Source organism: Neptuniibacter caesariensis (genome assembly GCF_000153345.1).
Taxonomy (GTDB): Bacteria; Pseudomonadota; Gammaproteobacteria; order Pseudomonadales; family Balneatricaceae; genus Neptuniibacter; species Neptuniibacter caesariensis.
The window spans coordinates 212,210-442,895 of sequence record NZ_CH724126.1 but is presented as its reverse complement, the minus strand read 5'-3'; the positions used below and the strand labels follow the sequence as shown (position 1 = coordinate 442,895).

Genomic DNA, 230,686 nt, shown 5'->3' with positions numbered 1-230,686 from the left:
AATAGAGTCAGCAAAGTCGGGCCACTCCTGCAACTGCTGTGCAAGCATTTTTACCTTATCCAACATATCTGAATCCCGTTGCAAGTCAGCCATTTTAAACTGCATGACACCGGTCTGACGTGTACCTAAGACCTCTCCAGGCCCACGCAGTTCCAGATCTTTCTCGGCGATACGGAAGCCATCCGTCGTTTCACGCATGACCGCTAAACGTTCCCGCCCCTGATTGGAGAGCGGAGCCTGATACATCAGCACACAAAAACTCTCGACCGAGCCTCGTCCAACCCTGCCTCTGAGCTGATGAAGCTGTGCTAAACCTAAACGCTCCGGGTTTTCAATAATCATGACGCTGGCGTTCGGGACATCAACCCCCACTTCGATCACCGTAGTGGCTACTAAGAGATCTAACTCAGCACTTTTAAACTTCTGCATAATGTCGGCTTTTTCGGCCGGTTTCATTCGCCCATGAACCAGGCCGATACGCAGCTCTGGTAGCGCTTCCGTGAGTTGTTCTGCAGTCACTTCCGCTGCCTGGCACTGCAGGGCTTCAGACTCTTCGATCAAGGTGCAGACCCAATAAACCTGGCGTTTTTCGGCACAGGCTTTGCGGACCCTCTGAATCACTTCATCACGGCGATTGTCCGCGATCACAACTGTATTTACAGGTGTTCTGCCAGGTGGCAATTCATCAATAATCGAGCAATCCAGGTCGGCGTAGGCACTCATGGTTAGAGTTCGCGGAATCGGTGTAGCTGTCATAATCAATTGATGGGGGGCCAACTCGCCATTTCGCCCCTTTTCACGCAACGACAGACGCTGATGCACACCGAAGCGATGCTGTTCGTCGATCACCACCAATCCCAAGTCAGAGAATACCACCTCTTCCTGAAACAGGGCGTGGGTTCCTACAACAACCCGCGCTTCACCTTCTCGGATCGCTTCCAGTTGGGTTTTACGCTGTTTACCTTTGAGCTTACCTGCCAACCAGGCGACTTTAATGCCGAGCGGCTCCAGCCAGTTGCTAAAGTTGATAAAGTGCTGCTCGGCAAGAATCTCAGTGGGAGCCATCACCGCAGCCTGCAAACCGCTTTCAACCGACTGCAATGCCGCCAATGCAGCCACCACAGTTTTACCCGAGCCCACATCCCCCTGTACCAAACGCAGCATGGGATAAGGCAGAGCAAGATCTCTAGCCACTTCCTGACTGACCCGCTGTTGCGCCCCGGTCAGCGGAAAGGGTAACTGCTGCAAAAATGGCTTAACGAGATCCCCATTACCGGGAAGTTCAGGCGCACCTTTTTTGCGGGTTTTCTGGCGGAGCTTCAACAAAGAAAGGTGATGGGACACCAGCTCTTCAAAAGCCAGGCGACGCTGCGCAGGGTGTAACCCTTCCAGTAATAGATGCTGGTCAACATCGACCGGAGGACGGTGTAGATAGGCAACCGCATCATTCAAACCCGGAAACTTCCAACCCTGGCGAAGCTGTTCAGGAATCAGTTCTTGCAACGCCCCCCGCTTCAGATAATCAAGAGCCTGATCGGTTAAGGCACGAAGGCGCCCCTGGTGCAGCCCTTCGGTGGTTGGGTAAATAGGGGTCAGGCACTCTTCAACCGGCACTAACTCATCACTATCCACTTTTTTGTATTCGGGATGAACAATTTCTAAACCGCTTGCGCCCGTACGGGCTTCTCCAAAACAACGGATACGGGTGCCCGGTTTCAGGTTATTCTTTTGTGCAGCAGAAAAATGAAAAAACCTTAAGGTCAGCGTGCCTGTGCCATCCTGTATCCGGCACAGCAAACTGCGTCGCTTACCCCGGCTGATATCAGCAATTTTTACTTCGCCCTCAATCACCGACTCATCACTAGGGCGCAACGAGCCAATAGGCACAATACGGGTACGATCCTGATAACGTAACGGCAGATGAAACAGCAGATCCTGAATGGTTCTGATACCCAGGTTGTGCAGCTTTAACTCAAGCGCTGTCCCAACCCCTTTGAGCTCAGAAACAGGTATCTGGGCAAGCTGTTGGGTCATCGGCTACCTGCCGGATTGAACTTACCTACCGCTTCAACCAAAACATCGATCGCCTGCGGCCTTGGGAAACTGGCACGCCAAGCAACACCTACCGTGCGCTGAGGTACAGGTTCTTTAAATGGGCGGGTCTCAACGAGCGCAGAGGAGGAAGGTCCATACACAGCTGACTGCGGTAAGACCGAACATCCAAGGCCCGAGCCCACCATCATACGAATGGTTTCAAGGGAACTCCCCTCGGTGATCGTATGCTGATCATGCAGTGCCTGGGTCAACGTAGGACAGGACTCCAACACCTGATCACGGAAACAGTGGCCCTCACCCAGCAGTAACAAAGGCGTATTAGGTAACTCTTCGCTATTAATCCGTTCCTGCTGTGCCCAGGGGTGACCTTTTGGCATCAGCATTTCGAAATCCTCTTCGTAAAGCGGGCGCGTGAGAATATCCGGTTCATGGAAAGGCAATGCCAGAATAACCGCATCCAGCTCACCATTACGAATCTTCACCCGCAGGTTTTCAGTAAAGTTCTCTTCGATATAGAGCGGCATATCGGGCGCCAGTTTCTGAACTTCCGAAACAAGATGAGGGAACAGATAAGGACCGATGGTATAGATGGCACCCACCCGCAGTGGGCTTTTTAGTTGATCCTTCCCTTCCTGCGCGAGATCTTTAATCGTATCTGCCTGCTCAAGAACACGCTGGGCCTGCTGAACAACTTTCTCACCAACCGGGGTAACTCTGACCGAGTTTTTACTGCGTTCAAACAAAGGAACACCCAGTTCCTCTTCCAGTTTTTTTACTGCGATCGACAAGGTTGGCTGACTAACAAAACACTTCTCGGCCGCATGACCAAAGTGCTGTTCGCGAGCCAGGGTGACGATATAACGCAATTCGGTGAGAGTCATTGAACGCTTTCCTTTGTTATGATGCCCTACTATATCTGACCGGAGGCTTTATGCAGACAAAAACTATCGTTATCGCCGGGTGTGGCGATGTAGGTTCCGCGATTGGACAACTACTTAACAAAGCGGGTCATAAAGTCATAGGCCTGCGTCGTAATATAAACCAGCTACCTCAGGGCATCCAAGGAATTAGCGCTGATCTGACGCAATTAGATGCGTTAAAACAATCTCTTAAGCAAATTGAGCAATACGACATACTGGTTTATGCCGCCTCTGCCTCCACCTCTACAGAGGAGGGATATCGCTCAGCGTATGTGGATGGGTTAAAAAACACACTCGCAGCACTGCCAATGACCCCATCACACCTGTTTTTTACTTCGAGCACCGGTGTCTACCATCAGAATGACCATAGCTGGGTAGATGAAGAAAGCCCTTGCGAGCCCCAAAGGTTCAGCGGGCAGGTTATGCTCGAGGCCGAACAACTCCTTCATGCTCAGGGTATCCCCGCCACAGTCGTTCGCTTTAGTGGTATCTATGGACCGGGCAGAGGTTATCTGATTAATAAGGTTCGTGAAGGAAATCTGGCACCGGAATCACCCCTGCAATACAGTAACCGTATCCATCGTGACGACTGCGCTGGAGTGGTGGCTCATCTGGTCAATCGGGTATTTGAAGGCCATCCTGTGGATAAATGTTATCTGGCGTCGGATGATCATCCTTGTAGCATGCATGAAATCACCCACTGGCTTGCCGGTGAGCTTAACGCATCTATGCAATCTAAATCGGTCACGCGGTTTTCCGGCAGTAAACGCTGTAGCAATAAACGCCTGAAAGAAAGTGGCTATCAGTTTATCTATCCTGACTTTAAAACCGGATATAAAACCCTGATCAACTAAAAATTCTGTAACGCTCATTCAAAATAAAGCTATTTGATAAACTGCCCGACCTTTAATTAACCAATTAAGTAGTATGCAGCCGTATCGCAATTTAATATTTGGTTTTGTTTTCATCATCTCTTTGATGATTGGGTTGGGCGGTTTCAGCCTTTTCCATCTGAACAACATCTCTAAGGATGTAGAAAACATCTACAATCACCCCTTTGCTGTGAGCAATGCAGGGCAGTCAATTCAGACCCTGGTGTTTGCTATGCACAGGGACATGAAGGATGTAGTGCTGGCTAAAACGCCGGAACAGGTTCGCGCCACACTTGAACAAGTCCACACTCACGAACAAAAGGTGCTTAAAGAGTTCGATATCATCTTTGAGCGCTTCCTTGGCAATAAATCACAAATAAAGCAGACCTATCAAACCTTTATCGAGTGGAAGAACATTCGCGATGAGGTTGCCAATCTGGCGCTGGCTGGAGAGACCGAAGCTGCGGCAATTATTACCAAAACCCGTGGCGCACAACATGTGGACAAACTGCTTGGTGAGGTCCACGAATTTGTCCTGTTTGCCCGCAAAAAAGCTGACGAGTTCCGCTCCCAGTCTGCGAGCAATCGCGACCATTCTATCTATGTGGTTTCCACCATCAGCTTTCTGACCCTGATCTTCTCTATTCTCATCGCGTTCAAAGTTATCGCCCGTATACAGAAAGCCCAGAAAGAACTGGGGCTTCGTGAGCATCTGGTTGATCAGAACATTATGATGGCAACCATGGATACTGAAGGCGTCGTGCTAGATGCCAGCAATGCACTTTGCCGGTTTCTGGGCACAACGAAAGAGGAGATGATAGGAAAGCCCAGCCATTTCTTTGATAACTCCGATAATCAAAACGATCTTTCGGAAAAGATCTGGCGCACAATTAGAACTGGCAAAGCATGGCAGGGCGAAATCTGCCATATTGCACCTGACGGATTGCTGCACTGGGCGAGCTCTCGGGTACTGCCTACGCTCGATGAAAACTTCAAGGTCACTGGGTTTACTAACCTACTTCAGGATTCCACCAGCAAAAAGCTGTCGATCACCGATAAGCTCACTACGCTACCGAATCGCCGTAGCTTCGAAGAAGTTTTGCAGCGTGAAATTAAGCAGGCTTACCGACACAACAGGCCGATTACACTGGCCATTCTGGATGTAGACTTCTTCAAACGTTATAACGATACCTACGGACACCCGCAAGGGGATAAAGCGCTACGGATGGTGGCTGACTGCATTCTGGAATGTTTGCGACGCCCTACAGACTTCGCTTTCCGTATAGGTGGGGAAGAGTTCGCCATCGTTATCGCCGATCAGGATCTGCAACAAAGTCAGGTATTTCTGGATAGCATCCGGGAAAAGGTCGAAGCACTGGAGATCCCGCACAGTAAGAGTGATGTCAGCGGCTTTGTCACGATCTCTATTGGTGCTTTCTGGACGAGAGGATCCGACAATCCAGATAAGGCTCTGCTCTATGCCGAGGCTGATAAAGCCCTTTATTTAGCGAAGAACAGCCGCAATCAATGCGTTGTTCAAAGCGCGTCTTTACTGGAAGACAATGCCGCATAAAAAAGCTTCGTAGTTGCACACTTCGATTCGCATTGAGCCATTGAGCCATTGAGCCATTGAGCCATTGAGCCATTGAGCCATTGAGCCATTGAGCCAACGATGGGCTCAATAAAAAATCCGATATTGTTAACAATATCGGATTTTTTTATGCCTGAACCATCAACATGGTGAAAGACAATTACGTAGCGAGGCACGACCTCGTGCCGAAATAACTCATTATCGGCACGGGGCGTGCCTCGCTACAATGTTTATTTAAGATAAATGCTGGAGCGCGGCTTTATTTCCTGATTTGTCAGCTTACTTAGCGAACTCATCCAGCAACGCTTGCTGGGCTGAGAACAGCTCTTCACCTTCTGCAGGATGGTTCTGAATATAACTGCCATCCGCCTGTAGTTCCCAGCTCTGACAGTTGTCCTGCATGTAGTAATCCAGCTCGCGCTTGAGACGCTCGCCATGCTTACCAAATACCTGAAAACCGGTTTCAACTCGGTTGAGCATATTACGCTCCATCCAGTCAGCACTGGCACAGAACACGTCTGGTTTACCGTTATTACCAAAATAGTAAACACGGGTATGTTCAAGGAAACGACCGATAATCGAGCGCACCTGTATGTTATCTGACAAACCCTCAATCCCTGGACGAAGACGGCACATACCACGGATAATTAACTCGACCTTCACCCCTGCAGCAGAGGCTTCATAAAGAGCACGAATCATCTTCGGTTCCGTCAGGCCATTGACCTTCACCATGATATGGCCCGGTTTACCAGATTTAGCCAAACGTGCTTCACGACGGATCAGTTCAATCATCTTCGCATGCAGAGTAAAGGGCGCATTGTAGAGCTTCTTCAGTTTCTGAATCTTGCCCATACCCGTTAGCTGCTGGAAGACCTTGTGCACATCTTCACCCACATCCTGATCGGCCGTTAGGAAACTGTAATCAGAGTACAAACGCGCGGTGCCGGAGTGGTAGTTACCGGTACCCAAGTGGGAATAACGCACCAATCGGTTACCCTCTTCACGGACAATGAGCATCGCCTTGGCGTGACATTTGTAGCCCACTACCCCATACACCACCAGACAGCCTGCTTCCTGCAAACGGGCAGCAAGATGGAGGTTACTCTCTTCATCAAAACGCGCTCGCAGCTCGATGACGACCGTCACCTCTTTACCACTTCGCGCAGCCTCAACTAAGGCATTAACGATATCTGACTTAACCCCGGTACGATAAAGCGTCTGCTTGATCGCTACCACATCAGGGTCTTTAGCCGCCTGACGCAGCAGATCCACAACGGGGGTAAACGACTGGAACGGATGCAACAGCAATTGGTCAGCTTGTTTAAGCGCCTCAAAGATATTGTCGCCTTTCAGTTTACCCGGAACACCAGGAGAGAAAGGCTTCCAACGTAATTCATTGCGCTCAACCAGGTCACGTACCGCCATCAGACGGGTCAGGTTGACCGGACCATCAACGCGATAAGTCTGTGATTCATCCAGCTTATACTCTTTCTGCAAGAACTCGATTAGCTCTTCAGGGGTACGCTGATCAACCTCCAGACGAACAGCATCACCGTACTTACGGGAATGCAGCTCACCACGTAAGGTATTTGCCAAATCCTCAACCTCTTCCATATCAAAGGTCATATCGGCATTACGGGTGATACGGAACTGATAACAACCTTCCACCGTCATCCCTGGGAAAAGCTCATCAGCAAACTCATGGATGATCGACGACAGGAAGATCAGGTTATCTCCACCATCACACAGCTCATCCGGCAGACGGATCAGGCGAGGCAATGAGCGAGGTGCCGGGATAATCGCCATGCCTGTTTCACGGCCAAACGCATCCTTACCATCTAACTCAACAATGAAGTTAAGACTCTTGTTAACCAGACGCGGGAAGGGGTGTGAAGGATCCAGCCCTACCGGGCTGATCACCGGCACTACTTTTTCATGGAAATAGGTCTGTACCCACTCACGCTGCTCCGGAGTCCAAAGGCGGCGGCGGATGAAATGAATATTCTCTTTTTGCAGTTCAGGGAAGATCGTTTCGTTAAGGATTTTGTACTGACGATCAACGGTCAGATGGCAGATCTCACTAATACGCTCCAACACGGTACGAGGATGCATCGCATCCGGTCCTACAGCCTCACGGCCATATTTCAGCTGGGTCATCTGCTCAGCAACACGGATCTCGAAAAACTCATCCAGGTTACTGGAGAAGATCAACAGGAACATCAATCTTTCCAATAGCGGATGGTTCTCTTCCAGCGCCTGCTCCAGAACACGGATGTTGAACTGTAGATGGCTCAACTCTCGGTTGATATAGAGCTCGGGCACTTTAAGATCAACCGGCGTTTCTTCAACTTCCTGCTCAGTGATTGCTACACTTTCACGACTTTCCAACAACGCCGCCGCAGCTTCGCTCTGCTCTACCATCTCAACCATTCCAGATAGCCTCTATCCTTATAAAATCCAATCGATCCCTGCTAATTAGAGGGATAATTAATCGTTAAGCCACTGCGCAACACGCTTGGCAAAATAGGTCAGCACACCATCAGCCCCAGCACGCTTAAAGGCGACCAGTGATTCCAGTGTGACACTCTTCTCATCCAACCAGCCGTTCTGGAAAGCGGCCATATGCATCGCATACTCACCACTCACCTGATACACATAGGTTGGAGCTTTCAGTTCATCTTTCACTCGGCGAACGATGTCCAGATAAGGCATACCCGGTTTTACCATCACCATATCGGCGCCTTCAGCCAGATCCAGAGCGACTTCATGCAGTGCTTCGTCACTGTTCGCCGGATCCATCTGATAACTAAACTTGTTACCTTTACCGATGTTTGCTGCGGAACCTACCGCATCACGAAACGGGCCGTAGTAAGCACTCGCATACTTGGCCGAATAAGCCATAATAAGCGTGTTCACAAACCCATTGCTTTCAAGCTCATCACGAATACCACCAACACGGCCATCCATCATGTCGCTGGGAGCCACGATATCGGCGCCCGCTTCTGCATGCGAAACCGCCTGCTTGATCAGCGTGTCCACCGTGCGATCATTCAACACGTACCCCTGCTCATCAATGATTCCATCCTGACCGTGGGTCGTGAATGGGTCCAAAGCAACATCGGTCATGATGCCCATTTCAGGACAAGCATCTTTAATCGCTTTTACTGCGCGCTGAGCAAGTCCATCAGGGTTATATGACTCTTCCGCAAACTCAGACTTCGCATCCATCGGTGTCACCGGGAACAAAGCCATTGCTGGGACACCCAAAGCAGCCAGTTCCTTTGCCTCTTTGACTAACAGATCGATACTCAAACGTTCAACACCAGGCATAGATGCAACCTGTTCAGTCTCATTCTGGCCTTCGATAACAAACACTGGGTAGATCAGATCATCCGGTGTTAAGACACTCTCGCGCATCAGGCGACGAGAAAAGTCGTTGGCACGCATGCGACGCATACGGGTTTCGGGGTAAAAACGTTGGCTGTTGTTAAAGGACACGGCAACTTCCTTATGAAAGCAGTTGTAAATTGGACAGAAAAAAGATGACAAACATATGACAGTCTAGCTGAAAGACTGAAAATACTACGGGCTCATCTTCATAGTAATAAACTGAATCTTATCGTAATCTGGGCACAAAAGTGTATGACCGAACGCATAAGGTTAGAGAAAGGAGTCAGGAAAGATGAAAAAAATCGCGGTAATTTTATCCGGCTGTGGTGTTTACGATGGTGCAGAGATTTATGAATCAGTCCTCACCCTATTGCAGATCGCCGAGCGAGGGGCTGTTTCTCAATGTATGGCCCCCAATATTGATCAGATGCATGTGGTCAATCACCTGACGGGAGAAGAGGCAACGGGAGAAAGCCGTAATGTTTTGGTTGAGGCGGCTCGAATCGCCCGCGGTGAAATCATCGACCTGGCAACTGCTAATGCTCAAGACTACGACGCTTTGATTATTCCCGGCGGGTTTGGCGCCGCCAAAAACCTTTCAGACTTTGCGGTAAAAGGCGCTGAGTGCCAGGTGAACCCTGATGTGATCAACTTCACTCAGGCGATGCATAAGGCAGGTAAACCCGTTGGTCTGATCTGCATCGCTCCGGCGATGACGCCCGTTCTGTTTGGTGAAGGTGCTACATGCACTATCGGCAACGATGCAGACACCGCAGCGGCAATCGAAGCGATGGGCGGTAAACATCAGGATTGCGGCGTTAACGAGATCGTGATCGACAGTGAACGTAAGCTGGTTACCACACCCGCCTATATGCTGGCGGGCTCAATTACTGAAGCCGCTTCAGGTATCCGTAAACTGGTTGATCAGGTTATCGAGATGGCTTAGCCAATCGATACCCTGTCACCCTCTGATCGCTGCGTTCAAGCATCACGCAGCGATCGTTACTTTATTAACTCCGGTGTGACCACTGCATAAAGATCCGATACAGCATCGGGATAAGGAACAGGGTTAACACTGTAGAGAAAGCCAGACCGCTAACAATAGCTGTAGCAACCGGCCCCCAGATCAATGAATGCCCCCCTAACCCGGTAGCCAATGAGGAAAGACCCGCAATCGTCGTCAGCGAGGTGATCAGTATAGGGATCACGCGTCGCCGCGCGGCATACAAGGTCGCGTGCTTCACCGACATCCCTTGATCCAGACGTTGATTACCCGCAGAAATCAGCACAATGGCTGCGTTAACCGCGATCCCGGCAAGGGCTACGACACCATACATGGTGAACAGGCTCAACGGATTCTGGGTGATCAGAAGCCCCATCACAACCCCGGTGAACGCCATCGGAATTGTCATCAGAATCATGAAAGGTTGCCAGTAACTGGAGAACTGTGTACCCAGAATCAGATACATCAGGCCGATACCAAACAGGAACAGAATCCCAATAGCATCCATACTCTCCTGAATGTCGTCGAGTTCACCGGAGAAATCCAGATCCAGATTGGGGTACTGAACCTGCAATTGGGTATTCCAGTGCTCTATGACCATATTGTTGGCCGTCACTGTATCAATAGAATCGGGTACCAGATCCGCTTCTACCGTAATGGCACGACGGAAGTTATAGTGACGAATATTGCCCAATGACTGTTCACGCTCAAAGCTAACCAAGCGCGATAGTGGCATCAGCTCACCCGATGGCAGTGGTAAGCTGAAATCCAGTAGTTGATCGATATCGGTGTAAACCTGCGGTTTAGCCCTGACTCGGACTTCCAGCTTCTCACCGTCATGCTGCATATCGGCAACCACTTCACCATCCACCAACAGCTGAGCCGTGCGAATCACATCCAATGGGTTCAAGCCCGCCTGGGTGATCGCATCGTAATCGGCTTTTAGGGTCAAGGTCATACGTCCGCCACCGGCATCATCAGTGATGTCAGTTATTTCCGGTACACTGTCCATATAAGTTTGCAGCGCATTCGCCGCAGAGCGAATCTCTGCATACTCATCACCTCGTACTTTGATACTAATAGGTTTCGAAACTGGCGGGCCGCCAGCCAGGCGCAGGAAGGTGATATTTACGGGTCCAGGCAGAGCCAATACATCCTCTCGTACCGCCGCTAACAGCTCATCGACTGAACGATTATTCTCCGTCTTCGGCTGCAGGCCGACCAGCACTTGCCCATAATGCTCACCAAACATAGGGGCCGTCTCAGTGAACTGCTGCCCGGCATAACCTACCACAGCACGTACATCCTCTTCCTTGAGATGCTTGCTCACGATGGTTTCCAGCTCTTTGACTTTCTCGAGGGTCGCCGGCAGTGAGGTTTGGGGAGCCATCTCTATATTTACGTAGAACAGACGTAGCGGGTCCGAAGCAAAGAAATCCAACTTAATCAAACCTGCGCCCAGTGCCCCCATCGCCCCAATAAACAAGGTACCAATCAAACTAAATGTCAGCAGGGGCTTACGCATCGCCTTGATCAAGGCGCGCACATAAGTGATCTGAATCTTATGAGTCATTCGCACCCGAAAGCGCTGCATTCGCCCGGGCTTTTCGAAATTAATGCGTGCAACACTCACGTGTACAGGCAACATCCAAAATGCCTCTACCAAAGAGATCGCCAGCGCAATGGTGACAACCATCGGAATAACCCGCATAAAATCACCGAGTATCCCTGGTAAGAGCATCAGCGGCATAAAAGCGGCTATGGTTGTTAGCACCGCACTGGTTACCGGCCTGCCAACCTCTCGCAACGAGGCGATAGTGGCCTCATAGGGCGGGACCCCTTGCTGCATCCGGTGATATATCGCCTCAACCACCACAACCGCATCATCCACCAACATACCCAATACAATCACTACACCTAAAAGCACAGTGACATTGAGCGTTTCGCCCATTCCCCACAGCACCCAGAAGGTGCCCGCTAAGATAAATGGGATACCGATGGCAGTCAGAAAAGCGATATGTGCGCCCAGGAATAACCAGGCGACTAACAACACCAGTAACAGACCAATCAAGGCGTTGTTCTGCATCAAGGTGATCGCCTCCCGGGTTGGGATGGTCTGATCATCCACCAAGACCAGCTTTACCCCCGTGGCTTCAGCCAGTTCATTACGCTGATCCATGTACACTTTGACCCGCTCAACCAGGTCAATCGTGTTGGCATTGGCTTTTTTCATCACCGCCAACACCACCGCAGGCTTGCCATCGATAATGGCATCCTGAGTCGCCTTCTCCCGAGTTTGAAGAACATCAGCAACCCGCCCCAGGGTAATCTCTTCACCCTGCTGACCGATCAATGGAATTTGCTTAACCTGATCAGGATTAGCGCTTCGCCCAACCATCCTGACCAACCAGGCCTGCCCACCGACATCGACACTGCCAGCCGAGATATCTCTGAACCAAACAGAAACGGTGTCTGACAGATCAGTAGGTGATAACGCCAGTGCCTGTAACGCGGCAGGGTCAAAGTTGATCTGCAATTCAGGGTCGTCAAGGCCGACTGGATCTACCCGATCCACCCCTAATAGCCGTTCCAGGTCCTCCTCAATGTTTCGCGACTGGATGCGAAGATTTTCATCGTCATCCTGAGCAGTGACGGCAACCGTGACACTAGGGAAAGCATTGGCACTGGTGATCTCCAGAATAACCGGGTCAATGGCATTAGCTGGCAGCTCATCTTCTACATTCTGAATTTCCCGACGCAGATCATTAATACGCTTATCGAAGGTACGCTCATTAATATCTTCAAAACGGATCAGCAGGCTAGAAACAGCTTCGCGACTATTCGACGAGGCAAATTTAATATCAGATACATTGCGAATCGCGTCTTCCAGTGGGTCAGTGATACGTTTTTCAATGTCGTCAGCACTAGCTCCGGGCAGTACAGTAGTCACCACAACCCAGTTAAAGTTGATGGTCGGATCCTGTTGCCTGGGCAGCAGGTTGTAAGAAAGAAAACCGATGACCAGAACCAGTACAAAGGTCAGGTTAGCCAGCACATGGTTTTTAAACAGTCGCATCATCATTAGGCGTTACTCCTGTTCAACAACCGTGACGACTTCCCCATCGCTGACCGCATGCTGGCCCTCAATAATGATTTGTCGGCCATTCAGCAAACCGGTAGGTGCTGCCTGACCTTCTATCGCTTCGGGCAGGTGGATAAATACAGCCTTATCCCCTTCGAGAGTCATCACTCCTAACTTTCCGTCTCTGGAAACCACATATTTCACCGGAAGGCGTCCCTGTGCCTCTCGCCAGTATATTCGGCCACTACTACCCGACATCGCCGGCTCATTGTCAAAGCTAAAACGAATCTCCTGAGTTCGCGATTTAGCCTCGACAAGGGGCAGGGCTGAACGTAAAGCTACCGGGTATTGATCACCAGCATAAATATAATGGAGACCTTGCCCTTGCTGTATAGAGGAAACCTGCTCAGCTGACAGCCTTGCACTGACCTCCTGAGCGCCCAACTGAAGCACTTTGATAAGTTGCGTTCCTGGTGAAGCCAAAGCGCCAGGGCTGATAATTTTTTCTGTTACTACACCGGCAAAAGGCGCTTTCACAGAACAGCGATCTACCTCTATCTGAGATTCCTGCAGACGAGCCTCGGCACCTTTCTGTTGGGCAAGCAAGCTATCCAGTTCGGCGCGGCGCTGATCGCGCAACTCTCGCGAAGCATTCTTTTGCTGTAAAAGACGCTCAGCCCGGGACAATTGCTGCCTCGCTAAACGAGCCTGAGCCTTGAGTGAGGACAGACTGCTCTCAGCCTGCGCCTTCTTTAATTCATAATCTCTGCATTCTATTTTCAACAGCAACTGCTCTGCTGATACTTCATCTCCCACCCGCACCAAAACGGCTTCAATCTCACCATTGACTCTGGCACTGAGAACAACATGGTTCTCATTAATGACCTGAGCAGGCGCACTCTGACTGACTGCAGTAAGCAACTCAGACAGAGGAGCAACAAGCACTTTAGTTGCGGCGGCTGTATTTAAACTCGCCAATAGAAGAATGGGGGTGATGAAGCGTTTCATTAACTTTCCCTGTATTTCCAAAGTAGGTAGGTTCAACGTAAAAACTTGGAATAGATAGTTAAGATATTAAAGACCAACTGAAAACGATGGTGAAAACTTAACCAAACACTACAAAATGATGCACTACCTTAGTTCAATTAGCTATAGGAATCAGAATCATTTCGCAGATTTTTACAAAGCTGACAAACTGGCAGGTAAGCAGGGCTAATCAGAGCTCATGAAGAATAGGGTGTTCCGTTTTGGATTTACTGTAATTGAATCCATAAGGGATATAGATATGCAGCGCTAAACCTTCTCCGGGTTTGTTATTCACTGTAATTTGCCCACCCAATTTCTGAGTCACTATCAGATAAAAAACATGGGCTCCCAACCCCAAACGGCCATCACACCGTTTGCTGGTTATGAATGGCTCAAACAGATGTTTCTCCATCTGAGAATCCAACCCCATACCATTATCTGCATAGATAATTTCAGCCCCGGTATCAGTATGGTTAACCTGAATAGAAATAACGCCACGCTGCCCATCCAAAAACGCATGGGTCAATGAGTTATCCACAAGGTACTCGAGCGCATTAGTTAACGAAGAGGGGAAGGTATTAACTTTGAAGGGGGAGCTATCCTGGCAACTGACCTCAAAGTCAGCACCACGCATTTCAATATCGCTACGATAGGCCATTGCAAATTGCGCTATAAACTTGCACAGATCGATCTCCTTCATCTCCGTGTCCCCCTCATGGGCAGAAAGGTTACGGAAAGAGTGCACCAGAGCCACTGCACGCTCTAAATTGGCATTGATAAGCCCCATTTGTGAGGCAGCACTTTCACAAAAATCATGGAAGAGGTTCTGACTTAAACGCTTAGACTTCTCTGCTTCGATCAGGTTATCCAGGTCGTGTTGTATCGATGAAGAGGCGGTAACACAGTTACCTAATGGGGTATTAATTTCATGGGCAACCCCTGTAACTAATGAAGCCAGGGCAACCATCTTCTCTGCATCAACTAGCTGGCGCTGCGTTTGTTTTAGATCATCCAGAGTGCAAGCTAAGGAAGCATTCGACTTCTGCAGTTCTTCCGTTCTTTCTTCTACTTTCTGTTCTAACTCAAGACTGAAAGCCTTCAGTTCATTTTCCAAACGGATTCGATCAGAGATATCAGTAGAAATACCACATAACCCCACCAACTCTTCTCCATCCAAAACCGGAAACTTATATGACATATAAGTTCTGCTTTGATCTGAACCAAAGTTTTCCACAAATGAAAACTGCCTGCGCTCACTGAGTACCTGATGCTGCTTTTCTATAAGACTGTTGGCTTCATCTGCCGCCATAAAGTCCTGCGGCAGATGCCCTATCACCTGCTCTTTCTTAACACCATAGAGCTTAAGAAATTCGTTATTCACTTCAAGGAAACGACCATCACTTCTGATCAGATAGATCGATGTTGGTGCCAACTCCATAATCAGCTGAAGGCGATTCTGACTTTGCTGCTTTTCGACCTCTGCTTTTTCCCTAAGAGAGATCTCCTGCTGTAACTGCTCTATGGTTTTAGCTTGCTCTTCACTATGTTTGAGCACCATATTTTGCCGTTCACGGTAAAAATTGATTTTCCTTTTCAACTCCACTGGGGATATCTGAAGGTCGGCAAGAACCCGGCTGTAGTGGCTTTCCAACCGCTTTCGCTCACTGGAAGATAAAAGCTCTGAGCGTTCCAACACTTTCGCCGCTACAGAAGCCCCTAATGCTCCGGATAATCGCTGATCTATCTGTCGCCCTAGTTCAGCGAGCGCAAATAGATTACAACTTGCTTTGCCTGAGGTTTTTGCGTGCAATTCAGCATCACGTAAAACCTCAGATGCACGATTGGCACTCATATACTGGCAGAGCAGATGGAGAAGCAATTCACGCTTTCCATCTAACGGAATATCGTCTTCTAAACCTGCTTCTGATTCCTGCTCCTCTTCCGCTTTATCGGCATCCATTTTATCCATGAACTGCAAATAATAGTTTCTCTCTTCAACACCAGGGCGAGAGTAAAGTGACCCAACCACATAGCCGATAAAGTTAAATGCCAATGACCAGAAAACCCCATGACTGAGCCAATCCAGCGCATTCAGATTGAACAGAGCTTCAGGCCTTAGCCAGGAGATTCCCAGCAACCCGTCACTGAGTAACCCAGCATCAATCCAACCACTTCGCACAAAGGTCGGTACGACCAGGCAGTAGATCCAAAAGCAAAAACCAAGAGAAAGCCCCAGCAAGGCACCATTCAAAGTCCCTTTTCGCCAGAACAAACCACCCAGTGTAGCTGGGGCAAACTGCGCAACTGCGGCAAAAGAGATCAAACCTATATTGACCAACATATAGGAACCACCCACCAGAGCATTGAATAGGTGACCTCCCAGTACCACAATAAATACGGCTACCCAGCGCAACTGAAGCAGATAGCGCTTGAGTAAACCCAAAGCAGGTAGTCGTTCAATGACCGGCAGTAGCAGGTGGTTTACCAGCATAGTAGACAGGGCAATGGCACAGATCATCACCATACCAATGGCTGCAGAAACACCACCAATAAAGGCAAATAGCGCTAACCCCGGATCACCATGCTCCAGCGGTAACAACAACACAAAGCTATCAGCTTGCTCTGGCTGATACCCAAGCAGTAAACCGGCCAGAGCGATTGGAATCACAAACAGATTGATCAGAAAAATGTACAGCGGGAACCCCCACTGCGCCGTTTTAAAATGTTGAGGACTACTGTTCTCTACCACAGCAACATGAAACTGGCGGGGTAGAAAGAAAAACGCGCTGGCACTTAACAGCAAGAGCGTCGTCCACTGAAAGAAATCCGGCGTTTTGATCAAATTTTCGGTCGTAGTGACACTCACTTCTGAAGCAACCTTGAGCATCGCAACCGGGGAATCAAAAAGCGAAAAACAGACAAATAAACCCACCGCTATAAAAGCCACCAACTTAAGTACACACTCAAAAGCCAGGGCGAGAATAATCCCGGGATGACGTTCTGTGGGATCTAACCTTCTTACCCCAAAAAGAATCGTAAACAGTCCTAGGCTTAACGCCACCATTAAGGGCAAGTTATCGATAAACCCCTGAGGGATATCTACCCCCGGGCTGGTTTGCAGAACACTTAAAGAGGTGTTGATCGCTTTTAACTGAATACTGATATAGGGAGCAGCACCCACCAGGACCATCACAGTCACCAGCGTGGCAATCTTTTGCGACCGGAAGTACCGCACCGCTAATAAGTCAGCAATGGAAGTAATACGCAGTTCATTCTTGAGAAAAATAAGCCGGCGCATCATGACCCAAGCAAATAGCATTGCCAGCGTTGGACCGAAATAGATGGCCAGAAAACTCATTCCCCCTGTCGCGGCCTTACCCACACTGCCATAGAAGGTCCAGGAGGTACAAAAAACTGCCAGTGAGAGCGTATAAATAAGGGGGCTATCTGATAGTTTTCTGGCTTTTTCACTGCCTCGCTGGCCTAACCACGCAACCAGCAGCAAAGCCACAATGTATAAAAACAACGCAATGAGCAACGTCGATGTCGATAACATGCAACGGCCTCACCTGGTATCACGGCTAAAGAACAGCATCGCTATTGCGACTAGCCACAATAGAAACAAGGATAGATAAAGCTCACCAATGCTAGAAACATCTTCAGTAAAAATAGGCCAGGACAGCAGAGCATAACCCACAAAGAAAAGGACTATTTTCAGTTCTGGATGATCAATAAGGCGCGCTTTTGATTTACGCATAGCACTGCCCAATCGCTATCAATTAATGTAGCTTCAGTATAGACAAGCCTGACGTAATCCAAGCAAGAAGGTGTAACTTTTGATGCTACTCATGCACCGCAGATAAACAAAAGCCCCGCATAGGCGAGGCTTTTAAATAGTTTAAACGGTAAAGAAAGTTACAAACGAACTTCAATACCCTTATCACGCATATACTCTTTAGCCTGTGGCACGGTATATTCGTTGAAGTGGAAGATAGACGCAGCCAGTACCGCATCAGCTTTACCTTCGATACAACCCTCAACCAGATGATCCAGATTACCGACACCACCGGAGGCGATCACCGGTACATTAACCGCATCGCTGATTGCACGGGTGACTTCAAGATCGTAGCCGTTCTTAACGCCGTCCTGGTCCATAGAAGTCAGAAGAATTTCGCCAGCTCCCAACTCAACCATCTTCTTCGCCCACTCAACAGCATCGATACCCGTTGGCTTGCGACCACCATGCGTAAAGATCTCCCAGCGGTTCTCTTCGCCCTCTTCAGAGACCTTCTTCGCGTCGATAGCCACAACGATACATTGTGAACCAAACCGCTCAGCCGCTTCTTTTACGAACTCAGGGTTGAATACCGCGGCAGAGTTGATCGATACCTTATCGGCACCTGCATTCAACATGGTACGTATATCTTCACAAGTACGGATACCACCACCTACAGTTAGCGGGATAAATACCTGAGAAGCCATACGCTCGACCGTATGCACCATCGTGTCACGGCCTTCGTGGGTTGCAGTGATATCCAGGAACGTAATTTCGTCAGCACCCTGCTCATCGTAGCGTTTCGCTACTTCAACCGGGTCACCCGCATCACGGATATCAACAAACTTAACACCTTTAACAACGCGGCCATTTTCCACATCCAGGCAAGGAATAATTCGTTTTGCCAAAGCCATTAGATTTTACCGTCCCAGTTGAGGAAGTTTTTCAAAAGCTGCAGACCCGCTTTAGAGCTTTTCTCCGGGTGGAACTGCACCGCAAAGACATTGTCACGCGCCAGCGCCACATCGAACTGCAGGCCGTATCGACAAACGCCGGATACCAATTCACGTTCTTCGGACTGCACGTAGTAGCTGTGAACAAAATAGAAACGACTGCCGTCTTCAATATCTTTCCACAGCGGATGGTCGGTCATCTGAGCCACTTCGTTCCAGCCCATATGCGGAACTTTCAGGCGCTCTCCCTCTTCAGCGAGATCATCACCGAAATATTTAACCTCGCCTTTGAAGTGAGACAGGCATTCAACACCGTTGTTCTCTTCTGAGCTATTCAGCAACGCCTGCATACCAACACAGATACCTAAAAACGGTTTACCTGAATTGATCGCATCCGTAACTTCTTTATCCACACCCGCTTTGAGCATCTCAGCCATACAATCACGCATAGCGCCGACACCCGGCAAAATAACGCGGTCAGCGCTGGCAACCAGCGCTGGATCCGAAGTAACTAACACTTCTACACCCGGTTCAACAAACTCCAGCGCTTTAGCAACCGAATGTAAGTTGCCCATGCCATAGTCGATTACTGCTACCGTCGACATCGCTTATAAACACCCCTTAGTGGAAGGCATAACATCCGCAGCACGCGCATCGATTTCAAGAGCGAAGCGCAGTGCACGACCGAAGGCTTTGAAGATAGTCTCAGCCTGATGGTGCGCATTGAAACCCTTGATGTTATCAATGTGAAGCGTCACACCTGCGTGGTTCACGAAGCCCTGGAAAAATTCCCAAAATAACTGCGTATCCAACTTACCAATATTGGCACGGGTAAACTCGACATCCATATGCAAACCAGGACGCCCTGAGAAGTCGATAACAACACGAGACAATGCTTCATCCAGCGGGCAATAGGCATGCCCGTAGCGCATAATCCCTTTGCGATCTCCCACCGCTTCTTTGAAAGCCTGGCCCAGAGTAATGCCGATATCTTCTACAGTGTGATGGTCATCGATGTGTGTATCACCTACGCAGTGAATATCAAGGTCGATCAAACCATGACGAGAGATCTGCTCCATCATGTGCTCTAAGAAAGGTACACCGGTATCTGCCTTAAACTGGCCAGTACCATCAATATTTACGGACACCTTGATCTGTGTCTCAAGTGTATTTCGACTTACCTTGGCAACACGCTCCGCCATGGCTGGTTCTCCCTCGATTAATCTGAACGGCGATTATACAACCATCACCGGTCGCATGCACTTTAAGCCGGTTAATTATCGGGCAATATATGCCTGGGTGAACTATCTTTTATCTATCATCTACCCTTTGAATGAAGTGACCGAATGAAAGATGTGGAACTTCACCAACTTTTACAAGGTAATCATCGCGCTTTACTGCTGGTGATTGATGCCCTGCCTTTTCCTATCTACTACAAGGATCTTGCTTGCAAATATCTTGGTTGTAACAAGGCCTATGAAGAGTATGTCGGCCTATCCAGAAAACAGATCATAGGCAAGGATGTTTTCGAACTTTTCGAAAAAGGAGCTGCGGCTATTTTTGCTGCGTCAGATACCGAACTACTGGCAAACCCAGGCATCCAGATTTACGAAGCGCCGGTGATAAAACCAGATGGACAGATGCTGTATGTTAAGTTCCATAAAGCGACCTTCTGCAATGAATACGGAGAAGTTGCCGGCTTAATCGGCGCAATTATAGACATTACCGAACAAAAGACCCTGGAGAAAAAATTCAAGCGACTGGCCACTTATGACGACCTGACTGGCATCTACAACCGCCGCGAAGGCCGAAAACAGCTTAAACAGCTCTGTAAAGACGCGGTCAGGCACAAACGGCCTATCTCCGCTATTTTACTGGATCTGGACAATTTTAAAGTGATCAATGATACCTATGGCCACGATACCGGCGATATGGTTTTAAAAAAGGCAGCCCAGAGCCTGGATCGCTACTCCCGTGCCCACGACTTTGTATGTCGCTATGGTGGTGAAGAGTTCATGATTATCCTTCCCGAAACCAACAAGCAGGATGCGGTCAAAATTGGTGAACGTTATCTGGACGAGCTGCGCAAACTTGAGATTCAGATAACTAACGACGAGAAACTCAAAATAACCGCCAGCATCGGTGTTGGCGAACTGGATGCTGAATTTACAGATCGCGAACTAATGCTCAAACAAGCGGATGAAGCCCTTTACAGAGCAAAAGCTAATGGGAAAAACCAGGTGTGTTTCTAGAATTATTCATCATTCCTTCAGCCTGATCCATTGAAACTTAATTAATTCTGTTTATCCTCAACCCTTCAGACCTATGCCAAGGAGAGAACAATGAAAGGTTTGCTGAAAGTCGTACTGGGGTTAGTGGCGTTTATTGTCGTCCTGATTGTGGCCGGCGGCGCTATTCTAAGCACAGTATTTGATCCCAACGAATATAAACCTGAGATTGAAAAGGCTGCCCTTGAAAATAGCGGTGTCGAACTGAAGATCAATGGTGATATTGGTTGGTCAGTTTTCCCATGGCTAGGCTTGGAAGTGAACAAAATCGACGTTCAGTATCCTGGCAAACAGCAGTTGGCTAGCCTGAACCAGGCACAGGTCTCGGTGCGCCTGCCAGCATTACTGTCTGGTCAGGTTGAGATGCAAAGCGTGGTAGTTGACGGCCTGAAACTGAATCTGGTGAAAGAAGCTGATGGTAGCAGCAACTGGGCCGCCGACGTTTCGACCAAACAAGTCGAGAAATCATCAGAAGATCAGGGTTCCAGCACTCAAGCATCCGCTGCTGAATCTGGCGCTGCGATTGCACTGAATATCGATAGTATCCAGATTACCAACGGTCTGATTAATTACCTGGATAAAACCACAGAGACTGAAGCGACGCTGAGCGATTTCAACATGACATCCGGCCAGGTTGTCACCAATGCTTTCTTCCCTGCTGAGCTAAGCTTCAATGCGGTACAGAAAGTTAAAGGTGAAGAACAGATTAAAGCCGGTGCAAACTTTTCTGCAGAGTTTTTCCTCGACCTAACGAACCAGTTATACAAAATCAAAGGCCTGAACAGTGAATTGGCATTGAGCGGTAAGCCACTTGGCGGTAAGTCACTGACCATTAGCACGGCAGCAGATATAGAAGCTGACCTGGCTAAACAAGCGCTGAGCCTGAATAACCTAAATCTGTCCCTGGCAAATCTGAAAGCCACTGGTGCTCTGGCGGTGAATAACTTCGCCTCCCCGGAAATCAGCGGTAAGCTTTCCGTTCCGGCCTTTGACCTAAACAAGCTTTTGGTATCTGTAGGACAAGCAGAGGTGAAAACAACCGACGCTAGCGTTTTGAAAGCAATCAGTTTCGACACTGAACTTGCAGGTCCCGCCAATACCGTGACAGCGAAGACACTGAGCCTGAAGCTGGATGATACCAGCTTCAATGGTAACGCAGCATACGATCTGAAAAGCGGTAATATCACCCTAAACCTGCAGGGCGATAAGCTGAATGCCGATCGCTACATGCCTCCTGCATCGGAGAGTAAAGGCAATGCGGATGCTCAAGGCGGTTCCTCTGCCCAAGCATCTTCAGGCGCATATTCCAAAGATCCAATTTTGCCTGTTGAAGCACTACGTGGATTGGAGCTGGACACAAAGCTTGGTCTTAAATCACTCCACGTATCCAACATGGATGTCAGCAATATTGTGCTGCAGGTCAACGCTCATGGTGGCCTGATCAAAGCGAGCAAAATCGACGCTGATCTGTATAGCGGCAGCGTGCGTAACAATGTGTCGGTCGATGTTCGAGGTAAAACACCGAAAATTACCTCTCAGAAAAATATCTCGGGTATACAGATCGGCGATATGCTGAAAGCGATGGCCGAGGTAGATCAGCTAACCGGCGAGCTCAATTCCAGCTCTAACATCACCCTGCGTGGTAACTCTGTTCATGACTTCGTTAACAGCATGACAGGCACCGCAAAGGTCAATATGAAGGACGGCGAACTACACGGAATCGATATGGCACAAACGGTGTGCCAGGGCATGAACAATGTGAGCTCTCTTGGTGTAAACACTCAGGAAGTGGACCGCTCGACGCCTTTCGCCAACATGGGCGCATCAGCGCGTATAAAGAATGGCGTGGTCAACAATCAGGACCTGAAAGCAGCTTTGGACGCGATGGTACTCAGCGGCAAAGGCAGCGTAAATCTACCAAAGCAGCTGTTGGATTATCGTCTTGGCTTTATGGTCGAGAAGAACCTGTTTAAAGAGACCTGCTCCTTCCCGGACAAACTGGAGGGTGTCGAGATTCCGATTGACTGTAAAGGTGGATTCAACACACCACCTGCCGAACTGTGTAAACCGGATTTCAGCTTTATTGGCGATGCTTTGAAAAAACAAGTCAAAGACAAAGCCAAAGCCAAAGTTGAAGAGAAAATTAAAGATAAACTAGGCGGAAAACTAAAAGGCCTGTTTGGAAACTAATGCAATCGAAGCAATTCGCAAGTGCCGTGCTGGAATGGTTTGACCAGCACGGCCGTCATGACCTGCCATGGCAGGCAAACAAAACCGCATACAACACCTGGATCTCTGAGGTTATGTTACAGCAGACCCAGGTCACCACGGTCATCCCCTACTATGAACGTTTCATCGAACGTTTTCCTAATGTGGAGTCTCTCGCCTCAGCCGAGCAGGACGAGGTGCTGCACCTCTGGACCGGACTAGGCTATTACGCACGAGCGCGCAATCTGCACAAAACGGCGCAGATCGTCACACGAGAACATGCAGGCGCCTTCCCGGAAACGGTCGAAGAACTTGAAGCTCTGCCTGGCATCGGTCGCTCCACAGCCGGTGCCGTCTTATCAATCAGCACAGGTAAATGGGCCCCTATCCTCGATGGCAATGTGAAGCGAGTGCTGGCTCGGTTTTATGCACTGGAAGGGTGGCCAGGAACGACCGCTAATCAAAAAAAACTATGGTCCTATGCCGAACAAAATACCCCGCAACAACGTGTGGGGGACTATACCCAGGCAATGATGGATCTGGGTGCCACCCTGTGCACCCGAAGTAAACCGAGTTGCTTGCTCTGCCCGCTTCAGCAGGGTTGTGACGCACTAAGACTGGGTAAAACCGATCAACTGCCCGAACCTAAACCGAAAAAATCTATTCCGGTAAAACAAACCTATATGCTGTTGTTGCAACAGGATGATTCGAATGAAGTCCTTCTTTACCAGCGACCGCCAACAGGACTTTGGGGCGGGCTATGGAGTTTTCCTCAGGTAGCCGACCTTCGCGACACTTTGAATGAAACCGGGTTCGAGCTGCGTGAAGAAAGCATGCAACCGCTGGAACCCATGCGCCACACCTTTAGCCACTTTCATCTGGATATAACCCCAGTAAGAGCAAGGGTGAATACCCCTACAGACTCTGTCATGGAAGGAAAACCGCTGCTCTGGTATAACATAGAGCAACCAGAAAACGTTGGCCTGGCAGCACCTGTGAAGAAGCTGCTTGAAATGATGGCCAATTCATAACAGTTTGGAGCAACAAGAACCATGAGCCATACGGTACTTTGCCGCAAGTATAAAGAAGAGCTGGAAGGCTTGGACCGCCCTCCATATCCAGGTGCAAAAGGTCAGGAAATCTACGACACGATTTCTAAAAAAGCCTGGAAAGAGTGGACTGATCATCAGACGATGATTATCAACGAGAAACACCTCAGCATGATGGACCCATCCACCCGTGAATTCCTCCAATCTGAGATGGAAAAATTCATGGATGGTGGCGATTACGAAAAGGCTGAAGGTTACGTCCCTCCTTCAAAATAGTTTTTTTGTAACAAGTGGTTGACAGTGTTAACCGAAGACGGTTTAATACGCGCCACTTGAGTTTTGCCCAGATAGCTCAGTCGGTAGAGCAGGGGATTGAAAATCCCCGTGTCGGTGGTTCGATTCCGCCTCTGGGCACCACTTCTAAGAAGGCTTGTTGCACTTTGAACAAGCTTTTTTTGTCTCCAAAACTCAGTACGCCCAGATAGCTCAGTCGGTAGAGCAGGGGATTGAAAATCCCCGTGTCGGTGGTTCGATTCCGCCTCTGGGCACCACTTCCTAGATTATATTTCCCGCTTTGTAGTTAGAGATTCCGAGAGTGATTCCTTTTGGGCGTCATCGAACCTAGTTAGATTATTCGCTTCGCTCACCCTTCGGGCTATTGCCGCTTCGCGTCAACGTGTGAATGCCTTCGGCATTGATCCGCCTCTGGGCACCACTTCCTAGATTATATTTCCCGCTTTGTAGTTAGAGTTACCGTGAGTGATTCCTTTTGGGCGTCATCGAACCGGTTAGATTATTCGCTTCGCTCACCCGTCTAGATTGTAGATGCTAGTAGCTAGCACCTGGATACTTGCTCTATTAAAAGCTTCACTTATTAACTACCCAAAACATGAGTTAATGAAATCACCTTCAAAAACAGCAAGTGATTCTATTTGATGCTACTTTGACACCAGAAAACACCAACCATCACCACCTAGCCAAATTCCTTTGATTACCCCCCTCTGCTGAAATCTAAAAGTAAGCAATGATGCAGCTGGAAGCTAAGTTTTCTGAGTCATGGGTCTAACAATTAAGGCAACACTTCTGTGTGGTCTTAACGCTCTTTACTTCTGCCCCAGAGAACTTTCACTTATCCACTTTTATCGTTTGGATGTTTTCAATTTGTGCGTAGATACAAAAGAAGCAAACTCCAGGTAATCGTGTACTTATGACGTTGACCGTTCTCTCAGGTGAGCCAAATATCCCAGCCACTTATTTGTGATGCTAAACACCAATACATAAGCAATATCTGTTATCAAACAAAAATAAAATGCAGCTATTCAAAACTTTGTTGAATAGCTGTTTGACGGAGATTCAAGCAATGAAACGACTTACCTCAGTGATCGCAACAGGTCTGGCACTTGGCCTTTCTTTCGGTGCGCAAGCAGGCACCCTTGAGGATGTACAGAAAAGAGGCAGTGTCTCTTGTGGTGTGAGTACTGGCCTGGCAGGTTTTTCTCAGAAAGATGAGAACGGTACCTGGAGCGGACTGGACGTAGATGTTTGTCGCTCAGTAGCCGCCGCTGTTCTGGGCGATGCGAGCAAAGTGCAATATAAACCGCTTACAGCTAAAGAACGTTTCACTGCCCTACAGTCAGGTGAAATCGACATTCTGTCTCGTAACACCACTTGGACACATACCCGTGATACCTCGCTGGGTCTGAACTTCGCAGGTGTTAACTATTACGACGGTCAGGGCTTCATGGTCTCTAAAGATCTGGGCGTAAGCAGCGCTCTGGATCTGGACGGCGCAGCCGTATGTATCCAGGCAGGTACAACGACTGAGCTGAACTTGGCGGATTACTTCCGTGCCAATGGCATCACTTATAACGCAATCACGTTTGATACGTCTGACCAGACCCGTGCCGGCTTCGAAAGCGGTCGTTGTGACGTACTGACGTCTGACCAGTCTCAGCTGTACGCACTGCGTATCGGTCTGAAAGATCCATCTTCTGCCATGGTACTGCCGGAAGTTATCTCTAAAGAGCCTCTAGGTCCTGTAGTACGTCAGGGCGATGATCAGTGGTTTAACATTGTTAAGTGGTCTGTTTACGCGATGGTTGAAGCTGAGTTCATGGGCATCAACAGCGCCAATGCTGATCAGGCTAAATCACAGGGTAACCCAGGCCAGCAGCGTCTGATGGGCGTTGATACTGATTCCGGTGAAAAAATGGGTATCAGCAACGACTGGGCTTACAACATCGTTAAGCAGGTAGGTAACTACGGCGAAAGCTTTGAACGTAACGTGGGCCAGGGTTCTCCTCTGAAAATTTCCCGCGGTCTTAACGCCCAGTGGAACAAGGGCGGCATCATGTACTCTTCTCCAGTACGTTAAGAAGGACAAAACAGAGGGACATTTCATGTCCCTCTGCTATTTTTACTTATAACCTTCTGAAGATAAGTGCTTAATTATGTCTGAAAAGCCGCAGGTGAAATCCTCGCCCTCTTTCTTCAATAACCCTAGAAATCGCTCGATTATCTATCAGCTACTCCTGTTGTTTGGGCTTGGCTACTTCTTCTATAGCATCATCAGCAATACGCTGGCGAATATGGAAGCTCGAGGCATTCAAAGTGGTTATGACTTCCTGTTTAACACGGCAGGTTTTGACATCCTGATGTCACTCATTCCCTACGATGCGACCAATACTTATGGCCGCACCTTTATCGTAGGCTTGCTCAATACCGTGTTGGTTTCAATTATCGGCATCATTCTTTCGACAATCGTCGGATTTATCATGGGGGTTGCACACTTCTCCCATAACCTGCTGATCCGTAAACTGGCAACCGCTTACGTTGAAACCTTCCGTAATATTCCTCTATTACTGCAGATTTTCTTCTGGTACTTTGCGGTCTTGGCTGCGTTGCCAAGTGCACGCCAGAGTATGAGTCTGGGTGAGGTCATCTTCCTTAACGTGCGTGGCCTGTACTTCCCGGGGCTAACCCCTGAAGGCGGCGCATCGGTTGTTTATGCTGCGATTGCCGCGGCGATCATTGGCATCTTTGTGCTGAAACGCTGGGCGAAGAAACGCCAGGACGATACCGGGCAACAATTCCCTGTACTCTGGGTAAGCCTGGGTATGCTATTTGGTCTTCCCCTGCTGGCATTGATTGTGATGGGCTTCCCATTTGCCTGGGATATTCCTTATCTGAAAGGCTTTAACTTCCGTGGCGGTGTTACCGTGATACCTGAGCTGATGGCACTGGCCTTAGCCCTGACCGTTTACACCGGTGCGTTTATTGCGGAAGCCGTGCGAGCAGGTATTCAAGCCGTTCCTCATGGTCAGACAGAAGCCGCGCGTAGTATTGGCCTGAAAGAGGGCAAGATCATGAAACTGATCATTGTGCCTCAGGCGATGCGTGTCATCGTGCCACTGCTGAACAGTGAGTATCAAAGCCTTGTTAAAAACTCGACGCTGGCCACAGCGATCGGTTACCCCGACCTGTTTACCGTGTTCGTGGGCACTACCCTGAACCAGACCGGTCAGGCGATCGAAATCGTCTTTATGACCATGGCCGTATACTTCGTGGTTAACATGACGATCTCATTCCTGATGAACCGACTCAACAGCAGTGTTGCGTTGACGGAACGATAAGGGGAGCTGACTGATATGAAAGAATTTAAACCCTTACCCGATCAGCCGGCGCCAAACGATACCGTTGGTCCGATTCACTGGGTAAAAGATAACTTTTTCTCTTCGGCAATGAACACCATCGCAACGCTGCTGATTCTTGCGTTGCTGGCAACGGTGGTTCCGCCTCTGGTGGACTGGCTGCTGATCTCTGCGAACTGGTCGGGCACCACTCAGGATGCCTGCACCAAAGACGGCGCGTGCTGGGTGTTCGTGATTGCCTGGTCGAAGCAGTTCTTCTATGGGAGTTACCCGACCGAAGAGCTATGGCGTATCAACCTGTGCGTCCTGATGCTGATTGGTGTGATCGCGTCTTCACAACTGCTCAACAAGGACTGGCGTAATAAGTTCTCTATTCCGGCGTTTCTTCTGCTGCCATTCGTCTGCATTCTGATTCTGGATGGAAGCTGGATCGGTCTGGAGTATGTCTCTACAGACTACTGGGGCGGTTTTGCGTTAAACGTACTACTGGCAGCCGCCAGTATCATCGTGGCGTTCCCGCTGAGTTTTGTCTGGGCCCTGGGACGTCGTTCAGAGATGCCGTTTATTAAAAGCGTCAGTATTCTTCTGATCGAGTTTTTCCGTGGCGTACCGGTACTGGCCCTGTTCTTTATGGGTTCGGTGATGCTGCCACTGTTCTTCCCAGAAGGCACCAACGTCGACAAGCTGGTACGTGTGTGGATCGTACTGACACTGTTTATGGCGGGCTACATGGCGGAAGTATTCCGTGGTGGTTTCCAGGCGGTTCCGACCGGGCAGTACGAAGCGGCGGACTCACTGGGTCTGAGCTATTGGCAGAAAACGCTTTTGATTATCCTGCCACAGGTGATCAAAGTATCGATGCCCAACATTCTGGCCACCTTTGTCATGCTGTTTAAGAACACCACGTTCTTGCTCATCATCGGTATTTTCGAAGTGCTGAGCACCACTCAGACAGCCCTGACAAACTCGAACTGGCTGGGCGGCCACTCCACTGAAGGCTACCTGTTTGTAGCTATCGTTTTCTGGATCTGCTGTTACAGCATGTCACGCATCAGTGCGTCGATTGAGCGCAAACTCGATACCAGCCATAAGAATTAAGAGGAACTCCTTGTGAGCGTAGAACAAGAAAAAACTAACGAAAATAACGATGACATTATCGTTATCAAGGATCTCAACAAGTGGTATGGCGAGTTCCATGTACTGAAAGACATTAACCTGCGGGTTAAAAAAGGCGAAAAGATCGTTATCTGTGGGCCTTCGGGCTCCGGTAAATCCACCATGACGCGTTGCATCAACCGTCTTGAGGAGTTCCAGCGCGGCTCCCTGACGGTGAATGGTGTGGAGATGATCGAAGACGTTAAGAATATCGAAGCGATCCGCCGTGAGGTGGGTATGGTATTCCAGCACTTCAACCTGTTCCCGCATCTGACGATTCTGGAGAACCTGACACTGGGCCCGATCTGGGTACAGAAGAAGCCGAAGAAAGAAGCTGAAGCGACGGCGATGAAGTATCTGGAGCGCGTTAAGATCCCCGATCAGGCGAACAAGTTCCCGGGGCAGTTATCCGGTGGTCAGCAGCAGCGTGTAGCGATCGCTCGCTCCCTGTGTATGAACCCGGAGATCATGCTGTTTGACGAACCGACGTCAGCCCTTGACCCGGAAATGATCAAGGAAGTACTGGATGTAATGATCGAACTGGCCAATGAAGGTATGACGATGCTCTGCGTAACCCATGAGATGGGTTTTGCGAAGAAAGTAGCCGATCGGGTTATCTTCATGGATGCGGGTGAGATTGTAGAACAGAACACGCCTGAGGAGATCTTTAATAATCCTCAGACGGATCGACTCCAGCTGTTCCTGAGCCAGATCCTGGATCACTAATCTTTCACTGACTTTCCAGCGAAAGCAAAGCCGCTGACTCTCAGGAGTGAGCGGCTTTTTTATTAGCGAACCGAAACACGTTTCTAGTGGCAGGACCGTCCTAAACAAACCGTCATAAACAAACCAGCAACAGAAACTAGATGGTGCTACATGAGCATCCGCCAGAACCATCTAGCCAAATTCCTTCAATATCAACGCTCTGTTCAAATATCAACTCACGATTATGCAGAAGAAGGCGAAGTTTTCTTCGTAACAGGCTGCATTGCTCATCATTGCTCAAGGCGATAATGCCAAACAGTTTATGACGTAGGCCTGTTTACTGATTATGAAAAACCCCATTTAACCTTCTATGTCGTTTAGGGCTTTGTAAAAGCCCTTTTTTTCATTCTTTCTGGAGAAGCGCACTATGGTCACTCGTATCGAACACGACATGCTAGGTGAGATGCAAATTCCTAGCGACGTCTGGTACGGAGTACAAACCCTTCGAGCAAAGGAAAACTTCTCCATTACAGGCGTGCCGATCAGTCACTTTCCTCACTTAATCAAAGCACTGGCAATGGTGAAGTGGTCCGCGGCACAAACCAATAAAGAATTGAAGCTGCTTGAAGAACATAAAGCTGACGCCATTATGGCCGCCTGTCGTGACATTATCGACGGAGCACTGCATCAGCAATTTGTCGTCGATCTCATTCAGGGCGGCGCAGGCACTTCAACCAATATGAATGCCAATGAGGTGATTGCTAACCTGGCACTGAGCAAGTTGGGCAAAGAGAAAGGTGACTACCAACACCTGCATCCAAACGATGACGTAAACTGCTCTCAATCCACTAACGACGCTTATCCAACCGCAGTATGTTTGGGCATTCAATTCGCGGCTGAACCTCTGACCGAGCACCTGGAAAGCTTGATCCAAGCCTTTAACAACAAAGGCCAAGAATTTAACGATGTGGTCAAAATGGGTCGTACCCAACTACAAGATGCCGTACCCATGACGCTGGGGCAGGAGTTCGAAGCCTTTGCAGTCACCCTAAGTGAAGATATCGACCGTATAAAGGAAGCCTGCAAGCTGTTGTGTGAGGTTAACCTCGGTGGCACCGCTATTGGTACCGGGATCAACACGCACCCGGAGTATGCAAGCCGTGTCGTTAAGAGGTTAGCAGAAATCTCTGGCAAACCTATGATTCCTGCCAGCCACTTGGTAGAAGCCACCTCAGACCTGGGCGCATTTGTTCTGTTCTCTGGCATTCTTAAACGTATGGCAGTCAAGCTCGGTAAGATATGTAATGACCTTCGATTACTTTCAAGCGGCCCGCGCACTGGCTTTGCTGAGATCCATCTTCCACCGATGCAACCCGGATCATCTATCATGCCTGGCAAGGTGAACCCGGTGATACCTGAAGCGGTCAATCAAACTGCCTACCAGGTGATCGCTAACGACCTGGCCGTCACACTTGCCGCTGAATCAGGTCAGCTGCAGCTGAATGCGATGGAACCGCTGATCGTTTATAACCTGCTTAGCTCGATGAAGATGCTGTGTAACGCCTGTGAAATGCTGGAGGAACGCTGTGTCAGTGGTATTAAAGCGAATCGGGAACAATGCTCGCGACATCTGGATAACAGCATCGGTGTAATCACTGCTCTGGTACCACACATCGGTTATGCCAATGCCTCTCGTATCGCCAAAACCGCGTTAAATACGGGCTCGACGGTACGCGAACTGGTGATTGGTGAAGGTCTGCTGGACAGTATCCAGCTTGATCGCCTACTTAGCCCTGAATCGATGCTAGCCCCTGGAGAGCGAGTTTCATGAAACGTCGTGTACTGATCATCTACACCGGCGGCACTATCGGCATGCAGCCTTCCGAGCAAGGCTATGTTCCGATGAGTGGTTTTAACACGCTGGTCGCAGCCGAGCTAAACTCCCGTGGCATTAACGATTTGCCAGACGTCGAGTTCGACATGATCGAGTGCCGGCAACTGATCGATAGCTCCAATCTGGTACCAGATGACTGGACCCGGCTAGGCAATCGTCTTAAGCAAAACTGGAACAACTACGACGGTTTTGTCGTACTGCACGGCACTGACACTATGGCATACACCGCCTCGATGTTGTCCTTCATGCTGCAAGGCATGGATAAGCCTGTTGTCCTGACCGGCTCCCAGATCCCAATGGTCGAGCTGCGTAGCGATGCATCTGATAACCTGACTACCGCCCTGCTACTCGCGGGAAATTATGACATTCCTGAAGTCTGTATCTACTTCAACGGCCGACTACTGCGCGGCAACCGTAGCTCCAAAGTAAAGAGCTCCGGGTTCGATGCGTTCGATTCCCCTAACTTTCCATGGCTTGCCAATGTGGGCATCAATATTGAGCTGCAACAAAACCTACTTCTTAAGCAAAGCGGTCGCATGGGTGATATCCCGGTGTTTAATCCGGACTCGGTCAGTACCCTCCAAACCTACCCAGGTATCTCGGCGCGCGTACTCGAAGCGGTGCTAGATCATTCATCACTGAAGGGACTGGTGTTACAAACCTACGGTGCAGGTAATCCACCGGACGCCAACCCTGCATTTATTGATTGCTTGCAACACGCATCTGAACGCGGCGTTACCATCCTGAACATCACCCAGTGCCCGCATGGTTCTGTAAATCAGGGTGCCTACGCAACCGGGGCGACCCTCAACAAAATTGGAGTAGTGTCCGGGGGCGATATGACCCTCGAAGCAGCCTTCACCAAAATGCATTATCTGATCAGCCAATCCAGGTCAGCAGAGGAGATACGCACAGAGCTGTGTACTCCACTCTGTGGTGAGCTGAGTAGATGACCCTGCATAAGCGCGCTGTCGCATTCGGGCCCAAGCCTTCCTGACTAAAGAGCGACAAGCCTCAATACAACAATAATCCCAACACAGTGCTCACAAGGCACATTTTAGGAGATCTTTCTCATGCAAACATTTGTCGACTTTATGAACGGCATAATCTGGAGCCCTGCGCTGATTTACCTGTGCCTGGGAGCAGGTTTGTTCTACTCGATCCTAACCCGCTTTGTACAGGTACGCATGTTCCGTGAAATGTGGAACTTACTACTGTCAGGTAAAAGTTCCGAACACGGCATATCATCCTTCCAGGCACTCGCGGTTTCCCTTTCCGGTCGTGTAGGTACGGGTAATATCGCAGGTGTTGCAGCCGCAATCGGATTCGGCGGTCCAGGGGCTGTATTCTGGATGTGGGTTGTGGCGTTCTTCGGCGCAGCAACGGCATACGCTGAATCGACGCTGGCACAGATTTACAAAGAGGAACACGAAGGCCAGTACCGCGGTGGTCCGGCTTATTACTTCGAAAAAGCGATGGGCCAGAAATGGTTCGCGTGGATCTTCGCAATCGCGACGATTCTAGCATGCGGCGTATTCCTTCCAGGTGTTCAGGCTAACAGTATCGGTAACGCGGTAGAGCAAGCGTTCGGTTCTGGCCAAATGATCGAAACCTCAATGGGTACACTGAGCATGGCTAAGATCATGACGGGCACTGTTGTGGTGTTGATCCTTGGTTTCATCATCTTCGGTGGCGTAAAACGTATCGCCAACTTCACTCAGATTGTTGTACCTTTCATGGCTCTGGCGTACATCATCATCGCTGCAGTAATCGTGCTACTGAACATCGATATGCTGCCAGGCATCATCAGCATGATCCTGGAAGACGCGTTTACACCCATGGCAGGCCTCGGTGCTGCGATTGGCTGGGGTGTTAAACGAGGTGTTTACTCCAACGAAGCTGGTCAGGGAACGGGCCCTCATGCTGCCGCAGCCGCGGAAGTAGAGCACCCTGCGCAGCAAGGTCTGGTACAGGCGTTCTCGGTATACATCGATACCCTGTTCGTATGCTCCGCAACTGCATTCATGATCCTGATAACCGGCGCGTATAACGTACACGGTGCAGGTGATGCCTTCCTGGTGCAGAACATCTCCGCTGATGTTGCAGCCAACGGCCCCATGTTCACACAGATGGCAATTGAAAGCGTACTGCCGGGTGTGGGTAACCCGTTCATCGCATTCGCGCTGTTCTTCTTCTCCTTCACCACAATTCTGGCTTACTACTACATTGCCGAAACCAATGTTGCTTACCTGAAGCGCTCGATGGATATTCCAGGCCTGACCGGTTTGCTGAAGTTGGTTCTGATGGCCGCGACATTCTATGGTGCGGTGAAAACGGCCAACCTGGCATGGGCGATGGGTGATGTTGGTGTAGGCCTGATGGCATGGCTAAACATCGTTGGCATCCTGATCATATTCTTTATGTCCAAACCTGCCCTGAAAGCCCTGAAGGATTATGAAGCACAGCGTAAAGCAGGTGTGTCTAAATATGAGTTCAATCCGGCAAAACTGGGTATCAAAAACGCAACCTTCTGGGAAAAACGCTGCGGAGTTAAAGCTGAGGTTGATCAGACAGAAGATGAGAAAGACAAGGTAAACGTTTAACGTTGTGGTAGCTCGCCTACATCCATCTATGGATGTGGGCTTTTTAATGCATGCAGGCAGCGTTAAGATAGTGCAAAAAAAGGTCGTAAAGACCCTTTAGTGCTCTGAAAGCCGCTGGTCGCTTTCAGAGTTACTTAGGCGCACGAGTCAGGATCTCAAGATGACACAAGATTTTCCTCGAAATCTCCGATTACTATGCAGTTACTATAAGTCCGTCGCTGAGATATGCCGCCGCCTCAATATTAATCGCCCTCAGTTCAACCGCTACTTGCGAGGCAAGTCACTACCCTCAGCCAATACAATGCGCCGCATTTGTGACTTTTTTGGGGTTGAGGAACATGAGATTCTGTTGCCTTACAACCAGTTCCAAAGACTCATACAGGTTCGCCCAGAAGCAACACCTTCCAAGGTTTCAGAACTGCCTGAAACTGACCATATGAAGCAGATGGGTAAGGCAGGTAATACTGAACTCGATAAATATCAGGGCTACTACTTCGAATACCATATTTCTATGGCCTGCCCCAGTAAGCTTCTGCGAATGCTGGTATGCATCGAGCGCCAGGGGGACAAGGTCTACTATAAACGTACAGAGCGTTTTAAAGAGAGCCAACATGAAAGGGTCTGCCATGGGGTATATCTGGGCATGGCGCATTTTTTAACCGATCGTATTTTTATGGTCGATTATGAGTCTCTGACTGGCCACGAGATCAGTCAAACGATCCTTTTCCCCACTTTCAAGAATCGTGTATCCCGACTATCCGGCCTTAAATTGGGCGTATCCGGAAGTGGAGAACGCATGCCTTGCGCAGCCCGTGTGGTATATGAGTACCTGGGGCAATCTGTAAATATAATGAAAGCACTTAGACTATGTGGTTTATACGATATGGATACTCCAGAGATAGAAGACTCTATAAAGAAAGCCGTCAAAAATAATATTGACCCACATGAGATGCACTTCAGGGCTCGTCACTAGTTACAAGGCATCATAAAAACTGGGGTGCCGTTGCTCTAGCACCACCCTGCTAAATCAGAATGCTCATGCAAGGCTTGCCCTCTTTCCCCGTAGCTCTATTCTTCCCTTTCAAGAATCAGGTTGCTCACAGCGAGTGACCAATAACCCTGCCGCGCTTTATTAAAAGTTTCTTCTTTTTGTCACTCAAACGTCATTTGCCCCCGCTAGTTTTGTTGTCCCAGTTTTTAACAGCCTCCAAAAAGGATAACTCCTCATGTCTATGCTGAACGGTTCACACAAGTTGAAAGCGCTGGCTCTATCGATTGGCGCAGCCCTAATAACCACAACTGCTTTTGCTGCACCCATTCAGGTGACCAATGGCAAAGACAGCGGCGAAGGCTCCATGCGCGCAGCTTTGGAAGCTGTTGCTATGGGCAAAGCAGACAGCATCATTGTCACGACCAAAGATGAGATCGAAATTGAATCTACACTGACTTACAAAGGTCAGGCCCCAATTTCTATCTACGGTAACGGGCAGACGATCGAATCGGATAAAAACATAGACCTACTGGCAATAGCAGAAGGCGCAGACCTGAACATTAGCGGTCTTAAGTTTGCTGGCCCAGGTGGTTTCAGCATCCAGAATCGTGGTGACCTGCAAGTTGAAGCAGGTAAAGGTATCGTTGTTAACCTGCGTAAAAACCAGACCGGCACACTCACCGTCACCCTGAATGATGTTGAGGTAAGCGATGTCGCTTATCACGGTATCCATGTGTCTGACTGCGACATTATCAAAGATTGCGGTGCAGGCGCTGGCGGTCAGGGAGGTGGTTCAGCCGCCTCTATTGCGGTGAATGCCTACAACGTTAAGGTGCACAATGTTGGCTTTGGTCGTGTAGATGGCGATGGCCTGCGCGTTGATGAGCGCAGCGAAGGTAGCATTTTCTTCACTGCACACGATTCCAGCTTCACAAAAGTGGGTGCGGATGGCGTTGAATTAGACGAAGGCCAGAATGGTGATGTGATTGTAAATGCCAGCAATGTAGATTTCTCTGACAATGGCGCATACTGCCAAAAAAATCTTCTGCAAAGCCTTCTACCATCCCCGGTGGAAGCGGAATTTAAAGCCGGTGAAATGACGGTGGACAAAGTACCAGCGGCTATCACCGGCTCCCCAGATGACAAGTGTTTTGAACGTGAAGTTGAGCTACATAAAGACGGCACAGTAGAGGTCTACGAGTTTGGTATCGACTTTGATGATGGCTTCGACATCGACGAAGAAGGCAACGGCAGCATCAAAACCGTACTTTACTCAGCAACGATCAATAACAACCTGGACGAAGGCCTGGACTTCGATGAGGAAGGTGAAGGCAACATCGACATCACTATCGTCGATTCTTCAGCAACAGGGAACACCGATGACGGCTTCAAAGTGACAGAAGAAGACAACGGTGACCTGAACTCCCTAATCACCTCAGTTAAGTCGCATAAGAACAGCGGTAAGGGCATCGTTCTGGAATCCAAGCACGATGGTAAAGTAGCTGCTCTGATCGAGAACAGCAAAACAGAGCACAATGACAGTGGTAAGAAGTCTGGCCTTAAAATCAAAGGCAAAGGTGTCATCACGCTGAAGAACTCTGAAATTGAAGACGGCTTCAAAGCGAAAAAAGCAGAAATCGCTAAAATTTAAGTACAAGCCTAGAACGTGATTATAAAAGGGAGCTTCTGCTCCCTTTTTTACGTAACAGAAAACCTGATAAGACAAACAGTTCAGAACGATCTGGTTTTTCCTTTCTCTTGGTACATAAGTTTATCCGAACCTGCTAACAGCTGTTCCAGCGACCCTGGATTGCAATAATCCACGGGGATTGACCCTACACTAAATGAAACCTCACACGGCAACTTACCCTGCAGGTATAAGCCTTTTAGCGCATCACGCAGACGCTGAATATACAGATCAGACTCTTGCAGATTACTACCCATTAGAAAGAGCACAAATTCATCCCCTCCTATTCGCCCAATCACATCCGAGCTGCGAAAGTTGTTCTGCAATTCAGCACTAAACGCTTTTAGAATCTGATCACCTACTCCATGTCCGAGAGAATCATTAATCTCCTTAAACCCATCCAGATCCATAAACAACAAAGACGCTTCCTGGGCATTTCTACAGCACCAGCTAAGCGCTTTTTCAGCGAGAATAATAAAGCCTCTGCGGTTGGATATTTCGGTCAGCTCATCCGTGGTCGCCAATTGAACCGCCGCTAACTCCTGTTCCGCCATCGCAGCTAAATCTTTTAATGCGATCACATCATCATGGCTAAAATCACGGGGTTTAGTGTCTATCAGGCATAGCGTCCCCAGGCGCTGTCCACCGACATCACGCAGCGGGCAGCCCGCATAAAAGCGGATATGCGGTGCATCGGTAACCAGAGGGTTATCAGCAAAACGCGGATCTTGCAGAGCGTTGTTAATAACAAATACCTGATCATCCAAAATTGCATGTCCACAGAAGGAGATATCACGCCCCGTTTCTGAGGCATCCAGCCCCATACAGGATTTGAACCATTGGCGATTGGTGTCTACCAGGCTAACCAGCGCAATAGGCACATCAAAAATTCGTTGCGCCAGCCGGGTCAGGCGATCAAAACGCTCTTCAGAGGCAGTATCGAGAATATTCAGTCTATGCAGGCAATCAATACGCTTATCTTCATCCTTGGGGATAAGAGGTTGTTCCATAACAGTTTCTCTACTCATTAAGTTGGCTACCTAACTCAGAATAGCAACGCATTCCCGCTTTTCCATACAAATGTTTGAATATCACTACGCCTGAGCCATCTCGCATTGAAATGGCCCCCTATCTCTTTTGTTTAAGATCTGCTCATAGAAACGAGAAGTTAATGGTGTTTTTTGGTACACTTCCCGACCAAATTATTTGCCCTGTACTTAATGAAAGACCATTACAGCGCGCTGATTATTGAATTTCTGGCGTAAGCCAAGGGGAAACAGGTACAAAACATGAGTAAAGTATCCGTCAGTATCATTATGGGCTCACGCTCTGACTGGCCAACCATGCAAGAAGCAACCAAACCATTGGAAGAGCTGGGTGTAGAGTTTGAAGCAAAAGTTGTTTCTGCTCACCGTACACCTGAGCGCCTTTTCAAGCATGCTTCTGAAGCACACACTCGTGGAGTCGAAGTAATTATTGCCGGTGCTGGCGGCGCTGCTCACCTGGCAGGGATGGCAGCATCTATGACTCACCTTCCGGTAATTGCGGTACCTGTTGCCAGCAAAAACATTAAGGGCCTGGATAGCCTGCTATCGATGGTTCAGATGCCACGTGGCGTTGCAGTCGCTTGTCAGGCGATTGGCGGTGCAGGCGCATACAATGCAGGTCTGATGGCGGCACAGATGCTAGCCCTTAAAGATGAAGCACTGAGCCAGCGTCTACAGGAGTGGCGTAAAGCACAAACTGACAGCGTTCCTGTTGAGGTAGAATAATGCACGTTGCTATTGTTGGCTGTGGTCAGCTAGCCCGAATGATGGCATTAGCTGGGTGGCCTATGGGTCACCACTTTACCTTCCTTGCCGATCCGGGCGAGAGTTTTATCTGTGTTGAAGGTCTCGGCCGCGTCGTCGAACTGGAAACCGATCTGGAAGGCGAAGCCCTCTACGAAGCTTTAGGTAAACCTGACGTTGTCACGGTTGAACGTGAGCACGTTAATGTTGCCCGACTCAATACGCTGAAACCTCATTGCTCCGTTTTCCCTGACCCGGAAGCGATCAAGTACTGTCAGCACCGCGGCCGTGAGAAAACCTTCCTAAACTCACTAGGCATTCAGACTGCGCCTTTCCACCTGGCGAATAATGCTGAAGAGCTATCCTCCGGCGTCAAAGCACTTGGCTTCCCGGTATTTGTTAAAACCTGCGAAGAAGGTTACGACGGATATGGTCAGTGGGTTCTGAAATGCGAAGAAGATCTGAACAACCTGGTCGCTGAAGCCGACAGCCTGCCAGAAGTAGTCATTGAAGGTCGTGTTAATTTTGACCGTGAACTATCGCTGATCGCAGCACGTAACGCCTCAGGCGATTGTGTTTTCTATCCACTAACAGAAAACCTTCACCGCAACGGTATTCTGTGGAGTTCGATTGCCCCAGCTGATGCACCAGCTGCACTGCACGCTAAAGCAAAAGATATCGCAGATAAGATTCTTAATGCGATGGAATATGTTGGCGTAATCGCCATTGAGATGTTCCACGCAGGTGATGATCTTATCGTGAATGAACTGGCACCGCGTGTCCACAACAGTGGCCACTGGACTCAGGGCGCAGGTATTAGCTCTCAGTTCGAGAACCATATTCGTGCAATCTGCGATTACGGTTTGGGTATCACAACATGCAATCAGCATGCAGGTATGGTTAACCTGTTAGGTATCGAAGCACCTAAGTCGATTGTTAGCGAGAGCAATGTACAACACCATGTGTATAACAAGTCTCTTCGTCCAGGGCGTAAAGTAGGCCACCTGAATCTGGTTAGCGACGACCGCGCAGCGCTCGAAGCTCAGCTTGAACGAATTCGCGAAAGCCTCTATTCAGACTAAGAAAAAGCCCGGTTCTTACCGGGCTTTTTTGTATGTGCTAGCGGCGATTAAACATCTCTATACCCTTATTCCTTCCCATTCATGACTTCATGAGCCAGTGAACTTCTCACCTTCAGAGCCAGATCAATTTTCTGCTATTAAGATGCCCAATTAGCGCATTTAAAGGCACATATTCCGTAGGTGTTTTGTATAATTAGTCACTACAAATACAGTAACGGCTAATATTAAAGCACACAGACTATATGACTAAGACTGCCAACAACCTTCGCCTCTTTGTTGCTGCCGGATCAGCCGTAATAGTCATGGTCATTTTCGTCATAGGGATAATCCAAAGCTCGATTAGCGCTCACACTGAAAGGCACTACTCACGTGTTGCTGAGGAGATGAATCAGAACGTCGCGCGCCTGATCGAATCTAAAAAGAAAAGCACCCTGGCATTAACGCTGGCCCTGGCAGATAACAGCACCATAAAATCGGTTCTTCTTAACAGTGCAAGTGAAGACTCACTTGTTGCCTCCAGCCAGCACTTATCTGCTGAACTCAGGAAACACACCAAGTACAAAAATGTCTGGATTCAGGTGATTGATCGTGCGGGGGTTAGCCGCAGTCGGAGCTGGGTAGATAAGTATGGTGACCCTATCTACAAAGTACGCAAGGATATTCAACAGATCTTAAAGCGACCACACGTAATTGAAACGATCAGTGTCGGTAAATTCACTATCAGCTTTAAATCCATAGTACCGATCTTCGCAGAGCATGAGTTTATCGGCGTAGTCGAAGTGATCACTCATTTTAACTCGATCATTAAAGAGCTTGAGCAAAGCGGTATTCAGTCTGTTGTTCTGGCGGATAAACGCTTTGAGGATCAGTTAACCAAACCCATCAGCAATACCTTCATTGATGGGTATTACGTCGCCAACTTTGACGTGATCAGAGATGATGTCGCCTTGATCAAAGAAGTTGGGGTTGAAAAACTCATAAATCAAACGGCTCCTTTTGTAACAAAAGCTCAGTTGATCAGCACAACCGCCATCTTTGGCCTTAGCGAAAAGCCTGTTGGCTATTACCTACAGATCGCGCCCTTAAACCAAATTGCCTTTCCTGAGACAGAAGCCCTCATCAGAAAAATCATCTTATCTGCGCTACTTATCATCAGTTTAAGCTTCCTGTTTGCTTTTGTACTTTACCGAAATAAGCGAAGAATTGAGCAGCAACAGCGCTTTATTCAAAGTGTGACCGATTCAGCAACAGACCTGATTTTTATCTGCCAGAGAAATACGATCAGCCGCGCTAACAAGGCCTTTAAACACAGTTTCCCTTCTCTACTCGGGCAACCTATCGACAGTTTTATAAGCCAGATCCATAGTTCCGCTTTATTTTCCACGGAACATAAACCGAATGGTCAGTCATTTCTGAACCTGTCTCTTAATCAAGAACAGGATCTTGAGCTGACAATTGAGGGAACTAAGCGCTACTTCTCATTAAATACTCAGACCATACCCGGTGATCAAAAGCAGTATGTTTTGCGCCTGGTAGATATCACTGAACGTAAGCAGGTGGAACAAACCCTGCAGCTTTCAGCGAGTGTATTCACCCATGCTCGGGAAGGAATTTTAATTACCGAACGCGACGGCACGATTGTCGATGTCAACGATGCTCTGTTACAGATTACCGGTTACAAAAAAGAGGAAGTGATAGGCCAGAAACCCAGCCTGTTTAGCTCGGGCCATCATGGAAAGGAGTTTTACCACTCTCTCTGGAACGATATTACTGAGAAAGGCTACTGGTCAGGTGAATTGTGGAATAAACGGAAAAATGGTGACATCTACGCGCAAATGTTAACCATCAGCTCCGTCAAGGATGGCGAAAATGAAGGCTACTTTGTTGCGTTATTATCAGACATCACAACAATTAAAGAGCAGCAGAAAAAGCTGGAGTTGATTGCTAACTTTGATCCACTCACCGGGTTACCAAACCGCCGCCATATCATCGAGCTGTTACATGAAGGTATGGCAAATGCCATGAAGCAGATGAAAACTCTGGCTGTGTTCTATCTTGATTTAGATGGTTTTAAAGATATCAACGACACCTACGGCCATGAATATGGCGACCAGTTATTGGTGACCCTGGCCAACCGCATGTCCAAAGCGATGGGACAGCAGGATATTGTCGGACGTGTAGGCGGGGATGAATTTATCGGGGCGTTCTTCGAAGAACCCAACTCAGTCTTTACAGATAAGCTCCATCATATTCTCGAACAACTGGCGAAACCTATCTTTGTTGAGGGTTACAAGCTTCAGGTTTCAGCCAGTATTGGCGTGACACTTTACCCCCAACAGCGATCAACCGATGCCGATAAGTTGGTCAGGGAAGCCGACCAAGCGATGTATCAGGCGAAGCTTGCTGGAAAAAACCGTTACCATTTCTTCGATGCCGAGAAGGATCAATACATCCGAGGCCAGCATCAGGCATTGGAAGATATTCGACGCGCCCTAGAACGGGGTGAATTTGTTCTTCACTACCAGCCCAAAGTGAATATGTTTACCGGACAGATTTGCGGGGCAGAAGCTCTGATCCGCTGGCAGCACCCTGAAGAGGGACTCATTATGCCGGGTGACTTTATTCCTACGATCAGCGCGCACCCCCTTTCGGTTGATCTGGATGAATGGGTTATTTTGACTGCGCTCAAGCAGATCGAACTATGGTTACATTCGGGCTTTGATATCCCCGTCAGTGTCAATATCAGCCCCCTTCAGTTGCAGGATTCTGAATTTAGTAAACGTCTCGAGAAACTTTTACATACAGTGAGCCCAGCAGCCAGAACAAGACTTAGCATTGAAGTGATTGAATCCCATGCGCTGGAAAATATGTCTACCGCCTTAAACGCTATTGAAGAGAGCAAGGCGCTGGGGATCAGTTTTTCCCTGGATGACTTCGGTACGGGTTACTCATCCATGAGTTATCTAAAGCGACTACCTGTGGAAGAACTCAAAGTTGACCGTAGTTTTGTTCACGGCATGCTAAACAATCAGGAAGACCTGGCGATTCTCTCAGCCACCATCGGATTAGCTAAAGCGTTCGATAAGAAGATTCTGGTCGAAGGGGTTGAATCAGAAGAGCAAGGTCAGCGTTTGCTAAGCCTGGGTTATCAGGAAGCGCAGGGCTATTTTATTAGTAAACCGATCTCTGCTGATCAATTTATAGAATGGCAGGCAAACTGGAAAGCTCCATTAAGCTGGACCTATGATCGGGATGAACCGGCGTTAATGATTTAGCAGGTCACGCAGTAGCTGTAACCTCTCAGAAGCATGTTCATCATTTCGAATCGCCAACACTAAAGCTTTACGCATGAGCACCTTATCCACTTCAATCTCATCGACACCCAGTTTGTCAGCTAAGTAAGTCATAACATAGGGATCAGTCACCGCAAAATCGATCTGATCTGCCATCAGTGCTTTGAGAAGTGCTAATTCATTAGCCACCAGGGTTGTTCTATGGCGCTGAGCTTTGGCCTGATCGGCAATTAGCGTGGGATAAGAATAGGTGCTGATTAACCCTCCCCGGTAGAAAGCAAACAGCTGCCGGGCATTACTGTATTCCAACATCGTCGATCGCTTTCTCAGGACAGCAATCCACGACCAATCAATTTTGGCTGACGCCGTAAAACCCTCTTTAACCTCTTCCGGCCAAGCAGGGAAATAACCAATATACTGGGGATCTTTCGCTATCTCCTGAGCACGTTCCCAGGGATAAAAATCGACAATCAATTCAATATCTTTCTGTTTCAGCAGATGCCGAAGCTTCTGTATCGCATTACCCTGGGTCGTCATCCGGTCGCTCGAATAGGGTTCCCAGTTAAGCGAGGCTATTTTCCAGGTCTCGCCCCCCCAGGCTAGCGGGTTCAAAAAGAGAGCAAAAGATAAAAGAACAACACCGATGCTTTTCATACCTACCCAACAAATTTACAAACGACGGGGTAAATTAAGCCTAGCACAGGGGGTTTTAACCAAAGCGATCAGGATTCATTTGCTTGATTCAGCACAATTAATAAAGTGCGGGGGCAATGTGATTAGGGCAACCTTTCTTATTCAGGGTCACCTTTTGAGGTCTGTCTTCTCAATCAAATATAAGCGCCCAGATAGCAACTTTCAGAAAACTGTAGCTGGAACTGGTCTGCCGGAACCGGCCTGGCAAAATGATAACCCTGGAGATAATCACAAGTCTGCAAGGTTAAGAAGTTTACCTGCTGCCGGGTCTCTACACCCTCACCGACCACTTCAATACCCAACGCATGGGCCATTTGAATAATCGCAGAAATGAGTGCCGGGCTCTCTTTAGAACAATCAAGTTCAGCCACGAAACTTCGGTCGATTTTTAGCGTATTCACGGGGAAGCGCTGCAGATAATTCAACGCAGAAAAGCCAGTGCCGAAATCATCAATAGATAACTGAACCCCCATTGCACTGAGCTTTTTGAGCGCTTCAGCGCAGCCCCGTTCATCCTCCATCAGTAATCGTTCGGTTAATTCCAGTTCCAGGCATTGGGCGGGTAAGCCGCTTTTCTTGAGCACTTTTTCCACCGTGCTAACAATATGACCATCCCGGAATTGTGGATAAGAAACATTCACAGCGATCTTAAAGGGCACACAAGCCGTAGCCATCCACTCAGCTGCCTGTAAGCAGGCCGTTTCCAATACCCAGTCACCAATTGTCACAATTAAACCCGACTCTTCGGCCAGCGGAATAAACTGATCTGGGGGCACTTGACCATATTCGGGACAGTGCCAACGTAGCAAAGCTTCAGCCCCAACAACATCACCTGATGACGCAGAAACGATGCTCTGATAATGCAAGCTTAACTGGTCTTTAGACAGAGCCTGGCGTAAGTAAGATTCCATGGTAAATTTACGCACGGTCTCCTGATCCATTTCCGGGGTAAAAAAGCAGAATGTATCTTTACCCTGCGCTTTTGCCTGATACATAGCGGCATCAGCATTTCGCAGAAGCCCACTGGGCTCATAACCGTCATCAGGGTAGATCGTCACCCCGATACTAGCAGAGGTAGAAAATTCATAGCCATTAATGGTCACCGGCTGCATCGCCGTCGCCAGGATACGTTCGCACACCTCTTCTACCTGTTTAGGTGAATCAAGGTCTGGCAGGATAACCAGAAACTCATCGCCGCCTAATCGCGCAATCGTATCCTCTTCGCGAAAACAGTAACCGAGTCGATTACTAATCTCCTTCAGATGCAGATCCCCAACCTCATGGCCCAGCGTATCATTGATCTTTTTGAAGTTATCCAGATCGACAAATAATAAACCGACTGAGGTTTTATTTCTTCGTGAGCGAGAGATAGCAACAGAGAGACGATCCAGGGCCAGCGCGCGATTGGGTAAGCCAGTCAGATGATCGTAGGTCGCCTGATGGAGCAGTTTATCCTGATACTCTTTCTGCTCAGTGATATCACCAATAGAGCCCACCATACGGTAGGCAATATTCTGATCATTACGTAGCGCCATACCATGGGCCAGTACCCAGACATAGCCACCGCTACTGTTCTGAACCCGGTACTCGCAACGAAAATATTCGGTTTCGCCTTTTAGGTGGTGGCAGAGAACTTGCTGATAGTGTTCACGATCCTCTTCATGAACCCAGGATAGCCACTCATTAGAGGTGGTCTTAAAGGTGTCTTTGCCCATCCCGATGGTTCTGAGCAAGCGTGCGGAAAGGTAGAGTTCTTTGCTGACAGGGTCCCAGTCCCAGAGCCCCTCATTGGCGCCCTGCATCGCAAGGGCATAACGTGCTTCGGTTTCACGGAGAACTTTCTCAGCTTTCGAAAGCCCTATTACACGCTGCTTTAACAACGCATTTTCTGCTTCTAGCTCAGCAATTCTCTCAGACAACCTAATCACCTCGGCACATCCATAGCCAACTTGAGATCATTCGAGCTTAGCACATTTTTTAACCAGCGCGCACACCCCACAATAGTGCTACTTATTGTAGGGTTTTTAAATTACTTAAGAGGTTTGTATTAGTACGCTTCTAAAATCACTGCATCTCTGGATGCGCCATACTAAATGCCTGTAGCTCCTCGCAGTTAGCCTCTATTTGTAACAGGGTTGGAAACTGACTTAGGTCTACATCAAAACGCCTGGCGTTATAGCATTGGGGCACCAGACACAGATCAGCTAACCCTGGCGTGTCACCCTGGCAAAACATCCATTGATTGGCCGATGGCTGCAAGTGAACCTCAAGTGCTTTGAACCCCTCTTCGATCCAGTGCCTATACCACTGCCGTTTCTGCGCTTCGTCGACGGAAAACTCATTTTCCAGGTATTTCAATACCCTGAGGTTATTAACAGGATGGATATCACAGGCGATCAGTTGAGCAAGCGCCCTAACCCGCGCTCTTTCCAACGGGCTATCTGGAAGCAGCCGTGGACTATCGGGATAAACCTCATCCAGATATTCACAAATCGCCAGCGACTGCTGCAATAACTCACCGTTATGGTTCAATGCAGGCACCAGCCCCTGCGGATTACGCCGCTTGTGCATGCAGGACTGCTGCTCATTTTCCAGTAAATTCACCGGGACCTGCTCATAGCGCAGCCCTTTTAAGTTCAGCGCAATCCGCACTCTATAGGCGGCAGATGAGCGAAAATAATCGTACAAAATCATCGATTAGTACTGTCTCAACATCAGCGTTTACAGGTCTTTGAACTCTTGCTCATGTAACCAGGCCGCGTGCTTAGGGGCACGTTTGGTTTTTGACCATTCCTCTATCATTAACGGCGCAACTTCCGCCAACTGCTGTAGCTGTTTTTCGGTACCCGTTCGACAGGTTAGCTCCAAACGATGGCCATTCGGATCGAAGAAATAGATCGACTTAATAATGCCGTGATCGGTAATTCCCACCACTTCAATTCCGCGCGCTTCCAGCTCAATTTTAGCGGACTCAAGTGCAGCCATATCCGCCACTTCAAAAGCGATATGCTGACACCATTCAGGCGTATTTCGGTCACGGTCCATCTCTGGTGAATTAGGCAGTTCAAAGAAAGCCAAAATATTCCCCTGTCCAGCATCAAGGAAGACATGCATATATGGATCGGGCGCTTTTGTAGAAGGTACGCGGTCTTCAGCTATCGCTACCAGGAAGTCCATATTCAGAACTTCCTGATAAAAGGCGACGGTTTCTTTCGCATCTTTACAGCGATACGCCACATGGTGGATCTGTTTAATATCGATCATCAGAACACTCTTATTTTTATCTTGGTTCAATTACTTTTTGTTGAGGGCTGGTAATACTTTTGACCAGACTTCGCCAAAACCAATACGTGCGGAACCCTCGGCCTCACAGAATCCGCGCAGAATAATGGCATCGCCATCTTCCAGAAAGGTTCTTTGCTCGCCATTAGCTAAACTGAGAGGCTCTTTTCCGCCTTTAGTGAGTTCAAGGATTGAGCCTGCTTCTTCCTGTTCCGGGCCGGATTGGGTGCCACTGCCGAGTAGGTCTCCTGGGCGCATATTGCAGCCATTAACGGTATGGTGAGTAACCATCTGGCTCACGGTCCAATAGGAATGTATAAAGTTGGAACGCGCCAGACTATGTAACTCACCTTGCTCACGCATCTGTTCTGTTTCAATCAACACTTCCAGTGCAATATCAAGGGCACCCTGCTCTCGAGTGAGGGCAGAGTCCAGATAAGCCAGTGGCTGAGGGTCAGCCTCATCTCTGTGCCAGGGCCTGCGGAAAGGAGCTAAAGCTTCCATTGTTACAATCCAGGGGGAAACAGTAGAGGCAAAGTTCTTTGCCAGAAACGGACCTAAAGGCTGATACTCCCAGGCCTGAATATCCCTTGCCGACCAGTCATTGAATAAGCACATACCAAAGATATGCTCATCACTGTTATCGATCGTGACGGCCTCTCCAAAATCATTGCCGCGACCAATATAGATCCCCATCTCAAGTTCATAATCAAGACGTTTACAGGGGCCGAAGCTTGGCTCTGATGCATCAGGCGCTTTGGTTTGTCCCATAGGCCGGCGGAAGGATTGCCCCGAAACCCCAATAGAGGAGGAACGGCCGTGATAACCGATCGGTACCCACTTATAGTTTGGCAACAATGGATTATCCGGTCTGAATAACGAACCTACGGCGGTGGCATGGTGAATCGAGGTATAAAAGTCAGTGTAGTCGCCGATCTGACAGGGTAGATCAAATTCAACCTCGCTCTGGGCAATCAGTGCGGAGGTTAGCTCATTCACAAAAGGACTGCCCTCACGTAACGCCAGCGACAACGCTTCACGAAGCGCAGACCAGGCATCACGCCCCATACCCATAAATTCATTTAACTGAGGCTTGGCCGCTGCAACCAGCGCAGCCTGAGCCAGACCCGACATGAGCGCTTGATCAGCAACCTGAGCCAGATCCAGCACCTGATCACCGATAGCCACACCGCCACGAAAGGTCTCACTTGAGCCGGCACGACGGAAAATCGCAAAAGGTAGGTTCTGGATCGGGAAGTCAGTCTTACCGGTATTGGCAGAGCTAACCCAGCTACGTAGCTGCGGATTATGAGTTTCATTGAGCTGCATGAAAAATCGCCTGTTAAAAAACTATCCCTACACTCTAGTCTCATAAAACAAAACATCAATACGCATAACTGGGTTAAACTGTCTCATTATTGGAACACGTTTATTTACTTCTTTGGTAATAAAGAGTACCGGACATGAGCAACCTGGACGATACAGTCATCTTTAATAAGGTCGCCGAACTGAGTAGTTATACACAGGCGGGGCTGCAACTGAATATTCCCAAAGCCACCGTCAGTCGACGAGTAAAGCAGCTGGAAGAGCGGCTCGGAGTAAAACTGATTAATCGTGATACCCGCAAGCTCAGCCTGACCGAAGCGGGCCAGTACCTCTATAACAGTACCTCCCCTCTGCTTTCTCAGGTGCTTGAAATTGAGAGTTCAGCAGCCAGTTTTCAGAAGCACCCGGCGGGGGAGTTGCGTATAACCATGCCGGTAGAGATCGGCATCCGGCTGTTAAACGAGATCATCTGTGACTTTGCAAAACAGCACCCGCAGATCCAGCTGGATATTCATATGACCAACGATGTTGTGGATATCATTAAGGAAGGGTTCGATATCGCTATTCGTGGCGGCAGCCCTAAAGATTCGAACCTTATTGCGAAGAAAATAATGTCCAGTCGGTTCTTCCTCTGCTGCTCCCCCGAATATCTGAATGAGCATGGCCGCCCTTCACATCCGGATCAACTCAAACAGCACCAGTTGATCACCTTCCCTTACAGCAGTTATCAACAGTTAAAGCTGATGAAAGGCGAACAAGAGGTCATGGTCCAGGCAAATAACCGCCTTTCGGCAAACAGCTTCGATATGCTGCTAAAAGCGGCTAAAAAGGGGCTAGGTATTGCCATTATGCCGACATCTGTTTGCTCCGACGCACTTAAATCGGGCCAGTTGGTCTCACTATTTGACGATTGGAAGACCGATGATATCGGCTTGTTTGCACTCTACCCTGACCGGATAAAAACCAAAAAACTGGAGCTGTTTATCCATTTTGTGGAAGGCCGACTCTCTGAATTGGAGAAGGGCTTTCTCTGAAAAGCCCTCTGACTTTCTAACCTCGGCTCCGATACTCAACGATAGCGCCTTCAGCATCGCGCCAGGCACCAAAACCACCATGTACATGCTTCACCTTTTCCAGGCCCATCTCGACAATGGCCCGTCCAGCAAGGGCTGACCTTAATCCCCCTGCACAATACAGAACAAAGGTAAGATCTTTCTGGAAAATAGTTTTCGCATAAGGGCTTTCGGGGTCTACCCAGAATTCCAACATACCTCGTGGGCAATGGTATGCCCCTGGAATCTGGCCATCACGCTGCAACTCTCGGATATCCCGGATATCGATAAACTGGATCCCCTCCTGGCCTAACAGGGCCTTCGCCTGTTGAACGCTAATCTCTTCTACAATCTTGTTTGCTTCCTCTACCAGTTGATAGATCCCTTTGCTAATTCTGTTTGTCATCTCGATCTCCTCCTCTTAAAGAAGACTATCGAAGATCTAACTTCCTCTCTTTATAAACTATGTCAAAATATATCGACAAAGCGTCAATACATAGTCTGTCATGAAACAACCACTGTCACTTCTCACCCTAAAGAAATTGCCACGCCCTGTTTTTGTCAGGCAGGAAGTCATGCCGCCACAGCATTTCTTTCCTAAGCACCAGCATGAGTGGCACCAGCTTCTTTATGCTACATCTGGAGTGCTAATCGTTGAGGTACTTGGCGAGCGCCTGTTTATTCCCCCTGAAAAAGCAGTCTGGATTCCACAGGGACATGAACATCAGGTATACAGTGAATATGGCTCCTCATTAAAAAGCCTCTACATTGAGCATTCCGATCAATTTAGCGATTGGCAAACCAGTAAGGTATTGAAGATTACGCCACTTCTGAAACAACTCATTCTGGAAGCTTCCACATTCTCGGTACATTACTCCAGGCAAGGCTATGAAGCTGAGCTGATAGCATTGATGCTTGCCAGCCTGCATCGGCTGGAAACCGATCATGACCAACTCCCCTGGCCCGCTTCCCGAGACCTCTATCGGCTTTGCCAAATGTTCTATGAACAACCTTCTCTACGTAAAACCACTGCGAAACTAGCTATAGAACTATCGGTTTCCAAACGGACTTTGGAGCGAAAATTTATGAAAGAAACAGGCATGTCGGTGCAACAATGGTTACTACAACTAAGATTTCTCAAGTCGCTCGAGCTGCTTAGTGCAGGCTACAGTATCACGCACATTGCGCTGGAACTTGGCTATGGCTCCTCCGCAGCCTTTATCCATATGTTTCGGGACAAAACCGGCGTGAGTCCAGGACAGTTCATAAAAAACGCCCGCTAGTTTCCACTATTTTTCATAGTTCTTCTTTCGCCGGCTTCACTTATAACCTTGCTACAAGTATGGTTAATTGCTATCCAATAAAAATAAATACACAAGTGATGTAGTCGTATGAAAAAGAATCTCCCCGTTTCAAACAAGGAAGTCGACTACGAGAGTTCAATGAATATACTCTCGACGACAGATTTAAAAGGTGCTGTAACCTACGTAAATAGAGATTTCGAACAGCTTAGCGGTTTCACCAAAGAGGAGTTAATCGGCAAAAATCACAATGCCGTCCGGCACCCGGATATGCCCCCAGCCGCCTTTGAAGACCTCTGGAATACCGTGAAAAATCACCACTCCTGGATGGGGATTGTTAAAAACCGCTGTAAAAACGGCGACCATTATTGGGTCGATGCGTATGTCACACCGATCGAACGCAATGGAACGGTATTCGAGTATCAATCAGTACGCCGAAAACCCAAACGGGAGTACATAGACAGAGCAGAGAAGGTATATCCCTCGCTTATGGAGGGCAAAATACCTAGCAAGGTTAAGCATGGGCTATCTTTCCGCACTCGTTGTCTATCGGCCATTACCCTGCCTATTCTATGTGCCTGGCTGCTGTTCTTCCTGTTAAATCCGTCCGCTACTACAGCGGCAGCAATATTTACCGCAGCATCCCTGCTATCACTTGGACTCACCCTGTTCTTCTTTACCCCGTATCAAAAGCTGGTTAAAGCTTCTCAAGAGGTCATCAACAATCCGGTAAGCCGTTACATATACACCGGCAGGAATGATGACATTGGCCAGCTAACCCAAGCGCTAAAAATGCTTCAGTCTGAAACTGCAGGCTTAGTGGGGCGTATATCAGATTCTGCTAAAAATCTTTCGACCCAGTCTTCAGGCCTTGCCGCTGCTGTAGCTCAGTCAGAAAGCGGCGCAAAGAGTCAGTTTGCCGAAACTGATCAAGTTGCTGCTGCGGTGAATCAGATGTCCGCCAGTATTCAGGAGGTCGCTGGTAATGCACAGAACAGCTCTACCTCAGCAGCCGATGGCTTAGATGAGGTCTCCCGCGGGCGAAGAATTGTCGATGACAGTGTCCAGGCGATTCAGGCGCTGCAGCATGATATTGCAGCCGCATCTGAAGTGATCGGTCACGTAGAAATGAGTAGTAATGAGATCTCAACCATTCTCAATGTTATTGTCGAGATCGCCGAGCAAACCAACCTGCTCGCTCTGAACGCCGCGATCGAAGCCGCGCGTGCAGGGGATGCCGGACGAGGCTTTTCTGTCGTAGCAGATGAAGTCCGACTGTTAGCCAGCAGAACCCAGGCCTCTACTGAAGAGATCAGAACTATGATCGAGAAATTACAGGGTAATGCTTCCCAAGCAGTTAAGGTGATGAAACAAGGCCAGGATAAAACCGTTAGCTGCGTAGAGCACAGCCAAAAAACATCGGAATCATTAAGCAGCATCCATTCGGCCATGGAGATCATTAATGATATGAACACGCATATCGCTGCAGCGGTGGAACAACAGAGTGCTGTTGCTGATGAGATTAGTGGCAGCGTCTACCGCATCAGGGATATGTCTGAGCAAAACCTTGATGCCGTTGGGGTAAGCTCATCCACCAGCACAGACCTACAGGGGATATCCCAAGGGTTTGCGGAACTCTCTTCTCAATTCTGGGCCAAACAAAACGCTTAAGCGATTGCCTGCAGTTGGGGTATTTACATAAATAGGTAAATACCCCAGTATCCTAGATTCATTACTGCAATGGATGTTGCTATGGCCATTACTCTGTTTCACTGCCAGGAAGCTCGCTCGATGCGATCACTTTGGCTGATAAACGAACTGAATCTGGATGCGGAAGTGATTACCCTTTCTTTCGGTGAAGAGCTGCGTAGCGATGACTATATGTCACGACACCCGTTGGGCCGGGTCCCCTGTTTAATTGATGGCGACACCACCCTCTATGAGAGTGGTGCGATAACTGAGTGGCTGTGCGAGAACTACGACACCAAAAACCTCTGGCGCAAGCCGGGAGATCCTGAACGAGCTGAGTGGCTACAATGGTTACATTACGCAGAAACCATCTGTGTGCACGTCGCCAGTCTGACCCAACAGCAGATTGTTATTTTTGACTCTGAGCTTCGCTCACCTACCGTCAGAAAACTGGAAACCCGACGTCTGGAAAAGGCTATTGAGGTACTGGAAACACAATTAGAAAATCAGGATTACCTTTTGAAAAGTGGTTTTTCAGGGGCGGATATCGGCGTGGGTTACAGCCTGCATGCCGGGCGACTGTTTACCGATATTTCTGTTTTTCCGAACGTCAGTCGATATTATGAACGGCTATCAAAGCGACCTGCTTTTCAACTGTCCCTTCCTGAGCCGGGGGCAACCAACCTGATCTATACCGAAGAGAACTACTGGATGGAACCAAGCTAATTCACAGCTTATGAGTTAGCGCCAACTAACCCCAGTATTACCGCCATCTGGATAAGGTCGGCCAGTGAGTCGGCCTCCATTTTATTCATCAGGTTGGCCCGGTGACCTTCGATAGTTTTACGGTTGATCCCAAGATCATCCGCCATATCCTGATTAGACGCCCCTTTAATCACGCGCTCAAACACCTGTTTTTCACGCTTGGTTAGGGCGTTAAACAATGCAGCGATATGATGCTTTCGCTGGCGGGATTCCCGTTGGGCCAGGTCCTGCGCTAATGCTTTCTGCACATGGTCGATCAGGCTTTGATCATTGAAAGGTTTCTCAAGAAAAGTACGAGCACCTTGGGTCATCGCCGTGACCGCGGTATCCACATTGCCATGCGCCGAAATCATGATCAGTGGAATATCTATCTCATACTCGGGCAATTTCTTCTGAGCACTCAAACCACTTAAACCCGGCATGCGTACATCCATCAAAACACAGCCGCTCTGCCCCTGCGGGTAAGCATCCATAAACGCCTGAGCGGATTCATAGCTACGGACATTCAAATCGACCGACTCCAGCAACCACTGCAAGGAATCTCGTACATCCTCATCATCATCCACGACAAAAACAATCTGCTCAGACATATTCTCTCTGCTATAAAATTAATCCGGGTCTATCTGATTCAGGCTAAAGCTGAATACCGCACCACCACGGCTAGCCGGCTCCGCCCACAGTTGTCCACCCTGAGCTTCGACAAGTGACCGGCTAATGGCCAATCCCATGCCCAGACCATCCGCCTTGGTGGTATAAAACTGCTGGAACAACTGCTCTAGGTCATCTTCAGGTAAACCGCAGCCCTGATCATGAACCCGGATTATAACCTGCTGGTCTTCACCCTCAATAGCATCAATCCACACTTGAGCAGGTTCGGTCTGCTCATTACCTGTACTGGCCTCAATTCCATTCAATAGTAGATTCAACAGGATCTGTTCCAGTTGAATCTGATCCGCTTCGACCACCGGAATTCGATCTGAGATCAGATTATCTAACTGGACATTGGCCGCGCTCGCCTGGCTGGAACAGAGCTGGATCACATCATCTAATAGTGACCTTAACTGGATCGCTTGCTGATGAGGCTGACGTTTACGGGTGAAATCCATCATACTACGGATAATTTCACCTGCGCGTAGCGCTGTACCGGCAATTTTGTTGAGTGGCTTTTCAATCAGCTCAACCGGTACCGATTCCGTATCAGCCGTACGCCGCTCTATGCCCCGCACATAGTTCACAATTGCGGTCAGCGGCTGGTTTAATTCATGCGCAAGGCCGGATGCCATCTCACCCATCGTTATCAATCGCGAAGAATGACTTACCTCGGTTTGATAGCGATATCGCTCCGCTTCCAGCGCTCGTTGTGCAGACATATCCCTGGCTACCAGTGAGAAATATTCGACATGCCCGGTCACCGCCCGGTGAGCCAGGATCTCAAGCATCACTGGCACCAATTTCCCTTCGGCACCAACCATTTCTGACTCGCCTTTCCACTGTCCCTTACACAATGCAGCGGGCAAACCCTCATCGATGAGTATCTGATAACTTTGCGGTTGAAAAAGATCTCTGAGGTGGACCAGCTCTTTTCGGCAATCCAAAGCTAAAACACTACGGGCAGCTTCATTCAGATCAGTGACAACGCGCTCCAGATCTACAAAAGCAACCAGATCGCTACTGCTTTCCAATACCCGGGCCAAACGCCGATTGGTCTGCTCCGCATTAATACGATGACTCGCATCCCTGGAAACCACCAGAATCTCTTTCAGCTCGCCGCTATCCGGGTCTCGAATTGAACGGCTGGTGCTCTCCAGCCAGGTATACTGGCCATCTTTACGCCGAAAACGATAGGTATGGGTATAAGTGCCACGCTCATAACTGACACTGGGGGCACGGCGTTTAAAATCTTCTACATCGTCCGGATGATAAAGCTCATAGGCTGACATCCCGACAATTTCATCCACCGAAAAGCCCAACAGATGCTCAACGGCAGGTGAGGCATAAATGAACTCCCAGTTGTCCGGGGTATGCCGTGAGATCATATCGGTAGACTGCTCAGCCATCTCGGCTAACAGACGATTGTGCTCCTGATCATCAGCAGCATACTTATTTGCTTGCTTGGCAGCGGGTTCCATCAAACTGTTTCGGGCTTCAAAAAAATGGCTATATAACATAGTGATACTAACAGGAATTGGATAGATTCCGCAGCAAGCTTCCAGCCTGCCGCGGAATAAGGAGGGAGATCAGATATCTTTTAGCATGGCCCGAAGTGCAAACTTCTGAACCTTACCTGTGGAAGTTTTCGGCAAAGGCGCAAACACCACTTTTTTCGGGCATTTAAAATGCGCCATATTGCTCCGGGTAAACTCGATAATCTCCGCTTCTGTAGCACTCTGGCCATCTTTCAGAGTGACAAATGCACAAGGCACCTCTCCCCAGTGTTCATCTGGTTTCGCTACAACCGCCGCTTCCAAAATAGCTGGATGGCGATAGAGCATATCCTCGACTTCAATCGTCGATATATTCTCACCGCCCGAAATGATCACATCTTTGGAGCGATCCTTCACTTCGATATAGCCATCTTCATGCCAGACAGCCAGATCACCGCTGTGGAACCACCCTCCGGAGAACGCGGCATCAGAAGCGGAAGGGTTTTTCAGATAGCCTTTCATCACGTTGTTACCGCGCATGAACACTTCACCCATGGTTTTACCGTCACGAGGCACGGGTGCCATGGTCTCTGGATCACCCACCATCAGCTGTTCAAGCGCCGGTGCCCTGACTCCTTGTCGCGCCATTTTGGCCGCTTTATCTTCCAGAACCATCTGATCCCACTCATCCTGATGGGCACAGAACACACTCGGGCCATAAGACTCTGTCAGGCCATACGCATGTACAACCTTGATACCGATTTTCTCCATACCTTCGATGATCGCCGCAGGCGGCGCAGCGCCACCCGTTGTTACTGTAACCGGATGATCCACCAGCATTTTTGATTCTTCAGGCGCATTGAGCAACATATTCAGAACCACAGGCGCACCGCAGAAATGGGTGACCCCACAGGCCTGAATCAGTTCAAAAACCTTCTCGGGAAGTAGGTGGCGCAAACAAACATGGGTTCCTGCAACCGCGGTTACCGACCAGGGGTAACACCAGCCATTGCAATGAAACATCGGTAAGGTCCACAGGTAAACCGCATGAGGCGGCAAGTTCTGACCAATAATGTTACTGGTCGCATTCAGGTGAGCGCCGCGGTGATGATAAACCACACCTTTCGGATTTCCCGTGGTCCCTGAAGTGTAGTTCAGGGTAATCGCCTGCCACTCATCTTCCGGCGGAGACCAGTGATCATTAATATCACCTTCGGCTAGTAACTGCTCATAAGTCAGACTACCGATCAGTTCACCGCCAGTGAACTGAGGATCATCCACATCCACCAGCAGAGGATCAACGCTCGCCATACGCACGGCCCGTTCCATCACATTGGAAAATTCACGATCCGTAATCACCACCCGGGCTTCGCCATGATCCAGCATAAACGCGATCGTTTCCGCATCCAGACGCGTGTTCTGTGTATTCAGTACAGCACCCGTCATAGGTACAGCGAAATGCAGCTCAAGCATCTCAGGGATGTTTGGCAACATAACGGCTACCGTATCCCCTTCACCGACACCGCGTTTACGCAGCGCAGACGCCAGTCGAATACAACGCTCATAGGTCTGTGACCAAGTACGTTGCAGATCTCCGTAAATCACTGCAGTCCGATCGGGATAAACCGTTGCAGCTCGTTCAATAAAAGACAGCGGGGTCAGGGCAGCATAGTTCGCTGCATTCTTGTCCAGTCCCAGGCTGTACGGATTGTTATTTTTATTCTCCATACCTCTACCCATCTTCCAAAAGTTAAGGGCCCGGAAGGGCCCTGATAAAGGAACCTGCGAATTGTTCGCGGGTTCCTTAGCGCAAGAAGTTCATACTAAAATCTTTAAACTGCGGCGCATCTGAACGGCCAATCCATTCAAACCCCACCATCTCCCGGGTCACCATTTTGATCCCCTCTTCACGCATACGCTCAATGGCGGCCGTTGTGTCGATGGGGTTACGTGCTGAGATCGCATCGCTGACCACGTACACCTGCTTACCCTGGGCCTGTAACCGTAATGCGCTCTGCATCACACAGACATGGGATTCCATACCACAGATAACAATCTGCTCCCGATCCAGAGAATCGATACGTGCGCTACACTCAGGGGCATCAGCGCAGGAGAAATGGGTCTTGCCGATAAAGTCTTCTTCCGGCAGAAGTTCACGCAGTTCAGCAACCGTTGGTCCCACACCCTGAGGGTATTGCTCCGAGCCCAGTACCGGTATATCCATCAGTTTGGCAACACCCATCAGCCATTTGCAGCTCGCTACCAGCTTTTCATTCTCAAAAACACCCGGCAGTAGCTTTTCCTGAACATCAATGACTAACAGCGCTGACTTATCCGCTTCAATTAACATAGTAAAACCTCTTTTATTCCGCAGGACGACGATCGACCATATTGGTAGCTGTACCTTCAGCGACAACCTTTTCGCCTACGCGGCAGATCGTTTCCAGCTTCACGCGACGACGCTTTTCATCAATCTCCAGTACTTTCGCAGAAGCGACAACCGTATCCCCGATATGTACAGGAGCTTTGAAACGCAGTTCCTGATCAATATAGATCGCACCCGGCCCTGGCATACGCGTACCAAGCACCGCTGAGATCAGGCCAGCACTGAACATGCCGTGTACGATACGCTGCTCAAACATAGTCTGCGCGGCATATTCAGCATTGATGTGAACCGGATTATCGTCACCAGTGATACCTGCAAACAACACAACATCCGCTTCAGTGATTGTCTTGGCATAACTCGCCGTCATACCTACTTCAAGATCTTCCAGATAGTAACCATGCAGTTCCTGCATCATGAGTAATTCCTCGTCCAAACTTAGTTTTTTCTTGTTCTTCAGCCCGATAATTGACTGTGAATATGCCAAACATATCGATTTAGAAACAAAAAACCAAGGGTTTATACTTGGTTTTATGAAAATTCTTTGCTAGTTTTCCCTCCACACCATCCTAAAAGTCCATAATTTGCAGAGGACAACTAGGAAAAGAAGTGAGGTAAACAATGCCTAGTCAGATCAGTAATAGCTTTCTCGATCGCACCCTGAACCAGTTAAAAAAGGTTTGGCATGAGCTCGCTGTGGATAAACAGCAAAGCGAGGCTTTGCAGCTTTCTGAAGAGATCAGTGAAACAGAAGAGGCACAACTACTGGCCTGGATGGACAGCTGTCTAACCCATGCCGGTGGCGAAGTCGCCGCCCGACGACGTGCTGCGCTTCTCGGGGAAAACTATCTGGCGTTGAATGCTCAAGGACGTCTCAAATTCCTCCAGCTGCTTGCTCAACACTACGATGTCGATGATACCGCCGTCGAACAAGCCATTGAGCATTGGCGCAATGCAGGTAATGAGGATAAAGCAGCCAGCCGCATAGCCCTTCGCGATAAACTGGATCCACCTCGCATGAAGCTGCTCAGTCAGTTCACCGAGCTACCGGAAGGGATTAAGTTCCTTGTCGATATGCGGGCGGAGCTACTGGATCTGCGTAAAGAGTATCCTGAACTACTGCCTCTGGAAGCCGACCTGAAACGTTTACTATCCAGTTGGTTTGATATCGGCCTGCTGCAGATGGAGCAGATCAACTGGCATTCAGGTGCCCATCTGCTGGAAAAGCTGATCGCATATGAAGCCGTTCATGCGATACAGAGCTGGGACGATCTAAAGAACCGCTTAGAGTCAGACCGACGCTGCTTTGCCTTCTTTCACCCTAAAATGCCCGATGAACCACTTATTTTCGTCGAAGTAGCCTTAGTTCAGGGGTTAGCTGATAACGTCCAGAAACTACTCGATGAAGACGCGCCGATTCTGGATATGAACGAGGCTGACACCGCCATTTTCTATTCAATATCCAACGCCCAACGGGGGCTTGCCGGCATTAGTTTCGGTAACTTCCTGATCAAACGCGTGGTGGCTGAGCTGCAACACGATTATCACAACCTGACCCAGTTCTCGACGCTGTCACCTATACCTGGCTTCCTTCGCTGGCTGCGTAATCAGGACCAAGAGAAGCTTAAAACCCTCCCCGGTGGAGAGACCTGGCTTCAGCTAAGTGAGCCAAGGCTTCCGGACGGCTGGCACCTGAATGAAGAAGACATAGAAGCTCGCCAGGAGCCATTAATGAAGCTGGCAGCTCACTATCTGAGTCAGGAGAAACGTCGAGGTAAAACCGCGCTAGACCCTGTCACTAATTTCCATCTGAGTAATGGTGCTCAAATAGAACAACTTAACTGGCTAGCGGACAGTTCTGAAAATGGGCTGAAGCAATCTGCGGGGCTTATGGTGAATTATCTATACGACCTGTCACACATCGAAAGCCGCAGTTCAAATTACAGTACGGGAGGCGAGATTGCTCAATCTTCCCGTTTTAAAACCTTACTGAAAACTTAAAAATAAAAATAAGGAGTTTACCGATGACACAACGTGTTGCCGTCGTAACAGGTGCCCAGGGAGGTCTGGGTGAAAGTATGTGTAAAGCACTATGCCAGCAAGATCGCCAAGTGGTAGGTAGTTACCTGCCAGGCCAGGAAGCTGAAGCCAAACAGTGGCAAAGCACCATGAAAGAAGCAGGCTTCGACGTGGCCGTCTACCCGCTTGATGTAACCGACTATGATCACTGCTGTACCTTCATCAGCAAAGTTGAAGAGGAAGTGGGCCCGATCGATATTCTGGTTAATAACGCTGGCATTACCCGCGACGGCCCGTTGAAACGCTTGCAACCGGAACAGTGGCGAGCCGTTATCCAAACCAACCTTGATTCCATGTACAACATGAGCCAGCCGATGTTTGAAGCCATGTGTAACCGTGGTTTCGGGCGTATTGTGAATATATCCTCACTGAACGGCGAGAAAGGTCAGTTCGGCCAGGCTAACTACTCTGCGGCAAAAGCAGGTATCTACGGTTTTACTAAAGCCATCGCTCTGGAAGGCGCACGTAAAGGGGTAACGGTTAACGCGGTTTCTCCTGGTTACATTGATACCCCAATGGTTCGCCAGGTACCAGAAAATGTACTCAACGCCATTGTTGAAGGTATTCCTGTAGGCCGTCTGGGTCAGCCCGAAGAGATCGCTCGCGCAGTGACTTTCCTGACTGCCGATGATGCAGGATTTATCACAGGGACTAATCTGTCCGTCAATGGCGGCCAGTATATGAGTTAAACCACTCCGGATTGATACTGCAATACACGCCTTCTCTCAGCGAAGGGTGAGTGCTCTGTTCACCCTGTATTGCATATAGGTATCAAACCGATTTTGGGGCTTTCACTTGAAAGCCCTTTTTTATCCCTGCATCTAATCCGTTTGCGGATCTGTCAGCGCTTGCTTCCGACCCACCATCACCTGATTCTTACCATTATGCTTGGCCACATATAGCGCCTGATCGGCACGCTTAAAGATAGTGCTCAATGAGTCACCGTCATAGAGTTCACTGATACCAATGCTGACCGTTTTCTGCCCAACGACACCAAAGTCAGTTTCCGCAATGATGGTGCGTAGTTTTTCCGCCAGAACATAAGCATTAGCCGAGGAGGTGTTTTCACATATCACGACAAACTCTTCACCGCCCCAACGTCCCACGGTGTCGATCTTTCTCACGTTGCTTTTCAAAACATTAGCTAAGTCTTTCAGCAACTTATCACCAACATCATGGCCAAAGTTATCGTTCACATGCTTGAAGTTATCCACATCCAGCAACAGCACAGAAAACTTAAGTCCGTGGCGCTCATGCCGCTCCATCTGTGCGGCTAAAAGCTCATCAATCTTCAGACGGTTATTCAGCCCGGTAAGCGTATCCGTTACCGAGAGCTCCTCAATACGTTTCTGATCGGTGATATTTTCTGAAATCGCCCGATACCCAACCACCTCACTATCACGAAGCATCGCTTCAATATTCACATTCAGGTAGACACATTCACCTTGCTTCGTGGCGCACTTCAGCTCCCCAGACCAGGATTGTTGTAAGCGTAGCTGCGCCCAGATCTGATCAAATAGTGCCGTGGGTTGGTCCGGGCAGGTGTATCTGCTCATCTGATGGCCCAGCACCTCGTTTTCCTGATAGCCCATCGCTTCACAGAAAGCCCGGTTAGCGCTCAGGATATGCCCGGCAATATCATAAGTACTGATCAGCACAAAACGATCCACCATTTTTTGTCGGGAGATAATGGTCTGATTAGCCCGGGCAAGCTTTGCATTCAGGCGGGCGACCGTACGGTTTCTATAAAGCAGTAAACCGGCTATCAATGTGAAACCAGCAAGCAGTTTCCAAATCAGTGAATAATCAACGCTCGGCTGATAATTAATCGATATCCAGCGGTTTTGAATGCTTTGGTGTTGTTCCAGACTTATCTGCTGAATCGCTTTATTAAAAATACTATTAAGCAGCGGCTGTTGTTTATCCGTTCCTAAGCCCAGCTCCCAATTTTCCTGAAAGCGGCCAGAGACTTTCATTTCACCCAGATAGGTTTGCTGAATCAGGTATCCCACAACCGGTAGGGCATCCGCATAACCAAACAGTTCTCCGCGACTCACCTTACGCATACCATCCTGGGCATCTTTAACATCGACAAACACTAACGATGGAAATTGCTGCTCGAGCAATGGCTTGATCGCGAAACCTTCAGCGATACCAATCCGCTTATCGTTTAAACCGGTGAGGTCTGCGATATAAGCCTGATTTATGCCTGTCACGAGTACTAAAGGTATGCTCATATAGGGTTTAGAAAAATCCAGATAAGCTTCACGCTCTGAGGTTTTCATGATGAGGGAGAAGAGATCACAGCGTCCCTCTTTACCCGCCGCAAGGCTATCCTTCCATGAGTAACTCTTAACAAACTCCATAGGTAAGCCAACAAACTTACGGAAATGTGCCAGATAATCAGCGGTCATACCGCGATGCTTACCCTCGATAACACCTTCCAATGGCATCCAGTTTGGATCAATACAGACATTTAGTTTTTCTTTTTGACGTAGAAAAGCCCGCTCTTCATCGTTTAAACCCGCATCTAACAGCTGCCCGGGGCCTGTATTCATCCACTTCTGTTTCAGGTCACCTACCTTGCTTGAAGGCAGCTGAGGCACCGTTTTTTCAAGAATCGAAAGCAGCAGATGATTTCCCTTAGCGACCCCCATAGGTAGCTGAGTGATCTTAGGCAGTTCAATGTCACCTATGGGCGCAATTCTTAAATTACTCAACCAGTTTTTTTGGATGTAATAGTTAAGCGCCGGGAGGCTCCCAATCACAGCATCGGCGCGCCCTTGCGCAACAGTCTGGATCGCTTCACTGGTACTCGACGTGAGCAGTAACTTAAGATCTGGATAATGCTTACTTAGATAGCTATGTAGAAAAGTTTTGTTGGCCACAGCAACGACCTTATCTTTAAGATCAGCCGCCGTTTCAATAACGACATCGCTATTGACCGCAAACCCTGTTGTATAAACGATATGATCAAAGTTGGTATAGTCGACAAAGCTCTTACGTTCCTCTGTAACAGCTATATGAGGGATTAGGTCAAGCTCTCCCTTCTTAAGCATCTCCAGATACTCATGCCAGGGCTTATTACTGACAAAATCAATCTCAACGCCTAAGGTTTCGGCCATCAGCTGCATATAGTCAGTGGTATACCCCTGAGGGTTGTTATTCTCATAAAAACTAAACGGGGGGAAAGTGTTAAGGTTCATCACCTTAAGAACGGGTTTCTCCGCCAGATACATACGCTCTTCACTGGATAAAAAGCTAAGCCTGTCATCCGGTGTCCAAACCCAACGAGCCAATATCCGGCTACGTTCATCATGGGTCAGCTCGGTGACTGCCTTGCCAATGATATCCAGCAGAATCCGGTTCTTTGGCGCACTGGCAATCACACTATTTACGGGGAGAGAATCAACGACATGAACAGGCTCAATTTCCAGTAAAGCATTACTGCTAAGCAGGTAGCTATCCAGATTCATGCCTAAAACAACATCAGCACGGTCATTTAGCAGTAGGTTTATTGCATCAATAGGGCTGTCTGCCGGCACCAGAGTAATTTCATCGGCTCTCTGTTCCAGATAACGTTTGATAAAAATCTTCTTTTCATGAAACGCTACACGCAAACCGGCAAGATCGGTGTCTTTGTATAACTGAAAGTCCCTTTGCTTTTTGGCAAACGCAACGGTCGAAAAATTAACCGGGGATGGGGTCACTTCAAAACCATATGACTTTGCGGTTTCTTGATTCATGGCGCCAACAAGATCAAGCTCACCTTTCTGCACCCGGTCTAATACCGATAACCAGTCATCCGCAACATAACGAAATTCGATCCCCAGCTTTTCGCCAATCAGATCATATGAATCGGGAAGAATGCCGCTAATAGAGCCATCCGCAGCCTCAATAAACAGTGGCTGGAACCGCATTGTTTCGCCGACACTGACCACAGGATGGTCACGCAGCCATGACTTCTCTGATTCTGATAGGTTCAGAGCAGCGGAAGCTAACTGAGGTATACAAAGTGCCAAACAGAAGAACAGAACTACACGGAAGGAAAAAACGGACATCAAAGAGGCTCGGCCATAAATACTGCATAGAAATTAAGGTTATCACTCTTTTTTAGATAATAACCAGCCCTGAATACCCCTAAATACTGAGACCTTGGTCGCTAGCTAAGAAACCAGGGAAGCTGTTTGACCTGACTATAACTTCACAGTTTAGCCTTAAATTGTATCCCCCAGACAATATTGAAGGTGCCCTTATGCAGATCCACGATGATGTTTTTATTCAGGAATTTGAAACCCTGACACTTAAGCCGGAATACTTCGATCATAAAGGCCATATACGCCTGGCATGGCTATATCTTCAACAATATGATCTTGAAACAGCTGAGCAGAAAGTCTGCTTTGGTATTAAACGTTATGCCGAAAGTTTAGGCGCAACAGACAAGTTCCATTTTACGGTGACTTCAGGGCTAGTCCGCATTATGGCAAAGCGAATTGAGCAGCAGGCATCTTCCAACTGGCAAAGCTTCATCACACACAATACAGATCTGATCGAAGACTCAGCAGCTGTTCTGAACCAGCACTTCAGCGCTACACTGTTACAAACCGAGATGGCCCGCACCCAGATACTCGCTCCAGACCTTCTCGCTATTTAACATCACGATTAAGAGCAAGCCATGTATACCATCAGCCAACTCGCAAAACAGATGAACCTGTCTCGCTCTTCACTGATCTACTACGACAAAATCGACTTGCTAAAGCCCTCCTGCCGCAGCAGCTCAAACTATCGCCTCTACAGCGAGCAAGATAAGGTAAAGCTCGAACAGATCAACCAGTTTCGGGCCGCAGGGCTTAGCCTGGAGGCGATAAAACAGCTTTTACAGCAAAATAACAGCTCTGCTGGGCTGTTTCTTGAGCAACGCCTTGAACAGATTAACCACGAAATCTGTCAGTTGCGCTCGCAACAGCAACAGATCGTTAACTTGTTAGGCCAAACCACGCTTCTGCCATCAACCCGACTGGTGAATAAAGCGCAATGGGTTGAGATGTTAGAAGCCAGCGGAATGGATGAAGCTGACATGCGCCAATGGCATATTGAATTTGAGCGGAAACTGCCTGAAGCGCATACTGATTTTCTTCAATCTCTGGGGATTCCTGAGCAAGAAATAGAGATCATAAAAAGCTGGGCGAAGTAACAAACTCCGCCCTCAATTGCCCACACTAACCCTAGAAAAGTAGATGGTTAAAGGCGAACCCACCAATGACCGCCATACTGAAAATCACACTCAAAAAAGCCAGCAGCAGCGGCCAGTAGAACAACCTTTTCAATAGAATAACTTCAGGCAAACTCGCTCCCCCGCTGCCTATCACCAAAGCGATTATCGCTCCCAGGCTGACGCCCTTAGCCGTAAAGGAGCCAATCAATGGCAGCAAAGCAGTCACCCTGATATACAGGGGAATGCCAATGAGTGCTGCGACAGGTACTGCCGCCGGATGATCCGCACTGGCAACCTGGGCAAAGAAATCCGCAGGAACAAACCCATGCACAAAAGCCCCAATGAGCATGGCCAGAACCATATAGGGAAGCATTGAGCGGAACAGCCCCCAGCTTTCCAGCCATGCTTTGTGCCACATACTCGGTTCCTGCGTCTCTTTAGTGCAGCAACGACTTGCTTCCGACTCAGGTTCACCACACCCGGTGCTACAACCTGACGCGGAAAGGCCCAGCATCTCCTGTTTGATATAGCGTTCAAAACCAAAATGGCTTAACAAGATCCCAGCCAGTATCGATGCCACGAGCGCCAAGCCTGCGTACCAAAGGGTGACTTCCAGACCCAGTACAGGGATAAACAAAGCGATGACGATCGGGTTGAGCAGTGGCGATGTAAAGAGAAATGTCATCGTCGGGCCAAACCCAGCCCTCGCCTTGAGCAAACCAATGAGCATCGGGATAGTTGAACAACTACAGAAAGGAGTTACCGCCCCCAACCCCGCTGCAAGTAGGTAGCCACGCCCTTTTCTTGCCCCGAGCAAACGTTGAATTTTCTCAGCAGGAAGGCGTTGATTAATTAACGCAACCACATAACTGATCACTATAAAGAGCACCGTAAGCTCGACGAACAGCTGTACAAACATAGCCGCGCTATCCGCCAACATCACTTTTAGATCAGGCGTTAGAAATACAGATGGCTCAGTTTCAGGTATCTGTTTCATAGTTATTTCCACATTTATCGAAATATAAACTCAAAAAAATAGGCGTATCAACGGAGAGTGAACGGCCTATATTTCCATATTTATAGAAATATAAACATAAACGGATTAGCGCGGTCAAATAATTTCCATTATTATGGAAATATATTTAACGCTTTGGATGAAAGTATGCAGCTCGAAATTGCCGCAAAACGCCTGGCTGAACTAGGTCACGAAACACGCTTAAGGATTTTTCGTCATCTTGTCCGGGGCGGACATCAGGGAGTTCCTGTCGGAGAGATCCAAACATCTTTAGATATACCGGGCTCTACACTCTCGCACCATATCAGTCGATTAATCAATGTCGGACTCGTGGTACAAAGACGTGAAGGCAGAACGCTTTACTGCATTCCTCAGTATGAAGAGCTGGATGGGTTGATCGGTTTTCTTAAAGAGGAATGTTGTATCAACGAAAGCACCGACAATAGCGGCTGTTAGAACAAGAAAGGCAGATAGAATATCTGCCTTTCTCTGGTTTACCCTCAGAATGCCTTACAAGCTTCCAGCGACTCCGCAAGCGCCTGAACAACATGCCCACGGGTTAAAATGCCAACAAATTTGCCTTCTCTGGTAATGGGAAACACTTTTGGTTTGCCCGAGCCCATAAGCTGCGCTGCAGAAAAGACAGTCAGATCTTCAGACAGATGCAGCGGATTTTTTCGCATAATATCCGCTACAGTTATATGGCTATCGCAGTGATAACTCTCGGTTAACAGCCTGGTTAAGCAGTCCTGCTCTGACACGAAGCCCTGGAGTTCACCATGCTCATCCACTACAGGTAAACCCAGTACCCCAGCCTCTGTAATTTTATCCACAGCCTCTTTTAAGCCCATCTCAGGCGTCAGCGCTGTGATACGTCGGCGTATAATATCTTTTACTTTTAACATAGTAGTCGCCTCCTGAAGCCGCTTACGCCGCTTCTTCCTCTACAGATTCTCTGATCAGATAGTCAAATGCGCTGAGGGCTGCTGTAGAACCCGCACCCATCGCGATGATAATCTGCTTGTAAGGTACGGTGGTCATATCACCCGCAGCAAAGACGCCTGGCAGGGACGTTTCACCACGCTCATTAATCACTACTTCACCCTGTTGGCTAAGCTCCATAGAGCCTTCCAGCCATTCGGTATTCGGAATCAAGCCGATCTGTACAAAGACCCCTGCCAACGCCAGAGTATGCTGGTCGCCACTGCTTCGATCCTGATATTCGAGCCCCGTTACTCGCTCTCCATCGCCAATAACTTCAGTCGTCATCGCGTTCATAATGATCTTAACGTTGGGTAACGATCGGGCTTTACGTTGCAACACTTCGTCCGCGCGTAAGCTGTCGGCAAATTCCAGTACAGTGACATGTTCAACAATACCAGCCAGATCAATGGCAGCTTCAATACCGGAGTTACCCCCACCGATAACCGCTACTGATTTACCTTTAAACAGCGGTCCATCACAGTGAGGGCAGTACGCGACGCCGCGACCTTTATATGCTTGCTCGCCGGGAACATTCATCTCTCTCCAGCGCGCCCCTGTGGATAAAATAACGGAACGGCTTTTAAGTACAGCGCCACTCTCAAGCTCAATCTCGATCAGCTCATTACGCTTTATCTGCGCGGCTCGCTGGTTCTGTACCAATTCCACGTCATAGTTCAGCACATGTTGTTCCAGGTTCGCGACCAGTTTGGGACCCTCAGTTGCCTGCACTGAGATAAAGTTTTCAATCGCCATCGTATCAAGTACCTGACCACCAAATCGTTCCGCAACGATCCCGGTCCGAATCCCTTTACGTGCAGCATAAATCGCTGCGGAAGCTCCCGCAGGACCACCGCCCACGACCAGTACATCGTAAAGTTCTTTATCATTCAGTTCCGCGACTTTATCCTCAGCTGAGCCACTATCCAGCTTATCCACAATCTCGGTTAAGCTCATGCGGCCCTGACCAAATAATTCGCCATTCACATACACGGCAGGCACCGCCATCACTTTGCGTGATTCAATCTCATCCTGAAACAAAGCACCGTCAATCATGCTGTGCTGAATATTAGGATTTAGAACCGCCATCAGATTGAACGCCTGCACAACCTCTGGGCAGTTCTGACAAGAGAGCGATATATAGGTCTCCACCTTCAACGGATTATCCAGTCGTTTAATCTGCTCGAGCAGCGCGGCTTCCTCTTTCGCCGGGTGACCACCTGCTTGCAACAGCGCTAACACCAGAGAAGTAAACTCGTGGCCCATTGGGATACCGGCAAATTCTACCCTGGGCGCTTCACTCGCAGGTGCGACCGCCATGGCAGGCACTCTTCCTGAAGCAACAGGACCATGAATTAAAGAGACCTTGTCGGATAGCTCAGCAATCTCTTTGGCCAATTGTTCAAGTTGCGTAGACTTTTCACTATCATTAAGAGATACAGTCACTTCTACCGGCGTCACTATATTCTGAAGGTATGCGTCTAACTGTTTTTTTACGTTGGCATCAAGCATATAAGTACCTCTGCATAGCCCGCAAAAATGCTGGCTCCTGAATGAGTAAGTTAGTAAGGCTGCCGAAGCAGCCTCTGTGGTCTGGCTAGCGATCGGTTTAGATTTTGCCAACCAGATCCAATGATGGTGCCAGTGTTTCTTCACCCTCTTTCCATTTAGCCGGGCATACTTCACCAGGGTGTGCAGCAACATACTGAGCCGCTTTGATCTTACGAACCAACTCACCTGCATCACGGCCAATACCACCAGCATTGATCTCAATAATCTGGATCTTGCCTTCTGGATCGATCACAAAAGTGCCACGTTCGGCCAGTCCTGCTTCTTCAATCATCACCTCAAAGTTTCGAGTAATCAGGCCTGTTGGATCACCAATCATTGGGAAGTTAATCTTCTGAATAGTGTCAGAAGTGTCATGCCATGCTTTATGGGTGAAGTGCGTATCTGTTGATACCGAGTACACTTCAACACCCATCTCCTGAAGCTGTGGATAATAGTCAGCCAGGTCACCCAGCTCCGTCGGACATACAAAGGTGAAATCTGCAGGGTAGAAGAAAAATACCGACCACTTTCCTTTCAGATCAGCCTCAGACACATCGATAAATTCGCCGTTGTGAAAAGCGCTTGCGTTGTAAGGTTTTACTTCAGTGTTAATCAGTGAATTAGACATGCTTAGCTCCTGTAGCTGTGCTGTGTTTGCGTTACAGGAGTCATACTAGGAGGGAGAGATCTTTAAATAAAATTAATTATAGCTACGATTTTGATAGCTTATTTTTATTTAAATTTAACTATCTGATATTGCTAGTTTTTATACAGAAGTATTAGAGAGCGATAGTGATTAGACATAAAAAAGCCGGTACGCGGGGTACCGGCAAAGAATAAAGGCATCATGTCTATCGGACGCAAATCCAAAACAAGCCTTTCCAGAGTGAAAGAGAGCCAGCTCAAGCAAGACTGACTCGCCTTCGGTGCTTAGATCTTCTGTTCTAGCTCAGGTACCGCTTCGAACAGATCAGCAACCAGACCGTAATCAGCAACCGAGAAAATCGGCGCTTCTTCATCTTTGTTGATTGCTACAATAATCTTGGAGTCTTTCATACCTGCCAGATGCTGAATCGCACCGGAGATACCCACAGCGATGTACAGCTCAGGGGCAACAATTTTACCTGTCTGGCCTACCTGCATGTCGTTTGGTACAAAGCCGGCATCAACCGCAGCACGGGAAGCGCCTACCGCAGCTCCCAGCTTGTCAGCTACTTTTTCCAGCAGCGCAAAGTTTTCACCGTTACCCATACCACGGCCACCTGAGATGATCACATCCGCAGCGGTCAGTTCTGGACGATCAGACTGAGCCATCTCTTCACCAACAAAGCTGGAGATGCCTGCATCGTGAGCAGCGTCAACCGTTTCAACGGCTGCTGAACCACCTTCTGCAGCAGCGGCATCAAATGCTGTGCCACGTACAGTAATCACTTTAACCGCATCCATTGATTCCACTGTCGCAATTGCGTTGCCTGCGTAGATTGGACGCTGGAAAGTATTTTCAGATTCAACCGCTGTAATATCAGAGAGCTGCGCCACGTCCAGCAGTGCTGCAACGCGAGGCATAAAGTTCTTACCTGTGGTGGTCGCTGGAGAAACAATGTGGCTGTAGTCTTTTGCCAGTTCAGCCACCAGCTTGCCCATGTTTTCTGCAAGCTGATGCTCGTACGCTGCATTATCAGCAACCAGTACTTTAGCAACGCCTGCAACCTGTGCAGCGGCTTCTGCTGCTGCACCACAACCTGCGCCTGCAACCAACAGGTGCAGATCAGCACCCATCTGAGATGCCGCAGTAACGGCGTTCAAAGTAGCACCTTTAAGGGTGCTGTTATCATGTTCTGCAATTACCAGAATAGCCATGCGATACCCCCTTAAAGTACTTTCGCTTCGTTTTTCAGTTTGTCGACCAGCTCATCTACGCTAGCCACCATAATGCCCGCCTGACGTTCCGCAGGAGGGGTAACTTTCAATAGCTTAGTGTGAGCTTTCAGCTCAACACCCAGATCAGCAGGGGTCTTAACATCCAGCGGCTTACGCTTCGCTTTCATGATGTTAGGCAGAGAAGCATAACGTGGCTCGTTCAGACGCAGATCGGTAGTCACGATCGCAGGCATGTTCAGCGCAACAGTCTGCAGACCACCGTCTACTTCGCGCGTCACATTAACTTTATCGCCATCAATCTTAACTTCAGACGCGAAGGTACCCTGAGGCATATCGGTCAGTGCAGCCAGCATCTGGCCGGTCTGGTTGTTATCAGAATCGATCGCCTGTTTACCCATAATTACTAGGCCTGGCTGCTCTTCATCGATCACTTTTGCCAGCAGTTTGGCAACGTTCAGTGACTCAGGCATATCTTCAGTTTCGATCTGGATGCCACGGTCTGCACCTAAAGCCAGCGCCGTACGAATCTGCTCCTGGCAAGTTTTAGGGCCAATAGACACCACAACCACTTCAGAGGCAGTGCCTGCTTCTTTCAGACGAACCGCTTCTTCTACCGCGATTTCACAGAATGGGTTCAGGGCCATTTTTACATTGGCCAGATCTACATCGGTGTTGTCCGACTTAACACGTACTTTGACGTTGTAGTCGATAACACGCTTAACTGTTACGAGTACCTTCATCAGCAAAGACCTTTTAGTTCTAGTTGTACGGACGCCTATCACGTCCTGTTTTGCTTTATAGTATCAGGCTCAGTTTGCACCAATTGGCCTGATACCGAATAAGTATTTTCCCTAATCATACTCATTTATGACCAATAAGCAATATCCCTTACTGACAATTTCGTTCTTATATAGATAGAAGTCTGCAAATAACAAAACTATTCACTTATTGGGGAAAACCCTTATAATGGATTTATAACCAATGAGCTCATCCGTAAGTCTGGATAGTTCAAATAACTATAAGAATCGCGCAAGTACAGCAATAGCGCGCAGATTCTCCAACTGAGCATGAGGGGAGATCGACAATGACACGTGAGTCGATGGAATTTGATGTAGTAATCGTAGGTGCAGGACCAGCAGGCCTGTCCACGGCATGCCGCCTGATGCAGCTGGCTCAGGAAAAAGAGCAGGAGCTAACTGTCTGTGTCGTAGAAAAAGGTTCTGAAGTCGGTGCACACATCTTGTCAGGAGCAGTCATCGAAAGCCGTGCGCTGGATGAACTATTCCCGGACTGGAAAGAACAGGGCGCACCACTCACAACGGCCGTGACTGAAGATGAAGTCTATCTGTTAAAAGATCCAGAAAACGGCAGCAAGATTCCTAATGCCTTTGTGCCAAAAACAATGCACAACAATGGCAACTATATTGTCAGCCTGGGTAATGTAAGCCGCTGGTTAGCAGAACGCGCTGAAGAACTGGGAGTTGAAATTTTCCCGGGTTTTGCTGCAGCAGAAGTGCTTTATAACGAAGATGGCAGCGTCAAAGGTGTCGCAACCGGCGATATGGGTCTGACCGAGAACGGTGAGCAGAAAGACAGCTACATGCCAGGTATGGAACTGCATGCGAAATACACGGTTTTCTCTGAAGGTTGCCGTGGTCATCTGGGTAAAGAACTGATCCAGAACTTTAACCTGAACACTAAAGCCGATGCACAGCATTATGGTATCGGTGTTAAAGAGCTATGGGATATCCCTGCTGAACAGCATAAACCAGGTTTGGTTGTGCACGGCTCTGGCTGGCCTCTGGATAAAGGCACCAGTGGTGGCTTCTTCCTGTACCATACAGACAACAATCAGGTCGTGGTCGGTCTGATCGTCGACCTGAACTATGCTAACCCGTACATCAGCCCATTTGATGAATTCCAGCGTCTGAAGCATCATCCGGTTTTGAAGAAACATCTGGATGGTGGCACACGCGTATCTTATGGCGCCCGCGCTATCACCAAAGGTGGTTTTAACTCTCTGCCTAAGATGAGTTTCCCTGGTGGTCTGGTTGTTGGCTGTAATGCCGGCACCCTGAACTTCAGTAAGATCAAAGGCACACACACCGCAATGAAATCGGGAATGATCGGTGCTGAAGCGATCTTCGAAGCGATCTCCTCTGGCTGCGAAGGCGGCAAGGATCTGGATCGCTATGCTGAACTATTTGAGCAATCCTGGCTGCATGACGAGCTGTTCCGTTCACGTAACTTTGGCCCGGCGATGCATAAGTTCGGCGCGATTCTGGGTGGTGCATTCAACTATATCGATCAGAATATCTTTGGCGGTAAGATTCCGGTTACCCTGCACGATAATCACGAAGATTACGCGCAGCTTCAGCCAGCAAGCAACTTCCAGCCAATTGAATATCCTAAGCCTGACGGCAAGTTGAGCTTTGATAAGCTGTCTTCCGTATTCCTGTCGAATACTAACCACGAAGAAGATCAGCCTTGTCACCTGAAACTTAAAGATGCCAGCATCCCGCTTGAGCAGAATCTGGTGAAGTTTGCAGAACCTGCACAACGCTACTGTCCAGCCGGCGTATATGAAGTGGTAGAAGATGAAGAGAACGGAGGCCAGCGCTTCCAGATCAACTCTCAGAACTGTCTGCACTGTAAAACCTGTGACATTAAAGACCCAGCACAGAACATTACCTGGGTTACCCCTGAGGGTATGGGTGGCCCAAACTATCCAAACATGTAATGGCTGACTAAGCCGTACTCTATAAAGAACCTGCAAATCCGGGATCCTGTACATTGGGGTTCCGGATTTTTTTATGCCTAAACAACCTTTCTGATCAACACAATATCGACAATCCCTGATACTCCTTCCCAGCGCTTTGGCGCATTCTGTAAGTGCCGATGAAACTTCCAGGGTTTCTCCAGCATTTCATTGCTTCCATGCCAATGAAATCAGCGGTCGTTGTGCAGATAACGACGCTTTTATACGGGGCCTTAGTGGCCCCCTTTTTCTTCCAGAACCGGTTGCACCACAAAGTAACGATGCCGCAGCTGATCATAGCCCCAGTTAAAAACGATGGCGTAGATCAGATAAAAAGCAACCGCACTCAGGTCCATAATCAGGACCGTCAGGAAGTCCATTTGCAAAATCCACATGATCAATGGAAAGGAAACCAGAATCATCCCCAGCTCAAACAGCACACCATGGACAATACGTAACTTAAATCCACGCTGGATCCGTTCTTCGCCAAATATCCGGTCAAACATCAGGTTATAAGCGTAATTCCAAAACATCGCCAACAATGACAGCAACACCGCTAGCAATGTCATTTGTCCGGTACCGCTACCTGTCGCCAACACCGCAACGGGGACAATAATAGCCAACGCGATCACCTCAAAAAGCAGCATATGGATAATACGTTCTTTAAAGCTCATAGCACTCTCCTTCATCTGTTAACCGCTATTTTAATCAGCTATATTGATGAATAAAGTTAGCTACTATCACTTTTAATGATATGCCGAGTTATAACCTGGAACACCTGAAGATGTTTACCGAGTGCGTTAAAGCGGGCTCATTCTCTGCGGCCGCCCGCAAGCTCGGTAAGGTACAGTCAGCGGTCAGTCAGGGCATTGCCAATCTTGAGATTGATCTGGGGGCAGAGCTGTTCGACCGCAGTAGCAGGAAGCCTGTCTTAACGCCGGAAGGGACACGGCTACTCTACTATGCTCAGGCAGTATTACAGCAGGTAAATGAGCTGGAGATCGCTGCGCGGAAAATAGAACAGGGTGACGAGCTGCAGGTTCGCCTTGCACTCGAAGATGGCCTGCTTAGCCCCCGACTCAGCGATATTCTGAACTGCTTTGCCAAGCTGTTCCCAGCCACCCGGTTGGAGATCATTTCTGCCTCAACCAGCGCAATTATCCAGATGATAAAACGTGATAAAGCCGATCTGGGAATGACCTTTTGCGATCAGGAACTCGATGCAGAAATAAATCAGTGCTTTATTGGCAACCTGCCCTTTTATGCAGTTTGTAGCCCTGAACATCCTCTGAGAGAAGCAACTGAAATCACCCTGCACAACCTGTTTCCACACCGACAGATCGTCTTACATGGGCAGGAGCGAACGCGGCTGGATCTGGTGCCTGAATTCAGCACCCATATTATCTATGCAGACAGCTTTCTTGCGATCAGGGAGATGGTCCGCTCAGGTATCGGCTGGTCCTACCTTCCTAAGCATCTGGTGGAGGAAGAGATTCAAGCGGGCCGGCTTTATAAACTCACCCCCAGCTTTGACAGCAAGCCGTGGAGCCCACCGGTTGAAACCGTATTAGCCAAAGATCGCTCTATAGGCCCCGCTTTAAACTGGTTAGCCAATGCGTTGAAAGGTTTACTCTGAGTACGGGTTAGCGGTTCTTAAGTAACATTTGCTGCCGATACTCTTTAGGCGAGACACCCATCATTGATTGGAACAAGCGCCTTAGCGAACTCTGGCTACTATATCCGACTCTCTCTGCGATATTCTCAATCGACAGGCTGGTACTTTCCAAAAGGATTTTCGTGTGTTCGAGACGCAGCTTAGACAAATAATCACTAATACTCGTACCATTCGCCTGCTTAAAACGGCGCGCCAGCGTTCTGACGCTGACAGCATGATGCTTGGCTAAGGTTTCTACATTGAGCTTCTGTGATATATCTCGCTGTAGCTGGCTTTCAATCGCCAATACCAAGCTATCCTGATGCTCGCTTTGGTCCTGAAGGAACATATAGGGGGAAGCCTGAACCTGTGAAGCATCCAATAACATCGTTCGGGCCGCACTCTGGGACAGCTGTCGTCCTACCTGTTCCTCTGCAAACTGCAGCATGACACCCAAGTTTGCACTCATAGAACCTGTCGTGCAGATCCGATCCGACTTAACCAATAGCTTATCTGATATATGCCTCACTTGAGGGTAACGCTTGCGAAACAGATCAGCTAACCACCACGCCGTCGTCGCCTCCTGATTATCAAGAACCCCTTGCTCTGCCAGTAAAAGCACACCGCTACAGTTAGCCGCCACTGCCTCCCCCTGCTCGATACGGCTATTCACCCAGCGCCCGATTTTATCCAACGCTTTCACATTGGAGATCAATGAACGACTATCCGCATGATGAATACCCGGCAGCAAAATAAGATCAGCTTCAGGGGCATCATTGAGTGAAAAGTCAGGCTGTAAGATGATACCGTTCGAGCAACGAACAGGATCGTTGCTCAGCGCAACCAAATGACACTGATAAAGATCCTCATCCCCTCCTCTTTGCTGCCTCCATAGTGTGTTAATCACATTAAAAACATCAAATGGCGACACCAGGCCTGAAGCCTGACAGCCATTAAAGGCAACCCCTAATACTTTATGCATTTGTCAGAATTCGCTCGTTAATTGGCACCATTCTGTCTGAATAGTGGCGATTTAGCTTGTTAGACTAACCAAAGTAACTCTTAAGGTGAAGTGCGGAGGATGCATGAATAATTCAGAAATTAGTCGTTACCCAGTTCCACAACTAGATCAATTACCAGAAGATATCCGTGATCGTATTTTGGCGGTTCAGGATAAAGCGGGATTCATACCTAATGTATTCTTAACTCTGGCATACAGACCTGCTGAGTTCAGAGCATTCTTTACCTACCATGACGCCATCATGGAGAGAGAAGGCAGCACCTTAAGTCCTGCGGAAAAAGAGATGATTATCGTAGCCACAAGTGCTGCCAACGGTTGCCAATATTGTGTTGTTGCCCATGGTGCTTTGTTACGCGTTTTCTCAAAAGCGCCCCTGCTAGCTGATCAGATCGCGATTAACTACCTACACGCACCGCTATCAGAGAAACAAAACGCGATGCTGGCATTTGCTCTGAAACTCTCACGCACACCGGAACTGATTAGCCATGCTGACTACGATGTACTCAAAGTGCACGGCTATGATGATGAAGATATTTTAGATATCAGCGGCATTACTGCCTTTTTCGGCTTATCTAACCGCATGGCGATTGTGATGGGTATGCAGGCCAATCCTGAGTTTTATTCTATGGCTCGCCTGCCAAGAGAATAATAGGGTAGAGGACGGCTGCGCCTAGAGGGAAAGCTAAGGGCAAAAATGTACCAGAAACAGACATAACGAAGGGCCCATTAAGCGCCCTTCAACAATCACCTATACTGATACTTGAAAAGACAACTATGGAACTAGTCTGAATTCTTACGACGTTCCCGTTCCATTTCTTCACGATGCTTCCTATCTTCCCGTTCCATCTCCTGACGATGTTTTAGGTCTTCTCGCTCCATTTCCGCTCGGTCTTTGCGTCGTTCACGTTCCAGCTCTTCGGAGCGCTTACGTTCCTCCCGATCTAATTCACGCTCACGCTTTGCACGTTCACGCTCATCTTTCATCTGCTCTTTTCTTGCTTCTTTTTCAGCCTTATATGGTGAATCCGCTAGAACTGGAGTTACATTGAATGATGCTGAAACAGCTAGTGAAACAAGCAACGCCTTAATCGTTTTCATTTCTTCACCTTCTTTATACGGAAGTATGTCTTTTAGTTATTTACAGTCAAACATACAGCAAAAAACTGAATAGGGAGTTAATAGCTTATGTCTTATCTATGTCGGAAGCCGAAGCTAAAACCTAGAGCAAGTTTCTGTTTTTTCTCTAGCCATGGAATGGTGTTCTCTAGCTGTACAGCGGCATCCTAACCCCTATGGCCTCCTAATCAGCCACAAAAAAACCCGCACTCAGCGGGCTTTTTCACAGAACCGAATCAATAAGATCAGATACGCAGACCACCGTCCATCTCTACGATACGACCCGTAAAGAAATCATTCTCCACGATGTACTGCAGGGTATGCGCCATCTCTTCTACTTCACCCAGGCGACGTAGCGGAACCGCAGACACCATACGATCGATCGCTTCAGGTTTCATCTGTGCAGTCATCTCCGTTGCGATAACACCCGGTGCGATACCTCCTACACGGATCTTATGACGCGCCAATTCACCTGCCCAGCTAGTTACCATTGTCGCTACCGCGGACTTAGTCGCAGAGTAGTTTGTCTGGCCCATATTACCGGCACGGGAAACAGAGGAGATGTTCACAATGACACCACCTTTGCCCTGAACGGCCATCGCAGCAGCCGCTTCACGGCCACACAGGAATGTACCGGTCATGTTCACATCAACCACCGACTGGAACTGCTCCAGGCTCATTTTCGCCTGCAGCTCTCCCTCTTTCACTTTAATCAGCATACCATCACGCATCAGGCCGGCATTGTTAACCAGACCGTTAATCTCACCAAAATCAGCTTTAATCTGCGCAAAGGTATTTTCAACTGCAGATTCATCAGTGATGTTACAAACGTAACCACGCGCCTCTACACCGTGTTCTGCACACGCTGCGCAAGCCTCGTCCAGGCTTTCCTGGCTCAGGTCGATCAATGCAACCTTCCCGCCTTTCTCAGCCAGGTTTTCAGCCATTGCACGACCTAAACCACGACCACCACCGGTGATTACAAATACACTGTCTTTAATCTGCATTTCTTATTCTCCTTGGGTAGCAGTAAAGCCGAATAGCAGAGGATTCAAAGCACTACGCCACACATAATTTTGTACGTCTAACCTAGGCTCTTTTATAGCGTTTTTTCGCTGCAATTGCGAGAAAAAATTAGGGAAAACCCTAATGCACATCACATCAGGACAAAGGCTGAAACTTCGGTCAACGATGGCAAAACCGTCAGGGCAAAAAAAGACCGGCTCATGCGCTAAGTACATGGCCGGCTAAGAGTGCAAAATGAATTAGAGTCAAAGGAGGAATACCCGCGGGTAACCCTCCAGGGTATAGCTATAGATTTAAGCTCCGCTACGCGCTTCGATCAGCTCTTCGATTTCGCCAAGGATAGCTGGATCATCGATGGTAGACGGCATTTTGTATTCCTCCTGTGCGGCGATCTTACGCAGAATTGCGCGCAGGATCTTACCGGAGCGGGTCTTCGGCAAACGTTGAACAACCATCGCGGTACGGAAACATGCCAAGGCACCTACCTGCTCACGAACCATCTTAACTAGTTCGGTCTGCAGTTGATCTTCTTCGATCTCAGAACCTGCCTTCAGCACGATCAGGCCGACCGGAAGCTGACCTTTCAGCTCATCGTTGACACCGATGACTGCACACTCAGCCACCTCTGGATGAGCAGAAACCACTTCTTCCATCTCGCCTGTGGATAAACGGTGTCCGGACACGTTGATCACATCATCAGTACGGCCCGTGATGTAGATATAGCCATCTTCATCTTTATAGCCACCGTCACCGGTGTGGTAGTAACCCGGGAAAGCTTCCAGATAGGAGCTTACGTAACGGTCATTGTTGTTCCAGATACTCCAGGCAACCCCAGGAGGCATCGGTAGTTTCACGCAGATATTACCTGCTTCACCGTCCGCCACTTCAGTACCATCGCTATCCAGAACACGGATATCATAGCCCGGTACCGGTTTATTCGTTGAACCCAGACGCGACTCTGAAGGGTTGTCCCAACCCATCATCGGCGAAGTCATCGGCCAACCGGTTTCTGTCTGCCACCAGTGATCGATCACCGGCACTTTCAACAGATCAGACAGCCAGTGATAGGTTGAGGAGTCCAGTTTCTCACCGGCTACAAATACCCACTTCAGGCTATTCAGGTTGTAGCTACCTGATAGGGCACCTTCTGGATCTTCCTTGCGGATCGCACGGAATGCCGTTGGAGCACAGAACATAGAGGTCACGCCGTAATCTTCGATGACACGCCAGAATGTACCTGCATCAGGGTTTTTAATCGGTTTACCTTCGAAGAACACCGCGCTACAGCCCGCCATCAACGGCCCGTATACAATGTAGGAGTGGCCTACCACCCAACCAATATCAGACGCAGCCCACCAGACATCGCCCGGCTGCATACCGCAGATATTGTGCATCGCATATTTCAGTGCAACCGCATTACCGCCGTTGTCACGGACAATACCTTTTGGCTGGCCAGTCGTACCTGATGTGTAAAGAATATAAAGCGGGTCAGAACCTTTAACCGGCGTACATGCAGCAGGCTCAACACCTTCCTGAACCTGATACCAATCCAGATCACCCGCTTTGTCCAGCTCAGCTTTAATCTCTGCGCGTTGGCAAACAATCGTATGTGCGGGCTTATGTGTAGCAAGATCGATCGCCTGATCTACCAGAGGCTTGTAGGCAATCTTCTTTTCAAATTCGATACCGCAGGAAGCGGTCAGGATCATTTTCGGGTTAGCATCGTCAATACGAATAGCCATCTCAGCCGGGGCAAAGCCACCGAATACCACAGAGTGGATCGCACCTAAACGGGCACAAGCCAGCATCGCTACAGCGGCTTCAGGGATCATCGGCATATAGATCAGAACTGTATCGCCCTTTTCAATGCCCTGTGCTTTCAGTGCACCCGCAAAACGAGACACGCGATCCAGAAGCTGTGTGTAAGTAATCGCTTCTTTTGTGCCGCCTGTCGCTGGAGAATCATAATAGAGGGCAACCTGATCACCACGGCCATTTTCTACGTGGTAATCCAGTGCCAGATAGCAGCTGTTAAGCTCACCATCGGGGTACCAGCTATAGGTACCAAAATCGGTTTTAGTGACTGTGGTTGTCGGTTTCTTGTACCAGGCAACGCTATCAGCCTGTCCTGCCCAATAGGCTTCCGTATTATCGAGGGCAGATTGGTATTCTTTGTTGTATCCCATCGGTTCAACCTCTTTATTTTTTTTATCAGGTTGGAAATATCCGCCGGTGACCTAGAATCCGGCGGATAAGTATTAATGCTCAGCGATTACTGATCCTGATACAGACGCAGTACGCTTGAGAAGTCCAGACCACCATTGCCATTGGCTTTGTGCAGGTTAAACAGTGCACGGGCCTGTGAACCCATAGGGGTTGGAGAAGCGCTCTGCTGGCTCAGTTCCATTGCCAGACCCAGATCTTTAAACATTAGATCTACCTGGAAGCCACCCTGATAATCGTTAGAAGACGGTACGCCTTCCATCACGCCTGGGAATGGGTTGTAAACCTGTAGTGACCAGTTGTTACCGGAGCTCTGCTTCATGATTTCAGACAGAACCGCTGGATCCAGGCCGTTTTTAACGCCCATGTTCAGCGCTTCAGACGTACCGGTCATCAGAATCGCCAACAGCATGTTGTTACATGCTTTAGCCACCTGACCTGCGCCATTATCGCCCGCGTGGAAGATGTTCTTGCCCATGCAATCCAGAATTGGCTTCGCTTTGGCGAACTGCTCATCAGACGCACCCACCATGAATGCCAGTGTGCCAGCGACAGCGCCGCCCACACCACCTGATACCGGTGCATCGATAAAGCTGATACCGCGATCAGCACCGGTAGCTGCTACGCGTTTAGCGGTATCGGCATCGATAGTCGAGGAATCGATAATCAGCGTACCGTCTGCTACTACATCAAACAGCGGTGTCTCGCCTGTTACCATCAAGCCTTCAACATGCTTACCTGCCGGTAGCATAGTTACCAGAAACTCAACATCAGTTGCCGCTTCAGCAGCCGTAGCTGCAGCCTGGCCGCCTTCTGCTACCACCTTCGCAATTGCATCCTGTGACAAATCGAATGCTTTAACGGAGTGACCTGCTTTAACCAGGTTGATCGCCATTGGGCCACCCATGTTGCCCAGACCAATAAAACCAATTGTCGCCATATCTCTAGCCCTTTTATTATTGTTTGAGCGCTGCGCTCAATTTATCTTCTTCGCTGTAGAAGGTGCATCTTGCCAAATCTCTCGCGGCAAGATGCCACTCCCACGGGACCGCTTTTCTTATTCGCTTACAAACCAGCCAGTGGGTTTGTCTCCCATGGGGAAACAAAGAACTCAGCCACTTTGGCCTGATCAACTTCGCCCAGAGTTTTATAAGTCCACTCTGGTTTACCGTCTTTATCCACCAGCAGCGCACGTACGCCTTCCGGGAATTCACGGTGTTTACAACACTGTACAGACAGCACCATCTCAGCACAGAACACCTCTTTCAGTGACATGTGCTTAGTCACCTCCAGCTGTTTCTGAATCAGGTTAACGGCCAATGGACTACCGTGGCTGATCGCCTTCTTGGAACGGTTAATCCACTTGTCTTCGCTCTCAACCGCCAACAGCGCTTCAACAATCTCTTCAACGCTGTCCTGATCAGTGATCTGCTGGATAAAGTCATAGTGTTCCTGAATCGGAGATTCAGACTTAAACTGCGGCTGAGACTCCTCTTCCAGATCACGCAGTACACGGTTAACCGCAGCATCCGCTGCACCACTCCAGTTTTCCGCCTGCAGACGTTCAACCATGCTCTGGCGCATTTCATTCGCCACAAAGCGATCTGCAAGACCCAGGAACAGGGCATCCGCTGCAAACATTGGATTACCGGTTAAACCCAGGAACAAGCCCGTACGGCCTGGCATATGGTTCAGGAACCAGCTACCGCCAACATCTGGATACAGGCCGATCGTCACTTCTGGCATCGCCATGTGTGAAGATTCGGTTACGATACGGTGGCTACAGCCGTTAAACAGGCCCATGCCGCCGCCCATCACAATACCCGCACCCCAGCAGATGATCGGCTTAGGATAGGTATGGATGGTGTAATCCAGCGTGTACTCACGGGTAAAGAAATCTTCCGGGAATGACGCATCGCCGTCACCGGTCATCGACTTGTACAGATTGACAACATCGCCACCGGCGCAGAATGCTTTCTCTCCTGCACTATCCAGGATGATCGCGACAACGCTGTCGTCGGTTTTGCACTCGTCCAGCTTAGGCTGAATAAGGTCGATCATTTCCAGCGTCAGAGCGTTCAGTGAGCGCTCAGAATTCAGGCTGATCTCAACGATCTTTTTGCCATCCTGAGTCGAAATTTCATTAAACAGTACGCAACTCATCGTCAGATCCTTATTGGTTTTTCCACTCAGGGGCACGCTTCTCAAGGAACGCGTTTACACCCTCTTTCTGATCTTCTGTGTGGAACAGATCAACGAACAGCTCACGCTCCAGAATGTAACCTGCATCCCAGTGGTTGGTGCGGTTGTTCTGGATCAGTTGCTTACAAGCAGCTACCGCAGTTGGGCTCTGCTGCTCAACCGCTTTTGCCAGCTCCATCGCTTTTTCGAATGACTGACCTTGTGGTACCAGCTCTTCAACCAGACCGATCTCTTTTGCCAGCGGCGCCTTGATACGCTCACCACAAAGGATCAAACGCTTAGTCCAGCCTTCACCCACCAGCATGGTCAGGTTCTGAGTACCACCTGCACATGGCAGCAGGCCTACTTTCGCTTCTGGCAATGCCATCTGCGCCTGCTCTTCAGCAACACGGATATCACAGGCCAGCGCAACTTCAAGACCGCCACCCATGGCAAAGCCGTTAATTGCAGCAATCGATACACCACGGAAACGCGCCAGTGTCTCAAACGCTTCGCCGAAGTAGCGTGCCATATCGCGGGCAACCGAACGATCACCATCCGCAAACAGGTTCAGGTCAGCACCTGCAGAGAAGAATTTTTCGCTGTTAGAACGGATAACAAGCGCGTAGATCTCTTTATCCTGGTTCAGTTCTTCAACAACCACCGCCAGACCTTTCAGGCTCTCTTCCGTCCAGGTGTTTGCCGGCGGGTTATTCATCGTAATAACCGCTGTATGGCCCTGTTTTTCAACAATCAGTTTATCGGTCATTCTCATTCTCCAATTCTTATCAACAGGATCACAGCAGGTCTGCTGCGTCTTCCATCAGCACGCGACGAGCAACGATAACGCGCATAATTTCGTTAGTACCTTCCAGAATTCTGTGAACGCGGTTATCTCGAATATAGCGCTCCATTGGGTACTCTTTGATATATCCATTACCACCAAAGATCTGCAAGGCTTCGTCAGCAACGTTGAAACCCACATCAGTTGCGAAACGTTTTGCCATCGCACAGTAAGCAGTTTTATCCGGGTGGTTAGCGTCCAGTTTGGCAGCCGCCATACGCACCATCTGGCGCGCAGCGACCAACTCGGTTGCCATATCTGCCAGTTTGAACTGCAATGCCTGGAAATTAGCCAGCTCTTTACCGAACTGCTTACGCTCGTGCATATAGTCACGGGCACGATTCAGCGCTGCCTGAGCAGTACCGATTGAGCAGGTGGCAATATTGATTCGGCCGCCATCCAGGCCTTTCATAGCAATTTTGAAGCCGTCACCTTCATTGCCCAGCAAAGCAGATGCAGGGACCACAACGTCTTCAAACGTAATCATTCGTGTTGGCTGGCTGTTCCAGCCCATTTTGTCTTCTTTACGGCCGTAAACGATACCTTCCGCTTTCGCATCAACAGCAAACGCAGAGATCCCTTTAGGACCGTCTTCACCAGTACGCGCCATAACAACCAGCACGTCAGTGCTACCCGCGCCAGAGATGAAAATTTTGCTACCGTTGAGGATATAGTTGTCGCCTTCGCGACGGGCGGTGGTTTTCAGGGAAGCCGCATCTGAACCGGCATTTGGCTCGGTCAGACAGTATGACGCAAGTTTGGTACCTGCCGTCAGTTCAGGACACCACTGCTGACGGGTATCTTCGTTACCGAAGTCCGCGATCATCCAGGTGGCCATATTGTGAATCGTGATAAAAGCAGTCGTCGAAGTACATCCCATCGCCAGCTGCTCAAAGATAATGCTGGCATCCAGACGACTCAGCCCCAATCCACCTACATCTTCAGGTGAATAGAGACCACAAAAGCCCATCTCGCCAGCACTACGTAGAACTTCTACCGGAAAGATCTGCTCTTCATCCCACTTTGCAGCGTGGGGTTCAAATTCATTTTGCGCAAAGGCACGGGCCATGTCAGCGAATGCAATCTGATCTTCATTCAGCTCGAAATCCATCGCTCTCTCCTTTAAGTGGAAAGGGGTCTCGCAAAGTTAAGTTAAAGCTATTGCGCGCGGCTATAGAGCGTTAAAAAGTCACTCGAAATGCTCATTTACTCCAGTAAACTCCGCTTCCTCGTGACTTTTTGCCTTCTCTAGCCTTTGCTCATAACGCTTTCACAAAAACTTTGAGCCCCTTTCTCATTATTTTTTTAACTACTATCCGTGAATTACTTCAGCTGGATGGTTGTGTTAACGCCAGTATCGATGTCATCTTCGAACCAACGTGCAGTCACTGTCTTAGTCTCGGTGTAGAACTTAACCGCCTGCTTACCGTAAGCATGCTGGTCACCGTAGAAAGACTTTCTCCAACCGGTGAAAGAGAACATTGGTAGAGGCACTGGTACAGGTACGTTGATACCTACCTGACCTACTTTGATCTCGTGCTGGTACTTACGTGCAGCTGCACCAGAAGAGGTGAACATAGACGTACCGTTACCGTATGGGTTTTCGTTGATCAGCTCGATCGCTTCTTCCAGCGTGTCTACTTCCAGAGCGATCAGTACAGGACCAAAGATCTCTTCCTGGTAGATAGACATATCACGTGTTACACCACGGAACATCGTTGGGCCAACCCAGTTACCATCAGGGAAACCGTCAACTACACACTCAGAACCGTCCAGGATACATTCAGCACCTGCGTCTTTACCTTCCTGAATGAAGTTCAGAACACGCTCACGTGCCTGTGGGTTAATCAGTGGGCCGTAACCTGCTTCTGGATCATCCCATGCACCTGGGCGTACTTTAGCCAGTGCATCACGTACTTCTGGGATCCACTGACGTGCTTCGCCAACGAATACAGCAACAGAGATCGCCATGCAGCGCTGACCGGCAGCACCGACAGATGCACCCGCGATGCTGTTAACAACCTGGTTTTTAGACGCATCCGGCATAACAACCATATGGTTCTTCGCACCTGCGAACGCCTGGACACGTTTCATCTTGTCAGTACCGGTACGGTAGATGTGCTCACCTACGTTTACCGAACCTACGAAAGAGATCGCTGGAGTATCTTTGTGAACCAGCAGCTGGTCTACAACATCTTTCGCACCGTGAACAACCTGCAGAAGACCGTCTGGAGCACCCGCTTCTTTGAACAGTTCAGCCAGCAGCATCGGCGTTAGTGGATCCTGCTCAGATGGCTTAAGTACGAATGTGTTACCGCACGCGATCGCCATTGGGAACATCCACAGTGGGATCATAGCCGGGAAGTTGAATGGAGTGATACCTACACATACACCCAGCGGCTGAGTGATGCTGTAGCAGTCGATCTTACGCGCTACGTTTTCAACCGTTTCACCCATAGAAAGGGAAGCAATGTTACAAGCGTGTTCTACAACTTCGATACCACGCCATACGTCACCTTTCGCATCTTCGAAAGTTTTACCTACTTCCTGAGAGATCAGACGTGCAATATCGTCCTGACGCTCTTTCAGGATCGCCTGGTAACGCAGCATTAGGCGAGCACGTTCACCAACCGGCGTGTCTTTCCAGTCTTCAAAAGCAGCTTTAGCAGCGTCGATCGCCTGCTCTACTTCATCAGCCGTTGCACATGGAACCTGTGCAATCACTTCCTGAGTCGCTGGGTTGGTCACTGGGATCCAGTTCTCTGATTTACTCTGTACTAGCTCGCCGTTAATTAGAAGAGGTACTTGCTGTGTCATGCTCTGATACCTGTTTATTTGTTATTAGTTGTTTATGAGGAAACTACATGAAACCTCATAGCTTCCTGTCGTACTTCCTACTCGATAGTTACTTTGTACCACGCACCCTACCAATGCAGGATTGATAATCTTGTCCAATTACTGGACTATATTGTGATTCGATAAGTAATTTCCCTTATACATAGGTCGCATTGATGAGCTCACCGTCTAACTGGCCCCTGCCACCTGAGAGTATTCGCTTCGTAATTCCACGCCGCGTAATCAGTGAGTTAGCGCTGCATCCATTGAGCCAGGGCCTATATCCGCTGGGGATGGGCTACTATCGTCAGGCCAGTGGTCACCAGATGGAACGCCAGGAACATGATGACAATTTGCTAATATATTGTCTGGACGGTGAAGGTGAAGCGGTGATCGATGGACAGAAAACCCGCATTCGTTCTGGTGACATATTGTTGATTCCAAAAGGGGTATCACACACTTATCAGGCACGTAAACGTAAACCATGGACTATCTATTGGGTGCACTTTCATGGTCATCATGCCGAGGATTTCGCCCAGCATTTACAGCAACGAGAGAGTAACCAGCGCCGCTATGTGATGCCGATCGGCATCCATTCTCGCCTCGCCAGCGACTTTGAAGCACTGCTGGAAGCCCGTGAATCCACCTATAACCTCAACGCTTATATCTGCGCTGCCAACCAGCTGCGCCAGATCCTCAGCCATATCGCACTGCTGCAACCGCTGGCTAAACAGAAACAGTCGCGCGGCGGCCTGGATATTGAGCGTGTTCACAGCCTGATGCAGACCCATATCCACGAGCAACTCGACCTGGATACCCTGGCTGAATCGATCAGTCTGTCGAAATATCACTTTGTGAAAAAATACAAAGAGGTGACCGGCACCACCCCGATCAACCACTTTATTCAGCTTAAAATCGAACGTGCCTGCCACCTGCTTGATACCACTAATAACGGTATTAATGAGGTTGCCTTTGCGGTGGGGTACGAAGATGCCTATTACTTTTCGAGGATCTTTAAAAAGCTGATGGGGGTATCACCGAGTCAGTACCGGAAGATGCGGACCGGGGCATTCCCATATAAGAGTGAGTAAGAACAGACCGCCTCGTTTTAGAACAGTCCGCAGCTGCGAGTGGCTAGCACGCCTCTTCGCAGCTAGAGGAAAGACGGTTCAAAGCAAATTTCAGGTATGGCAGTATAAGTATTACCTAGGAGATCACGGGTAACAGCACGAAGGGCAATAATTTAACAAGGCGCTAAAACAATAGTGCGTTAAATGGTAACTGCCCACTATGGATAACCGGCAGGCTAAGAGCCCGGCCGAATGTATATGGAAATAATTAAGTCATGACTCTCTCGACAAAATCGCCCCTGCGCTATCGTGCTCTACTCCCGCTTCTGCTTACTTGGCTATTGTTACTTCTCAGCTTTCTGCTACCCGTATCTAACCAGAGCACCCCACCCTATTTAGACCTTTCAGCATCCTATATGGATATTATCTATCTGATCTCTGAGTCGGGAAAATACGGAGTTCCAGCGATAGTATTATTGGTAATAGCCCTGCTACTCAGCAGACAAAAGATGCCTTTGACCCAGAAGATAAAAGAAACCGTCACTGTGATTAGTCTAACCTCCGTTCTGGCGGGAGGAGGCGCGTTATTGAATGAGCACATTATCAAAACGCAGTTACAAAGCCCCCGACCCAATATTGTCTGGCTAGCAGGGGAAGACGGTAAGGGACCTTTAGGGATGAGCGCCGATGCGTTCTATGCACAGGGAGACAAAGAGGTTCGACGCACGATGCTCGCCCGAGTACTAACTCAACATGCGGAGATGGTCCCATTAACCCCTTTAATTAAAAAGCACTGGGCTCATGAAACCGGCTACTCCTTTCCTTCCGGACATTCTTTTTCGGCCATGTTTTTTGCCAGTTTTATGCTGATGCTTGGAGCGTCCCTCATCAGCAGTAAACGCTATTGGCTACTGTATAGCTTATTACCCTGGGCACTGGCAGTCTGCATCTCAAGACCCTTACTAGGCGTCCATACCCCAATGGACGTACTGATCGGAGCGCTGCAAGGATTAATGCTTGGCCTGCTAGCCTGGTTCATTAACATAAAACTGATTAGCCGCATCGCTAAGGCCAACAATTAGCAATGGCAGTTTCTGATTTTCGTTGATCCTTTCTTAGCTGAGTTAGCCTTTAAAATAGCACTTCGTTGAGAAGCACAAAAGGTGACTGCTACGACACCGATTTACCACTTTATCCAGCCCAAGATAGAACGCGGCGGGCTATGAAGGTGCCTACTACTTCTCGCGGATATTGAAAAAACTGATGGGGGTATCGCCCAGTCAGTACCGGAAGATGCGGACCGGGGCTTATCCATATCGGAGTTAGGGGTGGCAGGACGCCGCTACGCGGCTGAATTCTGATCAAAACTCAATTGCGCCATTACAACATGTGTAAAGGCGCAATTTTAAAGGATAATCCGGTGTGGGTGAGCTTGTTGGCACTTACCGAATTGGATTGACTTTATCCATGTCCAGATAAGCAGTCTTAGGGGTCATATTTGGCAAAATCACTTGATCGATTACATGAATAATACCGTTGGAAGCCATGATATCGGCTTTCACCACTTTGGCATTATCGATCATCACATCCTGACCTTTCACAGAAATATCGATGCTATCACCCTGAACTGTGACCGCACTGTCCAGATTCACAACCTGGCTGGCACTCACTTTACCTGGTACCACATGGTAGGTCAGTACAGCGACCAACTTATCTTTATTTTCTGGCTTAAGCAGGCTCTCAACAGTACCCGCCGGCAGTTTAGCGAAAGCATCATTGGTCGGAGCAAATACGGTAAATGGCCCTGCGCTTTTCAGTGTATCGACCAGTTCAGCTGCTTTAACGGCAGCGACAAGCGTAGAGAAGGTTTCAGCGCTAGCGGCTACATGCACAATATCATTAGCCATTTTTTTTGAATGATCACCGTGACCACCCGCCTGAGCTGAGAATGGGATCAGTAGTGCAGCGGACAGTAGCAGAGGTTTAATGAATTTCATGGGTAATTCTCCAGGTTTAGTTAGCCACCCATACCGCAGTGCCTTTTCTCGAAAGGAACTCTTGGGAAGTTCACCTGCTACGCGGTCAAAAAATAAACAGATCAAAAAAAACGCTAAGTTTTAAATTCGGACTCTTTTGTGAACCTATCATGCTAGCGCCACGTAATGCTTAGGTTATGCGAACGCAAAACAGTCTCTTTTTAAGGAGCTATGCGCGAGCGTCTGGATGCGTGATAAGGATTTAGTTAGGATGGTTTAATCTTCTAACACAAAGTCTTTTAAGGAAGGGAAGCGTGAATGCAATTAAGGGATTTGTAGCATTGTTTGTCTTGTCCTGCTCATTAAGCGTTTCTGCAAAAGACATACTGGCCTACGGCGAAAATGTCGTTCTCTGCGAGACCATCCTGCAACTTAACAGCGGTAAAAGCACTTTAGGCTTTATCAAGAAATACACTGATAAGTATAGATACAAAAGCTCAGCAGAATTTCTTCGGGAGAATTCCAAAAACAACATTCTTTGCTCTGGCCGCTCGCTCATTTACTTTGTTATCTACAGAGGCCATGACGATGATGTGCAGGCACTTTTCAAAGCAGGTTTAGCGCCCAACGACATCATTGAAGATAATCGCGGCAGAAGGATGACCATGCTGGATTATGTGATGCAGATTTATCGTTCAGAACCTAACGAAAATAAAAAAGAAACGATAAAAGCCAAAATCAAAGTGATTAGAAAAGCGCGTGGTAAGACTTGCGCTCAATTAGAGCGAAGGGATTGTGTGTTAGAACTCCCATAATGATTGACTGGCTATGCTGTCACTCGTCTACATTTCACTGCAAAGATGTGACACTGAATCAAAAGCATGGGATTCTAGTAGAAGTAACGTCATGAAAAGCGCAACGAAAACAGGACCGCGCTGTAAGTAGGCGCAACATAAGGGATTATGCCGATGTCACAGTTTAAAGTGGTATTACAGAACGCTATTTCAGAAGAGTACTCTCAGCTTGAAGTTAAGCAAAACCTCGCCCGCTTATTAAAGATCAGCGATCAGAAGATTGAAAAACTCCTTAGCAAGCCCGAAACCACTGTTAAAAAAGGGGTCGATTCCGATATTGCCGAAAAATACAAAAAGCTGATCGAGCGTTGCGGCCTTAGCTGTGAAATACGTCCTATGGATATTCCTCCTGAAAAAGATATTCCTGAGACCCATCCTCCACAAGAATCAGAATCCAACGCATCAGTATATGCGCCACCCAAAGCAGAATTGAGTCCGGAGGCAAGTAAACCCTATAAGCTTTACAGTATTGAAGGGGTAGGCATCGCCACTTTTTTCGGCTCGATTCTGGCAGGCGGGATCATTATGTGGATAAATCTGCGCCGTTTAGGCAGGTTTGAGTCGGCACGAAAAACGATACTCTACTCTATTCTCGCAACCATTTTGTTTCTATTCGGAATCATGATGATCCCGCAGGATATCAACATTCCTAATATGCTATTCACGGTCCCGCAGATATTTGCCATGGTCATGATTGCTAAATCGCAGCAAAAAGATTCAATTGACGCCCACAAGAATAAGGGCGGCGAAATTGCATCTAACTGGAAGGCTTTTGGAATAGGGTTACTTTCGGCGATCCCGGTGTTTGCGGGTATATTCTTAATCGCTATGGTACTTATGTAACAGCCGTTTAACTCTGCCGTAAGGGGCTGATCATTTGACATAAGAGAGTAAGTAATGAAACCGGTTATTCAGGAAGAAACAACCGGCTGCGGTATCGCAGCTGTCGCAAATATACTTGGTAAAAGCTATGCAGAGATGAAAGCGATAGCCAATGCCATGGGCATATATGCCTCGGATACCTCATTATGGTCAGATACGCAGTATGTAAGGCACTTGCTGGCCCATTCAGGTGTTGAGACCTCTGCCGAAGAGATTCCTTTTTCTTCATGGGAGGCCCTACCTGATCAGGCTCTGCTATCGATTAAACATCACCAGGAAGGCGGCAAGGATTACTGGCACTGGGTTGTATTTATCCGCTCAGAAACAGGCGCGTGTGTTTTAGATTCAGCAAGCTATCTGGACGAGAATATCCGTACGGATTTTTCACAGATGCAGCCTAAATGGTTTATTCAAGTATTCGATTAAGCATTCAGTTGGTTACACGCAGATACATCTTGTTACTTCCGTAAACCCAACCGTAAATCTATACTGCCGCTGACGATCCCTCCTTACCCATCAGGTTCCACCATGCAGCTTCTGATTAACATTGTTCTTCCCGTATTTGCAATTATTTTTGCCGGTTGGTTTGCGATCCGCAGCGAGATAATGGACAAATCAGCAGCCAAGATTCTCAACAATTACGTCTACTACTTTGCAGTGCCGCCCATGCTGTTCCTGGCAACCGCAAAGGTGCCTGCGGCGGATATTATCAACGCTGATTTTATCCTGGCTTTTTTCCTCGCCATTTTTGCCATTATGGCGATCACCTTAGCGCCTTATATACTGCGTAAATCTGAACGGCCTATGGATCTGATGGTTTTATCCCTAACAACCGGCTGGCCAAACACTATCTATATGGGCATCCCGATCGCCTATTTCCTGTTTGGTGATAAAGGCACACTCCCGGTTGTCATTGCGACCCTCAGCACCAACGCCGTGTTTATTATCGCCCTGGCGCTGGTGTCTGGTTTAGCTGACAGTGGCGAGAAAGGAATCGCAAAGATCTGGGCCTTTCTGTCCAAAGCCTTCTTTAAAAACCCGGTCATTCTCGCCCCAACGCTGGGCCTACTGATCTCCCATTATCAGATTGGTCTTCCTGAAGCGATTTACAACCTGTTTGAGATGGTCGCCCCCTCGGCCGCACCGGTAGCACTGTTCTCACTGGGGCTTTCTCTGTATGGATTAAGTATCAAAGAGAACGTTTTACAGGTCAGCTGGATCGCCTTTCAGAAGCTGGTGTTGCACCCATTAATTGCCCTGGGAATTGTGCTGTGGATGGATCTTGAACCCTTCCTCGCAGCCTCAGTCATTCTGATGTGTGCCCTGCCAACCGGCTCAATGGTTTATGTGTTGGCGCAACAGTACAACACCCGGGTTGAACTGGCTTCCAGCGTCATTTTCCTCACCACACTGGGTTCATTAATCACGCTGGGGATAACGTTGCCGCTGTTGAATGCATGGAACTAACTTCATAGCGCCAATAACCGCATCATTGTTTTCTGAGGATGTGGTCAAGATCCGTTGGGTTACACGCTATACTCATCACATGAAAAAGTTAATTTTACTCCTTACCACCCTCTCTCTAATCGGTTGTATTGAAACGAATACACAACCAGAGAAGCCCCTTATGTGCAGCGATAAACCCGAAACAGGACGCTGTAGGGCAGCTTTTCAAAAGTATTTTTTTAATGCAGAAAAGCAATCTTGTGAAATGTTTATCTGGGGCGGTTGTGGCGGCAATGTTCCCTTTGAAACCAAACTGGAATGTGAAAAAACCTGTTTGTAACCTAATTCAGTTCTTCACCACCATTCTCTGATTGTCTGTTTAATAGGCGAAAAAAAGCCGGACTAAAGAGTCCGGCAAACCAACCATAACACAGAGCCTTAGAGGTGGGGCGACATCCCCTCCCATAAGTCGGTTGAATGAGCTGCCCCGGTATAAAGGGCAACCCCCTATCAGAAAGTTTTACAGCATCTCAACGGCAACAGCCGTCGCTTCACCACCACCGATACATAGGGAAGCTACACCTTTTTTCAGGCCTTTCTGCTTCAATGCATGCAGTAGCGTAACCATGATGCGGGAACCACTGGAACCGATTGGGTGACCCAGTGCACAAGCTCCACCGCGAACGTTAACTTTGTCAGCATCCAGGCCCAGCTCGTTGATCGCTAGCATAGATACCACAGCAAAAGCTTCATTGATTTCGAAAAGATCTACGTCGTCTTTGCTCCAGCCCGCTTTATCCAGTGCTTTCTGGATAGAGCCAATAGGTGCAATCGTGAATTCAGCAGGTAGCTGTGCGTGCGTTGAGTGAGAAACAATACGTGCCAGTGGCTGCAGGCCTTTGGCCTTCGCTTCAGACTCTTTCATCAGAACCAGTGCAGAACCGCCGTCAGAGATAGAGCTGGAGTTAGCGGCAGTTACCGTACCGTCTTTTTTGAAAGCAGGCTTCAGGCTGCGGATCTTATCGATGCGCGCATTGCCCGGCTGCTCATCCGTATCAACAACCACTTCACCTTTACGAGTTTTAATCGTAACTGGCGCAATCTCTTCAACAAACTCGCCTTTTTCAATCGCAGAGATCGCTTTCTCTAGTGACCCGATCGCGAAATCATCCATCGATTCACGGGTTACATTGTAAGCATCCGCGCTCTTCTGCGCGTAAGTGCCCATAAGACCGCCTTCGTAGGCGTCTTCCAGGCCATCAAAGAACATATGGTCAATAACCTGACCGTGGCCCATGCGCATACCCGCACGCGCTTTTGGCAGAATGTAAGGAGACTGACTCATATTCTCCATACCACCTGCGACCATAATGTCTGCAGATCCTGCCAGAATCTGATCATGAGCCAGCATAACGGCCTTCATACCTGAGCCGCACATTTTGTTAATGGTTGTACAACCCGCAGCATCCGGAATACCCGCCGCACGAGAAGCCTGACGTGCCGGTGCCTGGCCAAGGCCTGCAGGCAGTACACAACCCATAACAACTTCATCAACATCTGCTGCCTGAATACCCGCACGCTCAACAGCAGCTTTAATCGCAGTTGCACACAGATCCGGTGCACGAACATCGCTTAGGGAGCCCATCATACCGCCCATTGGGGTACGCGCCGCGCTCACAATAACTACTGCATCCTGACTCATAATTTCACCTTACTTTTTTGCATTAATAGTTGACGTAAACGTCAACTTATCGAGAAAAAAAAGGGTGCGGCTCCGCACCCCAGAATATCCAATCTCTTAACTGAAGTTTTTCTTCATAAACTTATTGAACTCACCCACGATACCGCTACGGAAGGCCAGTACACAGACTACGAAGATCAGACCCATGATGATGTGGATGTAGTTACCCAGCTCACCACCGGACAGGTAGTTCTGGATCGTTACCACAGCACCCGCGCCTACGATTGGGCCGAAGATCGTACCCATACCACCCAGCAGCGTCATCAGTACCACTTCACCGGACATATGCCAGTGCGCATCGGTCAGCGATGCCAGCTGGAATACCAGTGTTTTAGTGGAACCCGCCAGGCCTGCTAGCGCTGAAGAGATCACAAATGCAGCCCATTTGTAATCATTCACGTTATAGCCGAGTGAGATCGCACGGGGTTCGTTTTCACGGATCGCCTTAAGGATTTGACCAAACGGCGAGTGAATTGTTCTGTTCACTACCCAGAAGCCAAACAGGAAGATCGCAAAAACGAAGTAGTACATATTCATGTTGTCACTCAGGTCGATCAGACCAAACAAGTGACCACGTGGTACACCCTGCATGCCATCCTCACCACCGGTGAACGGCGCCTGCAGATAGACGAAGAAAGCTAACTGAGACAAGGCCAGGGTGACCATCGCAAAGTAGATACCTTCACGTTTTACCGCCAGCTTGCCATAAACAGCCCCTAAGGTTGCCGCAGCAGCTGTACCACACAGGATACCCAGTTCGGGCGTAAGCCCTGCTTCCATCATCATATAACCGGTGATGTAGCCACCTGTACCCAAAAAGGCAGCATGACCGAAAGATAGCAGACCTACATAACCCAGCAGCAGGTTGAAGGCACAAGCGAACAGTGCAAAACACAGAACCTTCATCACAAACACAGGGTAAAGAATAAAGGGAGCAACAAGACCCAGCGCAACCAGCGCAACAGCAGATTTATTAATAGTCATCTTGTACTCCTTAAGCTTCTTTACCGAACAGACCGGCAGGCTTAGTCAACAGTACGATCACCATTACAGCGAAGATAACTGTCGTAGAGGCTTCCGGATAGAAATACTTGGTTAAGCCTTCTACCACGCCCATGCCGAGACCTGTCAAAATTGCACCCCCTATCGAGCCCATGCCACCAATTACGACGATGGCAAATACCACTATCAGCATGTTGGAGCCCATATCAGGCGATACAGAGTAAACCGGTGCAGCCATAACGCCGGCAAAACCAGCCAGACCTACACCAAAACCAAATGTCAGGGTTACGATCAAAGGTACGTTGATACCGAACGCCTGCATCAGCTGCGGGTTTTCCGTACCCGCACGCAGGTATGCACCCAGCTTGGTTTTCTCAATCATGTACCAGGTTCCCGCACACACAATGATCGATGCAACGATGATCCAGGCACGGTAGTTTGGTAGATACATGAACGGTAAACGGTTACCACCTTTAAGCTCTTCAGGGATCGCATAAGAGAGACCGGAAGAACCGTACAGGTGTGTAAATGCCCCCTGAAGAATCAACGCCAAACCGAAGGTCAGCAGAAGACTGTACAGGTGGTCTTCATTTGCGATAGGGCGCAATAGAAAGCGCTCCATCAGGATTCCAATAAACCCGACTGCAAGCGGCACAAAGAGCAGCGCAGCCCAGTAGTTAATACCCATGTAGTTGAGAGCCATCCAGGCGAAAAATGCGCCTAGCATATACAACGCACCCTGGGCGAAGTTGATAATTTTTAACAGTCCGAAAATGATCGCCAGACCCAGACTGAGAAGTGCATAGAATGAACCGTTAATCAGGCCCACCAGCAGCTGGCCGAAAAGGCCAAAGAGATTGATACCGAGAAATGTTGCCATAACTCTCCACCCCTATCCGATGTAGTACGCTACTTCTAAATTGGTAGCTTGACCGGAATTCACCAAACGCTAAAGAGAGTTAAATAGAGCCGCCTTGATGATGATGCGGCTCTGTCTCTTACTTAAACAGACGTTGGGTGGAAGCTAGCTTCCACCCGGGTAGTGCAATTACTTGTTAGCCAGGAAGTTACACTGATCCATCATAGGACCGAATGCTTTGTCACCTGGGATAACCTGCTCAATTGCAAAGATATCGTCTTCGTTGCTACGCTCTTCAGCTTTCTTGATACGTACCTGGTACATATCGTGAACCATACGACCGTCGGCACGCAGCTCAGCGTTACGCGCGAAGAAGTCGTTAGGCTTGTTCTTCTTCATCACAGCCATTACTGCATCGCCATCATCTGTGCCAGCTTCTTTGATCGCGTTCAGGTAGTGCATAGTCATAGAGTAAGCACCCGCCTGACCCATTGCTGGGATAGAACCGTGACGATCCTTGAAGCGCTTAGACCAAGCACGTGTCTCATCATCCATGTCCCAGTAGAAACCAGTTGTCAGTTTCATACCGCCAGCGATGTTTGGATCCAGTGCTTTAGCGTTATGTGTGAATACCAGCAGACCTGCTACGTCAGCAGTCTCAGTCAGACCGAATTCAGCTGCAGTTTTCAGAGAGTTTACGAAGTCAGCACCCGCATTTGCCAGCGCAACTACGTCAGCACCAGAAGCCTGAGCCTGTAGTACGTAAGAAGAGAAGTCAGTTGTGCCTAGTGGAGCACGAACTGCACCTACCACTTCACCACCGTTAGAGTTGATTACGCCACTTGCTACTTTTTCCAGTGCGTGACCGAACGCGTAGTCAGCAGTGATGAAGAACCATTTCTTCTTACCTGCATCCAGCATTGGCTTAACAGTACCGTTTGCCAGTGCAACTACGTTGTAAGTCCAGTGCGCGTTATATGGAGAACATGCTTTAGTCGTGAACGCGTGAGATGCAGAAGTAGAGATCAGGGCAATTTTCTTGTTGTCAGTCAGTACTTTCGTTACTGCACCTGTAACAGAGGAAGCTACCAGACCGTTTACCGCGTCAACACCTTCACTTTCAACCCATTCACGTACTTTTGCAGAACCGATATCCGCTTTGTTCTGGTCATCCGCACTGATAACTTCAATAGGCTTACCCAGAACCGTACCACCGAAATCTTCAACAGCCATTTCTACTGCTGTTACACAACCTTTACCACAGATATCCGCGTAAACACCGCCCATATCTGCCAGTACGCCGATCTTGACTTTGTCGTCAGAGATACCAGCTGCCTGTGCACCAGATACTGCAAATGCTGTTGCTACTGCTGCTGTCAGCAGAGATTTCTTCATTGGTTTCATCGTCATTCTCCTGATAGAGTTTTTATTTTTATTCGTTTTAAGAGCTTGGCGTTGCGACGTTGCCCGTCCTACCTTGAGCGCTGTCCCTTAGCCTAAGGTTTCAAATTAAACACCCAACATTGTGTTGAGCATCTCAGTTTTCGCTTCCAGTTCATCCTTGTGAACTTCTTCCACTATATGGCCGTGTTCCATCACGTAGTGGCGATCCGCAATCGGTGCTGCAAAACGGAAGTTCTGCTCCACCAATAAAATGGTTAATCCGCGTTCTTTCAGCTTGGTCAGTACTTCAGCAAGCTTTTGTACAATAACCGGCGCAAGACCTTCGGTAATCTCATCCAGTAACAGGATGTTTGCACCTGAGCGCAAGATGCGCGCCAAGGCCAGCATCTGCTGTTCACCACCTGACAGGCGTGTACCCTGACTGGTACGGCGCTCGTAAAGGTTAGGGAAAATCTCGTAAATCTCTTCAACCGACATCCCATCACTACGCACAGTTGGCGGTAGCATCAGGTTTTCTTCAACGTTCAGGCTGGAGAAGATGCCACGCTCTTCCGGGCAAAAACCCATGCCGAGGTGGGCAATTTTATGAGCAGGCATATCAATGGTTTCACGACCATTAATATTAATACTGCCGGTACGACGTCCTACCATGTTCATGATGGAACGCAGTGTTGTGGAACGACCCGCACCGTTACGGCCTAACAGCGTGACCAGCTCACCCTGCATAACATGCATATCGATGCCGTGCAGAATATGTGACTCACCGTAGAAAGCGTGCAGATCGCTAATGCGAAGTTTTTCGTTACCGCCCTGACTCATACCACCACCTTCTCATCTGCGCTTTCAGTTTCTGCTTTTGCCGGCGCTGATTCTTCTTCATCTGCGGCCACACCCAGGTACGCTTCTTTAACGCGTGGGTCTGCGGAAACCGTTTCGTAGTTACCTTCGGTAAGAATTGCACCACGTTGTAGAACAGAGATGCGGTCGGCCAGTTTGGATACGACATGAAGGTTGTGCTCAACCATCAGGATAGTGCGGTCTTTCGATACCTGTTTAATCAGGTCAGAAACCACTTCAACATCTTCGTGACCCATACCCTGAGTCGGCTCATCCAGTAACATCAGTTCTGGATCCAGAGCGAGTGTCGTCGCAATCTCCAAAGCACGCTTACGGCCATAAGGCTGGTCTACCGTGATTGAGTGCGCATGGTCCTGCAGACCAACCGCCTCAAGCAGCTCCATAGCACGTGCATCAAGTTTGTTAAGAACTTTGTCTGACTTCCAGAAATGGAAACTGTTGCCCTCTTTGCGCTGAAGTGCGATACGCACATTCTCAAGCACGGACAGATGTGGGAAAACGGCGGAGATCTGGAACGAACGAACCACACCCTTACGCGCAATCTCTGCGGAGCGCATCTGAGTGATATCTTCACCATTAAAAAGAATTTTACCTGAAGTCGGGATCAGGAATTTGGTCAACAGGTTAAACACAGTGGTTTTACCCGCACCATTAGGCCCAATCAACGCGTGAATAGTGCCACGCTCGACATTCAAATTTACATTATCTACCGCTGTAAAACCTTTGAATTCTTTAATTAAATCAGAGGTTTGCAGGACGTAATCGACACTCATGTAGAATCCGATCCTCGCTGTTTTTATTGTTATTTAACCAGCGTAAATGCCCTAAAAGATGGCTACGTGCTGATAAGCTTTTCATCAAAATTAGCAATTTCCCCTACAGGAAGGCTAGTACTACTTTAGTATCACTTTTCATCATTTTTACACCAAAACAGGCCATTTACTTATAAAAATCAAACAGTTACCGCTTTGCACAAAAAAAATACAAAAATATAGGAATTCCCTTATTGATCTTTACGTAAACGTCAACTTTGATTAATCTAACCATCAGAGACGCAGTAGTAGAAAACTATGAATACAAAAAAGACCTACTCAATAAGTGAATTGGCTAAAGAGTTCGATCTGACCACACGCAGTATCCGTTTCTATGAGGATCAGAAACTTCTGTTCCCCAGCAGACGAGGTCAGACCCGAATCTATAGCTCGCAGGACAGAGTTCGATTGAAACTGATCCTGCGTGGTAAACGCCTGGGATTCTCCCTGGCCGAAACCCGTGAGCTTTTTGAACTATGGGATGAAACCAACAGTGGCAGCGAAAAGCAGTTGTACCTGCTACTGGAAAAAATTAACGAACGTCGGGCCGAACTTGAGCAGCAGCTAAAAGATATAGCCATGCTGCAAGAGGAGCTAAGTACAGCAGAGGCACGCTGTTTAGAAACGTTAAACGAAATAAAACAAAAACAAACGACCGATAAAGCCAGTTGATTGATAGGCACTGGATATCGACAAGCAAAGGGTAGCAACATGATCTCACAATATTCCGGACTTAACTTTGGACTAGGCGAAACAATGGATATGCTGCGCGAGCAGATCAACAGTTTTGCCGCACAGGAAATCGCACCGCGCGCGGAAGAGATTGACCAGGTTAATGAGTTTCCGAATGACCTGTGGCGCAAGTTTGGCGACATGGGCCTGCTGGGTATCACCGTAAAAGAAGAATACGGTGGTGTGGACATGGGTTACCTGGCGCACGTTATCGCGATGGAAGAGATCAGCCGTGCATCTGCTTCTGTCGGCCTTTCTTATGGCGCACACTCTAACCTGTGTGTTAACCAGATCCACCGTAACGGTAACGAAGAACAGAAACAGAAATACCTGCCAAAGCTGATCAGCGGCGAGCATATTGGTGCGCTGGCGATGTCTGAGCCAAACGCAGGCTCCGACGTTGTATCGATGAAGCTTCACGCTCGCGACAACGGCGATCACTATCTGCTAAACGGCAACAAAATGTGGATCACTAACGGTCCAGATGCAAATACTTACGTAATCTACGCGAAGACCGACATTAAAGCGGGCCCTAAAGGGATCACTGCTTTCATCGTGGAACGTGACTTCCCTGGTTTCTCTCGCCACCAGAAACTGGACAAGCTGGGTATGCGCGGTTCGAACACCTGTGAGCTGGTTTTCGAAGACTGCCCAGTGCCTAAAGAAAACATCCTGGGTGAACTGAACGGTGGCGTAAAAGTACTGATGTCCGGCCTGGACTACGAGCGTCTGGTACTGTCCGGCGGTCCTCTGGGCATTATGGAAGCAGCGATGGATATCGTTATTCCATACATCCGTGACCGTAAACAGTTCGGTCAGGCTATTGGTGAGTTCGAATTAGTACAGGGTAAAGTTGCCGATATGTACTCGATCATGAACGCATCTAAGTCCTATGTTTATATGGCGGCACAGGCTGCAGTACGTGGCGAAGCTTCACGTAAAGATGCTGCTGGCTGCATTCTGTACACCGCTGAAATGGCAACCAAGATCGCTCTAGACGCTATCCAGCTCTTGGGTGGTAACGGTTACATCAATGAATTCCCAACAGGTCGTCTGCTACGTGATGCCAAGCTGTATGAAATTGGCGCGGGTACTTCTGAGATCCGTCGTATGCTGATCGGCCGCGAGTTGTTCCTGAACAAGTAACAAAGCCGTCGCTTTAGGTGGGCCGCTGGCCCACCATTTTTCTCTTTTCAGGTAATTTATTCAGGAGATCGGTATGGCCGTTCTGCAAACAAAAATAAATCCACGCGCAGAAGACTTCCGTAGCAACCACGATTCCATGGCCGAGGCTGTGAATGATCTGCGTGATAAAGTCGCTACTATTGAACAGGGAGGCGGTCCTAAGTATCAGGAACGTCATCTGTCTCGCGGCAAACTTCTCCCACGCGAACGAATTAACGCTCTGCTCGACGAAGGCGCTCCTTTCATGGAACTGTCCCAGTTGGCAGCCCATGAAGTATATGACGATGTGATTCCAGCGGCGGGCATTATCGCTGGTGTTGGCCGTGTTAGCGGTCAGGAATGTATGATCGTTGCCAACGATGCTACGGTTAAAGGCGGCACTTATTTCCCGCTAACCGTTAAGAAGCACCTGCGCGCACAAGAGATCGCTGAGCAAAACCACCTGCCATGTATCTATCTGGTAGATTCCGGTGGTGCCAACCTACCTCAGCAGGATGATGTATTCCCGGATCGTGACCACTTCGGTCGCATCTTCTTTAACCAGGCCCGTATGTCTTCCAAGGGCATCCCGCAGATCGCTGTGGTAATGGGTCTGTGTACTGCCGGCGGTGCTTATGTACCTGCGATGGCAGATGAATCAATTATCGTACGTAATCAGGGTACGATCTTCCTGGCGGGTCCACCGCTGGTAAAAGCAGCAACCGGTGAAGTGGTTTCTGCTGAAGATCTGGGTGGCGCAGACGTACACTGCAAAGTTTCCGGTGTAGCCGACCACTACGCAGAAAACGATGCGCACGCCCTGCAGATTGCACGTACTTGTGTCTCTAATCTGAACCGCAAGAAAAACCTGGATCTGGATATCCGCGAGCCTAAAGCACCGCTATACAGTGCGGATGAGATCTACGGCATCGTCGGTACCGATCTTAAGAAACCATTTGATGTACGTGAAATCATTGCCCGTATCGTTGATGGCTCTGAATTCGACGAATTTAAAAAGATGTACGGCACTACACTGGTAACCGGCTTTGCACATATCCATGGTTATCCAGTTGGCATCGTAGCCAACAACGGTATCTTGTTTGGCGACTCTGCCCAGAAAGGCGCGCACTTTATCGAGTTGTGCTGTCAGCGCAAAATCCCTCTGCTGTTCCTACAGAACATCACGGGCTTCATGGTGGGCCAGAAAGCTGAATCTGAAGGTATCGCTAAACACGGTGCGAAAATGGTTAACGCGGTCGCTTGTGCCGATGTACCAAAACTGACTGTATTGATTGGCGGCTCGTTTGGTGCAGGTAACTACGGCATGTGTGGCCGTGCTTACAGCCCTAACTTCCTGTGGATGTGGCCAAATGCGCGTATCTCAGTAATGGGTGGCGAGCAGGCAGCTGGCGTACTGGCAACCGTTAAGCGTGACAATATGGATCGCGTTGGCCAGGAATGGTCTGCGGATGAAGAAGCAGAATTCAAGAAACCAATTATCGACACCTATGAACATCAGGGTCACCCATACTACGCAAGCGCGCGTCTTTGGGATGACGGTGTAATCGATCCGGCACAAACCCGTGACGTGATCGGCATGGGTCTGTCGGCAGCACTTAACAAACCGATCGGTGACACCAAGTTTGGTGTATTCCGTATGTAAGGGGGCTGCCATGTCGAACAATTTTGTATTACTCGAAAAACAGGCAAACGGCGTTGCTCACCTGATCATCAATCGCCCGGAAGTCCATAACGCTTTCGATGATGATGTGATCGAGCAACTGATTAACCAGTTAGAAGCAGTCAACGAAGACAGTGAAGTCCGCGTACTGGTGCTGCGTTCCAATGGTAAGAACTTCTCCGCAGGTGCTGATCTGGCCTGGATGAAGCGTATGGCGCAGAACAGCTACCAGGAAAATCTTGATGATGCGGGTCGCCTTGCCAAATTGATGGAAGTGCTGAGCAACCTGACAAAACCGACCATCGGTCTGGTTCAGGGTGCCGCTTATGGTGGTGCTGTAGGTCTGGCAGCTTGCTGCGATATCGTGATTGCAGCTGAGTCCAGCCAGTTCTGTCTAAGCGAAGTGAAGATTGGGCTGATTCCAGCGGTTATCTCTCCTTATGTAGTCCGTGCTATCGGCGAACGTCAGTCACGTCGTTACTTTGTTACCGCTGAAGTATTCACTGCCCGTCAGGCACAGGATTTCGGTTTGGTGCATGAAGTCGTTGCTGATGTAGAGATGATGGACGATGCCTGCAACCGTTTTGTTGAGCAGTTACGCCGTAACAGCCCACAGGGTATGCAAGCAGCAAAAGATCTGGTCTTTGCGGTAAGCGGCAAAGATATCGATCAGGCGGTTATCGACGATACGGCGCGCCGTATCGCTGAGATTCGCGTCAGTGCGGAAGGTCAGGAAGGGCTTGGCTCATTCCTGCAGAAGCGCAAGCCAAACTGGATTCAGGAGTAATCGCCATGTTTAGTAAAATTCTAATTGCGAATAGGGGTGAGATCGCCTGTCGCGTTATCCAGACTGCACACCGTCTGGGCATCAAGTGTGTCGCTGTTTATTCTGAAGCTGACGCAAATTCACGTCATGTTGCGATGGCAGATGAAGCTTTCCTGCTGGGCCCTGCGCCGAGTACAGAAAGTTATCTGCGCGCGGACAAGATTATCGATATCTGCAAACAGTCTGGCGCTCAGGCAGTTCACCCAGGCTATGGTTTCCTTTCAGAAAACACTGAGTTTGCTGAAGCGCTGGAAGCGAACGGTATTACCTTTATCGGCCCTCCATCCTCAGCCATCGCTGCGATGGGTTCTAAATCTGCGGCAAAAGAGATTATGTCGCATGCCAACGTACCTCTGGTACCTGGCTACCACGGTGAAGACCAGGACCCGGCCCTGCTGAAAGCTGAATCTGAGAAATGTGGTTATCCACAGCTACTGAAAGCAGTAGCCGGTGGTGGCGGTAAAGGGATGCGCGTTGTGGAATCCCTGGAAGAGTTCGACGAAGCACTGGTATCTGCATGCCGTGAAGCACAGAATGCTTTTGGTAATCCGGATATGCTGATCGAGCGTTACCTGACCCAGCCACGCCATGTAGAGATCCAGGTATTCTGCGATAAGCACGGTAATGGTATCTACCTGGCAGAACGTGATTGTTCTGTACAGCGTCGTCACCAGAAAGTTATTGAAGAAGCCCCAGCACCAGGACTGTCCGATGAAGTTAGGGTTGCAATGGGTGAAGCCGCAGTACGTGCAGCACAAGCGATCGATTACGTAGGCGCAGGTACCGTTGAGTTCCTATACGACGTCGACGGTTCATTCTACTTCATGGAGATGAACACCCGTCTGCAGGTAGAACACCCGGTTACCGAGATGATTACCGGCCTGGATCTGGTTGAGTGGCAGCTTCGCATTGCTGCCGGTAGCGAACTACCGATTGCTCAGGACCAGTTACAGATTCGCGGCCATGCGTTGGAAGCACGTATCTACGCTGAAGACCCAGACAATGACTTCCTGCCTGCAACAGGTACCCTAAAGTATCTGCAGACACCGGCTGAAAATGCCCACGTTCGTGTTGATACGGGTGTTATCCAGGGCGACGAAGTGAGCGTATTCTACGATCCAATGATCGCCAAGCTGATCGTATGGGATGAGAACCGCGAAGCGGCCATCAACCGTATGGTACAGGCACTTGAGGAATACCGTATTGCTGGATTGAAAACCAATACTAAATTCCTGCGTAACCTGGCCGATGCTGCACCGTTCCGCGCTCAGGACCTGGATACCGGCTTCATTGAAAAGCACCGCGAGCTGCTATTCCCGGAAGCACATCTGGATAGCCAGTATTGTTTGGTGATGTCTGCAGCCTTCTTCCTTGAAGCAGGTAAAGCGGATAGCGCTATCAAGGGCGACCAATTCTCTCCATTCTCTGCGCAAAACGGCTGGCGTCTGAACTCTCAGTATGCCCGTCCGATGAAGCTGATGCAGAACGACGAGCTACATGAGCTCAGCATCTTAGAGAACCAGGGTGAATACGAAATCAGCGTTGATGGTGCCAGCTACCGTGTGGCAGCTGAACTTAACGGAGATGCCCTTAACGTAGTCGTCAACGGCCATCGTCTGACGGTGCACTGCTTCCAGGATGGCGATAATCTGACCCTGTTCCACGAAGGCGAACAGTTCCAGTGCCGTCAGCACCGCGATACCTTCACCGAATCCGAAGAGGGCGGCGACGCGTCTCTGGCTGCACCAATGAACGGTGCGGTGGTAGCGGTACTGGTTGAGAAAGGCCAGAAGGTCAGCGAAGGTGAAACGCTGGTTGTGATGGAAGCGATGAAGATGGAACACAGCATCTCCGCTCCTTACGACGGTATCGTTTCCGATATCTTCTTCGCCGAAGGCGACCTGGTTAACGAAGGCGCCGACCTGATCGCAGTTGAAGCGGGCGACGAGGAGGCGGCGTAATGGCACTGCCTGACTCTTTGCCTAAGTCAGTCCGCATTGTGGAGGTCGGTCCCCGTGACGGCCTCCAGAATGAACCGGGTGACATTATCCCAACAGAAGTGAAAGTTGAGCTGATCAACCGTCTCTCAGATGCGGGATTAAGCTATGTGGAAGCGGCGAGCTTTGTCTCTCCTAAATGGGTACCACAGATGGGTGATGCCAGTGCAGTAATGGCAGGTATCAACCGTAAATCAGGGGTTACCTATGCAGCCCTGACCCCAAACATGAAGGGGCTTGAAGGCGCGATTGAAGCTAAGGTCGATGAAGTTGCGGTGTTTAGCGCCGCATCTGAAGCTTTCACACAGAAAAACATTAACTGCTCGATTAAAGAGAGCCTTGAACGTTTTACCCCTATCATGGAAACGGCAAAAGCCAATAATATCCGTGTCCGTGGTTACGTTTCTACGGTGTTAGGCTGTCCTTACAATGGCGATATTGCACCTGAGCAGGTCGCTGCCGTTTGCCGCGATATGCTGGATATGGGCTGCTATGAGATCTCTCTGGGCGACACCATCGGTGTAGGAACGCCACTTAAAGCGAAGAAGATGCTTGAAGTGGTCAGCAAATCAGTTCCGGTTGAGAAACTGGCTGCGCATTTCCACGATACCTACGGACAGGCGCTGGCTAATCTGTATGCAGTGATCGAGGAAGGTATTGCCGTTGTCGATACCTCTGTGGCTGGCCTGGGCGGATGCCCTTATGCGAAAGGTGCATCCGGCAATGTTGCCACAGAAGATGTTTTATATATGCTCAATGGTTTAGGAATTGAGACCGGGGTTGATCTGAACAAACTGGTAGCCACCAGCCACTGGATCACCCAACAACTGGGCCGTAGTAATGGCTCAAAGGTTTCCCTGGCTATTGGCTGTGAATAAGTTATAAAAATTGATTCAGCGCCTTAATGGCGCTGCCTCGAGACAAAAACAAAAAACGAGGTAGAAAATGAAGTCACAACCCGACCATATCACGGCGCTTGATCTGCCTATACCTGAGCATGATCAACTGTCACCCGAGTTTCAGAAGTACTTCTCCGTTTGTGAAGAGAAGCTTGGCATGGTGCCAAATGTGCTTAAGGCTTACAGCCAGAACCAGGCACAGCTGGACGTATTCTCCCGTATCTACAACGAACTGATGTTCGGTGAAAGCGGCCTTAGCGTATTGGAAAAAGAGATGATCGCGGTCGCGGTATCCTCTACTAATGCCTGCTACTACTGCCAGGTCGCTCACGGTGCGGCTGTACGCCAGTATTCAGAAGATCCAAAACTTGGCGAACTGATGGTGATGAACTATCGCGTGGCAGAACTTTCCGAGCGCCATCGTGCGATGCTGGATTTTGCAGTCAAGCTAACGGAAACACCACATAAGATTCTTGAAGCTGATCGTCAGGCTCTGCGTGATGCAGGCTTTAGCGATCAGGATATTTGGGATATCGCTAACATCACCGGGTTCTACAACATGACTAACCGTGTTGCCAGCGCTTCGGATATGCAGCCAAATCCTGAATATCACAGCCTGTACAGATAAGAATAAATGCTTGCCCGGATCATCTGGATATCCGGGCGCCCTTTGAATTAAAAAAATAATGCGTAAATGGGGTCATGAACGATGAGCAAACTCCCTAGCTACACAAGCGGTCCAAGTACACAACCACTGATCGGTATGACGATTGGTGACAAGTTCGATGAAATAGCTAACAAATACCCAGACAATGATGCGCTGATTGTGCGTCATCAGGGTTTGCGTTACACCTATGCCGAACTGCAACAAAGAGTCAACGAAGCAGCACGTGCCTTCCTCGCGATCGGGGTTAAACGAGGTGATCGTGTAGGCATGTGGTCACCCAACTGTGCAGAATGGACGATCACTCAGTTTGCGACAGCGAAAGTCGGTGCGATTCTGGTAAACGTTAACCCAGCCTACCGCTTGCATGAGCTGGAATACGCGATGAACCAGTCAGAAGCCAAGTTCCTAGTGACTGCAGATACTTTCAAGTCCTCCAACTACACGCAGATGCTGAACGAACTGGCACCTGAGCTAAAAGATGCTGAGGAAGGTGAGCTGAACTCGGCGAAGTTACCTAACCTGAAAGGTATCATCAACCTGGCTGAAGAAAAGCATGCGGGGATGTGGCGCTGGGCAGATTTTGTTGAGATGGCAGAAAAGATCGATATGTCTCAACTGGAACGTATTCAGTCTGAACTGCAGTTCGACGATCCGATCAATATTCAGTACACATCTGGCACTACAGGCTTCCCGAAAGGGGCTGCACTGTCGCACCACAATATTCTGAACAACGGCTTCTTCGTTGCAGAAAGTATGAACTTCACAGAGAAAGACCGTCTGGTCATTCCTGTTCCGCTATACCATTGCTTCGGTATGGTGATGGGTAACCTGGGTTGTATCACCCACGGTGCGACCATGATTTACCCGGATGATGCATTCGAGCCTAAGTCAGTACTGGAAGCGGTCGCTGAAGAGCGTGCAACAGCACTGTATGGCGTGCCAACCATGTTTATCGCCGAAATGGATCACCCGGATTTCGATCAGTATGACGTTTCTTCCCTGCGCACAGGTATCATGGCCGGTGCAATCTGCCCAGAAGAAGTGATGAAAGCAGTTAACTCAAAACTGCACATGAAAGAAGTTCAGATCGCTTACGGTATGACAGAAACCAGCCCGGTTTCTACACAGACTGCAGCCGATGACCCATTCGAGAAACAGGTAACTACTGTGGGCCGTACTCAGCCACACCTGGAAACCAAGATTGTCGACCCGGCATCAGGCAATGTTGTTGCCCGTGGTGAAGTGGGTGAGCTATGTACCCGCGGCTACAGCGTTATGCTGAAATACTGGAACAACCCTGAAGCAACAGCTGGCGCTATTGATAATGGCGGCTGGATGCACACAGGCGACCTGGCAACTATGGACGAAGAGGGTTACATCCAGATCGTTGGCCGTATTAAAGATATGGTCATCCGTGGCGGTGAAAACGTGTACCCGAAAGAGATCGAAGAGTTCCTGTACACTCACCCATCTATCTCTGATGTTCAGGTAACCGGTGTACCGGATAAGAAATACGGTGAAGAGCTGGTTGCCTGGGTGAAACTGGCGCCAGGTGCAGATGAAGTGACTGAAGAAGAACTGAAAGCGTTCTGTAAGGGTAAGATTACCCACTTCAAGATCCCTCGCTACTTCAAGTTTACCGATGATTTCCCGATGACGGTAACCGGTAAAATCCAGAAGTTTAAGATGCGTGAAATCTCAATCGAAGAACTGGGTCTGGATAACGACTAAGGTCAGTTATCCACGCTAGTTAACGCCAACCTACGGGTTGGCGTTTTTGTCTAAATCACCGTTATTAATGAGGCAATGTTATGGGCCACCCGGTCAGCCAGCATTATGATCAGAAACTGGAAACAACGCAGATCATTAAGCGCCTGCGAGAGGCTTATCCACAAGGCCCAAATCCTTTCCAGTTAGCACCTGTAGATCAGTTGCATATCGGTGGCATAAAAGCATCACAAAAGCTTTTAGAGCGTATTACAGCCTCTAAAGGCATGCAGATACTGGATATAGGATCTGGGCTTGGCGGCTTGATGCGCCTGGCTGAATCTGACCTGGGCCTAACCATCGTGGGTCTCGATATCACCCACGGTTTAAATAGGATTAACCAACAACTCTCAGCACTCTGTAGCGATAGACAATCTCCTCAGCTGATTACCGGTGATGCTCATCACCTGCCCTTCCCTGACGATCAGTTTGATCTGATTATCTTCCAGCATAGCCTGTTGAATATGCCCGATGACAAACAGGTTTTATCTGAGTGCTACCGTATTCTCAAACCTGAAGGTCAGTTACTTCTGCACGAAGTGATCCAGGGAGATAACTTTGTAGAGATGAGTTATCCGGTTCCCTGGGCGAGAGATGCGGAAAACTCGCACCTGATCACAGAAGCTCAACTCATGAATCGATTAGATCAGTCTGGCTTTGATATTAGCGCTTTCTCAGATTGGTCCGAAGAGGCGCTTGCCTGGCGCCAACGCCAGAGCACAAAAGAGACCCAGGCAAAACCTACCGCCGCACCGGTTAGCCCTGCTATGGTGCTAGGTCCGGAATTTCAGGCGATGGGCAAAAATGTGATGAAGAATCTATCTAATAAAGCAGCCAGGGTTGTAGAGGTTGTCGCTACTAAAACAAACTAAATTTAATCAAATAAAGTCTTTAAGGTAAGACCTAGATAGAAGCTTAAGCGGAATAAGCGATCAATCTCTCAAGGAAGTAATCAATGACTACATTTCTCTTACTCATATTCTTAACTATTGTTCCCGTCATGATCTCTGCGCGGGTATTCAATGCAGCCAATACCAGTTTCTTTCCATGCTTAATTGCAGTGATAGCTTCTGCAGCGGCCTATACAGGTGCAGGTACTCTTATTAGCAATGAAGGCCTATCCTTTGTTGCATCCATAGCCCTAACTGCCCTGATGTTCTCTATGATTCTAGGGGCTAAATATATGCAGAGTGTTTTTATTGCCCTATTAACCGTGGGTATCCAACTTGGTGTCGTTGTTGCCTATAGTGGCGCAATAGCATAAGTTTGCATCCGCTTAAGCTTCGTAACCAACGAATAAAATAAGGTGCTAACCTTCAATCCTCTGGCCACGATAGATGCGTGTCGCTGCTCGGGCAGGCTGTGCGACCTCTTTAATAACCTTCTGCCCACGGTACATCAATACTCTACTTTCCTTGGGCTCAGGTCCGGTCTCAATCACATCCATCTCTTCTACTTCGGGGATATCTTGGACATTAGATTCAGGTAGAGGTTCTTCAATTGCGATAAACCCAAATCCCTCTAACAAAGCAGCGGCTTCATTCGGTAACAAGGTCTCACGCACCGGATAGATCAATTCATATTGAAAAGAGTGGCGCAGCTCAGACATGGAAAATAACGCCTGCAATGCATCGTTTGCCGACATATCAGCATAGTTGACCCCGATGAGATTCCCTTGATGCAAAACCACTTGTGCTGAACGATTGTCTGACGTTGCAAGGAAAAACGAGCCACTGCCTTTTTCGCGGCAACAAGTAAACAGGCTGTTCTTAAAGCTAAGACCTGAATCCTGATTCATGTTAGTGCCCTGAATTGGTTTAAACGAGTTAATTAAAACAATTGTTTCAGCAATTTTCGTTCCATGCCTTGAATAGCTAGTCTTTCTGGATAACCGGGCCTACTTCCACTGAAAGTTGCACCAATCATCACCAACCCATATAGCTTATGCACCAGAGGTAGGCGGCAAAGAGATAGACACCCCTGGAGTGCTCAAGGCATAATCCCCCTTGTCTAAGTACTGGATTACCTATGTTTGAGCACTTTCTTTGGTTACCGTTCCTGATCACGATTACTGCCCTGACCATTACCCCTGGTGTCGATTCAGTATTAGTTATCAGAAACTCTGCACGTGGCGGCAGCAAAGACGGTATGTATACCAGCCTTGGCATCTGTTTGGGGTTGTTTGCCCATGCATTGATCTCTGCTGCGGGCCTCTCGTTGATTCTGCTCAGCTCAGCGGAACTGTTTACGTTACTGAAACTGGCCGGCGCGGCTTATTTGATTTGGCTCGGTGTACAAAGCATCCGCTCTGCGTTAAAGCACCAGACACTACCTTATGAGAGCGTATCGTCTGTCGCCGAAGTGTCAGTATTCCGCTCGCTGCGTGAGGGTTTACTGTCCAATGTGCTAAACCCGAAAACCATCGTTTTCTATATGGCCTTCCTTCCCCAGTTTATCGATCCGGATCACCCTCCTATTCCCCAGGCACTGATGATGGCCGGTATTCATTTCGTGTTAGCCATGCTTTGGCAGGGTGGTCTGGTTCTGATGGTTAAACGGGCCCGGGTATGGCTTCAGCAACCTAAAGTAAGCAAAACGCTGGATAGCATAACCGGGCTTATCCTGGTCGCATTCGGTGCCAGGCTTGTGACGTCTAGCGCCCCCTAGCTCCTTGAAACTACTATCATTTTTTGCAGATTCCAGCGTTTCAGATCAATAAAAACCGTCGATTAGTCCAAGAACTATATCCCTGTTTTTTTTGAGCGTTTAATATTCAAATCTTCTGAAATAGTCCTACGCACCAAGGAAGCTGTGATGAAGTATTCAGAGTTAACAAGCTCATCTAATATTTACGACAATTGCCCCGACATCCATAAAAAAATAAAGCACTCCTCTGCACCAAAACTAATTGCCCTGATTGCCGCAGCCGCCGCTGGATACTATGGGCTACAAGATCTGAATCTGTCATTTTGGATCGCCGCTGGTGTAGCTATTGCTCTCTATTTTGCCTTACAGATAGGCCTGTCACAGTGGCTGAATAATGGTGCAGGACGCAAGGCCCGGTTACAGCAAGTGAATGAGGAGGAGCATCCCGTTCATTTGGTGTTTTTCCTACCCTGGTACCTTGAATACTTCATTGTTCCTAACTACAAAGAACCCAAGATTCAGTCGGTCGTGAAAGAGGCCGATAAGCTGGTGGAAGAGCTTAACTTCCGTAACAGCGATCATTATCAAACCATGCTGCAACAGATCCGTGATGAAGGGACCTTGCCTGGCAAGATTGATGACCTTGTTTTGTTGATGATCAACAAGCTATATCCACATACAGACCGATCCCAACAAGCAGACCCACTGATTCAGGAGCTTGGGGAGGCCTTCATTGATCACCTGATCGCAAATAATTTCTCCGGCTATAAGGCTGAGCAGGCCATTGAGGTAGCAAAAGTTCTAGTCGCCAATTACCAGAGCTCTGAAGCCGCACAACATCTGCTGCAGAAATTGCATGATCCATTCTGCGAATATTTTGAAGATGGGGGGTTTGACAGCTTTGATCCGGAAGAGCCAGATCACCAGCGTATCGCCTGGTTGCAGTTGATCGGTGAGGATTCGCGGATAGAATCCCACTACCTCAACCTATTAGAAGACAACCCTAATAGTCTGTCCCATTATGAACTCAAACAACTGACGCTCTTCAGTGACAACTGGCTTGAACGCATGATGAACTTTGTCCGTCACACCCAGAACGAAGAGATGTTGTCACGTCTGTTAAATGCGCCAATTTTCAATGAGTTCCGTTATATCCTGATGTCTCGCGCAGACACCTCGGGTAATTACCCTGAAAATGCGTTGAAAACCGAACTCGAGAACAACTGGAATGACCTCCACCAGCTACGGTTGATCAAAGAATACCTGTTCGAGACAGAGTGGATGGAGCCTTTCCGTTTTGATATCAACGGCCGTATCGGCGAGCTGGAACATCAGAGTTATGTCGAGCAACAGGCACATGAAGCTAATCTGGCCCAGCAACGCCAGGCCGCTTACGCAGAGCAGCAAGCACAAAGTGCAGAACGCGCAGCCATGGCCCAGCAACTGCAGGCACAGAGCGCAGCGGCACATGCCCAGGCCTCTCAAAAGCAGGCCAGAGAGCTGGAACGGATACGCCGTAAGGTTACCTGATCCCTAAACAAAAAAATCCCCGCTTAGCGGGGATTTTTTATGCCTGAAACAAGGCCTTACGAGTACCAGGCTGAAGCCAGTTCGTCATCGGACATGGTCATGACCGACTCGCTTCCCGCTGCCACCATCTGAGCATAAGACGCGCTACGCGGAAGGATTTGAGCACTATAGAAACGAGCACTGTTCACCTTCGCACTCAGGAAGGTTTCATCGCCTCCTTCTGATAGTTCGGCAGTAGCCGCCAAAGCGGCACGCAGTAATTGCCAGCCACCGCACAACGTCCCCATCAGCATCAGGTAATTGAAAGCAACTGATCCAGCAAGCTGCACATCATCCTTAGCACCGTTTAGCAGTTCCGCCTGAGCGGTCTTAGCAAGTTCCAGAGCCGCCTGTAACTGAGTAGCCTCAGCAGCAAAGGAACCTTGTGCCTGTAACTGTTCAATCAACTCTGCAATCTCAGCCTGAACGGCTGCGCCCGCTTCGCCACCATCAAACAGGGTTTTCCGGCCTACCAAGTCCAGTGCCTGAATTGCATTGGTACCCTCATAGATAGGTAGAATACGCGCATCACGGTAATGCTGGGCAGCACCGGTTTCTTCGATAAAGCCCATACCGCCATGTACCTGAACGCCCAGAGAAGTCACTTCTTGAGCAAACTCAGTACACCAGCCTTTAACGATCGGCGTCAGATAAGCTGCGCGCGCAGATTCTTTCGCCCGAATAGCCGGATCTTCAGAATGATGGGCAAAATCCAGGCTGGCACAGGCATCATATGCCAGTGCCCGACCGGCTTCTGTCATCGTTTTCATGGTCAGCAGCATACGACGTACATCCGCATGCTGAATAATCGGAGCCGCTTCTCTGCTACCTACAGGCGGGCTTTGCACACGATCATGTGCGTATTCTAAAGCATGCTGATAAGCACGCTCAGAGATTGCGACACCTTGCAGACCAACCGCCAGACGCGCATTGTTCATCATCGTGAACATACAGGCCAGGCCACGGTTTTCTTCACCCACTAGATAGCCAATAGCGCCTTCATCATCGCCAAACGCCATCACACAGGTCGGGCTGGCATGGATACCCAGCTTGTGCTCTAAAGAAACACATTTGGCATCGTTACGTTCGCCCAGGGAGCCATCATCATTGACCAGGAATTTAGGTACCACAAACAGACTGATGCCTTTCACCCCCGGCGGTGCATCCGGCAGACGCGCCAATACCAGATGGATAATGTTCTCAGCCATGTCATGCTCACCCCAGGTAATAAAGATCTTCTGACCTTTAATCCGGTAGTGATCCCCTACTGGTTTTGCCGTTGAGCGAATCGCTGCCAGATCTGAACCTGCCTGCGGTTCTGTCAGGTTCATAGTGCCCGTCCACTCGCCGCTAACCAGTTGCGGAAGGTATTTAGCCTTCAGTTCATCGGAGCCATTGTGGAAAATCGCTTCAACCGCACCCTGGCTCAGCAAAGGACACAAACCCCAGGCCATATTCGCTGATTGCCACATCTCCATCACCGGAATAGACAACGCATAAGGTAAGCCCTGACCACCGAATTCAGGGTCAAACTGCAAAGAGCCCCAGCCGCCTTCGGCAAACTGCTGGTAGGCATCAGCAAAACCTGCCGGGGTAGGTACATCCACACCTTCAAGTTTTACCCCGGTGTGATCACCCACTTCATTCAGTGGTGAGAGTACTTCATTTGCCACCTTACCCGCTTCTTCAAGAATCGCTGCAACCATATCATCAGTCGCTTCTTCAAAACCGGGTAACTGAGCTAACTCTGCCATGCGCGCATTGTGGCTCAGGGCAAAATTCATATCTTTCTGAGGCGCTTTATAATCAGCCATTCAGTGTTCATCCTTTCAGCTTAAACGCAGCCTGTGGATAACTTATTCCGCAGACTGCCTGTGTTTAACTTTCTGCTTTCTCACGCAGCACAAACTTTTGAATCTTGCCGGTAGAGGTCTTCGGTAATTCACCAAAGACAATCGCTTTCGGCGCTTTAAAGCGCGCCATGTTGTTACGGCAGAATTCCTTAATCTCTTCAGCGGTAACCTCTACGCCCTCTTTGGTTTTAATAAACGCACAAGGAACCTCGCCCCACTTCTCATCAGATTTCGCGACAACCGCCGCTTCCATCACAGCAGGGTGACGGTAGAGCACATCTTCAACCTCGATAGAGGAGATATTTTCACCACCAGAAATAATGATATCTTTCGAGCGATCTTTGATTTCGATATAGCCATCTTCATGCCATACCGCCAGATCACCGGAATGGAACCAGCCTCCCTCAAAGGACTCATCCGTCGTGGATGGGTTCTTCAGATAGCCTTTCATCACCAGATTGCCGCGCATGAAGATCTCACCCATGGTTTCACCATCCTGAGGGACCGGTTCGAGGGTCTCAGGGTTTGCCACCATCAGTCCTTCTAACATAGGCGCTTTAACACCCTGGCGGGATTTCAGGCGAGCTTTATCTTCCAGGCTGTTATCGTCCCATTTGTCGTGCCATGCACAGACCACTGATGGGCCATAAGTTTCGGTCAGGCCATAAACATGGGTTACTTCGATCCCCATCTCTTCCATGCCCTGAATCACTGCTGCCGGTGGCGCAGCTCCCGCCGTCATTACTTTAATTTCATGCTCGATACCGGCTTTCATCTCATCCGGAGCATTGTTCAGCATGTTCAGAACAATTGGCGCTCCACAGAAGTGAGTGACTTTTTCTTTCCGGATCAGGTCATAGATGTCCTGATCACGGACATGCCGCAGAGACACGCTGGTACCCGCCGCAGCGGCAATAGACCATGGGAAACACCAGCCGTTACAGTGGAACATCGGCAGCGTCCACAGATAGTTCGGGTGACGGCCCATATCCCAGGAAACAATATTGCTCATCGCATTCAGGTAAGCGCCGCGATGATGGTATACAACCCCTTTCGGGTTACCGGTCGTACCGGAGGTGTAGTTCAGGGTAATCGCATCCCACTCATCTGCAGGAGGCTGCCATGCAAATTCCGGATCACCTTCCGCGATAAAGGCTTCATAATCCATCGAGCCAATCAGCTCACCGCCTTCATAAGTTGGATCATCAATATCAATCACCAGGGGTGAAGTACCGGCGATACGTAGCGCCTTTTGCACGACGTCTGAAAACTCACGTTCGACAATCACTACTTTGCTTTCAGCATGCTGCAGAATAAAAGCGATCGCCTCTGCGTCCAGACGAATATTAACCGCATTGAGTACAGCACCCGCCATCGGCACACCAAAATGCGACTCAAACACTTCAGGCAGGTTCGGTGCAATCACTGACACCGTATCACCCTGACCAATACCGCGTTTCTGGAGAGCACTACCTAACTGACGACAACGAGTATATGTTTCTGCCCAGTTACGACGCACATCACCATGCACTGTTGCGGTGTGCTCTGGATATACAAAAGCGGCACGCTCAACAAAGCTTAAGGGCGTCAGTGCTGCAAAGTTCGCCTGGTTCTGATCCAAACCCAAGGCGTAAGGGTTATGTGTAGTGCTCATTATTCTTATTCCTGTGTCTGACCGTCTGATAGATTATTTTTCTAATTTAGTACATTCCCTAAACAATACTACGTAATTTCCCTTATTACTCAAGCTATTCTAAAGTCATACTATAAGAGTCATAAATTTGTAGCAGGGATTTCCCGCAGGTTTCAGATGATAGACAACACCCAAGAGCTGGCAGCATGCCGAGAAGAAGCTGACCGTTATCGCTTATTGGTGGAGCAATCCACCGATATGATCTCCCGGCACACGCCGACCAAAGAGTGGACTTACATAGACGCAAGCCCTGCGGTAGAGCTTGTGGTTGGCTACAAACCGGAAGAGATCATCGGCATGGCCGGGTATGAACACTTCCATCCTGAAGATGCCGACAACCTGTCCAGACGCGATGACAGTGTTCGCTATCGGCAGGGGGTGTACACCAACGTGTACCGCTACCGGCATAAACAGGGCCATTACATCTGGCTGGAAACCACCAGTAAGGTGATCCGAGATGAAAATGGTAAGTCTAAGGAGATTATCTGCGTATCCCGTGATGTAACGGAACGAGAGGAAGCTCAACGCGATATGCGCCGTTTGGCCCGCGTAGTAGAAGCTGCATCAGATATGATCATGTTCTGTAATCATGAGACACATAAGCTAACCTATCTTAACGAATCGGCCTACCACACCCTCGGCAGTGAAAAAGACACGCCGGTTATCTACTACCTGAACCAGCTATTTGCCGAAGATGTTCTGAACACACTGGTCAAAGACGCATTGGAACATGCCTCGCTGCATGGCGTCTGGTACGGCAGTATCCCGATGCAACTGCCCGAAAACCTCAACCGTGTTGCGGAAGTACGTGAGATTATTGCCCACCGTAACCGCCGCGAGAATGACAAGGTCGAGTACTACTCCATTATCGGTCGTGATATTACCCTGCGCCGTCAGGCCGAAGAGGAAGCGAAACGTCACCAGTTAGAGCTGGCCCATATGTCGCGGTTACTTTCGGTGGGCGAAATGGCAACCGGCCTGGCCCATGAAGTGAACCAACCACTGGCAGCGATATTAAATTACTGCCACGGCACACAACGCCGTCTGGGCGAAGGGGTAGATGACCCGGTACAAACAGTTTCCAATTCCATGAAGCTGATTATGAAGCAGGCGAAGCGAGCTTCAGAGATCATCAAGCGGATGCGTTCCTTTGTTCGTAAAACCGATTATCAGTGTATTGAGTTTTCGGTTAACGACAGCTGTCGTGAAGTCAGTGCTTTCCTCTATCAGGAAGCGTTAGATCACAATATCACCTTCGATTTCCATCTTGGCGAGGGGCTACCAGATCTTGTAGCGGATAAAGTTCAGATTGAACAAGTACTGCTCAACCTGATGCGAAACGCAATAGAAGCTTATAGCGATTGTAAGAAGGCATACAGACCCGTTATTATCTCCACCCATACTACCGAAGGTTACATCCACGTTTCGGTAGAGGACAAAGCAAAAGGGATTAGCCGCGAAGGACTGGCTAATCTGTTTGAGCCGTTCTACACCTCAAAATCCACAGGATTGGGTATGGGCTTATCCATTTCCCAGACCATCATCGAAACACATGGTGGGCAACTCTGGGCGGAAAGTGACGGCGAAACAGGGACCCACTTTTATTTGAAATTGCCGTTAAGAGAACAATAATGCAAGCAAATGTTACTGGTACTATCTACATCGTTGACGACGACGAAGATTTTCGTGACTCAATGCAATGGCTGCTGGAATCAGCCAATCACAAAGTAATCACTTTTCCTTCAGCACGTGATTTTCTGGATGACTTTGATGGCGAAATCGGCTGCATGCTATTGGATGTACGTATGCCCGAGATCAATGGTCTTGCGTTGCAGCAGATTATGCAGGATCGCGGCATCAATATGCCGATCATCGTGATCTCTGGTCACGGTGATATTCCGATGGCGGTCAGTGCCATGAAGCAAGGCGCGATGGATTTCCTTGAAAAGCCGTTCGATGGTGATGTGCTACTTCGCCTGGTAAGCCGTGCCCTGACCAAAGCCAACAAAGCCAAAGATGAGCAGGGAGCGCAACAGGAAGTCCTGGATTGTTACGCTAACCTAAGCCGTCGTGAGAAAGAGGTAATGGCACTTGTGGTTGCGGGTAATGCAAACCGCCAGATCGCCGAAGAGCTGGATATCAGCCCGAAAACGGTTGAAGTACACCGCTCTCGCGTCATGAGTAAGATGCGGGCAGGCAGCTTGCCAGAGCTGGTAAAACAGGCCTCAATGATTGGCGATGCTTAAAAAGATGGGGTGCAAACAAACTTTTGCACCTCATTTCTTTTCCGCTAAAGCTGGTCCCGAATAAAACCTTCCATCACTTCAAGAACCGCTTCTGGGGCTTCCAGGTGTGGCACATGCCCGCAGTTATCCACATAACAGGGTTGAGCGTGATCACCAATACCTGAACAGATATCAGTCACCTGTTCAGGAACACCATACTGATCCTGTTTTCCCTGAATAATCAGCGATGGGCAGCGAATATCCTTCAGCCAGGGACGGAAATCCATATTCTGATGGCAGCTTTCGCGTAACCAGGTTTCCGACCAGGCACGGAACAAAAGATCGGTCCGCTCACCATGATAACGTGCCAGACGCTCAGGCAGATTGGTTGTCTGATACAGCTCGACCGCTTCTCGGATCCCTTTTAAAGTCAGGTGATCCGCATAAATATGTGCCGCTTCGGTGATCATCGCCACGACACGTTCGCCAAGTGTTGCAGCGCCAATCAGCGCTACCGTTCCACCGTCGCTGTGGCCGATCAAAATCACTTTATCGATCCCTGCAGCATCCAGTGTTTCAGCCAAACGCTGCTCTCCCTCCGGAACCAGATAATCATCTGCCCGCGGCAGAGTTATAGGTGATGATTCACCATAACCAAGGCGTTCATTAACAAACACATTACAGCCTAGCTGCTCAGCCAACTGCTCCGGAAACGTTTTCCACATCCGGATATGACCCAAGGCTTCATGGAGAAACACCAGTGTAGGCTTCCCTGCACCCTGTGAATGAATTCCGTGCTTAGCATGAATCTTCTGCCCATCCGGCAGGGTGAGCATGCGATCTGCCCAGGAAATAGCCATTAACGCTTCTCCGGAACAGGAATAGAGTAGGTCATCGTTGCGTGAGCCACCGGGTCTTCATCGCCATCGGAAAGAATTGAGACTTCACCCACTCCTAAGCGTTTGCCCACTTTAAGCATCTTCGCTTCGGCAATGATATCTGCATCGGCTACCGGTTTACGCAGGAAGTTAATATTCAGGTTGGTCGTCACCGCCAAAGGTACCGGGCCGATTTTACTTAGCAGTGCGGCATAGATTGCCACATCTGCCAGCCCCATCATTGCAGGGCCTGAAACAGTCCCACCGGGTCTCAGATGCTGGTCATCAACGGGCAGGCGCATTTTTGACGTGCCCTCGCCCAGATCCAGTAACTCACCATACTGAGCACCTTGTGGAAAATGCTCCTGAAGGAAAGCCTGCATCTGCTTAAAATTCATCTCCATAGATCCACCCCAATCTATCGAATTAATTAGTCAACATTCACCACTGCCAGGGTTACCGTTGCTTTAGCCACCAGCTTGCGCTCTTTTCCTACGGTATAAACTTCGCCTTCGGCCACGCTTAGCAGGTTGCCCTGTTTAATGACTTTGGCTTCACATTCGAGGATTAGCCCTTGAGCCGGGCGCAGCAGGTTCACATTGAAGTCGGCGGTTAATACACGTTGCCCTGGCCCTATCAAAGTCGCAGCAGCTGTGCCACAACTATGGTCAGCCAATGTCGCCTGGACACCAGCATGGACAAAGCCATCCTGTTGTTTATGGTTTTCGTTCAGGACTATCCGGGTTCGGCAAAGACCGGGGCTGAACTCAACCAGTTCAGCACCCAGCAATCGGATAAAAGGTGCCTGATCGAAAACCCGGCGAGTTTCTAACTCATAATCCGGGTTTTTCGGTTTCATATGCACCTCAGAGGTTATGCGTTGGCATCGCTCTCATCACGGGCTTTATTACGCAGAATAAAGCGCTGGATCTTACCACTTGGTGTTTTTGGCAGTTCATGCATGAACTCAATTTCACGCGGGAAGGCATGCGTAGACAGGCGGTCACGAACCAGCTGTTTCAGCTCATCTTTCAGCTCGTCGGTTGGATCGAATTCACGCTTAATGACCACGTAAGCTTTGATGATAGAGCCACGTTTTGGATCTGGCTTACCGATAACACCCGATTCAGCAACTGCATCGTGTTCAAGCAGTGTACTTTCTACATCCGCAGGCCCTACACGGTAACCCGCCGTAGTGATGATATCGTCATCACGACCGGTGAAGGAGTAACTGCCATCACCGTGGCTCATGACTACATCACCGGTGAGGTAGTATTTGCCGTGGAACGGGTTCTTTTCCTGCCAGGTGTAGCCCTGGAAGAAGAACAACGGGGAGTTATCCACATCCACCGCCAACTGGCCTGTTTCGCCTTCTGGAATCTCGTTGTAATCACCGTCCAGTGCAACAACACGGTGACCCGGCATAGAGAAGCCCATCGAGCCGACACGTACCACATCTTGCTTCAGATCGTGATGGTTACATGCAGTCATACCTGTTTCAGTCTGGCCGTAGTGATCCATTACCGGGCAGCCCAGGCGCTTATCAACCCAGCTAATAACTTCTGGGTTCAGCGGCTCACCCGCACTGCTCGCAACACGCAGGTCAAACTTATCATCAGCACCCAATACATCATCGTTTGCCATCAGCATACGATAAGCTGTAGGCGCTGCGGCCAGGTTAGTGATGTTGTACTTGCGCAGCATGTCGTAAGTCGTTTCCGGCGTAAACGCGGCCTCACAGAAATGAGTCGTGTTACCTAATAGAAGTGGACCAACAACCGCATAGTAAAGACCATACGCCCAACCTGGATCGGCAACGTTCCAGTATGTATCTTCAGGACGAAGACCAATCGCAAAACGCATATAGACATAGAAAGAAAGGATCGCACGGCTAGGTACCGCAACACCTTTTGACTTACCTACCGTACCTGATGTGAACATCTGCAGGAATGGATCGTCTTTACCTACTTTAACCGGTGCAAAGTCTGTTGACTGAGTATCTACTTCTGCTGCGAAATCACGATCAGCCGCGTATTGAGCATCTGCCGCTGCTCGGTTTACCGTCAGAATAGGAGGGCAACCGGTCACATCATCCAGCTTATGACGGTTAGCAGGATCAGTTACAACCAACTTAGTGCTCGCCTGCTGAACACGATATTCAATCGCACCAGGGCCAAATGCGGTAAACAGCGGCTGATAAACAGCACCCGCTCGCAGGGTACCCATGATAACAACCAGTAGTTCTGGTGTACGTGGCAGCAAAGCAGCAACACGATCACCTTTACCAACGCCCTGGGATTTGAGGAAATTAGCGAACTGAGCAGCTTTTTCCTTAAGCTCAACAAATGTCAGTTGCGAAGCTGGACGCTCAGCACCTTCATATTTGAGGGCAACTCGATCTCCTTCTGCCCACTTATCAACGATCTCTTCGCAGACGTTAAAGCCATCTTTGAGATTACCGATCATCAGCTCTTCAATCATGGCCGGATCAAACTTATCGTAATAGCTCTGATAGTTTTCCGTAGTCATTTTATTTCTCTCATAGTTATCATTGTTATTCTTTAAACTCGACAGGCTCAAAGCCCCTTAGCCAAACAAACCAGCCTGTCGAAAGCTCTCTAACTCTTCTTGTTTCAGCCCGGTACGGGCCATTACTGCTTCAGTATCCTGACCGCGCAAAGGTGCACTTTCAGGCATCACTGGAATCTGATTATCAAAACGAATTGCCGGCGCGATCTGTCGCTCTCCCTGAGCACTTTCAAGAATCATATTGCGGCTATGGAACAGCTCATGCTCCGCCGCTTCCTGCATGCTAAGCACCGGTTCAACACAAGCATCCACTTCAGCAAAGCGCGCCTGCCACACCGCAAGCTCTTCGCTGATAAAGATCGCCTGTAGACGGATCTTCAGCGTCATATCATCCAGGCAAGCCAACTCAGTCGCCTCTAGTGTTTCCAGCAACCGCTGCTTGAACTGAGGTTCCAGACTGCCTACCGCGATATAACGTTGATCCTTGGTCTGGTAGTAATCATAAAAACCACCACCATTCAGAAAATGGGTTTCATAGGACTCTTCCGCGCCGCCATTCAAAGCGCCTGGCGCTAAGAGCGCCTGAAGTGCCATGCTGTTATCCGCCATAGAGATATCGATATGCGCGCCATCCCCGCAACGGTCACGTTGAATGACTGCCGATAGAATCCCAATCACCGCCGGATGGGAGCCCGCAGCCACATCAGCCACCTGCACACCTAACGGCGCTGGGCCATGGGCAGCACGCCCCATATGGCTGGCACATCCAGAAAGTGCAAGAAAATTAAGATCATGGCCTGCACGCTCCGCATGAGATCCGGTCTGGCCGTAGCCGGTAATGGAGCAGTAGATCAAACCCGGTTTAATCTGCTTCAGCGCTTCATAACCCAAACCTAGCCGATCCATCACACCCGGCCGAAACTGCTCGATCACAATATCGAACTCATCCAGCAGGCTGTGGATAACAGTTACCGCATCAGGGTGTTTCAGATCGAGAGTGATCGACTGCTTACCGCGATTCAGATAACGAAACGCCGCAGACTGACCATCAATCTGCGGCTGCATATTACGAACCAGGTCATCTCGGGACGGCGACTCAACACGCACAACCTCTGCCCCTAAGTCCGCCAGCAACATCGTTGCGTAGGGTCCCGGCAACAGGGTTGAGAAGTCGAGTACTTTTAGCCCGGATAGTGGTTTCATCGGCTCTGACCTAGCTGTGTTCACGCAGAATTTCACGAGCGATGATCAGGCGTTGTACCTCACTGGTACCTTCGTAAATCGAGGTAATGCGCACATCACGCGCAAAGCGCTCCAGCGGGTACTCTTGCATATAGCCGTAGCCACCCAGTAGCTGCAGGGCGCTATAACAAGCCTGGTTAGCTTTCTCGCTGGCAAATACTTTTGCCATCGAAGCTTCTTTAGCAAAAGGTAGCCCACGCTCTTTACGATCCGCAGCGCTCATCAATAACAGTCGAGCAGCTTCCAGCTCCGTATAGCGATCAGCAATTGTCCACTGCAAACCCTGGAAATCTGAAATCGGACGGCCAAACTGCTTGCGTTCAGTTGTATATGCCGTCGCATAACCCATCGCTGCAAGGCCTACACCCAAAGCAAGGGAACCAATGCCGATACGACCACCCGCCAACTCAGCTACTGCGAGACGGAAACCATCATTGAGTTTGCCTAGAATCGCTGATTCAGGCACTTCAACATTATCGAAATGAACTTCGTTCGTTGCGGAACCGTGTTGGCCCATCTTCTTCTCAGCGGGGCCAACAGTGATACCCGGCGCATCAGCATCTACCAGGAAGCATGTGATGCCTTTGCCTTTTTTCGCTTCCGGATCAGTCACGGCCCATACCACGAAGACGCCAGCAAACTCAGCGCTGGTAATCCACTGTTTAGTACCGCTAATGGAGAAACCATCAGCAGTTTTCACTGCCTGGGTTCGCATTGAAGCCGGATCAGAACCCGCCCCCGACTCCGTCAGACAGAAGCTGCCTGCTGCAAATTCACCACTGCAGATCAGTGGTAGATACTTGTTCTTTTGCTCTTCCGTTCCCATTGCCTGAATCACTTCAGCAACCATGTTGGTTACCGACATAGTGACCGCAGTGGATGCACAAGCACGGGCAATTTCAGTCATCGCCAGGCTGAATGACACAACACCTGCTTCGGTGCCACCGTATTCACCCTGAATATTCAGTCCCATGAAGCCTAACTCAGCAAGCTTCTTACAATTGGCCAGCAGAATGGATTTATCTTTGGTCTGGTCCAGTTTTTCAGCAACCGGAGCCAATTCAGACTCAGCAAAACGTTTAGCTGTATCCTGAATAAGTTGTTGTTCTTCTGTTAGTGAAAGATCCATAAGGGTTTCCATGTAGGGGTTTACCCTAATCTATACCCTATATTTATCGTTTCGTAAAGCGTAAAGTGAATTGAAGGGGACCAACGACCACAGGCCAAAAATGCTTTCTGGCTGTTTAATTATGAGCATTTGCCTACACAATCGCAGCAAATTCACCCACATTAAAAAATCAAAAGCGCCTTTTCTAGAGATGATTTTTCAGTTGAAAAACAATGATTCAATTCGTTTTCCTTCACTACTCTGATTATTGACTAAACTAAGGAATTGAACTCACACAGCAGTTATAGAGCAGAAGTAACGCACTTCTATCATTAAAGCCAATGCTGTCAGTAAGGGAAGATGTATGACAGAGAGATCCGTTAATCCTCTATTTTCAACAGCGCTATGGTTACCTGCTGCTTTAGCTTCAATTTTTCTCCTTATCATCGCCCAGTTCAGTTTTCTTTTCTTTCACACCCTTGCCGAATTTTTCTCGATCATCGTCTCTTTCGTGATGTTCGCCTTTGCATGGTCAACACGACGCTTTATTCGCAATAACTTTCTACTGTTTCTCGCCTGCGGCTATTTCTGGGTCGGCGCTCTCGATCTATTACACACCTTAACCTACAGAGGGATGCAGCTATTAAATGAGCACCACACCCATGACGACATTGCCATTCAATTCTGGATAGGTACTCGCTATCTGGAAGCTTTAATACTTTTATACTCACCCTTTGCCGCCAGACAGAAGGTCCGAGGCAAACCGATCTTCTTTCTGTTTGCCTGCATCAGCCTGATCATTACCGTTCTGGTTTTTAATGATCTGTTTCCAAGAACTTTTATTGATGGGGAGGGGTTAACCGACTTTAAAATATACAGTGAGTATCTGATCGATCTGATTCTGTTAGCCGCATTAATTTCATTATTTCGCTGTGGGGAAGGGATTCGCTATAGAGAAAAACAATTGATTGCTGCGTCTATTGTCATGACGATGCTTGCCGAATTAGCTTTTACCTTTTATGTGAGCGTGTATGGGCTATCAAATATTGTTGGCCACCTATTCAAACTTGCCTCTTACTGGCTGATCTTCAATGCCATTGTTATTTCGAACATTAAGAAACCTTATTCAGAGCTGCTAGCAAGCGAGCGGCGCTTTCGCCGCCTCTTTGAGAATAATGAGGTCGCTCTTTGGAATGTTGATCTTTCCGGTGTTCATGGAGAACTGGAGAATTTAAGAAAGCGCGGGGTTACTAATTTACGCCAGCACCTTTACGAGAACAGAGAGATCGCGCCAGCCTTAGCAGACACCATTCATATCACGGATATTAATACTGCAAGTTTAGAGCTGTTTTCAGCAGAAACAGACCTAGACCCAAGAGCACAATCCGAGCAACTGATGCGAACACTACCAATGAGCATGTTTGTCGAACAGCTCTGCGCGATTTGGGAAAGACAGCCGAATATCCGCCATGAAGTCGTATTCCGAAATGTCGATAATGAAGAGCTTGCCGCTATTGTCTCTTTTCAGATTCCCGAAACTATTCTCGAGTATGCAAATGTCCCCGTCAGCGTGGTTGATATTACCCAACGCAAGCAGGACGAACAGAAGATCTGGCGCCAAGCCAACTTTGATCAACTAACCGGACTAGCCAACCGAAACTATTTCACCGATAGTTTATCTCATACGATTGATTTGGCTGAGCGACAAGGGGATAAGTTTGCCCTGCTTTACATCGACCTTGATCGGTTTAAACAGGTTAACGATACCCTTGGCCACTCAATGGGCGATAAGCTACTCAATGATGCTGCAAAACGACTCAAGGAGAACAGCCGCAAGTCGGATATTATTGCCCGCCTTGCCGGTGATGAATTTGCTATTTTGCTATCTGGCACAGGCAGGCCCGAAGTTATCGAGCCCTTGGTAACTAAGCTACTCAATTCTTTAGCTGCGCCTTATGATCTGTCAGGTAACGAAACCACCATTTCAGCCAGTATAGGTATTGCCCTCTTCCCCGAGGATGGCTGCGAGGTGGCAGACCTCCTTCGTAAAGCCGATAGTGCAATGTATAAAGCCAAAGAGGATGGCAGAAATAACTTCCACTTCTTTACCGAAGAGATTGAGAAAGAAGCACTTCGCAAACGACAGCTAGAGCAAGATCTGAATCGAGCGATCGAGAACCAGGAATTCGAGCTATATTATCAGCCAATCGAGACACTTGATGCTGAGGTTATATCTGCAGAAGCATTGATCCGTTGGAATCATCCGCTACGCGGGCTCGTTTCACCGATTGAATTTATTCCTTTTATGGAAGAGACCAGCCTTATAGCTCCCCTAGGTGAATGGATATTAAAACAAGCCTGTCAGGATGCGATGCATTGGGATCATCATTGTTCTGTCCCCCCCAAAGTCTCGGTTAATATTTCTACACGTCAGTTCCAGAACCAGAATATGCCAGCGTTAGTAAAACAAATTCTGACAGACACTGGATTATCCGCAGATCGACTGACACTAGAAATAACAGAAAGCCTGATGATTGATGATGAAGATTCAACGATCCACCAATTAAACAGTTTACGGTTAATGGGCGTTGCCCTATCAGTCGATGACTTCGGTACCGGATATTCATCTTTAAGTTACCTAAAGAAATTTCCCGTTTCCTATCTGAAAATTGACCGATCTTTCATACAGGGGCTTCCCAATTGCCAGGAAGATTCAGCATTGGTAGAAGCGATATTATCAATGGCTGAAAGCCTTCGTCTGCAAGTAGTTGCTGAGGGCGTCGAAACATCAAGTCAGGCGAATTACCTGGCTTCCCTCAAGTGTCGCTATATTCAAGGCTATTGGCTGAGCAAACCAATCCCACAGCATGATTTCTGTAACTATCTGAATACTAAACTGAATAGCCATCAATCGAGAACCTGATCTGAGACAGAGAATGGTTGAACACTGGTTAAAAAACCAACGGCAAGGGTGGTTGAATGACCATTCATATCATAAGATTTACTAATTCTTCGCTGATAGAGTTCACAATGTGAAAAGATTCACTTTGATATCAGCCATGATCCTTGTGGCTGTTGCGACAGCTATTTTAATTATTCCCTCACCCACGCCGCATGGTGGAGAGGCGCGTGTTTTTATTGAACAGAAACCCGCACCCAGCCTCAATATTCTCTGGGCTGAATGGAAACCCGCAGACTATTTGCAAAAGCTCACCCGGGAATTTTCCAAAGAGACCGGCATCGAAGTAAACATCACCCAACGTTCCTGGTCTGACTGGCAGCAACATTTCGCCAACGAAATGGGCCATAAAAGCCAACGCTATGACATGGTGATTGGTGACTCACAATGGCTGGGGTACGGAGCGGAGCAAGGCCACTATGTCAATCTGACCCACTGGATGAAACGCCACAGTGTTGAAGAGCAGTTCATCAGCACGGCTCTCAAAGGCTATTCCGAATATCCCAAAGGCAGTAAAAGGTATTGGGCGATTCCGGTAGAAGGCGACGCCATGGGCTTTGCATACCGTAAAGACCTCTTCAATGATCCAGCAGAAAAAGCCGCCTTTTCGGCTCGTTATGGCTATGAGCTGGATGTTCCCAAAACCTGGTTTCAGCTCAGGGATATCGCTGAATTTTTCTATCGACCGGCAGAAGACCTATGGGGGCTTATGGCATGGCAGGAGCCCTATTACGATGGACTGACAATGGCTATGCAGACTCTACTCTGGGGCTGGGGGGCCGGACTGGGTGATCAGGAAAGTTATCAGGTTAAAGGGATTCTGAACTCTGTGGAGGCGGCTGAAGCATTGCTGTTTTATAAACAACTGGTTCAGCTAAGCAACCCGGACTGGCGAAATTATTACCTTGATACCGAAGCCAGCTCAAACAAGCCCATGATCGAGGGTAAAGTCGCCATGACTATGGTTTATTTTGCGATAACCCCCGAACTGCTTGACCCTGCTAAAAACCCTTATGCCAATGAAATGGGGTTCTTTTCAACGCCAGCGGGTCCCGCAGCACGTGCAACTTCCCTTGGTGGGCAAGGAATCTCTCTGATCAGCTACTCTAAAAAGAAAGAGTACAGCTTGCAGTTTCTGGAATGGTTCATTAGCAAAAAGACTCAGGAGAAGTGGTCTGAACTAGGTGGGCTGAGCTGTCACATAGAGGTGCTCAAATCAGCCAGGTTCCTGGATGCATCACCTATGCATCAGGCCTTCAGCGAATCTTTTGAGTTTGTCGAAGATTTCTGGGCGGTGCCTGAATACGCCGAACTGTTAAAGCAATCCCAGCAACATTGGAGTTTTTACCTGAATCACGACAGTATCTCGGCAAAAGATACTCTGGATAACTTAGCCCAGGAGTGGGAGCAAACCTTTGAACAATCCGGTTACTACAGAGAGTAATCTATGAAGCGCCCCGGTTTGAAATGGGAATTAATGCTGCTTTGTGTCGTACTGGTAACCATACCTACGACACTCATGGGCGCGCTTGGCTATTACTCTTATCAAAGCTTTGCCGAGTCAGCATTGGAATCACAGCTAAAACAGCGTAGTGAAGAGATGCACGCCCTTGCCAATACGTTTATTGAGCAAAAAGACAGGGTACTCAAACGTGAAGAGGCCCTGGTTTTAAAACGCATAGAATCGATCGCTCTGACCAGCCAACAGGTCTTATTAACCCTTCCCGTTTCCATGAAACCCAAAATAGAAGGTGAAGATCCTGACCCACATCGAATACTGCAAAAACTCTCCGACATTCGCTTGAACCGGGGCGGCCATATATTTTTGCTTGATGACAATAATTCCCCTGTCTTTAACAGCGCCCTATTAGAAAACCACAGTCGCCCGCGCTTTTATAACCACTTTTTAGGTCTCATCGAGGAAGCAATGCCTCTGTTGCTTTCCGGTGAAATCATCTCTATTCGCTACCCCTGGAACCTCACCGAAAAAGGTAACTATCATTACCGCCAAACAGCGCTAGCTTACCTTGAAAACTGGCAGATGGTTTTAGGTGTCACAATCAATGAGACCGATTACAAGAGCACAGCATTTGAGCGTAAGTTGCAAAATCAATTGAGAAACCGATTGGCGATTGAGCGTATCGGCGACCGAGGTTACATATGGGTGTTGAACAGTAAAGGTGAGTACATCGTCTCCAGAGATCATTTGCGGGACGGGGAGAACATGTCCAATGTCATCGACCAGAATGGTCAGTCGCTGGTCCAGTATATGGTCAATCAAGCTATCTCCCAACCGATCGGCGATAGCAAAATGATCTACTATCAGTGGCGCAATATTGGTGAGGAAAAACCGCATCCTAAAGCAGCAGCGGTAACCTACGTTTCTGAATGGGATTGGGTCATCGGCGCCAGCGCTGATCTCGATGAATTTTATGCGGGCCTGAATGATATCCAGAAGCAGATATTCTATATCTGTATCGTTTTTATCCTGCTCAGTTCAGCTATCGCTTATTTCCTGGCCCAGCGTATTACCCATCCAATCGAGTATATTGAGGCACTTGCCACGAAAGCTGCTGACGGAGATCTGAGTGTCAAAGTGGACCGACGCCAGATATCTGAGACTGCGGAAATTCATTCGATGGCGAACGCTTTCAGTACGATGATCACTAATCTGAATCGCCTGGTACTGCAAAAAGAGCGCAATACCGTTGAATTAGCTCGGCAAAATGTCGCCCTTCACGAGTCGGAAGAGAAACTTAAAGCAGCCCTTCAGGCACTCGAAGACGAAAAGCAAAAATTGCATACCCAGGCTATTACCGACCCTCTGACAGGATTACTAAACCGGCGCGGTTTCTCCATCGCAGGGAACAAAGAGTGGCAATACCACCTGCGCACCCGAAACCCGCTGACCATCGCTATGATCGATATTGATTATTTCAAACGAATCAACGATGAACATAGTCACAGTGTGGGGGACGATGTATTAGTTGAACTCGCCAGGCACCTCACAGAACATATGCGCCAAAGTGATCTGGTTGCACGGATTGGCGGAGAGGAGTTTGCCCTGATTCTGAACCAGCCCCTGCCAGAAGCCGAGATCGGTCTGGAGCGCTTACGCGAACTGATTGAGCACAGTCCGGTCACCTCAGCAGATGAACAGATTCACTACACGATTAGTATTGGCGCCGTTGAGGCTTGTCGACGCTTTATAAGCCTAGAGGCGGCACTCGATGCCGCAGACAACAATCTCTACGCGGCTAAACGTCGTGGACGTAACCGTGTCGTTAGCGAATTAAAATCGGCCTGAGCTCAATCGCTTTTCCAGTTTGGCGCTTTTCCTGCTCAGGAAGAATATCCAGGCTAGGCCACAAGCCATTCTGTAAGCAGGTGGCATAAGCAGCACTAATTTCAGCTTTTTTCATGCTCTCGACCGTTTCATTAACCGCATAAGTTAAACGGTGCCAACTGGCCTTAATACCCTCAGCCTGTGGCTCCAGCAACATATACCAGCAATCCGATGTACCATCATTCGCAGGCATACCGATGACCCCGGCATTTAGCCAGTAGCCCTCTGTCGTTTCTGAGACAAAAGGCAGCCCGCTATGCCCCCCAATGATGACTTCAGCTGATACAGACTGTTGCTGCTTCGCCTTGTAACCATGGTCAGTGCTCGCAAAGATAAAATCGTTGATACTGGTAACGCTGCCATGAAGCACATGGAACTGCCGACCTGATAAAGAGAACCTTAACTGTCGGGGTAACCCGCCCATCCAGAATTTCTGCTCTGGGCTCACCCTGTTGTTCGCATAGGCATACCACTGCACAGATAACAACGAACAGGCAGAACCTTCATCAAACCCACAACCGCAATCCGGTGCACTGGCGGCCAGGGATTCTTCACAATTCCCCATCACCACATGACAGCCCCACTCCCGAATAAGTGAAACGGTCTCAGTTGGATCAGCACAATACGCAACCAGATCACCGGTACAGATAACCGATGCAGCAGGTATACCCTGCTGCTCAGCGATCCGTTTCATCTCACGCGTGGCCGACAAATTACTATAGGGCCCGCCAAAAACCAGAACAGGCCCATTCAGTTCACCCAGATCCATCTTTTACCTTCTTAATCTTCAACCACTAACAACAGCTTCAGCTTGTTTCTCGGTTGCTCCGCCAATCATAAACAGCAGACATCCACCGACCATCACAACAATACAGATCCATAACAGCTTGGTATATTTATGTGCGTCCCCTAACAGCTGGCTATGCCCCGAGGACTCAGTGAAATACAGCAGCGCGCCCAGCAGCGCCAGCGCAAAGCTGCCCAGATAACTCCAAACAGGGATATTTCTGCGATTCCCCCATAAACTGAAGAAAATCACAGGCACCAGGTACATAGAAGCCGTACCACTGACCGCCACAGCACTGAACAGGTCCTTATTCCCCAGGAACACCATCGCTAATCCTGCCAGCATAAACAGTGCCATCGCTATGCGACCATTTCGCAAGTTAACCGACATAATACGCATATCAACCACCAGCATTTTTGCCGAACTGGTCAGGGTGCTATCCAGAGTGGACATGGCCGATATCACTAAAGACGCACTAAACAGGAACATAGGGACCTCACCCAACAAACGGGTCAATACCTGATTCATATCCTCGCCATCCAGCGCATTACTGCCAGCCACGACCCCCAAGGAACCGAAGGCGATAATGCAAAGGCTGCTAATCCAGCCCGCATGGAGGAAACTACGGCGTGTCGTTTCGCGATCGGCAAGGAAACCGCGGTCCATCATCACAGGATCATGCATTGGGTAGCTCCACACCTGTAGCAGTGCAACTGCCAGTAGGATTGGGCCAGGCTCTGAAATATCGAAGGGTTTGAAACTTAACAACTCAGAAGAGTAGTGCCCCCCGCCCGCAACGAGGACTAGCAACAAGCCCAGCACCACCAGGAAAATCACCATCTGGTAGAAATCAGTACGCAAAGAAGCATGCAGCCCGCCCAACATGGAATAGAGTAGTGTTACAGCAGCTAAGCCGACTACCGCTAAGGTATATGAGCTCGTTCCAGCGGCACCAAACAAAATGCCGATAACCAGAAGGTTGGCAAAGACTTCACTCACTAGGCGAACACCGATCACAAAGTTATAACAGCGTGTTCCCCAACTACCAAAGCGATCTGCGAGAAAGGCCTGAACACTGTCATAGCCCTGCTCAAAGCGCAGATGATCAATGATACGCCCACCTGTGAGGAAGGAGAGGTAATAGGCAGCATAAGCAAGTGCTCCCCAGATACCGTAATAAAACCCCAGAATAGCCGCGTTTAACAGGGAGCGGGCAAAGATCCAGGTGGTGACCTGAGAAAAGATCAGGGTCAGCAGTTCAGGCGCTCTTCCATCCTGAGAATGCCCCCGATAAAAACCCTGCTCATGGGTTACACGTCTTGATAAGAGTACAGAGATAAGTGCCAGAGCAGAGACTAAACCTGCCAGCCAGATTTCCATTGCAGATCCACCAGTTGAAGAGTTAATTGTGAAGCTAAGACAAAGATAAACGGGCAGGGTTCCACACAACCGCGATGTTGGCTCAAATCGCGGATTCCACCTCTGGTCCACGACAACGAACTTCATCAATGAGTTCAGGCATAAATCTCAGAAATGATGCTTCAATCTCTTCATCAAGTACTTTTAGTTCATCAACAGCACCCGCAAAGTTATTAGCAAAGCGAATACGTTCAGCAATACGATCCAGCGCGAAACCGACACCTTCCAGCGTAGCGTAAGAAGAAAACCAGTCATGTTCTGCTACACGTGCAGTGACCTGTTGCATCCTTTCAGGCATCAATACCTGCCCTTCTCGCAGCGAGCCATAATAATCCTTGCAACAATCTGCAAACGGCCGAGCACTAAACACCTGCCAGTGCTTTATCAGATAATGGTCAAATGCCATATCCAGCATGATTCCAGCAAACCTTCGACGTTGCCTGGAAATACACCCTTTAAGCCTGGCAACTTCAGGGTGATGATCGGTAAAACGATCAACCAAACGGTGGTTTTGCAAACCCGCATAAACTCGCGGTGATAAAGTGGTTTGATCCACCCCTCTTGAGAAATCCCCCAGAAGATTTCCCACCCGGGATTCGGTATCAGCTTTGGCAAGAAAAAGATGAGCGAGATAGTTCATATTCGAATCTTACCTCAGGACAGAAGATTTTTTCAGAACAAGTTTATTGTCATATTTGACAATTTACAATCATCTACAATAAACTACCAACAATGACAATTTACTAATTGAGGCAACGATGGGTCGTCCGAGCAAAAAACAGGAACGCACAGAAGAGATCTTGCAGGCCTTCCAGCGCTGCGTTGCACGCTTTGGTTTAGAAGGTAGCAGCCTGGAAAGAATAGCCGAAGAGGCAGGCTTACAGAGAAGTCTGGTTCGCCACTTTGTTGGTAATCGCGATGACTTGATCGCCATGCTGGCCGATCGAGTGATCGCGCAGTCAGATGCTCAATGGTCAGCATTTCTTGAAATTCTTCCCCCTCAAGGTGCGGTAGAAGCCTTGTTGGAAGGTCTGTTCCACGAAGCAACCAGCGATCCTGAATTTGTTCTGGTGATTGAGTCATTGATCTTTGCATCCAGTCAGAAACCCGAGTTACAGCAACTGATGCAACAATGGCTAAAACGCTTTACCGATGATGTCACCGGGATTATCGCTCGCGACTTTCCGCAGAACTCCGCGGAAGATCTCTCCGCCGTCGCATTTGGCATTGTATCGCTGTATTTCAATTTGGATTCCTTGGCACCCATTGGTCTCAACGATCAATATCGGGAACCCGCCTACAAAGCCGCACAACGATTAATTAACTCATTATCCAACTAAGGGAGAACAAACATGGCCTGGACTAGCATACTTGGTATCGCCCTACTGCTTTGGGTGGCATACGATCTATACGCGGGCAGCGTTTGGTTACATCGTGAGTTTTACCGCGCTCAGGAACCTACAGCCTACTGGCTGTTAATCTTGCTGTGGACTGCGGTCGCCGTTTCTTGCTTTTACTGGCAGGTATAACCATGAATAGCATCCAACTGCCCAAACGAAATCCAATTATTCTGCTGCTTTATGCTGTGCTGGTGATGGGGATGTTCAGTTTTATCATCTGGACAAGCCTTCCCTATGACAACCAGGGTAACGCGTTATTTGCAGGCACCTCCAGCCAATCAGAAGGGACCGCTGACAAACAGAGAGTGACTCAACTTACCCCTCTGAATATCGCTGGTATTCAGCAGGTGTTGGATCTTCGGCGCCCCCTTGAGCCGCAATATATCCAGCTTTGGAATCGTTTTGAATCAGCCGATCTGATCTCCGTATTGAATCCTCAAAAGCCGAAGAGGGTCTACCTGGTATTTGGCGAGTACTCAGATACCGATCAAACGGTTTCTGTCGTACTTGGCTACCCCAATCAAAGCGAAGAGAAGCCTAGCTGGAGCAGCATCGATATTTCTCCAGGCACCTACCTGAAGCAGAAAAACACCAGCGTAATTGATGTCTGGAGTGGAGCGGAGTCGTCTGCCAACGCTTTGCTGTTTCGTTCAGATTTTGAGATTTACCAGCTGGACGACCGCTATAAGCTGAAATCACAAACAGCCTTTCTCTCTGTTGCTCAATGAGTGGAGACCCATAATGAATACTGATGAATTTCTTAACTATATCGAATTCATGTCGTTCAATATTTACGACTGGGTACTGGTATTTGCACTGGCATTCCTGGCCTTAGAGCTGCTCAATGATGTTGTCACCAAGCGTTTCACAGGAGAGCGTATGCTGGAAACCTTATCCAGTTGCGTTACCCAGATCCCCTATTACTTGTCTGAAATGTTTATCTTCGGCGCTGCCGTCTACGGTTTCTTTACCATCCATGAAATGATCCCATGGAAGATCCCCGTCAACATGCATACCGCAGCGCTGGTTCTCTTACTCGCCGACCTAACCTATTACATCGAGCACTACTGTATCCACAAAATCCGCCTGTTTTGGCTAGCACACTCGGTTCACCACAGCTCAGGCATGATGAATACGGCTACCGCGTTCCGCTTCAGCCTGTTTGATCCGGTGGTCTCCGTTCTGTTCCACCTGCCTCTGGTATTGATGGGCTTTAACCCTATCCTGATTTTTGCTGCGGAGATTCTGGTTCAGGCTTATCAATTCTGGCTGCATAACGAGATGATTGGCAAACTCGGACCGCTTGAATGGATTCTTAATACCCCATCCCACCACCGGGTGCACCATGGCTCCGATGACAAGTACATCGACAAAAACTTCGCTGGCATTCTGATCATCTGGGACCGTTTATTCGGCACATTTCAGAAAGAGGAAGAGATACCCAAATATGGTCTGACAACGCAGATGACCAGTAAGAACCCGATCACCGTGCAGTTTTATGAGTTTTCTAAACTGTACAAAGATCTGAAATCAGCTAAGGGAGCCGGTGAGTTCTGTAGTTATCTATTTAAAGGGCCAGGCTGGAAGCCTAAATCTGAGGACGCTTAAGATGATCAATCTTCCTAAAGACGCCTATACATCGACGACATGGTTTGAAAAAGAACAGGAAAAAATCTTTGAGCAAAACTGGCAGTTTGCAGGCTTTACCTCAGACCTGAATGAGGCGGGGGAGTTTCTGACCGTGCAGGTCGGGCGAATCAACCTGATCGTAGTTAAAGGCCCTGATCTGAAAATCAGAGCCTTTCATAACCAATGCCGCCACCGTGGAACCCAGTTATTACGTACCTGTGGTAAGGCAGGAAAAGCTTTAACCTGCCCTTACCATGACTGGAGTTACTCTCTGGAAGGTGATCTGTTGTCGGTACCGCAACAACGTGAAGAGTTCCCTGATCTGGATAAGAAGATGCTTGGGCTGCATAGGGCCAGTGTTTCAATATGGAAAGAGATGATCTGGGTCCATCCCGAACCGGCCCCTGAGCCGTTGACAGACTGGCTTGGCGATATCAAAGGCTTAGTCGGCCCCCATCGAGTGGAGGAGCTCATAGAAGACCCAGATTCCGCGACAGAGCATGAGATCAAAGCTAATTGGAAAATCGTGGCTGAGAACTATATAGACGGATACCACTTAGCCCATCTTCATTCCGCAACTTTGAATATGTATGCCCACCAGCAGCAGGAGTGTGGCTTCGTCGGCAAACATTTTGCATTTTATGAGCCCCTAACTGACAAGTATGCCGACAACCTAAAAGAGATGAGTCCGTTACCACCGATAGATCATTTTACCGAAGAGCAACCACTAGGGGCCTATGTGCCGCTGATCTTCCCTAATCTGGGGATCGGCGCAAGTGAAAGTAGCTGGTCAATTTTCCACATTATTCCACTGGCACCCAACCTTACCCGCGTTATCACCCGTACTAAAGTGATGCCAGCATCGGGCTGGGCTTACTTCCGCCAGTCCCAACGAAGCAACAATGCCTTTGCCAGCATGTCAGGAAAATACGCCGAAGGAACGTCTCCTGATGACCCAATGCAGAGCGGTGATTTCATGGCAGAAGATATTTTTGCTTGCGAGCAACAGCAAAAAGCGCTGAATTCCCCCTATTTCTCAGTGGGACCGACAGCACAGAATCAGGAAGCCTCGGTAAGAGACTTCCAGAGCATTATTAACCTGGAAATGGAGCAGTAAATGAAAGCCTATCTAGCCCCGCTCATGCTATCCGTAATGGCTTGCCAGACAGCAGCCAGCAGCCTGGATGTGCAGATTGATGGTATCCGAAGCGCTAAAGGCAAAGTTATTGTATCCCTATTTAGCCAATCCAAAGCCTTTGCTGCGGCCGATATGAATCAAGCTAAAGTTCTGACAATACAGCAGGCAATTCAAGGTAGTATGCGTTTCCGCTTCTCCAACCTATCTGTGGGCGAGTATGCCCTGATTGTCCATCATGACGAAAATGACGACGGCAGGCTGAATGAGAAAGAAGGTATTCCCCTGGAAGGCTATGGGTTTAGTCAAGGCCTGGGTAAACAGGCGGCACCTTCATTTGATGAAGCAAAACTGACTATCAATGAGGGCATGTTTGACAGCCAGGTTCGCCTTATCTACCAATAATATTCGTTATTAAGGGATGATCCTCACCAACCGCGAAAGGCGTATAAATTCAGGATAGATTAATGTAACTTGAGTCATGACTAATATACGGGAATTTTTCCTTTTTTTTCCCAGATCTGTGCTTAACTTAAGAGTATTCATGTCGTCTGAGGGTTGTATATGTCTGATGAGCTCATTGTCTTTGCTGAAGAGGAGAGTAACGAAAATGTTGTCTCAGCAAACCAACTAAGTTCAAGGCCTTGGAAAGTACTGGTCGTCGATGACGATCGGGATGTCCATGAAGCGACAAAGTTTGGTTTAAAAGGTTTGGTGTTCCTTGGTCAGCCTTTAGAGCTACTCCATGCATATTCCGCCAAAGAAGCCACTGAAATTCTTCGAGAGACTCATGAAGTTGCGGTTATCCTGCTCGACGTAGTCATGGAGACTGAAAGTGCAGGTCTCGAGCTGGTAAAGGTGATCCGCGAGGATTTAGGCCGTAAAAGCACCCGCATTATCCTGCGAACAGGTCAGCCAGGCTATGCCCCTGAAATAGAGGTTATCCTCAAATACGATATTAACGATTATAAAAATAAAGCCGATTTAACCCGAACCCGGCTTTATACCTCTGTCACGGCAGCCATTCGCTCTTATTCTGAGATTCAAGCACTAGATACCAGTAGAAAAGGCCTTGAACAGATTGTTCATGCTTCCAGCGAATTGATGTCATTACACGGCATACGTGAATTAGCAAACGGCATTATTACCCAGTTAGCTGCGCTATTAGGTACCCCCGAAGAGGGCATGATCTGCATAAAAAGCTCCCATGATAAGCAGAAAGGTCCCACTACGGCGGACTTTGCCGTGGTCGCAGCCTCCGGGCAACGATCCGTTGCACAGAATGAAGAGGTACTCGAGGACCCCAATATTATGGCGATGCTGTTAGATGCTGCTATGAAGCGACGCAGCGTTGACGGCGGTTCTGATTGTGTTCTCTACTTTCCCAGTGAGTTCCGTGATGACATGATGCTCTATCTTGACCTGCATAGGGCACTGGAAGAAACCGAGCATCAACTACTAGAGGTTTTCTGTAGCAACATTTCGGTCTGCCTGGACAATGCAACGATCCTCGACCGCTTACATAACTACGCCTACTTTGATTCGCTTCTGGGAATTCCAAACCGTGTTTCGTTCGCCCGGTACATCGATAAGATGATGGCAAGTGCCGCGGATGATCAGCTGATCTGCCTGATCGATATCGACCACTTCAGCGGTATAAACGATACCCTGGGAACCAATACCGGTGACGAGCTGCTTAGGCTTGTTGCGCAACGGCTGACTAAAAATCTGCCAGAAGGTACTTTTGTAAGCCGTGTATCCGGTGACACCTTTGGGATAATGGGCTCAGCACACAATCTCTCACCAGAGACGGTCACTGAACTCGTCGAGAAACCATTCACCTTATTTGGTGACGAAATCGTCATCTCCACGACCCAGGGCTTTTACGTGTTGCGTGATGCCAACGTTAGCGGAAATGATGCGATCAAACGGGCCAACATCGCCCTGAAACGGGCCAAAGACATTATCCGCGGTGATGCCGTTGAATACACCCATGAGATAGAGAAAGAAACCCATCAACGCATGCTCATGCTGCAAGGGTTACGCAAAGCCCATGCAGAACATGAACTGTTTATGGTTTACCAGCCACAGATAGATCTGAATACCGGTAAAATTAATGGCCTGGAGGCACTGATTCGTTGGAAAACGCACAATGGCACCATGATCCCCCCCGACCAGTTTATCCCTGTGGCCGAAAGTTCAGGTTTGATTGTTCAGTTGGGTGAATGGATTATGTGTTCAGCCCTGCGGGATCTGGAACATCTGGAGAATCGCTATGCTCTGGGCCTACAGATGGGTATCAACATCTCTCCGGTACAGTTCAGGCACCCTAACTTTCTCAACACCATTAAAACTGAGCTGAACAAATTCAACCTTTCTCGAAATCAGGTCGAATTTGAAATCACTGAATCGGTGGCGATGATGGATATTGATACTGTCCGCGCCACCCTGAAGCAGATCCATGATCTGGGTGCGCAAGTCGCTATCGACGATTTTGGAACCGGCTTTTCCTGTCTGAGTTACCTCGAAACGCTGCACTTTGATCGTCTTAAAATTGATAAGTCGTTTATCGATAAGATGTCCAATGAGAACGCAGGCACCTATATTCCGGAAATGATCATAAACCTTGGACGGGATCTGGACATGTCAGTGATTGCTGAGGGGGTTGAGACACAAGAGCAGGTCAGTCGCCTCAAAGGCCTTAATTGCTTTGAAGCCCAGGGTTATTTCTTCGGTAAACCTATGGATATGAAATCATTAGAGATCTGGTTAGATGGGCATATAGCCAAGCAAGGATAACTCAGACTAAAGCAAATGGAGTTCCAGCATGCTGTCAGGCAAAGGTCGGCTCGCAAGTTTATGTCTGTTCACTCTGCTCGTTGGCTGTGCAGAGGAAGAACCGATTAAAGTAGGCTTCATCGGCGGAACATCTGGCCGGGTGGCCGACCTAGGCACCGCAGGGAGGAATGGCTTTACTTTGGCGCTTGAAGAGCAAAATGCTCGGGGCGGGATCAATGGCCGCAAAATACAGCCCATCTACAAAGATGATCAACAACAGCCGGCTCTCGCCCAAACATTGATAGATGAGCTCATCGCAGAAGAGGTTGACGCAATTATTGGTCCAATGACCAGCGCAATGGCCGTTGCCACAGTAGATCAGATCAATCAGGCTGAAACGCTGATGATGGCTTGCACCGTCACTACAGATCAACTCACCGGCATCGATGATTACTTTATGCGTCCCTTGAGTGCCATCTCTGAACATTCCGGCAAGCTTGCTAAGCTTCTCAATCAATATGAACCTGGAGCATCAAAAGCGGTTGCGATACTGGATTTTGGGAATCGCGCCTACACAGAAAGCTGGTTACAAGGCTTTAAAAAAACCTTCGAGAGCAATGGTGGCGAGCTAGTAGCCACTGAGTCTTATGTTTCTGGTGCGGATAGTAACTTTGTTGGTATCGCCAACACGGCCCTCAAACACAATCCATCCTTAATCCTGCTTTCCATGAATTCGGTGGATGCCGCACTGATTACGAAACAGATCAGGGTTAAAAATCCTGATCTGATCATTGCCTCATCGGAGTGGGCCGGCACTGAGCGATTGATCGAACTCGGTGGGATCTATACTGAGAACATGTATGTCCCGCAATATATCAACCGCTCCAGTAATGACATGGGTTTTATCAATTTCAAAACAACTTTTGAGAAACGTTTCAAAAATGCACCGGGCTTTCCCGGGCTGTTTTGTTATGAAGCGGCCAGAATGGTTTTTCAGGGGATGCAGTCCGACGAGAAAGATTTGAAGCAAGCCATGCTGAATCTTAATAGTTACCAGGGAGTACAAGGGCCCCTGAAACTGGATGCCTATGGTGATGGTAAGAGCAAGACGTTTGTAACACGTGTTGAACAAGGCAAGTTTGTCGTATTGGAATAAACTATGGCAGCGAAGACAACCTTCTGGTCACTACGCGCAATTCTATCTACGCAGTTTCTCATCGTTGCGGCAGTACCTATTGTTATTGCCAGCCTTCTCTCAATTTTTTTACTCCTACCCAGAATCAATCAGAATATTTTCATTAACCAACAGGCCCTTGCCAACTCGATTGCCGGCCAGATCACGACCTATTTAGCCAATGCAGAGTCCGATATTAATGTGCTGGCATCCTTTGCCATGCAAGAGCAAACCTTGTTAACCGAGCAATATGACTTACTGAATATCTATACCAACAACCAAGCGTACTTTAGCGCGATCTATATTACAGACAACAAAGGCCATATCAGAAACATCGGCTTACCTAGCCACCGCCAGTTTATGCGCCAAACCTATTTGAACCTGGATATGAGTAACAGCCACGTATTCAAAGGTATCAAAGAAAGAAATATCGCACAGTGGTCAAACGAATACTTATCTACCATCAGCGGTAGCTTATCGATTGCCTATTCCCAGCCCTTCATTGAAGGCGTGTTGGTCGGGGAGATAGCCATAGAAGAACTGCCAAAGCTCGTTGAGAAGCTGGCAAAGCAAAACAACGTCACGGTTATGGTTCTTGACCAAAACAAGCAACTAATCGCTCACCCTGATGCACAACTAAGCCAGCAGCAGATCAACCTATCCAACCTGGAACTTGTACAAAGGACCGATGCAGGCGAATCTCTTAGCATCCCCTTTGAGTTCGATAATCAGCAATTTATTGGCAGCGCTACCCTGATACCTAACCTTAACTGGATGGTCATTGTTGCCCAACCTCAGAAGCTATTAGAGGGGGAGCAAGCTGCGATCAGGGATATTTTTATCGCGGCCGTGCTGATCGGAATTGTTTCAGCCATGTTTATTGCCCTGTTGTTGACCAAAGAGCTGGTTATGGGTTTTTACGATACGGCCCGCCAGGCCAGATCCCTGGCCCGTGGTAAGTATTCAGAGACACCGCAATATTCACGTATTCTGGAACTCTATAAACTTAGGGAAGACCTGAATAAAACAGGTCAGGAGATTGAGAAGCGCGAGAACCATATTACCCAGCTCAACACCGAATTGGAGCAAAGAGTAGAAGAGCGTACGGAAGATCTACGCCATTCACATGCGGAACTTGAGCAAACCCTTCACGATTTAAAACTGACCCAAGAGCAACTGATCCATTCTGAAAAATTATCCGCTTTAGGCTCGCTGGTCGCAGGCGTTTCCCATGAACTGAATACCCCCATAGGTAACAGCTTGATGGCCGCAACCACACTCAAAGAGAGTGTCGACAAAGTTGTCAAAAAAACAGATCAGAACCAATTAACCAAAAAAGACTTTGACCACTTCATTCATGAATCTTCTGAAGGTAGCGAGATCCTCGTCAAAAACCTGTACAGGGCATCAGAGTTGATTCATAGCTTTAAGCAGGTTGCGGTCGATCAATCCAGCGCGAAAAAGCGCCGCTTCGAACTCGGTCAACACATCAATGAAGTCTTAACCACCCTCCGCCCACAATTGAAAAAAACCCGCATAGAGGTCACTAGCTCATTAGAAGGCACTATCCATCTGGACAGTTTTCCTGGTGCACTTTCCCAGATTTTAACCAATCTTATCCAGAATGCGTTGGTGCATGCTTTCGACGATAAAACCCCAGGGCATATTTCTATCTCTGCGTCTTATCTGGACGATAGGACAGTGGAATTGATCGTGACTGATGACGGTAAGGGGATGACCCAGGATATGATCAATTCAATCTTTGACCCTTTCTATACGACAAAATTAGGCCAGGGAGGAAGCGGGCTGGGGCTGCATATTGTGCATAACCTGATAAGTAATGTGCTTGAAGGGCAGATCTGTGTCCAAAGCGAGCCTGGTAAAGGCACAACCATGAAACTTCACTTCCCTTCAGCGCTCTGACTACTATTCTCGCTGCAAACGGTACAGCGCTTCTCTTTCTAAATGCAGAAGGCTACTTGTTTGCCGATATTCATAGTCTTTATCCGGACGCTGCAGCTCAAGGTCACGGAGCTGCTTCAATAAACGTTGTCGCTCGATTGAAGATAAGCCATCAGCTACCAGTTTGTTTTCCGTTTCTTTAATCTGCTCTTCAAGTGAATCTTGCTGACGCTGCAACTGACTCAGTTCTCGCTCTAGCTTTTTAACTTTCTGCTGCTGGTCATACTGAGCTTTGCCTTTGCGATACATAATGAGAAAAGCAGAATGATCAGGTTCAGGGCACACATAATGATAGGTAGAACCATTCAACCCCAGGCGATAGCCATTATCAGGCTTACAATAAGTTTTCAGCCCCTGCTGACGTCCATTCAGGTAAGCCTGAAGATCCAGTTTAATTTGATATTCTGAGCAAGCTTCCTGATGCTCGGCCAGAACAGACTCAACCTTACCTTGCACCCCATCGCTATACCCAATACCGTGCCAGTCACCAGTCAGGCACTCCTCCTGGCTCAGGCTGGCACAGCCCGATAGGCCGACAACAACACCTAAAATCAGCAGCTTACGCATTTAAACCTTCCCAATTCAGTCGACTATCCAGCTATCATAACCGATAAAGATGAACAGAACGGGAATAACGCACTGTACTTGTTCTTAGGGTTCCGGCTAACGAATCACGATGTCAGGTAACCAACGCTGACTACGTTCAATTTCATCACGTTCTCCCTCATGCATTGGCGGGGTACTCAGATCTTCAGGGGGGGAAGCAAGCAGGTTCAAGTCAACCGCCTGGGCCTCACCTTTGATAACGCCATCCTCTACACGCATATGATAGTAAATGCCGTTCCAGAAGTTGGCGCCAAACTCATCCCTCTTCTTAAACATAAAAAGGAGATCATGTGACAGCCAGCTTAGGTCTTCGTGGCTAACCCGACGCGGCTGCTCATACGGGTATGCAAGATGACACCATAATTCAGGTCCTACCAGGCACTTCATCTCTTTCATAGACAGGAAATAATCGCGAAACTTTTCATGATCCATGTGCAGACGGTAGCCACTTACCCCCTGTTCAGGCGTAAAGACGACATGGCCAATAACAATCTCACTTTCCTGTTTATCCAACAGGATTATCTCTTTCTCTCCAGAAAGAGGGTTAGCCAAAGCTAAGTTGCTATTGGTGATAAAAAGCATCAAAAAAAGCCAACTCCGAGCGCCTGTAAGCATGAGGATTCCCCTTTCGCTGTTTCTTCACAGTGTAAAAGCTGCCGCTTATTTCGCTATGGTACTTGGGTACCTATTTCTGCTGATTCTGCAATTTTTGAGTGATCACTATTTTATTTTGCGCCCTCTCATACATTTGGTTAGAGTTAGATGAGTGCAAATATTGAGCAGCCTGATATTAACAAGTTTGAAAAAAGTGGATGCTTGATGAGTTAAGAATGCTGAATTTTAGATCCTTCCTGGAAGGTCATGACGACACAGACTTAACTAACAAAGAGTCAACACCTGAAACGAACACTTGGTTAAATGCACAAATAACGTTAGCCTGAATAGCCAGTATGATTCTTATTTAGCAGCTCACTATTGCGGTAAGCAGCTGTAACTAAAACTAACTTTGAGAAAAACGACTTTAAAGTTTTAGGTTTGAACTACACTTACCTGAGAGAGTTTTTCCTTTAAGGTAGTATAAGGATGACAAGATGACAGATACCCTTCTTTTCGCAGCGGAGGATCCGATCGCATCACAACCGGGCCTCCCTCCCTGGAAGGTACTGATTGTTGACGATGAGGAGAGTGTTCATCGTGTTACACAGTTAGTTCTCAAAGATGTCACCTTCGATGGGCGCCCCATTGAACTTCTTGAAGCTCATTCGGGAGCCGCAGCCAAGGCTATCTTAGAGCAAGAAGGTACCAACATCGCCCTGGCAATGATTGATGTGGTCATGGAAACGGATGATGCCGGATTACGTCTGGTTCAGGTGATTCGCGACGACCTTCATAATGAAATGACACGTATTGTTCTTCGTACCGGGCAACCCGGTCAGGCTCCTGAAGAACAGATCATTCAAGAATACGACATTAACGACTACAAGGATAAAACTGAGCTCACCGGCACAAAGCTAAAAACCCTGCTCTATTCCTCTTTGCGCTCTTATCGCGATATTCAGACCATTGACCACCAGCGTAGCTCGCTGGAAACCGTTATCCACGCAATCGGTCATATTAACCAGATTAATTCCCTCAGCCGTCTAGCATCGGCCATTCTTAGCCAACTGATCTCTCTGCTGAATTTCGAGCCTGATTCAATTTATTGCAGCACTCGCAGAATCTACAAAGACAAACCAAGGTTTACCGTGCTTGCCGCTACGGGCGCCATGGAGTCTTTACTGCAGGAGGCTGAAACCAGCATGGCCACAATAGACTACGATGAGGTCGAGCTGCCCAATGAGTTACAGAAGGTTTTTAATCAGGCACTAGAACAGAAACGTTCGCTGCATACTGAACATGGCTACATCGCCTACCATGCGGGCGTATCGGGTGCAGAGAGCCTGCTCTACATCAAACATAATAGTAATATTGACGAACACGCCAAACACTTACTGGAGATCTTTAGTGCCGATGTCATCTCCACTTATCATACATTGCTACTAAAAGAAGAGATCCAGCATACCCAGGAAGAGCTGATCTATATCCTTGGCGAGGCGGTAGAAAAACGTTCAAAAGAGACTGGCGCCCACGTTAAGCGTGTTGCCGAAATATCGGCAGTGCTGGCTAAAGCCTGTGGTTGTAACGAACTCTACGTTGATAATATCCGCTTAGCCTCTCCCTTGCATGACTTAGGAAAAATAGCGATCCCAGATGCGATCCTCAATAAGCCTGGCAAACTGGACCCAGATGAATGGGCCATTATGCAGACCCATGCTGAGATTGGTGCAAGCATGCTGCAAAACTCGGATCGACCGATCTTTCAGCTAGCCGCCCAAATCGCGGGTAACCATCATGAGAAATGGGACGGTTCAGGATACCCGAAAGGGCTTTCAGATGATGCGATCCCTCTCGCGGGCAGAATCTCAGCCGTCGCCGATGTCTTTGACGCCTTGAATAGTGCGCGCTGCTACAAAGAACCCTGGCCCGTTGATAAAACACTGAGTTTTATGAAAGAGCAAAGCGGTAGCCACTTTGATCCTCATTTAATTAAGCTCTTCGAAGAGAATCTGGATGATATTCTGGATATCTGTCAGAGCTTCCCGGACTAATTGCGGAAAGTGATGCAGCAAAAAGATCAAAGTTTGCCCAAGAAAATCACTTCAGGCCGCCTGGGCAAGAAGTTTGCAATCCTGATCATACTCTTTAGCTCATGCTTCACCTTATTGAGCACCTCTTTACAGCTGGGTTTAGACTACCGGGCAGATATAAGCCGTATTGAGCAGCAGTTCCAGAACATTCAGACCTCTTATCTTCAGGCCATAACACTCAGTGTCTGGTCTTTGGATGATTCCCAGATAGAAACCCAGCTCGTCGGTCTCAGCCAGCTCCCGGATATTGAATATGTCTCAATCATTGTCGATGGTGAGATCAACTGGGAAGTGGGCGAGGCAAGATCAGCAGCGAACCGGACTGTAGATCTCCCATTAGATTACACCGCACCAGGAATTTCCTCGCAAAACATTGGCTCATTACGCGTCACCGCCAGCATCGATAACGTTTATCAGCGTCTGATCAATAAAGCCGGGGTTATTCTGATCAGCAACGGCATCAAAACATTCCTGGTGTCAGGTTTTATCCTGCTTTTGGTCTGGTTTTACTTTAACCGCCACCTGAAAACGATCTCTGATTATCTGAAAGATATCGATCTGACCAGAACTGTAGAGCCGCTTCAGTTAAAGAAAAAAACCGCTCCAGCTAAAGAGGACGAGATTGATAACGTTGCCAATACCATTAACCAGATGTGCCGCAGTCTGCATAAATCCTATGAAGAGCTAAACCAAAATAAGCTACACCTTCAGGAACTGGTTAAAGAGCGAGATGCATTATTAGTCAGCGAAAGAGAACATAAAGAACATCTTGAAGAGAAAGTAACAGAACGTACCCAACAGCTTCAGGACTCTATGAATAACTTAAGGTCAGCCCAGGACCTGCTAGTCGAAACGGAAAAAATGGCGGCCCTGGGGAATATGGTTGCCGGGGTTGCTCATGAAATCAACACCCCGATCGGGGTATGCCGAACCGCAGCTAGTTTTCAGGCGGATCACAGCAAGATCATCCGTGACAAGCTGAAATCCAGCACCTTAACCCAGTCAGACCTCAACGACTTTCTGGATGGCGTAGACGAATCCAGCACCCTATTTGAAACCAATATTGTTAAAGCCAGTAAACTGATCTCAAGCTTTAAACAGATCGCAACAGACCAGAGCTATGATGCCTGCCAGCATTTTACTTTTGATGAGTACCTTGAATCCTCAATCCAGACAATTTTGCCGCAATACAAGCATAGTAATGTTAACTTTTCTATCGATGTAGAACCCGATATAGAGATGGAGAGTTATCCGGGTGCATACCATCAAATACTCAGCAATCTAATCAACAACACGACACTTCATGGTTTCGATAAGGAAACAGGCGGCACAATCTCCATTTCCGGGCGCAGCGATAATGGTGATCTGATTTTGGATTACCGAGACGACGGTCGTGGCCTCTCCAGTGAAGAAGCCAAAAAACTCTTTGAGCCATTTTTTACCACTAAACGCGGTAAAGGGGGCAGCGGCCTGGGCATGTCTATTGTCTATAACATTGTTGCCAGACAACTCGGTGGTCGGATCTCTCTTCAAGACTCTGATAAAGGGATTCATGTTCGTATTCAAACACCACTTATCGTCAAAAAAGCACTCCCCGACGAATAAGACAACACAGCAACTGATGCATTCGACATCCACTGCCACTCACGACATGACAAATCTGTCAGCCCAAGTGCACAGCATCAACCCTACCAAATAAAACTATTTAAAAATCAGACAGATAAGAACAGCGTAAAACTTGGCACCCTTAATGCTAAACCAATATAAACATTGGCATATGAGGAGTCAGGCCATGAGCGAAGTAGAACAAAATGTTGAAGTAATCGGAGTTGTACCTTCAGTCCTGATGGTTGTTGCAGGCTTAGTCGTAGCCATCCTGCCAGCGATCATACAGCTTGCACTGATTCTCAGCTAACTCATCAATTACCCCACCCCAAAGCGCCTTCGGGCGCTTTTAATTTGATCTCGATCACCCCTCTGAAAAATTTCCGTGCTCCCACCAATTTATAACAACAAAATCGCTCTGAACCGCTTGCATCACGGCATAATTGAGCGAATACTAATTTAAAGGATTGTTAATCTTGAGCACTGTTTTTTTTGCTGTGATCCGAGGTAACCATGAAAGGTTTGATCAAAATTGGAATCCCTGCTCTAACTATTGTCATTGTGATGCTGGTTTTCTTATTACCCCAATCAAAAACCGCGTCCCTATCCGAACAGGAAGCCCCTATCAGGATAGCCGTCTCGACCACGCCTTTGTCAGCACCTTTTTATATTGCAGATCAAAGAGGCTTTTTTCGTGAAGCAGGCGTCAATGTCGAAATTATCGATATTGCCGGGGGCGGAAAATGTTTTAAAGCATTACAGGAGGGCCAGGTTGATCTGGCAACCACATCTAACTCGGTAATCATGTTTAACAGCTTTAAACATGACAACTTCTCCGTGCTTTCCAGCTTTGTAGAGTCTGATAATGATATTAAATTACTGACCCTGGAGAAGAACCAGATTACCCAGGTGAATGACTTCAAACATCGCAAGGTGGGTGTGGTCAAAGGCAGCGCTAGTGAATACTTTTTCCATACCTGGTTAACCTTAGGCGGGGCCAACCCTGACAGCGTGGAATATGTACCTCTGAGTGTCAGTGAAATGCCAGAGGCGCTACATTCGGAAAAAGTTGATGCGATATCGGTGTGGGAGCCCTTCGCCTTCAAAACAGCGAAAGCCAAGGAATCTACAGCCCACTTGATCGAAACCAAAGGCCTGTACAACCTGTCTTTTAATCTGGTGGGTATGAAAAACAGCTCCTCTGAGCAAGATGAACAGAAGAAACGCGTTTTAACTGCCCTGAATAAAGCGGTCCATTACATCTCTCGCCATCCGGAGGAATCGCAACTGATCCTTCGTCATCGCTTAAAACTCAGCAAGGACTTTATCAGCTGGATATGGCAAGACTATTTGTTCAAACTGTCGCTGAGTCAGTCGTTATTAGTCTCACTGGAACAACAAGCATACTGGGCAATTGAATCCGGGCTTATTACTACGGATGCCTCACCCAACTTTTCTACCGTGCTGGATCCCTCTTTACTGAAATCCATAGATCAAAGAGCAACATCCTTATAGATATTAGTAGTTCAGTAGTAAATGAGCATTAGAAACCGATTAATCATTCTGGCCACACTAACCGTGGCCCTTTGTCTTGGTATGGTTGCAGGGTTGCTATGGATGGATCAGCAACGTTCCAGCCTGTTTAATCATATCAACACCATCTCCCGTATTCAGGTACAAATTAGCACGCTGCGGAGCCAATTCAGACTTCATGAACGCTATCATGATATCGAGTCGATTCATCAGGGCGGCGAGACACTAAAAGATCTTCAGCTTCAACTGGATCAGTTACAACCCACCCATAATAACGAGTTCACGTTTTTAAACAGCCTGAAGCGTTCAAGTGACAGCGTTGTCGCACTGTATGCGCATATGCTTAGGGTGCACAGCTCAAACCTCTCTAAAGCCGAAGAAGAGGCCAATCATCACTACCTTCTGGATCGCTTAGATAGCTCTATTCTCAGTATGAGCGAAGACAGCTTTCGCTTAGCAGATCACGCGCTGCAAAACTCACAAGAGGAAAGCGAGTATAAGGCCAGACTCATGCAGAGCATGCTAATCATACTTGCCATACTCATTTCCCTTTCGGCTTTCCAGACCTTACGCCTTTTCCGCATCCGCCTTAAAGAGTTAGAACAAGGAATAAAGCAACTGTCTGTAGGAAAGATGGACTACACCATCGATGTCGGCCGGAAGGATGAAATCTCGCAGCTAGCACAACATTTTAATCAGATGACCAATCGCCTGAAGGCCAGCACAATCTCTGTGGACCAGTTGCAACAAGAGATCAGCAAGCGGACATCTGAGCTAGAGCAGCAAAAAAACAGCCTAAGGCAGATTGCAGAGCATGACAGTCTAACCGGCCTGGCAAACCGAGAAGCCTTTCTGAAGAGCCTGAATGAAGTGATTATTCATTGCTCAACAAACAAGCGAAGGGCCGCGGTATTCTTTATCGATCTGGACAAGTTCAAGCAGATCAATGACTCAATGGGGCACAGCGCCGGCGATGCCGTCTTAATAGAAATGGCTCACCGCTTTACCAGCACCCTACGTAAAAGTGACTCGCTAGCCCGGATCGGCGGCGATGAATTTACCGTGATCATCGATCCGTTATATGAGTCTAAAGACGCGGCAGAGCTGGCTAAGAAGCTGATTGCCAGCTTAGAGGAGCCTTATGAATATGAAGATCAAACCCTCTATCTAAACACCAGTATCGGTATCGCTGTGTATCCTGAGGATGGCACCACCCCTCAAGAGCTGATGAAAAATGCAGACTCGGCCATGTACCAGGCAAAAAAGGCGGGGGGCAATACATTCCATTTCTACAACCGATTGATGAATCAAGATACGCTGGCCAAAATCCAGTTAGAAAGCGAGCTAAGGTCGGCAATCCAACAGGATCAATTAACCGTCTATTACCAACCCCAATTTGATCTCAAAACCAGGAAGTTAGTCGGGGTAGAAGCACTGGCTCGCTGGATTCACCCTGAAAAAGGCCTGATTCCCCCCTGTACCTTTATTCCACTGGCAGAAGAGAAAGGACTGATTCATCAGGTTGGGTCGATTATTTTGACTAAAGCCTGCCAACAAATGGCGCAGTGGAATGGAGAAAGGGAAGCACAAATTGCTCTGGCAGTTAACCTCTCCGCAAAACAGCTGAATACGCCAGAACTTGCTGGCTCAATCAGCGATATCCTGCATACAACGGGGTTGAATGCTCAGCACCTGGAGCTTGAGATCACTGAAAGCTGTGTCCTCAGTGATCCGGAAGATGCGATCCATAAACTAGAGCAATTAAAAGCACTCGGTATAAGACTGGCAATGGATGACTTCGGCACCGGCTACTCATCGCTCGCTTACCTTAAGAAACTCCCCCTTGATAAGCTCAAGATCGACAAATCCTTTGTAGATGGACTTGAAATAAACCCTGAAGATGCCGCTATCTGCCAAGCCGTCATTGCGCTCGGCCACAGTCTTAACCTAACCGTGATCGCTGAAGGCCTGGAGCACGAAGTACAGGCGACTATTCTTGCAGAACAAGGATGCGATCAGGCGCAAGGCTACTTCTTTGCTAAACCTATATCGGCAGAAAACTTTGCGAGATGCTATTTCAAAAAGGAAAGAAAGTTAAAACAGGAAGAAAATATCTAAGAAGAACCAATCATAGGAAAACGATTGGTGCAGATGGGGAGACTCGAACTCCCACGCCCGTGAAGGCACTAGCACCTGAAGCTAGCGTGTCTACCAATTCCACCACATCTGCGTGTCAATCTAATTGTCTGCTATTAGAGGCGCAACCCTGAACTTTTTCGCACCAAACTGCTAAGAGAGTTTGGTGCAGATGGGGAGACTCGAACTCCCACGCCCGTGAAGGCACTAGCACCTGAAGCTAGCGTGTCTACCAATTCCACCACATCTGCGTCAAAAGTGGGGCGCATTATATAGATATCGTTTTTGTTTGTGAAGCAAAAGATATTGATAATTAAACTAATACTTAAAAACACAGACCTATATTAGTATTAATCAAGATAATGATTGGTTTAGCTGTAAAACCTTCATAATATTCCCGTTTAGAAACAGAAGATTAGCCTCAGAAAAGTCCAACCTATGTCCAAAGATAAACGTAAAATAGCCCAGCCCCCAGAGAAAACGGTCGTTCTGATTGTTGATGATATGCAAGCCATGCGTATGTTGACCCGTACGACGCTCAAGGAGATGGGATTCAAAACGTTTGTCGAAAGTCCTAACGGCGAAGAAGCGCTAAAAAGGCTCAAGTTGATGAACATCAACCTGATTGTCTGCGACTGGGATATGCCATCGATGAACGGCATGGAACTACTAAGAAAAATAAGATCGGATGAGCGACTAAGTACCATCCCATTTGTCATGCTTACCGCACACGCTGAAGCAGATCTTATACACGAAAGCATCACAGCCGGGGTCGATAGCTACATAGTGAAACCTTATCAGCCCCGGGCTCTGTGTCAGAAGATCAACAGTCTGCTGTTAAACCCCGTTGATCTCCCATCTTTTTAAACCACCCTATTTCAGGCAGTTCTCAATGTTGCCTGCCAACTGCTTCAGGTAACCGGTGTAGCCTTGCTCAGCGGTGGTATCAATCGCCAGAGGGTCTAAGCGCCCTACGTTAACAGGTAGATCGGCAACCAGCGCCTTAACAACAGCAGCCTCAAATTGCGGTTCCAGGAATACGCAACTAACACCCTGCTTTGTTATCAAACCCTGAATTTCATGGAGTCGTTTTGCCCCAGGCGCTCTTGCCGGATCAACCGTAAAGTAAGCCTCTTGCTTAAGTCCGTAATGCGCTACCAGCAAAGTAAATGCATCGTGGAAAACCACAAAGCCTTTATCCTGATAAGGTAGAAGCTTTTGACGAATAGCTCGGTCCGTCTGTAGCAGCTCCGCGGCAAACGCCTGATAATTTTGCTCTAGCTTTGCTTTATGCTGAGGATGAAGAACGCTTAGCTGCTTTGCCAGTTTCTCAGCCGCCTCAACCATCAGCGCAGGGTCCATCCATACGTGAGGGTCATTGTCACCATGGTGATGACCATGATCATCATGCCCGTGGCCCTCATGAGCATGCTCTTCGTGGGACTCGTGCTCATCATCGTCATGACCACCCTCTGCCGCTTCATCGCTTTCAAGTAGCTGTAGCTTTTCAGCATCAGTCCTGCTCAGAGATTTACTCAGAAACTGTTCCAGATCCGGGCCAACCCAGACAATAAGGTCTGCACCATACAGTTTCTTAACATCCGAGGGTTTTAACGAGTAATGATGCGGAGATCCGCCTGGGGGAATAAGTACATCAACTTGCCCCAGGTCTGCTACTATGGCTTGAGAAACCAGTTGCAGAGGCTTAATACTGGCCACCACTTTGATTTTTTCAGCTGCATTAGCAGTTGTGGCGCCTAATATGAACAACAAAGCGAAGAGCTTTTTCATGTTAAACATACATCTCATCAGGTTTTAAAGTTACAATATAACACAAACAAGAATCGTTATAATCTACATGGCTAATCAAAATTTAGGGTTTCATTCTGATCACGACCATACAGGCTGTATAGAACAGGCCCTTGAGGGTGCTCGTGCCCTCTGTAGTGAGCGGAACTTACGATTTACCCCAATCCGAGAGCTGGTTCTGAAAACCATCTGGCAAAGCCATAAACCCCTGGGGGCCTATGAGCTGTTACCGGCTTTGGCGGAGGCGGGCTTTAACTCCGCGCCACCCACAGTGTATAGAGCGCTGGATTTCCTTCAGGAACAAGGCTTAGTTCACCGTATTGCCCTGCTAAACGCTTTTATCGGTTGCCCACATCCTAATGAACAACACCAGGGGTCATTTTTGATCTGTAAAGCGTGCAATAATGCTGTAGAGATCGATACCGATGAAGTGGGACAGGTCATTAACTCCCAGGCCAGCAAGTTGGGCTTTATTCCCGAGAAACAATCGATCGAAGTGCTTGGCACTTGCCCTGAGTGCGTACCGGATAAGCTTTCATGACATCACCGCACCAACATGAGCCACTGATTCGCCTTGACCAGGTTAATTTAAAATTTGGCCAAAACCATGTCCTACAGGATATCAGCGCGGAGCTGCACCGCGGTTGCATAACAACACTTATCGGCCCGAATGGTGCCGGTAAAACGACCCTCGTAAGAGTCGTACTTGGCCTGTTGAAACCCACCAACGGAACCATCTGGCAAGAGCAGGATCTGCGCATCGGCTATATGCCGCAGAAACTGCACATCGATAAAACCTTTCCCCTAACGGTAGAGCGTTTCCTTCGTACCGCTCAGTGTAAAGATACGCAGAAGATGCTGTCGGTACTGACCGACGTGGGTGCAGAAAAACTATTAAAACAGTCGATCCACAATTTATCCGGGGGTGAGATGCAACGTGTTTTGTTAGCGCGTGCCCTGCTTCGCGATCCAAACCTGTTAGTGCTGGACGAACCGGTGCAAGGGGTCGATATTAATGGCCAGTTGGAGCTATATAACCTGATTACGCGCATCCGCGATGAACGCGGCTGTGGTGTACTGATGGTTAGCCATGACCTTCATCTGGTGATGGCAGCGACAGACCACGTGGTGTGTATCAACCACCATGTCTGTTGCTCAGGCCACCCAGAACAGGTCACCAATGATCCCTCATTTACCGAACTATTTGGCATCAAAGGTAGTGAGCAGCTGGCAGTGTACAGCCACCATCATAACCATCGTCACAATGACCATGGTGATATTATCCATGACCACGACTGTAAAGGCGGTTGTTAATGCCTGATTTTCTTCTCTACGCCCTCTTCGGCGGACTCGGCGTAGCAGCTGTCGCAGGCCCACTGGGCTCTTTTGTGGTCTGGCGCAGAATGGCCTACTTCGGCGACACGCTGGCTCATTCAGCTTTGCTCGGTATCACAATCGGCTTTCTATTGGATATCAATCTGAACCTGGCGGTAGTGTTCTGCTGTGTGGCTTTAGCGTTGCTCTTAGTTGCAATGCAGCGGCAACGTATGGTCGCTACGGATACGCTGCTTGGCATTATGGCGCATAGTGCCTTGTCACTCGGTTTAGTAGCGGTATCCATTCTGGAGATCAGGGTTGATTTGATGGCCTACCTGTTTGGTGATCTGCTCGCAGTGACAGCCACTGACCTGTACTGGATCTACGGCGGTGGTGTACTGGTTCTTTTTCTTTTGAAGCTACTCTGGGAACCCCTGCTGGCGATCACCATCAATGAAGAGCTGGCCCATGTTGAAGGGGTCAATGTCGCCTGGACAAGGTTGGCACTGATGTTACTCATCGCAGTGGTCATTGCCATTGCCATGAAGATTGTCGGCTTGCTGCTTATTACCTCATTGCTGATTATTCCAGCCGCGGCTTCCAGAAGACTAGCGAAGACACCGGAACAGATGGCGCTGGGCGCCTGCTTGGTTGGCTGTCTATCCGTGGCTGGAGGGCTTGCCCTCTCCTGGCATTATGACACTCCCGCAGGCCCCTCTGTGGTCGTCACATCCCTGCTGATCTTTATGCTGTTGTACGCCCTGCCCTCAAAGCAAACACAATAGCCAAGCAATACCAGATAGCTCGCTCTGATTAACGTTTCCATAGCGCGTTGATCAGAGCGCCGGCAATGATCAGGCAGCCCCCTAAAAGTGTCCAGAGGGTTGGGATCTCACTAAAGAAGATCATCCCCAGCACCGCTGAGAAGATCACTTGCACATAAGCATAAGCAGAGACTTTACCCGCCGCTTCGGCTGCCATTGCTTTAGTCAAACCTACCTGGCCAACCTGGGTAAATACGCCCACCAAAACCAGAAGCAATAACGCTTCCCAACCCGGCATCACAAAGTCGTTACCTAACAGCAGCAGGGATACAGGCAGGGCCACCAGCGGGAAGTAAAAGATAATCACCGAACTATCTTCCAACTGACTTAATTTGCGTACTAACACATAGGCCGCAGCACTGCCAAACGCTCCGGCTAAAGCAGCCATTAAGCTCAGAGCTGGCATCGCAGCTTCCAGCTCGCCACTCCAGGGGCGAACCATCACTAATACACCGATAAAGCTTAGCGTGATGCATAGAATCGTTGAACGTTTAATCTGCTCTTTAAGAAATATCAGGGCGAGAACAGCAGTAAAGGCAGGATAGGTATACTGCAACACCGTCGCGTCAGCCAACGTTAGTGTGGTTACCGAATAATAGACACAGACTAATGCCAGAGCACCCACCACCCCTCGGGCGGTTAACAACCAACGATGTGTTCCCCACACAGAGATCCGTTTGCGCTTCACATCCAGATAGCTCAACACCAACGAGACAATTGCCCTGGCGGCCACAATCTCAAGCACCGGAATGCCATAACCACTTACCGCCTTAACGCAGGCAGCCATTAAAGCAAAGCCCAGCGCCGAGAGCAGCATATAACGAACAGCAACCGGTACGGATAAAATTGACATGGAAAGTGCCTGTACAGAGCAAATGAATCAAGCCGCGGATCATAACAGAAAAGCGCGACACAAAAGGCGTTGTTAATCGTCCGGACTGAGCAGCAACCCAGTCATGAGAATAAAAAAGGGGCGTATGCCCCTTTTTTAAATCTGATCCCCTTAGTGATCTTTACGACCCGCACCGGGGTTTGCGGTAAACAGAAGGGGTTGTGCACCCTCTTCTAGTTCCGGCTTTTTCTCTTGATTCACACGGGTCTCCAACTCCTCCATTGGAGTATCCGGCTCGCCATCCAAACGCATGGAATCTTCATAATCGCAACGCACGCACTCTTTGTATTCACGCTCCTCGTCACGAAAGGTTCGAATGCAATCCATCTCTCCACATCGCGGACAAACGGCTCCGGCAATAAATCGTTTAATAACACTCATTTTGACTACTCTGTAATACCGCTATGGCGCAGCAGTGCATCAACTTCAGGCTCTCGCCCACGGAAGGCAATAAACAGCTCCATCGGTTCCTTAGACCCACCCATCTCGAGAATATTAGCACGGAAGTCACTACCCGTTTGGGTATTAAAGATACCCTCCTCCTCAAAACGGGAGAAAGCATCCGCAGACAGCACTTCTGCCCACTTGTAACTGTAATAGCCCGCAGCATATCCACCCGCGAAGATATGACTGAAGCCGTGCTGAAAGCGGTTGAAAGAAGGCGGAGTGACTACAGCGACTTCGCTGCGAACCTTATCCAATACCTCCTGGATAACCGTTGTACCCGGTTGGTAGTCACGGTGCAGGATGAAATCAAACAGGGAGAATTCCAACTGACGGACCATCATCATGCCTGACTGGTAGTTCTTAGCGGCTAGCATCTTCTGCAAAAGATCTTCCGGCAGAGTCTCTCCGGTCAGGTAATGCCCAGAGATAAGCGCCAACGCTTCTGGCTCATAGCACCAGTTTTCCAGGAACTGGCTTGGCAGTTCAACCGCATCCCAGGCTACGCCATTGATACCACTGACATCCGCACATTCAATCTGGGTCAGCATATGATGTAAACCATGGCCAAATTCATGGAATAACGTTGTCACTTCATTATGCGTTAGCAGCGCAGGATCATCTCCCACAGGCGAACTGAAGTTACACACAAGATAAGCCACTGGCAGCTGCAAAGAACCATCATCTAAACGACGACGCACCCGGCAATCATCCATCCAGGCACCGCCACGCTTTTTCTCGCGTGCATACAGGTCCATAAAGAAACGTGCGATCAACTGTCCGTTTCGGCTTATCTCAAATAGGCGAGCGTCTTTATGCCAGCGATCAAACTCGGTGACTTCGCTAATTTCGATATCAAACAGCTTGCCCGCTACACCGAACAGCCCATCTAAGACCTTGGGTAGTGGGAAGTAGGGGCGGATCTGCTCTTCAGAGATCGCATATTTAGCTTGCTTAAGTTTTTCACCAAAGTAAGCCAGATCCCAGGCCTGAAGATCAGTTACACCGTATTCATCTTTGGCAAATGCTGACAGCTGAGCATAGTCCTGCTTGGCAACGGGCAGGCTTTTCTCCGCCAGATCAGTCAAAAAGCCAACAACCTGATCGGTGCTATCTGCCATTTTGGTTGCCAGGGAATATTCCGCATAATTAGCAAAGCCGAGTAACTTCGCCAACTCCAGGCGAAGCTCAAGAATCTCTGTCATGACCCCGCTATTGTCCCACTGCCCGTCTCCTGGTCCTTGATCAGAAGCACGAGTGGAGAATGCGGTATAGATCTCTTTGCGCAATTCGCGGTCATCGGCATAAGTGATCGTTGCCAGATAAGATGGGAAATCCAGCGTGACCAACCAGCCCTCTTCACCTTTCGCTTCAGCCATCTGTTTTGCTGCAGCGATCGCCATCGGAGGCAGACCTGTCAGATCTTCCTCACTCGCCAGAAGCTTACTCCAGGCATCGGTCGCGTCCATGACATTCTCTGAGAACTTAGTCGTCAGTTCAGAGAGCTTCTGTTGAAGTTCGGCATAGCGCTGCTTGTCACTATCATTCAATGCGATACCGGATAATCTGAAATCACGCAGTGTATTAGTCACAACTTTCTGCTGAGCTTCGTCCAACTGGGCAAAGTCCGGGTGATCAGCAAGCTGTTTGAATGCTTCATACAACCCCTGATTCTGCCCCATCTCTGTCCAGTACTGAGACAATTTCGGTAGGCACGCATTGTAAGCATCACGGAGCTCATCGGTGTTAACCACTGAGTTCATATGCGAGACCGGTGACCAGGCTTTTGCCAGTCGATCATTCATCTCTTCCAGTGGCGCTACCAGAGAATCCCAGCTCACTTCTTGTAATTGCGCTAAGATTTCAGCAACTTGCTTACGGTTATCCTCCAGCAACTGGTCAATTGCGGGTTCAATCTGCTCGGGTTTGATCTGACTAAAAGCAGGCAGTACCTGAGGGTTAAGCATTGGGTTGCTCATTTTTCCGGCTCCATTGGCAAGATAAGATCATTATAAGATGGGACTAATTCTGCATTTTTCAATTAGCCGCAGCTATTTCATAATACGAAAAGAATCTAGAGCCAGAGCAAAAATATGAAAATAAGAACCTACCAGGGGATGACCCCGAAACTAGGAGAACGTGTATTCGTTGACCCAAGCGCAGTTGTCTTAGGCGATGTGGAGCTGGGTGATGATGTATCGGTATGGCCACTGACTGTGATCCGAGGTGACATGCACCGGATTCGCATAGGTGCAAGAACCAGCGTTCAGGACGGATCGGTGCTGCACATTACCCATGCAGGTCCCTTTAACCCGGATGGCTTTCCATTAATCATCGGTGAAGATGTCACCATCGGTCATCAGGCGATGCTGCATGGTTGTACCATTGGCAACCGGATCCTGATCGGAATGGGCGCTATGGTCATGGACGGTGCCGTTATCGAAGATGAAGTGATCGTCGGAGCAGGTGCTCTGGTCCCTCCTGGTAAAACCCTCGAGAGCGGCTACCTATACGTTGGGCGCCCAGCCAAACAGCAGCGTCCCCTGACGGACAAAGAACGTGAATTCTTCAGCTACACTGCAGGTAATTATGTGAAGCTTAAGGATCAACACCTTGAAGAAGAGTACGCTCAGATCGATTAGCCTACTGCTTTCGATACTTAGCGCCGGTTGTAGTTATAACCCTCAAACGCCTGCAACCAGATGGCTAAAATTGAAAGATATTCCTATCGCAAGGGGTCATGAACTGACCCTTTGTATCGATTTTGGTTGTACAAAAAACAAAGGCTATACCTTCACAGCGATTGATCTGCAAAATATCCGAGCGACTTTCCAGCCGCCTGCAGAAACACCCTTAGATGAACGTAAAAGAATAAGCCAAGTCATTGGGCTGATGGAGCAACAAGCGGGTGCAGCCATAGGCACCCTGCATGATCAACCAGAAAACAACTTCTCCGTATTACCAAATACCCACCAGATAGATTGTGTTGCGGAAAGCCTGAACACCACACAATATCTGCTATTGCTTGAGCGGGAGCAGCTGCTCCGTTTTCACCGAACAGGCAGTAACATCCATCGCGGGCTGTTTACCCTCAACATCCCACATAACAGCGCAACCATTATTGATGTTAATTCAGAGCAAGCCTTCGCGGTTGACTCCTGGTTTGGGCACAACGGCGATCCCGCCTGGGTTACACCGATTGAGCGTTGGTTAACCGGCGCATCTCCGGAGCAACCTCACCAATAACATCAGCAAATTTACAAAACTTACATGTTAATGCTTTTGTTATTGATATTTATTCTCGTTAACATTAATATCTCCACATCAAATCACTATAATCCTTAAGGAATTGATTATATGAACCTGCGCAAGTCTTTGGCGGCAATGGCTGTATCTGTGGCGGTATTAAGCACCACACAGACTCAGGCAGCAGCGCCAGCTACAACAGACATTCTGAATAATTATGCGAACATTGCTCACGCAACTTATGAAGACTCCCTGCTTACAGCTCAGACACTGAACAAGGTCATTGACCAGTTCCTGGCCAGCCCTTCCGAAGCCAACCTAAAGAAAGCTCGTGCAGCCTGGGTAGCCGCTCGCGTTCCTTATCAGCAGTCAGAAGCATACCGTTTCGGCAATGCGCTGGTTGATGACTGGGAAGGTAAAGTCAATGCCTGGCCACTGGATGAAGGCCTGATCGACTATGTTGACGCAGGTTACGGTTCTGAATCCGATGAGAACCCGTTCTACACAGCAAACATTATTGCTAACAAAACCCTGAAAGTGGGTGGTGTGACGGTAGACTCGACTAACATCGATAAAAAACTACTGGCTGAAACACTTCATGAAATCGATGAAGTTGAAGCAAACGTTGCAACTGGCTACCACGCGATCGAATTCCTGCTATGGGGTCAGGATCTGAACGGTACTAACCCGGGTGCAGGTAACCGTCCAGCTTCTGACTTCGACCTGAAGAACTGCACAGGTGGCAACTGCGACCGTCGCCGCGATTATCTGAAGGCTGCGACAGAACTGTTGATCGACGATCTGCAGGATATGACATCCAGCTGGGCGAACAATGGTGCAGCACGTCAGGACCTGATGGCAAAAGGCCCGCAGGGTGGCTTAGCAACAATTCTTACTGGCATGGGCAGCCTGGCGTACGGCGAACTGGCGGGTGAACGAACCAAACTAGGCCTGATGGTTCACGATCCTGAAGAGGAGCATGATTGCTTCGCTGACAATACCCATGCTTCACACTTCTATGATGCTCTGGGCATCAAAAACGTTTATCTGGGTGAATACACTCGTGTAGATGGCTCTAAAGTAAGCGGTGCGAGCCTGTCACAGCTGGTCAATGCTGAAGCGCCTGTTGTAGATCAGAATCTGCGCAACAAGCTGGACGCTACACAAGCGGCTGCCCAGGTGATGGTTGATGAAGCAGCTAAAGGCAATACCTTTGACGTGCTGATTGGTGAAAACAATGCAGCAGGTAATCAGGTTGTTCAGACATTTGTTGATGCCCTGGTTGCTGAAGCAGAAGCCATTGAGCACACCATTGCCGTTCTTAAACTGGACGGCATTGAGCTGGAAGGCTCTGATAGCCTGGATAACCCAAATGCAGTACTAGCGGCAGAGTAACTCTTCCTTCTCGCATGTTAATAAATCCGGGGGCTATAAACCCCGGATTTTGTTTTGATTGAGCAATGTATAAAATGAAAAGCCCTCTGCTAAAGCTGACTTCTGCAATGCTATTAGCAGGCTTGGTGAGCAAGGGCGCAATGGCAGAAGAAAGTTATACACAGCTGGAGCCAGGAGAAATTGCCCAAGGCGGTAATACAACTCACTATAAGAAGGTGAATGCTAAGGCATTCACTCATCCAGCAGCCAATATGCCATTTAAGCAGCAGCTGGATTTCCGGATCGGCAACGGAATCTTTAAAAAATTATGGGTGGCAGCACCGTCTTCGACCACTGCCAGCGATGGACTGGGGCCTTTATACAATGCCCGATCCTGCATGCAATGCCACACACGCGATGGACGTGGCCATACACCAAAAGCTAACTGGCCCGAAGATAATGCCGTATCGATGTTCTTGCGCTTGAGCATTCCTCCTCAGACCGAGGAGCAAATAAATGCACTCAAATCCGGACGAATTGGGGTAGTGCCTGATCCTGTATACGGTACACAACTACAGGACTTTGCGGTAACCGGACTTCAGGCCGAAGGCCGCATGAACATTAGCTACAGCGAATTTGATGTTGAACTAAGCGGCGGCCAGCGCGTTACATTACGCCGCCCAGCATACAAAATTACCGACCTGCAGTACGGAGCAACCCATCCGGATTTAATGATTTCTCCGAGAATTGCCCCGGCAATGATCGGCTTAGGCCTTCTGGAAAATATTGCAGAAACAGATATTAAAGCGCTCAGCGATCCAACAGACAGAGACCGTAACGGAATCTCAGGAAAACCTAACTGGGTCTGGGATAGTAGCGTGCAAAAGCTCAGAATCGGCCGCTTTGGCTGGAAAGCAGGGCACCCCAGCCTGAATCAACAGAACAACTCTGCGTTTAATGGCGATATTGGCATTTCGACCCCCTATTCGCCGGATCCATACGGAGATTGTACTGAACAGCAAAGCGCTTGCCTGAAGATGGCCAATGGCAATACCGAGTTACAGGAAGGGGTAGAAGCATCCAGTAAGATGAATGATGTCTTGCTGTTTTACACCCGCCATATCGCCGTACCAGCAAGGCGTCAGGCCGATAAACCTGAAGTGCTGGCAGGAAAAAAAGTATTTTATGAAACAGGCTGTCAGCACTGCCACCAGCCTAAATTCAGAACAGCGAATAACCCTGAACTCCCTCAGTTGAGTAATCAACTGATCTGGCCATATACAGACATGCTTCTGCACGACATGGGAGAAGGGCTTGCTGATCATCGACCTGAATTTAGTGCCAATGGCCGTGAATGGCGTACAGCGCCTCTGTGGGGAATAGGCTTGATGAGAACGGTTTCTAAGCAAGCCAGTTATCTTCATGATGGCAGAGCACGCACCCTACTGGAAGCCATTCTCTGGCATGGTGGCGAAGCAGAAACGGCGATGCGAGCAGTTAAGACGATGCCCGTGCAAGATCGGGATAATCTGATTAAATTTTTGGAGTCTCTATAATGAGTCTGCTGACAAATAGCAAAACACTGATAATTGGCTTAGCGAGCGCTGCAATCTCAATCCAAGCCCATGGCACTGTCAGTCAGGAGCAGTGGCGTGACCTTAACATGAGTATCGTTAATGGCCACATATTACCTGCGTACCAGGCACTTTCTGAAAGTAGTACAGCATTAGAGGAAAACACCTTATCACTATGTAAGGACCCTCAAACAGCAACCCTTGATGCAGCGAAAACACAGTTCAGGGCTACACTGTCCGCCTGGCAGGGCGCGCAGCATATTACCTTCGGCCCAATTGAACTTTTAATGCGCAGTTACAGCATCCAGTTCTGGCCCGATAAGAAAAACCTTACCTCTAAACAGCTGAACAAAATACTCCAGGCTGAAGATCCCGGCAGTCTCAGTGAAAAAGCTTTCCAAACCGCCAGTATCGCGGTCAAAGGCCTCCCCGCGATGGAACGTATTCTGTTCGCGGAAAACGCCCTGGAGTTGATCCAGACAAATCCTTTCCGTTGCCAGTTTCTCCATGCCGTTAGTGATTACGTAAAATTGCAATCCCGTAATACCTACAACGAGTGGAACGCTTTCAAGGACGAGTTTGCCCACCTGGAGTCAGAAGAGGGCCTCTATGAGACTGCGCAGGAAGCGAGCATTGATCTGATGAAAGCACAGATTGAGCCTTTAGAGGTCATCCGCGATCTGAAAATACTGCGCCCTCTGGCAAAAAGCACAGCCAAACCCAGAAGATTAGAAAGCTGGCGTAGCAACCACTCGCTGCAGAATATGCAGCTAAATATCCAATCTTTGCATCATATGTATAGCGGCGTGGCTGGAGCCAATCTCAAAGCCCTACTGGAAGAGCAGGGAGCTATTGACCTGGCCCAGGGTATCGAGGAGCAATTTGTTGGTTTAGAAAAAATTCTCAATGACATCCCAACACCACTCCACCAGCACATTAAGGATGTATCCGTGCGCGAGAAACTCTTACTGGTGTCAGAGGGGATCGAACTTCTGGGTAAGAGCTTTGCTCAGGCCATGAAATTATTAGACGTCCAGCTAGGGTTCAACAGCCGCGATGGGGATTAATCGTCGTCAATTCAGTCTGCTGTTAGCTGGCAGCCTGATTGCACCTAAGCTTCTGGCAAAGCAGGGCAGCCCTCTGATTGCTTCTGCAGCTAAAAACAGCTCAGGTCAGTACGAACTAACGATAGTCGATAGTGGCGGCAATGAATATTGGCGCCATCCACTGACAGCCAGGGCACATCACGTTGAACAGCACCCGACGGAGCCACTGCTAGCCGTTGTAGGGCGTCGCCCGGAAACCTTCATCGACATTGTTGACTATCAACACAAGTCGCTGCACACACGAATTCTGAGTCAGAATGGGCGACATTTTTATGGGCATGCCATATTTAGCCCTGATGGCCGTTATCTCATTAGCACAGAAAATGCGGTAGAAGAGGGTACAGGGCTTATTGTTATCCGTGATAAGCAACAAAATTATTCCGTGGTTGCAGAGCACCCATCCGGTGGAATTGGCCCCCATGAACTTAAATCCATGCCCGACGGTGAAACCCTCGTTGTTGCAAATGGCGGGATTCAGACTCATCCGGCACAAGGTCGGAAGAAACTTAACCTCGATACAATGAAACCCTCTCTAGCCTATATCAATGCGAGATCAGGGGAGATCGTTGAGCAGGTCTATATGCCTGAAGAGCTGCATCAACTCAGTATCAGGCACATTGATATCAATGGAACTGGCCGTGTAGCTATAGCACTTCAGTATCAAGGGGAACCCTACGAAAATCCTCCACTGGTTGCATTCCACAGCCAAGGTAAAGCATTAGAATTAGTTCGCGCTCCCGAGCCCGTTAATAGTGCCATGAAGCAGTATTGTGGCAGCGTGCGCTTTGATAGCAGCGGAGAAGTTGTCGCCATCTCATCTCCCAGGGGCAATCTAATTACCTTCTGGCGCCAGGATAAAGGGGCCTACCTTAGCAAAGTAACCAGCCGCGATGGATGCGGTGTTGCCAAGACGGATCGACCAGGTGAATTCCTAATCAGTAGCGGACGTGGTCACTGTTATCGCTTTAACCTCCACACCCAGAAGAAGCAGAAAGTACCACTTCAACTAAGCTCTTCAGTCGCCTGGGATAATCACCTCAACAGCTTTTATTAACTCAGCCTAACCTTCCCCGACAATGGACTGAGGAAGAGGCTCTTTACAGCAATATTATAACGTTGCAAAAGCAACAATTAGTTAACAAAACTAAGAAGGGTAAAAAAATGAAAAAAACAGCGATCGCAACTTTAGTTGCCGCATCCATGGCTGCAACACCTGCATTTGCTGGCGTAGCCGAAGAACTGGCTGCAATGAAACAGCGCATTGCACAGCTGGAATCTCAGCTGGCTGAACAGCAGGCAACGATTGCTAAGCAGGAACAGTCTTCTGGTTCCTCTTCAATGGGCGGCTTTGCGGAAAATGTTACTGTATCCGGTGAACTTGAACTACTGGCTAACCACGTTGAGCAGGATGGCGGAAACTCTACTAGCGACATCGTTGTAGATACCTTCAAACTGAATATCGAAGCAGACATTAACGAAATGGTGTCCGTAGCGTCTGTACTGAAATATGATGATGCTGATCAGGATATTCAGCTTGATGAAGCTTACGCAGTCATCGGTAACGATGATACTTTTGCGACATTAACAGCCGGTAAAACTGCCATCCCTGTCGCAGCTATCAATGACGCAGGCTGGACATCTCCTCTAACAGATGATTTCTTCGATATCACTGAAGGTATGGCAATGGTTTCCTTCGGTGGCGATATGGTTGCTGCAGATGTATACACACACAATAACGGCGAAGGTGATTCAATCAATACGGTTGGCCTTAACGTTGCACTAACACCTGCTGAAGGCGTTACTCTGGGTGCAGGCTACATCAACGACCTAAACGATACGACAAACGACCTTAATACCCTGGTTGCATCTTCTGAAGATGCATGGCGTCTGAATGCCATGCTAGAAACTGGCGCTCTTGCATTTACTGCAGAATACCTTGAAGTTGATGGCTCTACTACAGACCCAAGCTTCCTGGCGCTGAACGCTTCTTATAACACTAGCCTGATGGGTGAAGATGCAACTCTGTACCTGGGTTGGAGTGAAGTCGACGACTCCAACGCTGATGCTGAGCGAACTGTGGTTGGTATCGAACGCGCATTCGGTGATAACGCTGCAGTAGTTGCCGAGATCGTTCGTGACGAAGACAACACTGGCGCGGATACTGATACTCTGAATCTGGTCCTAGTAACTGAGTTCTAAGACCCGTGCACTAGTAAAAGTGTGACAGATCGGCTCTGAATTCCCCTTCATTAACTCAGAGCCGATCGCCACAATCCGGTACGCACAATATCATTACAAATCGTGCTTAATTAGTTTGCATATTAGCCTTAAAGCCTTCCTCTGAAAACTCTTACCTAAAGTTTAAAAAGGCATTAAGCGTCATCTGCTTTTGCTTGAGATATCTCACGTAAACGCTTCACCACCTGAGCGTTAATGCTTCGCTGGGTAAATGTACCATCCTCCTTACGGCGTCCTGCTTTGCGCTGCATCAGAATCTCCAGACACTCATCCACATGGGCAACCGCATATACTGAAAACATCCCCTGTTTAACCGCATCTACAACCTCATCTTTGAGCATGAGGTTACGCACATTGGCTTTCGGAATAATCACCCCTTGCGAACCATTTAGCCCTCTTGTCTTACAGAGATTAAAGAAGCCTTCGATCTTCTCATTCACTCCGCCAATCGCCTGGACTTCGCCATACTGGTTGATCGAGCCGGTTGTCGCATAGTTCTGGCTAATCGGGATATGTGTTAGCGCAGATAGCAACGTGCATACTTCTGCTAAAGAGGCGCTGTCCCCATCGACATAACCATAGGACTGCTCTAGGGCAATGCTGGCAGACAGGGCTAGGGGGAAGTCCTGAGCATACTGATGCCCCAGGAAGCCGCTGAGGATTAAAACCCCCTTAGAGTGAATAGGTTGCCCCAAAGTGACTTCACGTTCGATATCAACAATACCCCGATTGCCCGGATGTACCGTCGCGGTAATACGCGCAGGTGTACCAAAAGCCACATCACCCACCTGAAGCACGGTCAGGCCATTAGATTTGCCCACCGCTTCGCCATCGGTATCGATCAGTACCGTTTCATTCAGAATACCTTCGGCAATCTTCTCTGACATTCGCGCTGTGCGGCGCTCCTTGGCGTTCAGTGCCATTTCAACATGGTCAGCGTTGATTAACTCATCTTCCTCTTTTATGCGCTTAAAATCGGCCTCACAGAGGAGATCTACCAACTCACCAATGTGCGCAGAGAGCAGCTCCTGATCTTCCGCCTGGCGGGAGCTATGCTCAACCAGGCGCGCAACTGCACGGCGAGTTAAAGGCGCCAAACCTTCTTCCTCTGCCAGGGTCTTCATCAACCGAGCATAACTGCGTATCGCCTGCGGCGTACGCCGCACATCTTCATCAAAATCGACCACGACGCGGAACATCTTTTCAAAGTCGTGATCCAGCTCTTGCAACAGATAATAGATATTCCTCGCACCAATCAGCACAACCTTCACCGAAAGCGGAACCGCTTGAGGTGTCAGGGTAATCGTACTAATTCCGGTGTATTCACTGGCAGGGCTTTCTATCCGGATCTCATGGGATTTTAGGGCACGCTTCAGAGCACCATAGACAAATGGCTGTTCGAGTAATTTTTCCGCCTCAAGGACCAGATAGCCCCCGTTAGCACGATGCAGAGCCCCCGGCCTAATGAGCTTATAAGAGGTCGAAAGGGCACCCATTTCAGAGGTATATTCAACCCGGCCGAACAGGTTCTCATAACTGGGGTGAGCCTCATAGACAACCGGAGCACCTTTAACTTTCTCGTTATTAACCAAAAGGTTGACCCCGTAGTTGCTCTCCATATAGCTACGCCGGGTGGCATCAGTGACAGGCTCAAGTAACTTTTCTTCACCAACGATTTCACCGCAGTTCTTCACCAATGATGTTTCCATCTCAGTCAAATAATCTGCCGCAGCTGAAATATTGGCGTACTTATCCTTAATCGGCTGGAAGAGGGGCGAGATAGCCTGTCTGGCAGTATCGCGATCCAGATTCTTCAACTTTTCTGCCGCTTCCCGACGCCAAAGAGGAAGTTCGGTCAGCGCTTCATTCAGCTTCTCTTCAAGATCAGAAATTGCTTTAGTAAATGCATCCCTGACATCTTCTGGTAACTGAGAAAAGACGGCCTCATCCATTGCCTGACCTTCCGCCACTGGCGTGAAGCCTATGCTGCCCGCATCACGATAGACCGCGATGCTATGCTCACGCGCTTCTCGCTCTACCCCTTCAATGGCCTGATCATAATAACGGTTAAGATCGCGCTCAATCTTGCCCTTCTTTCGCTGATAGGCAGGGCTTTCAAAAGCGGCAGGCATCTCTGTTAGCGCAGATTCAATAATATTTTTGATATCACGTTTGAACTGCAGTGCCTTTCCGGCAGGGAAGGGGATAGCAAGCGGATTGCGGTTATCTTTGAGATTATTCAGATAGACCCAGTCCCCGGGTTTCTTCTCTTTTTTTGCTACACCTTTAAGGTTCTCCATAGCAAACGAGAACCGCCCCGTGTGGGGATTGCCCATCACAAACAAGTTATACCCCGGTCGGCGCATGCCAATACCGAAGTCCATCGCCTCAATGGCTCGCTCCTGACCAAAAAATCCGGAAAACGGCTCAAGGGTTGCAGTTGTCTTAAAAGGAAGTAATTCAGGGTCACAGCTACGGTATAGCTGCTCTTGCGATAGTCGGGTTTCCGTTACCATGTGGTACTCCCGCTGCTGACAGAAAAGGGCACAACCTAGATTGTGTTTTTTCCAGTTATACGCCGCAGCGAGAGTGGATGCAAGCCGACTTTATGAAATGAACTTAAGGTTACAGTTGTTTTAAAATCAAGCAGTTAATGCTTCTCTGATCTGCTTGATAACCGCTTGCGAGTCAGGCTCAACACCGCGCCAGATAAGGAAAGACTGTGCGGCTTGTTCAACCAGCATACCTAGTCCGTCAATCGCTTTTTCTGCACAATTATCCTGCGCCCAAAGGCAAAAAGCAGTAGGCTCAGCACTGTACATCATGTCGTAGCACCAGCCGCCTTTCGCCAAAATTCCTTCAGGCAATGGAGGTACTTCGCCCTGAAGGCTTGCTGCCGTACCATTAATGATAAGGTCAAAACATTGACCCTCCAATGTATCGTACCCCGTACCGGTTACCTCACCCAGATCTGCTGCTAAAGTTGCTAGCTCTTCAGCTTTAGATGCGGTTCGATTGGCAATCACTAACCTGGCAGGTTTTTGCTCGAGTACTGGTTGCAAAACCCCACGTACTGCACCGCCTGCGCCTAGAATCAACACACGTTTACCTGCGATCTCACCGCCATTGTTACGTACGATATCGCGAACCATACCTATACCATCGGTGTTATCCCCACAGATACGCTCCTGATCATCCCTGTATAGCGTATTGACTGCGCCAGCAAGCTTTGCCCTTGGGCTGAGTACTTCAGCTAACTCCCAGGCCTCCTGCTTAAAAGGTATGGTGATATTCAGACCACGACCATTGTCAGATAGAAAGCGCTCGACGTTTTCGGCAAATTCATTTTCAGCAACACAGATCGCTTCATAGGTCAGATCCTGAGCTGTACTTTCAGCAAACGCAGCATGGATCTGCGGTGATTTTGAATGCTTAATGGGGTTGCCAAACACCGCATAACGATCAGTCATTTCAGATACATCCTTTACATTGCCTTTAAAATGTTAAACTTCAAGCCAGTTACGCGGTTTTAAATATCGCTCGTATAACACCGCTTCTTCAGTTCCATCTTCTGGTTTCCAGTCGTAGCCCCAACGGACCTCAGGAGGTAACGACATAAGAATCGACTCGGTACGGCCACCTGATTGCAAACCAAACAGCGTGCCTCGATCAAACACCAGATTAAATTCAACATAACGACCACGGCGATGTAGCTGAAAATCTCGCTGGCGCTCGCCATATTCTTTATCTTTATTCTTCTCAATGATCGGCAGATAAGCTTTAGTGTAGGCATTACCAATGGATTGCATCAGCGCAAAGCTCTTCTCAAAACCAAGCTCATTCAAATCATCAAAGAAAAGACCGCCAACACCTCGAGGCTCATCGCGATGCTTCAGATAGAAATATTCATCGCACCACTCTTTAAAGCGGGGGTATATATCTTCGCCAAAAGGATCGCATGCTTCTTTAGCGGTTTCGTGCCAAAACTTACAATCTTCATCATTACCGTAGTAGGGCGTCAGATCAAAACCTCCGCCAAACCACCAAACCGGTTCCTCGCCCTCTTTTTCGGCAATAAAGAAACGGACATTGGCATGGGAAGTAGGAATGTATGGGTTGTGAGGATGAATAACCAATGACACACCCATAGCCTGGAAGCTTCTACCGGCCAGTTCTGGTCGATGAGCCGTTGCAGAACCGGGTAACTTATCACCAAAAACATGGGAGAAATTCACTCCGCCTTTTTCGATGATACTGCCATTATTTAAAACACGAGTGCGCCCTCCACCCCCAGCTTCACGTTGCCAGGCATCCTCAATAAATTTCCCACCGCCATCAGCTTGCTCTAATGCATCACAGATAGCATCCTGCAACCCCAAAAGGTACTCTTTTACTGCTTCAATATTTGGTGCGGACATAGTATTCACTCACATATAAATTCAGGCACGAACTAATCTGTCGGATTTAAGATCACGGATTTGAGTTGGCTGTGCTGAATCTCCTAACTCTCCATGAAGAAGATAATCTATTTTTTCACCGAAGTAAGTCTTCACTCTCAGCGAATCCCTTGCTGGTTCATGCGCAGCAGGGTTGGCTGAAGTTGATACAATAAATGAACCATACGCTTCGGTGAGATTTCTAACACTAGAGTGAGCACTCACCCTCACAGCAACAGCAGAATAATCTCCCTTAATCCAAGCCGGAATACGATTCTTTTTATCAGGCAAAATCCAGGTAAATGGGCCAGGCCAGTTAGCGGTTACTTTGTCATATTCGTCCTGGCTCAAATCCTCAAGCAAAAAGTCGATCTGAGACAGATTTGCAGCCACTAAAACCAGCCCTTTATGCATTGGGCGACGCTTAATATCTAATAACTTTAAAACAGCATCTTCATTATAAGGGTCGCAACCTAACCCCCATACAGCTTCAGTTGGGTAGGCGATAACACCACCCTGTCGGATAGCACGAACAGACTGATGAATATGCCACCAGTCAGCATTATTAATTGAGCTCATGATAATTTAACTTTGTGATGGAGCACGTTGTGTAGGTCAGACATATTAAGCTAAAACGGAAACCTGACCTAAACGAACAATACCTTTGACAGTGCTCTGATGTTTATAGTTTAAGAGGTCAGAACACTAAATGTTCAATCGCTATATTTCAACTACCGTAAAGTCCCAGAATTCAGGCAAATTAGAACTCAATAGTCTTAAAATCGGCTTCAAGACCGGACATAACCTGACGAAGTTTGGCTAATCATGCCTTTCAACTCCAATTCGACGAGCATTGAACTCAGTTTGGCAACGCTCAAGCCAGAGCGCTGACTTATTTGATCAACACTGCAGATCTCGAACCCCATGCATTGCAAGAGCGAACCCAGCTCCGAATCTACCTGATATTCAGGCTCGCTAGCGCTATCTTCATCCTTTGCAGGCGCAATAGCACCCAATAAACTGCCCAGTTCTCTGACAATATCAGCGCCTGATTCCACCAGCACAGCCCCTTCTCTGATTAACTGATGACAACCTTTGCTAAGCGGATTATTCAATGGGCCCGGGATAGCAAATACTTCTCTATTCTGTTCCATAGCCATCCTGGCGGTTATCAACGATCCACTTCTTAAAGCCGCTTCCACAACGAGAATCCCCAGGCTCATACCGCTAATAATCCGATTCCTGCGCGGAAAGTGTGACGCCAAAGGGGCTGTACCAGGAAAGAATTCACTCACCCAGGCCCCTTTATTAGAGAGGATACTCTCAGCTAGCGACTGATTCCGGCTAGGATAAATCCGATCAACCCCCGTCCCCAGCACAGCAATCGTTGGTCGTTTAGACTTCACAGCAGCCATATGTGCAGCTGCATCAACCCCCAAGGCCAGCCCCGAGTTAATGACAAAACCACTTTCAGACAGATACTCGGCCATAGTCGCCGCTTGCCCCAAGCCTGTCACAGAAGCGCTGCGGCTGCCTACAACACCGATTTGAGGAAGGTTAAGGCAAGATACTTCTCCTTTAACAAAAAGTACTGGGGGAGGATCGGTAAGCTCTCTGAGTAGGGTAGGGTAAGCAGGGTCAGTAATCGCAAGGATGCTATGATCATCAGCCGCGCCACGCCAATTTAAGGCAAGTTCAACACGTTCAGAAACCAGGCAATTACGAGAACCGCATTGATAGTTATTGAGTGCGTTAAGTGTAGATTTTTTAAGACCTAACCGTTGCCAGTCGGATAACGACGAATTGAAGAGCTTTTCGGGAGTCCATCCATGATCCCATAAACGCTTAATCGACGCAGGCCCCAGATCGGGGAGAGCAGCAACGGCGATCCAGTCCCTTGGATCGCCCATATTGTTTGTTTCCTTACTTAAGGTTCTCTGATTTCATCACCAATCGATACAACATCGGAGCTCTGCATAATCAGGCCGTAACTGACTTTTTCAAAAACTTTGAAAACCATCAATTCACCTGAGCGCTCCTGAGGCAACCGAAGCATCTCTTTCGTAACCGGATCCTTGATCAGTTCACCACGACGATAGATCGAAAAAACATGACCGGATTCAATGCCTTCACGCGCACCGCGGTTAAGAGCTACTACGTTGAACTGCCCGCCATCACGCACACCGCCTAGGACCGAGAGTATTTTACCCTCAACCCCTTCCGGAGAAGGCTTAGGATAGAAAATCGATTGAATTCGAATCTCTTCTGTAGGAACGACGCGATCCAGAACTCTGGTTTCTTTATTGGATTTGCGAATATCCAGTGTAATAACGTCAGCACCCTGAGCACTCACATCAGCATCGGCTATTTTTAGCAACTCGTAGCCTAAGAACTCTTCGGTATCTGGGTCTACGTATTCATTGGCCGCACGGTAGATACCTTGACGGCGCTGCTCTTCTAATAAGGTTCCACGAGCATAAATACGGTCGCCTGCACCAGCGATAATACGCTCGCGCTCTCCCCCTAGTACATAAGGAGCTTCTTTTAACAGGTCTTCAGACAACACTCGGTTATCATTCAGGAAACTGATGATATCGCGTAGAGGAATCGCCGGAATCGGCTGCTCAAGCGGAGAGGTTCTCGCTCGGGGGTAGATTCCGTCTTTCTTCAGACCCAGACGAGGCTTACCATTTACCCATGTCAGGTAGATCACGTCGCCAGGATAGATAAGGTGAGGGTTATCAACCTGAGGATTCACCCCCCATACCTCTGGCCATTTCCATGGGCTTTTTAAAAAGCGCCCTGAAATGTGCCAAAGTGTGTCACCTTTTACGACGACATATTCCTGTGGGTGATCATCACGAAGCAGCAGCGTATCCTTTCGGGTTTCAGCTGAAACCGAGGTAGCAAGGACCGCCATCAGAATGAACAAACCGCTTAACAATTTTTTCATGTCCAGTTCCCTTACTTGCTTCTCTCAGATTTTTTATATGAGTTGAAGCAACGACAATGCATTGAGCGTTCTAATCAGTATAATAGGCAGATTAAAATTTTTCGCTATTGTTCTCGAATTTATGTTTCGGCTAACGGCCTGAAAAATCGAGCTAATATTGTAGGTATCTGCTTTATAAAGCCTAACTTAGCACGTGTGAGTTAATTATTCACAGGCAATAGCTTCCTGAAACAACTTAAATAGATGTAAATCATGGCCAAACTGACCATTCTTGAATATCCCGATCCGCGACTCAGAACCATTGCTGAACCTGTTTCTGAAGTGACCGATGAGATCCGTGCTCAAATCGATGATATGTTCGAAACAATGTACGCAGCACCCGGCATTGGTCTGGCTGCTACTCAGGTCAATATTCATAAGCGCATTGTAACAATGGATATCTCTGACGATCAGAATGAACCGCTTGTTCTGATTAACCCTGAGTTTGAAGTCATCGACGAAGAGCTGCACAAATATCAGGAAGGCTGCCTCTCCGTACCGGGCTTCTACGAAGATGTGAAACGTCCACAGAAGATCAAGTTGAAAGCGCTTGATTACAATGGCGAAGCTTATGAACTTGAAGCTGAAGGCCTGCTTGCCGTATGTATTCAGCACGAGCTTGATCATCTTAATGGCAAGCTGTTTGTCGATTACCTTTCGATGCTCAAGCGCAATCGAATCAAAGGCAAACTAGAGAAAATTCATAAGCAGCAGGAAAAGCACGCTTAATTCCATCTGATTTCGTACACAGGCTTGCGAGGTTTACCCGCAAGCCTGTTTTGTTTTGGAGAGACCCACCATGTCCACAAAACCCCTGCGTATTATCTTCGCCGGCACCCCCGATTTTGCTGCAGAAAGCTTGCGTGCACTGCTGAACACAGAGCATGAAGTGATCGCGGTTTACACTCAGCCGGATAAAAAGGGCAAACGTAAGAATCAGATGGCACCACGCCCGGTAAAAGACCTGGCCGTAGAAAACAACATTCCGGTTTTTCAGCCTCATAGCCTCAAAGATGAAGATGAGCAGTTAGCACTTACAAACCTGAAAGCCGATATAATGGTTGTTGTTGCTTACGGTATGCTATTACCCAAAGCCATACTTGATACCCCTCGCCTGGGGTGCATCAACGTCCACGGGTCTATTCTGCCACGCTGGCGCGGTGCAGCTCCGGTTGAGCGCTCAATGCTCGAAGGGGACCAGGAAACAGGGGTTACCATTATGCAGATGGATGAAGGTCTGGATACGGGTGATATGCTACATAAAGTATTCACACCCATCTCTCAGGCTGACACCGCCGCCAGCCTGTTTGAACGTCTGGCAGTGATTGGATCTGAAGCGTTGGTAGAGACGTTAACCCAACTACAAAACGGTACGGCTCAGCCTGAGAAACAAGACGATTCACTGGCCACTTATGCTGCTAAATTGCGTAAAGAAGAGGGCCAGATTAACTGGCAAGAGCCTGCATCACGTATAGATCTGCAGATCCGGACCCTGAGCCCTCGTGTTGCAGTAACGTTTAAATTGGGTGATGAGGCAGTCAAACTCTTAAGCTGCGAACCAGTAGATCAATCCGGTCAACCTGGCGAGATCCTGCCCTCTGATAAGAAGAGCATCGTTGTGGCCTGCGGTGAAGGGGCAATCAAAATCACTCAGTTGCAACTTCCAGGTAAGAAAGCGATGGATGCTGCAGCCGTGCTCAACTCTAAAAGAGAGCAATTCAGCCCCGGTGTCAGCTTAGGTTAACGCTATGACGAAAAATATCCGTACTCTGGCCGCTCAAGCACTGACGCCTTTATTGCAAAACAAAGGCTCTTTGAACACAAAGTATCCCGCAATTGAGCGCCGTTGCGCCGATAAAGACCGCGGCCTGCTTCGCGAGCTCTGCTACGGCACATTGCGCTACTACCCCCAATTGAACAGAGTCCTTCAGCTCCTGCAAAACCGGCCTTTTAAGTATAAGGATATTGATGTTCGCGCTTTGGCATTGGTGGGCCTGTATCAGATACAGCACACACGGATTCCCGCCCACGCAGCCATTCACGAAACCGTAGAGGCTTGCAAAGAACTTAATAAACCAGGAGCGGCAAAACTGCTCAATGCGATCCTGAGACGCTTCCAGCGCGAACAGGACGATATCACCAGCGAACTTAAGGGTGAGGATAGCTACCTATACAACCACTCCGAGTGGATGATCGCCAAGCTAAAGAACAACTGGCCAGATCATTGGCAGGCGATCCTCGAAGCAAACAATGAACAAGCCCCGCTGACCCTGAGGGTCAATCGTCGCTCAATCAGCCGTGAAGAGTTCCAGCAGCAACTTAACCCCGTGATTGACTCTGATCCAACGGTCTTCAGTGATCAGGGACTGCGCCTGGCAGAATCAGTCAATGTTGAATCGCTGCCCGGTTATCAAGTCGGCGCGTTTAGCGTTCAGGATGAGGCCGCTCAGCTCTCTGCTGATCTTCTTGACCTTAAACCGCAGCAGAGGGTGCTCGACGCCTGTGCTGCACCTGGAGGCAAGTTGTGTCACATTCTGGAATCAGAACCTAAGCTTGCATCAGTCGAAGCGGTAGAACTTGAAGCCAAGCGGGCAGAGCGCATAGAAGAAAACCTTAAGCGTTTACGCCTAAAAGCAACTCTGCACATCGGCGATGCCTCTGAGCAGTCCTGGTGGGATGGAGACCTTTATGATCGCATCCTGCTTGATGCTCCGTGTTCTGCAACCGGCGTAATCCGTCGAAACCCGGATATTAAATTCCTCCGCAAAGGCGAAGATATCCATGAATTGGCACAAATTCAGTCGGATATTTTAGCGAACTGCTGGGCCATGCTAAAACCGGGCGGCAAACTGCTGTATGCCACTTGTTCCATATTCCCGCAGGAAAATGAGCGTCAGATTAAGCGCTTTATCAGCAACAACAGCGATGCAAAACATCTGGCTATCGATGCCAGCTGGGGTATCGAAAGAGAGTTTGGTCGTCAGCTATTCCCAGAAAAAGGCGGCCATGATGGTTTCTACTATGCACTGTTGGAAAAAACAGAGTAAGCTCCCTGTAAAGGGATCAACTTAAGTTATCCAGCAGCAGTAAAAGGCTGATCATGAAGATCATTATTTTAGGTGCCGGTCAGGTTGGCGGCACACTGGCAGAAAACCTGGCCAGTGAAGATAACGATATTACAGTTGTAGACACCGATTCCGGTCGTTTACGTGAACTTCAGGACCGACTCGATATCCGTACGATTGAGGGTAAAGCATCCTACCCATCCGTTCTTGATCAAGCGGGCGCCCAAGACGCCGACATGCTCATCGCGGTAACCAATTCCGATGAAGTTAACATGATCGCCTGCCAGATAGGCCAGACGCTGTTCAACACCCCGACCAAGATTGCCCGTGTCCGCGAGCATGACTACCTTAATAAAAACCAGAAGATCTTCGGCGAAAAAGGCATCCCGATTGATGTAAGAATCAGCCCGGAATTATTGGTAACTAAGCATATCAAGCGCCTGATTCAGCACCCGGGTGCGCTTCAGGTTCTCGACTTTGCCGATGGTAAAGCTCAGCTTGTCGCGGTCAAAGCTTATTATGGGGGCCCGCTTGTAGGACGCGAAATCTCCTACCTACGCGCCCATATGCCTAATGTCGACACCCGTGTTGCGGCAATTTTCCGTAGTGGCAGCCCGATCATTCCGCAGGGTGATACCGTCATAGAAGCCGATGACGAAGTCTTCTTTATCGCTGCACGTAAAGATATTCGTGCGGTAATGAGTGAACTTCGCCGTCTCGATAATCCCTACAAGCGTATTCTGATCGCTGGCGGCGGTAATATCGGTGCGCGACTTGCTGAATCGATTGAAGATGACTTTCAGGTCAAAATCATCGAACGGAATATCAAACGTTGCAACCACCTGGCACGCAACCTGGACAACACCATTGTTCTGCAAGGCAGTGCTTCTGACCGTGAACTGCTGATTGAAGAAAACATCGAGGATACCGATGTTTTCTGCGCCCTGACCAATGACGATGAAGCAAACATCATGGCCTCAATGCTCGCTAAACGTCAGGGGGCTCGCACAGTGATGACCCTGATCAACAACCCTGCCTACGTCGATCTCGTGCAGGGCGGGGCAATTGATATTGCTATTTCACCCCAGCAAACCACCATAGGCGCATTGTTAACCCACGTACGACGTGGTGACGTCGTCGCCGTTCACTCATTGCGCAGGGGCGCTGCAGAAGCGTTAGAGGCGGTTGCTCACGGAGATAAGTCTTCGTCTAAGGTGGTCGGTAAAACCATTGAGGAGATCAACCTGCCTCCAGGTACCACTATCGGTGCTATCGTACGTAACGACGAGGTATTGATTGCCCATGATGATGTGGTTGTTGAAAGCGGGGACCACGTCATTCTGTTCCTGGTCGACAAACGAAGAATTAATGACGTTGAGCGCCTGTTCCAGGTTGGCCTGACTTTCTTCTGATAACGGACACAGCAGATGCACTATAAAGTTATTTTACGCATTCTTGGCATATTGCTGATGATCTTCAGCATATCCATGCTGCCACCGTTAGCTATCTCTTTCTTTTATGATGACGGGGCAGAGCTGGCCTTTATTGCCGGATTCCTGATCACACTGATGACCGGCTTCTTTATCTGGATTCCGGTATATCGGGTTCGACAGGATCTACGAACGCGTGACGGGTTCCTGATCACCGTTTTGTTCTGGACTGTACTGGGGCTTTTCGGGGCCTTTCCGTTCATGCTAACCGACCAGCCCCATCTCACCTTTGTTGATGCTGTGTTCGAGTCGCTATCCGGGCTAACAACGACCGGAGCTACGGTAATAACCGGCATTGACCATCTGCCCAAATCGATTCTCTTCTACCGTCAGGAACTGCAATGGCTGGGCGGCATGGGAATCATTGTATTAGCCGTCGCCATTCTGCCTATGCTGGGCATCGGGGGCATGCAGCTGTATCGCGCTGAGACGCCTGGGCCGGTGAAAGACTCTAAACTCACCCCGCGTATTACCGAAACGGCCAAAGCACTGTGGTATATCTATCTGTCACTTACTATCGCCTGTGCTGCCGGTTACTGGCTCGCAGGCATGAGTCTGTTTGATGCGATTAGCCATAGCTTTTCTACCGTTGCCATCGGTGGTTTCTCTACGCATGACGCTAGTATTGGCTACTTTGATTCGGTGGCAATCGAGCTGATCTGTATCTTCTTCATGACCATTTCAGCGGTGAACTTTGGTTTGCACTTTTTTGCCTGGCGCCAACGCTCGCTTAAGCACTACCTGATGGACCCCGAATTCCGTTTTTACCTGCTAACACTAGGCGGAATTACCATCATCGCACTGTTTGCCCTGGTGATTACTAATACCTACAGCCCTGATGAGTCGTTGCGAAAGGCAGCCTTCATGGTGGTTTCCATTGCAACAACCACCGGCTTTGCAACAGCTGACTTTGCACACTGGCCAGTAATGTTGCCATTCCTGCTTTTCGTAGCAGCCTTTGCCGGCGGCTGCGCGGGTTCAACCGGTGGTGGTATGAAAGTGATTCGAGTTCTGCTGATCCTTAAGCAAGGCTACCGTGAGATTCAGCGCTTGGTTCACCCCAATGCCATCATCCCGGTCAAACTAGGCAAGAAGCCCATTTCAGACAAAGTGCTAGAAGCCGTTTGGGGTTTCTTCTCGGTTTACATGATCGTATTCGTAACCATGCTGATCATTCTCCTGGCAACAGGCCTGGATCAGGTCACGGCATGGTCAGCAGTCGGGGCGACACTAAACAACCTTGGCCCAGGGCTGGGAGATGTATCCGCACATTATGGCGACCTCAATGAACCCGCCAAGTGGGTTCTGTGTTTTGCCATGCTGCTAGGGCGCCTTGAGGTATTTACCCTACTGGTACTGTTTACGCCAATTTTCTGGAAACGATAAAGCAGGCTGCAGACCTGCATACACAACAAATTTGAGAGCCTAATCATGCGATACACTGTTTATCTATCAGGTGAAATTCACACCGACTGGCGCGACAAAATCAAAAAAGCCATCAACCAAAATGGCCTGCCCATTGATGTTTTAACCCCTAATACCGATCACGATTCCAGTGACGGCTGCGCAACCGAGATCCTTGGCCCTGAAGAGAAGAACTTCTGGACTGACCATAAATCAGCGAAGATGAATACCATGCGTCACATGACCGCCATAAAGCGCGCTGATATTGTGATCGTCCGCTTTGGCGACAAATATCGTCAATGGAATGCGGCTTTTGATGCAGGCTTCGCTATCGCGAACGGCAAGTCGCTAATTGTTGAGCACGCACCTGAGCTCACCCACCCTCTTAAAGAGATCGATGCTTGCGCACATGCTGTTGCTGAGAATACAGAGCAAGTCATCGAGACCCTGAAATACCTCTGTCTGGATTACTAAACTGCTTTTTCCAGCTTCTACGGTGGGCAGATACTCTTTCTGCCCACGATTTCTATAAAAAATCCCATTTAATCGTACTTTCACCCCCGTTCCAGACACCGGCTGGTCATTTTTTGTTGTATAATTGCCGGCTAATTTTTCGGGCTAATACAGTGCTGCTCATTAGCGATTCCGCTGAATAACCAAGCAGCACATTTGTAAAAGGTGAAACGCTGTGACTGACAAGGCGACCCCAGACGTAAGCACATTTCAGGGGCTGATCCTTGCTCTACAGGAATACTGGGCAGAGCAGGGCTGTGTAATCGTACAACCACTGGACATGGAGGTAGGTGCTGGCACCTTCCATCCTGCGACTTTCCTACGCGCAATTGGACCTGAGACATGGCGCTCTGCATACGTGCAGCCTAGCCGTCGTCCAACGGATGGCCGTTACGGTGAAAACCCTAACCGTCTGCAGCACTACTACCAGTTCCAGGTTGTACTTAAGCCATCTCCTGACAACATTCAGGAGCTATACCTCGGCTCTCTAGAGCGCATGGGTATCGATCTTGGTATTCACGACGTCCGCTTCGTAGAAGACAACTGGGAGTCTCCAACACTAGGTGCCTGGGGTCTGGGCTGGGAAGTATGGCTAAACGGCATGGAAGTAACTCAGTTTACCTACTTCCAGCAAGCCGGTGGCCTTGAGTGTTACCCAGTGACAGGTGAGATCACTTACGGTCTTGAGCGTATTGCGATGTACCTTCAGGGCGTAGACAGCGTTTACGATCTCACATGGGCGGTTAACCCAGACGGTTCTAAAGTGACTTACGGTGACGTATTCCACCAGAACGAAGTCGAGCAATCCACGTTCAACTTTGAGCACGCAAACGTTGAAGAACTATTCAAAACCTTCGACAACTGCGAAGCTGAGTGCAACAAGCTACTAAGCCTGGAAACTCCGCTACCGCTTCCAGCATACGAGCAGGTACTCAAAGCGTCTCACACGTTCAACCTTTTAGATGCGCGTCATGCGATCTCTGTAACAGAGCGTCAGCGCTTTATCCTTCGTGTTCGTACACTAGCCCGTGAAGTCGCACACGCATACTTTAATGCCCGTAAAGAACTAGGTTTCCCACTGGCACCTGAAGCCCTACGCCAAGAAGTTCTGGCTAACTGCGAGGAGAGCAAATAATGGCACAACATGATTTTCTCGTTGAGCTAGGTACCGAAGAGTTACCACCAAAAGCGCTTAAGACCCTTTCTGATGCTTTCACATCTGGCATTACTGCAGGTTTGAAAGAAGCAGGCGTAAACTTTGGCGATGTAAAAAGCTACGCATCTCCACGCCGCCTGGCTGTTTTGATCAGCGCGCTGGACGACAAACAGGCTGACCGCGAAATCGAAAAACGCGGCCCTTCTGTAAAAGCGCCAGAAAAAGCGGTAGAAGGCTTTGCTCGTTCTTGCGGCGTGACTATCGATCAACTCGAAAAGATCGATACCAACAAAGGTGAGTACTACAACTTCAAGAACACGGAAGAGGGCAAAGCGACATCTTCTTTGCTACCTGAACTTGTAGAAACATCTCTGAACAAATTACCGATCCCTAAGCGCATGCGGTGGGGTGCATCTCGTGTTGAGTTCGTTCGCCCGGTTCACTGGCTGGTCATGCTCTTCGGTGACGAAGTTGTAGATTGTGAAATCCTTGGTTTGACTTCAGGTCGTAAGACTCGCGGTCACCGTTTCCACTACAACCAAGAGATCGAACTGATCGCGCCATCTGAGTACGCTGATCGTCTAGAGAACCCGGGTATGGTAATCGCTGATTACGACATCCGTAAGGCGATGATCAACGAGCAAGTTAAAGCAGAAGGCGATAAGCTGAATGCCGTTGCGCAGATCGACGAAGACCTGCTTGATGAAGTGACAGCACTTAACGAATGGCCAGTTGCACTCACAGGCCGCTTCGAAGAACGCTTCCTAGAAGTACCAGCACAAGCGCTCATCTCTTCAATGAAAGAGCATCAGAAGTACTTCCACCACCTGGATGCTAATGGCAACCTACTGCCTAACTTCACTACGATCTGCAACATTGTTTCTAAAGATCCACAGCAGGTAATTGAAGGCAACGAAAAAGTGATTCGTCCACGCCTATCTGATGCGGCGTTCTTCTTCGAAACTGACAAAAAGACCACCCTGGAATCTCGTGTCGAAAAACTAAAAACCATTGTCTTCCAGAAAGACCTTGGCACGGTTTACGACAAAGCTGCTCGCATTAGCGCACTATCAGGCAAGATCGCTGCGACCCTAAATCAGGATCAAGCGAAAGCCGAACGTGCTGGCCTACTTTGTAAAACAGACCTTCTTACAGACATGGTTTACGAATTCACAGACCTACAAGGTTTGATGGGTTACCACTATGCGCTGAATGACGGCGAAGATCAGGATGTAGCTCTTGCTCAAAACGAGCAGTACATGCCGCGCTTTGCCGGTGATGAACTGCCTCAGACAGCCCCTGGTGTCGCTGTAGCTATTGCTGACCGCCTGGATACCCTGACAGGTCTGTTCGGTATCAATCAGCCACCTACAGGCTCCAAAGACCCGTTCGCACTACGTCGTGCAGCGCTAGGCGTACTTCGTATTATCGTTGAGCGCGAACTGGATCTGGATCTGCGTGAACTGCTAACGATCGCTGCTAACAACCATAACGATCTTCCTGCACGTGAAGGCCTTGAAGATAAGGTCTTGGACTTCATGCTAGAGCGTTTCCGCGCGTGGTACGAAGATGCAGATATCAATGCTGAAGTATTCTTATCTGTTCTGGCGCTTAAGCCAAGTCGCCCACTGGACTTCGATCGTCGCGTCAAAGCGGTGAACCACTTCCGCTCTCTAGCCGAAGCCGAAGCACTCGCTGCTGCTAACAAGCGTGTATCTAACATCCTAAGCAAGCAGGGCGTAACAGGCACGACCGATGTGAATAACGAACTGCTAACTGAAGCTGCTGAGAAAGCACTTGCTGCCGACATCGAAGCTCAGAAAGCTGCGCTAGCGCCACTATTTGCTGAAGGCAAATATCAAGAAGCGCTTGAGTCACTTGCAGGTCTTCGCGCATCGACTGACGCCTTCTTCGAAGACGTCATGGTCATGGCAGAAGATGAAGCCGTTAAGAACAACCGCCTGGCCCTGCTCAGTCAGCTTCGCGCATTGTTCCTGGGTGTCGCTGACATTTCAGTACTCGGCTAAACTCATCCGATCCGATACAATACAAGCCGGCTTCATAGCCGGCTTTTTTTGTTTCACGTGAAACACTTTGAATTCATATAGCCCAGAACTGTGAATATAATGCCTGCGAAAATCGACCCAAAAAAACTTATCATCTTGGACAGGGATGGCGTGATCAACCAGGACTCTGACGATTACGTTAAGTCAGCCGAGGAATGGATTCCAATTCCAGGTAGCATTGAAGCGATCGCAAAGCTTTACAAAAACGGGTACACGATCTGTATTGCAACAAATCAATCAGGACTCGCCAGAGGCTACTTCAGCACAAGCACTCTCGACGCAATGCACGCCAAACTTAACGGACTTGTAGAAGCAGCAGGCGGCAGAATCCACTCAATAGAATTTTGCCCGCATGGCCCAGATGACAATTGCGAGTGCAGAAAGCCACTTCCAGGCATGTTCAAATCCATCGCCGACAAATTTAATCTAGCCGACCTCACTGGCGTTTATACCGTAGGGGACAGTCTTCGCGATCTCCAAGCAGGCAAACAACTGAATTGTTCAACCGTACTAGTAAAGACGGGAAAAGGGGTGCGAACCATCCAGAGCGGCAAACAGCTTCCTGAGGGCACAGCTATTTATAACGACCTAAGTGAATTTGTTAGCGCTATGGTCTAGCAAATAAACCAAACACGTTTCACATGAAACATAGATAGGTCGTGACAAAAAAGGTTTCACGTGAAACAAAAAAGCCCGCATGAAAGCGGGCTTTTCTGTGGCTGTAAGCTAAAGCACTCGCTCTAAGAAAGCATAATCACCTTCGACATTAAGCGTAATTTTAACTTCTTCCTTGGTCCGATTTCTCCAGAACCAACCGTGCTTACCATCAAAAGCTGCCTTAAGAACACCTTGATCCGATGGTTGAAAACGACCTTTACCATAGCCGTGATAAAAGCCTTTCGGAGCGTTAAATGGATCACCATGTGTGTCGAAATTAACCTTACCGCCATTAGCAGTCCAGCTAAATTTAACTTCAGCATCCTTTAGCATCTCAAGCTTAATTTCAGCCGGCTGGCCAGGTTTAAGCCTAAAGCTCACTGTATGAGATGGAAGAGGCTCAGCTGCCACCTGAGGCTGAGCTGAAGGCGCTTGAGGGGCTTCTACCACAACTACAGGGTTGTTCTGCGCAGCATGCAGTTGAGCAACAGGCGCCGACTCTGATGGCTTAGCCGGGGCGACAGATAAAGGGGTATTGTTAGCTTCAGCATCTAACTTAGCATCAGCCAACGCCTCTTCAGCTAATTGCTCCTTAATCTCACCCATCTCTGTTAGACCGAGGACACGACCTATACCGATGGGATCGATAGCATACTCCGCTGGCATCACAACCGTAACGAGAATCACCAGAGATGCAATCAGAGCGATGATGGTTGAACGAATAAGTTGACCACTGGATGGTAATGTTTGTGTATCTGAAATATTAGAGTTGTACATAATTGAAACCTTTTACACTGAAACCACATAACCGGTAATTTGAAGCCCCATTAGCAAGAAGCCGCAGAACATCATTATTACGTTGGCACTATAAGCATGACGATAGAACGCACCAGAGCAACGCCAGAACCCCATCAGAATGAGAATGAAGCTAAGTGCTAAAAGCTGCCCAAGCTCTACCCCGATGTTAAAGGCCACCAGATTAGTAAGTAGTCCATCTTCAGATATTTCAAAATCCTGAATCTTTGTCGCCAATCCAAAACCATGAATGAGACCAAACAACAAAGTCGCTAAGCGAGTATCGGGCTGATAATTAAACCAACGCTGGAAAGCACCAAGGTTATCTAATGCTTTATAAACCACAGAGAAACCAATAATGGCATCAACGATATAGGCACTAACACTCACACCATTCAGCACACCATATAACAAAGTTACAGAGTGGCCGACAGCGAAGAGCGTCACATACAGTCCAACATCTTTAAGCCGGTAGAGAAAGAATATAACCCCGAATAAGAACAACAGATGATCGTATCCAGTGACCATGTGTTTAGCCCCGAGGTAGATAAAAGGGATAAATAAAACACCGCTGCTCTCCTGGATATATCCTTTATCCCCTTGAGCAACACCGTGTGCGAATACCTGCTCCAAGCCTACTAAGTAAAGCAGTACAACAGCAAGCATTAATAAACCTATTCGTGACAGACGAGCACGATTCGTCATGCCAACTAATAAACTAGTCATTATTAATAGCTCTTTTTAACAATTTAAATACAAAGAAATTGAATCTAGGCGTTAAAGCGAGGCGGGCGTTCGATGCGGTAAAGCGGAGAAGTTAACGGAGAAAAATGATAAAGGTCGATACTCGAGGAGGGTAAAGGCTCAATCACCGGAGAGAAGATAACAGCTCCCTGGGGAGTATCGTGAACATGGTCAGGCATCTGGCTGAGGTGCTCATGGTAGATACCTGCAAATTGGTGAAAACTCTGAGCGTTATCTCTTAAGTCGTGGCTATGTCCATCGCCATGGTCATGCTCGTGCTGATTAGCAACGGGATGATTTGATTCATAAACAGCAAACGACACAGACGACAAGTGACCCAACTGTGTGAAAAACATCACCAGCAGAAGCGTCAAGCATAAGCGTTGTTTAGTCGTTGCAGTCATTGATATCAGTGTAAGTTTAATAAGAAACAAATCATAAATCGCTGCCATCATAATCGGTGATCAATCACTGATCAATAATATGAGATCTAAAGTATCGTGTTTCATGGCCGCATTGGAACCAAGGTAGGACCTGAACAAAGGAAACGGGTTCAATGAATATCAATAATAATTAAAAAAGCTTAGAGAAATGTGCGTCTTTTAAAAAGCGACAACGTCTTTATAGGTAGAACTTGAAATCAATATCAACCTATAAAGGAGATAACATGCTGCAGGTTATCAGCTTTACCATCTGCCCATTTGTTCAAAGAGTAACGGCGCTACTTGAAGCCAAACAGATTCCCTATCAGGTTAAATACATCAGCCTTAAAGATAAGCCGGAATGGTTTTTAGAACTATCACCGCATGGTCAGGTGCCTGTTCTCGTCACAGAAAAAGGTACCGCCATATTCGAATCAGAAGCGATCGTTGAATATATTGCAGAGCTCTATCCAAACGAATCAGAAGCGCTCTCAGCAGAAGAAAGAGCAAAGGAGAGGGCATGGGGTTACCTGGCAGCTAAACACTATCTGACGCAATGCAGCGCACAGAGAAGTGGAGACTATGACACTTTGATAAGCCGTCAGGCCAAACTGAACAAAGCCTTTTCAGCTATCGAAAGAGCTAAAGGCGATCTGCCTTTTTTCAATAGCGAAGAGCCTGGCTGGGTAGATGTCGCTTGGCTACCCCTCTTGCACAGAGCGGGCATCATTAAGCAGTACAGTGGTTATGACTTCCTGAAGGAATTTCCTAAACTAAGACAATGGCAACAGAACCTTATTGCATCAGGATTAACCAATAGATCAGTAGCGGACAACTTTGAAGATAAATTCACAGAATTCTATCTATCAAAAGATACCTATTTGGGTAACGGTTGTTGTGATAGTTCAGCCAACAGCAAACTAGATACTCACTGCGCAAAAGGAAATTGCTGCTAATAAGCTAATTAATAAATAAGGGTGCACAGGTAAGGCACGCCCTTAAGGAACCTGTTAATAAGCCTGAGTCGTTCAGGACTTGTTCGCAGGTTCCTCAATGGAAAACCCAATGAAAATAGAAAAAATATGGCAGGCTTACAGTGACAACCTTAAACAATATCTGGATGCCCGGCTGTATAACAAAGCGGATGTTGATGACCTGCTCCAGGAGATCCTGATAAAAACTCATAAGCAGATCAATACGCTGGAGACTAATGAAAAGTTACTACCCTGGTTATACAAAATTACCCAACATACTCTGATCGATCACTACCGAAAAAAAGCGAAGCAATCAGAACACCCTAGAGAAGAAGACCTCTGGTATTCGGAGCAGGGTGACCAACAGAATCAACAAACAGAACTTACTATGAGTGCCTGTGTGCTTCCCTTTGTTGAACAGCTCCCTAAAAGCACAGCTTACCTCATCAAATCGGTCGATATTGAAGGACGCTCTCAAAAGGAACTGGCAGCGGAACTGTCGATCAGTTACTCCGGGCTTAAATCCCGAGTGCAGAGGGGGAGAAAGGCATTACGACTGCTCTTTGAATCTTGCTGTCATCTTGAGTTTGATCGTTATGGAAACGTGATCGACTACGAGCCAAAAACTAAACACTGCCAGCGCCACTGCTAAACCCTATATTCCCTGCAGTCAAATCAGAGATTCCATTTACAAAACTTTACGTCTCGAACTTACAACATTAGCTGTTATCAATATAAGGCGATGCTATGATGCGTTAAGGTGAAGTCAAATGCTGAAATAACTCAGTGAGGGAAGTGAGCAATGAAGCAACTAGCGAAGATCGCAATCTGTTCTGCAGTGCTGGCAACAGCCTCTGCGCCGACGATGGCAGAAGCATTTAAAGATGAGATCAAAGCCCGACAGGGATACTACCAGGTCATTAAATATAACTTTGGCGTTCTTGGTGCCATGGTTAAAGGCAAAAAAGATTATGATGCAGACACTGCAACAACAGCAGCAAACAACATCTACAATCTGAGTAAACTGAATAATGGGATGCTCTGGCCTAAAGGTTCAGATAACAGCCAACTCGATACCACAAAAGCTAAGCCGGGCATCTGGGAAAACTTTGACGATGTTAAGCAGAAACATGGTAACTGGCAAAAGGCGGTCAAGACACTGGCAGGTGAGGCTGGCAATGGTCTAAGCTCACTGAAGAAAAGTTTCGGCCCAGTCGGTAAATCCTGTAAGTCCTGTCATGATGAATACAAAGCGAAATAAGCAATTCTGACAGAACGACTAAGGCCTCATTTGAGGCCTTTTATTTGCGCATAAGAGTCATAGCCTCATGAACACAATGATTAAAGTCTGGGATATCCCAACCCGTCTGTTCCACTGGTCACTGGTTATTTTGTTTATCTTTATGATTGTCAGTGGTGAAAGTGATGACTTAATGGAGTGGCACTTTTATGCGGGCTACCTGTTAACAGGACTCATCAGTTTTAGGTTAATTTGGGGTTTCCTTGGCACACGCTATGCTCGTTTTAGTGAATTTAATCTAGGCCCGGCTACCGTTATCAGATACACATTAGGGTTACTTAAAGCAGAACATAAACCCTATTACGGCCATACACCACCGGGGAGTGTCATGATCATTCTTTTGATCGGGCTACTCACCCTACAGCTGATTACCGGAATGCTATCTACCGACGATATTATCTGGAACGGTCCCTTTTATAACTCTGTCAGTGAAAGCACTGCTGAGCTTGCCGGTGAGATCCATGAAACGGTTCAGGGGCTTCTACAAATATTAGTGGGACTACATGTACTAGCCATCATTCTGTACAAGGTAAAGTTTAAAGAAGCACTGGTGCCGGCCATGCTTCATGGTAAAAAGACGAAACACACTGAGTCCTTAAATGAATCAAACGGGGTAGCTTCAGACAATAACCGTGAAGCCACCAGCTGGATAAAACTGTTACTCAGTGCAATACCCGCAGCAGGTTTGAGCTACTGGCTATTTACTCTACCTATCTAAACCTAACAGAGTGAGTTAACACTTACCCTCAAATACATCATCCCAAACCTAAGATCCCGCTGTCTGAGAGGCAATAGCTAAAAGGGCGTTATTAGCTATTACATTCACAACTAAGCTATAGTGCTCAGGAAGTTGAATCACCAAGCTATAGCTATTCATCCAAGAAGTGCGTCCAGCTTAGAAAGCCTCAAAGGCGGTAATGAGCACTTCAGTCGAAAGCCGTAACAGAGAATAAAACGATGACAGTAGAAATCTGGTTCTATTACGTAATTGCTGTACTGATCTTAACCGCATCGCCGGGGCCCAGCTCACTGCTGTGTATGACCAAGGGTGTACGCTTTGGCATGCAGAAAGGGCTGTACACTGCACTGGGTAGCTTGTCCGCAATCACAATTATTCTCTCGCTTTCGTTTACCGGTTTGGGTGTGATTATTGCCTCATCGGAACTTATATTTACACTGATTAAGTGGTTGGGCGCTGGGTACCTTATCTATTTAGGTATTAAATCATTCACATCAAAACAAGAAACATACGAGGCGAGCAGGGCTGATATCCATCAAGGGCCCACATGGAGCTCTCACTACCTGAACGGATTCATTGTTGGAGCGAGCAATCCAAAAGCCATCGTATTCTTTACCGCACTGTTTCCCCAGTTTATCGATCCATCCGCAAACCTGTTCAACCAGTACTTAGTTTTTGCCAGTACTTTTGTGGTTATGGAACTGTCCTGGCTGATGTTTTACACCTACCTGGGCGCTAAATCGTCACGATGGCTATTAGCAGAGGGGCGAGCGAAACTGTTTAACAGATTAACCGGTGGGGTATTTGTGAGCGCTGGTGCTTTACTCTCAACCGCAAGCAAAAATTAGCATTTGCACATTAAAGGCTAGAGGTAAGGGAATATCTGATCATGAGTCAATCTGACAAGTTCTGGGACAGTAAAGCAGAAGGATACGCTAAAAGCCCGGTATCTGACCAAGCCACCTACGAAAGGAAGCTCAAAGAAACGCAACAGTACCTCAGCCCTGAAATGCAGATACTGGAGTTTGGTTGTGGAACAGGATCCACAGCGGTCCAGCATGCTCCACACGTCAAACATATTGATGCTATCGACATATCGGAGCAGATGCTCTCAATAGCCAGGAGCAGAGCGGAACAGTCTTGTGTGAAGAACATAACGTTTAGCCTGGGTACTCTGGAAGATTTCTCCGCAGCTTCAGAAAGTCAGGATGCCGTATTAGGCCTGAATGTAATCCATCTGATCCCCGATCGGCAGAGCGTACTTAAAGAGGTCGCGAGAATTCTCAAACCGGGGGGAATCTTTGTCAGTAGCACCGGTTGCCTTGGAAATTCCTATCTGCGCTTTATTAAACTCTTAGTCCCACTTGGAAAACGCCTCGGTTTAATGCCCGATATATTTATTATCTCAGAAGCTGAACTCGCCGTAGAAATCAAAGCAGCCGGCTTTGAAATAGAACATCAATGGCATCATGGGATGGATGATGTAGATGTATTCATCATTGCCCGGAAGATCAGCTGAACTAGCAGTGACAAAATGAAGATCCAAAACTACAGCGCAGATTTTGCTGAGCAAATTGCAGAACTATTCTTTGCATCAGTACATAACATTGATAACTCAATGTATAACCCGGCGCAGAGGCAGGTCTGGGCTCCAGAGCCAATCGACTACATCGCCTGGACAAAACGCCTCGAGAAAAAACAGCCGTTTATAGCATTAATCAACGAACGACTTGCGGGGTTTATAGAACTGGATCCGGATGGACATATTGATTGCTGCTATACCCACCCTGAATATCAGCACAGGGGAGTAGCCACGGCCTTGTATGCACATCTTGAAACCGTGGCAAAGAGCAGGGGAATGAACCATCTCTATGTTGAAGCCTCGCTCGTAGCAAAGCCATTCTTTGAAAAACAAGGGTTCACGCTGATCAAAGAAAACCAGATAGAGCGCAACGGTGTCATCCTTTGTAACTTTACCATGGAGAAGTGGATCAGTGAGCACAAATAACTCTGAAGAACCTCTTCAGAAAAAGACAGGGACAGCAATATGAAGATGAATTACTTTGTTTTTGGTACCAATGATATGCAGAAAGCGGTGACCTTCTACGATCAGCTCTTTATCGATCAGGGGTTGAATAAAGTGCATGACCAAGGACGAATGACCTTATGGGTAGGCGAGGGGTTTATGTTTGCACTTGCTGAACCCTTCGATGGTGAGCCAGCCAGTGTAGGTAATGGCACAATGCTGGGAATCAACCTCAAGTCAGCAAGCGAGGTGGATGAGATTCATAAGAGGGCACTGGATCTGGGCGGTGTCAGCGAGGGAGAGCCCAAAGTAAGATCAGGCCGATATTCTGCTTATTTTCGCGATCTGGATGGCAATAAACTCTGTATTTATGAATAGCACCTCAAGTGCGAAAGCTGACACCTCCTACTGACTTATCCAGAACGGAAGTAAGTACTTACATCAGGCCAACTATTCCTTACGGATAAGATCATAAGATTAAGCGGGAAAAGCTAAATATCCTTGTGACATCAAGTTCGGTTGGTATATCTTCACGAATCACCTAGTCTTGCTCAAGAATCTTATGATTGAACGTATTCATCTCAGAGTTGTTCATGCCGTAGAAGAATACGGATCGCTCACTGCCGCAGCCAAAGAACTTTGCGTCACACAATCTGCACTGAGTCATACCATCCGTAAACTCGAAGATAATCTTGGAACCGAAATATGGCTCCGTGAAGGTCGAAGCTTACGACTAACCGAAGCTGGACGGTATCTTCTGAATATTGCGAACCGCGTTTTACCCTTGCTTGATCATGCAGAAGGCAAGCTGAAACAGATCTCAAAAGGTGAGCGAGGAACCTTACGGGTCGGTATGGAGTGCCACCCTTGCTATCAATGGTTACTGAACATCGTCGCACCTTTTTTAGAGGCCTGGCCCGATGTCGATGTCGACGTGAAACAGAAATTCAAGTTTGGTGGCGTAGGGGCGATGCTTGATTATGAGATTGACCTGCTAGTCACGCCCGACCCATTTTATAAAAGCGGTTTAACCTTCCAGCCAGTTTTTGATTATGAACAGGTTCTGGTCGTGGCGAAGAGCCACCCCTTAGCCTCGTGTGAATTTATCCGGCCTGAAGACCTCCGCGACCAGGTATTGCTGACCTACCCGGTAGAAACAAGCCGCCTGGATATTTACGCTCAGTTTCTCAACCCGGGTGGGGTTGTGCCCAAATCACATAAAGTCTTTGAAACAACCGAGATATTACTGCAAATGGTGGCCTGCGGGCGTGGTGTAGCGGCATTACCCCGCTGGCTGTCAGAAGAGTACTGCGCAAAACTACCTTTAGCTGTGGTACGCCTGGGAGAGAAGGGTATCAACAAACAGATCTTCTTAGGCACCCGTAATGGTGACACCGATATCGAATATCTCAACGCCTTTATGGAGATGGCACGCACTTACCAGCAGCCTAAAGTGAAAGATTTTTCCTAATCTTTCACGCATCGAAGTCATCTACGGTACCAGCAAGCAAACAGCGTAATCCCTGCTGGCTTTCCTGCAGTATCAAATTCACGGCTAAATCAGCACCGATAATCTCACTTCCACTGCAGCCTGTTCAGCTCTTTTTGGCATCTCTTTCCTGAATAACCCCACACCCATGAATAAATATAATTGAACAATGAAAAGGTATCATTTTTTTTCATATGAATAGCGGCGTATAACTGCATGCAATGCTTAACGTTATAGATAGGAAGCAATGAGAGCTGAACCCAATGGTCGATCTCAGCACAGTCTTAAAACGTTAACTCGGTAATTAACACTCTGACTTTTTAGGATATCGGTCTCATGAGTAAAGGATTTGCATACACAGTTAAGCGTATTCGTTTCGATGAAAACTATGAGCCATCAAACAATACCCGTCTTACCACTAACTTTGCCAACCTGGCACGTGGCGAACAGCGCCGGGAAAACCTCAGAAAAGCTATTAAGATGATCGATAACAGCTTTAACACCTTGGCAACCTGGGATAACCCAAATAATGATCGCTACTCGGTTGAGCTGGAAATCGTGCATGTTGATATCGATGTGGAAGGCACTGGGGATAACTTTCCCACCATTGAGATTCTGAAAACATATATTGTCGATCACAAAACCAACCAACGTATTGAAGGTATCGTCGGCAACAACTTCTCTTCCTACGTTCGTGATTATGATTTCAGTGTTCTGCTCCTGAACCATAACAAAGGTAAAGATCAATTCAGCGTACCGGAAAACTACGGTGAACTGCACGGTAATATGTTTAAGGATTTTGTGAGTTCGGACGCTTACCAACAAAACTTCAATAAACTACCTGTTATCTGCCTAAGCGTTTCGGATAACAAAACCTATTATCGTACTGCGAACACTCATCCGGTTTTAGGCACTGAATACGAACCCAATGAGCCTTCGCTGACCGAACAGTACTTTAAAAAGATGGGTATGGAGGTGCGTTACTTTATGCCGCCAAACAGTGTTGCGCCTTATGCCTTCTACTTTTATGGCGACCTACTGAATGATTACACCAATCTTGAGCTCATCAGTACGCTAAGCACGATGGAAACCTTCCAAAAGATCTATCGTCCTGAAATTTATAACGCCAATGCGTTTGCAGGCGAGGTCTTCAAACCGAGCCTTAGACACCAAGATTACTCTTTGACACAGGTTGTATACGACCGGGAAGAGCGCAGCCGTTTAGCGGTAGAGCAGGGCAAATGGGCAGAAGAGCATTTCATTAAGCCCTACGGCGAACTACTCAAAAAGTGGTCATCCAGCTACGCCTAATCTTAAGCCAGTATAGAAACAGAAGACGTTATGAAAAAGTTATTACCTACTTCCACAGCCGGCAGCTTGCCTAAACCGTCCTGGCTAGCAGAACCTGAGAAACTTTGGTCACCCTGGAAATTGGAAGGTGCCGAACTAACCTCAGGCAAACAAGATGCTCTGCTCGTAACACTCCAGGAGCAAGGCAACGCCGGGATTGATATCGTCAGTGACGGCGAACAAACCCGTCAGCACTTTGTAACCACATTTATTGAAAACCTCAGCGGTGTGGATTTTGAAAAATGCAAAACGGTTAGAATCCGTAACCGTTACGATGCCAACGTACCGACCGTGGTGGGTCCCGTTAGTCGAAAAAAAGCCGTGTTTGTTGAAGATGCTAAATTCTTACGCCAACAGACGGATCAACCGATTAAATGGGCACTGCCAGGGCCGATGACCATGGTCGATACCCTTTACGATGATCACTACAAAAGCCGAAAAGATCTGGCCTGGGAATTTGCTATAGCGCTCAACGAAGAGGCCAAAGAGCTTGAAGCGGCGGGCATGGATATTATCCAGTTTGATGAGCCCGCCTTTAACGTCTTTTTTGAAGAGGTCAATGAGTGGGGTATCGCCTGTTTAGAGAGAGCCATCGAAGGGCTTAAATGCGAAACCGCTGTGCATATTTGCTATGGCTACGGCATCAAAGCCAATACCGATTGGAAAAAGACCCTTGGCTCGGAATGGCGACAATACGAAGAGACATTCCCATCGCTGCAAAAATCTAATATCGATATCATCTCCTTAGAGTGTCATAACGGCCGCGTACCGCTGGAAGTTCTAGAGCTAATTCGCGGCAAAAAAGTGATGGTCGGCGCGATTGATGTCACCGCTGAGACCATCGAGACACCCGAAGAGGTCGCTGAAACACTGCGTGGTGCGCTGAAGTATGTTGATGCAGACAAACTTTACCCATGCACCAATTGCGGCATGGCACCACTTTCCCGTGATGTTGCCAGAGGCAAGCTCAATGCACTACGTGCAGGGGCAGAGATTGTGCGAAACGAACTGGCCGCTTAAGGACAAAAGAACGACTGAAAATTTAACCACCGCTGATAAAATTTTGTGAATATTCGCTCGTAAACAGCCATGGTAAAGTCAATCTCAGATAGGGGTAAGTTACTCACTCTATTAGGAGAAGCGGGTAAAACGGTAGACAGGCTAATGGCTGAATATGGTTCTGAACAGGCATCCAGTTATCCACTGGGCTTATATATCGCTGTTTATTATGGCGGTAATCGAAGCGAATTTGCCAAAGCCAATGGCGTGGTTAGGCAGCAAGTAACCAAGTGGTTAAACAACGGCTTTTACGTTGTCGATCATAAACTCTACAGCCCAAGACGAAATTTAAATCGCCCATAACTAAAAAAGCAGCCCTAAGGCTGCTTTTTGTATGCTTTTGATTCTAAAAGAAATTAAACGTCCAGGTTAGCGACCTGAAGTGCATTGGATTCAATAAAGTTACGGCGCGGTTCTACTTCATCGCCCATCAGGGTTGTGAACAGCTGGTCCGCAGCAATCGCATCTTCAATAGTCACCTGAAGCATACGACGCGAGTCTGGGTCCATGGTGGTTTCCCAAAGCTGCTCTGGGTTCATCTCACCCAATCCTTTGTATCGCTGAATGTAGTGACCGCGACGGGACAGATCCAGCAACCAGTTCAGACCTTCTTCAAAGTCTGTGACTTCTTTAGTCCGTTCACCACGCTGCAGGTAAGCACCATCTTCCAGTAAACCTGACAATGTCTCAGCCATCTTCGCCATCTCAGTGTATTCACGTGAAGCAAAGAACTCTTCGTTCAGAACATAGTCATGAGCTACACCATGCTGCTGCATCACCACTTTAGCAACGAAGTTACTGTGCTCTTTATCTTCTTCAACCAGACACTGATAGCTAACCGCTTTATCAGAGAAGCCCGCCAACGCATCGTCAAACTGGTCACACCAGTCTGCCACTGCCGCCTGATCGGCCATGTTCTCACTTGGGAATGCTGCGGTATCCAGCAGGGATTTCAGCATTGCATATGGGTATACACGGGACATACGGTTGATGGTGCGGATCACTGCACGATACTGGTAAACCAGCTCCTGAAGCTTCTCGCCACCAATACCCGGCGCATCTGCATTTACGTGAAGTGTTGTACCATCCAGTGCACCTTGCAGCAGGTAAGAATCCAGTGCTTCATCGTCTTTCAGATACTGTTCCTGCTTACCTTTTTTGATCTTATACAGCGGTGGCTGAGCGATATACACGTAACCACGCTCGATCAGTTCTGGCATCTGACGGAAGAAGAATGTCAGTAGCAGGGTACGGATGTGTGATCCATCCACGTCGGCATCGGTCATGATGATGATGTGGTGGTAACGCAGTTTATCCGGGTTGTACTCTTCACGACCGATACCACAACCAAGGGCAGTGATCAGTGTGCCAACCTCCGCAGAGCTAAGCATCTTATCAAAGCGAGCTTTCTCTACGTTTAGGATCTTACCTTTTAGCGGCAGGATGGCCTGAGTCTTACGTGCACGGCCCTGTTTAGCCGATCCGCCCGCAGAGTCACCCTCCACCAGGTAGATTTCAGAAAGCGCTGGGTCTTTCTCCTGGCAGTCAGCCAGTTTACCTGGCAGTCCGGCAATATCGAGGGCACCTTTACGACGGGTCATTTCACGGGCTTTACGTGCGGCTTCACGGGCACGTGCAGCATCGATCATTTTTGAAACAACCGCTTTAGCTTCCTGTGGATTTTCCTGCAGGTATTCAGCAAGACGTTCACCCATGGTTTGCTCAACGGCAGACTTCACCTCAGAAGAGACCAGCTTATCTTTGGTCTGAGAGGAGAACTTAGGATCAGGTACTTTAACCGAGATGATTGCGGTCAGACCTTCACGGCTATCATCACCCGTAGTGCTGATCTTGCCGCCTTTGTTCAGGCTTTCGCTCTCAATGTAGTTATTAAGAGAACGCGTTAGCGCTGCACGGAAACCAGAAAGGTGAGTACCTCCATCACGCTGTGGAATATTGTTGGTGAAGGAGTGGATACTTTCCTGGAAGCTATCGTTCCACTGCATCGCAACTTCTACCGCAACGCCAGAAGCTTCATGCTCAGCCGTGAAATGGAAAAGTTTGTTAACCGTTGTTTTGTTGGTGTTCAGGTACTCAACAAACGCACCCAGGCCACCTTCATACTCGAAAACTTCTTCGACGGCTGTACGCTCATCTTTAAGAACAATACGTACACCGGAGTTAAGGAAAGACAGCTCACGCAGGCGTTTAGCCAGAATATCAAACTTGAAGGAAACGTTTGAGAACGTCTCTTCAGATGGCCAGAAACGAACCATAGTACCGCTGGTTTCTGTTTCACCGACAACAGATAGCGGTGCTTCAGGCTCACCGTGTCTGTATACCTGCTCATGAACCTGACCATTACGTCGAATGGTCATCTTCAGCTTAACGGAAAGGGCGTTTACTACCGATACACCTACACCGTGCAGGCCGCCTGATACCTTATAGCTGTTATCGTCAAACTTACCGCCGGCGTGCAGTACCGTCATGATAACTTCGGCAGCGGATACACCTTCTTCTGGGTGGATATCAGTTGGGATACCACGGCCATTATCCATAACCGTAATACTCTCATCCGGATGGATAATCACTTTGATTTCACTACAGTGACCCGCCAGGGCTTCGTCGATCGAGTTATCCACGACCTCAAACACCATATGGTGCAGACCTGTACCGTCGTCTGTATCACCAATGTACATGCCCGGGCGTTTCCTTACTGCATCAAGGCCTTTTAGTACCTTAATACTCGAGGAATCATAATCTTGATTATCTTCGCCGCTCATCCAACTCTCCTAACTTTTTCGTTACATGGGTGCTGCAATGTCACCGTCTGCGATACGAAAAGTGGCTATATCCGTTTGCGAATGCCAAAACGCGTTAAGCGAACTGTCATCCACACAAGTTATAAAACACTGGTTAGAGCTTTGCTCTAACACTTTACAGAACAACTCGCCGTGCGCACTGTCGAGCTCCGAAGGGAGGTCATCGATCAGATAGATACAAGGTCGACCGTTCATACGCTGAAACAGAGCTCCCTGAGCCAGCTTCAACGCACTAACAACTAATTTCTTCTGGCCGCGGGATAAACGTTCTGCCGCATTGTGGCCATCCACTTTGAGTTTTATATCCGCTCGTTGTGGACCACTGCCGGTAAAGCCCTGACGAAGGTCGCGCTCAAAATTGCTGGCAAGCACTTCATCAAGCTGGCGTTTTTTATCCCAGCCATAGCTAAAACCCAACTGTACATCCATATCCCCAAGCAGTTGCGAAACCACCTTATCAAACTCCGGTTTCAGCAGCTTAAGATACTCAATTCGCAGACGGGTTAGCTGGTCTGAAAAAGCGATAAACTCACGATCCCAAACCTGACGTAACTGATTGTCAATCTTACCACATTTCAGCAGGGTATTACGCTGTTTTAATACTCTTCTGAAGCCTCTCCAGAGCTGAATAAACGCTTTATCCGCATGAAACACGCCCCAGTCGAGAAATTGGCGTCGAACGGCGGGGGATCCCTCCAATAACATGAAGGTATCTGAGTTAATAACCTGCAGTGGAATCAGCTCTGCCAGGGTCGACAGATCAATATCTCCGCCTTCAAAACGGATCCGTGCTTCGCCCTCGACAGGGCGTTCTACGCCGAGGGATTGTTTGAACCCCTGAGCCATAGGGTCAATTGAGGCAAACACGACGGTTGAAGCTTGTTCAGTCTGGACCAGGTGACGGGCTTTATTGGTACGAAACGAGCGGGTCAGACCTAATACGTTGATCGCTTCAAGGATACTGGTTTTACCACTGCCGTTTTCACCGCAGATAATGTTGATAGCAGAGGAGGGCGCAAAACTGATTGAGCTGATATTGCGGAGGTTTTTAATCTGGAGATTGGAGATCGACATTCAGGGCCCTTGGCCTATATACAAAACAGGGGGCTCAGTAAGCCCCCTGTTTCCGAAATACCTTTCGATTACATACGCATTGGCATGACAACGTAAACGCTACCTTCTTCATCGAACCCTTCTACCAGCGCACTGGAGTTAGAGTCAGACAGGGTCAGGCGAACCACGTCGGAGTTCAGGATCGACAAGCAATCCAGCAGATAATTAACGTTAAAGCCAACTTCCAGCGTTTCACCTTCGTAATCCACTGCCAGTGTCTCTTCCGCTTCTTCCTGTTCCGGGTTGTTTGCCATTACCTGAAGGTATCCGCTAGACAGGGACAAGCGAACGCCACGGTATTTTTCGTTCGACAGAATCGCGATACGACTCAGAACCTGGCGCAATTCCATACGATCACTCAGGAGAATCTTGTCGCCATTTTTCGGAATAACACGCTCATAATCCGGGAACTTGCCATCAACCAGCTTAGAGGTGAAAGTAAAGTCACCTACATGAGCACGAATATGGCTGGCACCGATAACCAGGCGCAGTTCCTCTTCACCATTCTGTAGAAGGCGCGCCAGCTCAAGGATACCTTTACGCGGTACGATGATCTGATGCTGCATACCGTCTTCAGCTTCAACATCCGTTACGCTGGTTGCCAGACGGTGGCCATCTGTCGAAACAGAGCGAAGCTGCCCGTTAGCAATCTCAAGCAACATACCGTTCAGATAGTAACGAACATCCTGCTGCGCCATCGAGAAACCGGTTTTATCGATCAGGTTACGCAACTGGTGCTGAACCATGGACAGTTCCAGTGTCTCTGGGCTGTCTTCCACGTTCGGGAACTCGGCTGCAGGCAGAGTAGACAGAGTAAAACGGCTTCGACCCGCTTTAATCACCATCTTCTGGCCAGTTAACGTCAGCTCGATACGGGCTGAATCCGGCAGCGATTTACAGATATCCATCAACTTACGTGCTGGCACTGTTACAGAACCGGCTTCAGCTGGCTCATCCAGTGTCACACGCCCGACCAATTCGACCTCAAGGTCTGTACCGGTCATCGACAGTTGATCCCCTTCAGCGACCAACAAAATGTTGGATAGCACTGGCAATGTCTGGCGGCGCTCAACCACACCGGCAACCAACTGCAACGGTTTGATCAACGCTTCACGTGAGATGACAAATTTCATCGTTTCCCCACCTACCTTTTAAATGGCCGGTCCAGTAATGGCCGGATTGATTACGCCGTCAGATGGCGTAGTAAATTCTGATAATCTTCTCTGATATCCGTATCACTTTCACGTAGCTCCTTAATCTTACGGCAAGCGTGGAGCACGGTTGTGTGATCTCGACCACCAAATGCATTGCCAATTTCCGGCAAGCTGTGGTTGGTCAGTTCCTTAGACAAACTCATCGCAACCTGGCGCGGTCTGGCAACGGAACGACTGCGTCGTTTTGACAGCAGATCAGAAACCTTAATCTTATAGTAATCAGCTACAACTCTTTGAATATTATCAATACTAACCTGTTTATCCTGCAAAGCCAGCAGGTCTTTAAGAGATTCTTTAATAAATGGAGTTGTAATCGCGCTACCCGTGAAGTGAGCGTTAGCAATAACGCGTTTTAATGCGCCTTCCAGCTCACGAACATTGGAGCGAATTTTTTGTGCCAGGAAGAAAGCAGCATCATCAGGCAAGCGTACACGCGCCTCATCCGCTTTCTTCATCAAAATAGCGACACGGGTTTCCAGTTCAGGCGGCTCAATCGCGACCGTTAGTCCCCAACCAAAGCGGGATTTAAGGCGCTCTTCAACACCATTGATCTCTTTTGGATAACGGTCACTGGTCAGAATCATCTGCTGACCACCTTCAAGCAACGCATTAAAGGTGTGGAAGAACTCTTCCTGGGAACGTTCTTTACCGGCGAAAAACTGGATATCATCAATTAATAGCGCATCAACGGAGCGGTAGTAACGCTTAAAATCATTGATTGCGTTAAGCTGCAGGGCCTTAACCATGTCAGCTACGAAACGTTCGGAATGCAGATAAACAATTTTGGCATTCGGATTACGCTTCAACATCTCGTTACCCACCGCATGCATCAAGTGGGTTTTACCCAAGCCAACCCCACCGTATATAAAGAGTGGGTTGTAGGAAACACCTGGGTTATCACCAACCTGACGCGCAGCTGCCAGTGCTAGCTGATTGGACTTACCCTGGACGAAACTTTCGAAGGTAAATGACTGGTTCAGGTTGGATTGGTGTGTTCGCAGACTACCTTCCACATTAACCGTACGCTCAATCGGTTCCGGCATCGGTGCTGGAGGAGGCGTAGGGATAATATCCGATGGCGGCATATGCATCGGCATCTGAATCTGAGAAGGAATACTCTCCTGAGTCGGAGTGACGATCTGTTGCGCTACCGGTTGCTGATAGCTCTCTTCGCGGAGCGTTTCCGGGGTAATGATCGTTTGCGCAGGTGCCGCGGCGGCAACCGAAGCAGGTTCATTAACCGGAACAGGCTCAACTGCAGGGGCCGGAGCAAAAGCAGGTTGACTGACCGGAGCAGGCGCAGGGCGACGCGCATAACTTGCAGCCGCCGGACGAGGGCGGGGCGCCATGCCACGGTTATTTGCTACCTCAAGTGCCACCTCGGTTGAGATATCACCGGTTACATCACAAACAACCTGACGAATACGCGATAGAAATTTATCGTTCACCCAATCACGGACAAAGCGGTTCGGCGCAACCAACACCAATTGGTCAGCACTATCCGGAGACACCTGTAGGGGTCTGATCCAGGTATTGTATTGCTGAGCCGGAAACTCATCCTGAAGGCTGTGTAAACAACGCGCCCAAAGTTCCGTCGACATAGGGGTGAAGCCCTTCTCTATCCTGCAGTTATTGTTATAGGTTCCATGCCCCGAACTAACGGCAGGAGGGCCGTAAGAAATGGTTCAGAGTATTTGTAGAATTCTAACGTCTTCCACATCAGTTATCCACAACTCAAAGCGCTTTTTTTCAAACATCAAGGTAAATAATGACAGTGAGAAAGTGCAGAAGTGGTGCGGCTTGTACGCAATTTACTCAGAGCTTTTTTGCATGAAAGACACAACTAACCCACTTTTTATCCATATAGTTATACAATCTTTAATACAGCGTATTTCGTGGGACAAGCACAGTTATCCACAGAATTCACCAAGTTAATAACAAATTCCTTCAGACTGGTTAAAAAATTAACCTTAAAAACGGATTTTTTAGCCCTCATAAACGGTCTGCTTTTGTCATAAAGAATTCAAACTTTTTTCTCGGCGCAATGTCGGTCGCTGCAACTTATATATAGGTACATCTATAAGGACAGCTAACATCAACAGGGGAGATTTCAGCGGTTATTACGAGAGATTTAGCAGAAAGCGCAATAAATATACGAAAAAAGCGCAATTAATCTTAAAAAGAGATTGAACAGGGCCAGCAAATTCAATAGAATTCGCCCTCTATTTTTTCCCGCGTGGCTAATTAGCTACGTTTAATCAACAAACGCGTTGGCAGGATTGACCGATGAAAAGAACATTTCAACCAAGCGTACTTAAGCGTAAGCGCACACACGGCTTCCGTGCCCGCATGGCTACTAAAGCTGGCCGTCAGGTAATTAACCGTCGTCGCGCTAAAGGCCGTAAGCGCCTGTCTGCTTAATGACTGGCAAGACGGTCTGGTTTATTTGAATGACCGAATTCAGATTCCCCCGCCGGTTACGACTGTTAACCGGTAGGGACTTTCAGTTTGTCTTTGATGACGCTCAGCTGAAAGTACCAGACCAGCCTCTCCTCATACTTGCTCGTCCAAATAATCTTGGCCAACCCCGGCTTGGATTTGTAATTTCTAAAAAAAATGTTCGTCAGGCGGTGAAACGTAATCGCGTTCGTCGTATCATTCGCGAATCCTTTCGTCTGAATCAACATTCTCTACCATCAGTGGATATCATCATACTCGCCCGTAAAGGGATCGGGGAGATGGAAAACGAAGCGATTCACAAGCTGATGAAGAAAAGTTGGTCCCGGCTGAAAAACAAATCAAAAAAGTTAAAGCAAACCTGATTGGTCCTTAACCTATGGATGTACAGCGTATTATTCTCATTGGGGCACTATGTTTAATCAGCTACATGCTGGTGCTGCAATGGAACCAAGACTACGGTCAGCAACCTGAAGCTCAGCAGGCAACAACTTCGGTTTCTGCCTACGACACTCAACCTGTAGCAACAGATCTCCCTAAAGCCGAAGATACTGCTCAGACTGGCGATGTGCCAGGCACTGCAGAGCAAGCTCAACAGGCTCAGCTGATTACTGTTAAGACAGATGTTCTGGATATCATTATTGACACTAAAGGTGGTGATATTATCCAGGCCGCTCTGCCTCAGTATAAAGCGGCTCTGGGATCTGAGCTGCCATTCGTTCTGCTAAAGCAGAACACTAACCGCACTTATGTTTCGCAAAGTGGCCTGGTTGGTAAGAATGGTCCGGATGCTAGCCCGGAAGGTCGTCCAACTTATGCTGTTACAAAGAATGAATACCTACTGGGTGATCAGGATACACTGGCTGTTGATCTGACTTTCACTGATAAGCAGGGTGTTCAGATCACTAAGCGCTATACATTCACTAAAGGTTCTTACGAGATCAATCTTGAATTCATCGTAAATAACCAGTCTGAGCAACAGTGGGCAGGTAATCTGTTCGGTCAGATCAAGCGTGACCGTAGTGATGACCCAACTCAGTCTACAGATATGGGCATGCAGTCTTATCTGGGTGGTGTATTCTCCACTGCAGAAGACCCATACGAAAAAATCGACTTCGACGATATGGACGATGGTCAGTTCAAGAAGTCCAGCCCTGACGGTTATGTTGCTATGTCTCAGCATTACTTCCTGAGTGCATGGATTCCAGCGCCGGGTGCTGAGTACAGCTACCAGTCTCGTAAACTGAACGGTAACTACATTGTTGGTTTCCTTTCTCCTGACTTCCTGGTTAATGCCGGTGAAGACAAAAAAGTTAGCGCTACCTTCTACGTAGGCCCTAAAGATCAGGAGATCATGGAGCTGGCACAGGAAAACTTGCCGCTAACAGTAGACTACGGCTGGTTATGGTGGATTGCTTCACCACTATACATGCTGCTTAAGTGGATCTATGGCCTGGTAGGTAACTGGGGTCTGGCCATCATCGGTATTACGATTGTCGTAAAAGCTGCGCTATTCCACCTGAATGCGAAAGCATTTAAGTCGATGGCGAAGATGCGTAAATTTGGTCCTGAGATGACTCGCCTGAAAGAGCTGTACGGTGATGACCGTCAGAAGATGTCTCAGGAGATGATGAAGCTTTACCAGAAAGAGAAGATCAACCCGCTGGGTGGCTGTCTGCCTATTCTGGCTCAGATGCCGATCTTCATCGCTCTGTACTGGGTACTGATGGAATCAGTAGATCTGCGTCATGCGGAATTCCTCTACCTGGCAGACCTTTCGGTTAAAGATCCGTACTTCATTCTGCCGATCATTATGGGTGTGAGTATGTTTATTCAGCAGATGCTGAACCCGACTCCTCCGGACCCAATGCAGGCAAAAATCATGAAGATGCTGCCGATCATGTTCACATTCTTCTTCCTATGGTTCCCTGCAGGTCTGACTCTGTACTGGGTTGTGAACAACATCCTGTCGATCGCTCAGCAGTACGTGATCAATAAACAGATCGAGAACTCCTGATCATTCCTGCTTAGAAGGAATATCGGAATAAAAAAGCCGCTATCTATATAGCGGCTTTTTTGTGCCTGTTTGTGTTGAACCTGTTAAAATTTGAAGCGTTTTTAAGCCGAGTGGAACTAAGCCCATGACACTAACCAACAATGACACCATTACTGCGCAAGCAACACCTCCCGGCCGAGGTGGCGTGGGTATCGTTCGTGTGTCGGGCCCACTGGCAAAAGCGATTTCAACACAGGTTCTGAAAACTGAACTAAAACCCCGCTATGCCTATTATGGTCCATTCTTTGATAGCAATGATCAGGAAATAGATCAGGGAATTGCGCTGTATTTTCCAGGGCCCAACTCTTTTACGGGTGAAGATGTTCTGGAACTTCAGGGACACGGTGGTCCGGTTATCGTTGACCTCATCCTGAACAGGGTCAAAGAACTCGGCGCTCGTCTGGCAAATCCAGGAGAGTTTTCAGAAAGAGCCTTTCTAAATGACAAGCTGGATCTTGCTCAGGCAGAGGCGATCGCAGATCTAATTGATAGTTCATCTGAACAGGCTGCCCGCTGTGCCATTCGTTCTCTGCAGGGTGAATTCTCCAAACGGATTCATGAACTGGTTGAAGCCCTGATTAACCTGCGCATCTATGTTGAAGCGGCTATCGATTTCCCTGAAGAGGAGATCGACTTTCTCGCTGATGGGAAAGTGCTTAGCGACCTGAAATCCGTCTTAGGGAAAGTTGAAGCCGTGCAGGCTGAAGCCAAACAAGGCAGTCTGCTTCGTGAAGGTATGAGCGTGGTTATTGCCGGTCGCCCCAATGCGGGTAAATCCAGCTTGTTAAATGCGCTAGCCGGTCGTGAAACAGCTATTGTCACCGATATCGCTGGCACCACACGTGACGTGTTACGTGAACATATTCACATCGATGGTATGCCGCTGCATATTATCGATACGGCAGGTTTGCGCGATGCGCCGGATGAAGTAGAACGAATCGGTATTAATCGGGCCTGGGAAGAGATTCGCAAAGCAGATCGTGTTCTCTTGATGGTTGATAGTCAGAGTACACAAACCGATGACCCAGAGCAGATATGGCCAGAGTTTGTCCATCAGCTTCCGGAATCCAGCCGAATAACGGTTATTCGTAATAAAGCAGATCTGAGCGGTGAAACAATAGGCCAGCGCGAAGCCCACGATCACACAACCATAACGCTTTCTGCAAAAGAACAGAGTGGGGTAGATCTACTTCGTAACCATCTGAAAGAGACCATGGGCTTTAGCTCAACAACTGAAGGGGGCTTTATGGCCCGCCGCCGTCACCTGGACGCTCTGGAAAGAGCCCATGAACTTCTGCAAACCGGTCTTGATCAGCTGGAATATAATGGTGCAGGTGAACTTTTAGCTGAAGACCTCCGCCAGGCTCAGAATTCACTGAATGAGATTACCGGCGAATTCACCCCGGATGATCTGCTGGGCCGTATCTTCAGCTCGTTCTGTATCGGGAAATAGCCCCAAAGTAGTAAGGCTAATCAATAAACCGGTAACGATCTTATGGTATTGTGTACAGAGTCGTAGAGTTACGACACTGTATATTCCGCAAGGAAGCGATTGTTTAAGGTTTGTTAATGCTTTCTAAACACCGCATCCTGTTGATATCTGTACCTCTATTTATCTTGCCTGTAGCCGCTGGTGCCTGTAACCACACACTCACCCCCGAAGAAGCGGGCATTCTATCTGACCGTTCGGCTCCCCCTTCTATTATTTCTAAAGATCTTCCTGGTGCTGATTCAATAGCTAATAGCTCAGAGCCAGAGCAAGTTGAAGCACATGAACATACCTGCGATAAAAACTCAGCGGAAGAGTGGATCAAACATATCGATAAAACCTTAAATAGCCTGGATATCAAGCACAGTTAGATAATCGATAAGCTGCAGGTACAGTCTAGCCTTCGAACTAACTTCACATTCGAAAACCAGCCCTTCTATGCAAGCCACTGATCGAAAAGAAAAATCTCACTTTCCTAACAAGTAAACCAAAACTTATTATCAGCTTATCCACAAAATTCTGTTAACTTGTTTATATTAACAATCTGTGGAAATCATGTTTATTATCTATTTAAAAGCCAAAGTATATCAATATTATCAATAAGTTAAAGATAGTGCATCCACTTGTGCTATTAACTTTCTTGCTTCACTAAATTCAGAGCTATCCCATTTACTCACATGCCTTGTGAATAAACTGTATAGGTAAGCTTAGTTATCCTTGGGACAACTTTGTGTGTACTTTGCGCTGTTGATAAACAGGCAGTTTATGCACAAGTTACAGGCCTGTTTTGCATACATTATATGCACCATAAACCAAGGGTTATCATTCATCTAACATCATGTTTTTAAATAAAAAAAAATGGTTATCACCAGAAAACTGGCTGACCATATATAATCATTAAAATAAAAAAACATATATATTCTTTATCTTATTTATTCTTTATATAAAGAAAGAAAACAGATCTGTATAAAAAATGATCATTTCTAAGTTGATCAGGTAAAGGTATAATCAGCGCCCTTTTCAGATCAGATCTTCATTGTCATCAGACAAGATTCATTTAGAGGTAGAACAACGGTGGATTTTCCAACCCGCTATGATGTCATTGTTATCGGTGGTGGCCATGCCGGTACAGAAGCAGCTTTAGCTTCTGCACGTATTGGTGCTAAAACGTTATTGTTAACCCATAACATTGAAACCTTAGGACAGATGTCCTGTAACCCTGCCATTGGCGGTATTGGAAAAAGCCATCTGGTTAAAGAGATTGATGCACTGGATGGTGCAATGGCCCGTGCTACCGATAAAGGTGGTATTCAGTTCAGAACACTTAATTCAAGAAAAGGTCCTGCGGTACGTGCAACTCGTGCGCAAGCAGACCGAATCCTCTATAAAGCGGCTATTCGGCATATTCTGGAAAACCAGGATAATCTGGATATATTCCAGCAGTCAGCAGATGATCTGATTACTGAAGGGGAAGCAGTTAGAGGTGTGGTTACTCAAACCGGCATTCGTTTCCATGCTAATTCTGTTGTTCTAACCGCAGGTACATTCCTCGGTGGTGTTATCCATATTGGTTTAGAAAACCACTCGGGTGGTAGGGCAGGTGATCCGCCCTCTATTGCATTGGCAGATCGTTTAAGAGAACTGCCTTTCCGTGTCGACCGTCTTAAAACCGGTACACCTCCACGGATTGATGCACGTAGTGTTGATTTCAGTGTCATGCAGGAACAGCCAGGAGATACCCCGACACCGGTTATGTCGTATATGGGTAAATTGACTGATCATCCACAACAGATCAGCTGTTACATCACCCATACCAATGAACGGACACATGAAATTCTTCGCAGTGGCTTAGATCGCTCACCTATGTATACCGGAGTGATCGAAGGGGTTGGCCCACGTTACTGTCCATCGATTGAAGATAAGATCATGCGTTTTGCTGACAAAGACCAACATCAGGTCTTTGTTGAACCGGAAGGTCTGACAACACATGAGCTCTATCCGAATGGTATATCGACGAGTTTGCCATTTGATATTCAGCTCGCTGCGGTGCAGTCGATTCGTGGTTTTGAGAATGCGCATATTGTTCGTCCAGGCTATGCGATTGAATATGATTTCTTCAATCCGCAGGATCTGAAACATACCCTAGAAACCAAGTACATGAATGGTCTCTTCTTTGCTGGCCAGATCAATGGCACAACAGGTTATGAAGAAGCCGGTGCACAGGGCTTGTTAGCGGGTGCGAATGCCGCGCTTAGATCTCTGGAAAAAGCACAGTGGTACCCTCGTCGTGATGAAGCCTATATTGGTGTATTGGTTGATGACTTGATTACACTGGGTACATCGGAACCGTACCGAATGTTTACCAGCCGTGCAGAGTATCGTCTGATTCTTCGTGAAGATAACGCTGATCTGCGTTTGACTGAAAAGGGCCGTGAGCTTGGGCTTGTCGGTGAAGAGCGCTGGCAGGCCTTCTGTAATAAGCGCGAAGCGATCGAGCAGGAACAGCAGCGCCTTAAATCCACCTGGATTTTGCCAAAAACACCGGAAGCTGATGAGCTGGCACCCAAACTGAAAACACCACTGACCCGCGAATATAATCTTGCTGATTTGTTGAAGCGTCCGGAGCTGGTTTACAGCGATCTGGCACACCTCAAAGGTGAAGGTGTCAGTGATGAACAGGTAGCGGAGCAGGTTGAGATCCAGAACAAGTATGAGGGTTATATCAGCCGTCAGAAAGATGAGATCGAACAGATGCGCCGTCAGGAAAATACACCGTTACCGGAAGACTTCGATTATGAAAAGGTCGGTGGCTTATCTAACGAACTGAAAGCAAAACTTCAGGAAGTGCGCCCGGCTACAATTGCTCAGGCTTCGCGAATACAGGGTATTACCCCAGCGGCGATCTCTTTGCTGTTGGTCTATCTAAAAAAACAGCAACTCACTAAAAAACAGGATAAGGCGGCTAGTTGATGCAGCAGGTATCAGAGCAGCAGTTGGAAGCTGCACTCAAACAGGGCATTTCTCAGTTAGGTTTGGCACTATCTGAGCACCAGATTGATCAGTTAATCCGTTATTTGAATCTGCTGATCAAATGGAACAAAGCCTATAACCTGACTGCGGTACGTAACCCGATGGAGATGATAGACCGCCATCTGATCGATAGCCTCAGCGTAGTGCCCTTCATCGAAGGTAAGCGAATCATCGATGTGGGAAGTGGCCCGGGTTTGCCTGGTATACCTCTTGCAATCTGTTATCCGGAACTACCAGTGACGACACTGGATAGCAACGGTAAAAAAACGCGTTTCCAGCTTCAGGTTAAAGGCGAATTAGGTCTGAATAATCTGACTGTGGTTAATGAGCGTGTTGAAAACTGTAATTTTGAGCCATTTGATCAGGTGATCTCCCGTGCTTTCGCCTCTTTGGAAGATATGATCAACTGGACGCAACAGCTTTGTCATCAAGAGGGTGTTTTTCTTGCAATGAAAGGGCTGTATCCTGAAGAGGAACTATCAGCACTGCCTGATGGTTATGAACTTAAAATCTGTCATCGGTTGAATATTCCCGGGACAGAAGGGGAAAGGCACCTGCTAGTTTTAGGGAGACGCTAGGCGTGGCAAAGATCCTGACGATCACAAACCAGAAAGGAGGCGTAGGTAAAACGACTACTTGCGTCAATCTGGCTGCTTCACTGGCCGCTACAAAGAAACGGGTATTGCTGGTGGATCTGGATCCACAGGGTAATGCCAGCATGGGTAGCGGTGTAGACAAGCACACCCTGGAAAATACGGTATATGAGGTCCTGACGGATAAAGTTAAGATCCATGAGGCGATCCTCAAAGATACCCCGGCCGGTTACGATATTATCGGCTCTAACGGTGATCTGACCGCAGCGGAAGTTGAGCTTCTGCAAATTCCCCGTCGTGAATTCAGACTGAAAATGGCGCTGATGGAAGTCGATGATGAATATGATTATGTCCTGATCGATAACCCGCCATCACTGAACCTGTTAACGGTCAATGCGCTGGCATCCTCCGCGGGCGTTATTATTCCTATGCAGTGCGAGTATTATGCTCTTGAAGGTATCTCCGCACTGATCGGAACAATCGAAAAGATCAATAAACGACTGAATCCTAATCTGAAGATCGAAGGTATTCTGCGTACCATGTTCGATCCCCGGATGAGTTTGACCAAAGATGTTTCAACCCATCTGGTCGAATACTTTGGCGATAAGGTATATCGCACGGTTATCCCGCGTAATGTGCGTCTGGCAGAGGCTCCAAGCCATGGTTTGCCAGCACTGCTGTACGATAAAAATTCACGCGGTGCTGTGGCCTATCTGGCCCTGGCCGGTGAACTGATTCGTCGTACCAAATTAGAAGAAAAAGAGACCTCACAGGAAGCATAATCGATGGCTAAAAAGCGTGGCTTAGGCAAAGGGCTGGATGCACTGCTGTCCAGCGTTAGCGATGTAGAAGAAAAAGTTTCAACGCAAGAGGCCGAGACCCTGGATGGGTACCGGTTGCTTCCTGTCGATGTGATCCAGCGTGGCCGCTACCAGCCGCGTCGTGACATTGAGCCTCAGGCCCTGGAAGAGTTATCCAACTCGATTCGTGCTCAGGGGGTGATGCAACCGATTGTGGTTCGCCCAATCGATTCGGATCGATACGAAATTATTGCCGGTGAGCGCCGTTGGCGTGCTACTCAGATGGCGGATCTGCTGGAAATTCCGGCCATCGTTAAGGATGTACCGGACGAAGCTGCGATCGCCATGGCGTTGATCGAGAATATCCAGCGTGAAAACCTTAATCCGATCGAAGAAGCGATCTCTTTGCAACGTCTGCAGGATGAGTTTGAACTGACTCAGCAAGAAGTCGCTGATGCCGTGGGTAAATCCCGCTCTGCTGTAACAAATCTGCTACGTCTGATGAACTTAACAGATGAAGTGAAAAAAATGCTTGAGTACGGTGACCTGGAGATGGGCCATGCCCGGGCACTGCTTTCACTGGAAGACGACAAACAAATTGAAGCGGCGCAGGAGATTGCGGGTCAGGGCTTATCGGTGCGTCAGACCGAAGCACTGGTTAAGAAAATTCAGCAGGGTGATAAACCGGCTGAAGAAAAGGCTAAGCCTGCACCAAATGAGCGCTTAAACGTACTCTCCGGTGAGTTATCACAGCGCTTTTCGGCAAAAGTATCGATTAGTGAAAATGCCAAAGGTAAAGGTAAAATCACGATCAACTACGATGATGCTGAGATGCTCGACGGCATTTTACAGCTGCTCAAATAGCTCGAGTAGTTACTACTTTGGCACTGCAGAGAGTGTGACCGAGGGCAATGCTTGATACGACATTAGTGCAAATGGGTAAACTGCCTGTTGTTTCGGCGGCCCTAAGCTCATATAATCGGCACGCATTTTAGGGTGCGTGCGCTTTACTGGGGCACAGTTTCAGAACGGTTTAGATTTAAGGTTGTGTTGCAATGACATTGGGCAAGGGGAACCTAAAACAGGGAGCCCATAGTCGTAAAACACGCAGCCGGATCTTTAAAATCCTTCTGATTCAGGCAGTTATATGCTTAATCTTCTCCGCTGGCTTGATACTGGTGGATCTGGAAACGGCATACTCTGCATTGCTTGGCGGGGCTATTTATCTTCTGCCAACCCTCTATTTTGCTGACCGGGCGCTAAGATTTAGTGCCGGGCAAAGTGCAAAGCGCGCATTAGCTGAAATGTATATGAGCCAAATATGGAAAATGGCTTTAATGACGGTGGGTTTTGCTGCCGTATTTATAACGATTCAACCCCTGAATCCATTTTCCTTATTTGGCACGTTTATCTTGATGCAAATCCTTAATTGGGTAGCTCAGATAGGCCTGAATACAAGATTCCTGAAACTTTGAACGAGAGAAACTGAGAATGGCTAGTAGCGACACAGTAACATCCTCAGAGTATATATCCCATCACTTGACTAACCTCACGTTCGGTTATCATGAAGCGTCTGAATCTTGGCGTTTTGTGAATACTGATCCGTCTCATGGTGAAGTCATTATGCCTGGCGACTTCGGTTTTTGGGCAATTCATGTGGATACTATGCTTTGGTCTGTTGGCCTGGGTATTTTGTTTTTGTGGTTATTCCGTAGCGTAGCGAAAAAAGCTACTTCCGGCGTACCTGGAGGCACCCAGAACTTTATCGAAACAATCATTGAGTTTGTAGACGATAACGTTAAGGGGATTTTCCACCACAAAAACCCGGTTATTGCTCCGTTGTCACTGACAATCTTCGTCTGGATCTTCCTGATGAACCTCATGGACCTTGTACCAATCGATTGGGTGCCATACGTGGCTGCTCAGATGGGTATTGGTTACATGAAGATCGTACCAACCACTGACCCGAATGCGACACTGGGCATGGCGTTCAGCGTATTCTTCCTGATTATCTACTACAGCATCAAACAGAAAGGTGTAAGTGGATTCCTGGCAGAGCTATCGCTTCAGCCAATGGGTAAGTGGATGATTCCTTTCAACCTGTTCCTGGAAGTTGTTGGCCTACTGGCTAAGCCTATCTCCCTGGCGCTTCGACTGTTCGGTAACATGTACGCAGGTGAAATGATCTTTATCCTGATTGCTCTGCTTCCTTTCTGGGCGCAGTGGGTACTATCTGTGCCATGGGCAATCTTCCATATTCTGGTAATTACTCTGCAGGCGTTCATCTTTATGGTGCTGACAATCGTTTACCTTGCGATGGCACACGATGATCACTAAGAGTGGTTCATGAACTGAAGTACATATTGAAAACGATTAATAACTTTTATTTAAATTTAAACTTTTAAACTTAATGTGGAGAAAAACAGATGGAAATTGCTAACGCTTTGGTATTCCTGGCTGCTGCGCTTCTAATGGGTCTTGCTGCAATCGGTGCTGCTGTAGGTATCGGTAACCTGGGTGGTAAATTCTTGGAAGGTGCTGCTCGTCAGCCTGAACTAGTACCACTGCTACGTTCACAGTTCTTCATCGTAATGGGTCTGGTTGACGCTGTACCTATGATCGGTGTTGGTCTGGGCATGTACCTGATGTTCGCTGTTGCATAAGTAGCCACTCGTAACTTAATGACACTCGAGTCCTACTTAATTAACAACCGCGAGAGGTAATGGCGTGAATATTAATATCACCATTATTGGCCAGGCAATCGCATTCTTTATTTTCGTTGTTTTCTGCATGAAATATGTGTGGCCGCCAATTACGGCAGCACTTGCAGAGCGTAAGAAGAAGATTGCTGAAGGTCTGGACGCTGCTGACCGTGCTGAGCGTGATCTACAGCTGGCTCAAGAAAAAGCCACTGAAAACATGCGTAAAGGCAAAGAAGAAGCAGCTGCCATCATTGAACAGGCCAACAAGCGGGCTAACCAGATTATTGATGAAGCTAAAGAGAAAGCTCTAGAAGAAGCTAACCGTGTTAAAGCGGCTAAAGAAGCTGAACTTGAGCAGGAAGTTAACCAGGCACGCGAAGCACTGCGCGCTCAGGTAGCTACTCTGGCATTAGCTGGTGCTGAAAAAGTACTGGAAGCTTCTATCGATGAGAAGGCACACGCGCAGCTTGTTGAAAAACTGGCCGCTGAGCTTTAAAGCGAGGTTTAAAGATGGCTGAAGTCAACACTGTCGCTCGGCCTTATACCAAAGCTGCTTTTGAGTATGCGATGGATAAGGGTAACCTCGATCAGTGGTCCGCTACGCTGACTCTGGCTGCTGCTGCAGCAGAAGATGAAAACGTAGTGCGTGTACTGGGTAACCCTGCACTGACAGATGCACAGAAAGCTGATCTGATGATTGGCCTATGTGAAGAAGCTGATGAAGCGGGTAAGAACTTCCTGCGTTTGCTGGCTGAGAATAAGCGTCTGGCAATTTTGCCAGAGATCAATACTCAGTTTGCAAAACTGAAAGCAGATCAGGAGAAGTCACTGGATATCGAAGTGACGACTGCCTTTGAACTGCAGGATGAGCAGCAGGAAAAACTTGCTCAGGCACTGAAAACTAAACTAGGTCGTGAAGTAATTCTGTCCTCACAGGTAGATAAGTCTATTCTGGGTGGTGCGGTAATTCGTACAGACGATTTAGTGATCGACGGCTCCGTTCGCGCGCGACTCGCGAAGTTGGCCGAAGCGATGAATTCCTAGGGGAATAAAAGCATGCAGCAACTGAATCCTTCTGAGATCAGTGAGATTCTCAAGAAGCGCATCGAAACTCTTGATGTGACTTCAGAAGCCCGTAATGAGGGCACTGTAGTGAGCGTTTCCGATGGTATCATTACGATCCACGGACTTGCTGACGTTATGTACGGGGAAATGATTGAATTCCCTGGCGGTATCTACGGTATGGCGCTTAACCTTGAGCGTGACTCCGTTGGTGCTGTAGTACTGGGTGATTACCAGGACCTGGTAGAAGGTGCGACTGCACGTTGTACTGGCCGTATCCTGGAAGTACCAATTGGTCCGGAACTGCAGGGTCGTGTAGTAGACGCTCTGGGTAACCCGATCGATGGTAAAGGCCCTGTTGAAACTAAATTGACTGACGCTGTAGAGAAGGTTGCACCTGGTGTAATCGAGCGTCAGGGCGTAGATCAGCCTGTACAGACTGGTCTTAAAGCGATCGACTCCATGGTTCCAATCGGTCGTGGTCAGCGTGAGCTGATCATCGGTGACCGTCAGATTGGTAAATCTGCGATCGCGATCGACGCTATCATCAACCAGAAAGATACCGGCGTAAAATGTATCTACGTTGCAGTAGGCCAGAAACAGTCTACTATCGCTAACGTTGTACGTAAGCTGGAAGAGCACGGCGCGATGGATCACACTATCGTTGTTGCTGCTGGTGCATCTGATCCTGCAGCGATGCAGTTCCTGGCGCCATACGCTGGTTGTACTATGGGTGAATACTACCGTGACCGCGGTGAAGACGCGCTGATCATCTATGATGATCTGACTAAGCAGGCTTGGGCATATCGTCAGATTTCCCTGCTGCTACGCCGTCCGCCAGGTCGTGAAGCATACCCAGGTGACGTATTCTACTTGCACTCTCGTCTGCTAGAGCGTGCTGCGCGTGTAAACGCTGACTATGTTGAGAAGTTTACTGACGGTGAAGTTAAGGGCCAGACTGGTTCCCTGACATCTCTGCCTGTAATCGAAACTCAGGGTGGTGACGTATCCGCATTCGTACCAACAAACGTAATCTCCATCACCGACGGTCAGATCTTCCTTGAAACTGACCTGTTCAACTCCGGTGTACGTCCAGCGATCAACGCTGGTCTGTCCGTATCCCGTGTAGGTGGTGCAGCTCAGACTAAGATCATCAAGAAACTTGGTGGCGGTGTACGTCTGGCTCTGGCTCAGTATCGTGAGCTGGCAGCATTCGCACAGTTCGCTTCTGACCTTGATGACGCGACTCGTGACCAGTTGGAACACGGTCAGTCCGTAACCGAGCTGATGAAGCAGAAACAGTACTCCCCAATGTCTATCGCTGACATGGGTCTGAGCCTGTACGCTGCTAACGAAGGTTACCTGAAAGGTGTAGATCTGAACAAAGTACTGGACTTTGAAGCGGCTCTGATCGCGTTCTTCAACAGCGAATACGCTGATCTGATGAACGATATCAACGCAACTGGCAACTACTCTGATGAGATTGCTGCACAGTTCAAAGCTGGTATTGAAAAGTTCAAGTCTACGCAAGCTTGGTAAGAACTCGTTTAGAGTGATCGATCTGCATGCCTGGCATGCAGATCTAACACCAAACTAAATAGGCGGAACTATGGCAGTCGGAAAAGAGATTAAGACAAAAATTGCGAGTGTGCAGAGCACGAGGAAGATTACCAGCGCTATGGAAATGGTTGCTGCTTCTAAGATGCGTAAAGCACAGGATCGCATGGAGTCTTCTCGCCCGTACGCCCGGAGTATCCGTGGTGTAATTCAGCACCTGGCCAAGTCCAATCCTGAGTACAGACACTTGTACATGCAGGAGCGTGAGACTAAGCGCGTTGGTTTTGTAATTGTAGCAACCGACCGTGGCCTGTGTGGTGGTTTGAACGTTAACGCGTTCAAAGCAGCTGTTAAAAGCATGAAAGAGTTCCATGACCAGGGTGTCGAAATTGACATCTGTGCGCTGGGCAGCAAAGCCGGTTCGTTCTTTAAGAGCTATGGCGGTAATGTAGTTGCAGCGAAAACTCACCTGGGTGATGCGCCGGAAGTGGCGGATCTGATCGGGTCAGTTAAGGTCATGCTGGATGCTTATGATGAAGGCAAGCTGGATAAACTGTTCATCGTGTCTAACGATTTCGTTAACACAATGACACAGCAGCCTGCTGTATCTCAGGTGCTTCCACTGAAGGCAGAAGAAGACGATGACAAGCTCAATCATCACTGGGATTACCTGTATGAGCCGGACGCAAAAGAGCTGCTAAACAGCTTACTGGTTCGTTATGTAGAGTCCCTGGTCTATCAGGCCGTGGTTGAGAACAATGCCTGTGAGCAGGCAGCACGTATGCTAGCGATGAAGAACGCAACAGACAACGCTGGTGATATGATTGATGAGCTGGAAATGATTTACAACAAAGCTCGTCAGGCCGCGATTACTCAGGAAATTTCTGAGATCGTTGGTGGTGCTGCAGCTGTTTAATACAGGTCACAGGTTAAATAATTAGAGGATCCGAACATGAGTAGCGGAACTATTGTTCAGATTATCGGTGCGGTAGTTGACGTGGAATTTCCACGTGATTCTGTACCGAAGGTTTACGACGCGCTGACCGTAACTAAAAACGGTTTGACGCTGGAAGTTCAGCAGCAGCTGGGCGACGGTGTTGTTCGTGCGATCGCAATGGGTCAGACTGAAGGCGTAAGCCGTGGTCAGGACGTTGCGAACACTGGTGCGCCAGTTTCTGTACCTGTTGGTACAGCAACACTGGGTCGTATCATGGACGTACTGGGTAACCCAATTGATGAATGTGGCGAAATCGGTGAAGAAGAGCGTATGCCTATCCACCGTAAAGCGCCATCTTACGACGAGCAGGCAGCATCAAACGAACTGCTGGAAACTGGTATCAAGGTAATCGACCTGGTATGCCCGTTTGCTAAAGGTGGTAAAGTTGGTCTGTTCGGTGGTGCGGGTGTAGGTAAAACCGTAAACATGATGGAGCTGATCCGTAACATCGCGATCGAGCACTCAGGTTTCTCCGTATTCGCCGGCGTAGGTGAGCGTACTCGTGAGGGTAACGACTTCTACTACGAGATGAAAGAATCCAACGTACTGGATAAAGTATCTCTGGTTTACGGTCAGATGAATGAGCCTCCAGGTAACCGTCTGCGTGTAGCGCTGACTGGCCTGACAATGGCTGAAAAATTCCGTGACGAAGGTCGTGACGTACTGTTGTTCGTAGACAACATCTACCGTTACACACTGGCAGGTACTGAAGTATCAGCACTGCTGGGTCGTATGCCTTCTGCGGTAGGTTACCAGCCAACTCTGGCAGAAGAGATGGGCGTTCTTCAGGAGCGTATCACTTCTACTAAGACTGGTTCCATCACGTCTATCCAGGCGGTATACGTACCTGCCGATGACTTGACTGACCCATCTCCAGCAACAACCTTCTCTCACCTTGACGCAACAGTAGTACTGTCTCGTCAGATCGCAGAGCTGGGTATCTACCCTGCGGTTGACCCACTGGATTCAACGTCTCGTCAGCTAGACCCACTGGTTATCGGTACTGAGCACTATGAAATTGCTCGTAACGTACAGGGTGTACTTCAGCGCTATAAAGAGCTGAAAGACATCATCGCTATCCTGGGTATGGACGAACTGTCTGAAGAAGATAAATCTCTGGTAGCACGTGCACGTAAGATCCAGCGATTCCTTTCTCAGCCATTCTTCGTAGCTGAAGTATTCACCGGTGCTCCTGGTAAATACGTGCCACTGAAAGAAACTATCAGCGGCTTTAAAGGCATCCTGGAAGGCCAGTACGACGATCTGCCAGAGCAGGCGTTCTACATGGTTGGCGGTATCGACGAAGCGATCGAGAAAGCTAAAGGCATGTAATTGCCTTTAGCTAACCTTTACGAGGTATAAATATGGCTATGACTGTTCATTGCGACATCGTAAGTGCTGAAGAAGAGATCTTCTCTGGCTTGATCGAATTCGTATCCGTAACAGGTAGCCTGGGTGATCTGGGTGTATATCCAGGTCACGCTCCGCTTCTGACGGAACTGAAACCAGGCCCTGTCGAGCTACGCAAACAGGGTGGCGAACAGGATATCTTTTACGTATCCGGTGGCTTCTTGGAAGTACAGCCTCACAAGGTAACTGTTCTTGCAGACACTGCTCTGCACGCAGCAGACCTTGATGAAGCAGCTGCTCAGGAAGCACAGAAACATGCTGAGCAGGCGATGGCTGATAAAACTGCCGAGTTCGAATACTCGAAAGCAGCCTCCCAGCTGGCCGAAGCTGCAGCGCAGATTCGTACCCTACAGCAGATTCGTAAGAAACTGGGTCGTTAAGACTCTGTCCTTACAATCCACATATCAAAAGGCAACCTTCGGGTTGCCTTTTTTGTTTCTGCTTGGGAAGAAAGAAATGGACGCGGTAGAACGGTTAGAGGCGGCTTCACTATAAGGACAAAGCCGGGCTTCTTGAGGAAGGCTGAAAAGCCGAAAGCAAGTAGGGCTAGCTAGCTCCCAATCAAAGGTATGGGATAAGAGCTACCGCTAAGATTCGAGTAACTATCGATTTCATTCATAATTTGAAATTGCTATACAGAAGGTCGTATTCGTATTGCAGTGTAGCGAATGCCTTCGCTGTGGCCTGATTCATAGGCAGTCTAAATTCAGAATCTGAAATCTTTTCTACGACATACAGCTTGTTTGGTGGAGAGATGAGCAGATTGGCAAACTGTTGTGTGTTCCAGTTATAGGTCTGGCCTTTCTGAAGGCCATACGCATGGGCAATTTCATGCTCATAATAAGATGGAATGATAAGGCTGAGTTGCAAGCAGTCGGAACTGCGACACATAACTCCATTATCCAGATCAACCAGATAATGGTCTCCTGGAAGGTATTTAATATCCTGAGCTGCACATCCTGCTAAAAGCGCTATGCCACCTAGTAAGCCAAAATATTTCATTGCTACTCACTCTCGCTGGTATTTACGCGGTTTAAGCCAACCTGGTAACCGCCTGAATCTGTGCTGATGTCTGCAAGATTCCAACAGACTTAGCAGTTATTAATCTAAAAATATGATATTGCTAAGTGCCTGTAAGAAAGCCCTTATACAACAGTTTAATTTCAAATCGGTTGCTATGTCATGTTAAAAACTGACTAAAGTAGCCGCCATAAGGTATCAAAAATAATTTTTTGCGCGCCTGCAACCTCCGCTGAATCAATGACTACTGCGGTAGGGTAGTTCTCTGATGCCAGTGAGATGATTGCGCATTTAGGCGGGTATATAGCGATATAGGCTGCATCCACTTTCCCTTCGGTTTTGATCCACTTACGTTCAGAAAGCAGAGCGTCTTCACCGCCGTCACCAATCGCGATTGCGCGAACGGTTATACCACGCTGTATGCGCTGGTTTGTGAAGTTAGGGAAGGGTCTGTAGAGGTGCTTCCTGATCGGCTTGGAGGAGAACACTGAGTAGCTGTCAGCGTCGGAGTTAGCAACGGTAATCAGGATGTCTTTAAGAACGTGCTCGATCCCGTCATCGCCCTCATAGAAGCTAACATTGGCTGCATTAAAGTCAGGTTTCAGATGTTGTAGTTCTGGAATGATACTCTGTTTGAGCTCTTCCATTGCCCGGTCCAATCCCTGACGACGTTCTTCGGCTAGCTGTAACAGGATATCCGGATCTACCGGAGCAAACAGACGCCGTTTACCCTTTGGCTGGTAGGTAACAATACCTTTTTGCTGCATCTCTTTGAGGCTTTCGTATGTGCTGCCACGATTAACACCTGATTTGTCAGCAATTGTTCGTATAGAACTAGCCCCTAAAAAAAGTAGTGCTTTATAGATCTCTATTTCTCGTGGGCTTAAGCCTAATAGGTTAAATATCTCAGTATTCATAATTGTCATAAAATTTGTGACAAAAGGGATTGTGTGAATTCTTTTTTACTTTAAAGTGCTGACAAAATAAAGCGTAAACTTCACAAGGAAGGAAAGGCCATGTCTGTAGACGTTGTCATCCTGGCTGCCGGACAGGGCAGCCGTATGAAATCAAACCTGCCTAAAGTGCTGCATAAAGTCGGTGGTAAGCCGATGGTCCAGCATGTTATCGATACAGCATCAGAGCTGAATGGGGTGAATACCCATGTGGTGATTGGTCATGGAGCTGACAAATTACGTGATGAACTCGCCGGCCAAACTTTAAATTTTGCTTTGCAGGCGGAACAGAAAGGCACAGGCCATGCAGTTGCACAGGCAATGCCTTCGGTTGCTGAAGATAGTGTGGTATTGGTCCTCTACGGAGACGTACCACTAACCAAAGCTGAAACGATGCAGCAGATGGTTGAGATCGCAGCCACAGGTGATCTGGCGCTATTGACGGTTAATCTTAAAGACCCGACGGGTTATGGCCGCATTGTTCGTAATGAACAGAGCCGTGTTGTGGCGATTGTCGAACACAAAGATGCCACTGCTGAACAGCACAAGATCAACGAAGTAAATACCGGGATTCTGGCAGTTAAAAGTAGTCATCTGAATGAATGGTTGCCAAAGCTGTCATCTGAAAATGCCCAGGGTGAGTACTACCTGACCGATATTATTGCGATGGCGGCTGATCAGGGGCTGACTATTAGTGCGATACAGCCTGAAGCTGAAGAAGAGGTACAGGGTGTAAATAACCGGGTACAACTGGCAGAACTTGAACGTTGGTATCAGGCTCAACAGGCTGAGTGGTTGATGGTAAACGGAGCGACCCTTGCTGATCCAAAACGTATAGATGTACGAGGCAATGTAAAAATTGGTCAAGATCTGTTGATCGATGTGAACGTTGTCCTTGAAGGTGAAATTGAGCTGGGTGACAACGTTGTTATTGAACCTAACTGTTACCTAAAAAACTGTACGATTGCTGCAGGCACACGGATTAAAGCGAATACCGTTATTGAAGATGCAACCGTTGCTGAAGCTTGTGATATTGGTCCGTTTGCCCGCTTACGTCCAGGTACTCAACTGGCAGCCAAAGCTAAAGTTGGCAACTTTGTTGAAACGAAAAAGGCGATTGTGGGCGAGGGTAGTAAGATCAATCATCTGTCTTACGTTGGTGATGCAATCTTAGGTAAAGACGTTAATGTCGGTGCCGGTACGATCACCTGTAACTACGATGGCGTTAATAAGTCCCTGACGGAGATCGACGATAACGCATTCATTGGTTCTAACACTGCGTTGGTTGCACCAGTCAAGGTGGGCAAAATGGCTACTGTAGGTGCGGGTTCAACCATCAGTAAGAGTGTTTCAGATGATGCTCTTGCGGTTACCCGGGCTAAGCAGGCTGAAGTTAAGAACTGGCCACGTCCACAGAAGAAAGGAAACTAATTATGTGCGGAATAGTTGGAGCAGTAGCGGCGCGCCCGGTTCAGGAAATTCTGTTGGAAGGTTTGCGTCGTCTTGAGTATCGCGGCTATGACTCTGCAGGTGTAGCCCTACAAACAGACGCAGGGATCCAGCGCTGTCGTCGTACCGGCAAAGTACAGGCGTTGTCTGATGCGTTACAAGCCGAGCCTCTGATGGGCACAACAGGTATTGCCCATACTCGTTGGGCGACCCATGGCGTGCCTAATGAGGCCAATGCTCATCCTCATATGTCTGCTGATCAGTTAGCGGTGGTACACAACGGCATCATCGAGAATTTTGAAGAGTTAAAAGATCAGTTGCAGAACGACGGTTATGTTTTTAGCTCTGATACTGATACCGAAGTAATTGCACACTTACTTGCTAGGGAGCTAAATACAACGAGTTCGCTGCACACAGCGGTTGCCAATATTATCGGTAAACTTGAAGGCGCCTATGCGTTGGGTGTGATCGAAAAGACTGATCCAAGCCAGTTGGTGACAGCCCGTAAAGGCAGCCCTTTGGTGATTGGGGTGGGTATTGGTGAAAACTTTATCGCCTCAGACCAGTTGGCACTTTTGCAGGTTACCGACCGTTTTATGTTCCTGGAGGATGGCGATGTTGCTACTCTGACGGCCAGCGATATTACGGTGACCGATATTTCCGGCAATAAAGCTCAGCGCGAAATCTCCCAGTTTGAACATGGTGTAAGTTCGGCTGATAAGGGTGAATTTAAGCACTATATGCTTAAAGAAACCTATGAACAGCCAGAGGTCATTAAAGCCTGTCTCGAAGGGCGTGTGAGTGATGATAAGCTGCTTGAGCAGTGCTTCGGTGTAAAAGCTGGTGAGATCTTTGATCAGGTTAAGCAAGTACAGATTATTGCTTGTGGTACTAGTTTTCACGCAGGTCTGATCGCTAAATACTGGATCGAAGACCTGGTGGGCATTCCTTGTATGGTGGAAGTGGCAAGTGAGTACCGTTACCGTCCAGTCGTTATCCCCGAAGGCACACTGTTTCTGACCATCTCTCAGTCAGGCGAAACAGCTGATACGCTTGCAGCACTTCGTGAAGTTCAGTCACGTGTGTTGGCATCACTGGTGATCTGCAATGTACCGGGGAGTACCTTAGTACGTGAGTCCGATCTGGCGTTGATGACTAATGCGGGTCCCGAAATCGGTGTGGCATCCACTAAAGCCTTCACGACTCAACTGGTCGCTTTGATGCTGACGACCCTGGCTCTGGGCCGTCGCAATGGCCTGACGGCTGAACGTGAGTCAGCGATTATCGCAGCGCTGAAAAAGCTTCCTCAGCAGGTTCTTCATGCACTGGAGATGGATAGTGATATCGAGAAAATGGCGCAGTCCTTTGCTGAAAAACAGCATTCGCTGTTCCTGGGTCGTGGTACTTTGTATCCCGTTGCTAAGGAAGGTGCTCTGAAGCTTAAAGAGATCTCTTATATTCATGCAGAGTCTTACCCTGCAGGTGAATTGAAGCATGGCCCTCTGGCCCTGGTAGATAAAGAGATGCCGGTCGTTGCGGTAGCACCGCAGAACGATATGCTGGATAAGCTAAAGGCTAACCTTCAGGAAGTGCGTGCACGTGGCGGCGAACTGTTTGTCTTTGCTGGCTCAGATAAGGTTCAGTCAGAAGAGGGGATCTATGTGCTTAACATGCCGGAGTGTGAGGAAATTATGCAGCCTGTACTGTATACCATTCCGTTGCAGCTACTCTCTTACCATGTTGCCATCCTGAAAGGGACCGATGTCGATCAGCCGCGAAATCTGGCTAAGTCAGTAACAGTCGAATAAATCTGTATTAAAGCCGGCCTTGGTATCCTCAGCAGTTGTCCAAGGCCAGCTTCATTCTTTTAAGTTACTTCTTCTCTTCTCTTTAATAAGCCTGTTCAGGCTGCTGTATCGCTCTGTGGCTCTTTCCGCACTAATCTTGGCTTATGAGTTGGCTAAATGAATTTTTTTATAAATTTTTAAGTTCATGATTTAGTTCAAGAAATGTGATGAATATAGGCGGCTGATTAAATTTTATTCAGAAATTGAGTGTTCATTCGGGAACGCTTTGGAAATATTCATGTCATAGCTTCTACATGCAGTACAAAAGAAGCAATTAATAAAGGTAGATATCATGAAAACTCAATTTAAAGCGGTAACTTTTGCTCTTCTGTTCACACCTGCTGTAGCGATGGCGACTGAAGATTTTAAACCTGGTGATTGGTTGTATGACATTTATTCCGGTGCTTATCTAGAGGAGAGCAGAGCTCACTCTGATGTAGCAATGGACGTAAATAAAACGATAGAACAGGAACCTACCGCAGCGGGAGCTCGTGCAGATTACACTGACTTCCCAATTGTTATTAATGTAGGATCACTATAACGTATACGCGTTAATGCTCCCCCCTTTTGCGATAGCATGAGGGGGGAATAATCTTGGTTCAGACTTTTGATTGAGGCTTTGAAATTTATAGGTATGCGGGCTAATTTTTAGAGGGGCTATTAGGAGGGGCATTTATGTTAAGAAAAACAGCTCGTTTATTTAACGTTAAATTTATCCATTTCTCCGTGCTGGCATCTATATATGCTGCAAGCCCTGTTCATGCAGGCCATCTACAAAAAATCCTCCCCCAGTCACAAGTTAAAAAAATATACCGTCACTATGATCGCGAGACAGCGGAACGCTTCGATGCGTGGAATCAGCTGTTAAAGAGCAGCCATGACAAAAGTGATATTGAGAAACTCGAACTGGTAAACAATTTCTTCAACCAGATGAAGTGGGCTGAAGATAAGCAACTTTGGGAGAGTAAAGACTATTGGGCTACTCCCATAGAAAGCCTGATTAAAAATGCTGGGGATTGTGAGGACTTTTCAATTGCCAAGTATTTCACCCTTCTCGAATTAGGTATCCCCGTAGAGAATTTAAAAGTTTCTTACGTCAAGCTGATTGAAGATAACCAGGCCCATATGGTCCTTGCTTACTATGCTGAAGAAAACTCGGACCCTCTGATTCTTGATAATATTCATAAAGAAATTCGCCGGGGCTCGGAACGAAACGACTTAGATCCAATGTTTCATTTCAACAGCCAGGGGGTATGGAAAAAAGGTGAATCAGAAAAGCTCTTGGATTCAGCCACTGAAATTAAACAGTGGGCTGAAATGATGAAGCGTATTAACTTAGAGCAAAACACCTAGAATAAATATCACAATTTCATATCTACTCATAACTGATAGAGCTTTAGAAAGGGTGAGATGTAGATCAAGAAAAACCTAAGTAAAGGCCGGTTAATGCAAATAAGTCAGTTCGTTGACATGCCCTATTTAATATCGCGTTGTTTTTCCCATTCCGAAAAAGCATCGGCTGTCAGGGGATGGGCATATAGGTACCCTTGAACTTCAGTACATTCCTTATCTAATAAAAAATCTGCCTGTATCTGGCTTTCGACACCTTCCGCGATCACTTCTAGGTTTAATGCTTTACCCATGGCAATAACCGCTTCAGCAATGGCCATATCATTTGGGTCATCAGGTATATCTCTAATAAAAGACTGGTCGATTTTCAGTTTATCGATTGGTAATTGTTTTAGGTAAGATAGTGAAGAATAGCCGGTACCAAAGTCGTCAATAGCCAGCTCAATACCTATCTCTTTAAAGCTACTCAGAACATTAATAGCGTGCTGTGGGTCTTTCATGATAAAGCTTTCGGTTACCTCCAAGCCCAATTTTTCAGCGGGGAACCCGGTCTCTTTAAGGCACATAATGACAGCTTCAGTGAAGGACTCATCATGTAGTTGAGTTGCAGAAACATTAACGTATATCCGCCCAAAATTTACTTGTTCGTTTAGCCACTGAACGCCTTGCTCGCAGGCCGTTCTTAAAATCCAGGCTCCTAATTCTCTGATTAAGCCGCTATTTTCTGCGATGGGAATAAATGAATCGGGTGGAATAAGGCCCCGCTCTGGATGCTGCCAGCGTACTAACGCTTCGACCCCTACCATTGAATAGTCTTTGATCCTTAATTGGGGCTGATAAGTCACGAAAAACTGGGATTGTTCTAGGGCATCCCTCAAAGCACTTTGTACAAAGCTATGTTCAAGGGCCTGTTGGGTCATTTCCGCAGTATAAAACTTATAGGTATTGCGACCGGCTTCTTTGGCTTCATACATAGCCGAGTCGGAAAAGCTAAGGAGAGCATCGGCATCATTACTATTATCTGGGCTGATTGCTACACCAATACTGGCAGAGATTTGTAGCATATGGCTATTGATTTGAATCGTCTGGCTAAACACCGATAAGATTTTTTCGACAATGGGGACTACATCGGTAACATCTTGAATATCTTCAAGGATTAGACAGAACTCATCGCCACTAATACGCCCAACGGTGTCACCCATTCTGACAACATGGCGAAGCCTTGAGGCGATCTCAGCTAGCAGTATGTCTCCCACTCCATGACCTAAGGTATCGTTAATGTTTTTGAAGCGGTCAAGATCGAGGAACAAAACAGCTACCTTGGTTTTCTTCCTTTCTGACATTAAAAGGCTGTGTATCAGGCGTTCACGAAATAAGAGGCGATTAGGCAATTCTGTTAGGGCATCATAGTGAGCTAAATGATCTAAGCGGGCTTCTGTTTCTTTAAGTGAGGTTATATCTGCGAATACACCGACGTACCCGGAAGGTTGCTGGCCTTTTTTAAAATCGATCGCGCTGATTGTCAGAATTTCAGGGTAGATTGTCCCGCTCTTAGCGCGATTCCACACTTCTCCGCGCCAATGTCCATGTTTTTGTATCTGCTCCCACATGTTTTCGTAAAAGGCGATGTCATGTTTGCCTGATTGTAAGATACGTGTGTTTTTACCAATCACTTCGTCTCTATCAAAGCCAGTGATTTTAGTGAATGCCTCATTCACATCGACAATGGTTCCATTCTGGTCTGTTATAGCGACGCCTTCACCGGTACTTCTAAATACGGCGGCTGCTTGGTTTAATCGATTTTCAGCTTCAATACGCTCAGTTACATCTTCAATATATCCCTCGATTGTTAGTCCCGTGGAATCCGTTGAAACACCTCTACCTTGCTCCTCCATCCATCTGCTCTCACCAGATGAATGTTTGAGTTTGTATAAGACCTTGTATGGAGTTTGAGTTTTGAGTGAGTTTTGCACAGCAGCCCAGACATATTCCCTATACCCGGGTTCAATGAGTTGTGCGTAAGAACAGTAACGGCTTTTGATGAGACTTTCTGCGGTATACCCAAATATTTCTTCGCAACGATCACTTAAATAGAGCATGGTCCAATTCCGGTTGTTTAGGCATTGAAACGCGACGCCCGGAAGGTTGCCTATAAGCGTGCTTAGTTGTGCTTCAGAGCTCTCTAAAGCTCTTTCTTGGATCATGCGTTGAGTTATGTCTTCACCGATAGACTGGTAGCTTTCGATTTCTCCTTGGCGATTAAAAATTGCCCGATTGGTCCAGCGCTGCCAACCAATGTTATCTCCAGGAAGTATTACCCTGTGTTCGTTTACAAATGTAGGTTTTGAAGTATTAAGTCCGGATATATTTGATATAAGTGCAGGCCTATCCCCTTCAGGGATTAAATCGAGGAAGTTTGAGCCAACTAAATCCTCAGATGTGCGACCAAAAAGTTTGCAGTATGATTGGTTAACAAAAATAATCTCTCCGCCGGGCTTGTATGTACAGATCATGATCGGAAAGTCTTCAACCACGCCTCTGTATCTTTGCTCACTTTCGCGTAGCGCTTTTTCTGCGATCGCTTTATCAGTCTTGTCGATTGCTTGTATCAGATAACCATTGAGTTTGCCGTCGGAATCAAACAGCGCAATAGTCACAGCATCGGCATGCCTGATGGAACCATCATGAGCTTCGTAAACATCATCGGTGAAAATAGGGGAGCGGTTTTCGTATGCTGCTTTTAATCGCTTCTTCCAGATCGCTTCCCAATCTGGAAGGTGACGCCATGAGGCTGACTCCCAAAAGTATCTCCCTACAAAATCTTCGCGTGTATAGCCTTGCTGGGATAGCGCAACTTGATTTACGCTGATCACTCTTCCATCAGGTTCAAGAATTGCCATAAATTGGAACTGATGGTCAAAGACAATTTCGAACAGATCGCTACTGTTTTTGAGTTTTTCAAGAAACTTCGAGTCGTTAGTCATTTGCGCCATCAATCAAAGAGTTCAAGTTACGTCGATATCATTCTGATATTGAACCTGCAGTCACATTAAAAGCGTAGTCATCAGATGAGCCATCAGCAACCGATTGAGTCATTAAAACAAAGGGTTATTGATTTTCAGCAACCACTCCCGGAACGCTTTTATAATCGGTTGTTCCTTTCGGTCTTCATGGGTGACCAGATAATAGTTTTGCTGTGACAACACTGACGGCAACCCATCAAACGGGTTAATCAATTCGCCGTTGTTCAGATACTTTTCGATGAGCTGTTTACGTCCAATAGCGACGCCTAAACCTGCTTTTGCAGCTTTTACGGCATGCTCTGACTTATCAAAGCAGTGCCCCTGCTTTAGTTCGAGGTTCAGGGATTGTCGTTCAGCCCAATAGGACCATTCTGAATAGGGGCCTGCTTCTGGCCAGGCTTGAGCATCATGTAATAGGTGGCAGTGGTTAAGTTGTTCTGGCCTGCTCCATAGGTCATATTTTTTTGCAAATTCGGGTGTACAGACAGGAATGAGTTGCTCATCCATTAAATGCCAGCAAACCAGACCCGGATATTCGCCCTGACCATAGTAGATAGCCAGATCAATCTGTTCGGAGAAAAAATCTACCAGGCGGCTATGGGTTTCCATACGAAAAAAAATCTGTGGGAAGTGCTGCGAGAAGTCAGCAAGCTTTTCCAACAACCATTCAGATGCAAACGAAGGGGGGGTTGAGAGTGACAATTCGCCGGCAAGCCCCTGGGTATGGATATCTCGAATCAGGTTGTCGAGCTCGGTCAGGCTGTTGTTAGTTTGTATAAGGAGCCTTTCCCCCTCAGCTGTGAGCTGAAGACGACGGTTGTAACGCAGAAACAGGGCAAAACCGAGCTGTTCTTCTAGTTTACGTATACGTTGACTAATGGCACCTTGGGTTAGGTTTAACTCGTCAGCCGCGCGGGTAAAACTGAGATGCTTTGCGGCACTGCTAAAGCATTGCAGGTTGGCCAGTACAGCGCTGTTCAGATGAGAGGGTTTCAGATTAGCCATATTAATCCAAGGATAGTTTTTTATGGTTTGTTGTTAATTATTAGCGTTGTTTTAATAGTTTTATCCTAATTTCATTAGCTGGGATTAACAAAATTTATTCGAAAGAGGTCGTTTGATGAGTTTTAGTGCACAGGAAATCAACAAGCTGATAGGTGAGTTTCCCTTGTTAGAACAGCTACAGCGAACAGAGCCTCTGCTTTGGTTGAACCCTAAGCTCACAGACTTTTCAAATGCATCGGCTCAACTGCCTCTATCACAGAGTGATGTTGCTGATGCTTCGGCGCGATTAAAGCGCTTTGCTCCCTATATAGCAGAAGCCTTTCCGGAAACCGCAGCTAATAAAGGCATTATTGAATCGCCGTTGCGCGAGGTCCCTCTATTTAAAGGCCAGATGGAGCTGGAATCAGCGCAGCGTATACCGGGGCGCCTGATGCTGAAATGTGACAGCCATCTTCCCATTTCGGGTTCCATTAAAGCTCGTGGCGGCATATATGAGGTGCTGAAGTATGCCGAGACTGTCGCTTTGGAGGCAGAGCTGATAAGTACAGGGGCCTGTTACACTGAGCTGAACAGTGATCTGTGTCGAAATGTGTTTAGCCAGCATCAGATCGTGGTGGGCTCAACCGGAAACCTTGGCTTAAGTATTGGCATCATGGGGGCTGCACTCGGTTTTTTAGTGACGGTGCATATGTCTGCTGATGCCCGGCAATGGAAAAAGGATCTGTTGCGTAGCAAAGGGGTCCAGGTGATTGAATATGAGGATGACTATAGTAAGGCGGTAGAAGAGGGCCGCAAACAGGCATTGAGTCAGGAGCGCTGTCACTTTGTGGATGATGAGAATTCCAGTGACCTGTTTCTGGGATATGCCGTTGCCGCAGAGCGTTTAGCTAAGCAGCTAACTGAGCAGAATATTCAGGTCGATGCCGTGCATCCTCTGTTTGTATACCTTCCTTGTGGTGTCGGTGGAGGCCCTGGCGGGGTTGCCTTTGGTTTGAAGTTGCTCTTTGGTGATCATGTTCACTGTTTCTTTGCTGAACCGACCCATTCACCCTGTATGCTGGTGGGTATGTACACGGGGCTTCATGATCAGATCAGTGTTCAGGAGTTAGGTATCGATAACCAAACCTGTGCTGATGGTCTTGCGGTTGGTCGTGCCTCCGGTTTTGTTGGCAAAGTGATGGATCCACTGCTGAGTGGCATCTATACCGTTGAGGATCAGAAACTCTATGAACTCTTGGCTCGAATTTATGAGACTGAAAATATTGCGTTGGAGCCTTCGGCTTTAGCGGGCGCGCCTGGTATCGTAAATCTACTCTCGCAAGGCGAAAGCTACCTGAATGATCATGGGTTACAGGACAAGATGGAGAATGCTACTCATATCATTTGGGCAACGGGGGGTAGCATGGTGCCTGAAAAGGAATGGCAGCAATATTACCAGCAAGGCACTAAGAAATTTTAGTCGCTAGCTAAGATTCCATATATCGAAATAAGGAGTGGCTGCTTTGGCTGATCGTGCTATGTCGATGGTGTTGCTATATGCCTAAGCCACTCCGCGTAATCTCTTTTAAGATTACGTTTGTTTGAACGCTGGCAACCGTTCCGAGTTTGAAGAGTTTGTTATCC

Annotated in this window: 207 protein-coding genes and 4 tRNA genes (2 of these 211 cut by a window edge); 126 read left to right on the top strand and 85 right to left on the bottom strand. The window is 48.2% G+C overall.

What is annotated here, in order from left to right; all coding sequences use genetic code 11:
* Together recG and MED92_RS11750 are read right to left on the bottom strand one after the other, a co-directional pair.
* Positions 1–2,034 carry the 5' portion of an ATP-dependent DNA helicase RecG gene (gene recG / locus MED92_RS11755; RefSeq protein WP_007021767.1) on the bottom strand. Its footprint begins 45 nt before the window's first position, so 2,034 of the gene's 2,079 nt are visible here — the first part of the coding sequence; the start codon lies at positions 2,032–2,034; its stop codon lies beyond the left edge, outside the window.
* The gene (locus tag MED92_RS11750; protein ID WP_007021766.1) at positions 2,031–2,936 is read right to left on the bottom strand and encodes a hydrogen peroxide-inducible genes activator; all 906 of its coding nucleotides are present in this window, start codon (positions 2,934–2,936) and stop codon (positions 2,031–2,033) included. Before MED92_RS11750 ends, recG begins: the two co-directional genes overlap by 4 nt.
* Positions 2,937–2,986: 50 nt before the next feature.
* Here MED92_RS11750 and MED92_RS11745 point away from each other — a divergent pair, with 50 nt between their 5' ends.
* Both MED92_RS11745 and MED92_RS18610 read left to right on the top strand, forming a co-directional pair.
* Positions 2,987–3,829 carry an SDR family oxidoreductase gene (locus MED92_RS11745; RefSeq protein ID WP_007021765.1) on the top strand — a complete coding sequence of 281 codons (843 nt, stop codon included), beginning with the start codon at positions 2,987–2,989 and terminating at the stop codon, positions 3,827–3,829.
* A gap of 73 nt (positions 3,830–3,902) precedes the next feature.
* Positions 3,903–5,420 (top strand): diguanylate cyclase domain-containing protein, encoded by a 1,518-nt coding sequence (locus MED92_RS18610; RefSeq protein ID WP_007021764.1) that lies wholly within the window; start codon positions 3,903–3,905, stop codon positions 5,418–5,420.
* A gap of 297 nt (positions 5,421–5,717) precedes the next feature.
* Here the strand turns inward: MED92_RS18610 and ppk1 are convergent, their stop codons facing one another.
* Both ppk1 and hemB read right to left on the bottom strand, forming a co-directional pair.
* Positions 5,718–7,868 (bottom strand): polyphosphate kinase 1, encoded by a 2,151-nt coding sequence (ppk1, locus tag MED92_RS11735; RefSeq protein ID WP_007021763.1) that lies wholly within the window; start codon positions 7,866–7,868, stop codon positions 5,718–5,720.
* Between the two features lie 57 nt (positions 7,869–7,925).
* The gene (gene hemB, locus MED92_RS11730; protein WP_007021762.1) at positions 7,926–8,936 is read right to left on the bottom strand and encodes a porphobilinogen synthase; all 1,011 of its coding nucleotides are present in this window, start codon (positions 8,934–8,936) and stop codon (positions 7,926–7,928) included.
* Positions 8,937–9,120: 184 nt separating this feature from the next.
* On the opposite strand from hemB, the gene elbB reads away from it, so the two are divergent.
* A complete protein-coding gene (gene elbB / locus MED92_RS11725) occupies positions 9,121–9,774 on the top strand; it encodes an isoprenoid biosynthesis glyoxalase ElbB (protein WP_007021761.1) in 654 nt (217 codons plus the stop codon).
* Between the two features lie 64 nt (positions 9,775–9,838).
* Here the strand turns inward: elbB and MED92_RS11720 are convergent, their stop codons facing one another.
* The 7 genes from MED92_RS11720 to hisB form a co-directional block, all read right to left on the bottom strand.
* Positions 9,839–12,913 carry an efflux RND transporter permease subunit gene (locus MED92_RS11720; RefSeq protein ID WP_007021760.1) on the bottom strand — a complete coding sequence of 1,025 codons (3,075 nt, stop codon included), beginning with the start codon at positions 12,911–12,913 and terminating at the stop codon, positions 9,839–9,841.
* 6 nt (positions 12,914–12,919) lie between these two features.
* Complete coding sequence (locus MED92_RS11715) at positions 12,920–13,921, bottom strand: efflux RND transporter periplasmic adaptor subunit (RefSeq protein ID WP_007021759.1); 1,002 nt, start codon at positions 13,919–13,921, stop codon at positions 12,920–12,922.
* Between the two features lie 208 nt (positions 13,922–14,129).
* Positions 14,130–17,495, bottom strand: coding sequence for a PAS domain S-box protein (locus tag MED92_RS18605; protein ID WP_007021758.1), 3,366 nt, complete (start codon positions 17,493–17,495; stop codon positions 14,130–14,132).
* 9 nt (positions 17,496–17,504) lie between these two features.
* Positions 17,505–17,696, bottom strand: coding sequence for a hypothetical protein (locus tag MED92_RS11705; protein ID WP_007021757.1), 192 nt, complete (start codon positions 17,694–17,696; stop codon positions 17,505–17,507).
* A 158-nt stretch (positions 17,697–17,854) separates the two neighbouring features.
* Positions 17,855–18,628 (bottom strand): imidazole glycerol phosphate synthase subunit HisF, encoded by a 774-nt coding sequence (hisF, locus tag MED92_RS11700; RefSeq protein ID WP_007021756.1) that lies wholly within the window; start codon positions 18,626–18,628, stop codon positions 17,855–17,857.
* A complete protein-coding gene (hisH, locus tag MED92_RS11695; protein WP_007021755.1) occupies positions 18,628–19,272 on the bottom strand; it encodes an imidazole glycerol phosphate synthase subunit HisH in 645 nt (214 codons plus the stop codon). Before hisH ends, hisF begins: the two co-directional genes overlap by 1 nt.
* 3 nt (positions 19,273–19,275) lie before the next feature.
* Positions 19,276–19,869: an imidazoleglycerol-phosphate dehydratase HisB gene (gene hisB, locus MED92_RS11690; RefSeq protein ID WP_007021754.1), complete on the bottom strand. Its 594-nt coding sequence runs from the start codon at positions 19,867–19,869 to the stop codon at positions 19,276–19,278.
* Between the two features lie 144 nt (positions 19,870–20,013).
* Here hisB and MED92_RS11685 point away from each other — a divergent pair, with 144 nt between their 5' ends.
* From MED92_RS11685 to MED92_RS11615, 15 genes are all read left to right on the top strand, one after another.
* Positions 20,014–20,919, top strand: a complete 906-nt coding sequence (locus MED92_RS11685) for a GGDEF domain-containing protein (RefSeq protein ID WP_007021752.1) — start codon at positions 20,014–20,016, stop codon at positions 20,917–20,919.
* Positions 20,920–21,009: 90 nt separating this feature from the next.
* Complete coding sequence (locus MED92_RS11680) at positions 21,010–23,145, top strand: AsmA family protein (protein ID WP_007021751.1); 2,136 nt, start codon at positions 21,010–21,012, stop codon at positions 23,143–23,145.
* Positions 23,145–24,194 carry an A/G-specific adenine glycosylase gene (mutY, locus tag MED92_RS11675; RefSeq protein ID WP_007021750.1) on the top strand — a complete coding sequence of 350 codons (1,050 nt, stop codon included), beginning with the start codon at positions 23,145–23,147 and terminating at the stop codon, positions 24,192–24,194. Before MED92_RS11680 ends, mutY begins: the two co-directional genes overlap by 1 nt.
* A gap of 21 nt (positions 24,195–24,215) precedes the next feature.
* The gene (locus MED92_RS11670) at positions 24,216–24,488 is read left to right on the top strand and encodes an oxidative damage protection protein (protein ID WP_007021749.1); all 273 of its coding nucleotides are present in this window, start codon (positions 24,216–24,218) and stop codon (positions 24,486–24,488) included.
* A gap of 65 nt (positions 24,489–24,553) precedes the next feature.
* Positions 24,554–24,629 (top strand) — tRNA-Phe (locus MED92_RS11665).
* Between the two features lie 58 nt (positions 24,630–24,687).
* A tRNA-Phe gene (locus MED92_RS11660) sits at positions 24,688–24,763 on the top strand.
* Between the two features lie 809 nt (positions 24,764–25,572).
* Complete coding sequence (locus tag MED92_RS11655) at positions 25,573–26,586, top strand: amino acid ABC transporter substrate-binding protein (protein ID WP_007022830.1); 1,014 nt, start codon at positions 25,573–25,575, stop codon at positions 26,584–26,586.
* A 76-nt stretch (positions 26,587–26,662) separates the two neighbouring features.
* A complete protein-coding gene (locus MED92_RS11650) occupies positions 26,663–27,844 on the top strand; it encodes an amino acid ABC transporter permease (protein ID WP_007021747.1) in 1,182 nt (393 codons plus the stop codon).
* A 15-nt stretch (positions 27,845–27,859) separates the two neighbouring features.
* The gene (locus MED92_RS11645; RefSeq protein WP_007021746.1) at positions 27,860–28,960 is read left to right on the top strand and encodes an amino acid ABC transporter permease; all 1,101 of its coding nucleotides are present in this window, start codon (positions 27,860–27,862) and stop codon (positions 28,958–28,960) included.
* A 12-nt stretch (positions 28,961–28,972) separates the two neighbouring features.
* Positions 28,973–29,743: an amino acid ABC transporter ATP-binding protein gene (locus tag MED92_RS11640; protein ID WP_007021745.1), complete on the top strand. Its 771-nt coding sequence runs from the start codon at positions 28,973–28,975 to the stop codon at positions 29,741–29,743.
* Positions 29,744–30,149: 406 nt separating this feature from the next.
* Positions 30,150–31,553, top strand: a complete 1,404-nt coding sequence (locus tag MED92_RS11635; protein WP_007021744.1) for an aspartate ammonia-lyase — start codon at positions 30,150–30,152, stop codon at positions 31,551–31,553.
* Positions 31,550–32,569 carry an asparaginase gene (gene ansA, locus MED92_RS11630; protein ID WP_007021743.1) on the top strand — a complete coding sequence of 340 codons (1,020 nt, stop codon included), beginning with the start codon at positions 31,550–31,552 and terminating at the stop codon, positions 32,567–32,569. The genes MED92_RS11635 and ansA overlap by 4 nt, the downstream gene beginning before the upstream one ends.
* A 120-nt stretch (positions 32,570–32,689) precedes the next feature.
* The gene (locus tag MED92_RS11625; RefSeq protein WP_007021742.1) at positions 32,690–34,219 is read left to right on the top strand and encodes an alanine/glycine:cation symporter family protein; all 1,530 of its coding nucleotides are present in this window, start codon (positions 32,690–32,692) and stop codon (positions 34,217–34,219) included.
* A 160-nt stretch (positions 34,220–34,379) separates the two neighbouring features.
* Entirely contained in the window at positions 34,380–35,192 is an 813-nt protein-coding gene (locus tag MED92_RS11620) for a helix-turn-helix domain-containing protein (RefSeq protein WP_040662641.1), read from the top strand.
* A gap of 253 nt (positions 35,193–35,445) precedes the next feature.
* A complete protein-coding gene (locus tag MED92_RS11615; protein ID WP_007021740.1) occupies positions 35,446–36,861 on the top strand; it encodes a hypothetical protein in 1,416 nt (471 codons plus the stop codon).
* A gap of 80 nt (positions 36,862–36,941) precedes the next feature.
* Here the strand turns inward: MED92_RS11615 and MED92_RS11610 are convergent, their stop codons facing one another.
* On the bottom strand, positions 36,942–37,925 hold the full coding sequence (locus MED92_RS11610; protein ID WP_007021739.1) for a sensor domain-containing diguanylate cyclase: 984 nt from the start codon (positions 37,923–37,925) through the stop codon (positions 36,942–36,944).
* A gap of 261 nt (positions 37,926–38,186) precedes the next feature.
* Here MED92_RS11610 and purE point away from each other — a divergent pair, with 261 nt between their 5' ends.
* From purE to MED92_RS18600, 3 genes are all read left to right on the top strand, one after another.
* Entirely contained in the window at positions 38,187–38,669 is a 483-nt protein-coding gene (purE, locus tag MED92_RS11605; RefSeq protein ID WP_007021738.1) for a 5-(carboxyamino)imidazole ribonucleotide mutase, read from the top strand.
* Positions 38,669–39,769, top strand: coding sequence for a 5-(carboxyamino)imidazole ribonucleotide synthase (locus tag MED92_RS11600; RefSeq protein ID WP_007021737.1), 1,101 nt, complete (start codon positions 38,669–38,671; stop codon positions 39,767–39,769). Before purE ends, MED92_RS11600 begins: the two co-directional genes overlap by 1 nt.
* Before the next feature lie 242 nt (positions 39,770–40,011).
* The gene (locus MED92_RS18600; protein WP_007021736.1) at positions 40,012–43,044 is read left to right on the top strand and encodes an EAL domain-containing protein; all 3,033 of its coding nucleotides are present in this window, start codon (positions 40,012–40,014) and stop codon (positions 43,042–43,044) included.
* On the opposite strand, the gene MED92_RS11590 is transcribed toward MED92_RS18600, so the two are convergent.
* From MED92_RS11590 to fahA, 5 genes are all read right to left on the bottom strand, one after another.
* Positions 43,033–43,716 (bottom strand): type 2 periplasmic-binding domain-containing protein, encoded by a 684-nt coding sequence (locus MED92_RS11590; protein WP_007021735.1) that lies wholly within the window; start codon positions 43,714–43,716, stop codon positions 43,033–43,035. The two genes, MED92_RS18600 and MED92_RS11590, sit on opposite strands and share 12 nt — an antisense overlap.
* Before the next feature lie 173 nt (positions 43,717–43,889).
* Complete coding sequence (locus tag MED92_RS11585; RefSeq protein ID WP_007021734.1) at positions 43,890–45,674, bottom strand: putative bifunctional diguanylate cyclase/phosphodiesterase; 1,785 nt, start codon at positions 45,672–45,674, stop codon at positions 43,890–43,892.
* A gap of 145 nt (positions 45,675–45,819) precedes the next feature.
* The gene (maiA, locus tag MED92_RS11580) at positions 45,820–46,449 is read right to left on the bottom strand and encodes a maleylacetoacetate isomerase (protein WP_007021733.1); all 630 of its coding nucleotides are present in this window, start codon (positions 46,447–46,449) and stop codon (positions 45,820–45,822) included.
* A gap of 27 nt (positions 46,450–46,476) precedes the next feature.
* Positions 46,477–47,019 (bottom strand): VOC family protein, encoded by a 543-nt coding sequence (locus tag MED92_RS11575; RefSeq protein ID WP_040662802.1) that lies wholly within the window; start codon positions 47,017–47,019, stop codon positions 46,477–46,479.
* A gap of 30 nt (positions 47,020–47,049) precedes the next feature.
* Entirely contained in the window at positions 47,050–48,366 is a 1,317-nt protein-coding gene (fahA, locus tag MED92_RS11570; RefSeq protein WP_007021731.1) for a fumarylacetoacetase, read from the bottom strand.
* Positions 48,367–48,500: 134 nt separating this feature from the next.
* Between fahA and MED92_RS11565 the strand changes: the two genes are divergently transcribed.
* The gene (locus MED92_RS11565; protein WP_007021730.1) at positions 48,501–49,397 is read left to right on the top strand and encodes a LysR family transcriptional regulator; all 897 of its coding nucleotides are present in this window, start codon (positions 48,501–48,503) and stop codon (positions 49,395–49,397) included.
* 16 nt (positions 49,398–49,413) lie between these two features.
* On the opposite strand, the gene MED92_RS11560 is transcribed toward MED92_RS11565, so the two are convergent.
* Positions 49,414–49,821: a rhodanese-like domain-containing protein gene (locus MED92_RS11560; protein WP_007021729.1), complete on the bottom strand. Its 408-nt coding sequence runs from the start codon at positions 49,819–49,821 to the stop codon at positions 49,414–49,416.
* Positions 49,822–49,921: 100 nt separating this feature from the next.
* Between MED92_RS11560 and MED92_RS11555 the strand changes: the two genes are divergently transcribed.
* From MED92_RS11555 to MED92_RS11545, 3 genes are all read left to right on the top strand, one after another.
* Positions 49,922–50,698 (top strand): AraC family transcriptional regulator, encoded by a 777-nt coding sequence (locus MED92_RS11555; protein WP_040662639.1) that lies wholly within the window; start codon positions 49,922–49,924, stop codon positions 50,696–50,698.
* Between the two features lie 108 nt (positions 50,699–50,806).
* On the top strand, positions 50,807–52,387 hold the full coding sequence (locus tag MED92_RS11550; protein ID WP_040662638.1) for a methyl-accepting chemotaxis protein: 1,581 nt from the start codon (positions 50,807–50,809) through the stop codon (positions 52,385–52,387).
* A gap of 81 nt (positions 52,388–52,468) precedes the next feature.
* Positions 52,469–53,131, top strand: coding sequence for a glutathione S-transferase family protein (locus MED92_RS11545; protein WP_154715214.1), 663 nt, complete (start codon positions 52,469–52,471; stop codon positions 53,129–53,131).
* Between the two features lie 8 nt (positions 53,132–53,139).
* Here the strand turns inward: MED92_RS11545 and MED92_RS11540 are convergent, their stop codons facing one another.
* The 5 genes from MED92_RS11540 to MED92_RS11520 all read right to left on the bottom strand — a co-directional run bounded on the left by MED92_RS11540 (position 53,140) and on the right by MED92_RS11520 (position 58,112).
* Entirely contained in the window at positions 53,140–53,760 is a 621-nt protein-coding gene (locus MED92_RS11540; RefSeq protein WP_007021725.1) for a response regulator transcription factor, read from the bottom strand.
* A gap of 18 nt (positions 53,761–53,778) precedes the next feature.
* Positions 53,779–55,299, bottom strand: coding sequence for an ATP-binding protein (locus MED92_RS11535; RefSeq protein WP_154715213.1), 1,521 nt, complete (start codon positions 55,297–55,299; stop codon positions 53,779–53,781).
* Between the two features lie 108 nt (positions 55,300–55,407).
* A complete protein-coding gene (locus MED92_RS11530; protein ID WP_007021723.1) occupies positions 55,408–57,042 on the bottom strand; it encodes an acyl-CoA synthetase in 1,635 nt (544 codons plus the stop codon).
* Positions 57,043–57,118: 76 nt separating this feature from the next.
* On the bottom strand, positions 57,119–57,664 hold the full coding sequence (locus MED92_RS11525) for a hydrolase (RefSeq protein WP_007021722.1): 546 nt from the start codon (positions 57,662–57,664) through the stop codon (positions 57,119–57,121).
* Between the two features lie 13 nt (positions 57,665–57,677).
* Positions 57,678–58,112, bottom strand: a complete 435-nt coding sequence (locus MED92_RS11520; RefSeq protein WP_040662799.1) for a MaoC family dehydratase — start codon at positions 58,110–58,112, stop codon at positions 57,678–57,680.
* A 206-nt stretch (positions 58,113–58,318) separates the two neighbouring features.
* Here MED92_RS11520 and MED92_RS11515 point away from each other — a divergent pair, with 206 nt between their 5' ends.
* Positions 58,319–59,698, top strand: a complete 1,380-nt coding sequence (locus MED92_RS11515; RefSeq protein ID WP_007021720.1) for a malonyl-CoA decarboxylase — start codon at positions 58,319–58,321, stop codon at positions 59,696–59,698.
* Between the two features lie 23 nt (positions 59,699–59,721).
* Positions 59,722–60,465, top strand: a complete 744-nt coding sequence (gene phbB / locus MED92_RS11510; protein ID WP_007021719.1) for an acetoacetyl-CoA reductase — start codon at positions 59,722–59,724, stop codon at positions 60,463–60,465.
* A gap of 132 nt (positions 60,466–60,597) precedes the next feature.
* Here the strand turns inward: phbB and MED92_RS11505 are convergent, their stop codons facing one another.
* Positions 60,598–63,837 carry a transporter substrate-binding domain-containing protein gene (locus MED92_RS11505; protein ID WP_007021718.1) on the bottom strand — a complete coding sequence of 1,080 codons (3,240 nt, stop codon included), beginning with the start codon at positions 63,835–63,837 and terminating at the stop codon, positions 60,598–60,600.
* Between the two features lie 194 nt (positions 63,838–64,031).
* Here MED92_RS11505 and MED92_RS11500 point away from each other — a divergent pair, with 194 nt between their 5' ends.
* Together MED92_RS11500 and MED92_RS11495 are read left to right on the top strand one after the other, a co-directional pair.
* Positions 64,032–64,430 carry a hypothetical protein gene (locus tag MED92_RS11500; protein ID WP_007021717.1) on the top strand — a complete coding sequence of 133 codons (399 nt, stop codon included), beginning with the start codon at positions 64,032–64,034 and terminating at the stop codon, positions 64,428–64,430.
* Between the two features lie 21 nt (positions 64,431–64,451).
* Positions 64,452–64,970, top strand: a complete 519-nt coding sequence (locus tag MED92_RS11495; protein WP_007021716.1) for a MerR family transcriptional regulator — start codon at positions 64,452–64,454, stop codon at positions 64,968–64,970.
* A 31-nt stretch (positions 64,971–65,001) separates the two neighbouring features.
* On the opposite strand, the gene MED92_RS11490 is transcribed toward MED92_RS11495, so the two are convergent.
* Positions 65,002–65,988, bottom strand: a complete 987-nt coding sequence (locus MED92_RS11490; RefSeq protein ID WP_007021715.1) for a permease — start codon at positions 65,986–65,988, stop codon at positions 65,002–65,004.
* A gap of 165 nt (positions 65,989–66,153) precedes the next feature.
* On the opposite strand from MED92_RS11490, the gene MED92_RS11485 reads away from it, so the two are divergent.
* A complete protein-coding gene (locus tag MED92_RS11485; protein ID WP_007021714.1) occupies positions 66,154–66,462 on the top strand; it encodes an ArsR/SmtB family transcription factor in 309 nt (102 codons plus the stop codon).
* 44 nt (positions 66,463–66,506) lie between these two features.
* On the opposite strand, the gene MED92_RS11480 is transcribed toward MED92_RS11485, so the two are convergent.
* The 5 genes from MED92_RS11480 to MED92_RS11460 form a co-directional block, all read right to left on the bottom strand.
* Positions 66,507–66,911 (bottom strand): CBS domain-containing protein, encoded by a 405-nt coding sequence (locus MED92_RS11480; protein WP_007021713.1) that lies wholly within the window; start codon positions 66,909–66,911, stop codon positions 66,507–66,509.
* A gap of 22 nt (positions 66,912–66,933) precedes the next feature.
* Positions 66,934–68,499: an alkyl hydroperoxide reductase subunit F gene (ahpF, locus tag MED92_RS11475; RefSeq protein ID WP_007021712.1), complete on the bottom strand. Its 1,566-nt coding sequence runs from the start codon at positions 68,497–68,499 to the stop codon at positions 66,934–66,936.
* A 97-nt stretch (positions 68,500–68,596) separates the two neighbouring features.
* Positions 68,597–69,154 (bottom strand): alkyl hydroperoxide reductase subunit C, encoded by a 558-nt coding sequence (gene ahpC, locus MED92_RS11470; protein ID WP_474662386.1) that lies wholly within the window; start codon positions 69,152–69,154, stop codon positions 68,597–68,599.
* 314 nt (positions 69,155–69,468) lie between these two features.
* Positions 69,469–70,398 (bottom strand): electron transfer flavoprotein subunit alpha/FixB family protein, encoded by a 930-nt coding sequence (locus MED92_RS11465; RefSeq protein ID WP_007021710.1) that lies wholly within the window; start codon positions 70,396–70,398, stop codon positions 69,469–69,471.
* Between the two features lie 11 nt (positions 70,399–70,409).
* A complete protein-coding gene (locus tag MED92_RS11460; RefSeq protein WP_007021709.1) occupies positions 70,410–71,159 on the bottom strand; it encodes an electron transfer flavoprotein subunit beta/FixA family protein in 750 nt (249 codons plus the stop codon).
* A gap of 344 nt (positions 71,160–71,503) precedes the next feature.
* Here MED92_RS11460 and MED92_RS11455 point away from each other — a divergent pair, with 344 nt between their 5' ends.
* The gene (locus MED92_RS11455) at positions 71,504–73,159 is read left to right on the top strand and encodes an electron transfer flavoprotein-ubiquinone oxidoreductase (RefSeq protein ID WP_007021708.1); all 1,656 of its coding nucleotides are present in this window, start codon (positions 71,504–71,506) and stop codon (positions 73,157–73,159) included.
* Between the two features lie 251 nt (positions 73,160–73,410).
* Here the strand turns inward: MED92_RS11455 and MED92_RS11450 are convergent, their stop codons facing one another.
* Positions 73,411–73,851, bottom strand: coding sequence for a PACE efflux transporter (locus MED92_RS11450; RefSeq protein ID WP_007021707.1), 441 nt, complete (start codon positions 73,849–73,851; stop codon positions 73,411–73,413).
* 80 nt (positions 73,852–73,931) lie between these two features.
* Here MED92_RS11450 and MED92_RS11445 point away from each other — a divergent pair, with 80 nt between their 5' ends.
* Positions 73,932–74,813, top strand: a complete 882-nt coding sequence (locus tag MED92_RS11445) for a LysR family transcriptional regulator (protein WP_007021706.1) — start codon at positions 73,932–73,934, stop codon at positions 74,811–74,813.
* 7 nt (positions 74,814–74,820) lie between these two features.
* Here MED92_RS11445 and MED92_RS11440 read toward each other — a convergent pair whose 3' ends face one another.
* Positions 74,821–75,813, bottom strand: coding sequence for a GlxA family transcriptional regulator (locus tag MED92_RS11440; RefSeq protein ID WP_007021705.1), 993 nt, complete (start codon positions 75,811–75,813; stop codon positions 74,821–74,823).
* 103 nt (positions 75,814–75,916) lie between these two features.
* Between MED92_RS11440 and MED92_RS11435 the strand changes: the two genes are divergently transcribed.
* On the top strand, positions 75,917–76,501 hold the full coding sequence (locus MED92_RS11435) for a peroxidase-related enzyme (protein WP_007021704.1): 585 nt from the start codon (positions 75,917–75,919) through the stop codon (positions 76,499–76,501).
* 131 nt (positions 76,502–76,632) lie between these two features.
* Here MED92_RS11435 and MED92_RS18595 read toward each other — a convergent pair whose 3' ends face one another.
* The 8 genes from MED92_RS18595 to MED92_RS11395 form a co-directional block, all read right to left on the bottom strand.
* Entirely contained in the window at positions 76,633–76,950 is a 318-nt protein-coding gene (locus MED92_RS18595) for a hypothetical protein (protein WP_007021703.1), read from the bottom strand.
* Positions 76,951–77,213: 263 nt separating this feature from the next.
* Positions 77,214–77,975 (bottom strand): SDR family oxidoreductase, encoded by a 762-nt coding sequence (locus MED92_RS11425; protein WP_007021702.1) that lies wholly within the window; start codon positions 77,973–77,975, stop codon positions 77,214–77,216.
* 312 nt (positions 77,976–78,287) lie between these two features.
* Positions 78,288–80,180: an AMP-binding protein gene (locus tag MED92_RS11420; protein ID WP_007021701.1), complete on the bottom strand. Its 1,893-nt coding sequence runs from the start codon at positions 80,178–80,180 to the stop codon at positions 78,288–78,290.
* A gap of 86 nt (positions 80,181–80,266) precedes the next feature.
* Positions 80,267–81,157, bottom strand: coding sequence for a 3-hydroxyisobutyrate dehydrogenase (gene mmsB, locus MED92_RS11415; RefSeq protein WP_007021700.1), 891 nt, complete (start codon positions 81,155–81,157; stop codon positions 80,267–80,269).
* Positions 81,158–81,282: 125 nt separating this feature from the next.
* Positions 81,283–82,380, bottom strand: coding sequence for an enoyl-CoA hydratase/isomerase family protein (locus MED92_RS11410; protein WP_007021699.1), 1,098 nt, complete (start codon positions 82,378–82,380; stop codon positions 81,283–81,285).
* 10 nt (positions 82,381–82,390) lie between these two features.
* Positions 82,391–83,167 (bottom strand): enoyl-CoA hydratase, encoded by a 777-nt coding sequence (locus MED92_RS11405; RefSeq protein ID WP_007021698.1) that lies wholly within the window; start codon positions 83,165–83,167, stop codon positions 82,391–82,393.
* Between the two features lie 28 nt (positions 83,168–83,195).
* On the bottom strand, positions 83,196–84,353 hold the full coding sequence (locus tag MED92_RS11400) for an acyl-CoA dehydrogenase family protein (protein ID WP_007021697.1): 1,158 nt from the start codon (positions 84,351–84,353) through the stop codon (positions 83,196–83,198).
* A 212-nt stretch (positions 84,354–84,565) separates the two neighbouring features.
* A complete protein-coding gene (locus MED92_RS11395) occupies positions 84,566–86,059 on the bottom strand; it encodes a CoA-acylating methylmalonate-semialdehyde dehydrogenase (RefSeq protein WP_007021696.1) in 1,494 nt (497 codons plus the stop codon).
* 194 nt (positions 86,060–86,253) lie between these two features.
* Between MED92_RS11395 and MED92_RS11390 the strand changes: the two genes are divergently transcribed.
* The 3 genes from MED92_RS11390 to MED92_RS19375 all read left to right on the top strand — a co-directional run bounded on the left by MED92_RS11390 (position 86,254) and on the right by MED92_RS19375 (position 88,473).
* Entirely contained in the window at positions 86,254–87,168 is a 915-nt protein-coding gene (locus MED92_RS11390) for an AraC family transcriptional regulator (protein ID WP_007021695.1), read from the top strand.
* Positions 87,169–87,422: 254 nt separating this feature from the next.
* Positions 87,423–88,229 carry a phosphatase PAP2 family protein gene (locus tag MED92_RS11385; protein ID WP_083774935.1) on the top strand — a complete coding sequence of 269 codons (807 nt, stop codon included), beginning with the start codon at positions 87,423–87,425 and terminating at the stop codon, positions 88,227–88,229.
* Positions 88,230–88,395: 166 nt separating this feature from the next.
* Positions 88,396–88,473 carry a hypothetical protein gene (locus MED92_RS19375; RefSeq protein WP_083774949.1) on the top strand — a complete coding sequence of 26 codons (78 nt, stop codon included), beginning with the start codon at positions 88,396–88,398 and terminating at the stop codon, positions 88,471–88,473.
* 116 nt (positions 88,474–88,589) lie between these two features.
* On the opposite strand, the gene MED92_RS11380 is transcribed toward MED92_RS19375, so the two are convergent.
* Positions 88,590–89,144 carry a fasciclin domain-containing protein gene (locus MED92_RS11380; RefSeq protein WP_007021693.1) on the bottom strand — a complete coding sequence of 185 codons (555 nt, stop codon included), beginning with the start codon at positions 89,142–89,144 and terminating at the stop codon, positions 88,590–88,592.
* A 293-nt stretch (positions 89,145–89,437) separates the two neighbouring features.
* Between MED92_RS11380 and MED92_RS11375 the strand changes: the two genes are divergently transcribed.
* From MED92_RS11375 to MED92_RS18850, 5 genes are all read left to right on the top strand, one after another.
* Complete coding sequence (locus tag MED92_RS11375) at positions 89,438–89,938, top strand: hypothetical protein (protein ID WP_007021692.1); 501 nt, start codon at positions 89,438–89,440, stop codon at positions 89,936–89,938.
* A 153-nt stretch (positions 89,939–90,091) separates the two neighbouring features.
* Positions 90,092–90,820, top strand: a complete 729-nt coding sequence (locus MED92_RS11370) for a hypothetical protein (RefSeq protein WP_007021691.1) — start codon at positions 90,092–90,094, stop codon at positions 90,818–90,820.
* 54 nt (positions 90,821–90,874) lie between these two features.
* A complete protein-coding gene (locus MED92_RS11365; RefSeq protein WP_007021690.1) occupies positions 90,875–91,285 on the top strand; it encodes a hypothetical protein in 411 nt (136 codons plus the stop codon).
* Positions 91,286–91,387: 102 nt separating this feature from the next.
* On the top strand, positions 91,388–92,326 hold the full coding sequence (locus MED92_RS11360; RefSeq protein ID WP_007021689.1) for an AEC family transporter: 939 nt from the start codon (positions 91,388–91,390) through the stop codon (positions 92,324–92,326).
* Positions 92,327–92,405: 79 nt separating this feature from the next.
* Complete coding sequence (locus MED92_RS18850; RefSeq protein WP_040662787.1) at positions 92,406–92,645, top strand: BPTI/Kunitz domain-containing protein; 240 nt, start codon at positions 92,406–92,408, stop codon at positions 92,643–92,645.
* Positions 92,646–92,825: 180 nt separating this feature from the next.
* Here the strand turns inward: MED92_RS18850 and MED92_RS11350 are convergent, their stop codons facing one another.
* From MED92_RS11350 to MED92_RS11325, 6 genes are all read right to left on the bottom strand, one after another.
* Entirely contained in the window at positions 92,826–94,007 is a 1,182-nt protein-coding gene (locus MED92_RS11350) for an acetyl-CoA C-acyltransferase (RefSeq protein WP_007021687.1), read from the bottom strand.
* A 96-nt stretch (positions 94,008–94,103) separates the two neighbouring features.
* Entirely contained in the window at positions 94,104–95,030 is a 927-nt protein-coding gene (locus MED92_RS11345) for a branched-chain amino acid ABC transporter permease (protein WP_007021686.1), read from the bottom strand.
* Between the two features lie 10 nt (positions 95,031–95,040).
* Entirely contained in the window at positions 95,041–95,928 is an 888-nt protein-coding gene (locus tag MED92_RS11340; protein WP_007021685.1) for a branched-chain amino acid ABC transporter permease, read from the bottom strand.
* Positions 95,929–96,096: 168 nt separating this feature from the next.
* Positions 96,097–97,311 (bottom strand): ABC transporter substrate-binding protein, encoded by a 1,215-nt coding sequence (locus MED92_RS11335; RefSeq protein WP_007021684.1) that lies wholly within the window; start codon positions 97,309–97,311, stop codon positions 96,097–96,099.
* A gap of 105 nt (positions 97,312–97,416) precedes the next feature.
* Positions 97,417–98,130 (bottom strand): ABC transporter ATP-binding protein, encoded by a 714-nt coding sequence (locus tag MED92_RS11330; protein WP_007021683.1) that lies wholly within the window; start codon positions 98,128–98,130, stop codon positions 97,417–97,419.
* Positions 98,127–98,942 (bottom strand): ABC transporter ATP-binding protein, encoded by an 816-nt coding sequence (locus tag MED92_RS11325; RefSeq protein WP_007021682.1) that lies wholly within the window; start codon positions 98,940–98,942, stop codon positions 98,127–98,129. The genes MED92_RS11330 and MED92_RS11325 overlap by 4 nt, the downstream gene beginning before the upstream one ends.
* A 297-nt stretch (positions 98,943–99,239) precedes the next feature.
* Here MED92_RS11325 and MED92_RS11320 point away from each other — a divergent pair, with 297 nt between their 5' ends.
* From MED92_RS11320 to MED92_RS11275, 10 genes are all read left to right on the top strand, one after another.
* A complete protein-coding gene (locus tag MED92_RS11320) occupies positions 99,240–99,653 on the top strand; it encodes a MerR family transcriptional regulator (RefSeq protein WP_007021681.1) in 414 nt (137 codons plus the stop codon).
* Between the two features lie 39 nt (positions 99,654–99,692).
* Positions 99,693–100,859, top strand: a complete 1,167-nt coding sequence (locus tag MED92_RS11315; protein WP_040662636.1) for an isovaleryl-CoA dehydrogenase — start codon at positions 99,693–99,695, stop codon at positions 100,857–100,859.
* 73 nt (positions 100,860–100,932) lie between these two features.
* Positions 100,933–102,540, top strand: coding sequence for a carboxyl transferase domain-containing protein (locus MED92_RS11310; protein WP_007021679.1), 1,608 nt, complete (start codon positions 100,933–100,935; stop codon positions 102,538–102,540).
* 10 nt (positions 102,541–102,550) lie between these two features.
* The gene (locus MED92_RS11305; protein WP_007021678.1) at positions 102,551–103,345 is read left to right on the top strand and encodes an enoyl-CoA hydratase/isomerase family protein; all 795 of its coding nucleotides are present in this window, start codon (positions 102,551–102,553) and stop codon (positions 103,343–103,345) included.
* A gap of 5 nt (positions 103,346–103,350) precedes the next feature.
* On the top strand, positions 103,351–105,345 hold the full coding sequence (locus tag MED92_RS11300; RefSeq protein WP_007021677.1) for an acetyl/propionyl/methylcrotonyl-CoA carboxylase subunit alpha: 1,995 nt from the start codon (positions 103,351–103,353) through the stop codon (positions 105,343–105,345).
* The gene (locus tag MED92_RS11295) at positions 105,345–106,259 is read left to right on the top strand and encodes a hydroxymethylglutaryl-CoA lyase (protein ID WP_007021676.1); all 915 of its coding nucleotides are present in this window, start codon (positions 105,345–105,347) and stop codon (positions 106,257–106,259) included. Before MED92_RS11300 ends, MED92_RS11295 begins: the two co-directional genes overlap by 1 nt.
* A 67-nt stretch (positions 106,260–106,326) precedes the next feature.
* Positions 106,327–106,908 (top strand): peroxidase-related enzyme, encoded by a 582-nt coding sequence (locus MED92_RS11290; RefSeq protein WP_007021675.1) that lies wholly within the window; start codon positions 106,327–106,329, stop codon positions 106,906–106,908.
* 81 nt (positions 106,909–106,989) lie between these two features.
* Positions 106,990–108,678 (top strand): AMP-binding protein, encoded by a 1,689-nt coding sequence (locus MED92_RS11285; RefSeq protein ID WP_007021674.1) that lies wholly within the window; start codon positions 106,990–106,992, stop codon positions 108,676–108,678.
* Positions 108,679–108,758: 80 nt separating this feature from the next.
* On the top strand, positions 108,759–109,586 hold the full coding sequence (locus MED92_RS11280; protein ID WP_007021673.1) for a class I SAM-dependent methyltransferase: 828 nt from the start codon (positions 108,759–108,761) through the stop codon (positions 109,584–109,586).
* A gap of 83 nt (positions 109,587–109,669) precedes the next feature.
* Positions 109,670–109,978: a hypothetical protein gene (locus MED92_RS11275; protein ID WP_007021672.1), complete on the top strand. Its 309-nt coding sequence runs from the start codon at positions 109,670–109,672 to the stop codon at positions 109,976–109,978.
* A gap of 45 nt (positions 109,979–110,023) precedes the next feature.
* Here the strand turns inward: MED92_RS11275 and MED92_RS11270 are convergent, their stop codons facing one another.
* Complete coding sequence (locus MED92_RS11270; protein WP_007021671.1) at positions 110,024–110,512, bottom strand: hypothetical protein; 489 nt, start codon at positions 110,510–110,512, stop codon at positions 110,024–110,026.
* 230 nt (positions 110,513–110,742) lie between these two features.
* On the opposite strand from MED92_RS11270, the gene MED92_RS11265 reads away from it, so the two are divergent.
* Entirely contained in the window at positions 110,743–111,381 is a 639-nt protein-coding gene (locus MED92_RS11265; protein ID WP_007021670.1) for a LysE family translocator, read from the top strand.
* A 147-nt stretch (positions 111,382–111,528) separates the two neighbouring features.
* Positions 111,529–112,890 (top strand): hypothetical protein, encoded by a 1,362-nt coding sequence (locus MED92_RS11260; protein ID WP_007021669.1) that lies wholly within the window; start codon positions 111,529–111,531, stop codon positions 112,888–112,890.
* Positions 112,891–112,946: 56 nt separating this feature from the next.
* Here MED92_RS11260 and MED92_RS11255 read toward each other — a convergent pair whose 3' ends face one another.
* Positions 112,947–114,743 (bottom strand): acyl-CoA dehydrogenase family protein, encoded by a 1,797-nt coding sequence (locus MED92_RS11255; RefSeq protein WP_007021668.1) that lies wholly within the window; start codon positions 114,741–114,743, stop codon positions 112,947–112,949.
* Positions 114,744–114,807: 64 nt separating this feature from the next.
* Positions 114,808–116,436 carry an acyl-CoA synthetase gene (locus MED92_RS11250; RefSeq protein WP_007021667.1) on the bottom strand — a complete coding sequence of 543 codons (1,629 nt, stop codon included), beginning with the start codon at positions 116,434–116,436 and terminating at the stop codon, positions 114,808–114,810.
* Between the two features lie 156 nt (positions 116,437–116,592).
* On the opposite strand from MED92_RS11250, the gene MED92_RS11245 reads away from it, so the two are divergent.
* Entirely contained in the window at positions 116,593–118,107 is a 1,515-nt protein-coding gene (locus MED92_RS11245) for a PAS domain-containing sensor histidine kinase (RefSeq protein ID WP_007021666.1), read from the top strand.
* On the top strand, positions 118,107–118,721 hold the full coding sequence (locus MED92_RS11240) for a response regulator transcription factor (RefSeq protein WP_007021665.1): 615 nt from the start codon (positions 118,107–118,109) through the stop codon (positions 118,719–118,721). The genes MED92_RS11245 and MED92_RS11240 overlap by 1 nt, the downstream gene beginning before the upstream one ends.
* A gap of 44 nt (positions 118,722–118,765) precedes the next feature.
* On the opposite strand, the gene MED92_RS11235 is transcribed toward MED92_RS11240, so the two are convergent.
* From MED92_RS11235 to MED92_RS11210, 6 genes are read right to left on the bottom strand one after another with little or no spacing between them, the layout of a single operon-like run.
* Complete coding sequence (locus MED92_RS11235; protein ID WP_007021664.1) at positions 118,766–119,560, bottom strand: alpha/beta fold hydrolase; 795 nt, start codon at positions 119,558–119,560, stop codon at positions 118,766–118,768.
* Complete coding sequence (locus MED92_RS11230; protein ID WP_007021663.1) at positions 119,560–119,982, bottom strand: PaaI family thioesterase; 423 nt, start codon at positions 119,980–119,982, stop codon at positions 119,560–119,562. Before MED92_RS11230 ends, MED92_RS11235 begins: the two co-directional genes overlap by 1 nt.
* A gap of 26 nt (positions 119,983–120,008) precedes the next feature.
* On the bottom strand, positions 120,009–120,437 hold the full coding sequence (locus tag MED92_RS11225; RefSeq protein WP_007021662.1) for a PaaI family thioesterase: 429 nt from the start codon (positions 120,435–120,437) through the stop codon (positions 120,009–120,011).
* A gap of 14 nt (positions 120,438–120,451) precedes the next feature.
* Positions 120,452–122,107: an AMP-binding protein gene (locus MED92_RS11220; RefSeq protein WP_007021661.1), complete on the bottom strand. Its 1,656-nt coding sequence runs from the start codon at positions 122,105–122,107 to the stop codon at positions 120,452–120,454.
* 57 nt (positions 122,108–122,164) lie between these two features.
* Positions 122,165–123,310, bottom strand: coding sequence for a CaiB/BaiF CoA transferase family protein (locus MED92_RS11215; protein ID WP_040662634.1), 1,146 nt, complete (start codon positions 123,308–123,310; stop codon positions 122,165–122,167).
* Between the two features lie 10 nt (positions 123,311–123,320).
* Complete coding sequence (locus MED92_RS11210; protein ID WP_040662784.1) at positions 123,321–124,478, bottom strand: acyl-CoA dehydrogenase family protein; 1,158 nt, start codon at positions 124,476–124,478, stop codon at positions 123,321–123,323.
* A 343-nt stretch (positions 124,479–124,821) separates the two neighbouring features.
* On the opposite strand from MED92_RS11210, the gene MED92_RS18590 reads away from it, so the two are divergent.
* The 3 genes from MED92_RS18590 to MED92_RS18585 all read left to right on the top strand — a co-directional run bounded on the left by MED92_RS18590 (position 124,822) and on the right by MED92_RS18585 (position 130,723).
* The gene (locus MED92_RS18590) at positions 124,822–127,380 is read left to right on the top strand and encodes a bifunctional diguanylate cyclase/phosphodiesterase (RefSeq protein WP_007021658.1); all 2,559 of its coding nucleotides are present in this window, start codon (positions 124,822–124,824) and stop codon (positions 127,378–127,380) included.
* A gap of 109 nt (positions 127,381–127,489) precedes the next feature.
* Positions 127,490–128,860, top strand: a complete 1,371-nt coding sequence (locus tag MED92_RS11200) for an ABC transporter substrate-binding protein (protein WP_154715212.1) — start codon at positions 127,490–127,492, stop codon at positions 128,858–128,860.
* A gap of 3 nt (positions 128,861–128,863) precedes the next feature.
* Complete coding sequence (locus MED92_RS18585; RefSeq protein WP_007021656.1) at positions 128,864–130,723, top strand: sensor domain-containing diguanylate cyclase; 1,860 nt, start codon at positions 128,864–128,866, stop codon at positions 130,721–130,723.
* Here the strand turns inward: MED92_RS18585 and MED92_RS11190 are convergent.
* From MED92_RS11190 to MED92_RS11180, 3 genes are all read right to left on the bottom strand, one after another.
* On the bottom strand, positions 130,701–131,531 hold the full coding sequence (locus tag MED92_RS11190; protein ID WP_007021655.1) for a metallophosphoesterase family protein: 831 nt from the start codon (positions 131,529–131,531) through the stop codon (positions 130,701–130,703). The two genes, MED92_RS18585 and MED92_RS11190, sit on opposite strands and share 23 nt — an antisense overlap.
* 18 nt (positions 131,532–131,549) lie before the next feature.
* Positions 131,550–132,929, bottom strand: a complete 1,380-nt coding sequence (locus tag MED92_RS11185; RefSeq protein ID WP_007021654.1) for an SLC5/6 family protein — start codon at positions 132,927–132,929, stop codon at positions 131,550–131,552.
* 82 nt (positions 132,930–133,011) lie between these two features.
* Complete coding sequence (locus tag MED92_RS11180; protein WP_007021653.1) at positions 133,012–133,608, bottom strand: acyl carrier protein phosphodiesterase; 597 nt, start codon at positions 133,606–133,608, stop codon at positions 133,012–133,014.
* Positions 133,609–133,726: 118 nt separating this feature from the next.
* Here MED92_RS11180 and MED92_RS11175 point away from each other — a divergent pair, with 118 nt between their 5' ends.
* From MED92_RS11175 to MED92_RS18575, 8 genes are all read left to right on the top strand, one after another.
* Entirely contained in the window at positions 133,727–134,308 is a 582-nt protein-coding gene (locus MED92_RS11175; protein ID WP_007021652.1) for a TetR/AcrR family transcriptional regulator, read from the top strand.
* Between the two features lie 191 nt (positions 134,309–134,499).
* A complete protein-coding gene (locus tag MED92_RS11170; RefSeq protein ID WP_007021650.1) occupies positions 134,500–135,096 on the top strand; it encodes a hypothetical protein in 597 nt (198 codons plus the stop codon).
* Positions 135,097–135,109: 13 nt separating this feature from the next.
* Entirely contained in the window at positions 135,110–135,976 is an 867-nt protein-coding gene (locus MED92_RS11165) for a sterol desaturase family protein (protein ID WP_007021649.1), read from the top strand.
* Between the two features lies 1 nt (position 135,977).
* Positions 135,978–137,114: an aromatic ring-hydroxylating oxygenase subunit alpha gene (locus tag MED92_RS11160; protein ID WP_007021648.1), complete on the top strand. Its 1,137-nt coding sequence runs from the start codon at positions 135,978–135,980 to the stop codon at positions 137,112–137,114.
* Positions 137,115–137,537: a DUF2141 domain-containing protein gene (locus MED92_RS18580; protein WP_007021647.1), complete on the top strand. Its 423-nt coding sequence runs from the start codon at positions 137,115–137,117 to the stop codon at positions 137,535–137,537. It begins immediately after the preceding gene.
* A 159-nt stretch (positions 137,538–137,696) separates the two neighbouring features.
* Positions 137,697–139,931 carry an EAL domain-containing protein gene (locus tag MED92_RS11150; RefSeq protein ID WP_007021646.1) on the top strand — a complete coding sequence of 745 codons (2,235 nt, stop codon included), beginning with the start codon at positions 137,697–137,699 and terminating at the stop codon, positions 139,929–139,931.
* Positions 139,932–139,959: 28 nt separating this feature from the next.
* Positions 139,960–141,066 (top strand): ABC transporter substrate-binding protein, encoded by a 1,107-nt coding sequence (locus MED92_RS11145; protein ID WP_007021645.1) that lies wholly within the window; start codon positions 139,960–139,962, stop codon positions 141,064–141,066.
* A 3-nt stretch (positions 141,067–141,069) separates the two neighbouring features.
* Entirely contained in the window at positions 141,070–143,007 is a 1,938-nt protein-coding gene (locus MED92_RS18575; RefSeq protein ID WP_007021644.1) for a sensor histidine kinase, read from the top strand.
* A 3-nt stretch (positions 143,008–143,010) separates the two neighbouring features.
* Here the strand turns inward: MED92_RS18575 and MED92_RS11135 are convergent, their stop codons facing one another.
* Positions 143,011–143,613: a DUF2799 domain-containing protein gene (locus MED92_RS11135; protein WP_007021643.1), complete on the bottom strand. Its 603-nt coding sequence runs from the start codon at positions 143,611–143,613 to the stop codon at positions 143,011–143,013.
* A 96-nt stretch (positions 143,614–143,709) separates the two neighbouring features.
* Complete coding sequence (locus tag MED92_RS11130; protein WP_007021642.1) at positions 143,710–144,267, bottom strand: hypothetical protein; 558 nt, start codon at positions 144,265–144,267, stop codon at positions 143,710–143,712.
* Between the two features lie 476 nt (positions 144,268–144,743).
* Between MED92_RS11130 and MED92_RS11125 the strand changes: the two genes are divergently transcribed.
* The 5 genes from MED92_RS11125 to MED92_RS11110 all read left to right on the top strand — a co-directional run bounded on the left by MED92_RS11125 (position 144,744) and on the right by MED92_RS11110 (position 151,595).
* The gene (locus tag MED92_RS11125) at positions 144,744–146,300 is read left to right on the top strand and encodes a DUF3369 domain-containing protein (protein ID WP_007021641.1); all 1,557 of its coding nucleotides are present in this window, start codon (positions 144,744–144,746) and stop codon (positions 146,298–146,300) included.
* Between the two features lie 12 nt (positions 146,301–146,312).
* On the top strand, positions 146,313–147,944 hold the full coding sequence (locus MED92_RS11120) for a sensor histidine kinase (RefSeq protein WP_007021640.1): 1,632 nt from the start codon (positions 146,313–146,315) through the stop codon (positions 147,942–147,944).
* A gap of 187 nt (positions 147,945–148,131) precedes the next feature.
* Complete coding sequence (locus tag MED92_RS19340) at positions 148,132–148,254, top strand: hypothetical protein (RefSeq protein WP_007021639.1); 123 nt, start codon at positions 148,132–148,134, stop codon at positions 148,252–148,254.
* 203 nt (positions 148,255–148,457) lie between these two features.
* Positions 148,458–149,459 (top strand): ABC transporter substrate-binding protein, encoded by a 1,002-nt coding sequence (locus tag MED92_RS11115; RefSeq protein ID WP_007021638.1) that lies wholly within the window; start codon positions 148,458–148,460, stop codon positions 149,457–149,459.
* Between the two features lie 21 nt (positions 149,460–149,480).
* Positions 149,481–151,595, top strand: a complete 2,115-nt coding sequence (locus tag MED92_RS11110; protein ID WP_083774933.1) for a putative bifunctional diguanylate cyclase/phosphodiesterase — start codon at positions 149,481–149,483, stop codon at positions 151,593–151,595.
* 25 nt (positions 151,596–151,620) lie between these two features.
* On the opposite strand, the gene MED92_RS11105 is transcribed toward MED92_RS11110, so the two are convergent.
* Positions 151,621–151,707, bottom strand: a tRNA-Leu gene (locus MED92_RS11105).
* A gap of 70 nt (positions 151,708–151,777) precedes the next feature.
* Positions 151,778–151,864: transfer RNA gene (locus tag MED92_RS11100), tRNA-Leu, on the bottom strand.
* A 187-nt stretch (positions 151,865–152,051) separates the two neighbouring features.
* Between MED92_RS11100 and MED92_RS11095 the strand changes: the two genes are divergently transcribed.
* Positions 152,052–152,480, top strand: coding sequence for a response regulator (locus tag MED92_RS11095; RefSeq protein ID WP_007021636.1), 429 nt, complete (start codon positions 152,052–152,054; stop codon positions 152,478–152,480).
* 6 nt (positions 152,481–152,486) lie between these two features.
* Here MED92_RS11095 and znuA read toward each other — a convergent pair whose 3' ends face one another.
* On the bottom strand, positions 152,487–153,413 hold the full coding sequence (gene znuA, locus MED92_RS11090; protein WP_007021635.1) for a zinc ABC transporter substrate-binding protein ZnuA: 927 nt from the start codon (positions 153,411–153,413) through the stop codon (positions 152,487–152,489).
* A gap of 58 nt (positions 153,414–153,471) precedes the next feature.
* On the opposite strand from znuA, the gene MED92_RS11085 reads away from it, so the two are divergent.
* From MED92_RS11085 to znuB, 3 genes are read left to right on the top strand one after another with little or no spacing between them, the layout of a single operon-like run.
* A complete protein-coding gene (locus MED92_RS11085; protein ID WP_007021634.1) occupies positions 153,472–153,963 on the top strand; it encodes a Fur family transcriptional regulator in 492 nt (163 codons plus the stop codon).
* Positions 153,960–154,736, top strand: a complete 777-nt coding sequence (gene znuC / locus MED92_RS11080; protein ID WP_007021633.1) for a zinc ABC transporter ATP-binding protein ZnuC — start codon at positions 153,960–153,962, stop codon at positions 154,734–154,736. Before MED92_RS11085 ends, znuC begins: the two co-directional genes overlap by 4 nt.
* Positions 154,736–155,524 (top strand): zinc ABC transporter permease subunit ZnuB, encoded by a 789-nt coding sequence (gene znuB, locus MED92_RS11075; protein ID WP_007021632.1) that lies wholly within the window; start codon positions 154,736–154,738, stop codon positions 155,522–155,524. The genes znuC and znuB overlap by 1 nt, the downstream gene beginning before the upstream one ends.
* 28 nt (positions 155,525–155,552) lie before the next feature.
* On the opposite strand, the gene MED92_RS11070 is transcribed toward znuB, so the two are convergent.
* The 3 genes from MED92_RS11070 to prlC form a co-directional block, all read right to left on the bottom strand.
* A complete protein-coding gene (locus MED92_RS11070; protein ID WP_007021631.1) occupies positions 155,553–156,416 on the bottom strand; it encodes a DMT family transporter in 864 nt (287 codons plus the stop codon).
* Between the two features lie 150 nt (positions 156,417–156,566).
* Positions 156,567–156,836 carry a YheV family putative zinc ribbon protein gene (locus tag MED92_RS11065; protein WP_040662633.1) on the bottom strand — a complete coding sequence of 90 codons (270 nt, stop codon included), beginning with the start codon at positions 156,834–156,836 and terminating at the stop codon, positions 156,567–156,569.
* A 5-nt stretch (positions 156,837–156,841) separates the two neighbouring features.
* Positions 156,842–158,878 (bottom strand): oligopeptidase A, encoded by a 2,037-nt coding sequence (gene prlC, locus MED92_RS11060; protein ID WP_007021629.1) that lies wholly within the window; start codon positions 158,876–158,878, stop codon positions 156,842–156,844.
* A gap of 114 nt (positions 158,879–158,992) precedes the next feature.
* Between prlC and MED92_RS11055 the strand changes: the two genes are divergently transcribed.
* From MED92_RS11055 to MED92_RS11025, 7 genes are all read left to right on the top strand, one after another.
* The gene (locus MED92_RS11055; RefSeq protein ID WP_007021628.1) at positions 158,993–159,541 is read left to right on the top strand and encodes a gamma carbonic anhydrase family protein; all 549 of its coding nucleotides are present in this window, start codon (positions 158,993–158,995) and stop codon (positions 159,539–159,541) included.
* Positions 159,542–159,611: 70 nt separating this feature from the next.
* On the top strand, positions 159,612–160,145 hold the full coding sequence (locus MED92_RS11050; protein WP_007021627.1) for a hypothetical protein: 534 nt from the start codon (positions 159,612–159,614) through the stop codon (positions 160,143–160,145).
* A 111-nt stretch (positions 160,146–160,256) separates the two neighbouring features.
* Positions 160,257–161,540: an imelysin family protein gene (locus MED92_RS11045; protein WP_007021626.1), complete on the top strand. Its 1,284-nt coding sequence runs from the start codon at positions 160,257–160,259 to the stop codon at positions 161,538–161,540.
* A 74-nt stretch (positions 161,541–161,614) separates the two neighbouring features.
* Positions 161,615–163,075 carry a di-heme oxidoreductase family protein gene (locus MED92_RS11040; RefSeq protein ID WP_007021625.1) on the top strand — a complete coding sequence of 487 codons (1,461 nt, stop codon included), beginning with the start codon at positions 161,615–161,617 and terminating at the stop codon, positions 163,073–163,075.
* Positions 163,075–164,160, top strand: coding sequence for an imelysin family protein (locus MED92_RS11035; RefSeq protein ID WP_007021624.1), 1,086 nt, complete (start codon positions 163,075–163,077; stop codon positions 164,158–164,160). Before MED92_RS11040 ends, MED92_RS11035 begins: the two co-directional genes overlap by 1 nt.
* The gene (locus tag MED92_RS11030) at positions 164,150–165,253 is read left to right on the top strand and encodes a DUF1513 domain-containing protein (RefSeq protein WP_007021623.1); all 1,104 of its coding nucleotides are present in this window, start codon (positions 164,150–164,152) and stop codon (positions 165,251–165,253) included. Before MED92_RS11035 ends, MED92_RS11030 begins: the two co-directional genes overlap by 11 nt.
* Positions 165,254–165,360: 107 nt before the next feature.
* Positions 165,361–166,398: an LbtU family siderophore porin gene (locus MED92_RS11025; RefSeq protein WP_007021622.1), complete on the top strand. Its 1,038-nt coding sequence runs from the start codon at positions 165,361–165,363 to the stop codon at positions 166,396–166,398.
* Between the two features lie 173 nt (positions 166,399–166,571).
* Here MED92_RS11025 and MED92_RS11020 read toward each other — a convergent pair whose 3' ends face one another.
* From MED92_RS11020 to MED92_RS10995, 6 genes are all read right to left on the bottom strand, one after another.
* On the bottom strand, positions 166,572–168,953 hold the full coding sequence (locus MED92_RS11020) for a Lon protease family protein (protein WP_007021621.1): 2,382 nt from the start codon (positions 168,951–168,953) through the stop codon (positions 166,572–166,574).
* Positions 168,954–169,079: 126 nt separating this feature from the next.
* On the bottom strand, positions 169,080–169,907 hold the full coding sequence (aroE, locus tag MED92_RS11015) for a shikimate dehydrogenase (RefSeq protein ID WP_007021620.1): 828 nt from the start codon (positions 169,905–169,907) through the stop codon (positions 169,080–169,082).
* Positions 169,908–169,940: 33 nt separating this feature from the next.
* Positions 169,941–170,855: an oxygen-dependent coproporphyrinogen oxidase gene (gene hemF / locus MED92_RS11010; protein WP_007021619.1), complete on the bottom strand. Its 915-nt coding sequence runs from the start codon at positions 170,853–170,855 to the stop codon at positions 169,941–169,943.
* A gap of 21 nt (positions 170,856–170,876) precedes the next feature.
* Positions 170,877–171,452 (bottom strand): L-threonylcarbamoyladenylate synthase type 1 TsaC, encoded by a 576-nt coding sequence (gene tsaC / locus MED92_RS11005; RefSeq protein ID WP_007021618.1) that lies wholly within the window; start codon positions 171,450–171,452, stop codon positions 170,877–170,879.
* 209 nt (positions 171,453–171,661) lie between these two features.
* On the bottom strand, positions 171,662–172,783 hold the full coding sequence (dprA, locus tag MED92_RS11000) for a DNA-processing protein DprA (protein WP_007021617.1): 1,122 nt from the start codon (positions 172,781–172,783) through the stop codon (positions 171,662–171,664).
* A gap of 17 nt (positions 172,784–172,800) precedes the next feature.
* A complete protein-coding gene (locus MED92_RS10995; RefSeq protein WP_007021616.1) occupies positions 172,801–173,826 on the bottom strand; it encodes a LysM peptidoglycan-binding domain-containing protein in 1,026 nt (341 codons plus the stop codon).
* Between the two features lie 252 nt (positions 173,827–174,078).
* On the opposite strand from MED92_RS10995, the gene def reads away from it, so the two are divergent.
* From def to gmhB, 9 genes are all read left to right on the top strand, one after another.
* The gene (gene def / locus MED92_RS10990) at positions 174,079–174,594 is read left to right on the top strand and encodes a peptide deformylase (protein WP_007021615.1); all 516 of its coding nucleotides are present in this window, start codon (positions 174,079–174,081) and stop codon (positions 174,592–174,594) included.
* 70 nt (positions 174,595–174,664) lie between these two features.
* Entirely contained in the window at positions 174,665–175,609 is a 945-nt protein-coding gene (gene fmt, locus MED92_RS10985; protein WP_007021614.1) for a methionyl-tRNA formyltransferase, read from the top strand.
* Positions 175,610–175,613: 4 nt separating this feature from the next.
* Positions 175,614–176,912: a 16S rRNA (cytosine(967)-C(5))-methyltransferase RsmB gene (rsmB, locus tag MED92_RS10980; protein WP_007021613.1), complete on the top strand. Its 1,299-nt coding sequence runs from the start codon at positions 175,614–175,616 to the stop codon at positions 176,910–176,912.
* A gap of 53 nt (positions 176,913–176,965) precedes the next feature.
* A complete protein-coding gene (gene trkA / locus MED92_RS10975) occupies positions 176,966–178,342 on the top strand; it encodes a Trk system potassium transporter TrkA (protein WP_007021612.1) in 1,377 nt (458 codons plus the stop codon).
* 15 nt (positions 178,343–178,357) lie between these two features.
* A complete protein-coding gene (locus tag MED92_RS10970; protein WP_007021611.1) occupies positions 178,358–179,806 on the top strand; it encodes a TrkH family potassium uptake protein in 1,449 nt (482 codons plus the stop codon).
* Between the two features lie 45 nt (positions 179,807–179,851).
* Positions 179,852–180,298 carry a YtoQ family protein gene (locus tag MED92_RS10965; protein WP_007021610.1) on the top strand — a complete coding sequence of 149 codons (447 nt, stop codon included), beginning with the start codon at positions 179,852–179,854 and terminating at the stop codon, positions 180,296–180,298.
* Positions 180,299–180,512: 214 nt separating this feature from the next.
* Positions 180,513–181,472 (top strand): glycine--tRNA ligase subunit alpha, encoded by a 960-nt coding sequence (gene glyQ, locus MED92_RS10960; protein WP_007021609.1) that lies wholly within the window; start codon positions 180,513–180,515, stop codon positions 181,470–181,472.
* Positions 181,472–183,520 (top strand): glycine--tRNA ligase subunit beta, encoded by a 2,049-nt coding sequence (gene glyS, locus MED92_RS10955; RefSeq protein ID WP_007021608.1) that lies wholly within the window; start codon positions 181,472–181,474, stop codon positions 183,518–183,520. The genes glyQ and glyS overlap by 1 nt, the downstream gene beginning before the upstream one ends.
* Positions 183,521–183,619: 99 nt before the next feature.
* The gene (gene gmhB / locus MED92_RS10950; RefSeq protein ID WP_007021607.1) at positions 183,620–184,177 is read left to right on the top strand and encodes a D-glycero-beta-D-manno-heptose 1,7-bisphosphate 7-phosphatase; all 558 of its coding nucleotides are present in this window, start codon (positions 183,620–183,622) and stop codon (positions 184,175–184,177) included.
* 108 nt (positions 184,178–184,285) lie between these two features.
* Here the strand turns inward: gmhB and MED92_RS10945 are convergent, their stop codons facing one another.
* The 3 genes from MED92_RS10945 to MED92_RS10935 are packed head-to-tail and all read right to left on the bottom strand — an operon-like array spanning position 184,286 to position 186,210.
* Complete coding sequence (locus MED92_RS10945; RefSeq protein ID WP_007021606.1) at positions 184,286–184,993, bottom strand: hypothetical protein; 708 nt, start codon at positions 184,991–184,993, stop codon at positions 184,286–184,288.
* 12 nt (positions 184,994–185,005) lie between these two features.
* A complete protein-coding gene (locus MED92_RS10940) occupies positions 185,006–185,737 on the bottom strand; it encodes a HupE/UreJ family protein (protein ID WP_007021605.1) in 732 nt (243 codons plus the stop codon).
* Between the two features lie 44 nt (positions 185,738–185,781).
* Positions 185,782–186,210, bottom strand: coding sequence for a hypothetical protein (locus MED92_RS10935; protein WP_007021604.1), 429 nt, complete (start codon positions 186,208–186,210; stop codon positions 185,782–185,784).
* A 212-nt stretch (positions 186,211–186,422) separates the two neighbouring features.
* Here MED92_RS10935 and MED92_RS10930 point away from each other — a divergent pair, with 212 nt between their 5' ends.
* The 12 genes from MED92_RS10930 to MED92_RS10875 all read left to right on the top strand — a co-directional run bounded on the left by MED92_RS10930 (position 186,423) and on the right by MED92_RS10875 (position 195,417).
* Positions 186,423–187,133 (top strand): glutathione S-transferase family protein, encoded by a 711-nt coding sequence (locus MED92_RS10930; protein ID WP_007021603.1) that lies wholly within the window; start codon positions 186,423–186,425, stop codon positions 187,131–187,133.
* A gap of 109 nt (positions 187,134–187,242) precedes the next feature.
* Positions 187,243–187,803, top strand: a complete 561-nt coding sequence (gene sigZ, locus MED92_RS10925; protein ID WP_007021602.1) for an RNA polymerase sigma factor SigZ — start codon at positions 187,243–187,245, stop codon at positions 187,801–187,803.
* A gap of 150 nt (positions 187,804–187,953) precedes the next feature.
* Complete coding sequence (locus MED92_RS10920; protein ID WP_007021601.1) at positions 187,954–188,412, top strand: c-type cytochrome; 459 nt, start codon at positions 187,954–187,956, stop codon at positions 188,410–188,412.
* Between the two features lie 67 nt (positions 188,413–188,479).
* Positions 188,480–189,169 (top strand): cytochrome b/b6 domain-containing protein, encoded by a 690-nt coding sequence (locus MED92_RS10915; RefSeq protein WP_007021600.1) that lies wholly within the window; start codon positions 188,480–188,482, stop codon positions 189,167–189,169.
* 239 nt (positions 189,170–189,408) lie between these two features.
* On the top strand, positions 189,409–190,038 hold the full coding sequence (locus MED92_RS10910; protein ID WP_007021599.1) for a LysE family translocator: 630 nt from the start codon (positions 189,409–189,411) through the stop codon (positions 190,036–190,038).
* A gap of 41 nt (positions 190,039–190,079) precedes the next feature.
* The gene (locus tag MED92_RS10905; RefSeq protein ID WP_007021598.1) at positions 190,080–190,709 is read left to right on the top strand and encodes a class I SAM-dependent methyltransferase; all 630 of its coding nucleotides are present in this window, start codon (positions 190,080–190,082) and stop codon (positions 190,707–190,709) included.
* Positions 190,710–190,724: 15 nt separating this feature from the next.
* On the top strand, positions 190,725–191,198 hold the full coding sequence (locus MED92_RS10900) for a GNAT family N-acetyltransferase (RefSeq protein ID WP_007021597.1): 474 nt from the start codon (positions 190,725–190,727) through the stop codon (positions 191,196–191,198).
* Between the two features lie 39 nt (positions 191,199–191,237).
* The gene (locus MED92_RS10895) at positions 191,238–191,594 is read left to right on the top strand and encodes a VOC family protein (protein WP_007021596.1); all 357 of its coding nucleotides are present in this window, start codon (positions 191,238–191,240) and stop codon (positions 191,592–191,594) included.
* Between the two features lie 184 nt (positions 191,595–191,778).
* The gene (locus tag MED92_RS10890; protein ID WP_007021595.1) at positions 191,779–192,687 is read left to right on the top strand and encodes a LysR family transcriptional regulator; all 909 of its coding nucleotides are present in this window, start codon (positions 191,779–191,781) and stop codon (positions 192,685–192,687) included.
* A 354-nt stretch (positions 192,688–193,041) separates the two neighbouring features.
* Positions 193,042–194,016 carry a DUF1852 domain-containing protein gene (locus MED92_RS10885; protein ID WP_007021594.1) on the top strand — a complete coding sequence of 325 codons (975 nt, stop codon included), beginning with the start codon at positions 193,042–193,044 and terminating at the stop codon, positions 194,014–194,016.
* Positions 194,017–194,046: 30 nt separating this feature from the next.
* Positions 194,047–195,075: a methionine synthase gene (locus MED92_RS10880; protein ID WP_007021593.1), complete on the top strand. Its 1,029-nt coding sequence runs from the start codon at positions 194,047–194,049 to the stop codon at positions 195,073–195,075.
* Positions 195,076–195,144: 69 nt separating this feature from the next.
* On the top strand, positions 195,145–195,417 hold the full coding sequence (locus MED92_RS10875) for a hypothetical protein (protein ID WP_202899562.1): 273 nt from the start codon (positions 195,145–195,147) through the stop codon (positions 195,415–195,417).
* Between the two features lie 53 nt (positions 195,418–195,470).
* Here MED92_RS10875 and gyrB read toward each other — a convergent pair whose 3' ends face one another.
* The 4 genes from gyrB to dnaA form a co-directional block, all read right to left on the bottom strand.
* Complete coding sequence (gene gyrB, locus MED92_RS10870; protein WP_007021591.1) at positions 195,471–197,897, bottom strand: DNA topoisomerase (ATP-hydrolyzing) subunit B; 2,427 nt, start codon at positions 197,895–197,897, stop codon at positions 195,471–195,473.
* 21 nt (positions 197,898–197,918) lie between these two features.
* Positions 197,919–199,010: a DNA replication/repair protein RecF gene (recF, locus tag MED92_RS10865; RefSeq protein ID WP_007021590.1), complete on the bottom strand. Its 1,092-nt coding sequence runs from the start codon at positions 199,008–199,010 to the stop codon at positions 197,919–197,921.
* A 68-nt stretch (positions 199,011–199,078) separates the two neighbouring features.
* The gene (gene dnaN / locus MED92_RS10860) at positions 199,079–200,182 is read right to left on the bottom strand and encodes a DNA polymerase III subunit beta (protein ID WP_007021589.1); all 1,104 of its coding nucleotides are present in this window, start codon (positions 200,180–200,182) and stop codon (positions 199,079–199,081) included.
* A gap of 50 nt (positions 200,183–200,232) precedes the next feature.
* Entirely contained in the window at positions 200,233–201,864 is a 1,632-nt protein-coding gene (gene dnaA / locus MED92_RS10855; protein WP_007021588.1) for a chromosomal replication initiator protein DnaA, read from the bottom strand.
* 685 nt (positions 201,865–202,549) lie between these two features.
* Between dnaA and rpmH the strand changes: the two genes are divergently transcribed.
* The 18 genes from rpmH to MED92_RS10765 all read left to right on the top strand — a co-directional run bounded on the left by rpmH (position 202,550) and on the right by MED92_RS10765 (position 218,796).
* Positions 202,550–202,684, top strand: coding sequence for a 50S ribosomal protein L34 (gene rpmH, locus MED92_RS10850; protein ID WP_007021587.1), 135 nt, complete (start codon positions 202,550–202,552; stop codon positions 202,682–202,684).
* A 29-nt stretch (positions 202,685–202,713) separates the two neighbouring features.
* A complete protein-coding gene (gene rnpA, locus MED92_RS10845) occupies positions 202,714–203,085 on the top strand; it encodes a ribonuclease P protein component (RefSeq protein ID WP_007021586.1) in 372 nt (123 codons plus the stop codon).
* 14 nt (positions 203,086–203,099) lie between these two features.
* The gene (yidC, locus tag MED92_RS10840; RefSeq protein ID WP_007021585.1) at positions 203,100–204,737 is read left to right on the top strand and encodes a membrane protein insertase YidC; all 1,638 of its coding nucleotides are present in this window, start codon (positions 203,100–203,102) and stop codon (positions 204,735–204,737) included.
* 124 nt (positions 204,738–204,861) lie between these two features.
* A complete protein-coding gene (gene mnmE / locus MED92_RS10835; RefSeq protein WP_007021584.1) occupies positions 204,862–206,229 on the top strand; it encodes a tRNA uridine-5-carboxymethylaminomethyl(34) synthesis GTPase MnmE in 1,368 nt (455 codons plus the stop codon).
* A gap of 116 nt (positions 206,230–206,345) precedes the next feature.
* Positions 206,346–206,636, top strand: a complete 291-nt coding sequence (locus tag MED92_RS10830) for a hypothetical protein (protein ID WP_007021583.1) — start codon at positions 206,346–206,348, stop codon at positions 206,634–206,636.
* 703 nt (positions 206,637–207,339) lie between these two features.
* Entirely contained in the window at positions 207,340–209,235 is a 1,896-nt protein-coding gene (gene mnmG / locus MED92_RS10825; protein WP_007021582.1) for a tRNA uridine-5-carboxymethylaminomethyl(34) synthesis enzyme MnmG, read from the top strand.
* On the top strand, positions 209,235–209,873 hold the full coding sequence (gene rsmG, locus MED92_RS10820; RefSeq protein WP_007021581.1) for a 16S rRNA (guanine(527)-N(7))-methyltransferase RsmG: 639 nt from the start codon (positions 209,235–209,237) through the stop codon (positions 209,871–209,873). The genes mnmG and rsmG overlap by 1 nt, the downstream gene beginning before the upstream one ends.
* A 2-nt stretch (positions 209,874–209,875) precedes the next feature.
* Positions 209,876–210,670 (top strand): ParA family protein, encoded by a 795-nt coding sequence (locus tag MED92_RS10815; RefSeq protein WP_007021580.1) that lies wholly within the window; start codon positions 209,876–209,878, stop codon positions 210,668–210,670.
* A gap of 3 nt (positions 210,671–210,673) precedes the next feature.
* Entirely contained in the window at positions 210,674–211,552 is an 879-nt protein-coding gene (locus tag MED92_RS10810) for a ParB/RepB/Spo0J family partition protein (protein WP_007021579.1), read from the top strand.
* 191 nt (positions 211,553–211,743) lie between these two features.
* The gene (locus MED92_RS10805; protein WP_007021578.1) at positions 211,744–212,163 is read left to right on the top strand and encodes an ATP synthase subunit I; all 420 of its coding nucleotides are present in this window, start codon (positions 211,744–211,746) and stop codon (positions 212,161–212,163) included.
* Positions 212,164–212,179: 16 nt separating this feature from the next.
* On the top strand, positions 212,180–213,025 hold the full coding sequence (atpB, locus tag MED92_RS10800) for a F0F1 ATP synthase subunit A (RefSeq protein ID WP_007021577.1): 846 nt from the start codon (positions 212,180–212,182) through the stop codon (positions 213,023–213,025).
* A gap of 89 nt (positions 213,026–213,114) precedes the next feature.
* On the top strand, positions 213,115–213,351 hold the full coding sequence (atpE, locus tag MED92_RS10795; RefSeq protein ID WP_007021576.1) for a F0F1 ATP synthase subunit C: 237 nt from the start codon (positions 213,115–213,117) through the stop codon (positions 213,349–213,351).
* Between the two features lie 64 nt (positions 213,352–213,415).
* On the top strand, positions 213,416–213,886 hold the full coding sequence (locus MED92_RS10790; RefSeq protein WP_007021575.1) for a F0F1 ATP synthase subunit B: 471 nt from the start codon (positions 213,416–213,418) through the stop codon (positions 213,884–213,886).
* Between the two features lie 14 nt (positions 213,887–213,900).
* On the top strand, positions 213,901–214,434 hold the full coding sequence (locus MED92_RS10785; RefSeq protein WP_007021574.1) for a F0F1 ATP synthase subunit delta: 534 nt from the start codon (positions 213,901–213,903) through the stop codon (positions 214,432–214,434).
* Positions 214,435–214,446: 12 nt separating this feature from the next.
* Positions 214,447–215,991, top strand: coding sequence for a F0F1 ATP synthase subunit alpha (gene atpA / locus MED92_RS10780; protein WP_007021573.1), 1,545 nt, complete (start codon positions 214,447–214,449; stop codon positions 215,989–215,991).
* A gap of 70 nt (positions 215,992–216,061) precedes the next feature.
* The gene (gene atpG, locus MED92_RS10775) at positions 216,062–216,925 is read left to right on the top strand and encodes a F0F1 ATP synthase subunit gamma (protein ID WP_007021572.1); all 864 of its coding nucleotides are present in this window, start codon (positions 216,062–216,064) and stop codon (positions 216,923–216,925) included.
* Between the two features lie 36 nt (positions 216,926–216,961).
* The gene (gene atpD, locus MED92_RS10770) at positions 216,962–218,338 is read left to right on the top strand and encodes a F0F1 ATP synthase subunit beta (RefSeq protein ID WP_007021571.1); all 1,377 of its coding nucleotides are present in this window, start codon (positions 216,962–216,964) and stop codon (positions 218,336–218,338) included.
* A gap of 32 nt (positions 218,339–218,370) precedes the next feature.
* Positions 218,371–218,796, top strand: coding sequence for a F0F1 ATP synthase subunit epsilon (locus tag MED92_RS10765; protein WP_007021570.1), 426 nt, complete (start codon positions 218,371–218,373; stop codon positions 218,794–218,796).
* A gap of 235 nt (positions 218,797–219,031) precedes the next feature.
* Here MED92_RS10765 and MED92_RS10760 read toward each other — a convergent pair whose 3' ends face one another.
* Positions 219,032–219,418: a hypothetical protein gene (locus MED92_RS10760; protein WP_007021569.1), complete on the bottom strand. Its 387-nt coding sequence runs from the start codon at positions 219,416–219,418 to the stop codon at positions 219,032–219,034.
* 194 nt (positions 219,419–219,612) lie between these two features.
* Entirely contained in the window at positions 219,613–220,353 is a 741-nt protein-coding gene (locus tag MED92_RS10755) for a TrmB family transcriptional regulator (protein WP_040662753.1), read from the bottom strand.
* A 99-nt stretch (positions 220,354–220,452) separates the two neighbouring features.
* Here MED92_RS10755 and glmU point away from each other — a divergent pair, with 99 nt between their 5' ends.
* From glmU to MED92_RS10735, 4 genes are all read left to right on the top strand, one after another.
* Positions 220,453–221,820, top strand: coding sequence for a bifunctional UDP-N-acetylglucosamine diphosphorylase/glucosamine-1-phosphate N-acetyltransferase GlmU (gene glmU, locus MED92_RS10750; RefSeq protein ID WP_007021567.1), 1,368 nt, complete (start codon positions 220,453–220,455; stop codon positions 221,818–221,820).
* Between the two features lie 2 nt (positions 221,821–221,822).
* Positions 221,823–223,646 carry a glutamine--fructose-6-phosphate transaminase (isomerizing) gene (gene glmS, locus MED92_RS10745; RefSeq protein WP_007021566.1) on the top strand — a complete coding sequence of 608 codons (1,824 nt, stop codon included), beginning with the start codon at positions 221,823–221,825 and terminating at the stop codon, positions 223,644–223,646.
* Between the two features lie 331 nt (positions 223,647–223,977).
* A complete protein-coding gene (locus MED92_RS10740) occupies positions 223,978–224,226 on the top strand; it encodes a hypothetical protein (RefSeq protein WP_007021565.1) in 249 nt (82 codons plus the stop codon).
* Positions 224,227–224,360: 134 nt separating this feature from the next.
* Positions 224,361–225,038 carry a transglutaminase-like cysteine peptidase gene (locus MED92_RS10735; protein ID WP_007021564.1) on the top strand — a complete coding sequence of 226 codons (678 nt, stop codon included), beginning with the start codon at positions 224,361–224,363 and terminating at the stop codon, positions 225,036–225,038.
* 122 nt (positions 225,039–225,160) lie between these two features.
* On the opposite strand, the gene MED92_RS18570 is transcribed toward MED92_RS10735, so the two are convergent.
* On the bottom strand, positions 225,161–228,028 hold the full coding sequence (locus MED92_RS18570) for a bifunctional diguanylate cyclase/phosphodiesterase (protein ID WP_007021563.1): 2,868 nt from the start codon (positions 228,026–228,028) through the stop codon (positions 225,161–225,163).
* A gap of 102 nt (positions 228,029–228,130) precedes the next feature.
* Positions 228,131–229,063, bottom strand: a complete 933-nt coding sequence (dsdC, locus tag MED92_RS10725) for a DNA-binding transcriptional regulator DsdC (protein WP_007021562.1) — start codon at positions 229,061–229,063, stop codon at positions 228,131–228,133.
* 115 nt (positions 229,064–229,178) lie between these two features.
* Between dsdC and MED92_RS10720 the strand changes: the two genes are divergently transcribed.
* The gene (locus MED92_RS10720; protein WP_007021561.1) at positions 229,179–230,522 is read left to right on the top strand and encodes a D-serine ammonia-lyase; all 1,344 of its coding nucleotides are present in this window, start codon (positions 229,179–229,181) and stop codon (positions 230,520–230,522) included.
* A gap of 73 nt (positions 230,523–230,595) precedes the next feature.
* Here MED92_RS10720 and MED92_RS10715 read toward each other — a convergent pair whose 3' ends face one another.
* On the bottom strand, positions 230,596–230,686 hold the final stretch of the coding sequence (locus MED92_RS10715; RefSeq protein ID WP_007021560.1) for an Lrp/AsnC family transcriptional regulator. It continues 365 nt past the right edge of the window; the window shows 91 of its 456 coding nt (coding positions 366–456); the start codon falls outside the window, past its right edge; it ends in the stop codon at positions 230,596–230,598.

Excerpts from the sequence above, each read along its gene's own strand:
- MED92_RS11635 (WP_007021744.1), top strand. The coding sequence starts at position 30,150 with ATGGTCACTCGTATCGAACACGACATGCTAGGTGAGATGCAAATTCCT.
- MED92_RS11145 (WP_007021645.1), top strand. The coding sequence starts at position 139,960 with ATGCTGTCAGGCAAAGGTCGGCTCGCAAGTTTATGTCTGTTCACTCTG.
- MED92_RS11750 (WP_007021766.1), bottom strand. The coding sequence starts at position 2,936 with ATGACTCTCACCGAATTGCGTTATATCGTCACCCTGGCTCGCGAACAG.
- MED92_RS11225 (WP_007021662.1), bottom strand. The coding sequence starts at position 120,437 with ATGAAACCGAAAAACCCGGATTATGAGTTAGAAACTCGCCGGGTTTTC.
- MED92_RS11575 (WP_040662802.1), bottom strand. The coding sequence starts at position 47,019 with ATGATCGATATTAAACAGATCCACCATGTGGCGTATCGCTGTAAAGAT.
- MED92_RS11125 (WP_007021641.1), top strand. The coding sequence starts at position 144,744 with ATGACAGATACCCTTCTTTTCGCAGCGGAGGATCCGATCGCATCACAA.
- dnaN (WP_007021589.1), bottom strand. The coding sequence starts at position 200,182 with ATGAAATTTGTCATCTCACGTGAAGCGTTGATCAAACCGTTGCAGTTG.
- MED92_RS11535 (WP_154715213.1), bottom strand. The coding sequence starts at position 55,299 with ATGGAACCCGCTGCCAAGCAAGCAAATAAGTATGCTGCTGATGATCAG.
- yidC (WP_007021585.1), top strand. The coding sequence starts at position 203,100 with ATGGATGTACAGCGTATTATTCTCATTGGGGCACTATGTTTAATCAGC.
- MED92_RS10885 (WP_007021594.1), top strand. The coding sequence starts at position 193,042 with ATGAGTAAAGGATTTGCATACACAGTTAAGCGTATTCGTTTCGATGAA.
- MED92_RS11555 (WP_040662639.1), top strand. The coding sequence starts at position 49,922 with ATGAAACAACCACTGTCACTTCTCACCCTAAAGAAATTGCCACGCCCT.
- MED92_RS11350 (WP_007021687.1), bottom strand. The coding sequence starts at position 94,007 with ATGAGTCAGGATGCAGTAGTTATTGTGAGCGCGGCGCGTACCCCAATG.
- MED92_RS11285 (WP_007021674.1), top strand. The coding sequence starts at position 106,990 with ATGAGCAAACTCCCTAGCTACACAAGCGGTCCAAGTACACAACCACTG.
- MED92_RS11255 (WP_007021668.1), bottom strand. The coding sequence starts at position 114,743 with ATGGCTGATTATAAAGCGCCTCAGAAAGATATGAATTTTGCCCTGAGC.
- MED92_RS11400 (WP_007021697.1), bottom strand. The coding sequence starts at position 84,353 with ATGGATTTCGAGCTGAATGAAGATCAGATTGCATTCGCTGACATGGCC.
- MED92_RS11260 (WP_007021669.1), top strand. The coding sequence starts at position 111,529 with ATGAAGTATTCAGAGTTAACAAGCTCATCTAATATTTACGACAATTGC.
- rsmB (WP_007021613.1), top strand. The coding sequence starts at position 175,614 with ATGACGAAAAATATCCGTACTCTGGCCGCTCAAGCACTGACGCCTTTA.
- MED92_RS11520 (WP_040662799.1), bottom strand. The coding sequence starts at position 58,112 with ATGCAGGAACTGCATGGTTACTATCTGGAAGATCTTGAAGTAGGTATG.
- atpE (WP_007021576.1), top strand. The coding sequence starts at position 213,115 with ATGGAAATTGCTAACGCTTTGGTATTCCTGGCTGCTGCGCTTCTAATG.
- mmsB (WP_007021700.1), bottom strand. The coding sequence starts at position 81,157 with ATGGCGACAATTGGTTTTATTGGTCTGGGCAACATGGGTGGCCCAATG.
- znuC (WP_007021633.1), top strand. The coding sequence starts at position 153,960 with ATGACATCACCGCACCAACATGAGCCACTGATTCGCCTTGACCAGGTT.
- MED92_RS11540 (WP_007021725.1), bottom strand. The coding sequence starts at position 53,760 with ATGTCTGAGCAGATTGTTTTTGTCGTGGATGATGATGAGGATGTACGA.
- MED92_RS11395 (WP_007021696.1), bottom strand. The coding sequence starts at position 86,059 with ATGACACAGCAAGTACCTCTTCTAATTAACGGCGAGCTAGTACAGAGT.
- MED92_RS11235 (WP_007021664.1), bottom strand. The coding sequence starts at position 119,560 with ATGGCTATTTCCTGGGCAGATCGCATGCTCACCCTGCCGGATGGGCAG.
- def (WP_007021615.1), top strand. The coding sequence starts at position 174,079 with ATGGCCAAACTGACCATTCTTGAATATCCCGATCCGCGACTCAGAACC.
- MED92_RS11240 (WP_007021665.1), top strand. The coding sequence starts at position 118,107 with ATGCAAGCAAATGTTACTGGTACTATCTACATCGTTGACGACGACGAA.
- MED92_RS10945 (WP_007021606.1), bottom strand. The coding sequence starts at position 184,993 with ATGTACAACTCTAATATTTCAGATACACAAACATTACCATCCAGTGGT.
- znuB (WP_007021632.1), top strand. The coding sequence starts at position 154,736 with ATGCCTGATTTTCTTCTCTACGCCCTCTTCGGCGGACTCGGCGTAGCA.
- MED92_RS11525 (WP_007021722.1), bottom strand. The coding sequence starts at position 57,664 with ATGTTAATTGAAGCGGATAAGTCAGCGCTGTTAGTCATTGATGTTCAG.
- MED92_RS10915 (WP_007021600.1), top strand. The coding sequence starts at position 188,480 with ATGAACACAATGATTAAAGTCTGGGATATCCCAACCCGTCTGTTCCAC.
- dprA (WP_007021617.1), bottom strand. The coding sequence starts at position 172,783 with ATGGGCGATCCAAGGGACTGGATCGCCGTTGCTGCTCTCCCCGATCTG.
- MED92_RS11380 (WP_007021693.1), bottom strand. The coding sequence starts at position 89,144 with ATGAAATTCATTAAACCTCTGCTACTGTCCGCTGCACTACTGATCCCA.
- MED92_RS10785 (WP_007021574.1), top strand. The coding sequence starts at position 213,901 with ATGGCTGAAGTCAACACTGTCGCTCGGCCTTATACCAAAGCTGCTTTT.
- MED92_RS10900 (WP_007021597.1), top strand. The coding sequence starts at position 190,725 with ATGAAGATCCAAAACTACAGCGCAGATTTTGCTGAGCAAATTGCAGAA.
- MED92_RS11045 (WP_007021626.1), top strand. The coding sequence starts at position 160,257 with ATGAACCTGCGCAAGTCTTTGGCGGCAATGGCTGTATCTGTGGCGGTA.
- trkA (WP_007021612.1), top strand. The coding sequence starts at position 176,966 with ATGAAGATCATTATTTTAGGTGCCGGTCAGGTTGGCGGCACACTGGCA.
- MED92_RS11615 (WP_007021740.1), top strand. The coding sequence starts at position 35,446 with ATGTCTATGCTGAACGGTTCACACAAGTTGAAAGCGCTGGCTCTATCG.
- MED92_RS10995 (WP_007021616.1), bottom strand. The coding sequence starts at position 173,826 with ATGAAAAAATTGTTAAGCGGTTTGTTCATTCTGATGGCGGTCCTTGCT.
- MED92_RS11360 (WP_007021689.1), top strand. The coding sequence starts at position 91,388 with ATGCAGCTTCTGATTAACATTGTTCTTCCCGTATTTGCAATTATTTTT.
- MED92_RS11300 (WP_007021677.1), top strand. The coding sequence starts at position 103,351 with ATGTTTAGTAAAATTCTAATTGCGAATAGGGGTGAGATCGCCTGTCGC.
- purE (WP_007021738.1), top strand. The coding sequence starts at position 38,187 with ATGAGTAAAGTATCCGTCAGTATCATTATGGGCTCACGCTCTGACTGG.
- atpB (WP_007021577.1), top strand. The coding sequence starts at position 212,180 with ATGGCTAGTAGCGACACAGTAACATCCTCAGAGTATATATCCCATCAC.
- MED92_RS18570 (WP_007021563.1), bottom strand. The coding sequence starts at position 228,028 with ATGGCGCAAATGACTAACGACTCGAAGTTTCTTGAAAAACTCAAAAAC.
- MED92_RS11600 (WP_007021737.1), top strand. The coding sequence starts at position 38,669 with ATGCACGTTGCTATTGTTGGCTGTGGTCAGCTAGCCCGAATGATGGCA.
- MED92_RS10875 (WP_202899562.1), top strand. The coding sequence starts at position 195,145 with ATGGTAAAGTCAATCTCAGATAGGGGTAAGTTACTCACTCTATTAGGA.
- MED92_RS11065 (WP_040662633.1), bottom strand. The coding sequence starts at position 156,836 with ATGAGTGTTATTAAACGATTTATTGCCGGAGCCGTTTGTCCGCGATGT.
- MED92_RS11210 (WP_040662784.1), bottom strand. The coding sequence starts at position 124,478 with ATGGATCTTTCACTAACAGAAGAACAACAACTTATTCAGGATACAGCT.
- MED92_RS11440 (WP_007021705.1), bottom strand. The coding sequence starts at position 75,813 with ATGCATAAAGTATTAGGGGTTGCCTTTAATGGCTGTCAGGCTTCAGGC.
- MED92_RS18605 (WP_007021758.1), bottom strand. The coding sequence starts at position 17,495 with ATGTTATCGACATCGACGTTGCTCATTGCGTTGTTTTTATACATTGTG.
- MED92_RS11275 (WP_007021672.1), top strand. The coding sequence starts at position 109,670 with ATGACTACATTTCTCTTACTCATATTCTTAACTATTGTTCCCGTCATG.
- MED92_RS11425 (WP_007021702.1), bottom strand. The coding sequence starts at position 77,975 with ATGCAGATTAAAGACAGTGTATTTGTAATCACCGGTGGTGGTCGTGGT.
- MED92_RS11500 (WP_007021717.1), top strand. The coding sequence starts at position 64,032 with ATGCAGATCCACGATGATGTTTTTATTCAGGAATTTGAAACCCTGACA.
- MED92_RS18585 (WP_007021656.1), top strand. The coding sequence starts at position 128,864 with ATGAAGCGCCCCGGTTTGAAATGGGAATTAATGCTGCTTTGTGTCGTA.
- MED92_RS11185 (WP_007021654.1), bottom strand. The coding sequence starts at position 132,929 with ATGGAAATCTGGCTGGCAGGTTTAGTCTCTGCTCTGGCACTTATCTCT.
- MED92_RS11120 (WP_007021640.1), top strand. The coding sequence starts at position 146,313 with ATGCAGCAAAAAGATCAAAGTTTGCCCAAGAAAATCACTTCAGGCCGC.
- MED92_RS11030 (WP_007021623.1), top strand. The coding sequence starts at position 164,150 with ATGGGGATTAATCGTCGTCAATTCAGTCTGCTGTTAGCTGGCAGCCTG.
- ppk1 (WP_007021763.1), bottom strand. The coding sequence starts at position 7,868 with ATGGTTGAGATGGTAGAGCAGAGCGAAGCTGCGGCGGCGTTGTTGGAA.
- MED92_RS11455 (WP_007021708.1), top strand. The coding sequence starts at position 71,504 with ATGACACGTGAGTCGATGGAATTTGATGTAGTAATCGTAGGTGCAGGA.
- MED92_RS11220 (WP_007021661.1), bottom strand. The coding sequence starts at position 122,107 with ATGACTACGGAAAACTATCAGAGCTATTACGATAAGTTTGATCCGGCC.
- MED92_RS11530 (WP_007021723.1), bottom strand. The coding sequence starts at position 57,042 with ATGGAGAATAAAAATAACAATCCGTACAGCCTGGGACTGGACAAGAAT.
- MED92_RS11645 (WP_007021746.1), top strand. The coding sequence starts at position 27,860 with ATGAAAGAATTTAAACCCTTACCCGATCAGCCGGCGCCAAACGATACC.
- MED92_RS18580 (WP_007021647.1), top strand. The coding sequence starts at position 137,115 with ATGAAAGCCTATCTAGCCCCGCTCATGCTATCCGTAATGGCTTGCCAG.
- MED92_RS10830 (WP_007021583.1), top strand. The coding sequence starts at position 206,346 with ATGCTTTCTAAACACCGCATCCTGTTGATATCTGTACCTCTATTTATC.
- MED92_RS11190 (WP_007021655.1), bottom strand. The coding sequence starts at position 131,531 with ATGGATCTGGGTGAACTGAATGGGCCTGTTCTGGTTTTTGGCGGGCCC.
- MED92_RS11035 (WP_007021624.1), top strand. The coding sequence starts at position 163,075 with ATGAGTCTGCTGACAAATAGCAAAACACTGATAATTGGCTTAGCGAGC.
- glyS (WP_007021608.1), top strand. The coding sequence starts at position 181,472 with ATGGCACAACATGATTTTCTCGTTGAGCTAGGTACCGAAGAGTTACCA.
- rsmG (WP_007021581.1), top strand. The coding sequence starts at position 209,235 with ATGCAGCAGGTATCAGAGCAGCAGTTGGAAGCTGCACTCAAACAGGGC.
- MED92_RS10740 (WP_007021565.1), top strand. The coding sequence starts at position 223,978 with ATGAAAACTCAATTTAAAGCGGTAACTTTTGCTCTTCTGTTCACACCT.
- MED92_RS10970 (WP_007021611.1), top strand. The coding sequence starts at position 178,358 with ATGCACTATAAAGTTATTTTACGCATTCTTGGCATATTGCTGATGATC.
- MED92_RS11020 (WP_007021621.1), bottom strand. The coding sequence starts at position 168,953 with ATGGTAACGGAAACCCGACTATCGCAAGAGCAGCTATACCGTAGCTGT.
- MED92_RS11515 (WP_007021720.1), top strand. The coding sequence starts at position 58,319 with ATGCCTAGTCAGATCAGTAATAGCTTTCTCGATCGCACCCTGAACCAG.
- MED92_RS18610 (WP_007021764.1), top strand. The coding sequence starts at position 3,903 with ATGCAGCCGTATCGCAATTTAATATTTGGTTTTGTTTTCATCATCTCT.
- MED92_RS18600 (WP_007021736.1), top strand. The coding sequence starts at position 40,012 with ATGACTAAGACTGCCAACAACCTTCGCCTCTTTGTTGCTGCCGGATCA.
- MED92_RS11160 (WP_007021648.1), top strand. The coding sequence starts at position 135,978 with ATGATCAATCTTCCTAAAGACGCCTATACATCGACGACATGGTTTGAA.
- MED92_RS11370 (WP_007021691.1), top strand. The coding sequence starts at position 90,092 with ATGTCACAGTTTAAAGTGGTATTACAGAACGCTATTTCAGAAGAGTAC.
- phbB (WP_007021719.1), top strand. The coding sequence starts at position 59,722 with ATGACACAACGTGTTGCCGTCGTAACAGGTGCCCAGGGAGGTCTGGGT.
- MED92_RS18850 (WP_040662787.1), top strand. The coding sequence starts at position 92,406 with ATGAAAAAGTTAATTTTACTCCTTACCACCCTCTCTCTAATCGGTTGT.
- MED92_RS11680 (WP_007021751.1), top strand. The coding sequence starts at position 21,010 with ATGAAAGGTTTGCTGAAAGTCGTACTGGGGTTAGTGGCGTTTATTGTC.
- MED92_RS11390 (WP_007021695.1), top strand. The coding sequence starts at position 86,254 with ATGAGCTCACCGTCTAACTGGCCCCTGCCACCTGAGAGTATTCGCTTC.
- MED92_RS11130 (WP_007021642.1), bottom strand. The coding sequence starts at position 144,267 with ATGCTTACAGGCGCTCGGAGTTGGCTTTTTTTGATGCTTTTTATCACC.
- MED92_RS11655 (WP_007022830.1), top strand. The coding sequence starts at position 25,573 with ATGAAACGACTTACCTCAGTGATCGCAACAGGTCTGGCACTTGGCCTT.
- aroE (WP_007021620.1), bottom strand. The coding sequence starts at position 169,907 with ATGACTGATCGTTATGCGGTGTTTGGCAACCCCATTAAGCATTCAAAA.
- rnpA (WP_007021586.1), top strand. The coding sequence starts at position 202,714 with ATGACCGAATTCAGATTCCCCCGCCGGTTACGACTGTTAACCGGTAGG.
- MED92_RS10760 (WP_007021569.1), bottom strand. The coding sequence starts at position 219,418 with ATGAAATATTTTGGCTTACTAGGTGGCATAGCGCTTTTAGCAGGATGT.
- MED92_RS10890 (WP_007021595.1), top strand. The coding sequence starts at position 191,779 with ATGATTGAACGTATTCATCTCAGAGTTGTTCATGCCGTAGAAGAATAC.
- MED92_RS11250 (WP_007021667.1), bottom strand. The coding sequence starts at position 116,436 with ATGAGCACTACACATAACCCTTACGCCTTGGGTTTGGATCAGAACCAG.
- glmS (WP_007021566.1), top strand. The coding sequence starts at position 221,823 with ATGTGCGGAATAGTTGGAGCAGTAGCGGCGCGCCCGGTTCAGGAAATT.
- MED92_RS11165 (WP_007021649.1), top strand. The coding sequence starts at position 135,110 with ATGAATACTGATGAATTTCTTAACTATATCGAATTCATGTCGTTCAAT.
- MED92_RS11650 (WP_007021747.1), top strand. The coding sequence starts at position 26,663 with ATGTCTGAAAAGCCGCAGGTGAAATCCTCGCCCTCTTTCTTCAATAAC.
- znuA (WP_007021635.1), bottom strand. The coding sequence starts at position 153,413 with ATGTTTAACATGAAAAAGCTCTTCGCTTTGTTGTTCATATTAGGCGCC.
- MED92_RS11620 (WP_040662641.1), top strand. The coding sequence starts at position 34,380 with ATGACACAAGATTTTCCTCGAAATCTCCGATTACTATGCAGTTACTAT.
- MED92_RS10810 (WP_007021579.1), top strand. The coding sequence starts at position 210,674 with ATGGCTAAAAAGCGTGGCTTAGGCAAAGGGCTGGATGCACTGCTGTCC.
- MED92_RS11135 (WP_007021643.1), bottom strand. The coding sequence starts at position 143,613 with ATGCGTAAGCTGCTGATTTTAGGTGTTGTTGTCGGCCTATCGGGCTGT.
- MED92_RS11040 (WP_007021625.1), top strand. The coding sequence starts at position 161,615 with ATGAAAAGCCCTCTGCTAAAGCTGACTTCTGCAATGCTATTAGCAGGC.
- rpmH (WP_007021587.1), top strand. The coding sequence starts at position 202,550 with ATGAAAAGAACATTTCAACCAAGCGTACTTAAGCGTAAGCGCACACAC.
- MED92_RS10880 (WP_007021593.1), top strand. The coding sequence starts at position 194,047 with ATGAAAAAGTTATTACCTACTTCCACAGCCGGCAGCTTGCCTAAACCG.
- ansA (WP_007021743.1), top strand. The coding sequence starts at position 31,550 with ATGAAACGTCGTGTACTGATCATCTACACCGGCGGCACTATCGGCATG.
- MED92_RS10765 (WP_007021570.1), top strand. The coding sequence starts at position 218,371 with ATGGCTATGACTGTTCATTGCGACATCGTAAGTGCTGAAGAAGAGATC.
- MED92_RS11490 (WP_007021715.1), bottom strand. The coding sequence starts at position 65,988 with ATGAAACAGATACCTGAAACTGAGCCATCTGTATTTCTAACGCCTGAT.
- ahpF (WP_007021712.1), bottom strand. The coding sequence starts at position 68,499 with ATGCTTGATGCCAACGTAAAAAAACAGTTAGACGCATACCTTCAGAAT.
- MED92_RS18575 (WP_007021644.1), top strand. The coding sequence starts at position 141,070 with ATGGCAGCGAAGACAACCTTCTGGTCACTACGCGCAATTCTATCTACG.
- MED92_RS11410 (WP_007021699.1), bottom strand. The coding sequence starts at position 82,380 with ATGAGTTGCGTACTGTTTAATGAAATTTCGACTCAGGATGGCAAAAAG.
- gmhB (WP_007021607.1), top strand. The coding sequence starts at position 183,620 with ATGCCTGCGAAAATCGACCCAAAAAAACTTATCATCTTGGACAGGGAT.
- MED92_RS10805 (WP_007021578.1), top strand. The coding sequence starts at position 211,744 with ATGACATTGGGCAAGGGGAACCTAAAACAGGGAGCCCATAGTCGTAAA.
- dnaA (WP_007021588.1), bottom strand. The coding sequence starts at position 201,864 with ATGTCGACGGAACTTTGGGCGCGTTGTTTACACAGCCTTCAGGATGAG.
- MED92_RS11305 (WP_007021678.1), top strand. The coding sequence starts at position 102,551 with ATGTCGAACAATTTTGTATTACTCGAAAAACAGGCAAACGGCGTTGCT.
- hisF (WP_007021756.1), bottom strand. The coding sequence starts at position 18,628 with ATGGCTTTGGCAAAACGAATTATTCCTTGCCTGGATGTGGAAAATGGC.
- MED92_RS11445 (WP_007021706.1), top strand. The coding sequence starts at position 73,932 with ATGCCGAGTTATAACCTGGAACACCTGAAGATGTTTACCGAGTGCGTT.
- MED92_RS10895 (WP_007021596.1), top strand. The coding sequence starts at position 191,238 with ATGAAGATGAATTACTTTGTTTTTGGTACCAATGATATGCAGAAAGCG.
- MED92_RS11230 (WP_007021663.1), bottom strand. The coding sequence starts at position 119,982 with ATGGAGATGAATTTTAAGCAGATGCAGGCTTTCCTTCAGGAGCATTTT.
- MED92_RS11610 (WP_007021739.1), bottom strand. The coding sequence starts at position 37,925 with ATGAGTAGAGAAACTGTTATGGAACAACCTCTTATCCCCAAGGATGAA.
- dsdC (WP_007021562.1), bottom strand. The coding sequence starts at position 229,063 with ATGGCTAATCTGAAACCCTCTCATCTGAACAGCGCTGTACTGGCCAAC.
- MED92_RS11290 (WP_007021675.1), top strand. The coding sequence starts at position 106,327 with ATGAAGTCACAACCCGACCATATCACGGCGCTTGATCTGCCTATACCT.
- hisB (WP_007021754.1), bottom strand. The coding sequence starts at position 19,869 with ATGGCGGAGCGTGTTGCCAAGGTAAGTCGAAATACACTTGAGACACAG.
- MED92_RS11270 (WP_007021671.1), bottom strand. The coding sequence starts at position 110,512 with ATGAATCAGGATTCAGGTCTTAGCTTTAAGAACAGCCTGTTTACTTGT.
- MED92_RS11560 (WP_007021729.1), bottom strand. The coding sequence starts at position 49,821 with ATGACAAACAGAATTAGCAAAGGGATCTATCAACTGGTAGAGGAAGCA.
- hisH (WP_007021755.1), bottom strand. The coding sequence starts at position 19,272 with ATGTCGACGGTAGCAGTAATCGACTATGGCATGGGCAACTTACATTCG.
- MED92_RS11295 (WP_007021676.1), top strand. The coding sequence starts at position 105,345 with ATGGCACTGCCTGACTCTTTGCCTAAGTCAGTCCGCATTGTGGAGGTC.
- MED92_RS11625 (WP_007021742.1), top strand. The coding sequence starts at position 32,690 with ATGCAAACATTTGTCGACTTTATGAACGGCATAATCTGGAGCCCTGCG.
- sigZ (WP_007021602.1), top strand. The coding sequence starts at position 187,243 with ATGAAAATAGAAAAAATATGGCAGGCTTACAGTGACAACCTTAAACAA.
- MED92_RS11110 (WP_083774933.1), top strand. The coding sequence starts at position 149,481 with ATGAGCATTAGAAACCGATTAATCATTCTGGCCACACTAACCGTGGCC.
- MED92_RS11715 (WP_007021759.1), bottom strand. The coding sequence starts at position 13,921 with ATGAAACGCTTCATCACCCCCATTCTTCTATTGGCGAGTTTAAATACA.
- hemF (WP_007021619.1), bottom strand. The coding sequence starts at position 170,855 with ATGTCCGCACCAAATATTGAAGCAGTAAAAGAGTACCTTTTGGGGTTG.
- MED92_RS11685 (WP_007021752.1), top strand. The coding sequence starts at position 20,014 with ATGAAAGATGTGGAACTTCACCAACTTTTACAAGGTAATCATCGCGCT.
- MED92_RS11405 (WP_007021698.1), bottom strand. The coding sequence starts at position 83,167 with ATGACCGATAAACTGATTGTTGAAAAACAGGGCCATACAGCGGTTATT.
- MED92_RS11310 (WP_007021679.1), top strand. The coding sequence starts at position 100,933 with ATGGCCGTTCTGCAAACAAAAATAAATCCACGCGCAGAAGACTTCCGT.
- fahA (WP_007021731.1), bottom strand. The coding sequence starts at position 48,366 with ATGCAGCTCAATGAAACTCATAATCCGCAGCTACGTAGCTGGGTTAGC.
- MED92_RS11460 (WP_007021709.1), bottom strand. The coding sequence starts at position 71,159 with ATGAAGGTACTCGTAACAGTTAAGCGTGTTATCGACTACAACGTCAAA.
- MED92_RS11170 (WP_007021650.1), top strand. The coding sequence starts at position 134,500 with ATGAATAGCATCCAACTGCCCAAACGAAATCCAATTATTCTGCTGCTT.
- elbB (WP_007021761.1), top strand. The coding sequence starts at position 9,121 with ATGAAAAAAATCGCGGTAATTTTATCCGGCTGTGGTGTTTACGATGGT.
- MED92_RS11670 (WP_007021749.1), top strand. The coding sequence starts at position 24,216 with ATGAGCCATACGGTACTTTGCCGCAAGTATAAAGAAGAGCTGGAAGGC.
- tsaC (WP_007021618.1), bottom strand. The coding sequence starts at position 171,452 with ATGAGCTCAATTAATAATGCTGACTGGTGGCATATTCATCAGTCTGTT.
- fmt (WP_007021614.1), top strand. The coding sequence starts at position 174,665 with ATGTCCACAAAACCCCTGCGTATTATCTTCGCCGGCACCCCCGATTTT.
- MED92_RS11280 (WP_007021673.1), top strand. The coding sequence starts at position 108,759 with ATGGGCCACCCGGTCAGCCAGCATTATGATCAGAAACTGGAAACAACG.
- MED92_RS11055 (WP_007021628.1), top strand. The coding sequence starts at position 158,993 with ATGAAAATAAGAACCTACCAGGGGATGACCCCGAAACTAGGAGAACGT.
- MED92_RS11450 (WP_007021707.1), bottom strand. The coding sequence starts at position 73,851 with ATGAGCTTTAAAGAACGTATTATCCATATGCTGCTTTTTGAGGTGATC.
- MED92_RS10905 (WP_007021598.1), top strand. The coding sequence starts at position 190,080 with ATGAGTCAATCTGACAAGTTCTGGGACAGTAAAGCAGAAGGATACGCT.
- MED92_RS10965 (WP_007021610.1), top strand. The coding sequence starts at position 179,852 with ATGCGATACACTGTTTATCTATCAGGTGAAATTCACACCGACTGGCGC.
- MED92_RS11590 (WP_007021735.1), bottom strand. The coding sequence starts at position 43,716 with ATGAAAAGCATCGGTGTTGTTCTTTTATCTTTTGCTCTCTTTTTGAAC.
- MED92_RS11330 (WP_007021683.1), bottom strand. The coding sequence starts at position 98,130 with ATGAGTCAGGGCGGTAACGAAAAACTTCGCATTAGCGATCTGCACGCT.
- atpG (WP_007021572.1), top strand. The coding sequence starts at position 216,062 with ATGGCAGTCGGAAAAGAGATTAAGACAAAAATTGCGAGTGTGCAGAGC.
- MED92_RS11245 (WP_007021666.1), top strand. The coding sequence starts at position 116,593 with ATGATAGACAACACCCAAGAGCTGGCAGCATGCCGAGAAGAAGCTGAC.
- MED92_RS11345 (WP_007021686.1), bottom strand. The coding sequence starts at position 95,030 with ATGACTATTAATAAATCTGCTGTTGCGCTGGTTGCGCTGGGTCTTGTT.
- MED92_RS11095 (WP_007021636.1), top strand. The coding sequence starts at position 152,052 with ATGTCCAAAGATAAACGTAAAATAGCCCAGCCCCCAGAGAAAACGGTC.
- MED92_RS11320 (WP_007021681.1), top strand. The coding sequence starts at position 99,240 with ATGAATACAAAAAAGACCTACTCAATAAGTGAATTGGCTAAAGAGTTC.
- MED92_RS10935 (WP_007021604.1), bottom strand. The coding sequence starts at position 186,210 with ATGATGGCAGCGATTTATGATTTGTTTCTTATTAAACTTACACTGATA.
- MED92_RS11115 (WP_007021638.1), top strand. The coding sequence starts at position 148,458 with ATGAAAGGTTTGATCAAAATTGGAATCCCTGCTCTAACTATTGTCATT.
- MED92_RS11085 (WP_007021634.1), top strand. The coding sequence starts at position 153,472 with ATGGCTAATCAAAATTTAGGGTTTCATTCTGATCACGACCATACAGGC.
- recF (WP_007021590.1), bottom strand. The coding sequence starts at position 199,010 with ATGTCGATCTCCAATCTCCAGATTAAAAACCTCCGCAATATCAGCTCA.
- MED92_RS11705 (WP_007021757.1), bottom strand. The coding sequence starts at position 17,696 with ATGCGTAAATCAAAAGCGCGCCTTATTGATCATCCAGAACTGAAAATA.
- MED92_RS11435 (WP_007021704.1), top strand. The coding sequence starts at position 75,917 with ATGAATAATTCAGAAATTAGTCGTTACCCAGTTCCACAACTAGATCAA.
- glmU (WP_007021567.1), top strand. The coding sequence starts at position 220,453 with ATGTCTGTAGACGTTGTCATCCTGGCTGCCGGACAGGGCAGCCGTATG.
- MED92_RS11505 (WP_007021718.1), bottom strand. The coding sequence starts at position 63,837 with ATGTCCGTTTTTTCCTTCCGTGTAGTTCTGTTCTTCTGTTTGGCACTT.
- MED92_RS11720 (WP_007021760.1), bottom strand. The coding sequence starts at position 12,913 with ATGATGATGCGACTGTTTAAAAACCATGTGCTGGCTAACCTGACCTTT.
- mutY (WP_007021750.1), top strand. The coding sequence starts at position 23,145 with ATGCAATCGAAGCAATTCGCAAGTGCCGTGCTGGAATGGTTTGACCAG.
- MED92_RS11480 (WP_007021713.1), bottom strand. The coding sequence starts at position 66,911 with ATGTTAAAAGTAAAAGATATTATACGCCGACGTATCACAGCGCTGACG.
- prlC (WP_007021629.1), bottom strand. The coding sequence starts at position 158,878 with ATGAGCAACCCAATGCTTAACCCTCAGGTACTGCCTGCTTTTAGTCAG.
- MED92_RS11175 (WP_007021652.1), top strand. The coding sequence starts at position 133,727 with ATGGGTCGTCCGAGCAAAAAACAGGAACGCACAGAAGAGATCTTGCAG.
- MED92_RS10930 (WP_007021603.1), top strand. The coding sequence starts at position 186,423 with ATGCTGCAGGTTATCAGCTTTACCATCTGCCCATTTGTTCAAAGAGTA.
- MED92_RS11365 (WP_007021690.1), top strand. The coding sequence starts at position 90,875 with ATGAAACCGGTTATTCAGGAAGAAACAACCGGCTGCGGTATCGCAGCT.
- MED92_RS19340 (WP_007021639.1), top strand. The coding sequence starts at position 148,132 with ATGAGCGAAGTAGAACAAAATGTTGAAGTAATCGGAGTTGTACCTTCA.
- MED92_RS11745 (WP_007021765.1), top strand. The coding sequence starts at position 2,987 with ATGCAGACAAAAACTATCGTTATCGCCGGGTGTGGCGATGTAGGTTCC.
- MED92_RS10920 (WP_007021601.1), top strand. The coding sequence starts at position 187,954 with ATGAAGCAACTAGCGAAGATCGCAATCTGTTCTGCAGTGCTGGCAACA.
- MED92_RS11550 (WP_040662638.1), top strand. The coding sequence starts at position 50,807 with ATGAAAAAGAATCTCCCCGTTTCAAACAAGGAAGTCGACTACGAGAGT.
- MED92_RS11325 (WP_007021682.1), bottom strand. The coding sequence starts at position 98,942 with ATGAGTGTCGATTACGTCCTGCAAACCTCTGATTTAATTAAAGAATTC.
- MED92_RS11495 (WP_007021716.1), top strand. The coding sequence starts at position 64,452 with ATGTATACCATCAGCCAACTCGCAAAACAGATGAACCTGTCTCGCTCT.
- atpD (WP_007021571.1), top strand. The coding sequence starts at position 216,962 with ATGAGTAGCGGAACTATTGTTCAGATTATCGGTGCGGTAGTTGACGTG.
- MED92_RS11150 (WP_007021646.1), top strand. The coding sequence starts at position 137,697 with ATGTCTGATGAGCTCATTGTCTTTGCTGAAGAGGAGAGTAACGAAAAT.
- MED92_RS11180 (WP_007021653.1), bottom strand. The coding sequence starts at position 133,608 with ATGAACTATCTCGCTCATCTTTTTCTTGCCAAAGCTGATACCGAATCC.
- MED92_RS11545 (WP_154715214.1), top strand. The coding sequence starts at position 52,469 with ATGGCCATTACTCTGTTTCACTGCCAGGAAGCTCGCTCGATGCGATCA.
- MED92_RS10940 (WP_007021605.1), bottom strand. The coding sequence starts at position 185,737 with ATGACTAGTTTATTAGTTGGCATGACGAATCGTGCTCGTCTGTCACGA.
- atpA (WP_007021573.1), top strand. The coding sequence starts at position 214,447 with ATGCAGCAACTGAATCCTTCTGAGATCAGTGAGATTCTCAAGAAGCGC.
- MED92_RS11025 (WP_007021622.1), top strand. The coding sequence starts at position 165,361 with ATGAAAAAAACAGCGATCGCAACTTTAGTTGCCGCATCCATGGCTGCA.
- MED92_RS11340 (WP_007021685.1), bottom strand. The coding sequence starts at position 95,928 with ATGGCAACATTTCTCGGTATCAATCTCTTTGGCCTTTTCGGCCAGCTG.
- MED92_RS18590 (WP_007021658.1), top strand. The coding sequence starts at position 124,822 with ATGACAGAGAGATCCGTTAATCCTCTATTTTCAACAGCGCTATGGTTA.
- MED92_RS11265 (WP_007021670.1), top strand. The coding sequence starts at position 110,743 with ATGTTTGAGCACTTTCTTTGGTTACCGTTCCTGATCACGATTACTGCC.
- maiA (WP_007021733.1), bottom strand. The coding sequence starts at position 46,449 with ATGATTTTGTACGATTATTTTCGCTCATCTGCCGCCTATAGAGTGCGG.
- mnmE (WP_007021584.1), top strand. The coding sequence starts at position 204,862 with ATGACACTAACCAACAATGACACCATTACTGCGCAAGCAACACCTCCC.
- MED92_RS10910 (WP_007021599.1), top strand. The coding sequence starts at position 189,409 with ATGACAGTAGAAATCTGGTTCTATTACGTAATTGCTGTACTGATCTTA.
- MED92_RS11420 (WP_007021701.1), bottom strand. The coding sequence starts at position 80,180 with ATGGGATACAACAAAGAATACCAATCTGCCCTCGATAATACGGAAGCC.
- MED92_RS11070 (WP_007021631.1), bottom strand. The coding sequence starts at position 156,416 with ATGTCAATTTTATCCGTACCGGTTGCTGTTCGTTATATGCTGCTCTCG.
- MED92_RS11315 (WP_040662636.1), top strand. The coding sequence starts at position 99,693 with ATGATCTCACAATATTCCGGACTTAACTTTGGACTAGGCGAAACAATG.
- MED92_RS11465 (WP_007021710.1), bottom strand. The coding sequence starts at position 70,398 with ATGGCTATTCTGGTAATTGCAGAACATGATAACAGCACCCTTAAAGGT.
- MED92_RS11335 (WP_007021684.1), bottom strand. The coding sequence starts at position 97,311 with ATGAAACCAATGAAGAAATCTCTGCTGACAGCAGCAGTAGCAACAGCA.
- MED92_RS11565 (WP_007021730.1), top strand. The coding sequence starts at position 48,501 with ATGAGCAACCTGGACGATACAGTCATCTTTAATAAGGTCGCCGAACTG.
- MED92_RS11485 (WP_007021714.1), top strand. The coding sequence starts at position 66,154 with ATGCAGCTCGAAATTGCCGCAAAACGCCTGGCTGAACTAGGTCACGAA.
- gyrB (WP_007021591.1), bottom strand. The coding sequence starts at position 197,897 with ATGAGCGGCGAAGATAATCAAGATTATGATTCCTCGAGTATTAAGGTA.
- MED92_RS10755 (WP_040662753.1), bottom strand. The coding sequence starts at position 220,353 with ATGAATACTGAGATATTTAACCTATTAGGCTTAAGCCCACGAGAAATA.
- MED92_RS11385 (WP_083774935.1), top strand. The coding sequence starts at position 87,423 with ATGACTCTCTCGACAAAATCGCCCCTGCGCTATCGTGCTCTACTCCCG.
- MED92_RS11215 (WP_040662634.1), bottom strand. The coding sequence starts at position 123,310 with ATGAAACCACTATCCGGGCTAAAAGTACTCGACTTCTCAACCCTGTTG.
- MED92_RS10735 (WP_007021564.1), top strand. The coding sequence starts at position 224,361 with ATGTTAAGAAAAACAGCTCGTTTATTTAACGTTAAATTTATCCATTTC.
- MED92_RS18595 (WP_007021703.1), bottom strand. The coding sequence starts at position 76,950 with ATGAAAACGATTAAGGCGTTGCTTGTTTCACTAGCTGTTTCAGCATCA.
- MED92_RS10720 (WP_007021561.1), top strand. The coding sequence starts at position 229,179 with ATGAGTTTTAGTGCACAGGAAATCAACAAGCTGATAGGTGAGTTTCCC.